General features: G+C 62.2%; 204 protein-coding genes, 13 pseudogenes and 1 riboswitch (1 of these 218 cut by a window edge). Of the genes and pseudogenes, 88 read left to right on the forward strand and 129 right to left on the reverse strand.

The annotated features are described in order from the left end of the window. Positions 1–157: 157 nt before the first annotated feature. A complete protein-coding gene (locus LDZ21_RS23365; RefSeq protein WP_244797041.1) occupies positions 158–1,729 on the forward strand; it encodes a GGDEF domain-containing protein in 1,572 nt (523 codons plus the stop codon). 26 nt (positions 1,730–1,755) lie between these two features. On the opposite strand, the gene LDZ21_RS23370 is transcribed toward LDZ21_RS23365, so the two are convergent. The 8 genes from LDZ21_RS23370 to LDZ21_RS23405 form a co-directional block, all read right to left on the reverse strand. Then, positions 1,756–4,392 carry a hybrid sensor histidine kinase/response regulator gene (locus LDZ21_RS23370; RefSeq protein ID WP_244797042.1) on the reverse strand — a complete coding sequence of 879 codons (2,637 nt, stop codon included), beginning with the start codon at positions 4,390–4,392 and terminating at the stop codon, positions 1,756–1,758. A gap of 263 nt (positions 4,393–4,655) precedes the next feature. Next, the gene (locus tag LDZ21_RS23375) at positions 4,656–5,876 is read right to left on the reverse strand and encodes a glycoside hydrolase family 88 protein (protein ID WP_244797043.1); all 1,221 of its coding nucleotides are present in this window, start codon (positions 5,874–5,876) and stop codon (positions 4,656–4,658) included. Between the two features lie 115 nt (positions 5,877–5,991). Then, positions 5,992–6,888, reverse strand: a complete 897-nt coding sequence (locus tag LDZ21_RS23380; protein WP_035967299.1) for a helix-turn-helix domain-containing protein — start codon at positions 6,886–6,888, stop codon at positions 5,992–5,994. Positions 6,889–7,024: 136 nt separating this feature from the next. Then, positions 7,025–7,498, reverse strand: a complete 474-nt coding sequence (locus LDZ21_RS23385; protein ID WP_244797044.1) for a MaoC family dehydratase — start codon at positions 7,496–7,498, stop codon at positions 7,025–7,027. After that, on the reverse strand, positions 7,495–8,694 hold the full coding sequence (locus LDZ21_RS23390; protein ID WP_244797045.1) for a CaiB/BaiF CoA transferase family protein: 1,200 nt from the start codon (positions 8,692–8,694) through the stop codon (positions 7,495–7,497). The genes LDZ21_RS23385 and LDZ21_RS23390 overlap by 4 nt, the downstream gene beginning before the upstream one ends. A 23-nt stretch (positions 8,695–8,717) precedes the next feature. Beyond that, complete coding sequence (locus tag LDZ21_RS23395) at positions 8,718–9,881, reverse strand: acyl-CoA dehydrogenase family protein (protein ID WP_244797046.1); 1,164 nt, start codon at positions 9,879–9,881, stop codon at positions 8,718–8,720. Further along, on the reverse strand, positions 9,878–10,690 hold the full coding sequence (locus LDZ21_RS23400) for an enoyl-CoA hydratase/isomerase family protein (RefSeq protein WP_244797047.1): 813 nt from the start codon (positions 10,688–10,690) through the stop codon (positions 9,878–9,880). The genes LDZ21_RS23395 and LDZ21_RS23400 overlap by 4 nt, the downstream gene beginning before the upstream one ends. A 4-nt stretch (positions 10,691–10,694) precedes the next feature. Beyond that, positions 10,695–11,120, reverse strand: coding sequence for a MaoC family dehydratase (locus LDZ21_RS23405; protein WP_244797048.1), 426 nt, complete (start codon positions 11,118–11,120; stop codon positions 10,695–10,697). 309 nt (positions 11,121–11,429) lie between these two features. Here LDZ21_RS23405 and LDZ21_RS23410 point away from each other — a divergent pair, with 309 nt between their 5' ends. From LDZ21_RS23410 to LDZ21_RS23460, 11 genes and pseudogenes are all read left to right on the forward strand, one after another. After that, the gene (locus LDZ21_RS23410; protein WP_244797049.1) at positions 11,430–12,464 is read left to right on the forward strand and encodes a TRAP transporter substrate-binding protein; all 1,035 of its coding nucleotides are present in this window, start codon (positions 11,430–11,432) and stop codon (positions 12,462–12,464) included. A 50-nt stretch (positions 12,465–12,514) separates the two neighbouring features. Further along, on the forward strand, positions 12,515–13,048 hold the full coding sequence (locus LDZ21_RS23415; RefSeq protein ID WP_244797050.1) for a TRAP transporter small permease: 534 nt from the start codon (positions 12,515–12,517) through the stop codon (positions 13,046–13,048). Between the two features lie 10 nt (positions 13,049–13,058). Next, positions 13,059–14,330 carry a TRAP transporter large permease gene (locus tag LDZ21_RS23420; protein WP_035967293.1) on the forward strand — a complete coding sequence of 424 codons (1,272 nt, stop codon included), beginning with the start codon at positions 13,059–13,061 and terminating at the stop codon, positions 14,328–14,330. Between the two features lie 367 nt (positions 14,331–14,697). Further along, positions 14,698–14,868 (forward strand): annotated as a pseudogene (locus tag LDZ21_RS23425) (MFS transporter); the annotation flags it as partial. 116 nt (positions 14,869–14,984) lie between these two features. Further along, positions 14,985–15,530, forward strand: coding sequence for a GAF domain-containing protein (locus LDZ21_RS23430; protein ID WP_244797051.1), 546 nt, complete (start codon positions 14,985–14,987; stop codon positions 15,528–15,530). Between the two features lie 37 nt (positions 15,531–15,567). After that, on the forward strand, positions 15,568–15,711 hold the full coding sequence (locus LDZ21_RS23435) for a hypothetical protein (RefSeq protein ID WP_244797052.1): 144 nt from the start codon (positions 15,568–15,570) through the stop codon (positions 15,709–15,711). A 57-nt stretch (positions 15,712–15,768) separates the two neighbouring features. Beyond that, entirely contained in the window at positions 15,769–17,043 is a 1,275-nt protein-coding gene (locus LDZ21_RS23440) for an NAD(P)/FAD-dependent oxidoreductase (RefSeq protein WP_244797053.1), read from the forward strand. A 63-nt stretch (positions 17,044–17,106) separates the two neighbouring features. After that, a complete protein-coding gene (locus LDZ21_RS23445; RefSeq protein ID WP_244797054.1) occupies positions 17,107–18,009 on the forward strand; it encodes a dihydrodipicolinate synthase family protein in 903 nt (300 codons plus the stop codon). A 67-nt stretch (positions 18,010–18,076) separates the two neighbouring features. Continuing rightward, the gene (locus tag LDZ21_RS23450; RefSeq protein ID WP_244797055.1) at positions 18,077–19,075 is read left to right on the forward strand and encodes a 4-hydroxyproline epimerase; all 999 of its coding nucleotides are present in this window, start codon (positions 18,077–18,079) and stop codon (positions 19,073–19,075) included. 44 nt (positions 19,076–19,119) lie between these two features. After that, positions 19,120–20,355 (forward strand): annotated as a pseudogene (locus tag LDZ21_RS23455) (metal-dependent hydrolase family protein). A gap of 79 nt (positions 20,356–20,434) precedes the next feature. Further along, on the forward strand, positions 20,435–21,157 hold the full coding sequence (locus LDZ21_RS23460) for a GntR family transcriptional regulator (RefSeq protein WP_244797056.1): 723 nt from the start codon (positions 20,435–20,437) through the stop codon (positions 21,155–21,157). A 239-nt stretch (positions 21,158–21,396) separates the two neighbouring features. Here LDZ21_RS23460 and dld read toward each other — a convergent pair whose 3' ends face one another. Then, positions 21,397–23,133, reverse strand: coding sequence for a D-lactate dehydrogenase (gene dld / locus LDZ21_RS23465; RefSeq protein WP_244797057.1), 1,737 nt, complete (start codon positions 23,131–23,133; stop codon positions 21,397–21,399). Positions 23,134–23,181: 48 nt separating this feature from the next. Next, positions 23,182–23,868 (reverse strand): GntR family transcriptional regulator, encoded by a 687-nt coding sequence (locus LDZ21_RS23470; protein WP_244797058.1) that lies wholly within the window; start codon positions 23,866–23,868, stop codon positions 23,182–23,184. Positions 23,869–24,296: 428 nt separating this feature from the next. On the opposite strand from LDZ21_RS23470, the pseudogene LDZ21_RS23475 reads away from it, so the two are divergent. Continuing rightward, a pseudogene (locus LDZ21_RS23475) lies at positions 24,297–24,610 on the forward strand (helix-turn-helix domain-containing protein); the annotation flags it as partial. Positions 24,611–24,704: 94 nt separating this feature from the next. On the opposite strand, the gene LDZ21_RS23480 reads toward LDZ21_RS23475, so the two are convergent. Then, on the reverse strand, positions 24,705–25,754 hold the full coding sequence (locus tag LDZ21_RS23480) for an SDR family oxidoreductase (protein ID WP_244797059.1): 1,050 nt from the start codon (positions 25,752–25,754) through the stop codon (positions 24,705–24,707). Between the two features lie 212 nt (positions 25,755–25,966). Between LDZ21_RS23480 and LDZ21_RS23485 the strand changes: the two genes are divergently transcribed. Continuing rightward, positions 25,967–26,800, forward strand: coding sequence for a class II glutamine amidotransferase (locus LDZ21_RS23485; protein ID WP_244797060.1), 834 nt, complete (start codon positions 25,967–25,969; stop codon positions 26,798–26,800). A 1-nt stretch (position 26,801) separates the two neighbouring features. On the opposite strand, the gene LDZ21_RS23490 is transcribed toward LDZ21_RS23485, so the two are convergent. The 5 genes from LDZ21_RS23490 to LDZ21_RS23510 all read right to left on the reverse strand — a co-directional run bounded on the left by LDZ21_RS23490 (position 26,802) and on the right by LDZ21_RS23510 (position 30,956). Beyond that, on the reverse strand, positions 26,802–26,981 hold the full coding sequence (locus LDZ21_RS23490) for a hypothetical protein (protein WP_244797061.1): 180 nt from the start codon (positions 26,979–26,981) through the stop codon (positions 26,802–26,804). Between the two features lie 436 nt (positions 26,982–27,417). Next, positions 27,418–28,170 (reverse strand): hypothetical protein, encoded by a 753-nt coding sequence (locus tag LDZ21_RS23495; RefSeq protein WP_244797062.1) that lies wholly within the window; start codon positions 28,168–28,170, stop codon positions 27,418–27,420. 381 nt (positions 28,171–28,551) lie between these two features. Continuing rightward, the gene (locus LDZ21_RS23500) at positions 28,552–29,112 is read right to left on the reverse strand and encodes a cytochrome b (RefSeq protein WP_244797063.1); all 561 of its coding nucleotides are present in this window, start codon (positions 29,110–29,112) and stop codon (positions 28,552–28,554) included. Beyond that, the gene (locus tag LDZ21_RS23505) at positions 29,109–30,167 is read right to left on the reverse strand and encodes a catalase family peroxidase (protein WP_244797064.1); all 1,059 of its coding nucleotides are present in this window, start codon (positions 30,165–30,167) and stop codon (positions 29,109–29,111) included. The genes LDZ21_RS23500 and LDZ21_RS23505 overlap by 4 nt, the downstream gene beginning before the upstream one ends. A gap of 273 nt (positions 30,168–30,440) precedes the next feature. Further along, a complete protein-coding gene (locus LDZ21_RS23510; RefSeq protein WP_244797065.1) occupies positions 30,441–30,956 on the reverse strand; it encodes a GAF domain-containing protein in 516 nt (171 codons plus the stop codon). A gap of 187 nt (positions 30,957–31,143) precedes the next feature. Here LDZ21_RS23510 and LDZ21_RS31445 point away from each other — a divergent pair. Continuing rightward, positions 31,144–31,689: pseudogene (locus LDZ21_RS31445) on the forward strand (PAS domain-containing protein); the annotation flags it as partial. 77 nt (positions 31,690–31,766) lie between these two features. Here the strand turns inward: LDZ21_RS31445 and LDZ21_RS23520 are convergent. Next, positions 31,767–32,093 (reverse strand): hypothetical protein, encoded by a 327-nt coding sequence (locus tag LDZ21_RS23520; RefSeq protein WP_244797321.1) that lies wholly within the window; start codon positions 32,091–32,093, stop codon positions 31,767–31,769. Between LDZ21_RS23520 and LDZ21_RS31220 the strand changes: the two genes are divergently transcribed. Together LDZ21_RS31220 and LDZ21_RS23535 are read left to right on the forward strand one after the other, a co-directional pair. Then, entirely contained in the window at positions 31,998–32,945 is a 948-nt protein-coding gene (locus LDZ21_RS31220; protein WP_280519446.1) for a methyl-accepting chemotaxis protein, read from the forward strand. The genes LDZ21_RS23520 and LDZ21_RS31220 overlap by 96 nt on opposite strands. Continuing rightward, positions 32,945–34,402, forward strand: a complete 1,458-nt coding sequence (locus tag LDZ21_RS23535; RefSeq protein ID WP_244797067.1) for a chemotaxis protein CheW — start codon at positions 32,945–32,947, stop codon at positions 34,400–34,402. The genes LDZ21_RS31220 and LDZ21_RS23535 overlap by 1 nt, the downstream gene beginning before the upstream one ends. Positions 34,403–34,988: 586 nt before the next feature. Here the strand turns inward: LDZ21_RS23535 and istB are convergent. The 3 genes from istB to LDZ21_RS23550 form a co-directional block, all read right to left on the reverse strand. Further along, positions 34,989–35,810 (reverse strand): IS21-like element helper ATPase IstB, encoded by an 822-nt coding sequence (istB, locus tag LDZ21_RS23540; protein WP_035508514.1) that lies wholly within the window; start codon positions 35,808–35,810, stop codon positions 34,989–34,991. After that, positions 35,807–37,306, reverse strand: a complete 1,500-nt coding sequence (gene istA, locus LDZ21_RS23545; RefSeq protein ID WP_244797068.1) for an IS21 family transposase — start codon at positions 37,304–37,306, stop codon at positions 35,807–35,809. The genes istB and istA overlap by 4 nt, the downstream gene beginning before the upstream one ends. Positions 37,307–37,431: 125 nt before the next feature. Beyond that, positions 37,432–38,169 (reverse strand): Crp/Fnr family transcriptional regulator, encoded by a 738-nt coding sequence (locus tag LDZ21_RS23550; RefSeq protein ID WP_244797069.1) that lies wholly within the window; start codon positions 38,167–38,169, stop codon positions 37,432–37,434. Positions 38,170–38,438: 269 nt separating this feature from the next. Between LDZ21_RS23550 and LDZ21_RS23555 the strand changes: the two genes are divergently transcribed. Beyond that, positions 38,439–38,603, forward strand: a complete 165-nt coding sequence (locus LDZ21_RS23555; protein WP_244797070.1) for a hypothetical protein — start codon at positions 38,439–38,441, stop codon at positions 38,601–38,603. Between the two features lie 282 nt (positions 38,604–38,885). On the opposite strand, the pseudogene LDZ21_RS23560 reads toward LDZ21_RS23555, so the two are convergent. The 3 genes and pseudogenes from LDZ21_RS23560 to LDZ21_RS23570 all read right to left on the reverse strand — a co-directional run bounded on the left by LDZ21_RS23560 (position 38,886) and on the right by LDZ21_RS23570 (position 45,721). Continuing rightward, positions 38,886–39,875 (reverse strand): annotated as a pseudogene (locus LDZ21_RS23560) (chemotaxis protein CheB). 100 nt (positions 39,876–39,975) lie between these two features. After that, positions 39,976–44,145, reverse strand: a complete 4,170-nt coding sequence (locus LDZ21_RS23565) for a CheR family methyltransferase (protein WP_244797071.1) — start codon at positions 44,143–44,145, stop codon at positions 39,976–39,978. Positions 44,146–45,526: 1,381 nt separating this feature from the next. Next, positions 45,527–45,721: a DUF6723 family protein gene (locus LDZ21_RS23570; RefSeq protein WP_342346304.1), complete on the reverse strand. Its 195-nt coding sequence runs from the start codon at positions 45,719–45,721 to the stop codon at positions 45,527–45,529. A 170-nt stretch (positions 45,722–45,891) separates the two neighbouring features. Here LDZ21_RS23570 and LDZ21_RS23575 point away from each other — a divergent pair, with 170 nt between their 5' ends. Then, complete coding sequence (locus LDZ21_RS23575) at positions 45,892–47,220, forward strand: IS4 family transposase (RefSeq protein ID WP_244794283.1); 1,329 nt, start codon at positions 45,892–45,894, stop codon at positions 47,218–47,220. 215 nt (positions 47,221–47,435) lie between these two features. Here the strand turns inward: LDZ21_RS23575 and LDZ21_RS23580 are convergent, their stop codons facing one another. Together LDZ21_RS23580 and LDZ21_RS23585 are read right to left on the reverse strand one after the other, a co-directional pair. Further along, positions 47,436–47,690, reverse strand: a complete 255-nt coding sequence (locus LDZ21_RS23580; protein ID WP_244797072.1) for a hypothetical protein — start codon at positions 47,688–47,690, stop codon at positions 47,436–47,438. A 698-nt stretch (positions 47,691–48,388) separates the two neighbouring features. Further along, positions 48,389–48,982 carry a recombinase family protein gene (locus tag LDZ21_RS23585; protein ID WP_244797073.1) on the reverse strand — a complete coding sequence of 198 codons (594 nt, stop codon included), beginning with the start codon at positions 48,980–48,982 and terminating at the stop codon, positions 48,389–48,391. Positions 48,983–49,703: 721 nt separating this feature from the next. On the opposite strand from LDZ21_RS23585, the gene LDZ21_RS23590 reads away from it, so the two are divergent. Further along, positions 49,704–50,132, forward strand: coding sequence for a response regulator (locus LDZ21_RS23590; protein WP_244797074.1), 429 nt, complete (start codon positions 49,704–49,706; stop codon positions 50,130–50,132). Between the two features lie 1,050 nt (positions 50,133–51,182). On the opposite strand, the gene LDZ21_RS23595 is transcribed toward LDZ21_RS23590, so the two are convergent. Further along, the gene (locus LDZ21_RS23595; protein ID WP_244797075.1) at positions 51,183–52,358 is read right to left on the reverse strand and encodes a hypothetical protein; all 1,176 of its coding nucleotides are present in this window, start codon (positions 52,356–52,358) and stop codon (positions 51,183–51,185) included. A 20-nt stretch (positions 52,359–52,378) separates the two neighbouring features. Between LDZ21_RS23595 and LDZ21_RS23600 the strand changes: the two genes are divergently transcribed. Then, positions 52,379–52,546 carry a hypothetical protein gene (locus tag LDZ21_RS23600; RefSeq protein ID WP_244797076.1) on the forward strand — a complete coding sequence of 56 codons (168 nt, stop codon included), beginning with the start codon at positions 52,379–52,381 and terminating at the stop codon, positions 52,544–52,546. Positions 52,547–52,624: 78 nt separating this feature from the next. Here the strand turns inward: LDZ21_RS23600 and glf are convergent. Further along, a pseudogene (gene glf, locus LDZ21_RS23605) lies at positions 52,625–53,847 on the reverse strand (UDP-galactopyranose mutase). Next, entirely contained in the window at positions 53,835–54,893 is a 1,059-nt protein-coding gene (locus LDZ21_RS23610; RefSeq protein ID WP_244797077.1) for a glycosyltransferase family 1 protein, read from the reverse strand. The pseudogene glf and the gene LDZ21_RS23610 overlap by 13 nt, the downstream one beginning before the upstream one ends. Before the next feature lie 426 nt (positions 54,894–55,319). Here LDZ21_RS23610 and LDZ21_RS23615 point away from each other — a divergent pair, with 426 nt between their 5' ends. The 3 genes and pseudogenes from LDZ21_RS23615 to LDZ21_RS23625 all read left to right on the forward strand — a co-directional run. Further along, positions 55,320–55,586, forward strand: coding sequence for a hypothetical protein (locus tag LDZ21_RS23615; protein WP_244797078.1), 267 nt, complete (start codon positions 55,320–55,322; stop codon positions 55,584–55,586). Between the two features lie 12 nt (positions 55,587–55,598). Further along, the gene (locus tag LDZ21_RS23620) at positions 55,599–57,638 is read left to right on the forward strand and encodes an SDR family oxidoreductase (RefSeq protein WP_244797079.1); all 2,040 of its coding nucleotides are present in this window, start codon (positions 55,599–55,601) and stop codon (positions 57,636–57,638) included. Continuing rightward, a pseudogene (locus LDZ21_RS23625) lies at positions 57,639–58,604 on the forward strand (carboxyltransferase domain-containing protein); the annotation flags it as partial. It abuts the gene before it with no gap. A gap of 237 nt (positions 58,605–58,841) precedes the next feature. Here the strand turns inward: LDZ21_RS23625 and LDZ21_RS23630 are convergent. Then, positions 58,842–60,086 (reverse strand): DUF1479 domain-containing protein, encoded by a 1,245-nt coding sequence (locus tag LDZ21_RS23630; protein ID WP_244797313.1) that lies wholly within the window; start codon positions 60,084–60,086, stop codon positions 58,842–58,844. Positions 60,087–60,179: 93 nt separating this feature from the next. Between LDZ21_RS23630 and LDZ21_RS23635 the strand changes: the two genes are divergently transcribed. Next, complete coding sequence (locus tag LDZ21_RS23635) at positions 60,180–61,151, forward strand: helix-turn-helix domain-containing protein (RefSeq protein ID WP_244797080.1); 972 nt, start codon at positions 60,180–60,182, stop codon at positions 61,149–61,151. Between the two features lie 806 nt (positions 61,152–61,957). Here LDZ21_RS23635 and LDZ21_RS23640 read toward each other — a convergent pair. The 4 genes from LDZ21_RS23640 to LDZ21_RS23655 form a co-directional block, all read right to left on the reverse strand. Next, positions 61,958–62,323, reverse strand: coding sequence for a hypothetical protein (locus LDZ21_RS23640; RefSeq protein ID WP_244797081.1), 366 nt, complete (start codon positions 62,321–62,323; stop codon positions 61,958–61,960). Between the two features lie 848 nt (positions 62,324–63,171). Next, positions 63,172–63,762 carry a hypothetical protein gene (locus tag LDZ21_RS23645; protein ID WP_244797082.1) on the reverse strand — a complete coding sequence of 197 codons (591 nt, stop codon included), beginning with the start codon at positions 63,760–63,762 and terminating at the stop codon, positions 63,172–63,174. Between the two features lie 10 nt (positions 63,763–63,772). Next, entirely contained in the window at positions 63,773–64,957 is a 1,185-nt protein-coding gene (locus tag LDZ21_RS23650) for a zinc-dependent alcohol dehydrogenase (protein WP_244797083.1), read from the reverse strand. A gap of 714 nt (positions 64,958–65,671) precedes the next feature. Continuing rightward, on the reverse strand, positions 65,672–66,145 hold the full coding sequence (locus LDZ21_RS23655) for a LysR substrate-binding domain-containing protein (RefSeq protein ID WP_244797314.1): 474 nt from the start codon (positions 66,143–66,145) through the stop codon (positions 65,672–65,674). A 117-nt stretch (positions 66,146–66,262) separates the two neighbouring features. Here LDZ21_RS23655 and LDZ21_RS23660 point away from each other — a divergent pair, with 117 nt between their 5' ends. The 3 genes and pseudogenes from LDZ21_RS23660 to LDZ21_RS23670 all read left to right on the forward strand — a co-directional run bounded on the left by LDZ21_RS23660 (position 66,263) and on the right by LDZ21_RS23670 (position 69,333). Further along, on the forward strand, positions 66,263–67,012 hold the full coding sequence (locus LDZ21_RS23660; protein WP_244797084.1) for an electron transfer flavoprotein subunit beta/FixA family protein: 750 nt from the start codon (positions 66,263–66,265) through the stop codon (positions 67,010–67,012). Then, positions 67,013–67,940: pseudogene (locus LDZ21_RS23665) on the forward strand (electron transfer flavoprotein subunit alpha/FixB family protein). A gap of 679 nt (positions 67,941–68,619) precedes the next feature. Next, positions 68,620–69,333, forward strand: coding sequence for a hypothetical protein (locus tag LDZ21_RS23670; protein WP_244797085.1), 714 nt, complete (start codon positions 68,620–68,622; stop codon positions 69,331–69,333). A gap of 58 nt (positions 69,334–69,391) precedes the next feature. On the opposite strand, the gene LDZ21_RS23675 is transcribed toward LDZ21_RS23670, so the two are convergent. From LDZ21_RS23675 to LDZ21_RS23755, 17 genes and pseudogenes are all read right to left on the reverse strand, one after another. Next, positions 69,392–69,607: an HAD family hydrolase gene (locus LDZ21_RS23675; protein WP_244797086.1), complete on the reverse strand. Its 216-nt coding sequence runs from the start codon at positions 69,605–69,607 to the stop codon at positions 69,392–69,394. A 41-nt stretch (positions 69,608–69,648) separates the two neighbouring features. After that, positions 69,649–71,175, reverse strand: coding sequence for a xylulokinase (locus LDZ21_RS23680; protein ID WP_244797087.1), 1,527 nt, complete (start codon positions 71,173–71,175; stop codon positions 69,649–69,651). A gap of 11 nt (positions 71,176–71,186) precedes the next feature. Further along, positions 71,187–72,158 carry a shikimate dehydrogenase family protein gene (locus tag LDZ21_RS23685; RefSeq protein WP_244797088.1) on the reverse strand — a complete coding sequence of 324 codons (972 nt, stop codon included), beginning with the start codon at positions 72,156–72,158 and terminating at the stop codon, positions 71,187–71,189. Beyond that, on the reverse strand, positions 72,158–72,805 hold the full coding sequence (locus LDZ21_RS23690; protein WP_244797089.1) for a glucose-6-phosphate isomerase: 648 nt from the start codon (positions 72,803–72,805) through the stop codon (positions 72,158–72,160). Before LDZ21_RS23690 ends, LDZ21_RS23685 begins: the two co-directional genes overlap by 1 nt. Positions 72,806–72,808: 3 nt before the next feature. Continuing rightward, positions 72,809–74,197: an FAD-binding oxidoreductase gene (locus tag LDZ21_RS23695; protein WP_244797090.1), complete on the reverse strand. Its 1,389-nt coding sequence runs from the start codon at positions 74,195–74,197 to the stop codon at positions 72,809–72,811. Between the two features lie 47 nt (positions 74,198–74,244). Beyond that, a complete protein-coding gene (locus tag LDZ21_RS23700; RefSeq protein WP_244797091.1) occupies positions 74,245–75,030 on the reverse strand; it encodes an SDR family NAD(P)-dependent oxidoreductase in 786 nt (261 codons plus the stop codon). Beyond that, positions 75,027–75,791 (reverse strand): ribose-5-phosphate isomerase RpiA, encoded by a 765-nt coding sequence (gene rpiA, locus LDZ21_RS23705; protein ID WP_244797092.1) that lies wholly within the window; start codon positions 75,789–75,791, stop codon positions 75,027–75,029. Before rpiA ends, LDZ21_RS23700 begins: the two co-directional genes overlap by 4 nt. 40 nt (positions 75,792–75,831) lie before the next feature. Further along, entirely contained in the window at positions 75,832–76,677 is an 846-nt protein-coding gene (locus tag LDZ21_RS23710; RefSeq protein WP_244797093.1) for a MurR/RpiR family transcriptional regulator, read from the reverse strand. Next, entirely contained in the window at positions 76,677–77,390 is a 714-nt protein-coding gene (locus LDZ21_RS23715) for an HAD-IA family hydrolase (protein ID WP_244797094.1), read from the reverse strand. Before LDZ21_RS23715 ends, LDZ21_RS23710 begins: the two co-directional genes overlap by 1 nt. Further along, positions 77,387–78,901, reverse strand: a complete 1,515-nt coding sequence (gene xylB, locus LDZ21_RS23720; protein WP_244797095.1) for a xylulokinase — start codon at positions 78,899–78,901, stop codon at positions 77,387–77,389. Before xylB ends, LDZ21_RS23715 begins: the two co-directional genes overlap by 4 nt. A gap of 39 nt (positions 78,902–78,940) precedes the next feature. Beyond that, entirely contained in the window at positions 78,941–80,392 is a 1,452-nt protein-coding gene (locus LDZ21_RS23725; RefSeq protein ID WP_244797096.1) for an aldehyde dehydrogenase family protein, read from the reverse strand. A 14-nt stretch (positions 80,393–80,406) separates the two neighbouring features. Next, a complete protein-coding gene (locus tag LDZ21_RS23730; RefSeq protein WP_244797097.1) occupies positions 80,407–81,444 on the reverse strand; it encodes an ABC transporter permease in 1,038 nt (345 codons plus the stop codon). An 11-nt stretch (positions 81,445–81,455) separates the two neighbouring features. Then, positions 81,456–83,018 carry a sugar ABC transporter ATP-binding protein gene (locus tag LDZ21_RS23735; protein ID WP_244797098.1) on the reverse strand — a complete coding sequence of 521 codons (1,563 nt, stop codon included), beginning with the start codon at positions 83,016–83,018 and terminating at the stop codon, positions 81,456–81,458. 69 nt (positions 83,019–83,087) lie between these two features. Next, positions 83,088–84,182, reverse strand: a complete 1,095-nt coding sequence (locus LDZ21_RS23740; protein WP_081850993.1) for a sugar ABC transporter substrate-binding protein — start codon at positions 84,180–84,182, stop codon at positions 83,088–83,090. 423 nt (positions 84,183–84,605) lie between these two features. Then, positions 84,606–84,719: pseudogene (locus LDZ21_RS23745) on the reverse strand (PA4780 family RIO1-like protein kinase); the annotation flags it as partial. A 111-nt stretch (positions 84,720–84,830) separates the two neighbouring features. Further along, a pseudogene (locus LDZ21_RS23750) lies at positions 84,831–85,038 on the reverse strand (IS5/IS1182 family transposase); the annotation flags it as partial. A 32-nt stretch (positions 85,039–85,070) separates the two neighbouring features. Then, the gene (locus LDZ21_RS23755; RefSeq protein ID WP_244797099.1) at positions 85,071–85,949 is read right to left on the reverse strand and encodes a LysR family transcriptional regulator; all 879 of its coding nucleotides are present in this window, start codon (positions 85,947–85,949) and stop codon (positions 85,071–85,073) included. 127 nt (positions 85,950–86,076) lie between these two features. Between LDZ21_RS23755 and LDZ21_RS23760 the strand changes: the two genes are divergently transcribed. After that, positions 86,077–86,955 carry an SDR family oxidoreductase gene (locus LDZ21_RS23760; protein ID WP_244797100.1) on the forward strand — a complete coding sequence of 293 codons (879 nt, stop codon included), beginning with the start codon at positions 86,077–86,079 and terminating at the stop codon, positions 86,953–86,955. A 190-nt stretch (positions 86,956–87,145) separates the two neighbouring features. Here LDZ21_RS23760 and LDZ21_RS23765 read toward each other — a convergent pair whose 3' ends face one another. After that, positions 87,146–87,745 (reverse strand): DJ-1/PfpI family protein, encoded by a 600-nt coding sequence (locus LDZ21_RS23765; protein WP_244797101.1) that lies wholly within the window; start codon positions 87,743–87,745, stop codon positions 87,146–87,148. A 132-nt stretch (positions 87,746–87,877) separates the two neighbouring features. On the opposite strand from LDZ21_RS23765, the gene LDZ21_RS23770 reads away from it, so the two are divergent. Beyond that, entirely contained in the window at positions 87,878–89,212 is a 1,335-nt protein-coding gene (locus LDZ21_RS23770) for an aminotransferase-like domain-containing protein (protein ID WP_244797102.1), read from the forward strand. A 167-nt stretch (positions 89,213–89,379) separates the two neighbouring features. On the opposite strand, the gene LDZ21_RS23775 is transcribed toward LDZ21_RS23770, so the two are convergent. Next, positions 89,380–89,964 carry an aconitase family protein gene (locus LDZ21_RS23775; RefSeq protein WP_244797103.1) on the reverse strand — a complete coding sequence of 195 codons (585 nt, stop codon included), beginning with the start codon at positions 89,962–89,964 and terminating at the stop codon, positions 89,380–89,382. A gap of 371 nt (positions 89,965–90,335) precedes the next feature. Here LDZ21_RS23775 and LDZ21_RS23780 point away from each other — a divergent pair, with 371 nt between their 5' ends. Then, positions 90,336–91,781 carry a DEAD/DEAH box helicase gene (locus LDZ21_RS23780; protein ID WP_244797104.1) on the forward strand — a complete coding sequence of 482 codons (1,446 nt, stop codon included), beginning with the start codon at positions 90,336–90,338 and terminating at the stop codon, positions 91,779–91,781. A 380-nt stretch (positions 91,782–92,161) separates the two neighbouring features. Here the strand turns inward: LDZ21_RS23780 and LDZ21_RS23785 are convergent, their stop codons facing one another. The 4 genes from LDZ21_RS23785 to LDZ21_RS23810 all read right to left on the reverse strand — a co-directional run bounded on the left by LDZ21_RS23785 (position 92,162) and on the right by LDZ21_RS23810 (position 98,306). Continuing rightward, positions 92,162–94,861, reverse strand: a complete 2,700-nt coding sequence (locus LDZ21_RS23785; protein ID WP_244797105.1) for a CoA-binding protein — start codon at positions 94,859–94,861, stop codon at positions 92,162–92,164. Between the two features lie 10 nt (positions 94,862–94,871). After that, complete coding sequence (locus tag LDZ21_RS23790) at positions 94,872–96,170, reverse strand: ATP citrate lyase citrate-binding domain-containing protein (protein ID WP_244797106.1); 1,299 nt, start codon at positions 96,168–96,170, stop codon at positions 94,872–94,874. Positions 96,171–96,965: 795 nt separating this feature from the next. Then, positions 96,966–97,916 (reverse strand): flavin reductase, encoded by a 951-nt coding sequence (locus LDZ21_RS23805; RefSeq protein ID WP_309774552.1) that lies wholly within the window; start codon positions 97,914–97,916, stop codon positions 96,966–96,968. A 162-nt stretch (positions 97,917–98,078) separates the two neighbouring features. Beyond that, a complete protein-coding gene (locus tag LDZ21_RS23810; RefSeq protein WP_035962778.1) occupies positions 98,079–98,306 on the reverse strand; it encodes a hypothetical protein in 228 nt (75 codons plus the stop codon). 898 nt (positions 98,307–99,204) lie between these two features. Between LDZ21_RS23810 and LDZ21_RS23815 the strand changes: the two genes are divergently transcribed. Beyond that, complete coding sequence (locus LDZ21_RS23815) at positions 99,205–100,482, forward strand: sensor domain-containing diguanylate cyclase (protein WP_244797107.1); 1,278 nt, start codon at positions 99,205–99,207, stop codon at positions 100,480–100,482. Between the two features lie 154 nt (positions 100,483–100,636). Here LDZ21_RS23815 and ilvD read toward each other — a convergent pair whose 3' ends face one another. After that, positions 100,637–102,496: a dihydroxy-acid dehydratase gene (gene ilvD / locus LDZ21_RS23820; protein ID WP_244797108.1), complete on the reverse strand. Its 1,860-nt coding sequence runs from the start codon at positions 102,494–102,496 to the stop codon at positions 100,637–100,639. Positions 102,497–102,653: 157 nt separating this feature from the next. Next, complete coding sequence (locus LDZ21_RS23825) at positions 102,654–103,610, reverse strand: LysR family transcriptional regulator (protein WP_244797109.1); 957 nt, start codon at positions 103,608–103,610, stop codon at positions 102,654–102,656. A gap of 140 nt (positions 103,611–103,750) precedes the next feature. Between LDZ21_RS23825 and LDZ21_RS23830 the strand changes: the two genes are divergently transcribed. After that, entirely contained in the window at positions 103,751–104,815 is a 1,065-nt protein-coding gene (locus LDZ21_RS23830) for an Ldh family oxidoreductase (RefSeq protein ID WP_244797110.1), read from the forward strand. Between the two features lie 57 nt (positions 104,816–104,872). On the opposite strand, the gene LDZ21_RS23835 is transcribed toward LDZ21_RS23830, so the two are convergent. The 3 genes from LDZ21_RS23835 to LDZ21_RS23845 all read right to left on the reverse strand — a co-directional run bounded on the left by LDZ21_RS23835 (position 104,873) and on the right by LDZ21_RS23845 (position 108,888). Next, on the reverse strand, positions 104,873–106,225 hold the full coding sequence (locus LDZ21_RS23835) for an MFS transporter (protein WP_244797111.1): 1,353 nt from the start codon (positions 106,223–106,225) through the stop codon (positions 104,873–104,875). A gap of 247 nt (positions 106,226–106,472) precedes the next feature. Then, positions 106,473–107,801 (reverse strand): MFS transporter, encoded by a 1,329-nt coding sequence (locus tag LDZ21_RS23840; RefSeq protein ID WP_244797112.1) that lies wholly within the window; start codon positions 107,799–107,801, stop codon positions 106,473–106,475. A 127-nt stretch (positions 107,802–107,928) separates the two neighbouring features. After that, a complete protein-coding gene (locus LDZ21_RS23845) occupies positions 107,929–108,888 on the reverse strand; it encodes an MBL fold metallo-hydrolase (protein WP_244797113.1) in 960 nt (319 codons plus the stop codon). Positions 108,889–108,998: 110 nt separating this feature from the next. On the opposite strand from LDZ21_RS23845, the pseudogene LDZ21_RS31450 reads away from it, so the two are divergent. Next, a pseudogene (locus LDZ21_RS31450) lies at positions 108,999–110,688 on the forward strand (IclR family transcriptional regulator). Between the two features lie 251 nt (positions 110,689–110,939). On the opposite strand, the gene LDZ21_RS23860 reads toward LDZ21_RS31450, so the two are convergent. Both LDZ21_RS23860 and LDZ21_RS23865 read right to left on the reverse strand, forming a co-directional pair. Beyond that, a complete protein-coding gene (locus tag LDZ21_RS23860) occupies positions 110,940–111,185 on the reverse strand; it encodes a DUF2783 domain-containing protein (RefSeq protein WP_244797116.1) in 246 nt (81 codons plus the stop codon). 6 nt (positions 111,186–111,191) lie between these two features. Next, on the reverse strand, positions 111,192–112,886 hold the full coding sequence (locus LDZ21_RS23865; protein WP_244797117.1) for an FAD-dependent oxidoreductase: 1,695 nt from the start codon (positions 112,884–112,886) through the stop codon (positions 111,192–111,194). Positions 112,887–113,078: 192 nt separating this feature from the next. Between LDZ21_RS23865 and LDZ21_RS23870 the strand changes: the two genes are divergently transcribed. The 11 genes from LDZ21_RS23870 to LDZ21_RS23920 all read left to right on the forward strand — a co-directional run bounded on the left by LDZ21_RS23870 (position 113,079) and on the right by LDZ21_RS23920 (position 124,567). After that, on the forward strand, positions 113,079–113,624 hold the full coding sequence (locus LDZ21_RS23870; RefSeq protein ID WP_244797118.1) for a DUF488 domain-containing protein: 546 nt from the start codon (positions 113,079–113,081) through the stop codon (positions 113,622–113,624). Between the two features lie 74 nt (positions 113,625–113,698). Further along, positions 113,699–114,571: a GNAT family N-acetyltransferase gene (locus LDZ21_RS23875; protein ID WP_244797119.1), complete on the forward strand. Its 873-nt coding sequence runs from the start codon at positions 113,699–113,701 to the stop codon at positions 114,569–114,571. Positions 114,572–114,574: 3 nt separating this feature from the next. Beyond that, positions 114,575–115,501: a 2-hydroxyacid dehydrogenase gene (locus LDZ21_RS23880; RefSeq protein WP_244797120.1), complete on the forward strand. Its 927-nt coding sequence runs from the start codon at positions 114,575–114,577 to the stop codon at positions 115,499–115,501. Positions 115,502–115,665: 164 nt separating this feature from the next. Continuing rightward, positions 115,666–117,075, forward strand: a complete 1,410-nt coding sequence (locus LDZ21_RS23885) for an aspartate aminotransferase family protein (RefSeq protein WP_244797121.1) — start codon at positions 115,666–115,668, stop codon at positions 117,073–117,075. A gap of 43 nt (positions 117,076–117,118) precedes the next feature. Then, complete coding sequence (locus LDZ21_RS23890; RefSeq protein ID WP_035962638.1) at positions 117,119–117,616, forward strand: Lrp/AsnC family transcriptional regulator; 498 nt, start codon at positions 117,119–117,121, stop codon at positions 117,614–117,616. A gap of 98 nt (positions 117,617–117,714) precedes the next feature. Further along, entirely contained in the window at positions 117,715–118,779 is a 1,065-nt protein-coding gene (locus LDZ21_RS23895) for a tartrate dehydrogenase (protein ID WP_244797122.1), read from the forward strand. A 17-nt stretch (positions 118,780–118,796) separates the two neighbouring features. After that, positions 118,797–120,269 (forward strand): NAD-dependent succinate-semialdehyde dehydrogenase, encoded by a 1,473-nt coding sequence (locus LDZ21_RS23900; RefSeq protein WP_244797123.1) that lies wholly within the window; start codon positions 118,797–118,799, stop codon positions 120,267–120,269. After that, positions 120,266–121,234, forward strand: coding sequence for a M14 family metallopeptidase (locus LDZ21_RS23905; RefSeq protein ID WP_244797124.1), 969 nt, complete (start codon positions 120,266–120,268; stop codon positions 121,232–121,234). The genes LDZ21_RS23900 and LDZ21_RS23905 overlap by 4 nt, the downstream gene beginning before the upstream one ends. 9 nt (positions 121,235–121,243) lie before the next feature. After that, positions 121,244–121,588 carry a cupin domain-containing protein gene (locus tag LDZ21_RS23910; protein ID WP_244797125.1) on the forward strand — a complete coding sequence of 115 codons (345 nt, stop codon included), beginning with the start codon at positions 121,244–121,246 and terminating at the stop codon, positions 121,586–121,588. A gap of 173 nt (positions 121,589–121,761) precedes the next feature. After that, positions 121,762–122,823, forward strand: coding sequence for an ABC transporter substrate-binding protein (locus LDZ21_RS23915; protein WP_244797126.1), 1,062 nt, complete (start codon positions 121,762–121,764; stop codon positions 122,821–122,823). Between the two features lie 19 nt (positions 122,824–122,842). Continuing rightward, positions 122,843–124,567, forward strand: coding sequence for a GMC family oxidoreductase (locus tag LDZ21_RS23920; protein ID WP_244797127.1), 1,725 nt, complete (start codon positions 122,843–122,845; stop codon positions 124,565–124,567). Here the strand turns inward: LDZ21_RS23920 and LDZ21_RS23925 are convergent. The 6 genes from LDZ21_RS23925 to LDZ21_RS23950 all read right to left on the reverse strand — a co-directional run bounded on the left by LDZ21_RS23925 (position 124,555) and on the right by LDZ21_RS23950 (position 130,903). Next, on the reverse strand, positions 124,555–125,982 hold the full coding sequence (locus LDZ21_RS23925) for an aldehyde dehydrogenase family protein (RefSeq protein ID WP_244797128.1): 1,428 nt from the start codon (positions 125,980–125,982) through the stop codon (positions 124,555–124,557). The two genes, LDZ21_RS23920 and LDZ21_RS23925, sit on opposite strands and share 13 nt — an antisense overlap. A 19-nt stretch (positions 125,983–126,001) precedes the next feature. Beyond that, positions 126,002–126,799, reverse strand: coding sequence for an ABC transporter permease (locus tag LDZ21_RS23930; RefSeq protein WP_244797129.1), 798 nt, complete (start codon positions 126,797–126,799; stop codon positions 126,002–126,004). Continuing rightward, positions 126,796–127,707, reverse strand: a complete 912-nt coding sequence (locus LDZ21_RS23935) for an ABC transporter permease (RefSeq protein WP_244797130.1) — start codon at positions 127,705–127,707, stop codon at positions 126,796–126,798. The genes LDZ21_RS23930 and LDZ21_RS23935 overlap by 4 nt, the downstream gene beginning before the upstream one ends. After that, positions 127,704–129,038 carry an NAD(P)/FAD-dependent oxidoreductase gene (locus LDZ21_RS23940; protein ID WP_244797131.1) on the reverse strand — a complete coding sequence of 445 codons (1,335 nt, stop codon included), beginning with the start codon at positions 129,036–129,038 and terminating at the stop codon, positions 127,704–127,706. The genes LDZ21_RS23935 and LDZ21_RS23940 overlap by 4 nt, the downstream gene beginning before the upstream one ends. Before the next feature lie 2 nt (positions 129,039–129,040). Next, a complete protein-coding gene (locus LDZ21_RS23945; RefSeq protein ID WP_244797132.1) occupies positions 129,041–129,754 on the reverse strand; it encodes an HAD-IA family hydrolase in 714 nt (237 codons plus the stop codon). A gap of 72 nt (positions 129,755–129,826) precedes the next feature. Beyond that, on the reverse strand, positions 129,827–130,903 hold the full coding sequence (locus tag LDZ21_RS23950) for an ABC transporter ATP-binding protein (RefSeq protein ID WP_244797133.1): 1,077 nt from the start codon (positions 130,901–130,903) through the stop codon (positions 129,827–129,829). Positions 130,904–131,003: 100 nt separating this feature from the next. Between LDZ21_RS23950 and LDZ21_RS23955 the strand changes: the two genes are divergently transcribed. Then, entirely contained in the window at positions 131,004–131,975 is a 972-nt protein-coding gene (locus LDZ21_RS23955; protein WP_244797134.1) for a LysR family transcriptional regulator, read from the forward strand. Here LDZ21_RS23955 and LDZ21_RS23960 read toward each other — a convergent pair. The 11 genes from LDZ21_RS23960 to LDZ21_RS24010 form a co-directional block, all read right to left on the reverse strand. Further along, positions 131,889–132,305, reverse strand: a complete 417-nt coding sequence (locus LDZ21_RS23960) for a helix-turn-helix domain-containing protein (protein WP_244797135.1) — start codon at positions 132,303–132,305, stop codon at positions 131,889–131,891. The genes LDZ21_RS23955 and LDZ21_RS23960 overlap by 87 nt on opposite strands. Continuing rightward, the gene (locus LDZ21_RS23965; RefSeq protein ID WP_244797136.1) at positions 132,302–133,471 is read right to left on the reverse strand and encodes an NAD(P)/FAD-dependent oxidoreductase; all 1,170 of its coding nucleotides are present in this window, start codon (positions 133,469–133,471) and stop codon (positions 132,302–132,304) included. Before LDZ21_RS23965 ends, LDZ21_RS23960 begins: the two co-directional genes overlap by 4 nt. Continuing rightward, on the reverse strand, positions 133,468–134,856 hold the full coding sequence (locus LDZ21_RS23970; RefSeq protein WP_244797137.1) for an FAD/NAD(P)-dependent oxidoreductase: 1,389 nt from the start codon (positions 134,854–134,856) through the stop codon (positions 133,468–133,470). The genes LDZ21_RS23965 and LDZ21_RS23970 overlap by 4 nt, the downstream gene beginning before the upstream one ends. Continuing rightward, entirely contained in the window at positions 134,841–135,152 is a 312-nt protein-coding gene (locus tag LDZ21_RS23975) for a (2Fe-2S)-binding protein (RefSeq protein ID WP_244797138.1), read from the reverse strand. The genes LDZ21_RS23970 and LDZ21_RS23975 overlap by 16 nt, the downstream gene beginning before the upstream one ends. Continuing rightward, positions 135,149–136,984, reverse strand: coding sequence for an ABC transporter ATP-binding protein (locus tag LDZ21_RS23980; protein ID WP_244797139.1), 1,836 nt, complete (start codon positions 136,982–136,984; stop codon positions 135,149–135,151). Before LDZ21_RS23980 ends, LDZ21_RS23975 begins: the two co-directional genes overlap by 4 nt. Beyond that, on the reverse strand, positions 136,981–137,913 hold the full coding sequence (locus tag LDZ21_RS23985; RefSeq protein WP_244797140.1) for an ABC transporter permease: 933 nt from the start codon (positions 137,911–137,913) through the stop codon (positions 136,981–136,983). Before LDZ21_RS23985 ends, LDZ21_RS23980 begins: the two co-directional genes overlap by 4 nt. Beyond that, complete coding sequence (locus tag LDZ21_RS23990) at positions 137,910–138,866, reverse strand: ABC transporter permease (RefSeq protein WP_244797141.1); 957 nt, start codon at positions 138,864–138,866, stop codon at positions 137,910–137,912. The genes LDZ21_RS23985 and LDZ21_RS23990 overlap by 4 nt, the downstream gene beginning before the upstream one ends. Before the next feature lie 79 nt (positions 138,867–138,945). Beyond that, positions 138,946–140,568, reverse strand: coding sequence for an ABC transporter substrate-binding protein (locus tag LDZ21_RS23995; protein ID WP_244797142.1), 1,623 nt, complete (start codon positions 140,566–140,568; stop codon positions 138,946–138,948). Between the two features lie 90 nt (positions 140,569–140,658). After that, complete coding sequence (locus LDZ21_RS24000) at positions 140,659–141,933, reverse strand: NAD(P)/FAD-dependent oxidoreductase (protein ID WP_244797143.1); 1,275 nt, start codon at positions 141,931–141,933, stop codon at positions 140,659–140,661. 27 nt (positions 141,934–141,960) lie between these two features. Beyond that, the gene (locus tag LDZ21_RS24005; protein ID WP_244797144.1) at positions 141,961–142,629 is read right to left on the reverse strand and encodes a haloacid dehalogenase type II; all 669 of its coding nucleotides are present in this window, start codon (positions 142,627–142,629) and stop codon (positions 141,961–141,963) included. A gap of 197 nt (positions 142,630–142,826) precedes the next feature. Continuing rightward, positions 142,827–144,305 carry an aldehyde dehydrogenase family protein gene (locus tag LDZ21_RS24010; RefSeq protein WP_244797145.1) on the reverse strand — a complete coding sequence of 493 codons (1,479 nt, stop codon included), beginning with the start codon at positions 144,303–144,305 and terminating at the stop codon, positions 142,827–142,829. A 246-nt stretch (positions 144,306–144,551) separates the two neighbouring features. On the opposite strand from LDZ21_RS24010, the gene LDZ21_RS24015 reads away from it, so the two are divergent. After that, positions 144,552–145,424 carry a GNAT family N-acetyltransferase gene (locus LDZ21_RS24015; protein WP_404980577.1) on the forward strand — a complete coding sequence of 291 codons (873 nt, stop codon included), beginning with the start codon at positions 144,552–144,554 and terminating at the stop codon, positions 145,422–145,424. Between the two features lie 12 nt (positions 145,425–145,436). Here LDZ21_RS24015 and LDZ21_RS24020 read toward each other — a convergent pair whose 3' ends face one another. Together LDZ21_RS24020 and LDZ21_RS24025 are read right to left on the reverse strand one after the other, a co-directional pair. Beyond that, positions 145,437–147,014: an ABC transporter substrate-binding protein gene (locus LDZ21_RS24020; RefSeq protein WP_244797146.1), complete on the reverse strand. Its 1,578-nt coding sequence runs from the start codon at positions 147,012–147,014 to the stop codon at positions 145,437–145,439. A gap of 49 nt (positions 147,015–147,063) precedes the next feature. Then, on the reverse strand, positions 147,064–149,118 hold the full coding sequence (locus LDZ21_RS24025; protein ID WP_280519445.1) for a multifunctional alkene reductase/demethylase OYE: 2,055 nt from the start codon (positions 149,116–149,118) through the stop codon (positions 147,064–147,066). Between the two features lie 96 nt (positions 149,119–149,214). Here LDZ21_RS24025 and LDZ21_RS24030 point away from each other — a divergent pair, with 96 nt between their 5' ends. Both LDZ21_RS24030 and LDZ21_RS24035 read left to right on the forward strand, forming a co-directional pair. Then, on the forward strand, positions 149,215–150,204 hold the full coding sequence (locus tag LDZ21_RS24030) for a LysR family transcriptional regulator (protein WP_244797148.1): 990 nt from the start codon (positions 149,215–149,217) through the stop codon (positions 150,202–150,204). Between the two features lie 130 nt (positions 150,205–150,334). After that, on the forward strand, positions 150,335–151,120 hold the full coding sequence (locus tag LDZ21_RS24035; RefSeq protein ID WP_244797149.1) for a spherulation-specific family 4 protein: 786 nt from the start codon (positions 150,335–150,337) through the stop codon (positions 151,118–151,120). A gap of 27 nt (positions 151,121–151,147) precedes the next feature. On the opposite strand, the gene LDZ21_RS24040 is transcribed toward LDZ21_RS24035, so the two are convergent. Both LDZ21_RS24040 and LDZ21_RS24045 read right to left on the reverse strand, forming a co-directional pair. Continuing rightward, a complete protein-coding gene (locus tag LDZ21_RS24040) occupies positions 151,148–151,423 on the reverse strand; it encodes a hypothetical protein (RefSeq protein WP_244797150.1) in 276 nt (91 codons plus the stop codon). A 127-nt stretch (positions 151,424–151,550) separates the two neighbouring features. After that, positions 151,551–152,177 (reverse strand): LysE family translocator, encoded by a 627-nt coding sequence (locus tag LDZ21_RS24045; RefSeq protein ID WP_244797151.1) that lies wholly within the window; start codon positions 152,175–152,177, stop codon positions 151,551–151,553. Positions 152,178–152,305: 128 nt separating this feature from the next. On the opposite strand from LDZ21_RS24045, the gene LDZ21_RS24050 reads away from it, so the two are divergent. Continuing rightward, the gene (locus LDZ21_RS24050) at positions 152,306–152,770 is read left to right on the forward strand and encodes an Lrp/AsnC family transcriptional regulator (protein WP_244797152.1); all 465 of its coding nucleotides are present in this window, start codon (positions 152,306–152,308) and stop codon (positions 152,768–152,770) included. 4 nt (positions 152,771–152,774) lie between these two features. Here LDZ21_RS24050 and LDZ21_RS24055 read toward each other — a convergent pair whose 3' ends face one another. Then, on the reverse strand, positions 152,775–153,737 hold the full coding sequence (locus tag LDZ21_RS24055) for a GlxA family transcriptional regulator (protein ID WP_244797153.1): 963 nt from the start codon (positions 153,735–153,737) through the stop codon (positions 152,775–152,777). 117 nt (positions 153,738–153,854) lie between these two features. Here LDZ21_RS24055 and LDZ21_RS24060 point away from each other — a divergent pair, with 117 nt between their 5' ends. Continuing rightward, on the forward strand, positions 153,855–154,493 hold the full coding sequence (locus tag LDZ21_RS24060; protein ID WP_244797154.1) for an HD domain-containing protein: 639 nt from the start codon (positions 153,855–153,857) through the stop codon (positions 154,491–154,493). 36 nt (positions 154,494–154,529) lie between these two features. Here the strand turns inward: LDZ21_RS24060 and LDZ21_RS24065 are convergent, their stop codons facing one another. Beyond that, positions 154,530–155,957, reverse strand: a complete 1,428-nt coding sequence (locus LDZ21_RS24065; RefSeq protein WP_244797155.1) for a cytochrome P450 — start codon at positions 155,955–155,957, stop codon at positions 154,530–154,532. 390 nt (positions 155,958–156,347) lie between these two features. On the opposite strand from LDZ21_RS24065, the gene LDZ21_RS24070 reads away from it, so the two are divergent. Next, on the forward strand, positions 156,348–157,082 hold the full coding sequence (locus LDZ21_RS24070) for an ABC transporter substrate-binding protein (protein ID WP_244797156.1): 735 nt from the start codon (positions 156,348–156,350) through the stop codon (positions 157,080–157,082). Positions 157,083–157,111: 29 nt separating this feature from the next. On the opposite strand, the gene LDZ21_RS24075 is transcribed toward LDZ21_RS24070, so the two are convergent. From LDZ21_RS24075 to LDZ21_RS24090, 4 genes are all read right to left on the reverse strand, one after another. Beyond that, positions 157,112–157,636, reverse strand: coding sequence for a DUF4142 domain-containing protein (locus LDZ21_RS24075; RefSeq protein WP_244797157.1), 525 nt, complete (start codon positions 157,634–157,636; stop codon positions 157,112–157,114). Between the two features lie 135 nt (positions 157,637–157,771). After that, complete coding sequence (locus LDZ21_RS24080; protein ID WP_244797158.1) at positions 157,772–159,478, reverse strand: methyl-accepting chemotaxis protein; 1,707 nt, start codon at positions 159,476–159,478, stop codon at positions 157,772–157,774. A gap of 553 nt (positions 159,479–160,031) precedes the next feature. Next, positions 160,032–160,481, reverse strand: a complete 450-nt coding sequence (locus tag LDZ21_RS24085; protein ID WP_244797159.1) for a ribonuclease — start codon at positions 160,479–160,481, stop codon at positions 160,032–160,034. A gap of 126 nt (positions 160,482–160,607) precedes the next feature. Next, positions 160,608–161,351, reverse strand: a complete 744-nt coding sequence (locus tag LDZ21_RS24090) for an H-NS family nucleoid-associated regulatory protein (RefSeq protein ID WP_244797160.1) — start codon at positions 161,349–161,351, stop codon at positions 160,608–160,610. Positions 161,352–161,714: 363 nt separating this feature from the next. On the opposite strand from LDZ21_RS24090, the gene LDZ21_RS24095 reads away from it, so the two are divergent. The 4 genes from LDZ21_RS24095 (at position 161,715) to LDZ21_RS24110 (ending at position 166,222) form a co-directional block, all read left to right on the forward strand. Then, on the forward strand, positions 161,715–163,076 hold the full coding sequence (locus LDZ21_RS24095) for an MFS transporter (protein WP_244797161.1): 1,362 nt from the start codon (positions 161,715–161,717) through the stop codon (positions 163,074–163,076). A gap of 26 nt (positions 163,077–163,102) precedes the next feature. Further along, complete coding sequence (locus tag LDZ21_RS24100) at positions 163,103–164,074, forward strand: dipeptidase (RefSeq protein ID WP_244797162.1); 972 nt, start codon at positions 163,103–163,105, stop codon at positions 164,072–164,074. Between the two features lie 53 nt (positions 164,075–164,127). Continuing rightward, a complete protein-coding gene (locus tag LDZ21_RS24105; RefSeq protein ID WP_244797163.1) occupies positions 164,128–164,700 on the forward strand; it encodes a PAS and helix-turn-helix domain-containing protein in 573 nt (190 codons plus the stop codon). Between the two features lie 118 nt (positions 164,701–164,818). Then, positions 164,819–166,222 (forward strand): glycerophosphodiester phosphodiesterase family protein, encoded by a 1,404-nt coding sequence (locus LDZ21_RS24110; RefSeq protein ID WP_244797164.1) that lies wholly within the window; start codon positions 164,819–164,821, stop codon positions 166,220–166,222. Between the two features lie 12 nt (positions 166,223–166,234). On the opposite strand, the gene LDZ21_RS24115 is transcribed toward LDZ21_RS24110, so the two are convergent. Both LDZ21_RS24115 and LDZ21_RS24120 read right to left on the reverse strand, forming a co-directional pair. After that, entirely contained in the window at positions 166,235–167,548 is a 1,314-nt protein-coding gene (locus LDZ21_RS24115; RefSeq protein WP_244797165.1) for an MFS transporter, read from the reverse strand. A gap of 41 nt (positions 167,549–167,589) precedes the next feature. Next, the gene (locus tag LDZ21_RS24120; protein WP_244797166.1) at positions 167,590–168,864 is read right to left on the reverse strand and encodes a glucarate dehydratase family protein; all 1,275 of its coding nucleotides are present in this window, start codon (positions 168,862–168,864) and stop codon (positions 167,590–167,592) included. Positions 168,865–169,016: 152 nt separating this feature from the next. Here LDZ21_RS24120 and LDZ21_RS24125 point away from each other — a divergent pair, with 152 nt between their 5' ends. Next, on the forward strand, positions 169,017–169,721 hold the full coding sequence (locus LDZ21_RS24125; protein ID WP_244797167.1) for a GntR family transcriptional regulator: 705 nt from the start codon (positions 169,017–169,019) through the stop codon (positions 169,719–169,721). A gap of 10 nt (positions 169,722–169,731) precedes the next feature. Here LDZ21_RS24125 and LDZ21_RS24130 read toward each other — a convergent pair whose 3' ends face one another. Continuing rightward, positions 169,732–171,369, reverse strand: coding sequence for a methyl-accepting chemotaxis protein (locus tag LDZ21_RS24130; protein ID WP_244797168.1), 1,638 nt, complete (start codon positions 171,367–171,369; stop codon positions 169,732–169,734). 133 nt (positions 171,370–171,502) lie between these two features. After that, positions 171,503–172,321, reverse strand: a complete 819-nt coding sequence (locus tag LDZ21_RS24135; protein ID WP_244797317.1) for a class I SAM-dependent methyltransferase — start codon at positions 172,319–172,321, stop codon at positions 171,503–171,505. A gap of 139 nt (positions 172,322–172,460) precedes the next feature. On the opposite strand from LDZ21_RS24135, the gene LDZ21_RS24140 reads away from it, so the two are divergent. Next, complete coding sequence (locus tag LDZ21_RS24140; protein WP_244797169.1) at positions 172,461–173,531, forward strand: SDR family oxidoreductase; 1,071 nt, start codon at positions 172,461–172,463, stop codon at positions 173,529–173,531. A 49-nt stretch (positions 173,532–173,580) separates the two neighbouring features. Here the strand turns inward: LDZ21_RS24140 and LDZ21_RS24145 are convergent, their stop codons facing one another. Together LDZ21_RS24145 and LDZ21_RS24150 are read right to left on the reverse strand one after the other, a co-directional pair. Further along, on the reverse strand, positions 173,581–174,000 hold the full coding sequence (locus tag LDZ21_RS24145; protein ID WP_244797170.1) for an organic hydroperoxide resistance protein: 420 nt from the start codon (positions 173,998–174,000) through the stop codon (positions 173,581–173,583). 36 nt (positions 174,001–174,036) lie between these two features. Beyond that, the gene (locus tag LDZ21_RS24150; protein ID WP_244797171.1) at positions 174,037–174,252 is read right to left on the reverse strand and encodes a DUF4148 domain-containing protein; all 216 of its coding nucleotides are present in this window, start codon (positions 174,250–174,252) and stop codon (positions 174,037–174,039) included. A gap of 275 nt (positions 174,253–174,527) precedes the next feature. On the opposite strand from LDZ21_RS24150, the gene LDZ21_RS31225 reads away from it, so the two are divergent. The 3 genes from LDZ21_RS31225 to LDZ21_RS24160 are packed head-to-tail and all read left to right on the forward strand — an operon-like array spanning position 174,528 to position 176,738. Continuing rightward, on the forward strand, positions 174,528–174,650 hold the full coding sequence (locus LDZ21_RS31225; RefSeq protein ID WP_268238048.1) for a hypothetical protein: 123 nt from the start codon (positions 174,528–174,530) through the stop codon (positions 174,648–174,650). A 7-nt stretch (positions 174,651–174,657) separates the two neighbouring features. Further along, on the forward strand, positions 174,658–175,398 hold the full coding sequence (locus LDZ21_RS24155; RefSeq protein WP_244797172.1) for a response regulator: 741 nt from the start codon (positions 174,658–174,660) through the stop codon (positions 175,396–175,398). Further along, positions 175,395–176,738, forward strand: coding sequence for a sensor histidine kinase (locus LDZ21_RS24160; RefSeq protein WP_244797173.1), 1,344 nt, complete (start codon positions 175,395–175,397; stop codon positions 176,736–176,738). The genes LDZ21_RS24155 and LDZ21_RS24160 overlap by 4 nt, the downstream gene beginning before the upstream one ends. An 11-nt stretch (positions 176,739–176,749) precedes the next feature. On the opposite strand, the gene LDZ21_RS24165 is transcribed toward LDZ21_RS24160, so the two are convergent. Then, entirely contained in the window at positions 176,750–178,468 is a 1,719-nt protein-coding gene (locus LDZ21_RS24165) for a cytochrome c biogenesis protein DipZ (protein ID WP_244797318.1), read from the reverse strand. Positions 178,469–178,674: 206 nt separating this feature from the next. Between LDZ21_RS24165 and LDZ21_RS24170 the strand changes: the two genes are divergently transcribed. Beyond that, positions 178,675–179,232, forward strand: coding sequence for a thioredoxin family protein (locus LDZ21_RS24170; protein ID WP_244797174.1), 558 nt, complete (start codon positions 178,675–178,677; stop codon positions 179,230–179,232). A 12-nt stretch (positions 179,233–179,244) separates the two neighbouring features. On the opposite strand, the gene LDZ21_RS24175 is transcribed toward LDZ21_RS24170, so the two are convergent. Further along, on the reverse strand, positions 179,245–180,147 hold the full coding sequence (locus tag LDZ21_RS24175) for a LysR family transcriptional regulator (RefSeq protein ID WP_244797175.1): 903 nt from the start codon (positions 180,145–180,147) through the stop codon (positions 179,245–179,247). A 105-nt stretch (positions 180,148–180,252) separates the two neighbouring features. Here LDZ21_RS24175 and LDZ21_RS24180 point away from each other — a divergent pair, with 105 nt between their 5' ends. The 5 genes from LDZ21_RS24180 to LDZ21_RS24195 all read left to right on the forward strand — a co-directional run bounded on the left by LDZ21_RS24180 (position 180,253) and on the right by LDZ21_RS24195 (position 183,115). After that, the gene (locus LDZ21_RS24180) at positions 180,253–180,675 is read left to right on the forward strand and encodes a (R)-mandelonitrile lyase (RefSeq protein WP_244797176.1); all 423 of its coding nucleotides are present in this window, start codon (positions 180,253–180,255) and stop codon (positions 180,673–180,675) included. Next, complete coding sequence (locus LDZ21_RS24185; protein ID WP_404980578.1) at positions 180,672–181,145, forward strand: (R)-mandelonitrile lyase; 474 nt, start codon at positions 180,672–180,674, stop codon at positions 181,143–181,145. The genes LDZ21_RS24180 and LDZ21_RS24185 overlap by 4 nt, the downstream gene beginning before the upstream one ends. A gap of 88 nt (positions 181,146–181,233) precedes the next feature. After that, positions 181,234–181,488, forward strand: a complete 255-nt coding sequence (locus tag LDZ21_RS31345) for a carboxymuconolactone decarboxylase family protein (RefSeq protein ID WP_342346302.1) — start codon at positions 181,234–181,236, stop codon at positions 181,486–181,488. A gap of 97 nt (positions 181,489–181,585) precedes the next feature. Further along, positions 181,586–181,936 (forward strand): carboxymuconolactone decarboxylase family protein, encoded by a 351-nt coding sequence (locus LDZ21_RS31350; RefSeq protein ID WP_342346303.1) that lies wholly within the window; start codon positions 181,586–181,588, stop codon positions 181,934–181,936. A 156-nt stretch (positions 181,937–182,092) separates the two neighbouring features. Then, positions 182,093–183,115: an SGNH/GDSL hydrolase family protein gene (locus LDZ21_RS24195; RefSeq protein ID WP_244797177.1), complete on the forward strand. Its 1,023-nt coding sequence runs from the start codon at positions 182,093–182,095 to the stop codon at positions 183,113–183,115. Positions 183,116–183,288: 173 nt separating this feature from the next. Here LDZ21_RS24195 and LDZ21_RS24200 read toward each other — a convergent pair whose 3' ends face one another. The 3 genes from LDZ21_RS24200 to LDZ21_RS24210 form a co-directional block, all read right to left on the reverse strand. Further along, the gene (locus LDZ21_RS24200) at positions 183,289–183,507 is read right to left on the reverse strand and encodes a hypothetical protein (protein ID WP_244797178.1); all 219 of its coding nucleotides are present in this window, start codon (positions 183,505–183,507) and stop codon (positions 183,289–183,291) included. A gap of 5 nt (positions 183,508–183,512) precedes the next feature. After that, positions 183,513–184,142, reverse strand: coding sequence for a peroxidase-related enzyme (locus LDZ21_RS24205; protein WP_244797179.1), 630 nt, complete (start codon positions 184,140–184,142; stop codon positions 183,513–183,515). Between the two features lie 456 nt (positions 184,143–184,598). Continuing rightward, entirely contained in the window at positions 184,599–185,675 is a 1,077-nt protein-coding gene (locus tag LDZ21_RS24210; RefSeq protein ID WP_244797180.1) for an AraC family transcriptional regulator, read from the reverse strand. 141 nt (positions 185,676–185,816) lie between these two features. Between LDZ21_RS24210 and LDZ21_RS24215 the strand changes: the two genes are divergently transcribed. From LDZ21_RS24215 to LDZ21_RS24240, 6 genes are all read left to right on the forward strand, one after another. After that, positions 185,817–186,167 (forward strand): GFA family protein, encoded by a 351-nt coding sequence (locus tag LDZ21_RS24215; protein ID WP_244797181.1) that lies wholly within the window; start codon positions 185,817–185,819, stop codon positions 186,165–186,167. Positions 186,168–186,296: 129 nt separating this feature from the next. Further along, complete coding sequence (locus LDZ21_RS24220) at positions 186,297–187,130, forward strand: class I SAM-dependent methyltransferase (protein WP_244797182.1); 834 nt, start codon at positions 186,297–186,299, stop codon at positions 187,128–187,130. Positions 187,131–187,698: 568 nt separating this feature from the next. Further along, the gene (locus LDZ21_RS24225; RefSeq protein WP_244797183.1) at positions 187,699–188,124 is read left to right on the forward strand and encodes an organic hydroperoxide resistance protein; all 426 of its coding nucleotides are present in this window, start codon (positions 187,699–187,701) and stop codon (positions 188,122–188,124) included. A 440-nt stretch (positions 188,125–188,564) separates the two neighbouring features. Next, on the forward strand, positions 188,565–189,332 hold the full coding sequence (locus LDZ21_RS24230) for an FkbM family methyltransferase (protein WP_244797184.1): 768 nt from the start codon (positions 188,565–188,567) through the stop codon (positions 189,330–189,332). Between the two features lie 75 nt (positions 189,333–189,407). Continuing rightward, positions 189,408–190,589, forward strand: a complete 1,182-nt coding sequence (locus tag LDZ21_RS24235) for a glycosyltransferase family protein (protein WP_244797185.1) — start codon at positions 189,408–189,410, stop codon at positions 190,587–190,589. A 175-nt stretch (positions 190,590–190,764) separates the two neighbouring features. Beyond that, on the forward strand, positions 190,765–191,754 hold the full coding sequence (locus tag LDZ21_RS24240) for a sulfonate ABC transporter substrate-binding protein (RefSeq protein WP_244797186.1): 990 nt from the start codon (positions 190,765–190,767) through the stop codon (positions 191,752–191,754). A 20-nt stretch (positions 191,755–191,774) separates the two neighbouring features. On the opposite strand, the gene LDZ21_RS24245 is transcribed toward LDZ21_RS24240, so the two are convergent. Beyond that, entirely contained in the window at positions 191,775–191,957 is a 183-nt protein-coding gene (locus tag LDZ21_RS24245) for a hypothetical protein (protein WP_244797320.1), read from the reverse strand. A 370-nt stretch (positions 191,958–192,327) separates the two neighbouring features. On the opposite strand from LDZ21_RS24245, the gene LDZ21_RS24250 reads away from it, so the two are divergent. Next, a complete protein-coding gene (locus LDZ21_RS24250; protein WP_244797187.1) occupies positions 192,328–192,840 on the forward strand; it encodes a GNAT family N-acetyltransferase in 513 nt (170 codons plus the stop codon). A gap of 93 nt (positions 192,841–192,933) precedes the next feature. Beyond that, positions 192,934–193,109: riboswitch (FMN riboswitch) on the forward strand. 93 nt (positions 193,110–193,202) lie between these two features. Beyond that, positions 193,203–193,703: a 6,7-dimethyl-8-ribityllumazine synthase gene (locus tag LDZ21_RS24255; protein WP_244797188.1), complete on the forward strand. Its 501-nt coding sequence runs from the start codon at positions 193,203–193,205 to the stop codon at positions 193,701–193,703. Positions 193,704–193,783: 80 nt separating this feature from the next. Here LDZ21_RS24255 and LDZ21_RS24260 read toward each other — a convergent pair whose 3' ends face one another. The 9 genes from LDZ21_RS24260 to LDZ21_RS24300 all read right to left on the reverse strand — a co-directional run bounded on the left by LDZ21_RS24260 (position 193,784) and on the right by LDZ21_RS24300 (position 203,076). Then, positions 193,784–194,578: a glucose 1-dehydrogenase gene (locus LDZ21_RS24260; RefSeq protein ID WP_035962569.1), complete on the reverse strand. Its 795-nt coding sequence runs from the start codon at positions 194,576–194,578 to the stop codon at positions 193,784–193,786. Between the two features lie 24 nt (positions 194,579–194,602). Continuing rightward, the gene (locus LDZ21_RS24265; protein WP_244797189.1) at positions 194,603–196,072 is read right to left on the reverse strand and encodes an FGGY family carbohydrate kinase; all 1,470 of its coding nucleotides are present in this window, start codon (positions 196,070–196,072) and stop codon (positions 194,603–194,605) included. 33 nt (positions 196,073–196,105) lie between these two features. Continuing rightward, positions 196,106–197,188, reverse strand: a complete 1,083-nt coding sequence (locus LDZ21_RS24270; protein ID WP_152562552.1) for an ABC transporter permease — start codon at positions 197,186–197,188, stop codon at positions 196,106–196,108. A 24-nt stretch (positions 197,189–197,212) separates the two neighbouring features. Then, positions 197,213–198,760 (reverse strand): sugar ABC transporter ATP-binding protein, encoded by a 1,548-nt coding sequence (locus LDZ21_RS24275; protein WP_244797190.1) that lies wholly within the window; start codon positions 198,758–198,760, stop codon positions 197,213–197,215. Continuing rightward, the gene (locus tag LDZ21_RS24280; RefSeq protein ID WP_244797191.1) at positions 198,757–199,398 is read right to left on the reverse strand and encodes a DUF2291 family protein; all 642 of its coding nucleotides are present in this window, start codon (positions 199,396–199,398) and stop codon (positions 198,757–198,759) included. Before LDZ21_RS24280 ends, LDZ21_RS24275 begins: the two co-directional genes overlap by 4 nt. 67 nt (positions 199,399–199,465) lie before the next feature. Further along, positions 199,466–200,410, reverse strand: a complete 945-nt coding sequence (locus tag LDZ21_RS24285) for a D-ribose ABC transporter substrate-binding protein (protein ID WP_035962564.1) — start codon at positions 200,408–200,410, stop codon at positions 199,466–199,468. A gap of 43 nt (positions 200,411–200,453) precedes the next feature. Next, entirely contained in the window at positions 200,454–201,251 is a 798-nt protein-coding gene (locus LDZ21_RS24290; protein ID WP_244797192.1) for a GolD/DthD family dehydrogenase, read from the reverse strand. 33 nt (positions 201,252–201,284) lie between these two features. Further along, positions 201,285–202,229: a transketolase family protein gene (locus tag LDZ21_RS24295; RefSeq protein WP_244797193.1), complete on the reverse strand. Its 945-nt coding sequence runs from the start codon at positions 202,227–202,229 to the stop codon at positions 201,285–201,287. After that, positions 202,222–203,076, reverse strand: a complete 855-nt coding sequence (locus LDZ21_RS24300) for a transketolase (RefSeq protein ID WP_244797194.1) — start codon at positions 203,074–203,076, stop codon at positions 202,222–202,224. The genes LDZ21_RS24295 and LDZ21_RS24300 overlap by 8 nt, the downstream gene beginning before the upstream one ends. Positions 203,077–203,251: 175 nt before the next feature. Between LDZ21_RS24300 and LDZ21_RS24305 the strand changes: the two genes are divergently transcribed. Continuing rightward, complete coding sequence (locus LDZ21_RS24305) at positions 203,252–204,019, forward strand: DeoR/GlpR family DNA-binding transcription regulator (RefSeq protein ID WP_244797195.1); 768 nt, start codon at positions 203,252–203,254, stop codon at positions 204,017–204,019. 174 nt (positions 204,020–204,193) lie between these two features. On the opposite strand, the gene LDZ21_RS24310 is transcribed toward LDZ21_RS24305, so the two are convergent. The 6 genes from LDZ21_RS24310 to LDZ21_RS24335 are packed head-to-tail and all read right to left on the reverse strand — an operon-like array spanning position 204,194 to position 210,676. Further along, positions 204,194–205,207 (reverse strand): ABC transporter substrate-binding protein, encoded by a 1,014-nt coding sequence (locus tag LDZ21_RS24310; RefSeq protein WP_404980579.1) that lies wholly within the window; start codon positions 205,205–205,207, stop codon positions 204,194–204,196. Between the two features lie 29 nt (positions 205,208–205,236). Continuing rightward, complete coding sequence (locus LDZ21_RS24315; protein WP_244797197.1) at positions 205,237–206,145, reverse strand: SMP-30/gluconolactonase/LRE family protein; 909 nt, start codon at positions 206,143–206,145, stop codon at positions 205,237–205,239. A 60-nt stretch (positions 206,146–206,205) separates the two neighbouring features. Next, positions 206,206–207,177 carry an ABC transporter permease gene (locus LDZ21_RS24320; protein ID WP_244797198.1) on the reverse strand — a complete coding sequence of 324 codons (972 nt, stop codon included), beginning with the start codon at positions 207,175–207,177 and terminating at the stop codon, positions 206,206–206,208. Then, positions 207,174–208,109 carry an ABC transporter permease gene (locus LDZ21_RS24325; RefSeq protein WP_244797199.1) on the reverse strand — a complete coding sequence of 312 codons (936 nt, stop codon included), beginning with the start codon at positions 208,107–208,109 and terminating at the stop codon, positions 207,174–207,176. Before LDZ21_RS24325 ends, LDZ21_RS24320 begins: the two co-directional genes overlap by 4 nt. Beyond that, positions 208,106–209,590 (reverse strand): sugar ABC transporter ATP-binding protein, encoded by a 1,485-nt coding sequence (locus LDZ21_RS24330; RefSeq protein WP_244797200.1) that lies wholly within the window; start codon positions 209,588–209,590, stop codon positions 208,106–208,108. Before LDZ21_RS24330 ends, LDZ21_RS24325 begins: the two co-directional genes overlap by 4 nt. Positions 209,591–209,638: 48 nt before the next feature. Next, the gene (locus LDZ21_RS24335) at positions 209,639–210,676 is read right to left on the reverse strand and encodes an ABC transporter substrate-binding protein (protein WP_244797201.1); all 1,038 of its coding nucleotides are present in this window, start codon (positions 210,674–210,676) and stop codon (positions 209,639–209,641) included. Positions 210,677–211,126: 450 nt separating this feature from the next. On the opposite strand from LDZ21_RS24335, the gene budC reads away from it, so the two are divergent. Then, positions 211,127–211,897, forward strand: a complete 771-nt coding sequence (gene budC, locus LDZ21_RS24340; protein ID WP_244797202.1) for a meso-2,3-butanediol dehydrogenase — start codon at positions 211,127–211,129, stop codon at positions 211,895–211,897. A 62-nt stretch (positions 211,898–211,959) separates the two neighbouring features. Beyond that, entirely contained in the window at positions 211,960–213,108 is a 1,149-nt protein-coding gene (locus tag LDZ21_RS24345; protein WP_244797203.1) for an SIR2 family protein, read from the forward strand. Between the two features lie 35 nt (positions 213,109–213,143). Here the strand turns inward: LDZ21_RS24345 and LDZ21_RS24350 are convergent, their stop codons facing one another. Further along, complete coding sequence (locus tag LDZ21_RS24350) at positions 213,144–213,521, reverse strand: hypothetical protein (protein ID WP_244797204.1); 378 nt, start codon at positions 213,519–213,521, stop codon at positions 213,144–213,146. Beyond that, complete coding sequence (locus LDZ21_RS24355; RefSeq protein WP_052005685.1) at positions 213,518–213,745, reverse strand: hypothetical protein; 228 nt, start codon at positions 213,743–213,745, stop codon at positions 213,518–213,520. The genes LDZ21_RS24350 and LDZ21_RS24355 overlap by 4 nt, the downstream gene beginning before the upstream one ends. A 111-nt stretch (positions 213,746–213,856) precedes the next feature. Between LDZ21_RS24355 and LDZ21_RS24360 the strand changes: the two genes are divergently transcribed. Then, positions 213,857–214,450, forward strand: coding sequence for a DUF3005 domain-containing protein (locus LDZ21_RS24360; protein WP_309774605.1), 594 nt, complete (start codon positions 213,857–213,859; stop codon positions 214,448–214,450). Between the two features lie 7 nt (positions 214,451–214,457). On the opposite strand, the pseudogene gcvA reads toward LDZ21_RS24360, so the two are convergent. After that, a pseudogene (gcvA, locus tag LDZ21_RS24365) lies at positions 214,458–215,344 on the reverse strand (transcriptional regulator GcvA). A 102-nt stretch (positions 215,345–215,446) separates the two neighbouring features. On the opposite strand from gcvA, the gene LDZ21_RS24370 reads away from it, so the two are divergent. Both LDZ21_RS24370 and LDZ21_RS24375 read left to right on the forward strand, forming a co-directional pair. Continuing rightward, entirely contained in the window at positions 215,447–216,289 is an 843-nt protein-coding gene (locus LDZ21_RS24370) for an EamA family transporter (RefSeq protein WP_244797205.1), read from the forward strand. A gap of 7 nt (positions 216,290–216,296) precedes the next feature. After that, positions 216,297–217,019 carry a sulfite exporter TauE/SafE family protein gene (locus tag LDZ21_RS24375; RefSeq protein WP_244797206.1) on the forward strand — a complete coding sequence of 241 codons (723 nt, stop codon included), beginning with the start codon at positions 216,297–216,299 and terminating at the stop codon, positions 217,017–217,019. Positions 217,020–217,095: 76 nt separating this feature from the next. Here LDZ21_RS24375 and LDZ21_RS24380 read toward each other — a convergent pair whose 3' ends face one another. The 5 genes from LDZ21_RS24380 to LDZ21_RS24400 all read right to left on the reverse strand — a co-directional run bounded on the left by LDZ21_RS24380 (position 217,096) and on the right by LDZ21_RS24400 (position 223,397). Then, positions 217,096–218,823: a tannase/feruloyl esterase family alpha/beta hydrolase gene (locus tag LDZ21_RS24380; protein WP_244797207.1), complete on the reverse strand. Its 1,728-nt coding sequence runs from the start codon at positions 218,821–218,823 to the stop codon at positions 217,096–217,098. Between the two features lie 151 nt (positions 218,824–218,974). Then, positions 218,975–219,916, reverse strand: coding sequence for an ABC transporter substrate-binding protein (locus LDZ21_RS24385; RefSeq protein WP_244797208.1), 942 nt, complete (start codon positions 219,914–219,916; stop codon positions 218,975–218,977). Between the two features lie 57 nt (positions 219,917–219,973). Next, positions 219,974–221,017: an ABC transporter permease gene (locus LDZ21_RS24390; protein ID WP_244797209.1), complete on the reverse strand. Its 1,044-nt coding sequence runs from the start codon at positions 221,015–221,017 to the stop codon at positions 219,974–219,976. A gap of 16 nt (positions 221,018–221,033) precedes the next feature. Then, positions 221,034–222,545 carry a sugar ABC transporter ATP-binding protein gene (locus LDZ21_RS24395; protein ID WP_244797210.1) on the reverse strand — a complete coding sequence of 504 codons (1,512 nt, stop codon included), beginning with the start codon at positions 222,543–222,545 and terminating at the stop codon, positions 221,034–221,036. A 90-nt stretch (positions 222,546–222,635) separates the two neighbouring features. Next, a complete protein-coding gene (locus LDZ21_RS24400) occupies positions 222,636–223,397 on the reverse strand; it encodes a GntR family transcriptional regulator (RefSeq protein ID WP_244797211.1) in 762 nt (253 codons plus the stop codon). Between the two features lie 133 nt (positions 223,398–223,530). Between LDZ21_RS24400 and LDZ21_RS24405 the strand changes: the two genes are divergently transcribed. Next, a complete protein-coding gene (locus tag LDZ21_RS24405) occupies positions 223,531–224,826 on the forward strand; it encodes an L-fuconate dehydratase (RefSeq protein WP_244797212.1) in 1,296 nt (431 codons plus the stop codon). Between the two features lie 40 nt (positions 224,827–224,866). Here LDZ21_RS24405 and LDZ21_RS24410 read toward each other — a convergent pair whose 3' ends face one another. The 4 genes and pseudogenes from LDZ21_RS24410 to LDZ21_RS24425 form a co-directional block, all read right to left on the reverse strand. Beyond that, complete coding sequence (locus tag LDZ21_RS24410) at positions 224,867–225,613, reverse strand: glucose 1-dehydrogenase (protein ID WP_244797213.1); 747 nt, start codon at positions 225,611–225,613, stop codon at positions 224,867–224,869. Positions 225,614–225,768: 155 nt separating this feature from the next. Beyond that, positions 225,769–225,936, reverse strand: a pseudogene (locus tag LDZ21_RS24415) (c-type cytochrome); the annotation flags it as partial. A 230-nt stretch (positions 225,937–226,166) separates the two neighbouring features. Beyond that, on the reverse strand, positions 226,167–227,036 hold the full coding sequence (locus LDZ21_RS24420) for an MBL fold metallo-hydrolase (RefSeq protein WP_244797214.1): 870 nt from the start codon (positions 227,034–227,036) through the stop codon (positions 226,167–226,169). 19 nt (positions 227,037–227,055) lie between these two features. Then, positions 227,056–227,247 (reverse strand): hypothetical protein, encoded by a 192-nt coding sequence (locus LDZ21_RS24425; RefSeq protein WP_244797215.1) that lies wholly within the window; start codon positions 227,245–227,247, stop codon positions 227,056–227,058. Positions 227,248–227,437: 190 nt separating this feature from the next. Here LDZ21_RS24425 and LDZ21_RS24430 point away from each other — a divergent pair, with 190 nt between their 5' ends. The 6 genes from LDZ21_RS24430 to LDZ21_RS24455 form a co-directional block, all read left to right on the forward strand. Further along, on the forward strand, positions 227,438–228,229 hold the full coding sequence (locus LDZ21_RS24430) for an OBAP family protein (RefSeq protein ID WP_052005700.1): 792 nt from the start codon (positions 227,438–227,440) through the stop codon (positions 228,227–228,229). 47 nt (positions 228,230–228,276) lie between these two features. After that, on the forward strand, positions 228,277–228,486 hold the full coding sequence (locus LDZ21_RS24435; RefSeq protein WP_152562551.1) for a hypothetical protein: 210 nt from the start codon (positions 228,277–228,279) through the stop codon (positions 228,484–228,486). A 54-nt stretch (positions 228,487–228,540) separates the two neighbouring features. Next, positions 228,541–228,756 (forward strand): DUF2795 domain-containing protein, encoded by a 216-nt coding sequence (locus LDZ21_RS24440; protein ID WP_244797216.1) that lies wholly within the window; start codon positions 228,541–228,543, stop codon positions 228,754–228,756. Positions 228,757–228,817: 61 nt separating this feature from the next. After that, on the forward strand, positions 228,818–229,270 hold the full coding sequence (locus tag LDZ21_RS24445; RefSeq protein ID WP_244797217.1) for a DUF3597 domain-containing protein: 453 nt from the start codon (positions 228,818–228,820) through the stop codon (positions 229,268–229,270). A 105-nt stretch (positions 229,271–229,375) separates the two neighbouring features. Further along, positions 229,376–229,675 (forward strand): DUF6723 family protein, encoded by a 300-nt coding sequence (locus LDZ21_RS24450; protein WP_035962731.1) that lies wholly within the window; start codon positions 229,376–229,378, stop codon positions 229,673–229,675. A gap of 224 nt (positions 229,676–229,899) precedes the next feature. Continuing rightward, a protein-coding gene (locus LDZ21_RS24455; protein WP_244797289.1) for a hybrid sensor histidine kinase/response regulator crosses the window boundary here: on the forward strand, positions 229,900–230,686 show its start. 1,571 nt of this gene lie beyond the right edge of the window; 787 of the gene's 2,358 nt are visible here — the first part of the coding sequence; the start codon lies at positions 229,900–229,902; its stop codon lies off the right edge, out of view.

Consider the following 230,686-nt stretch of genomic DNA (forward strand, 5'->3'; position numbering starts at 1 on the left):
CGCGGCGCACGTTGAATCGGCCTCTCCAGCATGGCTTCGATGAGCAAGCCCAGCGACCCAGCCAGCCTTCAGAAACCCTCACCCATGCCGTAATCCGTAATGTTGCGGGGAACGTTCCGCCCGCTGGCCCTTTTCCCCTCTGCAAACGCCCCGCCCGATGCGACGTTTCGATACCAGTTTCCCGTCGCTTCCCTTAGGGCACTTCGGCCGCCTGGTCGCCCGCAAGCCGATGCTCGCAGGCGCGACCGGCACGGCAATCAGCGCGTGCGTGCTCATCCTGACATTGACAGTCCTTGCGATGGGACGACAACAAGAGCTGGACCGCGCTGCCGCCAGTTCGATGAACGTCGCCGTCACCTTGAGCCGCGAGATCGCGCGAAACGTCGAGCTGTACGACCTTTCGCTCGACGCAGTAGCCGAAGGGGCAGCAGACAGTCGCATCCAGTCGCTTCCGAAAGACCTGCGGCACAGGGTCCTCTTCGATCGTTCAACGACGGCTCGATACGTGAGCGGCGTGTTCGTAATCGATCGCGAGGGAAATTTCGAAGAAGCACGAGACGAAAGTGCCGTGCACGCCAACGTCGCAGATCGCGATTACTTCGTCGCGCAGATCCCTCGCGGCCAGCAAGGCGTGTTCATATCGCGGCCGTACCAGTCACGAGCGCGCGGTGGCGCATCTTCTATCGCGCTCAGTCGCCGCATCACGCTGTCCGATGGCTCTTTCGGCGGGATCGCATTGCTCGCCGTCAACACCGACTACTTTCAGTCCATGATGCAAGCCCTCGCAGTCGGTCCGCACGGCGCATCGTTGATCCTGCAAAAAGACGGTACTGTCGTTGCCCGGAACCCCCGGCTCAAAGCCGGTGAACCAAGCAGCGTCGCGCATTCGCCCACGTTCAAGCAAATGCTGGCAACTGAACAGGGCTTCTACATCGCGCGCTCGCCTGTCGATGGCCTGTCTCGCCTGTATTCATTCGCACAAGTGCCCGACACGAATCTCATCGCCGTCGTCGCGCCTTCGTATGACGACGTTCTATCGGGCTGGCGTCACCGGTCCACCATCATCGGGGCGTTAGCACTTGTTTTGAGCACCGCGTTCACTTACGTCGTGTGGGCGCTCGCTTTCGGCCTGCGTTACCGGATAGCACTGCAAGCGCATGTGACTCACGTCGCTCACACCGACGCGGTGACACAACTGTCGAACCGAGGTTCGCTCGAAACGTCGCTGCGACGCGTGTGGAACGAATGCAGCGCCGCCAATGTGCCCATGTCCCTGCTGTTCGTCGACGCAGACCGGTTCAAGGCCTACAACGACAAATTCGGCCACGCAGCCGGCGATGCGGCGCTACGACTGATCGCAGACTGCCTGAAGGCGCAAACGAGGTCGGACATCGACGTCGTCGCGCGTTACGGCGGAGAAGAGTTCGTCATCGTGCTTCCCGCTGCTGGGCTTTCTGACGCGGTCCGGGTCGGCGAGAGCATACGTGCTTGCATCCAGTCCGGTTCGCAGGGGAGAGAGCACAGCGGCGTGCATCCCGTGACGGTGAGCGTCGGATGCAGCGTGATCATGCCAAGTAGCGGCGCAACGACGGCGACGGCCTTGCTCGCGGCCGATCGAGCCGTCTATGCAGCAAAACGGCGCGGTCGCAATCAGGTGAGCGCAGCGACAGCGGCCATGTACGAGCCGACGCCTCGTCAGGAGTCACTGGCCGGAACGGAAACTCACTGAGCGCAAGTGACGATGCCATATCCCGCCTAGATATCGTCTCTGGAGTCGCACGTCGCCAGCAGACTGAGCAACGCATCGATGTCGACTGGCTTGACGAAGTGATGATCGAAGCCAGCTGCCTGGGCTTTCAGCCGGTCCTCCGCCTGCCCATAGCCTGTGATTGCAACGAGGACAGGAGACTTGTGTCCCTTGGCGCGCAAATGCTTCGCGAGCTCATACCCGTTCATCCCGGGCAAGCCAATGTCCAGCAGTGCGACGTCAGCACCAAACGCCACGTATTGTTCCAGGGCTTCGTTGGGCCCATAACAGGCGCGCGTCACATGGCCCTCTGACTGGCAAACAAGTGACAAGGAATCGGCCGCATCGCGGTTGTCATCGACGATCAGGATGCGGAGACCGTTTCGCGCCGGTCGCAAGGGCATCTGCCCGACGATAGTGGGAACGACATCGTCCGGCGAATTCAAGCGCGGAAACGACATGGTGACCGTTGTCCCGCATCCGGGCCCCTGGCTTTCGATACGAATCGAGCCTTCATGCATTTCGACCAGTTTGCGCACCAGAGACAGTCCAATGCCCAGTCCTCCTTTGGAACGATCGAGCGTGCGTTCGCCTTGCGAGAACAAATCGAAAATTCGCGGCAGTAAGTCGGCGGCAATGCCAGCGCCGGTATCTTCAACGACGATATGAACTTGCGCAGCGTCCGCCGTCACGCACACACGAATCTCGCCGCCCGCAGGCGTGTATTTGCACGCGTTGTGCAGGACGTTGATCACGATTTGCGCCATGCGCGTGGTGTCACCGCATACCCAGACGGTCTCCCTCGGAACATCGATGGTCATCGTGTGCTTGTTCTCGTCGACCTGTTGAGCGACCGACTCCGCGGCGCCGTAGACGACCCCGCCTATCAGAAGCGGCTCGCGCTGCAGAACTATGCGGCCCTGCGTGATGCGCGACACTTCCAGCAGGTCGTCCACGAGCCGTGTCATGTGTGAAATCTGGCGCTCCATCGAAGCGATGAGCGGCTCAGGGTCGCCCGCCGATGCCCCGCGACGAAGCAGGCTCACCACGGTTCTCAGCGGTGCGAGCGGATTCCTGAGTTCATGCGCGAGCATCGCGAGGAACTCGTCTTTTCGCTTGTCAGCATCACGCAACGCGATTTCCATGCGCTTGCGCTCGCTGACATCCGAGAGACTGGCGACGATGACGTCGGCGCGGCCGTCTTGTCCGCGCTGCATCACTGCACTGCCGTGCATCCAGTGTTCTTCTCCAGACAGATGAATTCGCACTTCGAAATGAATCGCGTTTTTGCGGCTCGCCCGCAGTTGTCGAATACCGTCCTCGAGCATGGCGCGGTCATCGGTATGAACGCGGGCCATCGCTTCGTCATACGTGAGCGTGGTCGCTGTGGTCGAACGCGGATTCAAAGGCGCGCTCGTACTGGCGCCTTCAATGGAGAAGAGGTACTTGTCGAGATCCAGCGTGACAATGATGATGCTCGCCGCTTCCATCGCCACCGCGAGCCGGAGATTGCGCGCCTCACTGATCGCCTGGGCGTGCCGTTGTTCTGTCACGTCGATGGTCGTTCCAAACCATTCGTGCAGGCCGCCGCGTTCGTCGCACAGGGGTACGGCTCTCGCGAGCATTATTCTGTACGCGCCGTCGGCTCTCCGCATGCGGAAGGTGGCGTCACGAACGCCCAGCTCACGCAGCGCCTCACCCCATTTGGCACTTAGCTCGGCCTTGTCATCCGGATGAACGAGTTCCATCCATGCATGTCCAACCAGCCGCTCCGGCGGCAAACCGGTGAAAGCTTCCCAGTCTCCGTCGATGGGTTGCATCTCGCCATCGCGATTAGCCGACCACACGAGCGCTCCCGACGAGCGCGCCAATTCGCGGTAACGGCGCTCGCTTAGCGTAAGGCTCGCCGCCGCAGCACGAATCTCTGACACATCGGAGGTGATGCCGAACACGTGCTGTGCTCCGGTGTGGGCTTGCCGTGTAACGTGCGCCCGCATTCGCAGCCAGCGAACTGTCCCGCTGCACGGCGAGACGGGGAACTCAAGCTCAAAGGGGCCGCCTTTAGCGAGGGCGTCATCGATCAAGACGAGAAACCGCTGCCGGTCCTCCGGGGGCACCTTGTCCCAAAGCAAGCGAAGCGGCACCCTTACAGGGTCACCTTCAATGCCATACAGCCGGGCGAGAACGGGCGTTATCCAGGCGACTCCGGCTTCGAGGTCCCATTCCCATGCCCCGAGGTCCGCCGCCTCGAACGCAGACAGAAGACGCGCCTCGTTCTCTGCTTGAACTTCGGCGGCGTGCTTGCATTCGTGGACATCGACACCAATCACCGTGAACGCCGGCGCGCGGTTCTCGACGCACTGCAGGCACAGCCGATGCCACATAGGTTCGCCGTCCAGTCGAAGCAGTCTCGCGTAGACGGCGTGCTCAGGGCAGGCCGGGCCGAGCGACGCGATGGCGTGGTCGAGTGCGGGAACATCGGCGGGACAAATGAGTTGTCGCAAAGGCACGGCGTCGGCGTGAGCAGCGGGGCCGAAGTAACGCCGCGCGCCTTCGTTCTGGTGCGTCACAGCGCCGTCCTGGTCAACCGTCAGCAGCAGTACGGACAAAGAATCGACAGTGATGGCTTTACGCTGAAGGTCCATATCCGATGGGCACCCGCTGTAGATAGCGTTATTTGAATGAAGCAAGGCTTCCTCAGCATAGCGCAATCCCAAGCAGGTTCGCGGGTCGGGTGGAGTCGTCGTCGGGTGAATGATCCTCGGGGCTATTGCGCTTGGAGCGAATACTTAAGAGCCGAAATGGATCACCAGGTTGGTAGGTGAATCTCGAGCTATCGAAAGGCTTGAGCACAAAAAAAAAGCCGGCATCGTGCGATGCCGGCTTTGTTCAAAAGAAACCGAGTGCGTCAGGCAAGCGGAATACGCGCATCGTCGAGCGGGCGCAGCTTGCCCGGATGCACCGCGCGGCAAAGCGCCTCGACGAAGAAGAAGTCGCCAAACATGGTTGCCCCGTCCACGCCGATATTGTGCGGCTTCGAATAGCACGAGTTATGAAGCAGGCCATGCTGGCCTTCCTTCGTGAACTCATCGCGACACAACGCTTCGAGCATCGCGGCGCCATGACGCTGCCACTTCGCGGCGGCTTGCGCATCGGGATGCAGCCGCGCCATTTCAAAGAGCGCCGATGCGACCACCGCAGCCGCAGCCGTGTCCTTGATCTCGGCGTCGCGGCCTGTGGCGTCGAAGTCCCAGGGCGGCACCTGCCGGCCATTGAGGCGACGCATGTAGTAGTCGGCAAGCCGTTCCGCCAGATCGAGATACACGCGCTTGCCCGTCTCGCGCGCAGAGTTGACGTATCCGTAGATCGCCCAGGCCTGGCCACGGCTCCACGCGGACTCGTCGAAAGCGCCCTGGAACGTGTAGCCGCGTTTGCGTGCGCCGCTCTCAACATCGTATTCGACGGCGTGATACGTCGAGTCGTCGGCGCGCACGAAGGCACGCGCGGTCATCTCGGCGTGGGCGTCGGCGGCTTGCCGGTAGCTGCCGTCATCGGCATGATTCGCGGCCCAGTACAGCAGCGACAGATTCGCCATCGTATCGATAGCGGATGCGCTGCGGCCACGCGGATCGGAGAGCGGTCCCCATGACGCGAGGTACGCGCCGTCGCGTGTCGTCACGAGCCTCGCGCGCAGCTTGTCGGCCGCTTCGAGCGCGATGCTCGCGAACCATTCGTCGCCCGTGATGTGATGGCCCGGTATCGCGCTGCTGTCGAAGATGAAGCCGATGTCGTGCGTGTTCGGATCCTGTGCGCGCTGCGCGACCAGCAGCATGCGGGCACGCGCCCATTCGAGGAATCGTGCCTCGCCGGTATGCACGTAGGATGTCAGCAAAAGCCCGACCCAGAAGCCGCAAAACCAGTTGCCGTGGCTCCAGGCGTCGCCGTCGTAGCCTGCCGAAAGCGAGGCAGGCAGGCGCACCCATTCGCCATCGGGACCCGTCACTTGCGGGAATTCAACGCCGAAGCTCAGTTCGTCGTTGGCCACCTTCCGTGCGGTCTTATCGAGCGTTTCGCTAAAAAGCCTGATCTGTTCTGCGTGCAGCGCCAGCGGATTCGTTGCGTTCGACACGTTGTCTCCTTGAGTTCGTCATGCGCAAGTCGATTCTAAGAACCGCTCATGCGACGGCGTTAGGATGAAACGCGTGAACTGTTGGACATTTCCGCGCTGAAGCGCCAGCGACAAATCAGATATGCAGTTTCTCGAGGCTGCGCCGGTAGTCGATCGGCGAGCGGCCCGTGTGTTTGCGAAAGCAGCGGCTGAAATAGGCCGGGTCGTCGAAGGACAGCATCGCCGCGATCTCGGCGACATTTACTTCGGAGTGCAACAGTAATCGCTTGGCCTCCAGCATCACGCGCTCGCGGATGAGTTTAGGCGCAGTGCTGCCGAGCGCCTGACGGGTTGCCTCGTTGAGCGCGCGCTCGGTGACGTTGAGCAGGCGAGCGTAATCCGCCGCTTCGTTGACGGAGCGGAAATGCTTTTCGAGCAGGCTCTTGAAGCGGCGCGACAGCAGCACGCTGCGCGACGCAGCGGCGTCGCGCATGGCGGCGGCATCGCACATGCGCGCAACCTTGATGAGAAACACATGCAGCCAAGCCCAGATTGCGTCGGTGTAACCGACCTCTTCATTCCGGTACTCTTCGCGGATCCCGTCCATCACGCGCATCAGTTCGCGGACCTGAGCATCGCTCAGATGGAGGCAGGCGTCGAGCTGTTCGAAATTGTAGGCGGGAACTTCGGTTTCGGTATGGCGGTTCTGCACTCTAAACGCGAAGAACTCGGATGAAAAGCTGATCGAATAGCCGAGGGTGTCGGCGGACAGGTCCAGATCGTGGATCTGTCCCGGCGTCATGAAATAGAGCGTATGCGGGCGCACGTCATAGCGCACCGAATCGATCACGTGCGAGCCGCTTCCTTCGATTACCCACATCACGTGATAGAAGTCGTGGCGATGCGGATATACCAGCGTCGATTTCAGCGCTTCGATGGGTGCGAGATGGAAGTCCCGTGTCTTGACGTGCGCGCCGTATTCGTAATCGTCGATCTTGATGACCGGGACGTGGCAGCAACATGCGGTATCCAACTGTCTCCTCCTCGTCGGTGGCGCTCTGTCGTGGCGCCTGCCAGCGGTCCGGCGATTCTCGGACCCATGTAGGAGTGTAGCCGTGCATGGGCCCTCGACGTTACTGGCATTTACACCGTGAAAGCGCGGCGCAAACTCATGCGGCGAGATTGCGCGCCATCATCGCTTCGTCGAAACGCAGTTCCTTCAGTGCGGAAAGCCCGCTCAGCACCACGCGCCCATGCTGATTTCGAACGGTCGTATCCATGACGAGAATGTGCTTGGCCGGCTTCTTCTCGACGACGCAAACGTTGATCGTGACCGTATCGCCGATATAAACCGGCCCCAGGAAGCGCAATTCCTGTCCGACATACGCGAAGCCCGGCCCCGTGAGTTGCGTATGCGCCGCCGACACGAGCGCCGCCGTCAGCAGCCCATGCACGACGCGCCGGCCGAAAGGCGAGCACTCGGCGAATGCGTCTTCCATGTGCAGCGGGTTCAGGTCGCCCGAGAGATGCGCGAACGCGTTGACTTCAGCTTCGGAAATAGTGTGCACGATCACCTGCGTGCGGCCGATATCGACATCGTCGAAGCGCAGGAGCGCGGGCCAGTTGTTCGTTTGTGCGCTCACGCTTGTCTCCTCGATGTCAATGCGATGCCGCCTTCGACATAGGCGTCGATCTCTTGCGGCGTATAACCCAGTTCCGCGAGCACTTCGCGGGTATGTTGTCCCTGTTTCGGCGGATGGCGACGCAGACCCGGCGCTTCCCCGTCATAGCGCACCGGATGCGCAAGCACGCGCACGGGGCCGGCTTCGTCATGATCGAACGACATGATCATCTGGTTGTGCGCCACTTGCGGATCATGCTCGACCTGCTCATAGTCGTTGACCGGCGAGAACCAGATGTCGTGTTCCTCGAAGGTACGCATCCACTCTTCGGTTGTGCGCGTCTTGAGCGTGTCATAGACAAGCCGATTGATTTCGTCGCGACGCAGCACGTTGTCCTTCGGATGTGTGAACTCCGCAAGCGCCGGACACGACAACGCCCCCGCGAGCTTTTGCGTCGGCGTGAGCGACATCGCAATGTAGCCATCGCGCGTCTTGTAGACACCGTAGGGCGCCGGATGGAAGCGGCTGCCCGTCGGCGGATGCGTGCGCGCCCACAGCGGCCCCTTGTTCATGTAGTAGGTGAACGGCTCGATCTGAAGGTCGAGCGCTGCATTCAGCAGATTGCTTTCGATGCGCGCGCCTACGCCCGTGCGCTCGCGCGCCTGCAACGCAGCGACGACGCCGAACGCGGCGAGCGCGGCGGCGTGCTGATCGACGATTGCGGAGCCGACCGGCGTCGGCGGCGATTCGGCATCGCCGGAAAGCAGCGTCATGCCGCTCATCGCCTGCAACAACAAGTCCTGACCGGGGCGTTTCAAATACGGTCCGGACGATCCGTAACCGGTGCATGAGCAATAGACGAGACGCGGATTGACTTCGTGCACCTGCGCATAACCGAAGCCCATCTTGTCCAGCACGCCGGGACGATAGTTCTCGACGATCACATCGGCTTCGCGAATCAGACGCCACACGATCTCTCGCGCCGCTTCTTCACGCAGATCGAGTGAGATGCTGCGCTGGTTGCGGTTGCCGAGCAGAAAGAAGACGCTCACGCCTTCGATGAACGCATCCGCGCCGGTCCAGCTGCGTTCGAATGCGCCGCCGGGAGGTTCGATCTTGATGACGTCCGCACCGACATCGGCGAGCATCTGAACGGCGGCGGGGCCTTGCAAAAAGTGGGTGAAACTCAGTACCTTGATGCCTTCCAGCATATTCATTCCCCCTCGGTTGCAGCGATCGTTCACGCCAGCAGCGTGCGCGCGATGATCATGCGTTGTATTTCCGATGTGCCTTCGACGATCTCCAGCACCTTCGCGTCGCCGAACGCGCGGGCGACTGCGAACTCGGCCATCACGCCGTAGCCGCCATGAATCTGCACCGCCTGATGCGCGGCCTTCATCGCGTGTTCGCTCGCAAATAGCTTGGCTTGCGACGCCACTGCGTCGAAGGGCGCGCCTGCATCCTTGAGCGCCGCGGCGTCGTAGAGCATGAGGCGCGCGGCATGGGCATCGGTCGCCATGTCGGCGATCTTGAACTGAAGGCCCTGGAACTCTGCGATCGCGCGCCCGAACGCGCGGCGCTCCTTCATGTAGGCGATGGAACGATCCAGTGATCCCTGCAGAATCCCGAGCGCGAGCGCACCAATGAGAATGCGCCCCGTGCTGATCTGCGCGAGCGTCTGGCGCAATCCCGCGCCGCGTTCGCCGAGCAGGTGGTCCGCAGGAATCGCGCATCGCTCGAAGAACAGTTCGTGCGTGATCGACGCGCGCCAGCCGATCTTGCGCAGCTTGCGGCCTTTGCTGAAGCCAGGTAGGCCCTGCGGCACGATGAAGCTGGAGATCTCCTTGCGGCCGTCGGGTCGCGTGCCCGTCACCGCCGCGATCACCGTTGGCCCGCCGATTTCCGTGCCCGAGTTACTGATGAACGTCTTTGCGCCATCGATGATCCATCGGTCGCCATCCAAAGTCGCGCGTGTGCCGATGTTCGCGGCGTCCGATCCGGCGTCGGGCTCGGACAGCCCGATCGAGCCGATCTGCGAGCCATCCAGGATAGGCCGCAGGAAGCGCTCCTTTTGCTCGGTCGTGCCGTAGTTGCTGAGCAGGCTCGCCACCGTCGAATTGGCCATCAGCGCATTGGCGACGGCGCAATCCACGCGGGCAAGTTCTTCCAGCACGATCACAAAGGATAGCCAGTCGCCACCGCCGCCGCCGAATCGTTCGGAGTAGGGCAGGCCAGTGAAGCCCAGCTCGCACGCCTGTCGCCAGAGCGTGTACGGAAAGGCTTCCTGTTCCCAGAGCGTCTCGGATTGCGGCGCGATTTCCTTTTCCGCGAAGCGTCGGACGGCTTCGCGGATCATCGTGTGCTGTTCGCCAAGCCAGTGCGGTTGATTGATCGAGTTCGTCATGGCGTGACCGGTGCAGGTTGGATTGGAGCAGCGTGCCGCGCGCCTCTTCGCTCGATGAATTGCCTGAGACCGGCGCGCGCGCCTTCGCTCGCAAAGTTCACGGTGTAATGCGCGGCTTCGAAATCGAGCCCTGCGGACAAGGGCAATTCATTCGCACGATTCAACGCGCGCTTGGCCATCTCGACCGCGAAGGGATCATATGAAGCGAGTGTGTTTGCAAGCGACTGAACGGCATCGAACAGCGCTTCGGGGGCGGCAAATTCGTGAATGAAGCCGAACGGCTCGCATTCCTGCGCGGAGAAGCGCCGGCCGCTCAACACAAAGCGCTTTGCGCATGCAAGTCCCATCTTGGCGACGGCGAGTTGCGTGCCGCCCCAGCCGGGCATCGTGTTGAGCGTGATCTCCGGGAATGCGAAGCTCGCATCCGTCGACGCCACGATGAAATCGCACGCGAGCGCCAGTTCGAAGCCGCCGCCGAGCGCATAGCCGTTGACCATCGCGATGGTCGGCTTCGCACACTCGTGCAGGCGCAGCAGCGCGCGCTGTCCGGCCACCATGTCGCGATAGGCAGCGACGCCATCCATTGAGACGAGCCGTTCGATATCGTTGCCGGCTGCGAACGCCTTCGGGCCGCTGCCAGTGATCGCAATGACGCGCGTGGAATCGTCGGCAAGCGCGTCTTCGATGCCTTTGTCGAGCGAGGCCAGCATTTCGGGTGTGAATGCGTTGAGCTTGTCGGCGCGATTGAGCGTCAATAGACGCAACGGGCCGTGCTGAGTGACGAGAACGGGAAGGGAAGATGTCTGCATGGCGTCACAGCACTTTCAGATAGGTGTTGCCCGACGCCACGACGACGCCATCCTGGCGTGTGACATCGGCGGTGAACACGCACACGTTGCGTTCTTCGTCCTTCTCCGCGAGCGTCAGACGCGCAGTCACGGTATCGCCTATGAACACCGGCGCATTGAAGGTGATGTCGTAGCGATACGAGACCGCGCCCGGACTCGGCGCCTTCTGCGCCATATAGCCCATGACCGTGGACAGGAAGCCGACCGACAAGCAGCCTTGCGCGATGCGCCTCTCGAAGCGCGTGCCTTTCGCGTATTCCTCGTTGAGATGCACGGCGTAAAAGTCGCCGACGATGCCGGCGAAACCATAGATGTCGTATTCGGATACGGTCTTGGCGAAGTCGGCGGTGTCGCCGATTGCATAGCAATCCATATGAGGACGTTTGGCCATGTCGTGAATTGTCGTGGTGAGTTGAGTCGATACGGCGGGATGCGTTCTCACACCGGGCCGTCAGCGTGAAGTCACTTTAAAGAGAGGCCCCATTCAACGGGTAGGACGGTTCGCGCGATCTTTTGGACTTTTTTGCAGCGCGTCGCGAGACTCGCATTCGCGCCGTTAAAAAGTCCAAGAAATCCGAAGCGCGGTCCTAACGCACCTTTCACGCGATCACAAATACTGGCGTCAACCCGCTGGCCTGCAATTGGAAATGTCCAAACGAGCCATGCGCGGGCCGGTGTCCATATCGAGCAAGGAGACAATATGAGTTCGCTTTCCAAAGCGCAGAGCATGCTGCGCGTGGCGATGAGCGCGGCGCTCGCCGTGATGTCCATCAGCGCATCGTCCGGCGTGATGGCGCAAGACAAGGTCGTGATGAAGCTCGGCCACACGCTGGCTCCCGATAACCACTATCAACTGACCGCGCAGGTGTTCGCCAAGGAAGTGGCGGCGCGAACGCATGGCCATGTCGAGATTCAGCTCTTTCCGCAATCGCAGCTCGGCGGCGAAGTGCAGATGGCGCAGGCGTTGCGCACGGGCACGCAGGAACTGATGATTTCGGCGCAGGCGCCCATCGACAATACGATCAAGCAGTGGCAGATCTTCGACATGCCGTATCTGTTCTCCAGCATGGACCAGGCGAATGGCGTGCTGCAAGGTCCGGTCGGGCGCAAGTATCTCGACATGATGAAGCCCGTGAACATGATCGGCCTCACGTGGCTCGCAGTGGGCGAACGCAACCTGTTCACGACCAAGCGCCCCGTGACTTCCCTCTCGGACATGAAGGACCTCAAGGTGCGTGTGATGCAAAGCCCCGGCTACATCGCGGGCTACAAGGCGCTAGGCGCGAATCCGACGCCGCTCGCCTACAACCAGTTGTTCCTCGCGCTCTCGCAAGGTCTCGTGGATGGCGCGGACACGTCGCCGGAACAGTTCGTTCAGGACAAGTTCTCCGATGTCGCCAAGCATTTCTACGTGACGCACGTGAACTATCTGCCGGTCGTGCTGGCGATGAGTAAGGCGTCGTGGGACAAGCTCTCGCCTGCTGATCAGAAGGCGTTTCAGGAGTCCGCGAAGATTGCAGCGGACTACGACCTGAAGGAATACAAGCATGAGTACGACGCTGCCATCACCGCGATGAAATCGAAGGGCATTCAGGTGACGATGGTCGATACCGCGCCGTGGGAGCAAGCCACCAAGGCCGCGCGCGATGAACTGATCGCGAAGATTCCCGACGGCCCGGCGCTCTATCAGGAGATCAACGCGGCCAAGCAAGCGTCGGCGGTGGCATCCAAATGACGGATGCGAACGACGGCCGTGGCTCCCACCTGGCATCGGAGATGACACGCATGGAAAAGCTCGCGCGCGGCTTGATGTTGGTCGACGACATCGTGCTGAAGATCAATCTGTTCATCTGTAGTTGCCTGCTGCTCGGGGCGGTGATCGTGGCCGGTCTCGGCGTGATCTTCCGCTTCGTGCTGCACGATTCTCTGTCGTGGTCCGATGAAGTCTCGGCCTATCTGTTCGTGTGGCTCACGTGCCTGGGCGCGGCAGCCGGCGTGAAGCTGCGCGCGCATCCGGAAGTGCGCGTGCTGGCTGATCGCGTGCCAGCTGCGTTCGCGCCGTTGCTCAAGGACTTCACCGACTGCGCGATTCTTGCGCTCGGCGCGGTGTTCGTGCTGTACGGCGCGGACATGCTCGCGCTGATGGGCACCGAGACGGCCGCATCGATTCCGATCTCGATGGTCTATCCGTATCTATCGATTCCCGTGTGCGGCGCGCTGCTCGCGTTTCACTCGCTGGTGCGCATCGTCGTATCGCATCTCGCACCGCAGGCACAGAGCAACGCCACGCTGGTCGAGGGCGTATCCGAACATCTCTAGGATAAATATCATGTGGGCAATCGCTTTTGGCGCAGGACTGCTCGGGCTGGGCGTGCCCGTTGCGATCTGCATCGGCATCGCAGCCACGCTCGCGCTGTCGCTGAACGGCACGCCGCTGCTGGTGATTCCTCAGCAGCTCTTCTCGAATCTGAACAACGTCGGCTTGCTCGCCATTCCGTTCTTCATGCTGACGGGCGCGATCATGGATTCGGGCGGCGTATCGAAGCGCATCATCGAGTTCTCGCAGGCGCTGGTCGGGTTCATGCGCGGCGGCATCGGTCAGGTGACGATCGTCGCGAGCATGTTCTTCGCGGACCTGTCCGGCTCGGCCACGGCCGATACCGCCGCGATCGGCTCGGTGATGATTCCGGGCATGGTGAAGAAGGGATACAACCGCGCCTTCGCGGTGGCGTTGCAATCGGCGGCGGGTTCGCTCGGGCTGCTATCGCCCGTGTCGATGAGCATGCTCGTGTATGCGTACACGGCCAACGTTTCGGTCGGCACGATGTTCATCGCCGGCATAATTCCGATGCTGCTGGTGGTCGCATCGTTCATGATCGTCAACTACGTGACCGCGGTAAGGCACGACTACAGCGCAGTCGAGCCGTTCGACGGGCGCAAGCTATGGACCACGTTCCGCGAGGCGTTCTGGGCGTTGCTCACGCCGATCATCATCCTGGGCGGAATTCTCGGCGGCATATTCACGCCGGTGGAAGCGGGCGTTGTTGCGGCGGTCTATGTGACGCTGGTGAGCGCGTTCATTTTCCGCACGCTGAAGCTCTCGCATTTCAAGGATATTCTGGTCCGCACTGCCGTGAACACCACGCGCGTGTCCTTCCTGCTTGGGCTCGCGTTCGTGCTCGGCCGTTATCTGATCGAAGCGCAGATTCCGCTTCATGTGGCGAACAGTTTTCTCGCCGTCACGACGAGCGCCATCGTGCTGTTGATTCTGATCAACCTGTTCTTGATCGTCGCGCACACCGTCCTCGAAACGATCTCCAGCATCGCGGTGGTCATTCCCGTGTTTCTGCCGCTGGTCGTGCAGATGCATATCGACCCCGTCGTGTTTGGCGTGATCGTGCTGATCAACTCGGCGATCGGCATCAACCTGCCGCCGATCGGCTTCTGTCTGTTCACGGCGGCGTCGATCGGCGGGGTATCGGTGGAGAAGGCGACACGCGCGATCATGCCATTCATCCTCGCGCTGGTGATCGACCTGCTGCTGATCATTTTCTTCCCGCATATTCCGCAGTTTCTGCCGCATTTGCTGGGGGCGAAGTGAGGGGTTTGAGTTTTCGGAAACGCGCGGGCTGGGCAGTGACTCGCGCCTGCTCGCGTGACTTCGGCTTATACGTGCGATGGCCGAGTGCGAGGCCCATCTCATACGCTTGCGATGGCTGAAGGTTCAGCCGTCGCTTTTTTGTTCTTGAGCCCACGCGTGGACAACGGATGGGGCGATTACGCGCTCAGCAATGCCATCAAGTACCTGGCGCCGATATTCGGCGGCTTCCGTGTTTCGGCACTGTTCAGCCTCGGAGGCGCGTCGCCTGAGAAAGCCGTCAGCGCAAATCCGCACTTGACGCTGGATTTTGGATACAAGATATTGTTGGCATGCGCCGTATTCCTCGCGGCACCCTCAGGAGTTCCGTATGTCTCCGATTGCAGCGCGGCTCGAGCGTCTCCCGTTCAGCCGCTTCCACTTCAAGCTACTCATCATGGGTGGCCTGGGGTTCATCTTCGAGGCCATCGACGCCGCGATCATCGCCTTCATTCTTCCTGTCGTCCGGACGAAGTGGCATCTAACGAGCGTCGAAACCGGCACCTCGGCGTGTCGACGAGCGGCAAGACGCTCGAAGAAATTACGGCTGAAGAGTACGGCGACGGTAGCTCCGGTGCGACCGCCGCCAATCTGAAAACGGCAAAGTAAGGGATACGTATGAAGCCAGATCAGAGATTGGCGGAACTGTCGGCGATCAAGCGCGTTGCTGGGACACTGCAGGCAGGTTGGTCGAATCAGGCGTTCTGGAGCGAACTCGAACGGTCTCTGACTGAAGTATACGGTCAAAGACTCTTCACGGTGCTGGCCTACGACGCTGATTCGCGTCGGCTCTGCCGGCCGTATAGCAATCGGCTCGACACCAATCCAATAGGCGGCATCAAGCGAGTGACTCAGAGCCGTTGGACGCAGCAGGTTCTTCAACGCGGCGAGATTCTGACTGGCTCGACGCGCGAGGACATCAAATCGGTGTTCTCGGAGTATGGGGTTTTGTGGTCGATCGGCTGTGAGAGCGTGATGAACATTCCTGTGCGCAGGCGGGGCGTAACGGTAGGGACGCTCAATCTCCTTGATGCCGCCGGCAAGTACGACCATGCCGACCAGGAACTCGCGCTGGTCTTTGGACAACTCGCAGCTTCGACCCTCGAAGAAGAAGCGGCACGTCTGCGCGGCATGCCGGACCCCGAATTCATGGAGCAAGTGTGAGGGTAGGTGCTCTGCTTAGAAAAGTGGATCGACAGACGTGCTCGCCAAGACCGACATGAAGGGCGTGACGAGCGACCACTTCGCCTATGACCAATACGGCGACCTGCGCGACGCAATCATCACCGTCTACGAGTGCGAGAACGGGCAATGGAAGCCCCAGACGGTGCTTGGCTCGAAGTAAGGACGGCAACGCCGGGCGGCGATCGCGCTCTCTGGCCGGGCAATCTCAACTCACGAAATGACTCAGCAAGCTCAAAACTCACAGAAGATCTCCGACGTGGTCGTAATCGGAAGCGGAATTGTCGGCCTGTCCTGTGCATGGTCGGCGCTGCGCGACGGCGCGACCGTCACGCTGGTGGACCGTGACTTCGAAGGTGACCGCACGTCGCACGGGAACGCGGGCGGCATCGCGGTGACGGAAAGCACGCCGATCGCAGTGAGCGGGATATACACGAAGGCGTTGAAGTGGCTCTTCGACCCCTTGGGCCCGTTATCGCTCGACTGGAAGCACCTGCCGTCGGCGTTGCCGTGGTTCATGGCGTTCCAGCGTTGCGCGAACAAGGACCGCTTCCGGGCCATCTCGTTGGCGCTGGCGCAACTGAACAATCGCGTGTACGACGACCTCGTGCCGATGTTCGAAGACATCGGAGCGATGGACAGCTTCTACCGTCGTGGTGCGATGACTGTCTATGAAACCGACGAGGCCTTCGCCGCGGACCAGCACGAGTGGGAATTCAAGCGTGAGCTGGGCGTGCGCTGGCATGCCATGTCGGAGGCAGAAATTCGTGAATGCGAACCGTCGCTTGCACCGGTCTTCCGGCACGGCGTGTTTCTCGAAGACTGGTCGCACATCGGTGATCCGAAGCGGCTCGTAACGCTGCTGCGCGACCGCGTTCGATCGCTCGGCGCCAGCTTCGTCACGGGCACGGTGAAGAACCTCGACGTGTCGGATTCGCTTGCCCCGGCTGCAGTCACGGAAGCAGGAGAGCGCATTAACGGACGTCGAATTGTCGTCGCAACGGGTGCGTGGTCCGCTGCACTGGCGAAGTCCATTGGCGACCGCGTCCTGCTGGACAGTGAGCGCGGCTATAACACGACGTTGCCCGCGCACGGAATCGGCCTGTCGCGTGAAGTGATTTTTGCGGAACGCAAATTCGTCGCCACTCCGCTCGACATCGGCATCCGCATTGGCGGAGCAGCCGAATTCGCGGGATTGAAAGCGCCGCCGAATTACAAGCGCAGCGATGCGCTGCTCGAACTCGGCAAGCGCTTCCTGCCCGGCATCAACGACGCAGGCGCGGTCAAGTGGATGGGTCATCGGCCAGCCACGCCCGATTCACTTCCGGTGATCGGCCGTTCGCCGCACGCGTCGTCAGTGATTTACGCGTTTGGTCATGGTCACCTTGGTCTCACGCAATCGGCAACCACGGGTGCGCTCGTCGCGGATCTGCTTGCCAACCGAACACCCGGAATCAACCTCGAGCCTTACTCGATTAGTCGCTTTCGGCATTAACGGGGTCCCCGCGACCTCCATTTACCAGCGGGAATCCCGCACTACTTAATCAAGAGGTGTGTCATGGCCGTGAACTGGAAAGGCGTTTTCCCCGCAGTGACGACGAAGCTGAAAGACGATGGCTCGCTCGATCAGGAAGCAATCAAGGCAGGTTTGAATCGCCTTGTTGAAAACGGCGTGAGCGGCGTCGTCATGATGGGCATGGTCGGCGAGAACGCACAACTCACGCCCGAAGAAAAGCGAACCGTTTTGAAGATTGCCATCGAAACCATCAACGGTCGCGTGCCGGTGATCTCCGGTCTGGCGGAAACGAACACGGCGGCCGCAGTGCAGTACGCGAAAGACGCCGAAGCGCTCGGCGTGCAAGGCCTGATGGTGTTCCCGGGCCTCACGTACAAGTCGGAGAATCGTGAAACCATCGCGTTCTACAGGACCATCGCAAAGGCTTCGAAGCTCGAAATCCTGCTGTACAACAACCCGCGCGGCTATGGCGTCGACCTTACGCCTGATGTCGTCGCCGAACTGCTCGAAGAGCCGACCATCACGGCCATCAAGGAAGAGTCGTACGACACGACGCGCGTGACCGACCTGCTCAGCCGCTTCGAGGGCCGCCTGAACGTGGTGTGCGGTGTGGATGACCTCGTGCTCGAGTCCGTTGCGCTCGGCGCCAAGTGCTGGGTGTCCGGCATGGCGAACGCGGTTCCGAAGGAATCGGTTGAGCTTATCGATCTGGCGGTGGCCGGCAACTACGACCAAGCGCGCAAGCTGTATCGCGTATTGATTGACTTGTTCCATCTCGACACGCACGTCAAGCTGGTGCAGTACATCAAGCTGGCCGAGAACATTACCGCCGGTTATTCCGAGAACGTGAAGGCTCCGCGTCTGAAGCTCGAAGGTGAGGAACGGCAGAAGGTGGTCGCTATCGTTGAAAAGACGATGGCCGACTTGCGCTCGCTTTCGAAGTAATGTTCAAGCCTGGCGATTTGCTTTGCATTGTCAGGCCACTATCGATACATCCACGACGGAACGAGTAATGAAATCGACCTTCTTCTGCATCGACGGACATACATGCGGGAATCCTGTGCGCGTCGTCGCTGGAGGTGCGCCGCAGCTCGAGGGCGCGAACATGATCGAACGGCGATCCCACTTCGAACGCGAGTTCGACTGGATTCGCACGTCCCTCATGTTCGAGCCTCGCGGTCACGATGTCATGTCGGGCAGCATTCTCTATCCGCCGACTCGCCCCGATTGCGACGTTGCGATTCTGTTCATCGAGGTGAGCGGGTGCTTGCCGATGTGTGGCCACGGCACGATCGGCACGGTGACATCGGCTATCGAGCATGGCCTCGTTCGCCCGAAAGAAGCCGGAGTGCTGAAGCTCGATACGCCCGCGGGCGTTGTCGTCGCAAGATACAAGATGGATGGTGAGCACGTTGACTCCGTGCAACTCATTAACGTTCCGTCGTTCCTTCACTCCACGAATTTGTCCGTGGAGGTCGATGGGTTGGGAGAGGTGAAGTTCGATGTCGCTTACGGCGGAAACTTCTACGCGATCATCGAGCCGCAACACAACTACGCTGGCCTTCATACGCTCAAACCGTCGGACATACAGCGGTTAAGCCCCATTCTTCGTCAGAAGGCCAACGAGAAGTACGAGTTCGTTCACCCGGAAGCCCCCGCAATCCGTGGCCTGAGTCATGTCATGTGGACGGGCGACCCTACAGTCGCGAGCGCCCACGCACGCAATGCCGTGTTCTACGGTGACAAGGCGATCGACCGTTCGCCGTGTGGGACGGGCACATCGGCTCGCATGGCTCATCTCGTCGGAAAGGGGCGACTCGCTATCGGCGAGGGCTTCGTGCACGAGAGCATCATCGGCACACTATTCACGGGCGTTCCCGAGTCCGCGACAACGGTCGGTACGTTCGACGCCATCGTCCCCAGTATCGAAGGCTGGGCGCGCGTAACGGGCCATAACACAATCTTCGTCGACGATCGCGATCCTTTGGCCAAGGGCTTCCTGCTCACGTAGCGAAACGACGCGGCTTTCCCGCGCATCCACTTTGGGGATATCACATGCTGATCCTGAAGAACGCACGCGTCCTCGATGTCAATCACGAGAACGATCACGCGCATTATTCGATCGTCGTTGACGGAGAATTCATCAAGGAAGTCACGCGCGAGCCTGTATCCATCGAAGGTGCGCAGGTCATCGACTTAGGCGGCAAGACCGTGATGCCCGGCATGATCGACTGCCACGCGCACGTCATTGCATCGCTCGCACACCTCGGGAACAACGGCCGTCTGCCCAATACGTTCGCCGTGCTTCGCGCGGTCCCCATTCTCAGCGGCATGCTCAATCGCGGCTTCACGACGGTTCGCGATGCCGGTGGCGCCGACTACGCGCTCTCCCGCGCGATCGAAGAGGGCGTCATCGCCGGGCCACGGCTTTTCGTTGCAGGCAAGGCGCTATCGCAGACGGGCGGGCACGGAGATTTTCGGGAGCGGTTCGACAATTCCGATCCGGACCCCTGCGGATGCCATCGCAATCTCGGAGCGATTGACCGCATCGTTGACGGCGTCGACGATGTTCGCAAGGCAGTGCGCGAGTAAATGCGGGCGGGCGCGCATCACATCAAGATCATGGCGTCGGGCGGCGTCGCATCGCCGACAAACCCGATCGGCAACCTCCAGTTCTCGGTCGATGAGGTGAAAGCAATCGTAGAAGAGGCCGGGTCGCACCAAACGTATGTGATGGCGCACGCCTACACGGGCAAAGCCATCTCTCGCGTGGTCAAACTGGGGGTTCGCACCATCGAGCACGGCAACCTGATCGGCGATGAAGCCGCCGACGTCATGGCTGAACACGGTGCATTCGCAGTCCCGACGCTCGTAACGTATGACGCAATGAGCAAGGTGGGCGCGAAAGCGGGCGTCGCCGAGAGTGCCTTGATCAAGAACGAGAACGTCCGACTTCAAGGCCTGAAGGCGCTGGAGTTGTTGAAGCGGCACGGCGTCAGGATAAGACTCGGCACCGACCTGCTGGGCGACATGCATCAATATCAAAACGACGAACTCACCATTCGCGCGGAGATTCTTGGTGCGTTCGAGACGATTTGTCAGGCCACTGCCATCGGCGCTGAAATTGTCGGCCAGCCGGGCAAACTCGGCGTGGTGAGCGCTGGTGCTTACGCGGACTTGCTTGTAGTCGACGGTGATCCTTTGGAGGACATTAGCGTCCTGACGGGTCAAGGCGAACGGATGTCCGGCGTAATGAAAAACGGAACGTGGGTTCGCCAAACTTTGCTGTAAAAGCATGGCGCTGGATCTTGTATACCGCATGCGACACCGTGGTACGATGTTTTCTGTATACAACATTAGAACCAGAACCATGTCCCCGGTTGCCACCAAACGTCGAAGCAAAGAAGCGCCCGTCGTGAGCGACGTTCTTTCAGATGCAAGCACGCGGAAGATCGTCAGACCCACGACAGTCGAACTGGTGACCACTGCAGTACGGCAACGCATTCTGAGCGGCGAATACGCGCCTGGGGACGTGCTGCGGCAGGAGGCGCTTGCCGACGAACTGGGAGTCAGCCGTGTGCCTATTCGCGAAGCGATTACGCGACTGACTGCGGAAGGGTTGTTGACCAGCGTTCCGCATAAAGGCGCTTATGTAGCGGAACTGTCGGTCGACGAGGTGAAGGAAACCTTCGACATCCGGCTTCGACTCGAACCGTGGATCTTCGCTGAAGCGATACCGCGAATCACCGATGCCGAGATCGGCAAGGCAGAGCGTCTCGTAAAAGAGATGGATAAAGCGGATTCGGGCGTTTGGGGGCAGCTTAACTGGCGTCTCCACGAAACGCTGTACGTACCCGCTCAGAAAGAAATAACGCTCCAGATGCTTCGCGTGCTGCACGACCGCAGCGACCGCTATTTCCGGTTTCAAGCGGTACAGGTGCCTGTTCGGGAACAGTCGCATGACGAGCACATGGCTTTGATCAAGGCATGTAAGGCTCGCGATGCGAAGCGCGGCGCCAAGCTTCTCGAAGAGCACGTCAAAACCGCATCGAAGCAGATCATGGCTGTGGTCGAATCGGTTATGTCCCGGTGATGCCGCTGCCGTTGCGATAGCTGTAAATGACCCGCTCACTGGATAAAGTGAGCAGGCCGCTATCGATGTGAGATTTTCTTCTCGTTCGCCGCCTTGAATATCTCTTCAGTAAGGCGCTTTTCGATGCGCGGCGGAATCACGGCCACGCCTTCCGAGTCCGCAAAGTTCAGCGATTTCGTCCGTACTCTGAGCGACCTTTCCGATTGATCCACCGGCTGCGCAGGCAGCCGCACGGACCCTCATTCAGCCTGCTGAACAGGCTCGCAATCGGACTCGCAAGCACAGCGATAATTCGACTGCCCCCATTTGAACAACCGCGACGTCTTCCCGATGCCCGGATTGAACGAGTTAGTCGGATCGAGTTCCTCGTAAAACTGCCTGAGCGACGCCTTCGCCTCGTACAAGTGCCCCACGTTGTGCTCGGCAGGATACTCCGCGCCGCGTGCAGCCAGCAGCGCGAGAATGTCGTCCTTGATCCGGTCGCAATCGACGCCTTTCTTGACCAGATATTCCTGATGCAGCACATGGCAGAAGAAATGGCCGCAGTACATCGAAAACTCGATGTCCTTCGAAATGTGCTGTGGCAGCCGTTCGAACCAGTCGGTCGCGTTGCGCGGCAGGGCGATATCGAGCGCGACGATATCCTCGACGGTCCGGGGATGAACCGCGCGATACCGCACCATCGCGCCGCCGACGGTGAAGCGGTTGAGAAACGCCGCTTCGCCTTCCTTTGTCGTGCATTCGAAATAGTCGCCGTGTTGCGTGGGAAACCGCGATTGCAGATAGCTTCGCGCTTCCTGCACGCCGTCGTTACCCATCTTGAGCAACAGATGATGCTCGAACCTGTCGCGGTACTCGATGAGCCGTCGCGGCAGATGTTCGGGCAGGAGCCGGCTTACTGCCTGTAACAGCCGATCGCTGATCGCGTTGCCGAGTCCGGCCTTCTCGGTAAAGCCATCGAAGCGGCTTTTAGCAGCGAACGCACGCGGCACCTTGTCGGTGCCGAAGGTGCGGATGTACATGTACATGTCCTTGCCGTAGCGGCGGCTGATATCGAACGCGCCGCGGTGCATGTACTCACCCGCTATCGGCAGGCTCTTAAAGCCGCCGAGAATGTCGCGGCGAATCGTTTCGAGCTCGGCTGGATCGTTGCTGCCGATATAGAACACTTGCGTCTGTTCGTCAGCAGGGAAGGTATCGAGACGCAGCGCGAAGACCGCGAGGTGTCCGGCCGACCCCGATGCTTCGTAAAGACGGCGCGGGTCCGCGTTGAACCGCGCGGGCGTGGATGCCGCGATGTCGCGCACATGCGTGCCGTACTCGTGATCGGACGCGAGCAGTCCGGTGGCTTCAGGGATGTCGTCCGGCAATTCGCCTGCATCGAGACGAGCGAGAATGGCTTCGGCGGAGGCGCCCAGATCGATTCCCAGATGATTGACGAGCTTCAGTTCGCCGTCGGCGGTGACGCGCGCATGTATCGAAAGCTGAGTGAACGCGGGGCCGCGGCGAATCAGCGAGCCACCCGAGTTGTTGCACACGCCACCGGTCACCGATGCACCGATGCAACTCGAACCGATCACCGAATGCGGCTCGCGTTTGAGCGGCTTGAGGCGCTTTTCCAACTGATCCAGCGTCACCCCCGGCTGACAGATCACCTGTTCGCCATTGCGAATGAGATCGAGCCGGCGCAAGCGCATGGTATTGATGACGACGACAGGGCGATCATAGCCCTCGGCAGCAGGCGTCGATCCACCGGTCAGTCCGGTATTCGCCGCCTGACAGATGACGATGACGTTCGCACGATGACACGCCTGCAATGCGCGCCACATTTCGACGAGCGTGCCCGGCTGAATGGCGGCGAGCACCGGTCCGCCGCCGTATCGATAGCCCTGGCGGAAACGGCGCGTTTCAGTCGCGCCCGTGAAGACGTAGGCGTTGCCAACGATGTCGCCAAGCGACTGGATCAGTTCATTCATGGTTCGACGCTTCTTTCCTGGAGAACGCAGCCAGCGAAGTCTTTCACCTTAGCGCAATGACTCCGCACGCGCCTCGTCAGTCTGGCTCGCGCGGATATACGAGTCTTCGGTGCTTCGAATATGCGCGCGCAATGCGGTGCCGGCCTTGCGCACATTGCCGTCGCGAATCAGTCGCATGATTTTCGAATGCGTGTCATGGCACGAGTCCACGCGTTTGTCGTCGACGGCGAGCCGGGCACGCAACGCCTGAATCTTGTCGGCGACGAGTTGATACGCGGACTGCAGATACGCGTTGCCCGAGCACGCGAGAATCGCGCCATGAAAATGCGCGTCCTGCTGACGACGGCGCGTGTCATCGTCCACGCCTTCTTCGCGGCGCATTTTTAGCGCCGCAGTGAGTTGCTTGGCGAGTTGCCCGGCATCGCGACGCATGGCCAGTTCGAGCGCCGACAGCTCGATGATTTCGCGAAAACGGCAGATTTCGCGCACCTGGTCCACGGTCGGCTTGAACACCAGCGTGCCGGACTGCGGCCACACTTCCACGAGTCCTTCGAGCTTGAGTTGCAGCAGCGCCTCGCGCACCGGCGTCTTGCTGAACCCGAATTCGAGCGCAAGTGCGCTTTCCGACAGTTGGCTGCCGAAGGCTAGTTTGCCGTCGACGATCGCATTGCGAATCATGTCTTTCGCGATCACCGTCAGCGATTTCGGACGCTCTGCAAGTTTCTCGATCTTCATGTTTATGGGGCTTCGACGATCGCTCGTATGACCAAAGGCGCGCAGCAGCGATGCGCCTTGGTTTGCATGAAATATTAGCACGGGGCGGTCGTTGCTTCGAAGATTGATATCTAAGATATCAGATGAACGAGTGACGCAGCCGCCCATCGCTCATCAGCATCATCAGAGTGCCGCGCCGCGCGACCGCCGATTTGGAGCGACGGCATGCGCAACGTCGCCAGGGTTGCGTGAGTCGGGCTTGCCGAGCCGATATCGTCGAAGCCCGTTACCGATGGTTCCCGAGCACGCGGATGTTCTTAGCCCGGCATTCGTTGAGCAGACCGATGGCCTGAACGTCCATGCCGCAAATCATGACGCTCGGGCGCTCTTCGCCGTCCCTCGTTCAGCACACGATAGCGGACCGCCTTACTGCAACAGAACCCAGTCCCGCGCCAGAGTCTGATCGCATGCAAAACGCGCATAACTGCCCGCGTAGCAACCTCAGCCGACCGCTCACTGCCGAAGAGCTCGCGAGTGCGGCACATTTAGCCCGCGGCAGTTTAGTCGAGTGTTGTGATGGAGACAGGACAGTCGCCCGGAAAGGCAATTAAAAGGGCTGCGGCTCAAAGCGGCGCGGACGATGATCGAAAAGAGCCGGCATTCGTTTGAAAATAATCGCAAAAGATACGGGCTTTCGCGATCGTCGGCATATGCGCGATGCGTTCATGCGCGGGTTGGCCTGCCACCGCAGGAGATGCGGTGAGAAGCCCCCGCCGGCGATCGAAACGGTGCCTGGATGGTATTGCCTGCAGGCTCCCGTGCCGATAACGGCTCGGGCTTCGCGCCACGCATGAAGCTCATGGAATCGCCTTTCGCTCGCGGAATTCGTCGAAGAGACGCAGGAACATGTCCGTGCTATCGACGACGTCGTGAAACCCGGCCTGTCGGATCTTCGTCGTGCTGGACACCACATCCCAGTCGCAGCGAAAAATGAAGTCACCAAAGCCCCACGCCGCGACGTGTTCGTACGGAATATCGACGAGTCCGTGCTGCTTCACGATACGCTCCCACAGCGGTCCCTTGTCCGCCATGTACTCGCGCAGGTTGATGGTCTGTGGTTCGGCGAGCGGCATGTCGAAGTGATCGGCGATGGCGGGCCAGAGCTGGTCCCAGCGGAACACGTCGCCGTTCGTGAGGTTGTAGCTCTCGCCGCCCGGCGCTTCGGTCGCGGCCCAGACGGAACCCCGCGCGAGCTGCGCCGCGTCGGTGACTTGCGCGAGCTTGCCATAGCAGGTCGCGGTTCCGGGAAAGCGCAGCGGCAGGCCGAGCTCCTTGCTGATCGCTGCATACACGGCGATGACCATCGACAGGTTCATCGGATTGCCAAGCGCGAAGCCACACACCACGTCCGGCCGAAGCACGACGGCATCCCAGTGTTTGCCCGCCGCTTCGTGCGCGAGCCAGTCTTCCATGTCGTAATAAAAGTTCGGCGGCATGTGGCGGGCATCGTCTTCTCGCGCGGGCGTCTTGAAACGTCCGAGATGTGCGCCGTAGTACTTCGCGCCCTCATAAAGCACCACACGCCTAAGCGCTGGCGAACGCTCCGCCACCACGCTCACCAGGTTGCGCAGCATGCCGAGGTTTGCGTCGATGAGCGCTTGCGGCGTCGGCTTCTCCTGATATGCGGCGTGAAAGATGTGCGTTATGCCGTCCAGACCGGCGAGCTTCGCGCGCACGTCTTCGGGATCCAGCAGATCGACCGCGATGTGCTCGCCCGGCTTTGCATCGTCCGGTGTACGTCGCGACAGGCCGATGACATCCCATTCCGGCCGCGACCCCAGATGATTCACGAGTTGACGCCCGATCACGCCGACGCCGCCCGCCACGAGAGCTTTGTACTGTTGCATGCATGTCCCGGTGATGAATTGGTTGCTATCCGGGGAGCAATCGGCGCACCATCTCCTGCGGCGCGCTCTATCGGTGTCCTGCACGGCGACTGCTTTCTCCGCGCATCATGCGAGACATCGTCATCATCTGCTTGGCGCTGCCTGTACGAATTGCCGGTCTTTATCGTGGCGGCAACCCGCCGCAACGCAAGCCCCTTTGACAGGAGACAATCATGTGCCGCTGGCTCGCTTATTCCGGCAAACCCCTTCAGCTCGAGACGGTGCTCTACAACGCAAAGCACTCGCTAATCGACCAGAGCCTGCATTCGAGGCTCGGCCAGACGACCACCAACGGTGATGGGTTCGGAATTGGGTGGTACGGACAACCTACCGACATTCCCTTTCGCTATCGTTGCATTCAACCGGCGTGGAGCGACCGGAACTTGCGCGAAGCCGCGCGCGCTATCCATGCGCCGCTGTTCGTCGCGCACGTGCGCTCGGCAACCGGCACGCCGTCGCAGGAAACCAACTGTCATCCATTTCGCTACGGCCGGTGGCTGTTCGTACACAACGGCCTGGTGCGCAACTATCCGGTGGTGCGTCGCGATCTGATGGTCGCGATCGCTCCCGAACTGTTCCCGTCGATCGAGGGATCGACCGATTCAGAAGTACTGTTCCTGCTCGCGCTCACGTTCGGTCTTGCGTTGGCGCCTGTTAGTGCGCTCAAACGGATGGTTGCGTTCGTCGAGAAAACCGCCCGCCATCATGGCGTCGCTGAACCGCTGAACATGACCGTTTGCGCGACCGACGGCGAGCAAATCGTCGCGGTACGATATTCGAGCGAAAGGCGGTCACGCTCGCTGTTTCACAACACGTCGTTCCGTCATTTGCATGAGTTGTATCCCGACGATCCTCGCATCGCGATGGCCGGAGAGGACGCTTTTCTGGTCGTGTCCGAGCCGCTCGCCGATTTGCCGGGTTGGTGGCAAGAGATTCCGGAGAGCACAGTGGTGGTCGCGCAAGGCGGCGATATCGAGCAGTTTCCGTTCGAGCCTCAAGCGGCGTGAGTCACTTGATTCGTATTTTTCGCGGCATGATCGTTTCGGTACCGCGCGTCTTGTTCGACGCGTAGAGCTTTCCGGTTTCAGGCGCATAGGGCATATCACCCGGAGAGACGCCACCCGGTGTACGCGCGGTAATTTTTAAGGTGGCCTCCAAGGCGTTGCGCAAAGCGTAGAACATGAGCAAGAAAAAATCTGCTCAACGCCTACATGGTGCGCAGGTTTTTGAAACTGCGTTCTGCAGAGCTTCCTTTATACGAAACACGTGTTGCACTTCAGATTTGAGTCCGGCGTTCGATGTCCGGCAGGATCTCCTTCGTGAGTAGCGCAAGGCGAACTGGAAACAACTCGTGATCATCAGGGAGAAGTGCGCGCATTGCATCTGCTCCAGCAACACTTACATGATGGTTCAGCCAACATGCGGGGCTCCAGAACGGCAATTGGCCAGCAAAGTCGATCTTCAATGGATGTTAGACGCCGTCTGTCGTCGACGCTCGTCAGGGTCAGGCGCCTTGTGCTGCCAATTTGCAGGCCGTGGAAGGTGGCCACGACGACAGGGAAGGTGCCGAAACGCTATTGGTAATCGAAGCCGGTTTGAGTCTAGCGGCGGTTCGTCTGCAATCTCAGGCGGAAGGCGCGGATAGCGACGTAAGCCAGCGACCTGATTGCGGGCACACGATGCCCGGGGCGCCGTTGAACCAGACTTGCTCATCCACGACTTGCAGCGACGCCGAGCCGGCAATATCGAATACCACTTTCAACGCGTCGCCGACATCGGCGTTTTCGATCGGCAACTCCCAGGTCAGGAATATCTGAGTGAAACTTTGATCCGGCGTGACAGCCTCAGCGATGAAACTGTCGCTGCTGCGATGAATAACGCCATGTGGCTGACAGGTATCGAAGATCACGGCTGTTCCGTGCTTAAGGGGAATGCGTTGACCCGTATCGGGGAAATGCAAGTCCATGCCCCTGCCTTCGCCAAGAAAGAGATTGCAGAAGGCCGCAGCGCCATATTGCTCGGCATCATGGTGATATCTCGCGCCGCGACAGGCCATGAGCGCCATGTCGCTATCGGCGAGGACGTCAGGCAGTCCAAGGGCGCAGAGCCAGTCGAACATGGCCTGCACGCAGCGCTTGTATTCAGGCCACCGCACTTGCGTTCGCGCCAATGGCATGACCTCGACATCCCCGGGTTCGAGGGCGAGCCGCGTCGATGTTTCCCTTTGCCAGTCCGCGAGGACGGGCGCATCCGGCACAGGCACATCGAGCGTGTTGGTCAGGACGATGTCGCTGACGCTTCGACTGCGCATGGCGTCGCCGCTTCGGAAGAAGGATGTCAAGCTCCTCGCATGTGATGCTGCCGAAGTCGAGTTCATTGGGCCATTGTACCGATCGCCGCAGTGTTGCCACTTTCCGCAGCGGCGCAATCGAGCATAGCGTTCGTAACGAATCTGTAGCACGCGCGCCGGCGTTCATCCTTGCAACGCTCAGGCTCAATGCATCGGCCATTCAGAAGCGCGGAACATGCATTGCTTGAATCCGATACGTCGTCGCGTGACGCTGTACACCCATATCCTCATGCGCCTCGTGCCCGTGCTCTGCCCGGGCAGGGCAGTTGCACCCTCTTTCAATTCCACGAAACAGGACCCGACAATGCCCCACATGTGCGATGTATGCGGCGCGCGTCCGGCGACCGTGCGGCTTGCGGTGCTGCGCGATGGCCGCCGGCACGTCCTCGATGTATGATGAATCACCGCTTACTTACGCCACGAAGCCATCGCCTGAAACACGCCATCGCGGCGGATCAGCGCGTGAAACAGCGCCGCCGCCAAATGAACGACGATCAGCGCAAAAAAGCATAGCGCGAGAAACCGATGCGCGTTCCACAGCAGCGAATGCAGGCTGTTACTGTGCGGCAGCAACGACGGCAGATGCACGCCGAACACGACCACCGGAAAATCCGCCGCGGACAACATGCCGTACCCGATGAGCGGCAACGCGATCATCAACGCATAGAACGCGTAGTGAGACAGATGCGCGGCGAGCTTCATCGGCTCGGGCATGTCGGCGGGCAGGGGCGGCGCGCCACGCACGATCCGCACGGCGAGACGAATCAGGCCGAGTATCAGGATGACGATGCCGAGCGGCTTATGGATTGAAACGAGCGTCAGATAGTCTGGCTTCACAGTCGACACCATGCCCACGCCGATGAACAGCATCGCCAGGATGCAGACGGCCATGATCCAGTGCAGCGCGCGTTGCAGCAGGGAAAAGCGCGCGTGAATCGGACGCGCGGCGGTTCGGATCGTCGTACTCATTGCTGCGCTCCTTCGCCGGTGTGCGGATAGTCCTTGTCCTCGGCCGTCCTGCGATTGAACGACACCGAATACGCCGCCGAGCGCGCCGCCGGGAATGGATCGTCGGAGACGTGCATGCCTGCGGGCAGCACGGTCGGATCGAAGTTGAGGTCGCGACACGGACCGTCCGGTTCGGCTTCGATTTGTTTCACCACCAGCGTGCCCGCTTTTACGGTGCGGCGGTCTTCGGGCCACGCCTTGCTCGGGTCCGCAGTCGGGTCGCCCGGATTCGCCACGGTGACGAGCATCGTCCAGCGTTGCGGAGCGGTTTGTACTCTCTTCGCGATGTCCGCTGCGAGGAAGTTGTCGCCGCGCGCCTTCAACTGATCGCCGGTCAGGTTCTCGGGCTGCGCGAGCGGGACGAAGGACCATCGGACGACCTGATCCTTGCCCGATGCATTCGTGAAGACGAAGCTGTTCAGTCCGTTGTAACGGTCTTCCGCATACGATGCCGTGAACGGCGCGCTGCCCGCCCACTTGCCGAACGCGCCGATTTCCGGGTGCGCGGCCGCGAATCGTTTCATCGCGTCAGGATCGCGCTTGTCGGCGAGCGCGCGCTGCAGATCGTAGAAGGCTTGAGGCGTCGAGACGGGAAAGAAAGGCGCGTCGATCATGGCGGCACGCCATTCGCTGCCGTCGGGCGTTTGCACGCGCAGGCTGAGGCCGCGGACACGCGCCATGGCGTCGCTCGCTTTGGGATCGGGCGTGCCGAGATTGAAGCGTCCCGTGACCGGATAAGAACCCGCCGCAAACAGTTGCGCTCTGGAGAGATCGGCGGCGGCGCCAGTGGAATCGAAACTGCCGGTAAAGCAGATACCCTTTGAATGATTGCGTCGAAAGCCCGGGGCGGGGCCGCTCGCCGGCGCAAGCGCGTTCACCATCTTCGCGGGTGTGAGCCGTCCCGGCGACAGCCAACCGGCGGTGTACGCAAAAGCGCCAACCAACACGATCACCACCGCAGCAATCGTCGCCAGCGACGCAAGATGGGATGCAGGTTTGCTCGACTTGTCGACCATCGGACTCTCTCTCGATAGGCGTTGGACCGACAGGTAATCTAGCAGCACGCAAAAAAACGTGCAGAAAAAGCGGCCTCGTCGTCGAAAGGCATGTCTCCTTTAGACGCTTCGAACCGAGTTCCGTTTATCACGCTGGAAGAGGAGACGGGCCCGATCACACCGCTGACGAGTGCGGTCGCTGATCGGGTTCAGGTACCCCTGACTACGTGGAGACGGGTCGGCGGTGAACGACATCTCGCTGCCGCCGCGAGCCGCAAAGTGTCGGCGACAGCTCTACTGCCGTGCCGTGGAAGACAGCTCCAGCTCGACCATCCGCAGAACGTCCGATGCACACGCGGCCAAGTCTCCAAACAGACGACGCTGTACCGGTTCCAGACGACGAGGGATGGTGTCAATCACGCACAGAGTGCCTAAACGGTGGCCCCCCAGCCCTGTCAGCGCCATCCCCGCATAAAAGCGAATCCCCGGACCGCCCGTTACGAGGGGGTTGGTACGGAAGCGTTCGTCTTGCGTCGCGTCCTCCACGACGGAAATGGTTGGCTCGACCAAGGCGAAGTTGCAGAACGCCATGTCGCGCGGTGTTTCCGTAGTCGCTAGCCCATGCCTCGACTTGAACCATTGACGGTGAGTGGCGACCAAAGAAACGAGCGCGATAGGTGCGTCGGTGAGGTAAGCCGCCAGCCGGGTGATTCGGTCGAATCGGGGGTCGTCCGGCGTATCGAGTAGTCCGCACTGCTCGACCGCACGGAGTCTGTCTTCTTCGTTGTAGAGAACTGGAAATTCGGCCATTGTCGCTTTTGCAATTGGATGCGCTGGGTGCAAAGCACTCAACCAACGCTATGTCGGCAGAACGGGCGCAATCTTCAGTTCCAGCATCAAATTTCAGCGTGCTCCGTATTCAAGTTCGGATCTTGAACGCCGTCAACCAATGCTACGGCGTATCCGAATAAGCGGCGCCCCCAGCACAAGGTAGATCATGGACGCAGAAACCAAAAACTTGACTAGCGCACGCAATGCAACCGTCGCGGCAGGAGCATTCCAGAGACCGTTGGAAGAGTTTCGGTCCTTGTGGGCAACAACGGAAAGGGAACGAGCAGTCGTCGAATTCTCTCCGGACGGCGTCGTCTTGCGTGCCAACGCAAATTTCCTGGCGCTTATGGGCTACCGGGCCGATGAGGTCGTCGGTTCACATCACCGCATGTTTTGCGACGCTGCGTACGCCAACAGCGCTGGCTACCAGGACTTCTGGGTCATGCTCGGGTCCGGTCGCGAGATGAACGGCGATTTTCGCCGCATCGGCAAGGCGGGTGGCGAGATCTGGATCAATGGTTCCTACACGCCCGTGATGGACGAGAATGGCAACGTGCACAAGATCGTCAAGGTGGCGACCGACATCACGGCCGCGCGCACCGTGGCGGACGATCACGCCGGCAAGGTGCGCGCCATCGACCGTGCGCAGGCCGTGGTCGAGTTCGACCTGCGTGGACACGTTCTCGCCGCGAACGGACCATTCCTCGAACTCATGGGCTACAACCTCGAAGAGGTGCAGGGTCAGCACCATCGGATGTTCTGCGATCCGGCCTACGTCGCGACCGATGCTTACCGTTCCTTTTGGGACAAGCTCGGACGCGGTGAGTATGACGCGGGCCAGTACAAGCGCGTGCGAAGAATAACCGTGACGTGTGGATTCAGGCTACCTACAACCCGATCTATAGCTCGGACGGCCGCCTCATCAAGATCGTCAAGTTCGCAGCGGACATCACCGAATTCAAGCGTGGTGTCGCGGAAAGCGACGGCCGACTGGCTGCAATCGATCGCGCCAATGCGGTCATTGAGTTCGATCTCGAAGGCAATGTCCTCCGGGCGAATCAGAACTTCCTCGACGCCATGGGTTATACGCTGCGCGAAATCGTCGGAAAGCACCATCGGATGTTCTGCGACCCGCAAGACGTGGCGACCGCTGAATACCGGGATTTCTGGGCGCGGCTCAGCCGCGGCGACTACAACGCGGGCCGTTACGTGCGCGTATCGAAGCACGGCTACCGCGTGTGGCTGCAGGCGACCTATAACCCGGTGTTCGACGAGTCCGGCCGCCCGTACAAGATTGTGAAGTATGCAAGCGACATCACTGCTCAGGTGGAACGCGAGCGGCGCATGCAGGAAAATCTGATCGCAATGAGCGAGAAGATCGAGGAACTCTCGCAGTCGATCGAGGGAATTGCACAAAACACCCTTGAGGCAACTAGCGTCGCTACCGAAACGCAGGCCGAAGCGGATACCGGCGAACGTACGCTCGCGGAGTCCATGTCAGCTATTCAAGCGATCGAGCACTCCTCGGCCGGCATCAGCGACGTGGTGAAGGTCATCAGTGACATCGCGACGCAGACGAACATGCTCGCGTTCAACGCCGCGATCGAGGCTGCGCGCGCGGGCGAGCATGGCCTAGGCTTCTCCGTGGTCGCAAGCGAGGTGCGCAAATTGGCGGAGCGATGCTCGCAGGCGACCAACGAGATCGGCCGGCTCATCGATGAATCCGTGCAACGGGTCAAGACGGGCAGCGACACGTCCCGACGTGCAGCTGACGGGTTCCACCGTATCAGAGCCGGTGTGGATCGCACGACCGAGACCATCGCCAGTATTCACCAGGTCACCGAAAAGCAGGCAACAGCGACTCGCACTGTCTCGGACCTCCTTCGCGAACTCACGGTCGTGACAGGCGGCGAGGCAGCGACGCGATCCAGTTCCACTGTCGCGGCGCTCAACAGCCGGTCTCAATAATGGCGTCCCCCGTAACGGTCCACGGCCTCGTCCGCATAGGCGCGACCGTATTCGCGCTGCCCGCGGATCGCATTGTCGAAGCGGTAGACGCGCCCACGTGCTATCACAGGGTACCCGCGCAGCCTTCGGCGATGCGCGGCTACTTCGTCCTGCGTGGCGACGCTATCGCGACCCTCGACACCTTTAGCGTGCTGAATCCGGGCGAAGCAGCGAGCGCGTCCGCCAGGCATGTGATCGTGCTTCGCCACGACGACTCGCTCTTCGGCATTGAAGTCGACGCCATCGGGAACACCGAAACCGTCGACGAACGCGATGTGGTCCGGCTCGAATCGGACTTCGGGCAGGACGGCGGCTTGTTCGCTCAACTCTTTCCCATGGACGGCGGGCTTTCGCTGATCGGCATTGCCGATGTGAGCAAACTTCATGCAGCGACGCGGGGCATGGCCGCACGCGCGAGACACCGCGCGTTCACCGCGCGACACGGCGCATTTGGACCTGCGGGACGCGCCCGGGATGGTGGCTCGGAGCAACAAGCCAGGCAGTACGCGATCGTTCGATGTGCGGAGCACATGCTATGCGTGGACGCGCTGAGTGTTAGAACGGTCGTCCCCATGCCAACGCTGCAACAGCCGACCCCTGGCAACTCGACGTTCCTTGGTGTCGCCCGTTGGGCAGGTGGCGACCTTGCCGTGATGGACTTTTCGGCGGTACTCGGCTTGCCCGTTGCCGAGCCGTCCGGCGGCAAGTACATGCTCGTTTTCGAGAATGGTGCGACCCTTGCCGGCTTTGCGGTTGACGAACTATCGGAACTGCTCCTGATCGGGCCCGCCGACATACGGCCGGTATCACCGGTTGCTTTTCGCCACGCGCACCTGTTCAGCGGAGCTGTCCTGAGCGAAAAGGGACATACTGCTTTGCTCGTCGATCCTCAGGCCCTCGCGACGACTGAAGGCTTGATCCGGCTGCCGCGCCCCGTTCTCGGACATGGTGGACCTGCGTCTAACGAGCTATCTCGGGTTGCCGCGTCGACGTCATTCATCGTGTTCTCGGCTGCCGGTCAACATCTGGCCGCTAGGACCGCCCAGGTTGCGGAAATAGTATCCAGGCCTCGTATCGAGGTTCGCGCACAGCAAGAGGAGGCCAGCCTCGGCCTTATCAATTGGCGCGATTCATTGATTGAACTTGTGCGCATCGGTGTTATTACGGGGTCGGTTGACAGTCCCGAATGGGAGCAAGCCCTTGTAGTCAGTGTCGATGGCCTTACGCTCGCATTCGCCATCGATGCCGTGATAACGATGTCAGGGCCGAATGAAGCGACGGAGGTATCTCGCATCGCCGACCATGAGACCGGAACGTGGCGCGAGATCCTGACGATGGGAGAGCCGAGGCGTGCCAGCTATCGAATCGTCGACTTATCACAGCTTGTAATCAGCCGGTTCGAAACCATAGATAGGTAAGCGCTAGTGCCTTGCGGGAGAGATTCAAGAATCCAGCGTACGTTTCTTGATGGCCTGCGTGCGCCCACAAGGCCGTTACTCTCTCGCCTCCGATTTCTCGCGGTACGTCAACGGTTCGACGCAAGCGAGTCGCTGTCCGATGGCTGAACAAGCCGTGAGGTTGCTCACCTGTTCGTTGGTCTTCCCTGCGATGATGTGCCGCATACCGTAAGTGTTCCTGAGTAACCGTGGACTCGTCGGCGCCAGCCAAACCCGCCTCTCTTAGAGCGGCACGAACTTCACCATCGTATCGGGCTGCATCGGTTTTACCGCTGAGGCGGCGATGAACAATCATTGCGTCGTGCAGTGGATGCTTCGGCGGGCATCGTAGAAGCGTAGAACACGGACGGCGAAATCATCGATGGGCATTCGTCGCGCGATGCGGGGCGCATGCTTGCCGACGAAGCCTGCGAGGCGGCCGTCTGCTACGTCAAGAGTTCATACAACCGCCGTATGCTGACGGACCTGCGGCAGTGTAGATTGTCAATTACGATGGCCGCCCGGGCGACAACTATCTTGGCCGGTCGACGGGGTTAGTTGTCGCTGCTCAACTCGGCATAGTTGTCGCTCCTTCCGATTCGGGGTGGGGTAATTGACGCCGCCGCGCGCGCTTGTTGTCGTCGGCGCTGCGACGCCGGTAGCTTTCCACGTTCAGCTCGAAGATCGTCGAGTGATGGACCAGTCGGTCGATGGCGGCGACCGTCATTGAGGGATCGGGGAAGACATCATTCCAGCCGGAGAACGCGGCGTTGGCCGTGATGAGAAGGCTTCGACGCTCGTATCTTTCCGCAATCAATTCGAACAGCACGCTCGTTTCGGCCTGGTCCTTTCTGACGTACGACAGGTCATCCAGGATGATCAGATCGAAGTGATCGAGCTTGGCGAGCATCGATGGCAACTGCAGGCTTTGGCGTGCCGCCTGCAGCTTCTGCACGATTTCGCCGGTGCGTGTGAACAGCACTCGGTACCCGGCGTCGATCAGCGCATGACCAATGCCGGAGCCTAAATGGCTCTTCCCGGCACCCGGTGGCCCAAACAGCAGGATCGTGGCGCCTTTCTCGAGCCACGAGTCGCCGCTCGCGAGCGCCATTACATGTGCCTTGGACACCATTGGTACCAAGCCGAAGTCGAAGGCCTCGAGCGTCTTGCTTGGGTCCAAATGCGATTCGACGCGATGCCGCTCGATGCGCCGTTTCGCGCGCTCGGCCAGTTCGTGCTCGAGCAGCGCGCCGAGCAGGCGCGTCGATGGCCAGCCTTCCTTGTCGGAGCGCTGTGTGAACTCGGACCATAGCCGCGCGATCGTCGGCAAGCGCAACTCGGTGAGCATCAGCCCCATACGGGCGGCATCGTAAATTGCGGGCGCGTTCATACCGATGCCTCCTCGCCAAGCAGCGTGTCGTAGAGAGCGGCCGTCGGCATGTCCACAGCCACGTCTGGGCATTGCGCCTGCCGCGGCGCAAATTCATTCTGTAGTTGCTCGAGATCGGGCAGCTCGCCCGCGGCGAGCAACGCCTCGAGCCGCTCAGCAAGAACGGCCTCGACTCCGTGATTCGCGGCCAGTTCCAGTAAGCCGACCATGGTCTTGCAGGCTTCGCGCTGCGTGAGCCGAGCCTCAAGCCGCTCCCACGTCCGGCGGTACGCCTCGCGCGGAAACAAGTCGTCGCGAAACGCCAGCCCCTTGAACGCCTGGGGCTTGCGCTTGAGCGCCTCAATGAAGTGCCGGTAGTCGAGCTTGCGACGGCGGCTATTGGCCGCATGCGAGCCCCGTGCTGTGCTGTGCACGAGTGCGCCGGACAGATAGCAGTCGAGGTGATCGGCATAGACGCGCACCTTCAGACGGTGACCAATCAGGCGCGACGGCGCGCTGTAGAGAATGCCCCGCACGGTGAAGGTGCCACAGCGTGTCACGCGTGCTTCCTCTTCGATGAAGTCGGTCGTGCGATGTGCGGGCAGATCGCGCAACTGTTCGCGCTCAGCGTTAAACGCCGCTGCGTTGCGACGGTTACGGCGCATGACGACGTCGCGAACAAACCCCTCATACGCAGCACGATCGTCGAAGTCGCGATGCCCACGCAGCATCAGCGCCTGGTCGATCGCCTCCTTCAGATGGCGGTGCGAGGATTCCACACTACCGTTCTCATGGGCCACGCCGACGTTATTGCGCGTGCCGGCCATGCCGTAATGCACCAGCAGTGCGTCATAGCGAGCCGTGAAGTCCTCTTCAGTCTGCAAATTCTTGAACGCTGCCGATAGGCTGTCGGTGCGATGCTCATGCGGGCAGCCGCCGGCCTGCCACAGCGCGTTCTGTAGTCCGGTGGAGAGGGCCTCGAAGCTCTCGCCACCTTCGACGACATAGGCGTATTCCCAGTGCGAGAACGCGAGCACGAAGTGATAGAGCCGGTGATCGAGGGGCGCGCCGGCGACCGTCACGCGCAAATCGCGCATGTCGGTAAAGTCCGAGAGCCCCTGCACGCCGGGCAAGTGCTGCTGCGGGAAGAAGATCTCCTTGCCAGGGCCCTCGAGTGCGCGCCATTGGCTGACGCGCCGCTCGAGCGTACGCCGCATGCTGTCAGGGAAGAGGCCCGGATGCGCCTCCTGCAGCTTGCACAGCAACGTGATGGCCTTGAGCCGGGGCGCGTGGCGCAGCAATGGCACGACCTCGCTCTCCCAGACCTCCGCGAACGGATCGTGACGTGTACGCCACGCGCGCGATGACTTCTGCGACGGCAGCCGGCCGTCATGCTCGATGCGCCGGGCCGTGCGAACGCTCATGCCCGCCATTGCCGCGGCGACTTCCTGAGTGTGATGTTTGCGCTTGCTCATATAGAGTCGGACCTGCTGGTCCGTTACGTAGGTTCCAGGCATGACTGTTCGCTTCTTGTTCGACGCGATCAGCCATCGTAAAACCCCGCTACTCCGGCGCCGCCGGTAGTTCGTCGTCTCCGGCGGCTACGCCGCCTTCGACTCCTCACCACCGGCCAAGGTAACTGTCAAAGGACCGGCCAAGATAATTGTCGTTCTCTAGGCAGAATCCGTTCGAACTCGCGCTTGACAATGCCGTAGCATTCACAGGAGTGCGCCTCTAGCGCAGCGCGGTCCAAGATTTTGACGCGACCACGGCTCTGATGGATGAGTGCTGCGTCGCACAGCTTTCCAGCAGCCTCACTGATCGCTTCCCGACGAACGCCCAGCATGTCGGCAATGTGCTGCTGCGTGAGCCGCATGGCGTCGGACCGCGTGCGATCCGACTGAATCAAAAGCCACCGGCACACTTGCTGGGTTACCGAGTGATGGCGACTACACGCAGCGGTCTGGGCCACTTGTGTGAGCAGCGCCTGCATGTACAAGAGCGTGATGCGCCTCAAGATATCTGAGCGGCCAAAGTGCTTACGCAGGGCATCGGCGCTCATTCGATATGCGGAACCGGCGCTCTGAACCTGCACGCGCGCCGGAATGGTGTCGCCGCCGGTCAATACGGGCACGCCTGTCGTTCCTTCTCGACCGATTGCTGCCACCTCCGAGCAGTTGCCGTCTTCCATGGTCTGTAACAAGGTGATGACTGCGGTCGCCGGGAAGTACACATGCCGAATGGGCGTGCCTGAATCGCACAGCAGTTCTCCTGCGCGCAGTTCGACCAGATCGAGATCGGAAGCGACGGTTTTCCATTCGAGAGAGGGAAGTGCGCCCAATAGATCATTCCCATGGAGGTCGGACTGAAGATTCAACATAGTGATTTCGTGAATTCGTATCGCGCAGCCACTTAGTGGCCGCGGACGCGGGGCGCGGAAATGTGTAGTTCCGTCCCTAAATGGACCTGTGCTTGAACTAGGCGGGAAAGGGACGGTCACGGGTCAAGCGTAAGATTTTAACGTTTGCGCGTTGACTTCCGTATGACAAACTCTAAAGACAATCAGCAGTAAGCGTGAGAAATGCTGCCTGCGGGGCGTGAAATCGAGTTCGCGACAGGGGCATCATAGAAAAGGAACTCAAGCTGCAGGTGACCGCAGGTAAGACAAGCCAGATCATGCATGCGCCGGCGGTGAGCCGAATGTTGAACGGCTCGGAAAGCGAGGAACTCATCGACGTCGCGAAACGTGCCTTCCTTGATTTCGGCTTCACCCATCTCGAGAATTGCAACAAGCGCTCGCGCCGGCGGCCGTAACACACGTCGTACCGAGAAAACCACAGCGGCGTTCTCACCGACCTGAGTGAAGCCTGTCGGGTTCGGTGACATGGCGGCGCTCCCGCTGAACGGTCAGCCGCCAGCTTGCCACCGGCGCAAACCCCGACATCTGTAAATAGCCAGAACACGACATTAGGATACAGCCGCTACAATGAAAACTGCGCTAATTCGCTTTATGTAAAGTTCATGGCGAACCCAGTGATCTGGCACAGCGGCACCACCAGGCACAGCGACCGCAGCCGAAAACGCGCCAGTGCAGCGTTACGGTAGCGGCGTACGCAGCGCGGTGCGCAGAAGATCGGCGAGCCGTTCGTTTTCATCGATGCGAGTCTGCTCACGCGCGATTTCGTCGACACTACCGGCGCGCTGCGCCCAGTGCTGCCGTTCGCGCGCAAAGATGATTCGTTCATGGACCGCGCGGATTGCCGCCCAGATGGCGTTCTCTGTGCTCTTCGCGCTCCCCTCTTCCAACGACAGGCTTGAAAACGCATGCCCGGTGTGACAGCGATAGCGCACTGGATGTTCGTCACGCAGCCGCCACAGCGCGCCACTGCAATCGGGACAAGTGAGTGCCGAGCGCTCGGCGATCTTATCGAGTTCATAAGGCTCCGCGATACCCTTATCGGCTATGCGCGCCTCGTCGTCCAAATCTGTTCGCATCGTCACTTTGACCTCCTCGCGTCGCTTCGCACCCTTTATCGCGGCTTGAATGACCTCGGCGAGTTCCTGCACCTTTGCAACTACGTCCGGCTGCGCCGCACTTGCCGCGGTTCGCGGCATCGAGGGCGCTTCGCAGTCGTCTGGATCCTGCACGATGCAGTATCCCGCGCGCGCGCGCACGGCCGCCAGTCCGGCGGCTCCATCGTCAAGATCGCCACTCAGAACGACGCCAACCACCCGAGATCCTTATTCAAGCGCGGCAGAACGAAATAGCGGATCAGCGGCGGGGCGCGCGAAGTTTTCCGTAGCCGTGTCGAGCAGACGGAGCGCCCCCCGCCGCAACACCATATGCCGGTCCGGTGGCGCGACATAGATCTGGCCAGGCTTGAGCGCCTCGCCGTCCTCCGGATGGCGTGCGGGCAGCCTCCCCCACGCCGATAACAGCTGGGGCAAAATGCTCGGATGACGGCCTATATGAAGCACCATGCAAATGGCAGCGGGCAATTGCGCTGGAAGCACCGATACGAGCGTCTTCAGAACCGGGATTGCGCCGCGGGATGCCGCGATCACTACGACGTCTCTATGGGTCATAGACCCTCCTTCATTTTCCGACAGCAATCCTCGCACCGCACCGCGCGAAGGCACTGCCTAAGACGATGGGGAAGAACACACCCGCACGGCCTCGTCGGCTTCACGGCCCCGGTTGGGGAGTACTGGTCCTTCGGGTGAGGGCGCAAAGCGTTTCCAACAATTGTGTGAGCTCTAGCGGTTTCGCCAAATGTGCATCGAAGCCAGCCCGTTTCGCCATCTGCACGTCTTCGTCGCGGCTGTGCCCGGTAAATGCCACAGCGGCAACGCTCGCCCATCGAGGGTCAGCACGCATGCGCTTGACCAACTCATAGCCGTCCGTACCCGACAACGATATGTCCGACAGCACCACGTCGATCGCTTGATCGCGGCCGCTTTCAAGCGCTTCTTCCACTGTCGTCACGCCCACCACGGATGCGCCTTCCAGTTCCAGAAGCGTCCCCAACGAGGCGGCGGCCTGCCCGTCGTCCTCGACGAGTAGGATACGCAAGCCCTCAATTGAGCGGCCCCTCTCGCCTCGGGGTTCCTGAGGAACGAGTTCTTCGATGGCTCTGGGAAGCCACGCCGTGAACGCCGTGCCGTGGCCGGGCCCGTCCGAGCGGGCTTCGACACGCCCTCCCTGCATCTCAATCAGTTGTTTGACAAGCGCGAGGCCGATGCCAAGACCCGTACGAGATCGGCCGGGCGCCCCTTGACGGAACATGTCGAAGATGTACGGCAGTGTCGCGCTGTCGATACCTTGGCCGCTGTCCACAACATCGATGCGATACATCCGGCCCTCCTGCGTGAGCCGCAGCTTGATGCGGCCGCCCGACTCGGTGAACTTCAGCGCGTTCGAAACCAGGTTCCAGATGATTTGCTCGCAGCGCGTCGGATCTGCAAAGACAATGGCGGATTGTGTCGGAAAATCCATCACCAGCGTAATGCCCCTTGCATGGGCGTCTTGCTCCATCGTGTCTGCGAGAGCAGCAAACATCGCTTTGAGATCCAGACGAGTGAGCTTGAGCGAAAGCTTACCGGTTTGAATCCGCGACCAGTCAAGCAGATCATCGATGATCTGCGCTTGACTGCGGATGGCTTTCTTGATCCACCACGATGCTTCATGCACGGCGGGAATATCGCGCGTCTGTGGCAGTCGCGGCAAAATTTCCGCCTTGACGCCGATCAAGTTCAGCGGATGCTTGAGTTCGTGAGACAACACCGCAATGAATTCGTCCTTGAGCTGACTCGAGCTGAGCGCCTGTTCGCGCGCAGCCTGCTCCTCCGCGAGCGCCTTCTTGTTCGCTTCTTCCGTCAGCTTGCGGTGCGTCAGGTCACGCGCAATCTTCGCGAAACCCGTGAACGATGCATCCAAGATGGGGGTGACCACGCCGCTACAGTAAATGCGCCCACCGTCTTTAGTCCGATGCCAGCGCTCATCGTCAGCGCGGCCGTCTCGGGCAGCCGTGGTGCGTTCAAGCGCCGGCACCATTGCCTCACGGTCCTTCGGATCGTAGATCAGTTCGATATTGTTGCCGATCATATCCGTCTCGCGATAGCCGAAGATATCCTCGGCGCCAGCGTTCCAGCTCACAATCGAGCCCGCGCTATCGAAGATGATGATGGCGTAGTCCTTCGTTGATTGCGCGACCAGCCGCAATCGTTGCTCACCGCGCCGCGCGGCTTCCTCCGCCGCATGGCGGGCCGTGATATCGATCAATGTGATCACCGCACCATCGATATGATCGTCTGCGGTGCGGTAAGGCAAGAGCCGCATCAGGTACCAACGGCCTTCCTCGCTCTCAATCTCGCGTTCCGTGAGTTGCAATGACTCGAATGACTGCCGCACATCGTCCGCCAGTGACGGATAGTGCAGCGAATGTTTGATGTCGAAAAGCGAGCGGCCGAGGTCGGTATCGATCAGCTTGAAAATCGCCGTCGCACTCGGCGTGAACCGCTTGACGCGTATCTCCTTGTCCACGAACACCGTCGCAATTTCGCTCGATGCGATGATGTTGTGCAGGTCATCATTCGCCTTGGCCGTATCCTCGATCCTTGCGTGCATCTCGGCATTGGCGGTCGTCAGCTCCTCATTTACCGATTGCAGCTCCTCCTTGCTGCTTTCCAGTTCCTCGGACGTGGAGCGCAGCTCTTCGTTGATCGCCTGCAATTCTTCGTTGGACGCCTTCAATTCCTCTAGCGAGGTTTCATATTGCTCGATGACGGTCGCCAATTGCTCTCGGCTATGCTGCAACTCGTGTTCTAGCTGCGCGAGGACAGGGTCTTGTCCGCCCTGCCTGGCCTCATCTTCGGTCATGTGGCCTGCAACCTCGTCGAAGACGATCAGCAGGTAATCCGTGTTTGCGACCGGATCGAAGAACGGGCGCACCGTCATATTGATCCACGAATCCTGTTGCTCGTGGTTCCATGCGACCCGCCGCGCTTCGACACTCGTTCCCGTCTGCAGCGCGCGGAAAATTGCAGTGCGCAAGTCGAGGCGCAGCTCTGGAAGCACGAGCGCCATGATGTTGCTCGTCGGCTCGCCGGCGCCGTGTCGCAGGAAGCGGCCGGCGTTGTCCGACAGATGCAGAAGGTTGGAGTCACGATCAACGACTACACTGGGCGGCGCGTAGCTCTCAAGTGCGCGCTGATGAAGATCGGCAAATGAGAAGCTGCGCTGTGCGGGGCTCGCTGGCGGCTGAGTGGGCGAGACGGGCGTGTGCCGCTCATCCGACCGGCGCGTGCCTGGGGAGCCGAGCGGAGGGAACTCGATGGCCGCCTTCGCACGGTGCGCGACCGCTTTAGCGCGGTAGATGCGCCATTTTTTATCGACGATCGCAAACAGATCGTCCGCCGCATCGGCCGATTCGGCGGTGCCCAAAAACAAGTATCCGCCCGGGCGCAGGGCGAAATGGAAGAGTTCGAGGATCTGCCTCTGTACGCCCCTTTCAAGGTAGATGAGAACGTTGCGGCAGGAGATAAGGTCCAGATGCGAGAACGGCGGATCTCGCATGAGACTATGCGCCGCGAACAGGATACGCTCGCGCACCGACTTTGCAATGCGGTACTGGCCGCTCTCCTTGGTGAAATACCGTTGCAGGAGCTCCGTCGGCACGTCGTTAGCGATCGCGGACGGATAACAGCCGGTGCGCGCTCGTTCAATGGCGGTCTCGTCAATGTCGGTGGCGAAGACCTGTATCGACTGGCTTGACGATCTCGCATCGCGAGCCTGTGCAAGCTGCAAGGAGATTGAATACGCCTCTTCTCCGGTCGCACACCCGGCAACCCACACGCGCACCTGCGCGTCGCTCAAACCATGTTCGAAAAGGTTGGCAATGACTTCGCGCCCCAGAACGTCAAACGCTGTCCGGTCCCGGAAAAACTGCGTCACGCCGATCAGCATGTCGGCCAGCAATGCCGTTGCTTCGTCCGGCGTCGCGCGCAGGAAATGCCGATAGGCGACGAAGTCGCGCTGACCGTTGATTTGCATTCGCCGTTCGACACGCCGCAGAATCGTGGCGCGCTTGTAGGCTCGAAAATCATGGCCAGTGCGCACCCGCAAGTGCATCAGGATGTCAGCAAGCGCCCGCTCCGGAGAATCGGCAGCCGTGTCCCGGTCCTCGGCTGCCGCCTCCACGGACTCTTCGTTGTCAGAGTGCATCTTCTGCGCGGTGCTCCACAGGTCCAGCAATCGCTGCGGCAACTCCGCCACCGGCAGCACGATATCGACATGATTCGTCGCAATCGCGTGCTGTGGCATCTCCGCGTGCACCGCATCGTTAGGATCCTGCGCAAATGTGATGCCGCCGGCTTCCTTGATTTGGCTCAGGCCCGCGGCGCCGTCCGACCCGGAACCCGACAAGAGAACGCCGATGGCATGGAAGCCGTGCGCCTGCGCAAGACTCTGAAAAAAACGATCGATCGTGAGCGGCACGCTATCAACGCTCTCTCGCGGGCTCACTCGAAGGCAGCCATCGGACATTTGCATCTGCTTGCCGGGCGCGATGACGTAGATGTGGTTCTTCTCCAGCGCAATCGTCTGAGTGACCTGATGCACCGGCATGGTCGTCACGCGCTGAAGGATGTCGTCCGCATGACTGACATGCTGTGGCGACAGATGCAGGATGACCACGAACGCCATACCCATGCTCGCGGGGGCGTTCTCGAAGAAGGTCTGGAGGGCCTCGACACCGCCGGCAGACGCGCCCACGCCAACCACCGGAAAGAGCAGGTCGCTTTGCACCACGATTGGTTCCTGATCAGACGTCGTGTGCGTCGGCTGCTGGCTTGCCATATTGGTCCCTTCCACGTGAACTAATTCATGTACGTCAAATGCCGCGTGTCGACCCACCAAAACCGCCTGCCCAAAAACACATCTGCGCTGAGGCAACACGACTTTACGCTAGTACGTTGCGTGATAAATCCCCGGCATGAAGCTTCGCTAGGCGCGACAAAATTTTTCAGCCTTGGCCACACCGGCTCACCGCTCGATAGCGTTCCACATCGCAAATTCTTTCTTCGCGCTGCTGCTAATTAAAGGCTACGGCCTTTGCCTCAGCCGGTTCCCTCGATCGAGTACGGTGATAGCCAAAACTGGTCCTTGAGCGGGCGCCGGCACGTTTCACTGTTCTGGTAGGCGGCGTGGTTATGGGCGCTGACAAACCGAGGCAATAGTTCCGGCATTGATACCGTATGAACGCCTGCATTTGAGACAGGAGATTTTTCGCGCTTACCGGCGGAGCCATTTTCAAACATTGTATCCGCTCATCGTACGGCAAGCCGCCAGATCTGCGAGAGACCACTGACGGTGTCACGACCCTTCGTGGGGCTTCGGGACAGCGTAAGCTGCAACAACCTTTGGGTAATGTCGAGAAGCGGACTCGGTGCATCATGAGTCTATTCAGATCTCGCGTGATGGGTTTCGCTCGCTGAAATACCGGAAGCGATCAGTGCCGGAAACGGGCGCTGTCCTATCGGAGAAAAACGCAACCGCAACAGCGAGTACAAGGTGCCCGGTCACAACATATCTTCAATGCCGGCCTTGCACGCCGAGCAGGTGGCAACACCCGGTGAAATCGTCGTCCGTGGTGGCACCCAAGGGCACGACGTACGTACGCTGTCCTGCTCCAATGCTCCAATGCTCCAATGCTCCATGCCCGAGTATTCCCAGGCTGAGGACCGTTCCGCCACGCCTGCCGTACGCCCCTAGCGCTTCCGGAATTAGCACCCTGGCTGCCGCCCCGTGGACGCGACTTCACGAAAGCGAGTCTTCGCCCAACACGACGCGCCGGAGGTGACCAGGCCCACTCGCACTTGCGTTTCCCACAGCAAGAGTGACCGCTGGTCAACGTCTCGCTTAAGCGCCAGCGCCATGCGAGCCACGCGATGGGGACGCGGCGATAGGTAGTTAGCCTAACGTCACTCGCGGCGCGCGAAGTTCCCTGCAACGCCGGAAGCCTCGGAAGTCATGCTTGTCGTAGACTCCGTGCGGATAGCCAGCGTAATAGACGCCCCTTCCCGCGACCCGACATGTGCGCCCCGACCGGAGAGACAGTCGGTTCCTCGCACATCCGCTGGTATCGCAGTCGAGAGAGGACTGCGAGCAAGCAGCGGCGTCGTAAGTCACCAGTCTCTTTTGACGGTGGATTGCTTGAGCGAACGCCCAATACGATCGGTCAAAGCTCGGGGCAGACGAGATCTCCCTCGACAATCCGTTTGCCTTTCTCCTGGGCAGCTGCAACGGCTGTCGCCTTCGTAGCAAAGGGGCCTACCGTTTCTGCGCCCTCGGAGGGGAATAAGAGTCGGCCATCGGGTTTCTGACGACTCTCAAGGTCCCATAAAAGCCGCTCCCGGACCAGCCACGCGACGATGCATAGATGATGAAGTCATCTCTGTAGTGCCCGGCGCGGGCAGAACATCGCGGATGGGGAAAAGAACCAGCTTCGGCCTAATGCCGTTCAGTTAAGCGACTGAACGGCATTTTATTTTGGTGCGGGAAGTAGTTGTAAACGTTGCGCCGAGCTGTTAACTTTTCGGGGCGATGCTTGCCAACCACCTCACCTTCGTAATCGAAGCTCAAGAGCCGACCGATCTGCGACGGTTGGCTGAGCATCTGCCCTACGAGTGGGTCACGCGCGCGGTCCAGGCAACGGGCGCAGCGAGCATCCGGCGCCGTCGTCTGCCGGCTGAGCAGGTGGTGTGGCTGGTGATCGCGCTGGCGATGTACCGGCACTGGTCAATCAGCGAAGTACTCGACAGTCTCGATCTGGCCTTGCCCAACGAGGCCGCGCCGTTTGTGAGCAAGAGCGCCGTGGTGCAGGCCCGCCAACGCGTGGGCGAGGCGCCGATGGCGTGGCTGTTCGAGCAGACGGCACGGGCGTGGACGACTCAGGACGCGGCTCACCATGCGTTCAAGGGATTAAGTCTTTGGGCGATGGACGGCACCACGTTGCGCGTACCCGACAGTGCGGCCAACCGTGAGCACTTTGGCGCGCAAGGTTATGCCAGCGGCAAGGTGGCCAGTTATCCGCAGGTGCGCGCCGTGACGCTCACCGCCATTCCGACGCATCTGGTCGCCGATATCAATTTCGGTCGCTACGACACCAACGAAATGATGTACGCCAAAAGCCTGCTGCCGCAGATTCCGCAAGACTCGCTGACGGTGTTCGACAAGGGCTTTTTGGCTGCAGAAATCCTATGTGGGCTGACGATGAACGCCCCCAATCGTCACTTCCTGATTCCAGCCAAAGCGAATACCTGCTGGGAAGTGGTCTCGGGTACCGCTGACGATGCGACGGTGCGCATGCGCGTCTCGCCGCAGGCGCGCAAGAAATGTCCGGCTTTGCCCGAATTCTGGAATGCGCGCGCGATCCGAACGATCGATGCGCGTGGACGCGAACGCGTGCTGTTGACTTCGCTCGGCGATCGTCGACGTTTCAAACCCGCCGATATCGTTGCCTGCTATGAGCGCCGCTGGCAGATCGAGACCAGTTACGGCGAGCTCAAGCAATCGATGCTGGGTTCTGAGTTGACCTTGCGCAGCCGCACCGTCGAAGGCGTGTATCAGGAGATATGGGGTGCGCTGATCGCCTACAATCTGATTCGCCGTGAGATCGCCAGCGCCGCATGGGAGGCGAAACTCGCACCGACCGACATCAGCTTCGTGCGCGCCCTCCATACCATCCAGCACGAACTCATGTGGGCCGCCCTTACGCCGGCCTATGCAAAGTTGCCCGCATGCCTTCGGCGCCTGCGCGAACGGCTCAAGTCCCTTCCAAATGAAAAACGACCCGGGCGCACATGCGACCGAGTCGTCAAATCCCGCCCCTCACGTTACTCCGTCCGGTACCTTAGAAAGAACCTTAACTGAACGGCATTACCAGCTTCGGCCGCTTTTCAGTCCGGGTGTCATGGGATCTCAACATGGACATATCAGAAAGCGGTGATTCTAGGAAGCTCGCGGTCAGCAGAACCGGAGGAGCAGTCCGTTGCTCGTCTTCATTTTTCGGCCAACGCCTTCATGTACACATCGACGACAATGTGGCTTGGCGCGCACAGGCGCGACGTTGCTCGCCCGTCACCGATTTACTTAGCGACCGTCTTGCTTGCCCAGGCTGAACGCAGTCGCACCGGCGGGATAGGGAGATCGTCACCCTCGATAAAGGCGGTTGCGACCAAAACGGCGAACTTGAACGCGCATTCCTCATTTGCAAATACGCCCATCTCCCCGAGAGACGTCAACTGGCCGTCTTCTTCGAAGATCGAAACGTGTGCAACAAACGCAGAGCCCTTGCGAGTAACAAAAGCCTCAAACGCCGTTCCTTGGTAATAACTGTCCATAGTCATACGCTTATTGCCGGCTTGCGGCGGTCCCCGTGGACACCTCACCGCCGCGTTCTATTCATCGCGCGTTCTGAAAAAGGCCGGACCTCAAGCGCGACTGGTTTTGGCAGCCGGTATTAAGTCTAGAACGCGAGTCCATGCGGCTTTTCGTCCGTATACGAATGGTTTCGGACGTCCTGCGCGCACCCACGAGCTGGAATCGTCGTCCGTCTGCTTCAGTTCTCCCGTGTAGCCCGCCGATCAACGCAAGCGTACCTTCATCCTTTAATTGGCTGCCGCGGCACGTCTTGTATGCGACTGAACTGGCAGTGCAGACCGCCTCTGTTCCACGCGAGTCTTCCTTCGGCGGCGGTGCATCGCGCTCTCATCCACTTGGGGTTATCCAACTGTCTGATGGAAACTCCTCGGAAAGGAGACTTGCGATGTCTTCGGCCGACCAGGCTCCGGTCGTTTGGCCTAGCCAATGTCTCTCGCAGGCGGTCACGGCGGCTGAAGAGATCATCAGACGTCAGCTGTCATCACGCGCAACTCTGCCCCTTTGTAGGTTCATCGGCGCAGTATATTAAACCGGTATATGTTGCACCCGACATGCGCTTGACAGCCGCCGCTTCAGCGCTCGGCTCGCGGTTCCAGGCTCGCCCACCAAACGGGGGACGCAAGCGTCGAACAGCCTTGGGTCACAATTTTAGAGGTGGTTAGTCGGAGTCAGCAGCAAGACAGGCGTCGCGAAGACGCATGACCGTCTGGCGCGAGGTGTTGACCGAACGGGCGATTGCGGTGACTGACGTTCCCGCCTTGAGCCCACGTAACACTTTGCGCTGCTGCGCTTTCGACAATGAGTTCGGACGTCCCTGTCGAACTCCACGCTCTCTTGCTGTGGTCGCCGCTTCTCGGGCACGGGCTTGACGCGTGAAGCGTTCGAGATCCTGAGCGAGTTCAAGCGCGTGAAGAAAAGCGCCTTCCCGCCACGAGTTGATATCCTCGATGCCGTAGTCTAGGCAGACCACCGAAATTTTGCGGGCGTCAAGCTGTTGCAACGTCGAGATGACTTCCCCGATCGTGCTGCCTAGCCCCCACAGCTTTTCGATAATGAAAGTATCGCCGGCACGCAGCCGCCTCAACGCTCGTTGAAACGCGGGGCGTGAAGTTCTCGGCGCTGCGCAGCTGCAACAGTCGACGAACACCGCGCTCATCTGCACGAGATAGCCCGCCGCGTCGATAACCGACAGTCCACGCTCGCGAGCGGTAGGGTCCTCGGCCTCTTCAACGAAATACACGACGACGCTCATCGATCTGTCCCGCTGGTACTCATGTCGCTGCCCCTGGGCGCCTCTTAGGAAGCGAAGCTATCTTCCGATGAAGGTTCTCAATGACCTCGACCTACCAAGACGACTTCGGTCTGCGCACCGCAGCAGAGGAGAATCGCCCGACACGGTGTAGTTAGGCGACGCGCATTGCCGTTCCGGGTGCAGCACATCGCAAGCCACTCGACGAAGACCCAGCAGTACTGGCGATAGAACACGTCGCGCGTCGAAGGCAGAAGAAGCCTGTTAGGTGCCTAAACGCCTATTGAGCCGCCATTGAGCATAGCCAGCCGATGTAACTGGCGTCGGCAATGTAGGAACCGATTGCATGGTTGGCTTCCCTCAAAGCAGCAGTTTCAACTACTAACAGAAAAAAGAGTACGACCGCGTCGCGAGTCACCTCCGGGGAAAATGCTCGGATGGCAGCGCACGATGGGCTCGTGTTGCCCGGGCATCCATACGGCTTCTATGCAGTTTCCCCCGAAGGCTCGTTCGCCATCTGCCGTTTTCCAAATGAATGCACTGAAAACTCTTCGTTAGGCGATCGATGAACGCGAGATGTAAGCAATAAGGTAAACATCAGCCTTGCAACAAGCCGAAACATCGGATAAAACGGGTAAGTTCATGCGGACTCAACCGGTCGGTTCTCAAAGATGGCATTGATCGAATTGAGCCGCCAAAGACACCTATGACACGCCGCGTACCGTTGGACGATGAACAGGAATGCGCCTTTTGGCGAACCGATGCTAGCACCGAATCATCGGGAAGTTGGCGCGTTCTGGTCGGCCATGCCGATGAAGCGATCGGCGCGTCATTGTCGCTGCTTCTAACGTTGAGACATTATCAGGTGATCCACGCTACGAGGCTTAGCGAGCTACGTTGCTATGCGGAAAGCTGGCGTCCCCATGCGCTGCTTTTGGATACGCGGCTGGATGCGGCATCAGGCTACTCATTTGTTGCAAGCTTGCGCAATAAGCATCCGATGGGAAGACTTTTAATTGTTGCGATGAGTAATATCTACCCTTTGGATTCGGTACAAACTTTAAAAGCGGCGGGCTTCGATGGACACGTGCGACGACCGTGTTCCGTCTGGCGTGTGACCGACCTTCTAGATTGCCATTTTTGTCGCCGGTGACTCGTCGTTATCGCTTACGAGCGGCGTAACGGCGCAAACCGTGCTGCGATGGTTGTTCGACCATGCCATCAGACACTCGAGCATCTTTCAGCGGGCGATCTAACGCGCCACGAAGGAAGTGAGCGTTCGGCGATTGGCAACGACTCGACACGCCATTATCAGTCGTCTATACGACGCCTTGTCGCTCATTACGACAAGTTTTCCTTCTGTGCTTCCCCCCTTCGTGGGCGGTCTCACGGCTCGCAACCCGTATTGGATGCCGGCGTATTGCGCGGTTCATCACGCGTGATACGACGTAATGTGCTTTGGATACAGTCCGGCATCGCGCACGGCTTGCTCCACCTCATGCGGAGTGTCGCATTCCGTAATGGTGCCAATCTCCTTGCAGCCTGAAAACAATTTGCCCGCCCAGTTCCCAGAAAGGTCCCGGTAGATATGCAAGAGATCAATCGGCCGAGGTTCGATCATATCGCGCATCGTGAGCAGGGTTGGGCGCTGGAACACTGCCCGCAGGTTGGCGATGAATTCGCCTCTACTGAGTTGAGTGCTCGACTGCGCTCATGCAACGCGCCACTGGATGACGGAATAGAAGCGCAAGCCGAGCACGCAAGACGGTAGAGGTGGCCTATCGAGATTTCACGACTCTCAACGACATCTCTCACCCCACTATAGGCCGTTTAGAGGGCAGTCCCTGAAATGCGCGTATAGCCTAGGATGACGGCTCTGATCTTACTCACAAACCGCGGACACTCTGACTTGAGCAACGGTTGATGTTTTGAACGGCAGCGGCGCTTGGTAGCCAATCGTCGAATGACGCGCTGGCGGTTAGGGCCGCGTTCAAACTTCAGCTCCGGTAAGGTCACATAATCCGCGATCGGCAGATTACCTCGGTCCGGACTCGCCTGTCAGTACAACGACGAAGGCTATTGCCGGCTGCTTCAGCGAGCCACGGCGTCAATGTACAACAAGTTGTTCATCGACTGTGCCGCCTCCCGCTGTACTGAACGCTCGAACGCCGCTCGGTGAGCCACTTGCTGAGGCTCGCGCCTGCTAATTAAGCGAGCCGTCCAGCGTCCCAGCGGTCCGGCCGCGCCTGGCCGCGCCGAACCACGTCTGTCCGACGCGGTATTCGGCGATGGCGCCGAGCGCCAGCACCGCCGAGCCGAGTTCGAGCAGATGCGCCGGAGACATCGCGCTCGACAGCCACCAGAACGCGAGCAGCGAACCCATGCGCATGACGAGCATCACGAGATCTCGCGCCACAATGCGGTCGACGAGTTCGCCGCGTATGTCAAGCGCGCGCTGATTCAGCACATGCTCGCTCGCGTTAAGGAACGGCCCCGCAGCGGCGCGAAGGATCGAGTGCGCGACGAACAGCGCCGGAAGCCACGCGCTGAACCCGAGCAGGACGAACGAAATGGCGACGGCGAGGCACGACCACCCGAGCCAGCCCGCGCGGTTATGCACGCCGCGGCTCTTGCGCGTCATGTAGAGCGCGACTGCGCCCGCCAGTCCCGCGACGGTTGACACCCAGCCGAGGTCGCTGGCCGAACCGAGCGACATGGCCGCGCCGACCGACCCGACCGCTCCTCCGACGCCGAGCAGCCCCGACTCAACAAAAAAGAGCGGCAAACACGCGCGGAATTCCGGTTGCACGATGACGCCGAGCGGGTTCGTCGCGGGGACCATCGGCGCTTCGGAGACATGGCGCCCGAGCGCAAGACCGGCGACCACGCACACGACGCCATACGCTACGTACAGCACGTTACTGCTGTTGTCCGTCTTGGCGAGGCAGAGCGTAGCGATGAGCGTCGCCACGATGCCGCCCGCGACGGCGAGCGCGCCAGAGCGCGAGGCATAGCTATCGCGTTCGGTGTCGGTCAGCACGCTCATTTCGAGCCAGTAGCGCGCGCTCCACGTGAGTCCCAGAAAGAAGCCGTAGACGGCTGCCATCACCGGAATGGAGTCGCCGCCACAGAGAAGAAGCGCGCCGGGCACGAGGAAACTGAGGCGCATCAGGCGCCGCCCGGTGAGTCCCAGGCGCGGGCCGAGCAAATAAACGAAGAGCGCTGCACCACTGGCGTCGCACAGCATGTACGCGGTAAAACGAAACATGGCGTCGGTGTCATCGACACCGACGACGAAATAGCCGATAAATCCGGCCAGCGTCCCGATTGCTCCTTGCAGGGAGACAAAGAGGAGCATTTCCTGCTCGTGCTTCGACATGGTCTTGCGTTGAATGATCGATGTCCGGCACCGCGCATTGCGGCGTCGAACTGGCACCGGGCCAGACAGTGTTGCTCGGTGCATCGTCGCTGCTCGAGGCGACGATTCGATCGTCCTCGGTAAGGAATGCCGACTTCACTTTCATCGCGATGGCCATACCCGGAAATTCCATCGCGGGGGAAGTGTAGTGTTAATCGACGCTTACCTGCAAGACAAAACCACCCTAAAAACGACGGTAAAACATACCTTCATAATCGTTGAAAGAATCATATGGTGGCGACCTCAGCGCGAACTCCGAATCCCTCCGCCGCGGCAATGCGCCCGACGAGACTCAACGCCTGAGCCACCACCTGATCCATGTTGTAGTAGCGGTAGCTTCCGAGCCGGCCCGCGAACATGACTTCCGGATGCGCCTCCGCGAGCGCCTCGTAGCGTGCAAACAACTCCGCGTTCGCCGGCCGCGGAATCGGGTAAAAGGGTCTCCTTCGTCGCTCGGGTACTCGTACGTGATGCTCGTCTTTGCGTGCTGTTGACCCGTCAGATATTTGTACTCCGTGATGCGCGTGAAAGGCACTTTCTCGGCCGGATAGTTCACCACGGCAAGCGATTGAAAGTGCTCCTGGTCGAGCGTCTCGTGCCGAAATGCGAGCGAGCGATAAGGCAGCTTCCCGAGACAGTGATGGAAGTACTCGTCGATGGGCCCCGTATAAACGAGCTTGCGATAAGTCACCTCCTCGCAGATCTCGCGATAGTCGGTATTGAGCATGACCTTGATATTCGGATGCGCCAGCATCTTCTGGAACATGCGTGTATATCCTTCGAGCGGCATGCACTGATACTCGTCGTTGAAGTAGCCGTCGTCCGCCGTCGTGCGCACCGGCACGCGCGAAGTCACCGAGCGATCCAGTTCCGACGGGTCCATGCCCCATTGCTTGCGGGTGTACCCACGGAAAAACTTCTCGTACAGTTCGCGGCCGATCTTGCTCACCACCACATCTTCAGATGTCCTGATGTCGGCGAGCGGCTCGGAACGCGCCGCGAGAAACGCCTCCGCTTCCTGCGGCGAAAGGTCGAGCGAATAGAGGCGATTGAGCGTGGTCAGGTTGATCGGCACCGGCACGAGCATGCCGTCGACGGATGCGAGCACGCGATGCCGGTACGGTCTCCATGCCGTGAAGCGCGAAAGGTAGTCCAATACGCGCCGCGCGTTCGTGTGAAAAATATGCGGCCCGTAACGATGAATCAAAATGCCGTCCGCGTTGTACTCGTCATAGGCATTGCCTGCGATATGCGGGCGCCGGTCGATAAGCAGAACGCGCTGGCCGTACTCGCTCGCGAGCCTCTCGGCCATCACGCTGCCGGCGAAGCCCGCGCCGACGATTAGATAATCGAAGCCTTTGCGTGGCTGTCCGCGCGCATCGGGCTGGGACGTATGACCGCTCGAGCCGGAACTGGAAGATCCGTTTGCTGTCGTTTCTACGATGCGCATTTTTTCACCTCGGCGAGCATTGCGGCGCACGTGTTGTCCCACGAAGCTCCGGCCAGCACCGATTCGACGCGGCCGATGAATGCTGCGCGGTCCTTTCCGTCCACGAGCGCTCTTTCGATGGCACGCTCGAAGGCGACCGCGTCATCGGCGATGCGGACCACGCCGCTCTTGCAATAGCGCGACACCACATCGGCGATAGGCGTCGATACCACGGGGCGGCCTGCCGCGAGATATTCCGGCGTCTTCGTCGGGCTGATAAAGCGCGTGGCCTCGTTGATCGCGAAAGGCATCAGCGCGACGTCCCAGCCGGCGAGATAGCGCGGCAGATCGTCGTAGGACTTCTGGCCAAGATAATGAATGTTCGGTGCTTGCGGCAAATCAGCGGGCCGGATCTTCGCCACCGGGCCGAGCATGACGAACTGCCAGTCCGGTCTCGCGGCGGCGAGCGCGCCGGTCAGCGCGGCGTCGAAGCGCTCGTCGAGCACGCCATAGAAGCCGAGACGCGGGCGCCGTATCGGCGTCTGGTCATCAGGCTCGGAAAGCGGCCCGCGCGCCTTCTCGAAATGCGCGACATCGACACTGCTCGGAAACGCATGCACGCTATGGTGAAAACGCCGCTTCGACTCATAGAGGCTCTGGCCGCCCGTGAAGACGACATCCGCCTTGCGCATGAGCCGCGTTTCGCGCTCCGTGAGTTGCGGCGGCGCGTTCTTGAACGCCGAGAGCTCGTCCATGCAGTCATACACGATGAGCCTTGCGTCGAGATGATCGGTGAAAGCGAACGTCATCGGCGAGTAGTACCAGAGACCGAGATCCCATTTGCGTGTGTCGGACAGATACGCGTCGAGCAGCGCGCGCTGTGCACGCTCATCCTCTTCCTGCGTGAAACCGCAAGGAAGGCACGGCGTCAGCACCCGAACGCCTTCATCTGTAGTCCGAACGTCGAGACGCGGTGCGGCAGTATCTGTCCGTCGAGGCTCTTCGAAAAAGAGCACTTCCGCCTGCTTCGCGATGCGCGAGAGCAAGTGCTGCGGTCGCTGATACACGAAGTTCCAGCGAAGATGCGAGAGGCAGAGGAACGTCCGTGGCAGCCCCGATCGCGCAATAGAGATGCGCGGGCGAGCGTGCGTCGACGGACTGTCGGCGGACCCGGCCGCGGTGGCGGCTGCGGGTTCTGATCGGGCTTGGGTCTCGCGCAAGGGAATGCCTCCGAAGGTAACTGCCGGAAGGAAGTCCGCCCGGACATTCATTCATTGCGTCCGTGAGGTTCGAAGCTCGGCTGTTCTCGCCTTGCGTTGAAGCAGGGTGACGCTACGCATCGCGCACGCGGCGGCTCGCACGCAGAGTCCGGCAAGGCCCTCATGCGTGTGTCGTCGCGCTTGCTGACAAATCTGCGACATAAGTGGCAATCGTTGTTCCAGCGCGTGCGTGCTCGGGGCAAACACTGATCGCGCAGGGCGACGGCATAGCGAGTGCTTGACTGCGTCGTCGATACGCTCTTGCGTCGCACTTATCTCGGGATGCTGGATATGGATGATCGGCTGGTGCTGTGGGGGGGACTGGAATGCACGGTCAACCGGGTGCGGGATACCTTCTTCAGCCAGTTGGACCGCAACGGACATGCGACGCGGGAGGACGATCTCCAGCGTTTCGCCTCGCTGGGTATACGGGCGCTGCGCTATCCGGTGCTGTGGGAAAGAACGGCGCCGTCGCGTATCGACGAAGCCGACTGGTCATGACTCGATGCGCGCTTGCCTACGCTTCGCGCATTGGACGTCGAACCGATAGCGGGCCTCCTGCATCATGGAAGCGGGCCGCTGCCCGGCGGATTGCTCGACCCGCACTTTGCGAGCAGGCTCGCGGAATTCGCACGAGCGGTCGCTGAACGGTATCCATGGCTTTCGTACTACACGCCAGTCAACGAGCCGAACACAACCGCGCGATTCAGCGGGCTTTACGGCGTGTGGCATCCGCACGGCACGAATGACCGAACGTATCTAGAAGCGCTGATCAGTCAATGCAAGGCGACGGTGCACGCGATGCGCGAAGTGCGGAAGGTCAACCCCCACGCGAAGCTCGTTCAGACCGACGATCTCGGCAAGACGCAAGGCACGCCGGCCATGGCCGGGCTCGTCAACTTCTACAACGAACGGCGCTGGCTTTCGTGGGATCTGCTCTGCGGCAAGGTGATGCCGGGACATGCGCTGTGGCGATACATGATGGATGCGGGCGTCGCGGAAGAAGATGTTCTATGGTTCGTCGACAATCCGTGTCCGCCGGATATCGTCGGCATCAACTACTACATCACGAGTGAACGCTGGCTAGATCACCGAACTCATCAGTATCCGCAAGCGTACCGGTGCGAATGGTACGGCCAGCGCTTCGCCGACATCGAAGCGGCGCGCGCCCTCGCGCGTCCGCCGACGGGCATACGCACGGTGATCGACGAAGCGTGGCAGCGCTATCGCTTGCCGCTCGCGGTCACGGAAGCGCATATCGACTCGACGCGTCAGGACCAGTTGCGCTGGCTGCACGAGATATGGACCGCCGCCAGCGAAGCACGCGAAGAAGGCGCTGACGTGCGCGCCGTGACGGTGTGGGCGCTGCTCGGCTCGTACGACTGGAACTGCCTCGTCACGGAAGAGCGCGGCTACTACGAATCGGGCGCATTCGACGTGCGCGGACACGAGCCGCGCGAAACGGCCGTTGCCGCGCTGATGCGCGATCTCGCGGCAGGCCGCCCGCACGATCATCCTGTTCTGCATGGCACGGGATGGTGGCGCCGTCCGGGGCGCTTTCTCTGCGAGCCGGTGGTGCTGGACGCATTGGGCACACTGACCGCACCGGCGCGTCCGGGCAAGGTGACGCACTCGCCCGCACCTCCAGCACCGATTCTCGTCGTCGGTGACGGCGCGCTGGCGCAACTCTTCGCCACCCTCTGTGCACAGCGCGACTTGCGATACGCCGCCGTGTCGGCGGACGACGTGCTCAACAACGATGCGATCGGCGCGTTCAAGCCTTGGGCCGTCGTCAACGCAATCGATCATCTGGATGTCGATGAAGCCGAGCGCACTACAAGTGATCATCTTGGAACGATGGCGAACACGGCAACCGCGCTTGCCAGGGCGTGCGCCGCACGCGGCATTGAATATCTGGGGTTTTCGTGTGACTTCGTCTTCGACGGACGCGCGACGCACCCTTACGTCGAGACTGACGACGTCAATCCACTCAACCGCCTGGGCCGTTGCATCACGCAAGCCGAGCGCGAGGTGCTGCGGTGCTTCCCGGAGGCGCTCGTCGTTCGAACCGGTCCTGTCTTTGGGCTCTGGAGGAGCCCAGACTTTATCGACCGCGCCTTACGCGCACTCGCCGGCGACGGCTCCTTTGTCGCCGCGAAGAATGTGACCGTCTCGCCGACGTATGCGCCCGACCTCGTGCACGCGTGCCTTGATCTACTGATCGATCGCGAATCGGGCGTAGTGCATCTCACCAATGGGGGCGCGCTCACCTGCTTTGAATTCGCCGTGCAGGCAGCAGGCATCGCGGGTTTCAATACGAGCCTCGTACAGGCGCGCAACCTCGAGGCGATGCGTCCGGCCGCGCCGCAACCCTTCTACCGCGCCCTTGCCAGCCAGAGAGTGGCCGTGCTGCCGGCGCTCGACGATGCGCTTCGCCGCTGCATCGGAGACTGGGCTTCACTCGTTGGCAACAAACAGCGCGGCCTGCAACGTCGATGGAAACGGCAGACAAACCGGCTAGCCGTGAGCAATCCGCTCGGGACGGGTGATTGAACTGCTGTCCCGATTGATACCGGCCCGGAACTCGATCTCGTGTCGCGCTTTCGCGGCCATGCGCTGATGCAGTCCCTCCAATCGCAGGCGCTTCCCGGCGTGATCGATCTGACGCCCGGCATCCGCTCGCTACAGATTCATTACCGTCCTGACGACTTGCCGCTCCGGCGTCTGCTTGCGAACGTCGAAGAAGCGTGGGCGCAAGTGCTGCTGTAAAGGGAGCTGCGCGTGCCGTCGCGTGTTGTGCATCTGCCCCTTTCGTGGGACGACCCCGCGTGCCGCCTAGCGATCGTCAAGTACATGACGACGGTGCGCAAGGATGCGCCGTGGTGCCCGGGCAATCTCGAGTTCATCCGGCGCATCAACGATCTCGATTTCATCGATGTGGTTAGAAAGATCTTCTTCGATGCGAGCTATCTCGTGATGGGTCTCGGCGACGTGTATCCCGGCGCGCCGGTCGCGACGCCGCTCGATCCGCGTCATCGACTGGTGACGACGAAGTACAACCCGGCGCGAACGTGGACGGCGGAGAACCCGGTCGGCATCGGCGGCGCATATGTCTGCGTGTATGGCATGGAAGGTCCGGGCGGATATCAGTTCGTCGGACGCACGTTGCAATTGTGGAACCACTACGCGCAGACGGCGGATTTCTGCGGTCAGCACTATTTGCTGCGCTTCTTCGATCAAATCCGCTTCTACGAAGTGTCCGCCGACGAACTCATGCGCATTCGCGCGGATTTTCCGCTCGGGCGCTATCCGCTACGCATCGAGGAAACGGAGCTGCCGTTGCCGGACTATCAGGCGTTTCTCGACGACGAAGCATCGAGCATCGATGCCTTCCGCACGCGTCAGCACGCGGCGTTTCAGGCCGAACGCGAGCGCTGGCGCGAAGCGGGCGCATCGGGAGACGCGGAGGATGCGCCACTCGTCGAGGACACCGAACTCGCACCGCTCAAGGATGGCGAATCCTCCTCGCTGATCGGCTTGAAAATGTTGCCAATCGGTGCGGCGCCGAATCCCATCCACCAGTGAAGAATCGAAATCTGTTCTGCAGCGAGAACAGCATGGGTACCCGAGACAAGCAGCGCGACAGCCGTCGCAACTCGCGTCAGTGTTTGTTTCATTGCAGTCTCCGAATTTATCGTTATGGATGGAGCGACGCATGGGCGATCAGCGCGACGCGCATGCGTGCCCGTCTTCAAACTACAGATCAAAACCGAGTTGAGCCTTGCCAGGCGGTGTCAGGTCGTTAGCCGTTGCGCGGCCGGTGAAATCAACTTCGAAATGGTCGGTCGGGAAGTCAGGCGGGCTTTCGCCCTTCAGGAAGCTCGGCAGCTGACGCTTCAGATACGCGTCGTTCTTGGCGCACGCCGGCGCCGAGGCGATATACATCACATTGCTGTAGCCCGCGCCCTTATGCTCGTCTTCTACGGCATGAATGACGTCGCTGTGCCAGAACACAGTGTCGCCCGCTTCCATTTTCGGAATCGATGACAACGCCTCGAACAGCGGCGCATGAAACTCCGGCTTGATCGAGAGCGCGCGACCGGGCATCGCGCCGCACAGATCATCATCGGCGACATCGTCCTGAAGCGCGCGCAACAGGATGTACACCATCGAGTTGGCAATGGGCACGAGTTGCAGCGTTCCGTCGCCAGGGCCTTGCGGCGTCAAAGCGGTCCAGCCCTGGAAGGTGCGGAACATCGAACAGACGGCCGGCGAAGCGATCTCGTCCACGTCCGTGCGGAAAGCCGCGTCAAAGGCATCGTACTCGCGCCAGTTGCCGGAGAACACATGGCGATATACCTTGCGAAAGTTGCTTTCGATCCAGCGTTCGACCGAGCCGCCGTCGCAATGCGCCGACAACCCGAGCGACGCAGAACCGGGTGGCCGCCGGCGCAGACGGTCGGCATAGACGGGCACATGTTCGGGGTCGAAGTGAACTCGCCCTTCGCTCTCGTTGCGCCAGAGTTTGTTGAGGAAGACTCGCGCCGTCGTCAGCGACTTCGACTGGCGCGCCAACACCTGAGGCTTCGACCAATAGACGCCATAGATCTGCGGCTTGCTCGAGGCCAACTGGCCGAAGTACTTGTCCTCGGCGCGGTTCTCGAGGCGCTTGTCGAGATGATTCCGTTCGACGTAGTGCGCGATGTCGTCATCCCACTGCCGCACCTGCTCGCGCGGAAAGACGTTGCGAATAACGCACGCGCCCCGCGCTTTAAGGAGCGCGATCTGTTCGGCCGTCACGCGCCGTTCGGTGATGTCGGAGAACTGAATCTCCGGGATGACGTTTTCTCCGCGATCGCGCTGCGCTGCGATTTGCTTTGCCGCTCCGCCGATCGCTTTTTCCACTTCGGCGAAGACCTCCCGGTAGTTCGGCAACGCCGCGCGAAGCTCCTTTTTTGCCTGCCGGATGGCCCCCGGCAAGTCGTCTATTTTCAGCGCCATGATTGTCTCCATGCAGATTATCGTGGCGCTAGCATATGACCTGTACACGACACTGCGTGATACGATCCAGTCAATGTATTTGTACTTTCGGCCATGAAACCTGCGTACGAGCATGTGAAGTTCGGCGAGGACTGTTCGGTCCGGGTTTACCATCGTCGGCTTCCGCGTATTCCGTTCGAATGGCATCACCACCCCGAGTACGAGTTGACGCTGACGATGAACAGTCATGGCAAGCGCTACATCGGTGACTCGGTCAACGACTACGAAGCGGAAGATCTCGTCCTTGTGCCGCCCGATTTGCCGCATACGTGGGCGTCCAACCGCTCTATCGAGCCGTCTTCGCCGCAGGTGGCCATCGTGATCTGGTTCGACGGCGACTGGGCACGTCGCATGGCTGATTGCTGCCGCGAATATGAACCGCTGCGCAGGCTCTTGCGCAGAGCGGCGTGCGGGCTGGCGTTCGAGGCGCCCGCCGGTGAATGGATGCGCGGCCGTCTAGGCCCGCTGCTTTCGAACGCGGCGCGCGAACGGCTGAGTGCGACACTCGATATTCTGTGCGCCCTCGCCGACGCGCCCGGCCAGCCGCTCGCTTCACCGAGCGCCTTTCATCAGGCGACGACGGGCCCGTCCGGCCATGAGCCCGAGCGGATCAACCGTGTGCTTTCGATGATTGATGCGCGCTTTGCCGAACCGCTGCGGCTGTCAGAACTGTGCGCGGCGGCCAGCCTGTCGGAGCGCACGCTCACGCGGTATTTCGTCCAGCATATTGGCGAGAGCGTCGGACGGTATATCGCCCGAGTGCGTATCGGGCACGCGTGCCGGATGCTAGCCGACACCTCGTTGCCCGTTGCCGTCATCGCTGCCCGATCGGGTTTCGCGAACGTCGCCAATTTCAATCGGCAATTCAAGGCCGCCAGGCAAACGACACCGGCCGAATATCGACGGCAGTTCGCGACGGCGGCGCCTACTGGTCAGGACGACACGGCTCCCCTGACTGAGCGATCGCCTTCGCTGGAACGTGAGCGGAAATCATCCGGAGAGAAGAAACGGCGAAGCGAGCGCTGATGCGGGTGCTGCAATTCAGCAGACCACCGAGGGAAGGTATCGGAATGCAGTATCGTGTGCACTGCTCTAATCACTTTGCGGATAGCAGCATACCGGCCGCCCGCCGTAGTTGACTGGGCTCGACCCCATACGGTCACTAAGCGTGCAGCTAAACCCACGGCCGTTCCGAATGGTGGAACAGTCGTCTTCTCCCGGAAACACCAATCCACCACTCACCCTTTCGCGAAAGTCCGTTCGGCAACGCAAGCCACGAACGTAATCGTTATGAACTGCACCTTGTTCCTGACTAATCCTTGGAGCTAAAGGACCTCATTCGTCCCAACCACGACCAAAGATTCGATGGGCCTATGCCGGTATGCCAGATCTTTTGGCGCGTCTACTCAAATCCCAAGATGGCGGCTACGTCGCCCGGCTGATTCCGCTGAAAAGTAATGCAAGGGCAGTCATGCGGATGCTGGCGATATTCGGCCTGGGCTTTCTCTGCCCAAGTTGTGATGACCTAATGACCGGTACCAAAATGGAACTCGTCGCCAAGAGTGTGCTCGCACGGTCCGAGTGAGTGACTCTTGACGGCCGCATGCTGCCTTTTGCGGTCGGATCGTCGTCTACGTCAGCGCTCAACGATTGGCGTTGTGCCATCCCCGGCGAGTCCTCGAAGCGATGGCAACGCGTTGACTCAAATAGATACGCAACCGCAAAACGCGAGGCTTCCGTCGTGCAGTTCGAAAGCAAAATGAACGTCGGCTAAGGCGACTCTCAAACACGCCCACCGCTTCGTCTCTCGCAGCAGCGTAGTAAGCGAATTATTACTTGCTGCGAGCGGGCGGAGGCGCTCCGGGGATCGCGTTAACGCGCGCTGCATTCGCCGCGTTCGCGGCATTTGCCGCGTTGATGGCGTTCCAGTTGTAGGTCGGGGCAACGTTGAGGTTTGGACTGACGCTCGGGGTGGGCGTAGTGGCGTTTGACGCGTTAACATTGTTGTTGTTTACGGGCGCCGCGGAATTCGCCTTCAGCGGTTTCGGCTGAAGCATTTGATTGATGACGGTGATCTGCCCGAGCTTCTTCGCCGCCTGACTCTCTGCAATAGCAGCCTCGGCGAAGCACAGCACGGTAGCGCCAGTCAACGCAATAAGCGTGGCGTGAAGCTGCGCGCAATCACAGATTTTCTTCATGACGGCCTCCATTTGATGGCGCCCAGAAGGCGACGCGGCTCTTACTAGCCGGCCTTTTCATCATAGGCGCGCTCGCAAGAAAGGCGAAGTCTACACGCGCGTTGACCGGGACCAATGCGGCGCAACCCATTGCCCCGGCACCGCGCCGAAGCCATGTCTCGAAGCGTCGCGCGCAGGCCGCCACGCCTGGCTGTGCAGCCGCGATGCCAGTCTGCCGGGGATCACGCCAGAACTGAAGCTAGCCTATCGGCAGGCTGCCAGGCTAATGCATCCGGACCGGGCGACAGCTAGAAGTTCGGCGTCCGGCCGCCGTCGGGCCGGTTGGTATCGCTTCGCCGTCGTTGACGACGCGGCGCAGCTCGACGTTGGCTTTCTCGAACTTCGAATGAGTCTTCACGACCACCGATTGCCGGGCCGGACGTCTTTTGCGAAGCAACAACGGTCGTTCGATTTCGATACGACTCGCATCGAAGGTTCGTGGTTAACAAGACCACGCCGAAGCCCGCAATCGAGTTACCAGCAAGCCGCGAAGTTAAGGATCTGGCAGTTCCCGCTATCCACTACCGGCAGATGTAGCGATAACAACGCGGCCTCCCGACATACGCGACACGTCCGGAAGGGCGCCCACTACAAGCGGGTCCACGCGGCCAGGGAATCCCGCATGCATACGAACCAGGCACCGGCGACCAATTGCAGATGGCCACCGTCGCGGCAACAAGCGAATGCTGACCGACCGCCTGGGCGTTGGGCGCTTGTGATGGCCGGCGCGCCGCCGGGCAGACACCTCACGGTCCGCGAGTGTCATGACCCAACTGCGCTCAGGACAAGTGCCAACCCGCGCTACACGATCAGCACTGCGTGCGGCGTTTCCGAAGCAACGCGATTCCGCCAACAACCGCGGTGGCGATAAGCGCCTTGCGCACCAGCCCGGCAGGGTTGTGGCGCAGTTCGGACCGGATGCCCATTTCGCCGAGCACATTCGGTACGTAACCATGCCGCAGGTCGTCGACGATGCCTTCGACCGCGTTGACGCGGTCGGCGGCGATCAGCATCAGCCAGTGGCGAAGGTCATTCTCCGGCAGCTTGTAGGCAACGCGCCGAATCGCGCCCGACAGCCATTTCGGCGGCTGGGCCGTGCCGAAGAGCGGCGTGATGCCCGGCCGCTCCGGCGAATAGAACACTTCGACAGTCTGCGCCTGCTGTACCGGCTGTCCATGCGGCACGTGAATGAAGCGTGGCGGGGTTCGCTCCATCGGGATGGCTGGACGGTTCTTGTGATCGAGGTCCGAGCCCCAGCCGGGGATGCGCTGCAGGTCTTCGCGGGGAGGACTGTGCCGGTTAAGGTCGTAGTCCATCTGGCGCTCGCAGTCGACGTATCCGTGGTGTTGCGGGTTCCGCCGCTGCTCGACAAGATCGCGGCGCGCGATTTCGTTGTCCATGGCTGCTCCTTCAGTGAGCGACGCTGGTCACCATCGAGCGCGCCGAGCCGGCACGCGGAGGAATCAGCACCGGTTTGATGCAGTTGTCGTACTTGCTCGCGAAGACGTGATACGCGTCCGACGCCTCTTCCAGCGGCACACGGTGGGTAATGATCTCTTTCGGGTTCAAATGCCCTTGGCGGATGTGCTCGATCAGGTGCGGGACATGGCGCTTGACCGCCGCCTGGTTCATGCGCATCGTGATGCCCTTGTTCAGCGCGTTGCCGATCGGGACCGCGTTGAAGGTCGGTCCGTAGACGCCGACGATCGACACGTTACCGGCCTTGCGCACCGAGTTGATGGCCCAGAACAGTGCGGTGGCCGAACCCGCCTGCAGCATGGTCCAGCGCCCGGTGATGGTTTGGGTCAGACTGCCCGCCGCCTCGCAGCCGACCGCATCGATGCACACGTCCGCGCCCAGCCAGTCCGTCATCTTCTTGATGTGCACGGCCATGTCGCTCACCTCCCGGAAATTGACGACTTCGCAGGGAGCGTAGCGGCGTACGAAGTCGAGCCGGTAATCGATATGGTCGACCACGATGACGCGACCGGCGCCGAACAGCCAGGCCGACCTCGCGGCGAAGATGCCAACCGGCCCTGCGCCGAACACCACCACGGTATCGCCCTCATGGATGTCACCCATCTCGGCGGCCTGGTAGCCGGTCGGCAGCGCGTCCGTCAGCAGCACTGCGTCGTCGTCGACGATATCGTCGGGCACTTTGTACGGTCCCACGTCCGCCATCGGCACGCGCACGAACTCGGCTTGGCCGCCATCGTAACCGCCCGTGGTGTGCGAGTAACCGTAGATGCCGCCCACTGCGGTCGCTTCGGGGTTGGTGTTGTGGCAGTTGCTGTACAGTTCGCGCTGGCAGAAAAAGCACGAGCCGCAGAACAGGTTGAACGGCACCAGCACACGATCGCCCGGCTTGAGGGTCTCGACCGCGGAGCCCACCTCTTCGACAATGCCGACGATCTCATGGCCGAAGGTGTGCCCAATGCGCGTGTCGGGCACCAGCCCATGGTACAGGTGCAGATCCGAGCCGCAGATGCAGGCGCGCGTCACGCGGACGATGGCATCGCCTGGGTGTTCGATCAGGGGATCCGGTTTTTGCGACACCCGAATCCGGTACGGTCCGCGAAAATTCGTGGCCAACATAAGACCTCCTTCAAAAATTCTCCACGGTCCCGCACATGTGTTCGCAGTACCGTCGCGTGGCTTTTCGTTAGGCAAAGGACTGTGCTGCAGCTACGCCATTGCGAGCGCCGAAGCCAAACATTCTGGCGGTCGTGCGTTTCATTCTTGCCTCCGTGTGTCGCTGTCCCTGCCGGCCAGGGCTCGCATGACGCGGACGGTCTCGCATTCGTCGTGCCGTCTTCGCAGGCTCTTCATGTTGCTCACGCGAACTTGATGCAGTCGATGGCGCGTCCAGAACGGGATGGCGCATCAGCGCTTGCCGACGCTTGCTTGAACCGCTTGTGGCTGGACGCGTTAGCCGGGCACCCGATCCGCCGCTTCAATGCGTACAGCGCGCGCGTTTCGTCCGATCGAACGCGGACATCGTGCGTAGATACGGCCAGTGAGATGCCCATAACGCATCCTGATGACGCCGCACTTCGTCGAGCGGGAGCGTCGCGAACGCTTCACCGAAGCAGACGCCGTGCGTCGGCGAATGAACTGCTACGTTCAGGTGTGGCCCTCTGTCGTGTTGGCGTTATTCGGCGCGGCGGCGTTTCGCGGCGCGTGCTTCGATCGCGGACCGCTCGACGATCGCCCGCGCGTGGCTCGCGGTGCCGATGGGCCCGGCCGCATCGGTGGCGACGATGTCGAACCGGTACAGCGCGCCGTCAAGTCGTCAGCAAGGAAAGGAAGTCATGACAGCGCATGGTCCGGCAGCGTCGGCACGGCGCGCATGAGTGCCGGGCGAATCAGGTGATCGAGCACGCGGCGCGTGAGCATGACGGTTTCATCGACGAAATCGTTCCACTCGCCTTGCCGATGCAGCACGAAAAACTCGCGCCGCGCGAGGCGCCCTTCCGGCAGCGGCAAGACGGCGATCTGGTCGAGATAATGCCGCGCCTGCCACAGGCACAAGGGCGTCGAAATAGCGAAGCCGAGTTTCGCGCTGACGAGACTGAGCAGCAGATCGGTGGCATCGAACTCGTATCGGCGCGGACTGTCGATGCCCAGATGCCGCGCGAAGCGATCGACCTGCTGGCCGATGACCGAGCGCGCCGTATAGCGGATCAGCGGCAGTTCATCGGCGAGCGCGCGCCACGCCGATGCATCGTGCGAAAGCGCCTCGCCGCGCTCGGCTTGCCGACCGATGTGTCGCTCACGCCGTATTCCGTCGAACGCTTTGCGACCGGCGCATTGTTGACCGGCAAATACGGCGTCGGCGCGGTGTCCTGAGGCGCGCGGCGTCGCGCTTTTCTCATCGGATTCGAACCAGGGAATGCAACCATGAAGGTCATGGCAGCAGTGAAACGTGTCGTCGATTACAACGTGAAGGTCCGCGTGAAGGCGGATGGAAGCGGCGTGGAAACGAGCAACGTGAAGATGTCGATGAACCCGTTCGACGAGATCGCCGTCGAAGCGGCCACTCGCCTGAAGGAAGGCGGGCACGCGAGCGAAGTGATCGCGGTGACGTGCGGTCCGGCGCAAACCACCGAGACGCTGCGCACGGCGCTGGCCATCGGCGCGGATCGCGGCGTGCTCATTCAGACGGACGCGGAATTGCAGCCGCTCGCCGTCGCGAAGTTGCTGAAGGCCGCGGTCGAGCGCGAACAGCCGCGACTCGTGATCCTCGGCAAGCAGGCCATCGACGACGACGCCGGTCAGACGGGCCAGTTGCTTGCCGCGTTGCTCGACTGGCCGCAGGCGACCTTCGCGAGTCACATCGAGATGGGCGCGGATACCGCCACGGTCACGCGCGAAGTGGATGGCGGTCTCGAAGTCATCCAGGTTGTGCTGCCTGCCATCGTGACGACGGATTTGCGCCTGAACGAGCCGCGTTACGTGACGCTGCCCAACATCATGAAGGCAAAGAAGAAGCCGATCGAAACGCTGAGTCCCGCTGATCTCGGCGTCGATCCTTCACCGCGCCTGAAGACGCTGAAGGTCGTCGAACCGGCGGCGCGCAAACCGGGCGTGCGCGTGAGCGACGTCGCCGCGCTCGTCGACAAACTCAAGAACGAAGCCAAGGTCATCTGAATGAGCACACTCGTCATTGCGGATCACGACGGCGCGCGCCTCAGGGCGGCCACGCTCAATACGATCGGCGCCGCGCCAGTTGAACGCGCCCGTGCACGTGCTGGTCGCGGGTCACGATGCACGCGGCGCGGCCGATGCCGCGAGCCGTATCGAAGGCGTGGATCGCGTCGTGCTCGTCGATGCATTGCATCTCGCCGATGGTCTCGCGGAGAACGTCGCCGCACAGGTGCTGATGCTCGCGCCGTCCCATACGCATGTGCTCTTTCCGGCGACGGCGTCGGGGAAGAACGTCGCGCCGCGCGTCGCCGCGAAGCTCGATGCCTCGCAGATTTCCGATGTCATCGCCATTCACGACGCCGATACCTTCGACCGGCCGATCTACGCGGGCAACGCCATCGCCACCGTGCAATGCGATGACGCGATCAAGGTCCTGACGATCCGCACCACCGCATTCGATGCCGCGCCGTTGTCCGGCGCTTGCGCTCCCGTCGACACCAAAGAGGCCGTTGCGGGGACGCTGCGCGCGCGTTTCGTGCGTCGCGAGGTGGCGGTGAGCGAGCGGCCCGAGCTTACGTCGGCGCGCATCGTCGTCTCGGGCGGGCGCGGCATGGGAAGCGCTGAGAACTTCGCGCTGCTCGATCCGCTCGCGCAAAAACTCGGCGCGGCGGTCGGCGCGTCGCGCGCGGCGGTCGATGCGGGTTTCGCGCCCAACGACTGGCAGGTCGGACAGACTGGCAAGATCGTCGCGCCGCAGTTGTATGTCGCGGTCGGCATATCGGGCGCGATTCAGCATCTTGCCGGCATGAAGGACGCGAAGGTCATCGTCGCCGTGAACAAGGACGCGGAAGCGCCTATCTTCAGCGTCGCGGATTACGGGCTCGTGGGCGATCTGTTCGAGGCGGTGCCGCAGCTCGTGAAGGGATTGTGATGGGCTGAGTCCCGTGCGATTGACCGCCTCCTGATCCTTCCTTGAAGCGGCGTTTCGATGCGCGCTTACTTCGTATGGACTTGGGCTGCTGTCCCCCGCGTAGAACCGCCCTCCCGTGTTCATAGGCGACGAAAGCGCTAATCATCGACGACGCCAACTGGCTTGACAGCGTTTCCGGAGCCGATGACAAGATGCCGTTTCACACCTTTCCGCGGCTCTCTCTTCCTTGGCTAGCCGTCACGAAAGGCTCCGCCCGTCATCGACGACCAGCGCGGGTGTCGCCTCCCGACCCACTGCTGCCCCTCGATCCCGCGCTTCGTCGACTGCGGCTTCCAAAGGTACAAAGGACGTTCGAGAAATCGTGCTGAACGGCCGGTTGTCGGCCAATAGCGGACGGTCAATTCAGTTGCGAGGTCGTGCGGCTCTGCGCCGAACAGCTTCAGTCCACGAACTATAAGCGGCCGTTAAGGCGATAATCGCCCCAACGGCAACTCTTGCATAAGCTGCAACCGCACAGCGGGTGGACGACGAGCGTCCGCAAAGGCCGAAGCAAGCACGTCGAGCGTTCGATACGCGTCGGCCAGTTGCAGTGGGTCGGTGACATCGCGCTTCAAACAATACTAGTTTCAAAGCTACGATCTTCGGCTGATTTGAATCTTAGCGTCCGTAGGGAGGACGAGTGACGACCTTGAGCTTCGAAAACCGAGATATGCTTTATTCGCTATCGTGGTACATGTCTGCAAGACAGACTGCGCTGCGCGCCGCGCTCTCGTTCCGCACCCAACTCTCCGTCACTGATCAGATGGACATGAGACTTCACTATTCCGGCTATTTTTTGAATCTTACGGCAGCGACGGAGCTGTTCCGTGAAACGACTTCCCTGCAGCCAAACACTTTTGAAACACAGTTGTATTCGCGCTTAGTTTTTCATGGATTTCAGGACGGTGAGGCGAACTACTCTTACATTCGTGAGTTGCGCAATGCGGTCGTTCACCGCGGGCTGAACATTACGTCTGCTCTGCACATTGACGGCAACTTCCCGATGGTCCTTGCAGAGCCAAAAGTTCAAAACCAGAGTCGGAAAAAGACGTTCGTCGCTTTCGACAAATACTTGCTACATATAATCGAAAAGTGCGAATCGGTGGTTGGTTCAGTGATGCTTGATTGCTTGAACGCTGCAGGCATTTTCGAAGCCGCCGTCGATGTAGAGGCTACCGCTGCCGAGTATCGCGACGCAATCAAGCAATCGCACGCCATGCCGGACTTCGCCAGGGCAATGGCATTAGCAACGGAATTTAAGCCAGAATGGGCTGAAGCCGCCCACGGCTCTGCAATGACGAAGCTGCGCGAAGCGTTGGCACCTTGCAATGCCACCAAGCCCTCATTGTCCTAGAGATAACTTGGCTCTCGGCGGTCAGAAAGGTCTCGGACTCGCCTGTGCGGGATGTCAGCTAGCCTACCTTCGACAACGAGAATGCGTCGAGTCCGAGGTTTGCCGCCAGTTCATCCGGCGAGCGCAAGACGTGCGTTTCGGAGGGAAAGAGCGCGGCGGCTTCGTCATCGACGGGCCAGCCGATGACACGCATGTTCGCCGCGATGGTGCCGCCCGCGCCCGTCGGACTATCTTCGGCCGCGACGACCTCTCCGGCGCGAGCCGCAGGAGCCACGACGCGCGTTCGTACGGTTTTGGGCTCGGCTCAAAGCCTGACTATCCTTGTCGTGCATGCCCTACGAACGTGTGTGCGTCGAGCGCCTCGAGATCGTCGTAGAACTGCTGCGCCTGCGCGTAAAGCCCCTCGAAAATGGGCATCATGCGATCGTACCTGTCGCTTGCGTGCGGGTCGGGCTGAACTTCGCTCTCGAACCGCACGAAGGCGCTGACCGCATCCGCGAGACGCGCGAACTGTCCGTGCGCGGTGGCCGCGAGGATAGCGCAGCCTGTCACGCCGCACTCCACTTCGGCAGGAACAAGAATCGGCGTGCGGTACATGCTCGCTTTGATCTCGAGCCACAACGCGGCCCTGGCGCCGCCGCTCGCCGCCACGATTCGGTCGATGCCGCCGTCTTCCGGCCGAAGCAGCGCGATCTGACGCCGCACCGCGAACGCAACGCCTTCGAGGACCGCGCGGTGTAAATGTCCCAATCCATGCTTTGCCGTGATGCCGAAGAACTGCGCGCGCGAGTTGGAGTGTTCGCCCAGGCGCTCGCCTGTGAGGTACGGCAGGAAGAACATGCCGTCCGCACCGACAGGCACGCTCGCGGCCTTCTGAGTGATGACATCGTAGGACAAGGCATTTTCGTGGAACGCACGCCGCGCCCAACGCATCGCGTCGCCGCCGGAATCCAGCAGCATGAAGCGCCCCCACGAACCGTCGCATGTCACGAGATTGGAGACGTCCGGGTGCAGCATCGGGGTATCGGCAATCACGGTGATGATCGACGACGTTCCCGTGATGTCCGACGCCAGCCCCGGCGCATAAACGCCCGAGCCGAGCACCGATACGGGGTAATCCGCCCCGCCGACGAGCACCGGCGTGCCCTCACGTAAGCCGGTTCGCGCGGCGGCATCTTGCGTGACGCCGCCGAGAATGTCGAGCGGCGCGCGGATCGGCGCGAGCTTCGCGGCATCGAGGCCGAAGACATCCAGGAGCGCGCGGCACCATGTGCGAGTGGATGCATCCATCAGATAGCTGGTCGATGCATCGCTCCAGTCGCACGCGCGCTCGCCCGTCAGCCGGAAGTTGACATAGTCCTTCGGCATGAACACCGTCGTCGCGCGCTCGAACGCGGCAGGATCGTTTGCCTTCAGCCATTGCAGCTTGAACGCGGGCCACGCGGGTGTCGCGGGATTGGCGGCCTGCCTGGCATGCGACGCGTAATCGGCCCGCGCGCGAAACGCGGCAACTTCGGCACTGGTGCGCTTGTCGTTCCAGAGCGGCGCGGTTTCGCGCGTGAGGTTACCGTCGTCATCGATGAGGACGGTGCCGTGCATCTGGCCGCACGCGCACACCGCAAGGACACGCGCCGCTGCATCCGGGACGCTCTCCAGGACTTCGCGAATGGAACGCGCCGCGCCCGACCACCAGTCGGCCGGACGCTGCTCGGACCAGCCGTAGCGCGGCACGATCTGCTCATGCTCGTGCGCGGCGATACTGCGCACGACGCCGCGCGCATCCACGAGCGCGGCGCGCACGCTGCCCGTGCCCACATCGATCGCGAGATAGAAAGCGTCCATCGGCCACGGCGTCAGGCAGCGCCTGCGCGGGGCGCGGGCTTGCCTGCATCGGCGGCGATGCGGCAGAGCGCCTCGAAGGCCGGTCCGCGCGTCGAGATATCGACATGAAAAACTTCCGCCATCACGCGGGTCCAGCCGTAGATAAAGTAGGTCCAGCCGTCCTCGACCTGCAAGTGCCTGCGCTCATGCTGGGCCCTCGCCTGATCGAGAAACACCAGATCGCCGCGATAGTTGAGCTCCCATACGATCCCGTGCTCGGGAAACACGGCGGCGTGCGTGAGCGGCGAGCCGGGCTTGTCCTTGCCGAGCCCGGTCGCATTGATGACGAGCGCGCCGGGCGACAGCCGCGTCATCACGCGATCGTTGTCGTCGGGTTGGGAGACGAGTTCATATTCGCACGGCACGCCGAGGTTCAGCTCACGGTGAATGCGTTCGATCTCCAGCAGGCGCTCGTGCGACGGGTCCGACACGATCACCTTCGAAGGCCGGTCTGCGCCCCGGCTCGTCTGCATCAGATGCCACGTGATCGCGATGGCCGATCCGCCCGCGCCCATCACGAACACTTCGGCGTTCGAGGTCGCGAAGTGCTGCGCAGGCAGGAAGCCGTCGAGCGCGAAGCCGGCAGTAATCGGGTCTTTGGCGTGGCAGACGAACTTGCCGTCGCGCTTCGACAGGCAACTGGTCTCGCTCATGGCCCGCGCATACTCGTCGATCTCATCGAAGAGATCATGGCACGCGGCATACAGGTCGATCTTGTGCGTCGTGACGAGCGCGCCGAGCGAGAGCGGATCGTCGCGCAGGAAGCGCACCGCCTCGCGGTACGCCTCGGGGTCCGCATGCGCCGCGAAGTCGATGCCCTTCATTTGCACATCGCCCAAACCGAGATGTCTCGCCCACTCGGGAAACACGCGCATGATCGAACTCTGCGCGGTCGTCACGCCGATGAACCAAAACGTGGGCTTGCTTGCCGCTTCGTATGCCATTATCCGCGCTCCGTTCGTGCCAGCAGACCGGCGATCTGCGCCTCATTGCGCGCGACGTAAGCCGGGTTCGCCTCGCTGCGATAGCCGCCCCTGCCGTCATCGAGAATGCGCAGCTTCATGCCGTTCGCGCGCTCGATGATCGCGTAGTCCTGCCCGGCATCCGCGGGATAGCAGAACAGCATGACGAAATCGTCGCCGCCCAGATTCACCGAGCGGTGAATCCATCGCGGCGGCACGTAGCACGCGGTATGGGCCTCGATGTCGACGATACGCGTCTCGCCGTCGGGCGACTCCATCAACATGAGTCCATGCCCCTTGAGCCCGAAGTACAGCTCGGGCCTGTCGATGTTCGCGTGAATGTGCCCGCGCGTCATGAAGAACTCGTCGCCCACCTTGCCGGGACTCATGCGTGTGACGCCGGTGATCAGATCGCCGGGCGCATCGCTCGGACGATGATCCGTCACGTCATACACGATCTCGTCACCGCGCGCGGCAACCAGCGTGGCAAAGGCATCGGCATCGCCATAGAGGCCGTCCAGATCCTTCAAACGCTTTTGATAGCGCGTACCCGTGCCCTCCATCAGGCCGCTCGACAGATCGACTCTGAACGCGCGGGGCTCAGGCCACTTCGAAAGAGTTGGCTTCATCGGTCACACCACCTTGCCGGGGTTCAAAATGCCAAGCGGATCGAGCGCCGACTTGATCGCGCGCATCGCCGCGATATCGCTTTCGCGGCGGCTTCGCGGGAGATAGTCGCGCTTCTTCGTGCCGATGCCGTGCTCCGCCGAAATCGAGCCGTCGAACTCGCGCGTGACGTCGTATATCACGCGGTCGATCTCGTCGTGATCGTGCTTGCCCATGCCCGGCACATCCACGACGATATGGATGTTCCCATCGCCCAGATGGCCGTAGGTCATCACGAGCGCGTCGGGCCATTGCTCGCGCAGACGCGCTTCGCAACGCTCTGCGGCATCGCCGACCTGCGCGATCGAGAAGCTCACGTCGTAGGCGGCGTGATTCGGAATGAAGCGCTGATATTCGCCGGGCGCATCGCGGATCGCCCAGAAGTCGCGCGCGTGCGCTTCCGACGATGCAATGGCCGCATCCGTCACCGCGCCCGCTTCGAGCATGGCGCCCAGAAATTCCTCGAAGGCTTCGTTGTGTCGCTCTGGATCGGTGCCGACGCTTTCCAGCAGCACGTAGAACGGATGGGCCTCGGCAAGCGGCGCGCGCAGCGCGGTGAGATTCGCGATCACCGCGTCGTGATAGCCCGCCCACATTACTTCGAACGCCGAAACGCCCGCTGCCAGTTGCGCCTGTGCGCGGGTGAGAAGCGTCGTGACCGAGGCGAAGTCGGGCAGGCCGCACCACGCGGTCGCAGTGGCCGTCGGCTTCGGCCGAAGACGCAGCACGGCTCGCGTGATGACCGCGAGCGTGCCTTCGCTGCCGATCAACAAGTGGCGCAGGTCGTAGCCGCTGTTGTTCTTGATCATCTTGTTGAGGCCGCCGATGACTTCGCCGCTCGCGAGCACCGCTTCGAGCCCCAGCACCTGATCGCGCATCATGCCGTATTTGATGACGCGGTTGCCGCCCGCATTGGTCGCTAGATTGCCGCCGATGGCGCAACTGCCGCGCGCGCCGAGATCGAGCGGGAAGTAGAACCCGGCCGCGCTCGCCGCCTCCTGCACGGTCTGCAGCGCGACGCCCGCTTCGACCGTCATCGTCGCGGAGACAGCATCGATTTCTACGATGCGGTTCATGCGCTCCAGACTCAGCGCGATCTCACCGCCACGCAGGTTCGCGCCGCCGACGAGGCCCGTCAAGCCGCCCTGCGTCACGACTGGCTGACCGTAGCGCGTGCAGATAGCCAGCGCCTGCGCGACTTCGTCGGTATCGCGCGGACGGACCAGCGCGAGCGGCACGGTGCCGGGCAAGCCGCTCCAGTCCACCACGCGCTTATCGCCGAATTCTTCAGGCAAGGCCACCACATCCGCGCCGAGGGCGTCGCGCAATGCGTGGATTGCATCGAGTGCGCTCATAGGTTCATCGTCTCCGTGGTCATCGTGAGCCTCCGTTCGTCGCTGCATCACCACACCGTGTAGCCGCCGTCCATCACGATGTCCGATCCGGTCACGAACGCGCTCGCCCTTGACGCGAGGAACACGACGCCCGGCGCGATCTCGTCCGGCGTGGCCATGCGTCCGAGCGGCGTGTAGTCGAGCCACACTTTCCGCCATGCTTCGTTTTCGAAGCCGCGCTTGGTCAGTTCGGTGCCGACATAGCCCGGCGAGATGGAATTCACGCGGATGCCGTCCGCCGCCCATTCGGCGGCGAGCGAACGCGTCAGATGAATGACGCCCGCTTTCGATGCGTTATACGATGCTTGCGGCTGGGGCTTGTTCGCGATGCTCCCGCTCATGCTCGCGATGTTGACGATACGTCCGCTCCTCTGCCGCGACATGTGACGCGCGGCGCTTCGACAGCAATAGAACACGCCGTCGAGGTTCACGGCGAGCACGGTGCGCCACGCGGCGTCGTCGGTTTCGAGCGCGAGCGCATTTTTGACGACGCCCGCGTTATTGACCAGCACGTCGAGTCTGCCGTGCTTTGCGACGATCGCATCGAAGCCCGCATCGACCGACGATGAATCCGTCACGTCCAGCGTGACGAAGCTGCCTCCGATTGCGTCGGCGGCGCGTTGCCCGAGCGTCGCTTCGCGGTCGGCGATGACGACCGTCGCGCCGGCATTGCGCAGCGCCTTGGCTATCGCGAGACCGATGCCCTGAGCCGCGCCGGTGACGACGCAGACTTCGCCATCCAGACGAAAGACGTCGAGAGTCGCGCCACTGTCTTCCTTCGCGATCTCGCTCATGTGCGCGCTCCGTCGAATACGACGATATCCGCCGTGCCATCCGCATGACCCACGATCATCTCGCTCGCGATGCCGGTGAAGAGGCCGTGCTCGACCACGCCGGGAATGGCGTTGAAGCGCGGCGCGAGTGCGAGCGGATCAGGAATGGCTTCGAGCTGGCAGTCGAGAATCCAGTTGCCGCTGTCCGTCACCACCAGCGCGCCGTTCTTCACGCGCCGCTCAATCCTGACGCCCGCATCGAATCCCGCCGATACGAACAACTCGCGCAGCAGACGCTCCGTGCTTTGCCAGCCGAACTGGATGACTTCGATTGGCAGCGGAAAACGCCCGAGCGTGTCGAAGACCTTCTTGTCGTCGACGACCGCGACCATCTTGCGCGACGCCGCCGCGACGATCTTCTCCCACAGCAGGCACGCGCCGCCGCCCTTGATCATGCTGCCCTGATGATCGATCTCGTCCGCACCGTCGATGGTCACATCGAGCCGGTCGATCTGCCCGAGGTCGGTCAATGGCACGCCGAGCTCGATCGCTAGCTCGCGCGTCGCATTCGACGTCGGCACGCCGACGATATCGAGCCCGTCCTTCACGCGCGGCGCAAGCGCACGCACGAACCAGTGCGATGTCGTGCCCGAGCCGAGCCCTACTTTCATGCCCGGCGCGAGATAGTGGTCGACCGCCTTGATGCCCGAGACAAGCTTCGCCTCGTCCTGCTTCGATTGCGGCTCCAGTCGGGCATAGCCCGGTTCGATATGCGTACCCAATTGCGTCTCCGTTTTGATCGAAACACCCTCGAAACAAGGGCTAATCCATGAACTTGTCGGTGAACCAGGGGTCGAGCGCGGCGAGGTTGTCGGGCAGTTCGCGCCCTTGCCGCAGGCCCAGCATGGCGACCAGCATGTTCACCACGAGCAGGTGATTGATGCGCGCCGTGAGCGGCGTGTACAGCTCGGTGTTCTCGTATGCAGGCACGGCGACGGTCAGGTCGCAGGTCTGCGCGAGCCTCGAACCGGGCGCGCACACCGCGATCGTCACGGCGCCCTTGCCCTTCGCCATCGCGGCCGCCATCACGAGCGACTTGGTCGAACCCGAATGCGAGAAGAAGACCGCGACTTCGTCGTTGCGCAAGGTCGGCGCGAGCAGCAGTTGACGCTGGCTTTCGAGCACAACGCGGCAATGCAGCCCGAGGCGAAAGAACTTGTGTTCGGCATCGAAGGCGATGGTCTCCGAGATGCCGAGACCGAACAGGAAAATGCCTTTCGCTTCGATCAGATATTGCGTCGCGCGCTCGATGGCGGCGGAATCCACGTCACGCGCGAAGCGTTGAATGGCGTGCAGCGAATTGTTCACGATCTTGCTGCAGACGCTCGCGGGCGTATCGGCGTTCGTGATGGCTTCGTAATCGAACGGCGCCTGCGGTATCAGACCCTGGCCGAGCCGGACCTTGAAGTCCTGATAGTCCGCGCAGTCGAAGCGGCGAAAAAAACGCACCACGGTCGGGTCGCTGGTTTGCGCCGCTTCCGACAACTCGGCCATGCTCATCTTGAGCGCGGCTTCGGGCGCGGCCAGCAATACATCGGCGATGCGCAAGGTCGCGCCCGTCAACGATGGGTGTTCAAGCGCGATACGGCGCAGCAGGTCGTTTCTCATCAGGCTCCCGGCAGGCGCGACGCATTGAGCGCGGCGCACCTCGTCACTAACTCGGCGAAGGAATCGAGCCGCCTGTCATCGGGCACGGGAACATCCGGCCCGGTGCCCCAGTTGACGATCAGACAGCGAACCTGCGCGTCGCGTGCGCACTGTGCGTCGATGCGCGTGTCGCCGATATAGAGCGTGTGCTCCGGCGCGGCGTCCATCTGTTCGAGCGTCATCAGCAAATGCCGGGGATGCGGCTTTCTTTGCGCAAGCATATCGCCTCCGACGACCGCGCTGAAATACCTGTCGATGCCGAAGTGCGCGAGCACCGCCTGCGCCAGTTGTTGCGCCTTGTTCGTGCAGACGCCGAGCTTCAGGCCGGCCGCATGTAGTGCCGGAATCGCCTCGAGCGCGTCCGCGTAGAGGGTCGCCTTCTCGACCGGATGCTGCTTGTAGATGGACAGATAAGTCTCGACGTCGGCGCTGACGCGCTCCTGATCGAGTGCGAGACCGAGCCCCTTGTACAACTTGTCGATCAGCCCGTGCGAGCCTTCGCCGATGAACTTCTCCACGAAGCCGACCGTCTGCGGTGCAATGCCGTGCGTCGCGAGCAGGCGGTTCACGGCGCTCGCGATATCCGGCGCGGTATCGACGAGCGTGCCATCGAGATCGAATACGACTGCGTCGACCGTTCGTTCGGCCTCAAGGATGAATTCGTTGACGGTCATCGGCTCGGGTTCTCCATGGCGATGTGTTGATAGACCGGACGCAGCGCGTCGTACAGCGTGCGGAAGGTGTCGAAACGTGCGTCGTAGAGCGCTTTGAGCGATGCGTCCGGGCTCACGCGACCCGTCACGCGCAGGGTGCCCACCGCTTCGTCGAGCGATGTCCACCAGCCCGCGCCCACGCCCGCCGCCAGCACCGCACCGTACGCGCCGCCCTCGGATGCGCCCGTGACCGTGGTCACCTCGCGTTGCAGCACGTCCGCGAGCATCTGCAGCCACAGCGGCTCGCCGGTCGCGCCGCCCGAGACGCGCACCTCGTCGCAGGTGAGGCCGGCCGTCGCGCCTAGCGATGCGATCGCGCGAATGTTCAGCAGCACCCCTTCCATGACGCTGCGGATCATGTGAGTCGCATCGTGCGTCGACGTGAGGCCGATCCATGCGGCACGCCCGTCTGCCGCGACATGGGGGCAGCGTTCGCCGAGCAGATACGGCAGGAAGAGCAGTCCGTTGCAGCCGGGCGCGGCGGATTTGGCCAGTTGCGTCATGCGTTCGAAGGAAAGATCGGGCGTCATGCGCCGCAGCGCGCCGCGCAACCATTCGAACGCGCCGCCCGCGGAGAGCGTCACGCCCATCACGTGCCAGCGGCCCGGCGCGTTGCCGCAGGAAATCTGCAATTGCCCGGTGGCCTCGGGACACGCGCGCAAGCCGCCCGCGACTATGCCCGCCGTGCCGATCGTCACGCCGAGCGGGCCGGCATCGATCGCGCCCATCGACGTCGTCTGGATCACCGAATCGCCGCCGCCGCCGAACACGGGCACATCGCCGGGCAGGCCCCACGCCTGCGCCAGTTCGCCCCGCAACGTCCCCGCGCGTTCCGTCGATTCGACGACCTGCGGCAGGAGCGATGCCGGCAAGTCGAGCGCGGACATCAGCGCGCCGGACCACTGGCGCTGGCGCACATCGAACAGGCCGGTGCCCGACGCGTCGGACACATCGGTGATGTGCTCGCCGGTCAGACGCAGGCGAAGGTAATCCTTCGGATTCAGCATCCGCCGCATGCGGGCAAAGAGCTCCGGCTCATGCTCGCGCATCCACAGGAGCTTGCCCGCGGTGAATCCCGGCAACATGCGGTTCTGCACCCGCGCGAGCAGACCATCGAGACCGCCTGCGCGCGCGGTGATCTCGTCGCACCACGGCGCCGCCCGCTGGTCGCACCAGAGGATCGCGGGACGCAGCACGTTGTCGGCTTCGTCGAGCGCGGTCAGGCCGTGCATCTGTCCGGACAGTCCGATGCCCGCCACCGCGCGACGATCCGGCAGCGCATCGAGCACTTGCGCGAGCGCGGTCTGCGTCGCGAGCCACCAGTGCTCCGGGTCCTGCTCGGCCCAGCCGGGCCGGGGCGAAACGAGCGGATACGCCGCGAGCGCCTTCGCCGGGACGTTGCCCGCGCCATCCACTGCAATCACCTTGCATGCGGACGTGCCGACGTCGATGCCGAGAAGATACCGTTCCATGGCCGCTCCGTTTGCGTATGCGTGGTCGTCGTGCGTCTCTTACGCGCGGTGACGCAGCCGCACGTGCTTCAGGTGCAGATAGCCTTCCATGCCTTCGCGCCCATGCTCATAGCCCGTGCCGCTCTGCTTGCGGCCGCCGTACGGCGCGTTCATGATCCCGGCGTCGACGTTATTGATGGCGACGTTGCCGAAGTCCAGCTCGCGCGACAACGCGAACGTCTCCCGCACATGCTCCGTGTACGCGTAAGCAGCGAGGCCCGCGGGCGTGCTGTTGGCCGCCTCGATGGCGTCGTCGAGCGTCTTGTAGCGCGCCACGCCGATCACCGGGCCGAACGTTTCCTCGTGCATGACGAGCATGTCGGGCGTGCCGTCGGCAATGACCGTCGGTGCGTAGAACAGGCCCCGTTCATTCGATGCCATCGCATCCGGTCGGCCGCCGCACAGAATGCGGCCGCCGCGTTCGCGTGCATCGTCGAGATGACGGCGCACCTTTTCGACACCGGCGCGCGTGGCCATCGGTCCGACATCGGCTTTTTCGTTCGCGATGCCGTCCGCGACGACGAGCTTGCGCGCGCCATCGGCCAGGCGTTCGAGGAAGGTGTCATACACCGCTTCCTGCACGTAAGCGCGATTGATCGAAATGCAGATCTGCCCTGCATTGCGGAACGCGCGGCGCAGCGTGCCCGCGACCGCGAGATCCAGGTCCGCATCGGCGGTCACGATCAGCGGACAGCTTCCGCCCAATTCGAGCGACAACCCCGTGATGCCGCGCACCGTCTTGTAGATGTCCTCACCCGCGCTGCCCGACCCCGTGAACGCCACCTTGTCGATGTCCCGATGTCCGACGAGCCGCTTGCCCGCATCTTTCGCGCCCATCACGAGATTGGCGACGCCCGCCGGCAATCCCGCGCGATGCACGCAGCGAAACACGGCCTCCGCGCTCGACGGCGTGAACTCCGACGGCTTCACGACGATCGTGCAGCCCGCCGCCAGCGAAGCCGCGAGCTTCCAGCCGATCAGTTCCACCGGATAGTTCCACGGCGCAATGGCCGCCACCACGCCGACCGGCTCCTTCTCCACGATACTGACGAAACCGTCCTCTTCGTTCGGAATCGTCTCGCCATAGATCCGCACGGCCTCTTCCGCGTAGTAGTGGAACGCCTTGGCGAGCTTGCGCGCCTCGCCCTGCGCTTCGGCGAGCGGCTTGCCCATTTCCGTCGTGATCGCCATGGCGATGGCGCGTTCGTCCTCCGCGATGTGATCGGCTATCGCATGCAACAGGCGGGAACGCTCGAACGGATTCACGCGGCGCCAGCTTCGGAAAGCGCGCGATGCGGCATCGACGGCGGAATCGATGATCGCCCGGTCGGCATCGGGCGCGCGGGCGACGATCTGCTCCGTCGCTGGATTGACGACATCGATCCATTCGCGAACGCCTTCGCTGCCGAAGCGCCCATCGATATACATCTCGCACTGACGAGGTTCTGTCATGGTCCGGATCAAGGTTATTGCGAAACGAAGTTGACGCGGATGGCATCCACCGCAACCGCGATGAAGATGAGAATGCCGCCGATCATCTGCACATAGAACGAGGGGACTTCGGTGATGGCGAGGCCGACGTGGATCACCGTCAGCAGCAGCACGCCGCCGAGAATGCCGAGCGCGCCGCCGCGTCCGCCAAACACGCTCACGCCGCCGATGATCGGCGCGGCAATGGCGTAGAGCAGGAAGCCTTCGCCCTGATCCGACGTGATCGCCATCTGCCATGCGGCGAGCAGATAGCCCGCGACGCCCGCGAGAAAACCCGACAGCGTGAACGCGATGATCTTGACGCGATTCACGCGAATGCCGGCCGAGTTGGCGGCGAGCGCGTTGCCGCCGGTCGCGTAGAGATAGCGGCCGAGCACCGTCTTGCGCAGCATGAAACCCATGCCGATGAGCACGACGAGAAACACGATCGGCATGACGGGCCAGTTGTTGACCGTGTACTGGCCGATCCAGATATAACCGTTAGACATATCCGAGATGGTGTTGCCCTGCGTCACCGCGAGCAGCGAGCCTTGCAGCACGATCATGACGGCCAGTGTCTGAATGAGCGACACCATCTTGAGGCGCGTCACGCACAGGCCATTGAAGAAGCCGATCGCAGTCGCTACCGCGATACCCAGCGGCACACCGACGGCGGGCGTGAGTCCGAGCCGTGTCGAGAGAATCGCGCCGATGGCGGCGGAGAATCCCATGTTGCTCGCAATCGACAGGTCGATCTCCGCCACCATCAGCGGCATGGAAACGGCCAGCGCGAGCAGGCCGAGCACCGTCGCCTGCACCAGCACGTTTTGCAGATTCGAAAGCGTGAAAAAGAAGGGATTGAGCACGCCGAAAACGACGACGAGCGCCGCGAGCCACAGCCAGACGACGTTCTGGAACACCCACTGCACGCCGCCCTTGCCGCGCTTGCCGCTTCCCGTGCCCGGCGCGGCGCCGCCTTGACCGGCGAGCGCCGCTGGCGCAGGCGACGAAGAAAGGTCGCTTCGTGTTTGCATGGACTGTCTCCTCATAATTGATTCACCAGCGGCTCGGCACGAACGCTGTCGTTCGACGCCGGCTCCCCATTGAAGGCCGCCTGCAGAATGGCGTCCTTCGCGATTTCCGCGCCGGTGTATTCGCGCTCGATCCGCCCGCCGACGAACACGGACACGCGATCGACCAGACGCACCATCTCGTCCAGGTCGCTCGTAATGACGATCACGCTCAATCCCTCACGCGTCAGCGTATCGATGATGCGATGCACTTCCTCCTTCACGCCCACGTCGATACCGCGCGTCGGTTCGTCGAGGATCAGCAGCTTCGGAGACGTGGCGAGCACGCGGCCGAGGCAGACCTTCTGCTGATTGCCTCCGGAAAGCGTGCCGAGCAGCACTTCGGCGGTCGTCGCCTTCACGCGCAAGTGCTCGAAGTAACGCGCGACGATACTGCGTTCCGCGTTCCTATCGATGACGCCGGCCTTCGATACGTGCTTGAGGCTCGACAACGTGATGTTGTGCGCGATGCTTTGCAGCCCGACGAGCCCGTCGCGATGACGGTCGTCCGACAGATACGCGATGCCCCGCTGGAATGCCTCGCCCGGATGACCGGCCGGCGCGCTCGTGTTGCCGTCATGCGTAATCCGGCCGCGCGTCGCGCGGTTCGTGCCGAAGAGCGCGAGCGCGAATTCTTTCGCGCCCGACCCCGGCAGTCCGGCGAACCCGACGATCTCGCCCGGCGCGATGGAAAACGCGTCCACGCGCACGCCCGGGGCCGCGAGACCTTCGACACGCCAGCCTTCACGGCCAGCCGCCGCCGTCTCCCGCCGTTCGCGATAGAACAACGGCACGTCACGCCCGATGACGAGTTCGGAGAGACCGTCCGAGTCGATCGTCGAGAGGTCGTCGTGCTCGCCCGCGAGCCTGCCATTGCGCAAGACGGACACGCCATCGCAGATATCGAGGATCTCTTCGTTGTAATGCGAGATGAAGACGAAGCTCACGCCGCGCGCCTTCAGAGTGCGCATGAAGTCGAACAGGTGCTCGCGGTCCGCGAGCGTGAGCGCGGTGGTCGGTTCGTCGAGAATGAGCAGCTTGCCGCCGCTGTGCAACGCACGCAGAATGTTGAGCTTGCGTTTGGCGACCGCGGACAAGAGACGCGCGGGCATGCGCGGATCGAAATCCGTGCCTTGGAGCGCGGCTTCGACGCTTTCCATCAACGCGCGCTGGTCCACGCGACCCGTGATGCCGCGCTTCAGAGGCCAGCGCCCGAGCATCAGGTTGTCGGCGACGGACATTGAATCGACGATCATCGGTTCCTGCGTCACCAGGAACACGCCGCGCGCTTCCATCTCTTGAACGTCCGAGCCCTCTACGTCTTCGCCGTCCAGGACGATGCGCCCTTCGCTCGGCGCGGTCTGCCCGCTGATCAGCCGCACGAGCGTGGACTTGCCCGCGCCGTTTTCGCCGAGCAGACCGTGGATCGTGCCGCGCCGGATGTTGACCGAGACCCGGTCGAGCGCGAGCACGGCCTTGTAACGCTTGACGACGTCGTGGGTCCGCAGGATGTAATCGTTGCTGTGTATATCCGACATTCAGAAAGTCTCCGGTCCGCATTCGGCGCGCTGACTGCGCGCCGTCCAACTCGTTCGGACTGGCGCGAATCAGGAATAACGGATGCCCCATTCGTTGAAGGCGATGTTGCCCCACTGCCGCTTGTCCTTCACCGAATTTGCATCAACGATGAACGGCTGGATGACGAGACTCGGTCCCGTCTCGGACTTCGTCACGACCGCCTTTTCCCAGAAGTACTGATTGTTCTGGTAGTCGCCGTGCGGCACCGGCTGACCCTTGAGCGAATACTTGTCGAGCATCTCGACCGTGATCTGCGCATAGGCGATCGGGTCCTGCGAGACCACGGCGTCCATGTAGCCGTCGCCGATCCATTGCAGCGCGGCCGGTTCGCCGTCGATATTCACGAAGATCACGTGCCCTTGTTCGCCGACCTTCTTCCACTTGCCCTTTTGCTGCAAGGCGGTGACGATGCCGCGCGCCGGCGAATCGCTCGGTGCATGCACGGCGTCGAGATCGGGATACTCGGAGAGCGTGGAAAGCGTGACCGACAACATGTTCTTGAGCAGGCCTTCTGTCGGACGGCTGATGACCTTGACGTCCGGATACTTCTTCATTGCTTCTTCGAAACCTTCCTTGCGCAGACGCCACGCGACCGACTGCAACGCGCCATAGCAGTTCAGCACCGTGCCCTTGGCGGACCCGTTCTTCTTTTTGAGCGCGGCGACGATGGTCTCGGCAGCCATGACGCCGCCCGCCTTGTTGTCGAAATCGACGGTGATCGCGACGTCACCGCCGAGCGCCGGGGTGTCGATGATGCCTACGGGGATCTTCTTGAAGTTGTACTTCTTGATGACACTGACGATGGCCTGACTGTCGATCGGATCTGCGATGATCGCCGACGGATTCTTGAGCATCAGGCTGTTCCACTGCTCGAGTTGCGACGTATTGCTGAAGTTTGCGTTGACGGCCTGAAACTGCCAGCCTTTCGCTTCGACGGCGCGCTTCACCGCTTCCTGCTGCGTGACGAAGAAGTAGTAGTCGAGACTCTTGTTGCTGAACGGCACGAACACTTTCTGCTGCGCGAAGCCGAGCTTCGATACCGACGACAGCGCAACGCCGCCGGCCGTGGCGGCAAGACCCGCCAGAAACTTTCTACGCGATGCGACTTCCTGTGCTTCTTCCATAGTTGTTGTCTCCTCAACACCGATATGGGCAGCGGCGCGTGCCACGGATAGCTCGACTGAATGCTAGTGATGTTCCCTTGCTGCGTAGTATTACAATCAAAATATACTGAGTACGACGCGGCGCGGGCAAGCTAGGGTTTACGCGTTTGAATGGGAAATCGTCTTGTTCTAAGGACATCCTCGCCAGACAATAGGCTGTACGAGGCGGGGCACCGGAGACCTGCGAACGTAGTCTTACTACCTTTTGGGGAATTGTTCGCTTGCCGAATACCCCGTTCACGGGATTGATGAGCTTTTTTTTCGCAATCGAGAAACAAAAGACGGCAAGTACATCGAGAACCGATCCCGCTGCCCGATGCCACGGAGGTGGATGACCGGATCATTGGACGGCGACGCCCGGCTCATTCGTACGGGCATTAGATGACTGCGCTGCTTCACGCCCTTATATACGCTTGCGCAACGCGTCGATCCGCCGCGGCGCACGACGTAGGCTGTTGCCTCTTTGCCGCTCATCGATCGGCCGATGACTTCGTCGATAAGTCCTTCTGCGAGTAGTGGCGCAAGTCTCTCTGTATTTCCATAACCATCGTCGGCTGTGAATTGCGCAGCCGGTGCTCGCGGCCGTGAGCTTGCTGCGTGGGAGATGAATGCCGCCCCAGCGGCCAGCGTTCGCATACGCGTCGGGTTGCAGGCAGCCTGGATCAGAAGAAAGAGTTGGTCGATGCGCTTCAGACCTCGATACATCGCCTACCGAATCCTCCCGACTGTCTTTCTCCAACAGCCCCTGCCCAGTGCAATTGCGTTTGCGCTGACTGACAGCGTAACCGGGTCCGCGCGTCGTTCGGGCATCGATGGCGTGTTTTATGAGCTGCGGTAGGGGGCGAGGATTCACGAACCCGGGTCGGCGCTCACCAGCATGTTCAGGAACGCCCGCACCTTCGCGCTCAAGAGGCGTCGGGAACTGTAAAGCGCCCATATCTCGACGCCGGGGCCCGCTTCGCAGCCGATCATCGTCAGCCGCTTCGCAGCGATATCCGATTCCACGAGCAGGTGAGGCAGCAAGGCGGCGGCAGCGCCGTCGAGCACCGCTTCGCGCACCATCAGAAGCGACGACAGGCGCAGCATCGGCCGCGGCGTAACAATGCGCTCGCTGCCGTCGGTCAATCGGACCGTCCATGCGGGGTGGCTTGCACGCGTGAGCACCACCGCAGGCAGCCAAGGAGCCGCATTGCTCAAAGCGTTCGCGAGCGATTCCGCGAGCGAGGGCGTGGCGACGAGCACGCGGCGATCGGTGGCGATCGCGCGCCCGATGAGCAACTCGTCGGGCGAAGGATTGACGCGTATCACCAGATCGTAATCGTCCTGCAACGGGTCGACGATACGATCTTCCGCGACAACCTCCAGCTCGACCTGCGGATACGCCAGCGCAAATCTCGCGGCGGCGCGCGCGAGCACGACATGCGCATAGACCATCGGTGCGCTTACGCGCAGGCGCCCGCGCGGTGTGGGCGCACGCGATGCGATGTCGTCGCCCGTTTCGTCGATCTCGGCGAGCAGACCGCTCGTGCGCTCGAACAGCGCGCGTCCTTCTTCGGTGAGGCGCGTCGTGCGCGCGCCGCGTTCGATAAGCCGCACGCCTAGCTGTTGTTCCAGTTCCGCGACGCGCCGCGACAGCGTCGCCTTCGGCCGGCCCGTCGCGCGCGCGGCCGGACCGAAACCGCCACGTTGTGCGACGGCGATGAAATCCGCGAGCGCGTTCAGATCCATGACCTTTTTCCTTATTGTTCCGCTGACGAGACAGCGTGTCTTGAATTCGGCGCTTTCGCAGGATTTTCGGAACGCCTATCGTAGCAGTCACCGGCTCGCACCGAGCCTTCACCTTCCAGGAGCTGACATGAGCATTCTCGTTACGGGCAGTACGGGCATCATCGGCACACAGGTTCTCGACCATCTCAAGGACAGCGGTGCCGATTTGCGCGCGCTGACGCGTTCGCCCGAGCGCGCATATCTTCCGGCAGCCGTGACGCGGGTGCAGGGTGAACTTGCAGATGTCGATGGACTGCGCCGCGCAATGCAAGGCGTGACGACGCTGTTCCTGCTTGCGCCCGTCGCCGCCGATGAACTCACGCAATCGCTGCAGGCGTTAAGCATCGCCCGCGAGGAAGGCGTACGCGGAATCGTCTATTTGTCGGTGTTCAAGGGCGAGGAATACGTCGATGTTCCGCACTTCAGTTGCAAGCGCACCGTCGAACGCATGATCGACGCGTTCGACATGCCCGCGACGATTCTTCGTCCCGCGTATTTCATGCAGAACGACGTGCGTCAGAAGGAGCCGATGCTCCGGCAGGGCGTCTTCGGCATGCCCATCGGGAGCAAGGGAATTTCGATGGTCGATGTCCGCGATATCGGCGATGCAGCCGCGCGCGAGCTTCTGCGCCGGGAGCGTTCGGACGTGCCACTGCCTTCGGAGACTTACGCGCTCGTCGGCCCGGACGCGATCACGTCGGCAGATGTCGCGGCGATCTGGTCCGAAGCGCTCGGCCGCGAAGTGCAGTACGGCGGCGATGATTTGGATCGGTTCGAATCGTATATGAAGACGATGACGCCGCCGTGGCTCGCGTATGACATGCGGCTGATGCTGCAGCGTTATCAGCAGGATGGGGCAGTGGCATCTGCTGGCGAGATCGAAAGGTTTAGTCAACTGCTCGGGCGTGCGCCGCGCAACTACCGTGACTTCGCACTCACCACGGCAAGCGAGTGGAGAGGCAAATAAAGCGCAGAACGCCATGCTTTGCGGCGACGCCGCTTCAAACAGCACCTTGTTCGTACCTCGGTTTCTTCTCGAGTCCGCCGCAGCGACCACTCTTCCCGAATCCTGATCGTCGATTCGACGCTAGGCTGCAAGAGTGGCCGCCCGTCCGGAAGGTCGATTCGCGAAGCCTCGTTCAGACCGTAAGGGTTTTTTAGGCGCTTGCCGATTGAATATGTCGCATCGCTCGCGAAACGTACTCATCTTTCTCGCCTACGGGTGCAACGTAATGCATCGCGCTGGCCGCTTCTTCTGAACTCACGAGACGACTGATGATCCAGGTCGCAAGATATTGGGACGCGAAGCATCCGCCTGCCGTCGCGATGTTGCCGTTCGCAAAGAAAGGCTGATTCAACACGTCGACGCCTGCTTCGACAACCCAAGGCTTGGTGGTCAGATCGGTGCAGGCCGAAACGCCATCCAACAGTCCCAGCTTTGCGAGGACGAGCGTCCCTGAGCACTGCGCACCGATCAACTGCCTCGACGGGTCAAGCCGCAGTTGAGCCATCACCCCTGCGTCTGCGACGACCTCGCGCGTTTTGCTTCCACTACCCACGATCACCGCGTCGGCGTTGGCAGCCTCCGTCAGCGGGACGTGGGCCTCGAGCACGACCCCATTCATCGAGCAGATTCGCGACGAGGGGCTCGCGATGGACACGCGCCAGTCACTTCGCTTAACCCGGTTGAGGATGCCCAGCGCGATTAATGAGTCGAGTTCGTTGAAACCGTCAAAGGTAAGGATGGCGATATGCATAAAGTCGTCCCTGATTGATCGCCGCGCGCAGCGCCCGGTCGCGGCTGATGTGCTGATGCCAGCGTTTGCCAAGCACGCATCGTATGCGAGAGAATTAAGACAATCAAATAATTGTCATGCATACGCTTCCCGATGGTCCAACCGCGCTACAAGGTCATAGTCGACGCTTTCGCCGCAGATATCAGATCGGGCCGGCTGTCGCCGGGCGCTCGTCTGCCGACCCACCGCCAGCTAGCAAGACGGGAGGGAGTCGCGCTCGTTACTGCCTCGCGCGTCTATGCGGAGCTCGAGGCAATTGGACTGGTCGTTGGCGAGACCGGGCGCGGTACTTTCGTCAGGGAAACTTCACTCCCGGCGGGGCTTGGCATCGAACAACAAGCCGCCCTTTCGGGTCTGACTGATCTCAACTTCAACTCGCCATCGCTACCGGGTCAAGGCGAAATGCTCCGGAGTGCCCTGCGCGAACTTGCGTCGTCGGGAGATCTGGAGGCGCTTCTCCGCTATCAGCCGCACGCAGGAAGGCAACATGAGCGAGCCGTTTTTGCCCGTCACCTCCTAACCCGAGGAATGGAAGTAGCAGCGGAACAGATATTGATCGTTAATGGGGCGACACATGGATTGGCGGCCGTCGTGCTGGGATTGTTCCGCCCGGGCGATGTAGTAGCGGTCGACGCGTTGACTTATCCCGGTTTCAAGCTTCTCGCGGAGACGATGCGACTCGACCTCGCACCTGTTCCCATCCGCAGCGATGGCCTGGACCTCACCGCGTTGGCGCGCATTTGCAAAGACCGCCATGTTCGGGCGGTCTATACGATGCCGACGCTGCATAATCCTCTAGGTTGTGTGATGACACCTGAGCGACGGCAAGAGCTAGTGGCGATTGCCCGCAAGCACGAATTGCTCATCATCGAGGATGCGGCATATGCTTTTCTGGTCGATCATGCGCCGGCGCCTGTTGCAGCAATAGCGCCAGAGCTGACCATCTATGTGTCGGGCTTGTCGAAAAGCGTCGCGACCGGTCTGCGTGTCGGATTTGTTGCAGCACCAGCGCATTACGTTCCGATGATTGAACGCGCCATTCGCGCCACGGCTTGGAACACCGCCGGCGTGATGACGGCGATTGCCTGTAACTGGATTATCGACGGCACAGTCAGCCAGCTAGAGGCTCAGAAACGCGATGATGCAAGGGTCCGGCAACAGATCGCTGCCGAAGTGCTAACGGGAATCACACGCATCGCGCACCCAGCCTCATATTTCATATGGCTTCCGTTCACAGAGGACGTGCGAGCAGATCTTGTTGCCATGGCGCTGATACGCGAGAACATTGCCGTCTCCAAAGCAGAACCATTTGCGACGACGGAGCAGGTACCGCACGCAATTCGTCTTGCGCTTGGATCGGTTGATCTGACATCGCTGCGTGAGTCGTTAGGAACGGTGCGAGACGCGATCAATGCCTACACGTATTGACCAAGCCGATCTTGTCAGAGGCAACCACTGGGCGTTGCGAACGTCACAGACTGTCCGGTTATCGGCCATCGTGGCTCCGGCCACGAAGTTCCTTGTCGACCGTACCGGCCGTTCCAGTCCGCGCAACCGGAACGGCCGCTTCCAAAGTACTTGTTACGCGCCACCCATCATGAGTAGGGCGAGGTCTTTGGCGGTGACGCCTTTGCCGGCGTGCCATCGAGGGTGACGCGCATATTGCTCGATTTGCGTTGCCATAGGCACTGCGTGGCGAGGACATGCGCCACCTCGGTCGCGCCGATGCCGAACGCGAGCGCGCCCATCGCTCCGTGCGTCGACGTGTGGCTGTCCGCGCACACGACGGTCATGGCGGGCAGACTCAATCCTTGCTCGGGACCGACCACATGGACGATGCCGCGACGGCAATCGTCCATGTCGAACAAGGTGATGCGCAACTCGGCGGCATCGCGCTGCAGCGCGAGAATCATCGAGCGCCGCTCGGGATCGGTCACGGCCGACATGCCGTTCGCCGCGCTGGACACGTAGTGGTCGGCGGTGCCGAAGATGCGCTCGGGCGAGCGCGGCCTGAGTCCGCGCTGGCGCAGCATGTCGAAGGACTGCGCGGTGACGTCGTGGATGAAATGCCGATCGATGAACAGGAGGTCCTGTCCGTCGTCGCGTGACATGACGCGGTGACTGTTCCAGATCTTGTCGTAAAGCGTCTGCGGGCCGGCAGGTCCGTGTTTGGGTTGCATCGCTTCGTCTCGCTCCGTCAATGCGCCGCTCGTGAAGGCACGCCTTCGTTCGGCGAGTCATTGTTGTGCGAGCATGATGCGCCAGACGAGACCCTTTGTACGTGCTATTTGGGAAAGGCACCATCGTCATTCGCGATGATGCGAAATGGCGCTGGTGTCGATGCCTGAGGCGGTGTCGGTACGGCTATCGGAGGGTTGTTAGCGCAGTCGTTGCTCGACGGTGCACGCCGTGGCGTAGTGCCTTTGCGGAAGAATGCGAATACCCCGGCGCGGCGAGAGGAGCGATTGAGCTCATCGTCGATCACGCGGTCTGCGCCGGTGCCATCAGCGCCGTAACCGCTAAAATTGCAGATTTGGCCCGGAATACGAACATGTCTTTCGCCTCGCTTGGCCTGCTCGATCCGCTACTGCGTACCCTGCAGGACCTCACTTACCAGACACCTACACCGGTGCAGGCCAAGGCGATTCCTGCCGTGCTAAGTGGCAGGGACGTCATGGCTGCGGCTCAGACCGGCACTGGCAAAACGGCGGGTTTTGCGCTGCCGCTGTTGCAACGGCTGGTGCAAGACGGCCCGTCGGTGTCCAGCAACCGCGCGCGTGTTCTGGTGCTGGTGCCCACGCGTGAACTGGCTGAACAAGTGCTGCAAAGCTTCATCGATTACGGCAAGGGCCTCGATGTGCGATTAATGGCCGCCTACGGCGGTGTGAGTATCAACCCGCAGATGATGAATTTGCGCAAAGGCGTGGATGTGCTCGTTGCCACGCCGGGCCGTTTGCTGGATCTCAATCGCCAGAACGCAGTGCAGTTCGATCAGGTGCAAACGCTGGTGCTGGATGAAGCCGACCGCATGCTGGATCTGGGTTTTGCGCGCGAACTCAACGCCGTCTTTGCTGCCTTGCCCGCACGGCGCCAGACCTTGCTGTTCTCCGCCACGTTCACCGATGACATCCGCGCCATGGCGGCGAGCATTCTGCGCAGCCCGGTCGATATCAGCGTCAGCCCGCCCAATGCAACGGCCAGCAATATCGAGCAATGGGTGGTGACCGTTGATAAAAGAAACAAGCCCGGCCTCTTCATGCACCTTGTGGCTGCAAACAACTGGGAGCACGCGCTCGTCTTCGTCAAAACCCGCAAAGGCGCGGATTACCTGGCGGCCATGTTGGATGAGGCGGGCTATGCGGTCGACACCATCCACGGCGACAAACCGCAACCCGCGCGGCTGCGTGCGCTGGAGCGCTTCAAAACAGGCGAAGTGGATATGCTGGTCGCCACCGATGTGGCTGCGCGCGGGCTCGATATCGACGACCTGCCGCTGGTGATCAACGTCGATCTGCCGATCGTGGCGCATGACTATGTGCACCGTATTGGCCGTACCGGCCGAGCGGGCGCCAGCGGCGTGGCGGTGTCGCTCGTGTGTGCCGATGAGGCGCCACAGCTGGCCGCGATTGAAGCGCTGATTCGGCAAACGCTGCCACGCGAGGAAGAGCCGGGTTTCGAAGCAGAACACCGCGTGCCGCAAACCAGCACGACGGGGCAGATCATCAAGAAACCCAAAAAGGCCAAGAAGCCCAAAGTGCTGCAAGCGACCCCCGGCGCCATGCAGATGCCTACCAAAAAGCCGCGCCCGCAAAGTGGCTTAGACAAGCGCAAGCCTGCGGTGGAGCGCGTTGTGGCCGCGGGTAAGGGTCTAAGCCTGTCCAGCACCAATCCGTTCGAGATGAAAAAGCTACGCAGCAAGGGCGCCAGCAATTCAGCGACGGGTGCACGTAAGCCGGCTGGCAAACTCACTGGTGGCCCGAGCAAACGCAAACCCTGATTCGCGGGATGAGTGACGTCGGCCCTCGAACAAGGAGGTTTTGCGACACGCTGGCGGGCAACGGCGCGGACCCGGCTTGCAAACATCGGCGGAACACGACGCAATGAGGTGGTCTCTGGCGAGCGGGTCCGCTCTTCACACGAACGCCGTCACTGGATCGCACTTATCTCGAACCACCGCTTGGGGTCGCGAGTGTAAGTTCGCTGATGCAGGCAAGTGCGGTCCTTGCGCACGACGCCGCCAACATCAGCATTCCGCCGGGCTGCCGACGTTGAACGGGGACCGGCTTCAATGCACATTCGCCGCGACGGCCGCGCTGCCGACGAGCGCGGCGGTACAGAAACAATTGATGTTCGCTGGCTATCAGCGCCGAGTGGTTTTCAAGCCACGAAACGGCACTGGGAGGCTGGCGTGCGGGTGTCCATGTTGCGTCCCCGGTTCAGGTGATCGTCGATTTCCGCCGCGCATCCGAGCATGCGGGGGTAAAGGAAGATCGTGAACGCGGCGCTTTCGAGGTCGCGCTCGGTCAATTCACCGCGTTGAAGCGGCTGCCACAACATCTTCAGCAGCAGGGCCGCGATCACCGCATCGATGTTGACGCAGTACACGTTGCGGGACACGCCGGCATCGAACAACGCCTGAACGACTTCGCGATAAAACGCATGGAACACGTTGTAGTCCCCGCGCTTCTCGCACAAGTTCGCGATGAACACCTCGCGGGGGTCGTGATTGACGGGCCTGTCCTTGAACACCGGATGATTGACGCCCGGTAGCTTCGCGATGTCGAGGCTACCCGCGCTTTTCTGCCGTGCCTTGTACTGCGCGTAACGCTCGACCGCCCGCTCGGCCAGCGCGCGCAGGTCCACGCCATGTCGAGGGTCGGCCGGATCGTCGAGGCCGCTGTTCCGAAACGCTTCGATCAGGAAAGCGACGCCTTCATAGCCGTTGCCGCCATGCGTATAGCCGGTATGCGAAAGAAAGCCGACCAGCGCCTTGTTGAGTTGCACGCGCTCGGGGCTTTCGGGACCATCGGCCGAGACTGCGCCTTTCGCACCCTGCGCCGAGATGGCTCCCGGACCGTTGGTGAGCAGGAGACCGACGAGCGTCCTGAAGGCGAAAAGATCGTCGCGGCCGGGTTCGAAATCGAGCAATGCGGCAAAACAGACCTCAGTGAGGCCGCGTTCACCCAAGAGCGATTCGGTGGTAAAGCCGCAGAAGCCTTCCGGGGTGTGACGCGATGCGTCCGCCGAAGCGCCGATCAGACGTCCGAACAGCATCGTCCACCAGGGCAAGCTCTCTGCGGTCACGCGCGACACACGCTTGCGCATGAGCGGACCCCACGCCAATGTGGTCGTGATCGCGGCGAGCACGGCATCCGCCGTCGGGTGCGCCGGCTGCGACGCCAGCCAGCGGATCAGCACCGACCTGGCTTCACGCTTCGCAAGTCCCGCGAGCATCGCTTCGGCGCGCGGATCGCGGGCATCTGCGAAGAGCGGCTCGCAGCCGGTGGTGTCGATCTGGCGGATATCGAAGCTTTCATCGAGCGCGTTGGTGAGACCCGCAGCCGCGAAGCGATCGATCAGCCATTTCGCGGCATCGCGCGCCGCGCGCTGACGGTTCGGCCCGACAATCGATGCCGCAGCCGCCAGAATCGCGTTGGGGGCGTTGCCCGCCTCGCGCGCCGCCTGGGCCGCGACGAGTTCCGGCGTTCCATGCAGATTGACCGATGCCGCGATCGCTACGCTGATCAGCCTCTCGTCGTTCTCGCCGCCGGATTCGTGCAGCAAGGCAAGGTTCACGTTCGCTTCGAGCGAGCGCGTCGCGGCGTCGAGCATCGAGGTTCCGTGCAGGCTGCTGACTTGCGTTTTCGCGTCCATTTGCGACGCGCCCGATGCGTCCTTGAGCGTCTGGCGCGGCGCAATCGCCCCGATCTGGCTGTTGACCTGCACCACTTGCTCGTCATACGGAGCAACCGCGCCGACCACCGGAATTGCAAGATCAGACGGCAACTCGATACCCTGATCGGAGCCAAACCACGGCTTGAGCGCGAGGCTGCCTTCGGGCTCGAAGTCGGGCATCGTCGCGTTGGCGCGCATGACAGCGGTCAGCGCCGCCGGGATATGCGCAATGTTCGTGACGACCGCGCCCTTGGCCGAGCAGCATGGATCGCCGGGGCTGAAGAGCCGGTCGACGCCGAACTTCTCCATGAACCAGCGTTCCTTCGCTTGTGCGTCATCGGAACCGCCGGCCATCGCGCCAGCATGACCGACCGCGCGCGTCAGCCGGCTTTTCCACCGCCCCACCACGCAGGCAACCACCGGTTTGGTAAAGGCCGCATCGGCTTCATAGTAGCCACCCGGTTCGCAATAGAGCACGGCGGCCTTGCTGCGCGCATCGTTGGCGAGCGCGAATGCGAATTCCGCCGCGGCGTAGTGGATGTAGACGTCCTTGCCGCTCGAAATGACGGTCGACGTGCCCCAGCCGCTCATGCGCAGGTATTGCGCGATCGTCGTGCTGAATCCACCGGAGTTTGAGAAGATAGCGATCGAACCTTTGCGCAGGGAATCGTCCGGATTGTCGCCGCCGAGCGCTCCGCCGATTCTCACTCGATTCCACGAGTCAGCAACGCCCAGCCCGTTCGCCCCGAAGATGTCGATGCCCGCTTGCTGACCCATCGCGCGGATTTCGCGCGCGTCATGCACGGCGATCTTTTCGGTGATGATGAAAATCTTCTTGAGGTCGGGATTGACGCGAATCAGTTCGGCGACGCCGTCACGCGCAGCCGATGGCGGCAGATACACCACGCCGCAGTTGAAGCGGTGCCCTGCCTCCAGCCCTTCGCGGACGTTGTTGTACACCGGGATATCGCCGGCCGCTGTCGAGAGCGTTTGCCCGCCCTTCCCCGGTGACGTGCCAAAGACAATGTTGCCGCCCGAGAAGGCATGACTGACGGGCGTCACATCCGAAGACTCACCGCCGAGAATATTGAGCACGCACACGCGATCGTCGCGCGTGGCGATCTGCGCAAGCGAGTTCACGCCGACGAAGTACTTGAACGGGTTGCTGTGTTGTTTATGCATGTCGTGCTCCTCAAGCCTGTGCCGTTTCCGATTTCACCGCCGTCGCGCCGATCCGTGCTGCGATCCCGGCCCGGCCACCCTCTCGCATCCACGCATCGGCCTTTCGCGCGTACTGGATGACTTCGCTGATGTCGGAGTCGAATCCGAAGAGTCTGTAAGGCAGGCCGAGCGAGTCGCAGGTGTCTCTCAACGCCGCCATGCCGCGCACGAGATTTGGCCCGCCGCGACCCAGCACCACGTAGAGCGGCGTCGGTCCATGCTCGCTGAAGTGCTCGCGAAGGGCATCGGCCATCGCGCGCAGCGTCTCGAAGATGTCGGTGTTGTTCGACTTGCCGCCGATAATGAAAAGCACGTTCGACTGCTTGAGCCAGTGCTTGAAACAGATACGGGCTACTTCCTTCATCTTCGCGTAGGGCGGATTGCCCCCGAAATCCGACGAGATGATCGCGGCGTCGCCGAGCATTTCGGTGACGAGCGAGTTGGCGCCGCCGCCGAACGTCGGCGCGAGGATCGTTCCCTTGTCGTTGATCACGTACACATCGCTTTGGCCCTGATGCGTGCGCAACTGATTGATCTCCTGCTCGAAGTCGGAATAGTCGGCGGCGAACAGGTGTTGCGGCAGTCCAAGACGCGTCCAGCGCGGGTCGTCGCGATCGAAGCCGCACTTGAAGTCGCAGGCGACCGGTGTCAGCCGTCCGTTCTTGTCCTCGCGCATCCGGATCGGATTGAGTTCCGGCGTCGTCATGCCGAAATCGTGAAAGAGCTCCCAGAGTTTCGGCAACTGCTGCACGAGCGGTGAGATGATCTCCTTCGGCGCGCCGATTTCGCTCAGCGCGTTCGCCACGACGAACGCCTTGAGGCCGGTCAACGCATCGAAAGGCACCATCGCCACATGTTTCGGATCGACCTCTTCGATGTCCATGCCGCCCTTGTGCGAGAGCGTCATCGTCGGTGCACGAAAGCGGGTGGAATCGGTGATCGAGAAATAGACTTCGTGCTCGGCTGGCACGCCGGCTTCGAACGTCACGCCATTTGCCTTCGCTGTCAGGTGACCGACGGCATGCTGGGCAAAGTACAACCGCTCTTTCTCGATCAGCGCCGTCTTGAGATCGGCGGCGCGGCCGAGCAAGCCCGCTTTGCCCTTCTTGCCGACTCCGCCCTTGAAGACAGGCTTGATGAAAATCTGGCGATGGCGATCGATCAAGGTCTTGATCTCTTCCTCGCTGGCGCTCGGGCCGAGGATTTCACTCGCCGGGAATCCGACGAATTGCAGCAGGCGCGCGCCGTGCAACATACCGGTGATTTGCATGAAGTTTGTCTCCTGAGGGCATTGCGATAGATAAGAGCGGATGTTCGAAGGAGCGCCGGACATGACAAAGCGGCCGCCGCGCCATTTGCGCTCGGGTTGCGATGTCCGGGATGGGTTGAGGCTGGGCCACGAGAATTAGCGGCCCCGGGTGGCAATCGTCAGCCGCGTCGAGTGCGCTTTGTGTCGTGCATGGCTTGTCTCCGATGCGTTTTATTGCGTTCCACTTCTAGCGGGAATCTTGAGTACAGATAATCACGCAAATTAATTGACACGATAAGTGCAATTTTCTTAAGCATTGATGTCCGGGCGTTATCAATGCAATTCAGACCTTCGGCATCTACAAGGTAGTGAAGGAAGATGACGGCGGCTGGGGGGTTCTGCGGTGACGTGCGTGAAGTCCGAGCATTTTCCGCCGACGCGAAGCGGCAAAGGCGCTCACTACGAACTCGCCCATGCTGACACGCATCCGCAAAAGCACAGCGAGCTCGGCAGCAGGCACAAGTAGCTGTGCTGATAGTCAATGGCGGTTCCCGCGTGACTACACGGTATCGATGTCTATCCAAGGGGCAGCCGTCACCGAACCTACGACCTACACGATCAGCGACTCCTCGTGACACTCTGAAAAAGGGTCATGCAACTACCGTCGCGTACATCGGTTTCAGGTCGCTGCTGCTCGCGGGGTGCGCTGCGGGCGGCACCTGACCGACGCCGAATGTCGCGACTTACCGCTGCGGAGCGACGCTCCTCCAACGATGGCGCAACACCACGGCGAACTCCCGCGCCAGGGAAAGCGGGCTATAACGCATCGCCGTGATATGACTCTTCACGGATGGAGCGGGCGGACGGTGCCGCTGCTATGGTCGCCCAGATACAGGCCGTAGTTCCCCAGTTGACTTTCCTTGCGGTAGCGATCGAGCATGCTTGCAAGCGCACTGTCCTGTAACGTGAGCGTTCTGATATCGTCGAGATCGACGAACTTGCCCGAGGCGGCGGAATCATCCGGCGCGCTGCACAGGAACGTAATGTACTGGTGCCGGGTTTCCGTGTTGTTGTACACCGAGTAGATAAAGCTCGCCGATGCCTCTGGCTGATCTCGCGAAAGAGTGCCGCGAGCGTCTTGTCCGCGCCTTCCTTGCCCATCTCGCGCGATGGCAGGCCCCACGTGTCGTTGGGCCTTCTCACTAGCAACACCTTGTCATCCCTCGCAATGATGGCGCTGACGATCACGCTCGGGCCGGCGATGACTTCGGCCGAGACCTTCGCCGGGGTGAAGTAGCCGCCGCGGTAATAGCCAAGACCTGCATAACCCGCCGAACGGAACGCTTCGACCTTGCCGATGATGACCGCGTGGTCGCCCGCATCGACGATGTGGTGCGTCGTGCAGTCGAACCATGCGCTGACGCCGCCGAGCAGCGGATTACCGTTCCCGCTCATTTGCCAGTGAACGTTGGCGAAGCGGTCGTCGCTCGGACGAGCGAACGTATTCGACAAGTCCTTTTGTCCTTCCGCAAGGATGTTGATCGCGAAATGGCCTGTCGACGAAAACGCCTTGTAATTGCTCGACGTCTTGGCGATGCTGACCAGCAGCAGCGCCAGATCGAGCGACACGGACGAGAACGAGTTGGCGGTAAAGCCGCGCGGCTTGCCGTCGTCGGTCGCGGTGGTCACGATCGTGACACCCGTCATGAACGCGCCGAACGCGTCGCGCAGTTCGCGGGTGTTGCTGGGGACTGTCTCCTGGCTCACCTCGAACCTCCGACTCGATGATTGCTTCATACGGCTCGACTTGCAGCCATGCCGCAATGGTACGCCCCGTACTATCCGGAGGATCTGCAGGCCGCAAGCGACTGGCGGACTATTAGCACCAGACCGAATGTCGATCGCGGCCGCCCGGCCAGATGAGTCACCCTATGCCAATAACCTGATGGGTGGCACCGGCAATTCATCGCCTTCGATAAAAGCCGTCGCCGACAGAATCGCGAAGTGCATTGCACACTCTTCGTTGGCGAATAAGCCCCACCTTCCGAGCGAGGTCACATGACCATCCTCCTCGAAGATGGACGCTGTTGCGACGAATGATTTCCCGTCGCGCAGGACGTTCGGCTCGAACGCCGCTCCTCCGTGATAAATGATCATCGGTTCTCTCTCAGGTCCTTGGGTGGACGGGCATTTCCGGTGCCGTCTCCCGCCGGTCTGCAAGCTCGCGCGGTCGTTGATCGACCGTTCGTTCGAAGAGCTATCGTCATACCGTCGGTTCTGATGCTTGATCTTACCGGTCCGATATTCGTCCAATAGTAGTTCTAACCCCTAACGGGGAAACGCTCTGTCCGAGGGCAAGAACGGCCACCCGAAGCAACGCGAGGCTGTCCCAGCGACGCCTTGACGACTCCGACTTCAGAGGAGCATCGATAGGACATCAACCAACTCTGCAACGGGACCATGTCGCGGCACTCATTCCCTTGCGTCGATTCGTCCTGGGGCTGCAGCGCAAGGGGCATCGTCGGCGTTCGTGCAGGTCGTACTGATGAGATTGCCGTAATCGGCGCGCTGTATGGTGACGATTGAGCGGAGCATCTTGGTGACGGCATCATGGCGATCCAGGCTCTCAGCGAAGCGGTCGCGCGATCTGCGCGAGCGTGATTTTGTTGGCTTCTGGGCAAGCCCGAGCCGTCATCCGCTTCGAAGCGGAACCGATGGAGTTCCTCGGACGATCCGAGCGGTGCAAGCTCGTGCGAAACAATGGTCGCATTCGAATTGAACGTAGCTACCGTGTGGATATCGATAGCAATCGAACCGACGGTTTTTCAACTACCGTGGCCCGCAGCCGTTATACAGAGCTTAGATTCCTCGGCCGAGGGGCTACAGCGGCAGCGGTCGCACTTACGCCATCTCCACCAATGCAAACCACGCTCATTCACCTGCCATCCACGCCGCGGCATCGCGCTATGGCCGCCGCTGCGGCGGCTTTGTCGATAATGCCGCCGTCCTCATCTGGCCACTTGCCAAGAACCCCGGGCCGGTCATTCCCGCCTTTTTGCCGATATTCGCCACTTGGGTCACCGTCACCGAGGGGCTGACCGCGCTGCTGCTCTGGACCCAGTACGTCGTTTCGGGAAGGTTGCTGTTCGCAGCGCTCAGCGGCGCGTACGCGTTCACCGGCGTGATCGCCGCCATTCAATTACTTGTCTTTGCCGGCATCTTCTCGCCAACAGGTCTGCTTGGCGCAGGGCCGCAAACTGCAATCTGGATCTGGGTGTTCTGGCACGGCGGCTTCCCCGCTCTCGTGACAGCCTCGTTGATTTCCCGTTCCGTTCCATCGAACTTGACTCACCGGGCGCGCGGCAGAGCCGTCGTCGTGGGGGCGGTCGCCTTAGCGATCGCCTTTTGCGTAATTGCAACTGTCGGCCAGTCGCACCTCCCGCCGATCGTCGCGCAGTCTGGTTCATATGCGCAGCTATTGAGCAGCCCTGCTGCACTCATTGTCGAAGCGACGTGTCTTGCAGCGCTTGGACTCCACGTCTCGACCACTCGCCTGCGGTCCCTGATGGACCTATGGCTGGGAGCCGCGCTGCTCGGCGCGCTGATTGATGTGACGCTGACGCTGTCGGCGAGCGCCCGTTACAGCGTGGGCTGGTACGCCGCACGCGGGGCCTCGATGATGTCATCGAGCGCCGTGCTTGGAATGCTGGTCTATGAGACGACGGGCCTCTACCGCCGTCTGTCCGAGACTCACCGGACATTGGTCGAGACGTCGGCACGTGACGGCCTCACGGGCGTCTTCAACCGTGCCTACTTCGATGAGCGCTTTGCGCAGGAGTTTTCCCTGGCTTCCGCCAGCAGCCAGCCGTTGAGCGTCCTGCTGATCGATGTGGACCACTTCAAGCAATACAACGACACGTTCGGGCATCTGGCGGGCGATGAGTGCTTGAAACAAGTCGCCGGCGCGCTCGCGAGCACCTTGCGTCGTCAAAGCGATTTCATCGCACGATACGGTGGTGAAGAGTTCGTCGTCGTGCTGCCCGCGTGTGAATCGGAGGCGGGACTGCGCGTCGGTCAGTCGCTCAGGGGGGCGGTGGAGCAGCTCGCGATCCCATCGGCATCGCCGAGCGGCGGACGCGTCACCGTCTCGATCGGATCAGCTTGCACGTTCCCGAACCAGCCTAGGTCGGCGCAAGCGCTGCTAGGCATGGCAGACGCGGCTCTGTACCGGGCGAAGTCGCGCGGCCGCAATCGGGTGGTCGATGCGTCGGAAATCGTCGACCACAAGACTGCCTTTAGGACCACCACCAGCCGCAAGCGGTTCAGCCACTAAGTCCGGACGCGGCGCGGGACCTTTGGTTTAGCTCCATCAACGACCGCACGATCAACCACGCCCGGATAGAAACAACCGCGCCAATTCCGCCGCCGCCGCAAAAAAAAGCCGCTCACAAGAGCGGCTCCAATCGAATCAATCACACCGAGAGAACTTAATCCTCCAACAACGACAAATCCCTGACCGCACCCTTATCCGCCGACATTACCAGCTTCGCATACGCCTTCAGCGCAGCCGACACCTTGCGCGGTCGCTGCTTCGCGGGCTTCCAGCCCTTCGCGTTCTGCTCTTCACGGCGCCGGGCGAGTTCTTCATCGGACAGCAGCACGTCGATCGTCCGGTTCGGAATGTCGATGCGAATCCTGTCGCCGTCGCGCACGAGGCCGATCGCGCCGCCCGCCGCCGCTTCCGGCGAGCAGTGTCCGATCGACAGACCCGACGTGCCGCCCGAAAAGCGCCCGTCCGTCAGCAGCGCGCACGCCTTGCCGAGCCCCTTCGACTTGATGTAGCTCGTCGGATAAAGCATTTCCTGCATGCCCGGTCCACCCTTCGGGCCTTCGTAACGGACGATCACCACATCGCCCGCCTTCACCTTGTCGTTCAGGATATTCTCGACCGCCTCGTCCTGCGACTCCGTCACGTGCGCGGTGCCTTCGAACACCAGAATGCTTTCGTCGACGCCGGCAGTCTTCACCACGCAGCCATCCAGCGCGATGTTGCCCGTCAGCACCGCAAGGCCGCCCTCCTTCGAGAACGCGTGCTCATACGAGCGGATGCAGCCCTCGGCGCGATCCGTGTCGAGGCTCGGCCAGCGGGTGTTCTGACTGAACGCGACCTGCGACGGAACGCCTGCGGGGCCGGCCATGTAGAACGTCCTGACCGCTTCGTCGTCGGTAAGCTTGACGTCCCACTGCGCGAGCGCATCCTTCAGCGTCGGCGCATGCACGGTCGGCACGTCGGTATGCAGTTTGCCGGCGCGATCCAGTTCGCCGAGGATCGCCATGATGCCGCCCGCGCGATGCACGTCCTCGATGTGATACTTGTTCGTGTTCGGCGCGACCTTGCAAAGCTGCGGCACGGTGCGCGAGAGGCGGTCGATGTCCTCCATCGTGAAGTCGATGTCGGCTTCGCGTGCGATCGCAAGCAGGTGCAGGATCGTGTTGGTCGAGCCGCCCATCGCGATATCGAGCGTCATCGCGTTCTCAAAGGCCTTGAAGCCGACGGAACGCGGCAGCACGCCCGTCTCTTCCTGCTCGTAGTAGCGGCGCGCCAGTTCGACGATGCCGCGTCCCGCGCGCTTGAAAAGCTGCTCGCGGTCCGCATGCGTCGCGACCACGGTGCCATTGCCCGGCAGCGAGAGACCGAGCGCTTCGGTCAGGCAGTTCATCGAGTTGGCCGTGAACATGCCCGAGCACGAGCCGCACGTCGGGCATGCGGAGCGCTCGACTTCGGCCACGTCCGCGTCGGAGTATGACGAGTCGGCGGCGATCACCATCGCATCGACGAGATCGAGCTTCTTCAGCTCGATGGCCTTCGTCTTCGGATTGGCGAGGCGCGTCTTGCCCGCTTCCATCGGGCCGCCCGAAACGAAGATCACCGGAATGTTCAGGCGCATCGCGGCCATCAACATGCCGGGGGTGATCTTGTCGCAGTTCGAGATGCAGACCATGGCGTCGGCGCAGTGCGCGTTGACCATGTATTCGACCGAATCCGCGATGATGTCGCGGCTCGGCAGCGAATAGAGCATGCCGTCGTGGCCCATCGCGATGCCGTCATCGACCGCAATCGTGTTGAATTCCTTGGCCACGCCGCCCGCCGCCTCGATTTCGCGGGCGACAAGCTGACCGAGATCCTTCAGGTGGACGTGACCCGGCACGAACTGGGTGAACGAGTTGACGACGGCGATGATCGGCTTCGAGAAGTCTTCGTCTTTCATGCCGGTGGCGCGCCAGAGCGAGCGAGCACCCGCCATGTTTCGGCCCGCGGTGGAAGTTTTGGAACGGTATGTAGGCATCGTGGTGGCTGTTTGATATCGCGAGAAGAAAAGCAGGCCACGAGGGGTAACGGGCCTCGCGCGCATGGGTCGACGACCTTGTGGGCCGGCCGGGCGCGGGTTAAGGATTATCACATAACCGCTGTGTTCATTCCCGGCTCGTTTTCCCCGTCTCGAACTAACGCTGTTCGTCGCTCTGCCGCGCAATACCGACGAGAATATCGACGAATTCTTCTATCGGCTGCGATGCGATTTCGTTTTTTCGCGTGATGACGCTGTAGTTCGTCAGCGTGCGCCGAATGGGAACGCTTAGATACCCTAACAATCCGTTCTTTACGTACTTGTCCATCGCGGATTGCGGTTGCAGCGACAGCATGTCGGTAGCCTGCAACAACTCCAGCGTCGAAAAGATGGAAGGCGTCTCCACGATGCCGACCGGCGCCACCATGCCCGCAGCCGCGAACGTCTCTTCGAATAGCTGCCGCATGGCGGTTCCCGGCGGATAAAGAATCCACGGCCATCGTCCCAGATCGGCAATCTCGAGTTGCCGCTGCTTCAGCAAAGGATGATGCTGCCCGACGACCGCGCACGCGGGCTCCGCCAGCAGATCCACGACATCGAAGAGCGCGGCGTGGCGCGGCTCGGTCGGGCGGCCGACCATCACGTCGAGGCGCTTTTCTTCGAGCCACGTCGCCAGTTGATCGCTGCTCTGTTCGACGAGCTTGATGATGAGCCGTGGCCGCCTGCGCTGAATCTCCTTGATCGCGGCGATGACCAGTTGCGCAGCCGACGCCGGTATGAAGCCCACCGTCAGATGACCGTAGCCGCCGTTCCTGAGCGTGGCGAACTCCCCCGAGAACTTGCTCAGGTTGGCGAGGGTCGTGCTCGCATAACGCACCGACAACTCACCCAGATAGGTCGGCCGCATCTCGCGCGGCAATCGGTCGAAGAGCGGCGCACCGAGCATCGCTTCGACGTCGCTCAGGATCTTCGTCGCCGCGGGCTGCGTGACGTGCATCTGTTCGGCCGCAAGGCGCAGGTTGCGAGTACGGCCCAGCAATTCCAGCAGTTGCAAATGCCTGAAGCGCAGCTTCGTTAAAACCTGAAAGGTCGAGATGGCGGAATCGTGGGACATAAGGGTAAACGCACACAGCCTCATAACCGGATGGAATGGATTCTACGCAATTAGCGATTGGACGCTTATCGAACGGCCAAACGACAATCGACGAGCGCAATGAATCCATACTCAATCCAATCCATAGACTCAGCCAAACCATGAACGCAAGAGTGCGATATTCCGCTACCGAGCTGCAACGCTTTGCACAGGAACTGTTGGTCGAAGCGGGCCTGGATGAACCGAAGGCCCGAGCCGTTGCGAGCACGCTCGTCGACGGCGACCTGATGGGACACGACACCCACGGCCTCGCGTTGCTCGCCCCTTACATCGGCGAGATAGAACGTGCGGCAATGACATGTTCCGGCGAACCGGACGTAATCTCGGACCGCGGCGCGAGCCTGCTCTGGGACGGACGGCGTCTTCCCGGCCCGTGGCTCGTTTTGCAGGGCATCGAAACGCTCGCCCCGAGGGCGCGAGAATATGGAAGCGCGACGCTCGTCATTCGCCGCAGTCACCATATCGCGTGTCTTGCGAGCTATCTGGAGAAGGCCACGGCCGACGGCTTCATGGTCGTGCTGAGCAGTTCGGACCCGGCCGTGCACAGCGTCGCGCCGCACGGCGGCACACGTTCGGTCTTCACGCCGAATCCGATCGCAGCCGGCATTCCGACTTCGGGTACGCCTTTCCTGATCGACATCTCGTCATCGACGGTGACGAACGGCATGACCGCGCGTCTGCACAAAGCCGGGCAACTGTTCGATGAACCCTGTTTTATCGATGCGAACGGCGAACCGAGCCGCGATCCCGGCGTGTTGTCCGCCGATCCGCCCGGGTCGATCCTGCCGGTTGGCGGCATGACCTGGGGACACAAGGGCTTCGGCATGGCGCTGCTGATCGAGGCGATGACGGGTGGACTCGCGGGCCACGGTCGTGCGGACCCCGCTGACGGATGGGGTGCGACCGTGTTCCTGTCGCTATACGATCCGGCTGCGTTCGGCGGCCCCGCCGCGTTCAGCAGGCAGATGGACTGGATTGGTGACGCATGCCGCGAGAATCCGCCCCGCCCCGGCTTCTCGAATGTCCGGATGCCGGGCGATCGCGGACTGAGCCTCAAGCGCGAGCAACTGCGCGACGGCGTTGCGCTGTATCCGGGCATCGCGCCGGCGCTGGAGGCCTGCGCAGAGCGCTATGACCTGCGCTTTCCTGCGGCACTGACTGCGTAGTTTCTTCTTCGAAGCACCCGCGACGCTCATCGCGGGTGCCATCTTCAGCCGCTTCTTTTATGCATTGCGGGTCTGCACGGCCGCCGGTATCGGCTGACGCACGAGCACCCAATAGCCGACTACCGCGATACCGGCCACCGCCGCTCCGACGAACAACGCAGGCTGGAACGAGTGCGACTGCTGCACGATGAAGCCCGTGATGACCGGCGCCAACGCGCCTCCGAAGTACCCTCCGAAGTTCTGCATCGCGCCGATGGATGCGGTGCAGTTGGCCGGCGCCGCCACGGAAGCCATCGCCCACGCCGCGCTGCTCGATACATACAGCAGCAACATTGAGATGGAGATGAAGACGACCGCGAGCGTCGCGCTGTGCGTGAGGCCCGTCAGAACCGTGAAGAACGCGACGCCCAGCAACGATGCAGCCATCGGATACTTGCGGCTGTTGATCGCGGAAACGCCTCGCTTCGCGAGCACATCGCACACCTTGCCGCCGGACAGACTGCCGACCACGCCGAAGAGATACGGAACCGCCGCGACCCATCCCGACTTCGCGATCGTCAAATGGAACTCCATTTGCAGATAGGTCGGCAGCCACGCGTTATACAGCCAGAGCACATAGATCGTGCCGAAGAAACCCAGCAGCATGCCCCACGTCGTACCGAATCCGAACAGACGGCGCCAGTCGTTCCATGTCGGGCGCGCTGCGACCTCCTCTTCGCCGTCGTTCAGATAGGCGCGCTCACGCTGCGTCAGATCGACCTGATGCGGATCGCGATGCACGAGATAAAAGCCCAGTGCGACCACCAGTCCGGCGATGCCCATGATGCCGAACATCCATCGCCATCCGACCGTCAGCATGACGACTGTCAGCAACGGGGCCGATATCGCGGTACCCAGGGTCGATGAACTGTTCCATATGCCAGTCGCCGCGCCGCGTTCCTTCTTGCCGAACCAGTCGCGCACGACTTTCGCGCTCGTCGGGAATTGCGGCGCCTCGCCGATGCCGAGAATCATGCGCGCCGCGAAGAATTGCCCGAAGCTGTTCACGACGCCGCCGAACGCCTGCGCGACCGACCACGTTGCGAGACTGACCGACAGCATCACGCGCGCGCCGAAGCGATCGACGAATGCGCCTGCGGGCAGTTGCGCGAACGCATAGGCCCAAAGAAACGCCGAAAGCAGCAGGCCCATTTCCGCGACCGATAGCCCGAGGTCTTGTCGAATGAGCGGATTGGCGATCGACAGCGTCGCACGATCGATATAGTTGATGATCCCACTTAGTAGGAGCAACGCGAGCGCAGTGCGTTGAATTCTTCGCACTCTCGGTGATGCCTTCTCGCTCGCGGCGAAGTCGTGCGCGCCGCCTGCATCGGAATGCGGCGCACCTGAAACGGGGGACGACTGCTCCATGTATGAGTCTCCTGGCAAGATTGTTATCGTGGCTAATTTGTTTTCGACGCCGCACGCGCTGCTCGCAACTGGCGCAGCATGCACAGCAGGTGATCTGCGCACGATATGTCTGCCTCTGCCGGAAATCCAATCAAATTTACCGTCGAACCGATTCCATCTGTTTATGGCGGGCTAGGTGCAAACCCGCGCAAGCTTGTCTGTCGAGAGAGTTCAATGTCAGGCGATGAACGCGTTGCCCTTGCCTGCATCAACGCGCTCGCGTATCGCTGGCACGCACGCCTGCCAGCAGAGCGATGCCGCTCACCGCGAGCAAGCCCGCCAGCATGTACACCGCGAGATCCATGCTGCCCGTGCTCGTGCGAATCATGCCGATGACCCACGGACTCACGATTCCGCTCGTGATGCCGATGCTGCTGATCAACGCGATGCCCGCGGCCGCCGCGTTCCCCGACAGATAGCTCGGCGGCACCGCCCAGAAGATCGGCAACGCGGCGAAGATAAGTACGGCGGCGACCGAAAGAATCGCGAGCATCGCGGGAAAGCTGTCGAGATGAAGCGTCAGTGCCGCGAGCGCGATACCGCCGCCGATCGTGCAGAATGCGAAGTGCTTGCGGCGCTCGCCCATGCGATCGGAGTGGCGCGCGATGAGAATCAGGCCGATCGCGCCGATCGCATTCGGTATCACCGTGTATAGACTCACCTGCATCACGTCCTTGATGCCGAAGTCACGGATCATCAGCGGCATCCAGAAGTTCAGCGTCAGCGAGGCGCACGTCAGCGAAAAATAGATGAATGCGAAAAGATACACGCGCGGATTCAGGAGCGCCGCCGCGAAAGTGCGGGCATCGTGGCCGCTCTTACCGGTGCGTTCCTGCGAACACAACGTAATCAGACGCGCCTTTTCTTCGCTGGAGAGCCATGCCGCATGCTCGGGCCGATCCACCAGATAGAACAGCGCGACGAACGCAAGCAGCACAGCAGGCGCGCCTTCGATCGCGAACATCCATTGCCAGCCGTGAAGGCCCATCACGCCGCTCATGTCGCGCATGATCCAGCCGGACACCAGTCCGCCGAGCACGCCTGCCACCGCCACGCCCGCGAAGAACACGGACATCACCGCCGCACGGCGATTCGCCGGGAACCAGTACGTGAGGTACAACACGATGCCGGGGAAAAAGCCTGCTTCGAACACGCCGAGCACGAAGCGCAGCAGATAGAAATGCGATGGCTTGCTGACGAACATCATGCCCACCGACGCGGCGCCCCAAAGCAGCATGATGCGTGTGAAGGTCCGGCGCGCACCGTACTTCGCCAGCAGCATGTTGCTGGGCACTTCGCAGAGCACGTAGCCGATGTAAAACACCGCCGCGCCGAGTCCATACATGGCGTCGGAGAAGCCCAGATCGTGCTTCATCTGCAACTGCGCGAAGCCGATGTTAATCCGGTCCAGAAAGGATACGACGTAACACAGGAACAAGAACGGAATGATGCGCCACGCGACTTTCGCAATGAGGCGATCGTCTTCGACCACAACGTTACGGATTCCTGATGATGCAATGTCGACGGATTGATGCATTGTCTCTCTCCAGAACGCCGCCTCATCAGAGGACGGACGCACGCTCGCTGCCCGGACGTCTTTCGCGTCCTGGATCATTAATCGGGAAAAGGGCCCGGTGCCGGGCCCACGAGAATAGCGACGAAGATCAGTCTTGCAGCGCGGCCCACATTTCCTTGTCGCGCTGAGCCGTCCAGATGCGCGGATGCTTGATGCCGCTCGCTTCGTCGTACGCGCGGGAAACGTCGAACGGCAGGCAGTGTTCGTAGATGAACACGTTGCCGAACTTCGGGTCCATCGACTTGCGCGCGAGCGCCATCGCGTTCTTCAGATCGAGCTTCTGCGCGACGGCGTCGCGTCCCGCTTGCAAGAGCGTCGTCACGAAGTCCTTCGTATAGTCGATGCCCTTGTCGACTGCCGCCGGATCGAGCAGCGCGGGACCGCGTCCCGGCACGAGCTTGTGCGGCTCCAGCTTGCGCAGCGCTTCGAGCGTGGCGGGCCATTCTTCGAGTTGCGCGTCGCCGCAGTAACAGGCGGCGTCGTACTCCACGAGATCGCCCGAGAACAAGACCTTCTGCGACGGCAGCCATACAACCGTATCGCCCTTCGTATGGCCCGAGCCGAGATGCGCGATCTTAACTTCCAGCTTGCCGAGCCACAGCGTGATTTCCTTTTCGAACACGAGCGTCGGCCAGGTGAGGCCCGGCACGGTTTCGACGCCGGCGAAGAGACGCGGAAACCGCTCGATTTCCGACTTCATGTCCTGCTCGCCGCGCTCGACGATCATTTCATACGTGCCGCGGCTCGCGATGATCTGTTGCGCGCCTTCCTCGAAATACGCCGATGCACCCAGCACCCGCACCGCGTGATAGTGCGACAGCACCACGTATTTGATCGGCTTGTCGGTGACGGTGCGAATCCTGGCGATCAGGTCTTGCGCCATCGCGGGCGTCGCGGTCGTATCGACGATCAGCACGCCGTCGTCACCGATGACGACGCCGGAATTCGGATCGCCCTCGGCCGTGTAGGCCCATGCGTTATCGGAAAGCTGCGTGAAGGTGATCTTCTTCTCTTCGAGGTCGGCCTGGGATGCGAACGCCTTTGCCATGTCTGTCTCCATTGATCGGCAGGGATGATGCATGGTCGCGCCGCCGTTGATATTTGTCAATAGCAACGTCATTTGCTATACGTGAACTACGGGAAAACCCCGGTTCTATGATGGACAGGCCGGATGCGCTAGCATCGGCCGATCGGACCGCGCGCAGGAGCGAAGCACCCTTGAAAGAAGTCACAGACAAACCGCAACGAGGCATTCAGAGTGTCGAAGTGGCCGGGCGCATTCTCGAAGCGCTCGCGAAACGCCGTGAGCCGGTCGCATTGAGCGAACTCGCCAACGCCGCCGCGCTGTCGACGGCGCAGGCGCATACCTATCTCGTCAGCCTCACGCGGCTCGGCCTCGTCAAGCGCGACGGACTCACCGGCTATTACGAGCCCGGCCCGCTCTCGCTGCGTCTCGGGCTAATGTTCGTCGAGCAGCAGGAGGCGTATCGCGTGGCCGCCTCTCATGCGGCGGGGCTCGCGGAAAGAATTGGCTTTAGCGTGGCGGTGTGCGTTGCGGGCGCTCAGGGGCCGACCATCGTCCGGTATGAACGCGGCGGCTATCCGCTGCACGTGAACCTGCACGTCGGCACGGTGATGTCGCTGCAAACCACGTCCACGGGGCGGGTGTTCAGCGCGTTCCTCGATCCCGGCCAGCTCGCCGCGATGATGAAAGGCCAGGGCATCGACCGGCCGCGCATCGGCATGGACGATACGGCTGCACCGGATCACGCCGTCTCGCAGGCCAACCTCAATGACACGCGAAAGCGCGGCATGGCGCGCAGCGTCGACATGCCGAGCCCCGGCATCAGCAGCTTTAGCGTGCCTGTGCTCGACGCCGGTGGGCATTTGCAACTCGCGCTGACGGTCATCGGACCATCGGGCGCGATGGACGTGACCTGGACCGGCGATATTGCACGCGAGCTGCGTGACGTCGCGCGGCGCATCACCGAAGCACTGACTCAGCCGTCATCCATTCATGCCCTCTGATTTTTTCCCGAACCCGTACGACGCCGCGTCGTCCGAAGCGAAGGCGCAGCGCGGCATCAATGCGCTCGACAGCACGGGCGAACTGCTGAACGCGCTGGTGTCGGCGAGCCGCCCGATGAACCTGCGCGATCTCGCCGCCGCTGCGGGCATGCCGCCCGCCAAGGCATTTCCGCACCTCGTCAGTCTGCAGAAGATCGGCCTGCTCTCGCGCGACGACGACGGCTGCTTTTCCGCGGGCGCACTCGGCTTCGAACTGGGTCTCATCGCGCTGCAACGCCTTTCGCCGACGCGCGATGCCGAGCCCGAAATCGTCTCGCTCGCCGCCGCGACGCAACTGAGCGTCGCCGCCGCCACGCTCGGTCCACTCGGGCCGACGGTGATCCGGCTGGAAGAGTCCGCGCGGCCGCAGCACATCAGCCTGCGCGTCGGCACGGTGATGTCGCTCGTCAATACGGCAATCGGGCGCGTTTTCGCGGCGCATATGTCGGAAGACGTGCTGGAAGGCTTGCTCGCACAGGAAACGATCCGGCTCGCCGGCGCGGCAACGAAGCCGCCGCTCGAACGCGAGTACAGGGCGCGGCTGGAACGCATCCGCGAGCGCGGCATCGACGAAGCCTTCGACGCGCCGGTTCCCGGTGTCGGCACGTTCGCCGCGCCGATTCTCGACCATACCGGCAGCATCCGGCTGGTGATCGCGGTGATCGGTTCGTCGCGGGGCATCGACCGCGACTACGACGGTCCGGTCGCGCGGGCGCTGCTCGCGGCGACGCAGCGGCTTTCGTGGCGCTTCGGCGCGGGCGCGACGATGACGGGCCGGTGAGCGGCATCGTGATGAGCGATTCCACGTAAGCAACGGGAAACGGCGACTAATCTGACGGGCGTCTTCGGCAGCGCCGCGTGTCGTCGACGAAGCGAGCAATCTCTGGCGCACTGAACGGGCGATGCCGCTCCGCACACAGCATCTTGCGACGCGCTGCGGCGAATCAAGTCCGGCGCGCGGCACATCGTCGCTCAAGCCGATTCATACGCACCGCGTTGTGCGAGCGTCAGCGCCGCGACGCGCTTCAGACATCATCGTTCCGTCGAGTGCGTGAGAACGCCGGCGCAATCGGCTTCCGTCACGCCTACGCCCGAGCGGGCTTTCGCAAACGCCTCGACGAGCACGTCCATATCGCCGATATGGTTCGCGAGCAACAGCACGAGCTTGGCGTTGACCATCTGGCTGTCGGCATCGGAGAGGCCGTTGTGCGTGTCGATCAGACGCTCGTAAAAGGCGTCCATATCGGCGATGTTCGGTTCGAGGTTCAGATGGCTCATCGTCGTTCATCCGTTGACTTGGGCGTTGCAGGTCGCGCGGTTCACGGCTGCGCGGACCAAGGCGACGTCGAGCGTGCGCCAGCGTGCGCAGACGTGCTGATCCGGACGCAGCAAATAGAACGTGCCGGGGCGCGCATCGAAACGATGCGTCACGATGCCCTCCACGTCCTCGATCACCTTCGCGTCGGCGGTTGCAGGTGTCTTCATGCCGCGCGGCGCGACGATCAGCGCATGCACGCGCACCGGCAGCCGTGCGAGCGCGGCGAGCCGTTCGGCGGTCTCTGCGATGTCGTCGTGCAGCCCGCGGAAATAGACGCCGGTGAACTGGCCGCCTGAAGTCTGAGGCAAGAACCACGCTTCTTCGCCATCGACGGCGACGGGCGCATCCGTGCAGACCGCGCCGGGAATCATGGTGCAGGAAAACGCATCGGCGGGATCGTCCGGCGTGTTGAGCGGCGAACTCGACAGCACCGCCGGCACCGACAGCCGCCCGCTATTGACGATGCGGCGCGCGAATGCGCTGTCCTTCGCGAGCTTCAGCGCCGCGTCGCGGAACAGGCGCGAGACCGCGCTCTTGGGCGTGATGAAATCGGTCGCGCGGGTCGAATTGCGGATGTTTTCATCGGCGGCGTATTCGCGCTCCGATGCGTAGGTGTCGAGCAGCGCCGATGGCGCATCCCCGTTGACGACGAGCCGCAACTTCCACGCGAGGTTGTCGGCGTCCTGCACGCCGCTGTTCGCGCCGCGCGCACCGAACGGCGAGACGCCATGCGCGGAATCGCCGGCGAACAGCACGCGGCCGTGCCGGAACGAATCCATGCGCAGACACGAGAACGTATAGACACTGACCCATTCCAGTTCGAATTCGACGTTCTCGCCGAGCAGCGCCTTCACGCGGGGAATCACGCGCTCGGGCGCCTTCTCGGCGACCGGATCGGCGTCCCATCCAAGCTGGAAGTCGATGCGCCACACGTTATCCGGCTGGCGATGCAGCAGCACGGACTGATTGCGGTGAAACGGCGGATCGAACCAGAACCAGCGCTCGGTTGGGAACGATGCCTTCATCTTCACATCGGCGATGAGAAACCGGTCCTTGAACGTGCGGCCCCGGCTATCGAGACCGAGCATCGCGCGCACGGGGCTGCGCGCGCCATCGGCGGCGACGACATACTGCGCGCGCAGCGGATACGTGCCGTCAGGCGTCTCGATCTGCAATTCGACGTGCCCATCATGCTGCGTCAAGCCGACGACATTGCTTTTCCAGCGCATCTGCAGGTTGTCGAGCTGCATTGCGCGATCGGCAAGAAAGCCTTCGACGTAGTACTGCTGGAGGTTGATGAACGCAGGCCGCGCATGGCCCGTTTCCGGCAGCAGGTTGAACGTATAGATCAGTTCGTCCTGAAGGAACACCTTGCCGACGTTCCAGCTCACGCCCTTTTCGACCATGCGATCGCCGCAGCCCAGCCGATCGAAGATTTCGAGCGTGCGCTTGGCAAAACAGATGGCGCGCGAGCCGGTCGACAGGGTGTCATCGTTATCGACGAGCACGACCTTCACGCCTTGCTGCGCGAGATCGATCGCGGTGGAAAGCCCGACCGGCCCCGCGCCGATGACGACAACCGGATGCACCGCGTCCGACGGCGCATCGTGCTCGGCCGGCCGGACGTAGTCGAATCGCAACTTTTGATAATCGGTCTGCATGCCGCGTCTCCTGCCACTCAATTTATCTATAGCAACTGCTCTTGCTATACGTGAATTGATGCTCATTGTAGGACGCGGCGGAAAGTTGAAAATCTGTGTAAACCCTAGGGACGTGCGTCGTGCCGCGATAGCGCTCGCCCTTGTCCACGGCACGCCCCCTGCTTCATTCGATCTCACACCTACGAGCGCCCGATGCCCCTGCCCTTCTACACCGTCGGCCATTCCACCCGGACCATCGACGAGCTAGCCGCGCTCTTGCGAACAGCGGACGTGCAGCAGCTAGTCGACATCCGCACGGTGCCGAAATCCCGGACGAATCCCCAGTTCAACGCCGACACGTTGCCCGCGAGCCTCGCGCCCTACGGCATCGCATATGAACGAATTGCCGAACTGGGCGGTCTGCGCAGCAAAGCGAAAGACATTGCGCCGGATCTGAACGGCTTCTGGGAGAACCGCAGCTTTCACAACTACGCGGACTATGCGCTGTCGGACTGCTTCCGCAGCGGTCTCGATGAACTGATCCGCCTCGGCCGTCAGCAACGCTGCGCCGTCATGTGTTCCGAAGCGCTCTGGTGGCGCTGTCACCGGCGCATCGTCGCGGATTATCTGCTCGCGCACGGCGAGACCGTGTTTCATCTTATGGGCGACGACCGCATCGAAGAAGCGCATCTGACGCAAGGCGCCGTGGTCCGCGCGCCGGGCATCGTTCACTATCCGGTTCAAAACCCGGCGACATGACGCAGCAGGATCGTCCTATCCGCGCCCCGGGCGGCGTGTCAAAGTGACAGGCATCTTCCAACGTGGAGCATGCCGTGTCGGCCGCCGAAACATCCGCTCTTCTCTACCGCCCTTTCACCGTCGATGACATCCCCGCCGCGCACGCGCTCTCGCTCGAAGTGAAATGGCCGCATCGCGCCGACGACTGGCGCTTCGTGCTCGATGTCGGCGCGGGCTTCATCGCGCAGGACGGCGAACGCGTCGTCGGCACGGCGCTCTGCTGGAAGCACGGCGACGCGGGCGGATCGCTCGGCATGGTCATCGTCGCGCCCGACAGCCAGGGCAAAGGCATCGGACGCAAGCTGATGGAACTGCTGCTCGAGGCGCTCGGCAGCCGCATCACCGTGCTGCACGCAACGCCCGCCGGCGAGCCGCTTTATGCGAAGCTCGGATTCAAGCGCATCGGCGCGGTCCATCAGCATCAATCCGCTAGTTTCTCCGTGCCTGTCGTGAACCTGCGGCCCAACGAGCGCATTCGCGCGATCGAACCGGGCGATACCGCCACGCTCGTCGCGCTCGCATCGCGGGCAAGCGGATTCGATCGCGGCGCCGTGCTGCCGGCGCTATTGCGCGTCGCGCAAGGCGTGCTGATCGAGCGCGAAGGGCAACCGCTCGGCTTCGCGCTCATCCGCGAATTCGGGCGCGGTCATGCGATCGGCCCGGTCGTCGCGAGCACCGCCGGTCAAGAGCACATGCGCCATGCGCAGGCGCTCATCGCGCATCTTCTGGCACGCAACGAAGATCGCTTCACGCGCATCGATACGCCCGGCGAAAGTGGCCTGTCGGACTGGCTCGCGGCGCTTGGCCTGCCGCGCGTCGATACCGTCATCAAGATGGCGCGCAACGGCACGCCGCCGCACGATGAATCCGTCGCGCAGTTCGCGATCATCAATCAAGGGCTGGGCTGATTCATGACGATCCTCTACAAGGCCGATCCGGAGCGCGGCAGGCAATGGGCGCAGCACTTCGCGCAAAAAGCGCCGGACGTGCCCTTCCGTCTGTGGCCCGATATCGGCGACGCCGCCGCCGTCCGCTATCTCGCCGCATGGCAGCCGCCCGCCGGCATCATGCAGACGCTGCCCAATCTCGAAGTGATCTTCTCGGTGGGCGCGGGCATCGATCAGTTCGATCTGTCCGCCGTGCCGGAGCATGTCGCGGTCGTGCGGATGACCGAGCCGGGCATCGTGGAAGGCATGACGGAATACGTGACGCAAGCCGTGCTCACGATTCACCGCGACCTGCTCGACTACGCAACGCTGCAACGCGAGCGTGCGTGGCGCGAGATGCCGGTGTGCGCCGCTTCGACGCGGCGCATCGGCGTGCTCGGCCTCGGCATGCTCGGCACGGCAGTGCTGAAAACGCTGCGTCTCTTCGGCTTTCCGTGCGCGGGATGGAGCCGCTCGCAGCACGAGATAGAAGGCGTCGAATGTTATGCGGGCGATGCTTCCTTCGACGCCTTCCTCGCCCGCACCGATATCCTCATCTGCCTGCTGCCGCTCACCGCTGCGACGCGCGGCGTCATCAACCGGCACGTCTTCGCGACGCTGCCGAAAGGCGCGTCGTTCATCAACGTCGGGCGCGGCCCGCACGTGCTTCAGCAGGACTTGCTCGATGCGCTCGACAGCGGGCATCTGCATGCCGCCATTCTCGATGTGACCGATCCCGAACCCTTGCCGCCGACACATCCGCTGTGGACGCATCCGCGCGTGCGCCTGACGCCGCATATCGCGAGCGCCACGCGCCCCGAAAGCGCCGTCGAGGTGGTGCTGGACAATCTGCGGCGTCATCGCGCGGGAGAACGCATGATCGGCGAGATAGACCGCACGCGCGGCTACTGAAGCCATCGGCGGGAGCGTGCAGCACAAAATGCTGCGCGGCCCCTCAAAACGCGGCATTTTCGCTATTTGGCGATTTTATTGGCGATGCGCGCAATGCCTTCCTGCCGATAACATTGAAGCGGTCAAGAGCCATTCCGAACACTTCGCGAAGAGGAAGCCGCATCATGTCGATCAAGTCGCTCGTCGAGTCCGACCGCAAGCATCTGATTCATCCCGTCGTCAGCTATCGCGCGCATGAAGCGCGCGGCGTCACCGTGCTCGATTCCGCCGATGGCGTGTTCCTGCGAGATATCGAAGGCAATCAGCTGCTCGACGCGTTCTCGGGCCTCTGGTGCGTGAACACGGGTTATGGGCAAGCGAGCATTGTCGAAGCCGCTACGAAACAGATGGCGAAGCTGCCTTATGCGACCGGTTATTTCCACTTCGGCTCCGAGCCCGCGATCGAACTGGCCGCGAAGCTCGTCGAACTTGCGCCGGCATCGCTGCAACACGTGTACTTCACGCTCGGCGGCTCCGATGCAGTCGATTCCGCGCTACGCTTCATCACGCACTACTACAACGCAACGGGCCGTCCGTCGAAGAAGCATTTCATCGCGCTGCAACGCGGGTATCACGGATCGTCGTCCATCGGCGCGGGGCTGACGGCCTTGCCCGCGTTTCATCGCAACTTCGATCTGCCGCAGCGCACGCAGCATCACATTCCATCGCCGTATGCGTATCGCAACGATTACGCGGACGACGCCGCGCTCATCGATGCATCGGTGAAAGCGCTCGAATCTAAAGTGGCCGAACTCGGCGCGGACAACGTCGCTGCGTTCTTCTGCGAGCCGATTCAGGGCTCGGGCGGCGTGATCGTCCCGCCCGCCGGCTGGCTGAAAGCGATGCGCGAAGCCTGCCGCAAGCTCGATATCCTCTTCGTCGCCGATGAAGTCATCACCGGTTTCGGCCGCACCGGTCCGCTCTTCGCTTGCGAAGGCGAAGGCGTCGAGCCGGACCTGATGACGGTCGCGAAAGGTCTGACGGCAGGCTATGCGCCGATGGGCGCGGTGCTCATGTCGGATGCGGTCTATCAGGGCATCGCGAATGGCGGCGATGCAGCGGCGCCGATCGGTCATGGTCATACCTATTCGGCGCATCCGGTGAGCGCGGCCATCGGTCTCGAAGTCATGCGGCTCTATCACGAAGGCGGCCTGCTGGCGAACGGCCAGGCGCAAGCGCCGCGCTTCGCACAAGGGCTCGATGCGCTGCTCGATCACCCGCTCGTCGGCGATTCGCGTCATCGCGGCTTGCTCGGTGCCCTCGAACTCGTCGCGGACAAGGACAGCAAGCGCGGCTTCGACGCCTCGCTGAAGCTACCCGATCGCATCGCGGCGGCGGCGTATCGCAACGGGCTCGTGTTTCGCGCGTTCGGCGACAACATTCTCGGCTTCGCACCGGCGCTTTGCTATACAGAAGCGAACTTCGACATGCTTTTCGATCGCCTCACCAAAACGCTCGACGACGTGCTCGCGGCAAGCGAGGTCCGCGCTGCGTTGAAGGGCGTTTCCGGATGCAGGTCCCGCGCGGCAGCGTGATAACATCGACCGACCGCCGACATGCAAGACCGACCCCGCCACGATGAGCAACGACAGCAAGCTGGACCGCCTCGATCTCCGCATTCTTTCGCAATTGCAGAAGCGCGGGCGCATCACGAACGTCGAGCTTGCCGATGCAGTCGGTCTGTCGCCCAGTCCTTGCCTGATTCGCGTGAAAAGGCTGGAAAAAGCGGGGTATATCGTCGGTTATGGTGCGCAGATTCAACTCGAGAAACTCGGCGACGTGCAGGTGGTCTTCACCGAAGTCACGCTCGCCGATCATCGCCGCGAGGACTTCATCAACTTCGTGAATGCGGTGAAAGATGTCGACGAGATCGTCGAGTGTCATCTCGCGAGCGGCGGCTACGACTATCTGCTCAAGTTCGTCACGCGCAGCGTGAGCCATTATCAAAGCATCATCGAAGGGCTGCTGGAGCGCGGCATCGGCATCGAAAAGTACTTCAGCTACGTCATCATCAAGACGTCGTTCGTGAAGTCGCACTATCCGCTGGAAACGCTCTTCTCGCAGCCGCAACACTGAGGCGCACGCCTCGTCTCTCTTTCGTTTTGTCGAAGGCACGCTCGCGCTTGTGCACGCGCGTGCTTTTTCACGTCGATCAACTTCACGCGGAGTAATCCATGTCCAGCACCTATCGCATTGCCGTGATTCCGGGCGACGGCATCGGCAAGGAAGTCATGCCCGAAGCATTGCGCGCGCTCGATGCCGTGAGCAAGCGTTTCGGCATCGCGCTTGAATACCGGCAGATCGAATGGGCGAGCTGCGACTACTACGCGCAGCACGGCCAGATGATGCCCGACGACTGGAAAGCCCAGTTGCAGGACGCCGATGCGATTCTGTTCGGCGCGGTCGGCTGGCCGCAGACGGTGCCGGACCATATCTCGCTGTGGGGCTCGTTGCTGAAGTTTCGACGCGAGTTCGATCAGTACATCAATCTGCGTCCCGCGCGTCTTTTCGAGGGCGTGCCCTCGCCGCTCGCCAATCGCAAGGCGGGCGACATCGACTTCATGATCGTGCGCGAGAACACCGAAGGCGAGTACTCGGCGGTGGGCGGCGTGTCGTTCGAAGGCACGGAGCGCGAGTTCGTCTCGCAGACTTCCATCTTCACGCGCAAGGGCGCCGAGCGCGTGCTTAAGTTCGCATTCGATCTGGCGCAAAAGCGCGAGAAGAAGATCACGGTAGCGACGAAAAGCAACGGCATCTCGATCAGCATGCCGTGGTGGGACGCGCGCGCCGCCGAGATCGCGCAGCAGTATCCTGACATCGAGTGGGACAAGCAGCACATCGACATTCTGTGCGCGCGCTTCGTGCTGAGTCCGGATCGCTTCGACGTGGTCGTCGCGACCAATCTCTTCGGCGATATTCTTTCCGATCTAGGCCCCGCATGCACGGGCACCATCGGCATCGCGCCATCGGCCAACATGAACCCCGAGCGCAACTTTCCGTCGCTGTTCGAGCCGGTTCACGGTTCCGCGCCGGATATCGCGGGCAAGGGCATCGCCAATCCCATCGCGATGATCTGGTCGGCCGCGATGATGCTCGACTTCCTCGGCGAACGTGAAGCGCACGACGCGATGCTCGCCGCCATTTCCGCGGTACTGAAAGAAGGCCCGCGTACCGGCGATCTGGGCGGCACGGCGAAGACGGCGGACGTCGGCGCGGCGATCGCCCAACTGCTCGGCTGATGTTTCCGGAGACCATCATGACGCAACGATACGAGCTGAGCGATCTCATACGCGCCGATAACTTCATCGACGGCAAGTGGGTCGCGGCTGCAAGCGGCAAGCGTTTTGCCGTCACCGATCCCGCGACGGGCGAAGTCATCGCGCAGGTTGCCGACAGCGGCCCCGCCGATGCGCGCGCCGCCACCGACGCCGCCGCGCGCGCGTTCCCCGCCTGGCGCGATGCCTTGCCGAAGGAACGCGCGGCGGTGCTGCATCGCTGGCATGCGTTGATCGTCGAGAACGCCGATGCGCTCGGCCGTCTCATCTCGCTCGAACAAGGCAAGCCCTTCGCGGAAGGGCGCGGCGAAGTGATGTACGGCGCGTCCTACGTCGCGTGGTTCGCCGACGAAGCCACGCGCATCTACGGCGACATCATTCCGCAGCAGCAGCGCGGCAAGCGCATGAGCGCGGTGAAAGAACCGGTCGGCGTCGTCGCGGCGATTACGCCGTGGAATTTCCCGCTCGCGATGATCGCGCGCAAGATCGCGCCCGCGCTCGCGGCGGGCTGCACGGTCGTCGGCAAGCCGGCGGAAGACACGCCGCTCACCGCGCTCGCGCTCGTGCTGCTCGCACATGAAGCGGGCGTGCCGCCGGGCGCGTTGAACCTGATCAGCGCGTCGCGCGCGCACGCGCAGGAAGCGGTTGCGGACTGGCTCGAAGACGGCCGCGTGCGCAAGATCACCTTCACCGGCTCGACGCCCGTCGGCAAGTATCTCGCGCGGGAATCGGCGGGCACGCTGAAGAAGCTGTCGCTCGAACTCGGCGGCAACGCGCCCTTCATCGTGTTCGACGATGCCGATATCGAAGCCGCTGTCGCGGGCCTCATGGCATCGAAGTTTCGCAACGGCGGACAGACGTGCGTGTGCCCCAATCGCGTGTATGTGCAGTCATCCGTCCATGACAGGTTCGCCGATTTGCTGGCCCAGCGCGTCGCCGCGCTGAAGGTTGCGCCCGCCACCGATCCCGACGCGCAGATCGGCCCGATGATCAACGCGCGCGCCGTCGAGAAGATCGAGCGCCATGTGGACGATGCCGTGAAGCGCGGCGCTCGCGTGCTCACGGGCGGCAAGCGTCTCTCGCAGATCGGACCGAACTATTACGCGCCCACCGTGCTGGCCGACGCCACGCCGGAGATGCAGTTGAGTTGCGAAGAGACCTTCGGCCCTGTCGTGCCGCTCTTCCGTTTCGACGATGAAGCGGAAGCCATCCGCGCCGCCAACGATACGCCTTTCGGCCTCGCCTCTTACTTCTACAGCCAGAATGCAAAGCGCATCGACCGCGTCTCTCGTCTGCTCGAAGCGGGAATCGTGGGCATCAATGAAGGCGCGCTGGCGAGCGAGGCCGCGCCGTTCGGCGGCGTCAAGGAATCGGGCTACGGACGCGAAGGCTCGAAGTACGGTCTCGACGATTATCTGTCGATCAAGTATCTGTGCCAGGGCGGCCTCGAATGAACGCTTATCCGATCGAGATCGCGTTTCCCGACATCGGCGGGCATGAGGCGGGCAATACCGGTGTGCCGTATGTGCATACCTTCCATTCGGGCATCGACGGTCCGCATGTGATGATCAACGCGCTCACGCACGGCAATGAAGTGTGCGGCGCGATCGTCGTCGATGAACTGCTGCGGGCGGCACTGCGGCCAAAGCGCGGCAAGCTCACGCTCGCGTTTGCGAACGTCGATGCGTACCGCCGTTTCGATGCGGACCACCCCGACGCTTCCCGCTTCGTCGATCAGGACTTCAATCGCGTATGGACCGCGCAAACGCTCGATGACGCCTCGCGCGACTCGAGCGAACTGCGTCGCGCCCGGGCGATGCGGCCCGTCATCGACACCGTCGATCTGTTGCTCGACCTGCATTCGATGCACGAGAAGAGCAAACCGTTGATCGTCGCGGGGCCGCTCGACAAGGGCATCGAACTGTCGGCGCGGCTCGGCACGCCCGCCACCGTCATCTGCGACGAAGGGCATCCGGAAGGCCGGCGCATGCGCGATTACGAAGGCTTCGGCGATCCGTCGAGTGCGAAGAACGCGTTGCTCATCGAATGCGGCCAGCATTGGGAAGCGAACGCGGTGACGGTCGCCCGCGATGTGACCGCGCGCTTTCTCGTGCTCTCCGGGGTGATCGACGAACAAGACGCGCCCGCAGGATGGATACAGCCATCGCCGCCGGAAATGCTCGTCGTGCGCGTGACGCAACCGGTCGTCGCAACGAGCATGGATTTCCGCTTCGCCGCCGGTTACACCGGTCTCGAAGTGTTTCGCGATGCGGGCAGCGTCATCGGCTGGTCGGAAGGCAAGCCTGTCGAAACACCCTACGACGACTGCATGCTCGTGATGCCTTCATTACGGCAACTGCGGCCCGGCGTGACCGTCGTGCGGCTCGGCAGGATAGAGCGGCGAATCCAACATACTTGAGAGCGAGACATGAAAGTTCAGCAGATCCGGCAGAGCGTGGCGATTGAAGGACTCGAAGACTGGGGCACGGCCGGACTTCCGGGCACGCGGGAAATCAGGGTATCGGGCGTGCAGAAAGTCATTCCCGGCAGCGAAGCTATCGATACCGGCGTGTTCGAATGCACGCCCGGCACGTATCGTCCCGCAGTAAAGCAGGCGGAGGTCATGCATTTTCTCGCGGGCAGCGGCCGCTTCACGCCCGACGGCGAAGACACCGTGCACTTCGCGGGCGGCGATACGCTTTTCTTTGCGGCGAACACCGAAGGCACATGGGAAGTCGATGAAACCATGCGCAAGGTCTATGTGATCTTCTGAGCGGCATAACATCAGGTCATGGTCACTCCAACAATTGCGGCGTTGCCCTTGCCTAATTGACTCAATATATTTTGAATCATCCCCGCGTCGTCGCCGCTTCGGACTGAAACCGGGCGGGGCCGCGCGACCTGCAACAGGTCCACTGCTTCAACCTTGTCGAGGAAAACGCCGTGATGAAGATTGCAAGGTTCCGCTGTCCGCACATTTCCGTTCGTCCGCTCGCCATCACATTGCTGCTGTCGGTCGCGGGCGCGGCGCCCGCCTTCGCGGCCGGCAAGATTACGTTCGTGTCGCAAGGCGGCGCCTATCAGGAAGCGCAGACGAAGGCGATTCTCGATCCCGCCGCGAAAGAGCTGGGCATCACCATCAACCAGGACAGCATTCCGGATGCGTGGCCGCAGATCAAGGCGCAAGGCGCGACGGGCAAGCCGATCTGGGACGTCGTCGACACGCCGACATCGAACTGCCTGCGCGGCGGTCGCGAAGGCCTGCTCGAGAAGCTCGACTTCTCGAAACTGCCCAATGCCGCGAGCATTCCCGAGAAGTACCGCACGCCTTATTCGGTGCCTTACGAGTTCTATTCGACCGTCATCGGCTACAACAAGAAGACGCTCAAGAAAGTCCCGCAGAGCTGGAAAGACTTCTGGGACGTGAAGAACTTCCCCGGCACGCGCGCCTTGCGCAACGACCCGACGACCGTGCTCGAAGCCGCGCTGCTCGCGGATGGCGTAGCGCGTGACAAGCTCTATCCGATCGACGTGGACCGCGCGTTCAAGAAGCTCGAAGAGATCAAGCCGCACATCACGGTATGGTGGACATCGGGCGGCCAGTCCGCGCAATTGCTGCATGACGGCGAAGTCGACATGACGATGATCTGGAACGGCCGCGCAAGCGCCGTGATGAAGGACGATCCGGACGTCGCGTTCACCTTCAACGACGGCATCCTGCAGAACACGCAGCTTTGCATTCTCAAGAACGCGCCGAATCTCAGCGACGCGGTGCGCTTCGTGAATGCAGCGGTATCGCCGGAATTGCAGGCGAATCTGCCGCTTTATATCGACTATGGTCCGGGCAATCCCGCTGCGTTCAAGACTGGCAAGATCACCGACAAGCGCGCGGCCGAATTGCCGAGCGCCCCGGCCAATGCAGCGAAACAAGCGTTGATGTCGGAGGATTGGTGGGCGTCCGAGCCCGGCATTCAGGCGAAGGCCCGCTGGCTCAAGTTCATGCAGTGACGCGGCTCGCGCGCTCGCCGTGTTCGACTATCTGATCCTGGGTGGCGGCTCGGCCGGCTGCGTGCTGGCCGCGCGTCTTTCCGAGGATGCGCGCACGAGCGTCTGTCTCGTCGAAGCGGGCCGCGATATCTCCGCGCACTCGATGCCCGATGCGATCCGCAGCCGCTATCCGGGCCGCGCCTATCTGGATACCCGCAACATCTGGCAGGCGCTGAAAGCGCGCATGAGCACGCGCCCGGCATCGCGGCGTTATGAGCAGGCGCGTCTACTTGGCGGCGGGTCGGCGATCAATGCGCTGATGGCCAATCGCGGCTCGCCCGCCGATTACGACGAATGGGAAGCACTCGGCGCAACGGGCTGGAACTGGCGAACGTGCCTGCCCTACTTCCGCAAGCTCGAATCGGACTGCGACTTCAGCGGCGAATATCACGGCAGCGACGGACCGTTGCGCATCCAGCGCACGCCGCCTTCGCGCATTTCGCCGTTCGTGCGTGCCGTGCTCGCATCGCTTGCCGAACAAGGTCATGCCCTGCACGACGATCAGAACGGGCCGTGGCAAGACGGCACGTTCATCGGAGCCATCGCGGTGAGCGCGCAAGGCGAGCGCATTCCGACTTCGGTCTGCTATCTCGACGATGCCGCCCGCTCACGCAGCAACCTCACGTTGCGCACCGACGAAGTCGTCGAGCGCATTCTGTTCGACGGCAAACGGGCGATTGGCGCGCGCATCGTTCGCGGCGACGGCACGCGCCACGACCTGAAAGCACGGCGCGTGATTGTATCGGCCGGTGCGATTCACAGTCCCGCATTGCTGATGCGAAGCGGCGTCGGGCCTGCGCAAGAACTCGCCGCGCTCGGCATCGATGTCGTTGCGGACCGGCCCGGCGTCGGTCGCAACTTGATGGAGCATCCGTCGATTGCCGTGTCCGCATTCCTGCCGCGCGCCGCGCGCACACCGTTTCCGGACGAGCATCACGAGCAGGCCATCGTGCGTTTCTCTTCCGGCCTGCCCGATACCGTTCAGGGCGATATGCACGGCGCCATTCTTTCGCGCTCGGGCTGGCATTCGGTGGGTTATCGGCTCGGCACGATCTTCTTCTGGGTCAACAAGTCGTATTCGCGCGGACGCGTGACGCTTGCATCGCCGAATGCGTCCGATGAACCGAACGTCGATTTCGCCATGCTCACCGATTCCCGCGATCTCGAACGATTGAAACTTGCGCTGCGCTTCGGCGCTGCGACGCTTGCATCGCCGATGATGAACGCCTCGCGCGATGCTGTGTTTCCGTCGAGCTATTCTCCGCGCGTGGCGGCCGTCGCCGTGCCGGGCAAGTGGAATGCGCTGCAGCGTGGCGCACTGAGCGCGCTGCTCGATGTGGCCGGCCCGTTGCGCGGCGCGTTGATCAAGAGCGTCGTGACGCAAGGCATAACGATCGAAGACCTGCTGCGCGATGACGACGCGTTGACCGCGTTCGTCATGCGGTCGGTCGGCGGCACGTGGCATCCATCGGGCACATGCCGCATGGGTTCATCGGGCGATATGTACGCCGTCACCGATTCAAGCGGCGCGGTCTACGGCGTCGACGGCCTCCATGTGTGCGATGCCTCGCTGATGCCCTCGATTCCCTGCGCGAACACGAACGTGCCGACGATTATGATGGCGGAGCGCATTGCCGATGCATTGCGCGGCGCACGGCCAGCCGAACTGGCGAACGCCGCGCAAACGGCGAACTACGCCCCGTAGCCCACGATGCCCTTCACTTCGAGAAACGCCTCCAGTCCCCACTCGCCGTACTCGCGTCCGTTGCCCGACTGCTTGTAACCGCCGAACGGCGAGCCCGGGTCCCACGCCGGATGGTTCACGTAGACGCTGCCCGCGCGCATCCTCATCGCGACACGGCGCGCCCGCTCCTGATCCTTCGACTGCACGTAAGCCGCGAGACCATAGGATGTGTCGTTGGCTATCGCAACGGCTTCTTCTTCATCGCGATACGGCATGATCACGAGCACCGGCCCGAAGATTTCCTCGCGCGCGATGGTCATCGACGGATCCACGTTCGCGAACACCGTCGGCTTCACGTAGTACCCGCGCGCCAGTTCTTCGGGACGTCCGGGGCCGCCCGCAACCAGCGCCGCGCCCTCGCTCATGCCGATTTCGATCATGCGCTGGACACGTTCGAACTGCACGTCGCTGACGACGGGGCCCATCGTCGTGCCGGGCGCATCGGCGGGGCCTACGCGATGCTGCCGCGCCGCGCGCACCGCGATGTCCACCGCTTCGTCGTGACGCGATGCGGGCACGAGCATGCGCGTCGGCGCATTGCACGATTGACCGCTATTGCTGAAGCACGCGTTCACGCCCGCCGTCACCGCTGCGTCGAAATCGGCGTCATCGAGCAGGATGTTCGCGGACTTGCCGCCGAGTTCCTGATGCACGCGCTTCACGGTCGGCGCGGCGAGCTTCGCAATCTCGACGCCCGCGCGTGTCGATCCGGTGAACGACACCATGTCCACGTCCGGGTGCGCGGCGAGCGCCGCACCGACGGTCGGGCCATCGCCGTTCACGAGATTGAATACGCCTTTGGGCACGCCCGCCGCATCGACGATTTCGGCGAAGAGCACCGCGTTCATCGGCGACACTTCGCTCGGCTTGAGGACCACCGTGCATCCGGCGGCGAGCGCAGGCGCGACCTTGCACACGATCTGATTGATCGGCCAGTTCCACGGCGTGATGAGCGCCGCTACGCCGACAGGCTCGTGATTGATGAGCGTGGAGCCTTTCATGCGCTGCCACTCGAAACGCTCGACCGTTCGCAGCGTCTCCTCGATATGCCGCTTGCCGAGCCCGGCCTGCCACGCATGCGCGAGCTTCTTGGGCGCGCCGATCTCGCGCATGATGACGTCGGCCATTTCGTCGTAACGCGCGAGATACGCGTCGAGCAAACGATGCAGCAACGCCACGCGCTCCTCGACGCGGCTCGCTGCGAACGATGCAAACGCACGTCGCGCGGCGGCTACGGCGCGATCGGCGTCGCGGGCATCGCCGAGCGCGACTTCGCCCATCGGCTCCTGCGTCGATGGATCGATGACGGCCAGACGCCTGTCGCCGATCGGGTCGACCCACTCGCCATCGATGTAGAACTGCTGCAAATGTCGCATGTTTTCAGGGGTGAAATGGTCAGGCTCGCGCCACGGAAGAAGAGCGCCGGCTCACGACGACGATCATCACGAGGCACAGGGTCAGGGCCGTCAGCATCGTGCTGATGGCGGCGATAGTCGGATCGATTTCATCGCGCAGGGTGACGAACATGCGGCGCGTGAGCGTCTGGTTGTTGCCGCCCGAGATGAACAGCGCGACGACGGTTTCATCGAGCGCCTGAATGAACACGAAGACCGCGCCGGAAATCACGCTCGCCTTGATTTGCGGCAGCGTCACCGCCATGAACGCGCGAAAGCGGTTCATGCCGAGACTGCGCGCCACCATCTCCTGCGTGCGGTCGAACGTGCGCAGATCGGCGCCGACGGAGATCAGCACATAAGGCAGGCCGAGCATCGTATCCGCGATGACGAGACCGCCGAGCGTGTTCACATAACCCATCTGCGTGAAGACGAAGAACACGCCCACCGCGACGATGATGATCGGGACCATCAGCGGCAGCATCAGCAGCGGACGCAGATAGCGCAAGGACGGATGCGATCCGTACTGAATGCCATACGCCGCGGCGATGCCGAGCGGCGTCGCGACCAGCGCCGCGCACGACGAAGCGGCGAAGCTCGTTTTCGCCGCGTCGATCCACGCGGGGTTATCGAAGAACGCGTGATACCAGCGCAGCGAATACGCGGGCGGCGGGAACGTGAGAAAGCGCGCATCGGAGAAGGAAAGCGGCACCACGATCACCACCGGAATCATCAGAAACGCGAGAATCAGCATCACCGATGCACCCAGCGTTACGCGCCCGAACGACCATGTATTCATTTCGCCCCCAGCGTCTTTTCGAGCGGAATCACGCGGCTCACGGCATAGAAGATCGCGAACACGCAGATGAGCAAGACCACGCTCACCGAACTCGCCGCGCCCCAACTGTTGTAAATCTCGACATTGCGGCTCACGATCATCGAGACCATCATCGATTTGCCGCCGCCCATCAGCTCCGGCGTGATGTAGAAGCCGAGACACAGCACGAAGACGAGCGTCACGCCCGCGAGCACGCCGCTCATCGAGAGCGGAAGGAACACGCGCAGAAACACGTGCAAGGGCGATCCGCCGAGACTCGCGCCCGCCTGCGACAGATTGGGCGCGATTTTCTGCATCGCGGAGAAAAGCGGCAGCACCATGAACGGCAGCAGAATGTGCACCATCGCGATGATCGTGCCGAACTGGTTATACGAAAGCTGCAACGGACGGTCGATCAGGCCCATGCCCAGCAGCGCCTTGTTGATGAGACCCGTGCGCTGCAACAGCACGAGCCACGCATAGGTGCGCACGAGCACGCTGGTCCAGAACGGCAGGATCACCATGCCGAGCACGAGCGCGCTCCATCGCGGCGATAGCGACGCCGCGAAGTACGCGACCGGATAGCCGAGCAACAACGTGATGAGGGTCACGATGAAGCTGAGCTTGAAGGTCAGCAGGAACGTGTCGAGGTACGCGCCCGTGAAGACTCGCTTGTAGTTCACGAGCGATAACGCGCCATCGTGCACGAACGATTGCCACGACAGCCACGCGAGCGGCGCGACCAGCAGCACGATCACGACGACCAGCGCCGGCGTCATCAACAGCAGCATCGTGCGGTCTTCGCGGCGTTGATGGCGCACTGTGGGGTCGAGCGTCGCGGCATGCATCACGGCGGTGTCCTGGAGTATCCGTTTGGCTGTCGTCATCATGCACCTACCGCGTCTAGAAACTGATACCACGCGGCGACGAGCCTCACGCCCGGCGCGCGCAGCGTATGAAAAGGCACCGGCCGCAGACCGTTCTGCGCGAGCAAGGCAAGCTCGGGCGTTTCGCCGAGCGCGAGCGCAGCCGCATGCTGGCCGATGAGACTCGCCATCGCGACGCCCGCGCCGTTATAGCCGAGGCAGAACGTCGTCGCATCGTCGCTGCGGCCCACGTGCGGCAGCGCGTTGAACGTCATGCCGACATAGCCCGACCAGCGATAGTCCACCGCCACGTCCTTCAATTGCGGGAAGAGCGCGATCATCGCGCGTTGCAGCGCGTCGAAGCCGGTCGGTTCGCCTTCCTTGCCGAACGCATCGCGGCCGCCGAAGAACATGCGGCCATCGACCTTGCGGAACCACTTCATCATGCGCCGCGTTTCCGTATAGCTGCGGCGATTGACCATGAGTTGCGCGTCGAGATCGGGCGGCAACGGCGCGGTCGCGATCATCGCGCTTCTGAACGGCACCAGTTCGCGATGATACGAAGCGGTGGCATCGGTGAGATTGGAATACGCGTTCGTCGCGACGATGACCTGCTTCGCGCGAACACTGCCGCCGGGCGCGCGCAGATGCACCCGGCCGTCCTGTGCGCGCGACATCTCGATGACGGGCGTCGATTCATAAATCGGCACGCCGCGCGCGGTCATTCCCGCCGCGATGCCGCGCACGTACTCGAGCGGCAGGATGGTGCCCGCATCCGCGCCCAGAACGCCGCCGACGAAGCCCGCCGATCCCGTCTCGTGCGCCACTTGCGCACGCGACTGCACGGTCATCGACGTATCGTTGAGGGACGTGCGCAGCCAGTCCGCTTCCGCGCAGATCGACGCGAAAGCGCGCTCGGTATGCGCGCACCGCAAGCTGCCGGACCGTTCGAAACGAGCGCGTTCAAGCTTGAATTCGTCGACGAGCGCCTCGACGGTACGCACGCCATCGTGCGCAAGCCGATGCATGCGCTTCGCCACGTCGATGCCGTGCGCGCTCGCGATCGCCGGAAACGACACGCGAAACTTGGACGACACCACGCCGCCGTTGCGCCCGCTCGCGCCCCAGCCGACCGGATTCGCATCGAGCACCGCGCATTCGACGCCGCGTTTTTGCAGCGCATACGCGGCGCTCAACCCGGAATAGCCCGCGCCGATGATCGCGACTTCGACATCGATATCGCGTGCGAGCGGCGCGCCCGTGCTGACTGGCGCGTCGAACGCAGGCACGCGGGCGGCCATCGCTCGCCATAGCGATTCCGGTTGAGGGCGAAGCGGAGCGGACGGGGCGCGCATCGTCAGGCCGCGGCGCGGACTTCGTCGTCGACGGCATCCGCGAGCGCGGCCAGCGTCGCGAACTTCCACGTCGGTTCGGTGACGGCTTCCGGCACCGGCGTCGCGCCGAAGCCCTTCATGCCCTGACGCCGCTCGATCCAGCACGTCGCGTAACCGAGCTTCGTCGCGATGCCGATGTCGTGATACTGGCTCTGCGCCGTATGCAGAATCTCTTCGAACTTGTAGCCGAACGCGGCCTGGCGTCCGCGGTTATAGGCAAAGAATTGCGGATCGGGCTTCGCGACGCCGGTTTCATCGCAACAGACGGTATCGTCGAACGGATTGCCGAGCGTGTGTGCATACGCCGACAACGCGACGCGATCCGCGTTCGTCATCGCGACGAGACGGAAGTGCTTGCGCAGGCGCTTCAACGCAGCCACCGAGTCTTCGAACGCGGGCCATTCGAGCACGTCGCGCTGGAATGCCGCCGCCGATTGCTCATCGTCCGGAAGACCTAACTTTTTTGCCAGATGCAGATACACGTTCGCCATCTCATGGCTCGAACGGCCGGGATACGTCGAGCGCCCTTCCATGTAGGGCTCGAAAATCTGCTCATCGGTCAGATCACGGGCTTTCGCGCCGCCGAGCCGGCGCACGGAATCCAGCACGCCCTTTTCGAAGTTGATCAGCGTGCCGACGACATCGAACGTCAGAACCTTGAAATCTGTGAGATTCATTGCTTCATCCTCTACGGGTTGCATCGCTAAGTTGACAGTCGAAATCGCCCGTGCACAGGCGGTGAATGGAGATCAGGCCGCGACCACGATCGTGTCTTGCGGATCGAGCGCCACGGTCATCGAGCCGCCCGGCGCGGGAATGCGCTTGCGGGCGTCGTGGCCGCCTGGCTGGCGCAGACTGATCGCGGTGCCGTCGGCGAGGGCCGCGAACACACGCAGGCTTTCGCCCTGATACAGCACTTCCGTCACGCGGCACGACAGGCGGTTCGCATGAGCATGACGATTCTCGGCGTCGATAACGAGCTTCTCCGTCTGCACCGCGAGCAACAGCTTCTGACCGCGCGGCAACGGATGCGCCGTGCGCAGGATCGTGTCGCCGAGCCGCACGGCATCGTCGCCGGCGCGCGTGACGTCGAGCATCGTCGCCTCGCCGATGAAGCTCGCGACGAACGCATCGCAAGGGCGGTCATAAAGACGCTCGGGCGTGTCGATCTGCACGAGCTTGCCGTCTTTCAGCACCGCGACGCGATCGCTCATCGTGAGCGCCTCGCGCTGGTCGTGCGTCACGTTGACGATGGTCGCGCCAAGCTGCCGATGCAGCCTGCGCAATTCGATCTGCATCGTCTCGCGCAATTGTTTGTCAAGTGCGGAGAGCGGTTCGTCCATCAGGATCAGTTGCGGCTCGAAGACGATCGCGCGTGCCAGTGCGACGCGCTGCTTTTGTCCGCCCGAAAGCTGATGGATGCTGCGGCTTTCATAGCCTTTGAGTTCGACCATCGCGAGCGCGTCGGCCACGCGTTTGGCCCATGTCGATTTCGGCTCGCGGCGTGCGCGCAGCGAGAACGCGACGTTCTCGCCCACCGTCATATGCGGGAAGAGCGCGTAGTTCTGAAAGACGATGCCGATGTTCCGCTTGTGCGGCGGCGCGAATGTAATGTCACGCTCGCCGACCCACACGCTGCCCGAAGTCGGCTGGACGAAGCCGCCGAGAATGCCGAGCAGCGTCGTCTTGCCCGAACCCGAAGGCCCGAGCAGCGAGACGAATTCGCCGGGCGCGATGTCGAGCGAGACGTCCTCGAGCGCAGTCACCGCGCCATAGCGCCTCGTGGCGGACCTGATCGACACTCCGGTTTTCGCGCGTGCGTCCATAACGTTCGTCTCGTCCAAAAGAGAGAGGTTGGGAAAATACTAAGCCGCGATGTTTTTGACGGCAATTCCAAAATTGTTGGATCGGGCATAACATGAAGTCATGCCCAACCTTCGAAAGAAACTGCCCAGCGCCAATGCGCTCTTCGTGTTCGAAGCGGCCGCGCGCTGCGGCAACTTCACCCGTGCGGCGCAGGAGCTTTATGTCAGCCAGCCTGCGGTTAGCCGCATGCTCGCACGCATGGAAGACCATATCGGCGTGCGGCTGTTCGAGCGCGTGCGCGGCGGCATCGAACTGACGGAAAGCGGCGAGATTCTTTATCGGAAGATATCGGAGGGTTTCAGCGGCATAGAAAGCGCGATACGCGAAATCGAAGCGCGCGCGACCGGTGTCGAAACCGTGACCTTGTCGGTGTCCACCGGCTTCACCACGCACTGGCTGATGCCGCGCATGAGCCGTCTGAATGAGGCGTTTCCTTCCATCGACTTGCGCTTCCAGTTGATTTCGGGGCGCATAGGCGGGCCGCTCGTCGATGTCGATCTCGGCATGCGCTTCGTGCACGACGAGGAGATCGATGAAAACGCCGTGCTCGTGATGCCCGAAATCCTTCTGCCGGTATGCAACCCGCGTTATCACGAGCTTGCAAAGACGCCGGCGGCGCGCGCGCACGGCGATACGGTCATCGTGATGGACGACGAAGAGCGCGGCTGGCACGAGCGTTTCCACGCGTTCGCGTCCAGGCAACGTCATGCGGCCGGCATGCTGCGCTTTAACGACTATGCGATCGTCGTGCAGGCGGCCTTGCTCGGTCAGGGGCTCGCGCTCGGCTGGCTCAACGTGACATCGCACTGGCTCGCCCAAGGCGCGCTGGTGCCGGCCGAAGAAGAACTGATCGTCACGAGCCGGCGTTGCTGCCTGCTCACGCCGCCGAACCGGCCTGTGAGGCCCATCGTCGCGGACGTGCGTGAATGGATCATTGAGGAAGCATCAAGCGACATGCGCACGGTCGAAAGCACTTACCCGCGCCTGGGCCTGCGCAACGCGCTTCTTCAGACCGGCATCGAACTCGGCTGAACGCGCCTTCTCGCGCGTGCGTTCGATGAACGCGCTCGGCGTCATGCCGCATAAACGCTTGAAATGCCGCGCGAGATGGCTCTGATCGAAGAAGCCCACTTCCGTGGCGACGACCGATCCCGGCACGCCCGCGAGCAACAAGGTCTGCGCGCGGCGCACGCGCAGTTCGCACAGATACTTGTACGGCGATAGCCCGAACTGCTCGCGGAACACGGTCGCGAAGCGCGATACGCTCAGCGCCGACAAATCCGCGAGTTGCGCGAGGCTCACGGTCTTGTCGAAATTGGATTCGATATAGGCGAGTGCATCGACCAGATTGGCTTGGCTCATGGCGAAGTCTCGGAAGTCACCGATTCGGCTTGCGTCGACGATGTACGCTGAAATCGTCTGATGGAGAACGATGAAAGGTCGATGGACGTGCTGCCGGTATCGAGCAACTCGGCAAGCGTTTCGCCGACGCCCGGGCCGATCTGAAAACCCGATCCGCTGAAACCGAATGCGTAGAACAGGCCATCGACTTTGGAACTGGGGCCGATGATCGGCTCCGAATCCGGCAGATAGCTTTCCACGCCGCTCCATACGCGAATCACTTGCAGCGGGCGCATCGCGGGCACCATGCGGACGAACTGCGCCAGCTGCGCGACGGTGTTCTCGGGCAACACGGCTGCGCGGCGCGTGACCGGATCGGCGGGACCGGGCGGGCCGCCGCCCAACACGATATTGCCGCGCGCCACCTGTCTGTAATACACGCTCTCCTTCTTGATCGACGTATAGACGCCCATCGACGTGCTGAACACGTAGGGCACCGGCTCCGTCACGGCCATCTGCGGACCGCGTGCGACGAGCGGCACCGGCTCGCCGGCTTGCGTCGATAGCGTATTGGCCCATGCGCCCGCGCAGATCAGCACTTGTTCGGCGCGATAGATCTCGCCCGTTGCGCTTTCCACGCGAAAGCCGCCCGCTTCCTTTTCGACGCGCACGACTTCCGTGTTTTCCACGATGCGCGCCCCCAGCCGCGATGCCGCGCGTCCGAATGCAGGCGCGGCAAGTCGCGGATTCGCGTGACCATCGAAGGGCGAAACGGATGCCGCGAGCACCTCGCGGCCAAGATGCGGATAACGCCTGAACATCGCTGCGCCATCGAGCACTTCGAGATCGAGGCCATGGTCGCGCGCATCGGCGGCATAGCGATGAAAGTATTCGGCGTCGTGCGCGTGATAGCACACGCGCGTATGACCCGACGGCATGAACTCGACGTCTTCGCCCAGCAATTCGCGCGAACGCCGCCACGTTTCGAGCGCGCGATTCGACATTGCAAGCTGTTCGAGTGCACGCCCTTGCCGGCGCACGCCGCCGAAGTTGACGCCGCTCGCCTGCTGCCCCGTCAAGCCGCGCTCGAGCAGGATCACCGATCGCTCGCGGCGGCGCAGAAAGAAGGCCGTCGTCGTGCCGACGATGCCGCCGCCGATCACGATCACATCGGCGCGTTCGCTCATTCGCTCATCTCCATGTCTGCTTGCGTCGTGATCGCCATCGGCAGCGGTTTGACGGGCGCCTGTCCGCGCAGCCGCCCGACCGCTTCGAGCGGCACGCGTGCTTCCGCGGCGATGACTTCCGCGCCTGCATGGGCACAGAAGCGGCCCTGGCATCGGCCCATGCCGACGCGTGAAAACGCTTTCGCGCGATTCGCCTCCTTCGCGCCCATCTCGTTCACGACGCGCCGCAATTCACCCGCGGTGATCGCTTCGCATCGGCAGACGATGGTGTCGTCCGGCAATGCGGCGGCGAATTGCGCGGGCCACGGAAACGCGGCGCGCAGTCCGGCGGCGAAGCGCGTGAAGCGCTGCAACTGCATGCGCAAGCGGTTAGCTTCGTCCTCGTTGCGGGTGACGCCGGTGTCCTTCAACACGGCCAACGCAGCGAGACGCCCCGCACGTTCGGCTGCATCGGCGCCTCGCACGCGCGCGCCATCGCCCGCGAGATAGACGCCCTTCACGTTGCTGCGGCCGTCTTCGTCGGCGATGGGAAGCCACTGCTGCAACGCGTGATCGAAGCGGAATTCGCAGCCCGCAAGGTCCGCAAGCTGCGTCTCCGGGCGAAGGTGATAGCCGAGCGCAACGGCATCGCATGACACGTGCAGCGCCGCGCCATCGGCCTGCTTCACGCGTACGTTCTGCACGCCGTTCTCCGGCGTTCCTTCGATGGCAACCGGCGTGATGCCGCGATGAACCGGCACGCGCGCATCCTTGAGCACACGCATCAACGCGACGCCTTTCTTCAACGTCGACGGAATCGCGAGCAGTTGCGGCAATGCGCGCACGCGTTGAGCGAACGTCGATGTATCGAGCACTGCGCTGACTGTCGCGCCGGCCTTCACGTATTGCGCAGCGACGAGATACAGCAATGGGCCAGTGCCCATCATCACGACGCGCGAGCCGATTGCGCAGCCCTGCGACTTCAACGCGACCTGTGCGCCGCCGAGGCTATACGTGCCCGCGTGATGCCAGCCGGGAACCGGCATCAGCCGATCCGTCGCGCCGCTGCAAATAATGATCGCATCGAACGCCATCTTGCGATGACGCGTGCCGCTCACCACATGGACCGCGTTCGGTTCGATGTTCCACACGAGCGTGTCCGGCACGTAGTCGATATTCCCGCGCAACGCATCGAAGTCACGGTGCAAGGAATGCGCACGTTCCGCTTCGGTGCCGTAAAGCGCCTCGTAGGTGCGCGTGAATCCCTCGGGCTGCCGGCGATAAATCTGCCCGCCGTCGCGCCGTCCTTCATCGATGACGACCGGACGCAAGCCCGCTTCGACGAGCGCCTGCGCCGCGCGCACGCCCGCCGGTCCCGCACCGATCACGATTACAGTCGCGGCCATAGCCCCTCCCTGTCCGCCAGCCGTGTGACGATCGACATGCCTTCGACCGCTGGCGTCGTGCACGCGCGCACGCGTTCGCCGTCCGCCGTCCACACCCAGCAGTCCTGGCATGCGCCCATCACGCAGAAGCCGGCGCGCCGGCCATCGCCGAATTCGGAATCGCGCAAGGCGTCCTGGGATGTCAGCAGCGCGACCATCAACGTGTCGCCTTCCGCTGCGAGCGCGCTCTGGCCGTCGATGTGAATGGCGAAGGTCTTGCGCCCCTTCTCCGCGACTCTCACGAAACGTCCGCTCATGCCGTCACCGTTTCGAGCGACTGCATGCGCGCAAGGTCATCCGCGCTGTGATGACACAAGATCTGCGCGCCCGATGGCAGCGTCTTCTTCGCGGGCGGCGTCACGTTGCATTTACCGTCGATACGCGCGGCACACCGCGAGCGGAAGCTGCAAAGTTCCTGCGCACCGCTTTCGGGGCCCATTGCGGGCAACGCGGCAAGCGCCGTCGCGCGTCGCGCGTCGAGCCAGCCGGGACGCAACGCCGGAACCGAATCGACGAGCAAGCCCGTGTACGGGTGATACGGCGGATGCGAAAGCGCATCGCGCTGTCCGGCTTCGACGCACTGGCCTGCATACAGCACGATGACGTCGTCGCAGATCGCGCGCACCGTCGATATGTCGTGACTGATGAACATATACGACACGCGCAATTCGCGGCGCAGTTCCGCGAGCAGATCGAGAATCGCGGCGCCGACGACCGTATCGAGCGCGGACGTCACTTCATCGCAGAGAATGAGTTCGGGATTCGCCGCGAGCGCGCGTGCGAGATTCACGCGCTGCTTCTGCCCGCCCGACAAACCGCCCGGCTGACGCTTCGCAATGGATGCGGGCAGCTTCACGAGATCGAGCAATTCGAGCATGCGCTTTTGCGCCGCCGCGCCGCGCAGGCCGTGATAGAAGTTCATCGGCCGCGCGAGAATATCGGCGATGGTGCGGCTCGGGTTCAGCGCCGTATCGGCGTTCTGAAACACGATTTGCACACGGCGATACTGATCCAGCGTGCGCTCCGACAGCTTCGCGGGCAAGGGCTTGCCGTCGAGCAGAACGTCGCCGCGCGCACGATCGACGAGACCCGCGATCACGCGAGCGAGCGTCGTCTTGCCCGATCCCGATTCACCGATCACGCCGAGCGTCGCGCCGCGCGCGATCGTCAGGCTCACGTCATCGAGCACGCGCACGGCCGGAACGCCGTTCGCATCGACGCGGCCATAACCCGCGCTCAGGTTGCGTATCTCCAGCAGCGGCGTTGCCTTCGCTGTTGGCGCTCCGTCGAGTTCGAGTTCAGGACGGCGCGTCGCCGCAAGCAACTGGCGCGTGTAGTCGTCGGCGGGCGCATCGAGCACTTGAGCCGTCGCGCCGTTTTCACGCACGCGTCCGTTATTCAACACGACGATGCGGTCCGCCATCTGCGCGACCACGGCAAGATCATGCGACACGTACACCGCCGTCGTGCCTAGTTCGCGTACCACGCCCTTGAACGCGGCGAGGACTTCGATCTGCGTGGTCACATCGAGCGCGGTGGTCGGTTCATCGAATACGACGACAGCGGGATCGGTGATCATCGCCATCGCCGCCATCAGGCGCTGCAACTGCCCGCCGGATACCTGATGCGGATAACGGTCGCCGATGGTTTCAGGATTCGGCAACGCGAGCGAGCGAAAGAGCCCGACAGCTTTCTGCCGCGCGGCGGCGGGCGTCATCAGCTTGTGGAGCAGCGCGGGCTCGGTCACCTGGTCCATGATCGTGCGCGCCGGGTTGAAGCCCGCCGATGCGCTTTGCGCGACATACGCGACGGTGCGCGCACGCAAGGCGCGGCGGCCCTTTTCATCGAGCGCGAGCACATCGACATCGCCGATTCTCACCGAGCCACCCGCAATCGCGCATCCCGCGCGCGCATGGCCGAGCAGCGCCAGCGCAATCGTCGTCTTGCCCGAACCCGACTCGCCGATCAGCGCGAGCACTTCGCCTTTCTTCACCGTGAAATCGACGCCCTTCACGATCTCGACGACCGCATCGGGCGCGCTGCCCGCGACCACGCGCAAGCCCTTTACTTCGATCATGTCCGTCGTCATTTCGCGCCTCCGTGCGAACGCGCGCCATGACGGCGCAGGCTGTCGATCAGCAGGTTGACGCCGACCGTCAGCGTCGCGATGGCGACCGCCGGCATCAGCACCGCGGGCGCGCCTTCGGAAAGACCGCCGATGTTCTCGCGCACGAGCGAGCCCCAGTCGGCGTTCGGCGGCTGCACGCCGAGGCCGAGAAAGCTCAGGCCCGACAGCAGCAGCACGATGAACACGAAGCGCAGGCCGAAGTCCGCGAGCATCGGATGAATCATGTTGGGCAGCACTTCGACGCGTGCGATATAGAAGAGCTTTTCGCCGCGCGCCTTCGCCACCTGCACGTATTCGAGCGTCATGATGTTGACCGCGAGTGAGCGCGAAATGCGGAACGCGCCGGGGATATAGGCGAGCGCGGCGACGGTCATCAGCATCGGAATGGACGAGCCGAATGCCGCGATCACGACGAGCGCGAGTATCTTGCTCGGGATCGAGATGAGTGCGTCGAAGAGGCGGCTCAGCACTTCATCGACCCATCGGCCCGAGACAGCGGCGACAAGACCGAAGCACGTGCCGATGACGCTCGCCGCAACCGTCGATGCAAGCGCGAGACCGACCGTGTACTGCGTGCCGTACAGGATGCGGCTCAGCATGTCGCGGCCGAGGTAGTCGGTGCCGAGCAGATGCGCCGCGCTATATGACGCGAAGATTTCCGTCGAGGTGAACGCGCCGCCTTTATACGGCGCGATGAGCGGCCCGATGAACGCGACTGCGAGCCAGAACACGACAAGCGCAAGACCGATCAGGCCAAGAACGGAAAAGCGGTGCACGAGGCGGCTGACCGCGCCGCGCCTCGCCGGAGCGGGTGCCTGCTCTTGCGGGGCGTCGGCGGGCGGCTGGTCGTATAGCATGGTGGTGGCGTGGGAAGAGACGTTCCGGTTCATCGTTGACGCAGCCTCGGGTTGGAGACGATCTGGGCCAGATCGGCGATCAGAACGAGCGCGAGATACGCCGCGCAGAACACCATCACGCAGCCCTGCACGAGCGGCATGTCGCGATTGGTGACGGCATCCACCATCAGGCTTGCAAGACCCGGATAGTTGAAGATGGACTCGACGATCACCACGCCGCCGAACAGATACGACAGCGACAGCGCGACCGCATTGGCAATCGGTCCGATGGTGTTCGGCAACACATGCCGCAACACCACGCGCATCGGGGACGCGCCCTTTAGCACGGCCATCTCCACATACGAGGCGTTGAGCTGATCGAGCACCGCCGCCCGCGTCATCCGCGCCATCTGCGCGACGATCACGCAGCAGAGCGTCATCACCGGCATCGCATAGGTACGCACGAGCGCGCCGAACGACGACACATCCGACAGATACGACAGCGCCGGCAGCCAGCGCAGCTTCACCGCGAAGATCAGCACGGCAATGGTCGCGACGAGGAACTCGGGCACCGCGACCGTCGACAACGTGAGGACGTTCAGCGCGCGATCGAGCAGCGAGCCGCGATACATTGCCGACAGAATGCCGATGGTGAGCGCGAGCGGCACGGACACGAGCGCCGTCAGCCCTGCGAGCACGAGCGAATTCGGCAGGCGCGTCGAGATCAGCTCACTGACCGGCAAGTTGTTCGACAGCGACGTGCCGAAGTTGCCCGTCGCCAAATGCGCGAGCCATTGCAAATAGCGCGTGACGGCGGGTTGGTCGAGACCGAACTGATGCCGCAGCGCGGCGACCTGCTCGGGCGTGGCCGCCTGGCCGAGCGCCTGCTGTGCGGCATCGCCCGGCAGGAGGCCGGTGATGCCGAACACGATCATCGACACGATCAGCAGCGTCAGCAGCGCGAGGCCGAGGCGCGCGGCGACGAGTCGTTGCGCGTGAACTTTCATCGGATATCGCCTCTCGTTCGAAGGGTTGATATCGCACGCCGTATCGTGGAAACGGCGCGCGTCCGCTGCTAAAGCACGCTCATGCCTCGAGCCACACGTTCTCCGCGAACATCCAGCCCATCAGGCCCGCGAGCGGAATGCCGCCGAGACCCTTGAGCTTCGCAGTGTGCGCGTCGAGCGAGCTCTGGAACATCGGAATGCCGACGCCGCCATCCTTGTGCACGAGTTCCTGCATGTCGCCGTAGATCTTCTTGCGCTTTGCATCGTCCGGCTCGCCTCGTGCGGCGACCAGCAGTTGATCGAACTGGGCGCTCTTCCAGTTCGCTTCGTTCCACGGCGCGTCGGACTTGAAGAACTGCGTGAAGATGACGTCCGCGCTCGGGCGCGCATTGATGTTGCCGAAGCCGAGCGGATGCTTCATCCAGTGGTTCGACCAGTAGCCGTCCGACGGCACGCGAACGACCTGCAGATTGATGCCGGCCTGTGGCGCCACCTGCTGCATCAGCACGGCCATCTCGACAGAACCTTCCGCCGCCGGCGATGCGTAAAGCTGAATCGGCGCGTTGCCGAGCTTCGCCTTCTGGAAATAGAACTTCGCCTTCTCGGGATCGAACGTGCGCTGCGGCAGGCCCGCCATGTAGTACTTGTTGGTCGGATCGATCGGCTGGTCGTTGCCGATCGCACCGTAGCCGCGGAAGATGGTCTTGCGCATCTGCTCGCGATCCATCAGGTGCATCATGCCGCGCCGGAAGTCCGCGTTGCCGGTGATGCCGCCGTCGTCGCGCATGATGAGATCGGTGTATTGGCCGGTCTTCGTTTCGAGCACCGAGAAGCCCGGCGTCCCCTTGATGCGCTCGGTCGAACGCGCGCTTACCGCGTTGATGAGCTGCACGTCGCCGGACATCAGCGCATTCACGCGCGCCGGTTCATCGGCAATTCCGATCAATTCCACTTCGTCCAGATGCGGCATGCCGGGCTTCCAGTACTTCTCGTTGCGCACGCCCACGGTGCGCACGCCCGGCGAAAATTCCTTGAGCTTGAACGGCCCCGTGCCGACTGCCGTTTTGAAATCGGTCGTGCCGTCCTTGATGATGAGAAAGTGCGAATCCGCGAGGATCACCGGCAAGTCCGCGTTTGCGCCCGTCAGCGTGATCGTCAGCTCGTTCGGACCGGTCGCCTTGATCTCCTTGAACTGATCGGCAAGCGTCTTCGCTTTCGAGCCGACCGCCGGGTCTTTATGGCGCATCAGCGAATAGGCGACGTCCTGCGGCGTGAGGGACTTGCCGTCGTGGAACTGCACGCCGCTGCGCAGCTTCACGACCCACACCGTCGCGTCCTTCGTGTCGAGCGATTCGGCGAGCGCCATCTTCGCGCCGAGGCGGTTATCGAGTTCCGTGAGACCGCTATAGAACATGAAGGCGCGGGCGTAGTCGGTGCCGAGCGCGCCCTTCGCGGGATCGAGCGTATCTGCGGCGGACGACGATTGCGTCGCCACGCGGATGCGGCCGCCCTGCTTCGGCTTGTCTTGCGCGAAGGCTGCACCGCTCGCGGTGAGCAGGCCCGCGCCGGTCATCGACAGCAGCCCGCCCGCGGCCATCGCGCGAAGGACGTTGCGCCGCGACGCGCCACGGCGCGTCAGTTGTTCGAGCCGTTGGCCGGCATCGGCGTGGGCGATTGCTTCAGGCGTTTTGTCGATGCTCATGGACTTCTCCGCGATTGGGGGCTATGAATGTGCGACGGCTTCGTTGTTTGCTGCGGGCCGCCTGTCCTTGATGCCAATGCTTCCGATGCTTCAATAAAACACGTCTTTGATCGAGTAATACGCGCCGACGAGCGGCAGGAACCACGGCTTGCCGGTATGGCCCGGAATCGCGGGCCAGGCAAATTCGCGCCACGGGTTGGCATCGGCATTGCCGTTCATCACGTCGGCCATCACCTGGCCCATGTGCGTCGACATTTGCGTGCCGTGGCCGCTGTAGCCCATCGAGAAATAGATGCCGTCGTGCTGACCCGCACGCGGCAGGCGGTCGGCGGTGATATCGACGAGCCCACCCCAGCAATAGTCGATTCGCACGTTGGCAAGACTCGGGAAAATCGAGGCGAGGTTGCCTTGCAGAATGCGCCCGCTCTTTTCATCCGATGGACGCTCCGATGCGGTGAACCGTGCGCGGCCGCCCAGCAACAGCCGCGAATCGGGCGTGATGCGAAAGTAGTTGTGCATCAGGCGGCTCGTCGTGTACGAGCGGCGGTTCGGCATCAGTTGACTCAAACGATCGGCGGCCAACGGCTCGGTCACGATGATGAACGAGCCGACCGGCGCCATTCTTCGCCGATACCACGAGAACGGACCATGTTTCGACGGGCCCGTTGCGATCAACACCTGCTTCGCGCGAACCGTGCCCCGCGTCGAATCGATCCGATAGGCCCCACCTTCCTTCGCAATCGCCGTTACTTCGGCATGCTCATAAATCCGTGCGCCTTGTCTTGCGGCTGCCTTCGCAAGTCCGGCGGCGAACTTGCCCATATGCATCTGTCCGCCATGACGCTGCAACAGGCCGCCGTAAAAGGCATCGGACTGCACCTCATTGCGGACCTGTTCGCGATCGAGCAAGTCGACGTGCGGATCCACTTCGCGGCGAATCAGTTCGGCGGTCGCCGCGATGTGTTCCAGATGATGCGGCTTTGCGGCCAGCTTCAGCTTGCCGGACGCGAGGTAATCGCAATCGATGTTCTCTTCGCTGATCAGGCGTTCCACGGTGCTCACCGCCGCCGCATACGCGCGATAGCAGCCCTGCGCACGCTCGACGCCGAGTTGCGCACGCAGCGCCGCATAGTCCTGCGCGACGCCCGTGTTGCACTGGCCGCCATTGCGGCCCGACGCGCCGCCGCCGATGCGCCCGGCGTCGAGCACTACGACCGACGCGCCGCGCTTTCGGAGCGCGAGCGCCGCCGACAAACCCGTGAACCCGCCGCCGATCACGGCGACATCGGCCTGACCATCCACCGGGCCTTCGCACGCCGAGGTCATCGCGGGCGCGGTGTCGAGCCAGTAGGAGTCGAGTTTCATCGGCATTGCTCGCTTGAAGGAGTGCGGTTACAGACCGAGCTGGCCGGCGAGCTCGCCGATGGTTTCCACTTCGTAATACTCGTAGTAGGGCGTGCCCGGCTCGTGCCCGCGCTTCACGAAGGCCTTGTGCTTGATGCCCATGTCATGCGCGGTCATCAGGTCGTAACGCAGGCTGGACGACACATGCAGCACGTCTTCCGGATTGCAGTCGAGCTGATCGAACATGTACTCGAAGCCCTGCATGCGCGGCTTGTACGACTGCGCCTGCTGCGCCGTGAACACGCGATGGAACGGCGCACCGAGCATGTCGACGTTGCTTTGAATCTGATCGTTCGATGCGTTCGACAGAATCACCAGCTTGTATTTCTTCGCGAGCCGCGAGAGGCCTTCCGGCACGTCCGGATGCGGGCCCCAGGTCGGCACGGCAAGATAGAACTTCTCGGCTTCGGCTTCGTTGAACTCGACGTTCATCCGCGCACATGCCCGACGCACCGAATTGACGATCACATCGCGATACGGCTTCCACGCCCCGAGCACTTCATCGCGACGATAGCCCGCGAAGAACTTGACGAATTGCTCCAGGTCGTCGCCTTTCAGGCGGTCGGCGTACAGCTCGCGGGTCATATCGGCCATGCGGAACTTCGTCAGCGTGCCGTAGCAGTCGAACGTGATGTACTTCGGCTCGAAATCGATCATGGTTTCAGTCCTGTCGTGTAGTGAACCCGCCCGGAGTTCAGTGGTGGAAACAAGGAACAGCGAACTGTCGAGGAAATTTAAACAAGGCAAAAATGACTGCTGGCGTCGAATGCGTGCCTTGCGACGATACAAGTCATGCGTTTTCAAGCTCCGCGACAGCACAAAATGCGGTGTGCTTTTATGCACGGTCGTGCAACTCAGCCTTCCGTGTCGATGAGCACACTCTTGAAGCGCAAATTCGCTTCATAAGACTGGCGGCCAAGATCCTTGCCGATGCCCGAGCGCTTGTACCCGCCGGTGGGGATCACGAAATCGCTGGTGCGTCCATAACGATTGACCCATACCGTGCCCGCTTCGATGCCGCGCACCATGCGCAGCGCGCGGCCGATATCCGCGGTATGCACGCCGGCGGCTAGTCCATACTCGGGATGCGACGCGAGTTCGAGCGCCTCTTCTTCCGTGTCGAACGACTGAACAGTCAGCACGGGGCCGAAGATTTCGCTGCGCACCGCTTCGCTTTCCTGCGTCACGTCGCAGAGCAAGGTCGGCGAATAGAATGCGCCGGGCGTCGAGGCATCGGCGCGTGTGCCGCCGTATCGCAAGGTCGCGCCGCTCGCGATGCTGCGCTGAACGATCGCGTCGATGCGCGCTGCCTGCGGCTCGGAGATGATCGGCGGCAAGGTCGCGCCTGCCGCCCATGTCGGTCCCGCCTTTAGTTCGCTGAAGGCTTGCGCGATGCGTTCGATCAGTTCATCGGCTATCGCGCGTTGAACGAGCAGACGCGATCCCGCCACGCATACTTGTCCCGCGTTGCCCGTGATCGCGCCGGCGATGCGCCTCGCCACTTCGTCGATGCGCGGGGCATCGGCGAATACGATCTGCGGGCTCTTGCCGCCGAGTTCGAGCGTGACCGGCTTGGTGCCTGTTTCCGCGCACGCGGCCATGATCGCAGCGCCGGTGCGCGTCGAGCCGGTGAACGTCACTTTGCCGATGCGCGGATGACGCACGAGCGCATCGCCGGTGATGCGGCCATCGCCCTGAACGACGTTGAAGATGCCGGGCGGCACGCCTGCTTGCAGCGCAAGTTCGGCCAGCCGCAATGCGGAAAACGGCGTCATTTCCGAAGGCTTGAGCACGACCGCATTGCCCGCAGCGAGCGCGGGCGCGACCTTCCACACGCCCATCACGAGCGGAAAATTCCACGGTGCAATGGCGCCGATCACGCCGTACGGTTCGGCGATGGTCATGCCGAGATGACGATGATCCGTCGCCGCGACTTCGCCGCCGATCTTGTCGGCAAGCTCCGCATAGAAGCGGATGCTCTCGGCGGTGAACGGAACGTCCCAGTGGTACGCATCGCGCACGGGACGCGTCGAACCGACGGCTTCGAGCGGCGCGAGATTCGCGGCATCCGCCGCGACGAGATCGGCGAACTGGCGCAACACGCGGGCGCGCTCGCGCGGCGCACGGCGCGCCCAGTCGCTTCGCTTGAACGCGGCGTATGCGTTCTGCACGGCATAGTCGATCATCGCCTCATCGGCGACGGGCACCGATGCATACGTGAGGCCATCCGATGGCCGCGCGACGTCGATGCGCGACGCGCCCGCATCGATCAGTTCGCCGCCGATGAAGTGCCCGCTCCTGATGCCGATGCTGGCGGGATCGAAACGGTCCATATGCGTGAATCCTCCTCGGGATGCTGCGTTGGCATGACATCATCGTAGGACCGCAGGCCCGGCATAAATCGCCGACAAAATTGCCGATACAGCACAGCGCACGCGTTGTCGGCGCGATAACCTGCGCTTTTGCGTTGCACCACATCGCGCGGTCCATTGCCTATGTGGGACAGGAAGATCGTCCTAGCCATGCACGCGGCGCGGTGTCACAGTCACGGTAATAGTCTTCAAAGTGAGGAGGCCGGCGTGCCCGACTCGAACAATCGCGATGTGGTCGAATACCGGGCTTTCACGCGCGACGACATCCCCGCCGGGCATGCGCTTTCCATGTCCGTCAAATGGCGGCATCGGGCCGACGACTGGCGCTTCGCCGCACGTCTCGGCCGCGGTTTCGCCGCTGTCGATGCGCAAGGCGCGCTCGTCGGCACGGCGCTCGCCTGGCAGTTCGGCGAAAGCGCCGCCACGCTCGGCATGTTCATCGTGTCGCCCGAGCATCAACGTCAGGGCATCGGGCGTGCATTGCTCGACCGCCTGATCGAGGCGCACGCCTCGCGCATGCTGCTCATCCATGTATCGAATGAAGGCAGGCACTTGTGCGAGGAACGCGGCTTCACGCGCATCGATACGATTCATCAGCATCAGGGCGCGGCCTTCCAGCCGCCGCTCGTTTCACTGCCGCCGGGCGAGCGGCTTCGTCCGATCGGCGCGAAGGACACGCCCCGTCTCGCCGATCTCGCGACCCGCGCGACGGGCATGGATCGCACCGAAGTGATGCCGCATCTGCTCGATGTCGCGAGCGGCATCGCACTGGACCGCGATGGCGAACTGGTCGGCTTCGCGCTGTTCCGGCGTTTCGGCGATGGCCACGTGATCGGCCCGGTGATCGCGCCCGAATCGCCGGATCAAAGCCGCGCCAAAGCGTTGATCAGCTACTGGCTCGCGCTGAACGCGGGCATGTTCGTGCGCGTCGATACCCCGCTGCGTTACGGGCTTTCAGCGTGGCTCGAAGGACAGGGCCTGCCGCTCGTCGATACCATCGAGCAGATGGCGCTGAACGGCACGCCATCCACCGATGCATCGCTCACGCAGTTCGCCCTGACGAGCCAGGCGCTCTGGTAAAGCCAGGCACGCTCACGCCTTCGCAAGCCACGCGAATTCCGCAAAGCGATAACCCATCACGCGGCCCGACGGACTGCCCTTCAGGCCACGCAGCGTCGAACTCTGCCCATCGATGAAGTTGATGAACGCGGGTATCACGAGACTGTTCTTCTCGTACACGATGGTCTGCATGTCGCCGTAAATCTGCTTGCGCTTCGCATCGTCGCGCTCGCGGCGCGCCTGCACCAGCAGTTGATCGAACTGCTCGTTCTTCCAGCCCGATTCATTCCAGTTCGCGTTCGAGCGGAAGAACTGCGTGTACAGCAGATCGAGCGTCGGGCGCGGCAGGATGGAACCGTAGGTCATCGGGTACTTCATCCAGTACGTGCTCCAGTAACCATCGGCGGGCACGCGGCGCACGTTGATGTCGACGCCCGCCTGCTTCGCCGCTTGCTGAACCAGCATCGCGGAATCGAGGGCCGTTTCCACGGATGGCGGCGCGATGATTTCCGCCCGCGCGCTCTGCGTGCCGGCCTTCTTGAAGTGGAACTGCGCCTTGTCGGGGTCATAGGCGCGCTGCGGCAATCCTTTCATGAAGTACGGATGCCACTCCGGCACCGGATGATCGTTCGCGAGCGTGCCGTGGCCGCGCAGCATCACGTTCACGATGCGTTGCCGGTCATGCAGATATTTGATGCCTTCGTTGAAGTCGGTACTTTTGGTCGGAAGCATGTCCTGACGCAATGCGAGGTCCGAGTAAAGCTGCGCCGGACTTTCGAGCACGGTCGCCTTGCCGGTCTGCTTGATGCGGTCGACATCGCGTGCGGGCAGCGGCGAAATGAGCTGCACGTCGCCCGCGAGCAGCGCGTTGGTGCGCGCGGCATCGTCGCCAATGCCGATGACTTCCACTTCATCCAGATAGGGCTTGCCCGGCTTCCAGAAGTTTGAATTGCGCACGCCGATGCAGCGTTGCGCCGGCGTGAATTCCTTGCAGATGAACGGCCCGGTGCCGTTGCCTTTCGAGAAGTCGGTCGTGTTCGCAGCGACGATCACGAAGTGCGGGATTGCGAGCAGCGCGGGAAGATCGACGTTCGGCTCCGTCAACGTGATCTCGACCTTGAGCGGTCCGGCCGCTTTCACCGATGCGATGCCGTCCGCGATGGACTTCGCCTTCGACGCCGTCGCCGGGTCCTTGTGACGCATCAGCGAGAACACGACATCGTCGGCAGTGAAGGGCTTGCCGTCGTGAAAGTGCACGTTGGGCTTGAGCGTGACGTTCCACTTCACGAAGTCGTCGGAGTCCAGCTTCTCGGCGAGCGCGTTCTGCGGCTTGAAGTCGGCGTCGAGTTCGGTGAGGCCGCTATAGAACATATAGGCGCGCGAATAGTCGCCGGTATGCGTGCCCTTCGCGGGATCGAGCGAGTCCATCAGCGACTGATTCGCGAGCGCAACGCGAATGCGTCCGCCGCGTTGCGGCGCGGCTTCCGTCGCGGCGAATGCAAGCGACGATGCACCCGGCAGGATCAGCGTCGCGGCGCCCGCGGCGGCCAGCGTTTTGATCGCCTTGCGGCGGGAAGGATCGGCGACAACGAAGTCTTTCGGCAATGTCATGGGCAGCCTCGCTCGGTGATGTCGTCATGCGGATGGAAGGGTCGGTCCGTCAGAGCGCGAGGCAAAGCCGGTACGCGTCGTAGATGGCCGTATGGATGTCGCGCGACGCGCTTGCATCGCCAATGCGGTACAGATGGAACTGCCCTGCCTCGCCTTCCTGTGCAGCGGGCTGCGGCCTGGCTGTCGCGAAGGCTTCGAGATCGGTGTAGCCGTCGTTGACCGAATACATGCGCGCGGCTTCGAACAGGTCTTCGACGGCCAGCATGCCGCGCTCGACAACCACATGGTCCGCTTCCACTTCGACCAGTTCGTCCGTCAGATGATGGCGGAACATCGCGCGCCGCTTGCCGCTCGCAGACGCGCTGACTTCGATCAGTTCGACATTGGTCCGCACCGGCACGTCCCAGCGCGCGATGTGGCGCATCCATGCCTGATCGTCGCCGCGTCCGCCCGTTTCCTGCGCGGGCGTGCTGTCGATCAAAGCAAGCGACACGTCGAGGCCCGCATCGACATAACGCTCGGCGCACAGATAGGCGTTGTGCCGGCCCGTGCCGTCATACACGAGCACGCTGCCGGCGCGCGGCGGCGTTTCCGTCAGTGCGTCGAACACCGACTTGCAGAGTTCGCCGCCCGGCAACGCATCGAGGTCGGGCAGGCCGCCCGTCGCGATGATGACGGCATCCGCGCCGTGACTGAGCACGTCGCTCAGTTCGGCATAGTGGTTGTAGCGCACCTCGACGCCGAGTTGTTCCAGTTGCGACACCCGCCAGTCCACGATGCCGATGAGATCGCGCCGCCAGCTTCCCGTCGCCGCGAGCAGCATCTGTCCGCCCGCCGTCGAATTGGCTTCGAGCACGGTCACGTCATGGCCACGTTTTGCGCTGATGCGCGCCGCTTCGAGACCCGCCGGTCCCGCGCCGACGATCAGCACCCGCTTCTTGTGCGCCGCCTGTGCAATGTCATGCGTGAGATACGTCTCGCGTGATGTCGCCGGGTTATGGATGCAGGTCGCGCGGAAATTGCGGCAGAACGATGCGCCGACGCAAGGCCGCGCTTCGTCTTCCTTGCCCGCTTCGACGAGCTTCACGAGATGCGGCTCCGCGATATGCGCGCGCGTCATGCCGACCATGTCGAGCAGCCCTTCGCGGATCGCATAGCGCGCGGTGGCGAGATCCGCGATCTTGGCCGCGTGGAACACGGGCAAATCGACTGCGCGCTTGAATGCTGCAGCTTTCGGCAGCCACGGCGCGGACGGCACGAACATGCCCGGCATGGAATTCACCGCGAGCGACATCTTCGTGTCCATGCGCCCGAACGTGACGTTGAAGAAATCGAATAGCGCGGTGCGCTGCAAGATGCGCGACATCTCGAGCCCTTCTTCGAAGCTGCATCCGTCTTCGAGCGCAAAGCGAAAGCCAACGATGAAATCGTCACCCGTCTGCTTGCGTATCTCTTCATGGACTTCAATCGCAAAGCGCACGCGATTGGCCGTCGAACCGCCATATTTGTCAGTGCGCAGGTTCACGGTCGGGTCCATGAACTGCCCGATGAGATGCCCGCCCGCATGCGTTTCAATGCCATCGAGGCCGCCATCGCGGCAACGCTTCGCCGCGAGGCCGAAGTCGCGGATCACGCGCTTGATGTCGGCGTCGTGCATGGCCTGCGGTATCGCGCGATGCAGCGTTTCGCGCACCGCCGACGGCGCGATCATCGGCAGCCACGGCTCCGTATACGCATCGCCGCGCCGTCCCAGATGCGTGATCTGGCACATCAGCGCCGCGCCATGCGTGTGAATGCGATCGGCAAAGCGCCGCAGATGCGGCACGACGGCATCGGTCGATACGTTGATCTGCTGGAAGGTGTTGGGACTGTCGATGCTGACGTTGGACGAACCGCCGAACATCGTCAGCGCAAGCCCCCCTTTCGCTTTTTCCTCGTGATAACGTTGATAGACCTCTTGCGGGAATTCATCGCGCGTCAGGCGGCTTGCGTGGCTCGTGCTCATGACACGGTTCTTGAGGACGAGATGCCTGAGGGTGAATGGCTGAAGCAACGGGTCCGACGATGCGGGTGCGGCGGCGCGGTGATCGGTGTGGGGTGTCATGGCCTGCCAGATGAGTTGAGCGTCGGACTCAAGGTAAGAAGACCAATATCTGCCGTCAAATTACAAATCGATGCATGCCCCATAACATGGTGTTGTATGAGTCTGCGACTTCCTTCGCTTCAGGCACTGCTCGTATTCGAAACCTCCGCGCGGCTTTTGAGCTTCACCAAGGCGGCCGGCGAACTCAACGTGACGCCCGTCGCGGTGAGCCGCATGGTGGCGCGTCTTGAAGACGCGCTGGACTTCAAGCTCTTCGAACGCACGAAGCTAGGGCTTACCCTGACGGATCGCGGCGCAACGCTGCAACGTGCGGTTGCATCCGGCTTCGGTCAGATCGGCGACACCATCGACCAACTCAAGCGCGATCATGCGCGCGGCGAGATCGTCACGCTATCGCTCGCAAGCGGTTTCGCTGCCTTATGGCTTCTGCCCCGTTATGCGGACTTTCGCAAGCGCTTTCCGTCGATCAATCTGCGTCTGCAGGTCATGCCGGGCCGCCTGTACGGACCGCTCGAAGATGCGGACCTCGGAATCCGGCTGCACGGTCCCGGCTCCGAAAGCGATCCTTCGTGTCTTTGCCCCGAGATCATCGTTCCTGTTTGCAGTCCCAACTATATCGCTGAATCCGGACCGCTCGATGCGCCGAAGTCGCATGAAGGTCATGCCTATATTCATCTCGATGTGACCACGCATTCATGGGCGGACTTTCATCGCGCGACGGGGCTTTCGGACAAAGGCATCGGTGAAGCGGTGCATCACACGGACCCCGGTCTCGCCGTGCAATGCGCGATGCTCGGCCAAGGCGTCGTGCTCGGCTGGCTGCTGGCCATCGCCGCGCCGCTCAACGAGGGCAAGGTGATTCCCGCATGGGACCGCTACATTGAAACGGGCTGCCATTACGTGCTCGAATATCGTTCGTCGAATCCGTCGGACGGCACGCGGCATGTCGCGCGATGGCTGATCGAGCAACTCGGAGAGGAAGTCGAGCGCGCGCGACGCTTGCTCGCGCCGATGAAGGCTGTTTCGCGAGGGCGTATCGGGCAATCGGCGCATAAAACGGACGCCAATGATTGCCCGATGCACTAAAGAACCGGCACCACGACGCCGTTAATACGTCGGGCGAAGCGGGAGCAATCTAGCGACGCATAACAAAGTTGCCCGTCGCACTAAGGCGGGCCAATCGACACGATTCCGACGACGGGCGTAAGGAGGACGAATGAAATTCATCAAGGCAAGCATAGTGGTGTCGTCGATCGCGTTCAGCGGCGTTGCGCTCGCGGGCACGACGGCGAGTACGGCGAGCGCGCCGGTTACGTTGGTCGTGCCTGCCTATTTCGATGCAGCGAAAAACGTTGCGAACTGGGACGCGCTCACGGCAACGGCGCGCAAGATACCGACCACGGCGATTCTGAATCCCAACAGCGGTCCGGGCGTCACCGCCGATGCAAACTACACGGCCGCCATCGCACGATTGCGAGCGGCGGGCGGCAAGGTAATCGGCTATGTATCGACGTCTTACACGAAGCGATCGCTTTCCGCGGTCGTGGCTGACATCAATAGATATATCGCGCTATATGCGGTCGACGGATTCTTCATCGACGAAATGACGGCGGACAACCAGGCCTCCCACATCCAGTTTTATCAGTCGGTCTACAACTACATCAAGGGGCTGAAGCCGACTTATACGGTCATCGGAAATCCGGGTACGAATATCCCCGAGCTTTATGCGAGCTTGCCGACTGCCGATCAATTCGTCGTGTTCGAAAGCAATGCGAGGAGCTATGCGAACTATCAGACGATGGGATGGCAGGCGGCTTATCCGAAGAGCCGGTTCGTGCATATCGTCTATAACGTGAGCGCCGCGCAATTGCCGCGCGTGGTGACGTATGCAAAAACGCATGGTGCCGGAAGCGTGTACGTCACTTCGTTGACGCTGCCGAACCCATACAAGGCGCTTCCCGCGTACTGGAGCAGCGAGGTGGCCGACGCGGTCGCGCCGTAACGCGGACGCCTTGCTCGCGCTGCGGGATCAAACCCTTGCGCGATGGGTAGCCTTTACCGCTTTGGCCTGAACCGGCGGCCAGTCCGGGAGCGGCGGTTCGCGGTGGTCGACGTCCGCCATGCCATATGCAAGCGCGTAACGTCTTGCAGATAACGCGCATGCAAACTGGCCAAGCGCGCCGCTCGCGCGCATTTCGCCATCGGCGGTGCGCATGATGAGCATCGCCGTGTAAAACGGGCCGTCCTCAACAGCGAGTGGCGACAGCGTGCAGCCCTTGTAGAGTACTTCGTAATCGCTTTCCATTACCGCGTTCTCTCAGATATGTTGGAATGTTTTACCTGGATTTTACGAAAATAATGCGGTAATTAAGACCCTACGTATACCCTACTACAGGCAAATTCTTCAGATCATGGACACGCCGCAAGAAGATTCAATCGAGCGACAGGCGCGCGGCGAACGCAAGCAGGGTCGCGCTAAACGTCCAACGCTGAACTTGCTGCATGCGAGGGTGACGCGTGAGCCAGCGTGAGAGGCGCGTCGCGCCGGCAGCAAGCGTCAGGTCGAAGGCCGCGCCGACGACAACGAGCACGACGCCAAGCTCCATCACCTGCGACCACACCGCGCCGGCGGCGGGGTCCACGAACTGCGGCAGAAGCACCGAACAGAACAAAAGCGCTTTGGGGTTCAGCAAATTGCCCAAGACGCCTTTTGCATAGGCGTTAGAAAGCGACGGCCCGGCGCCTTCGCGTGCTCGCACCTCCATGCCGAAAGCGGGCGCACGAAGAATCTGCACGGCGACATAGGCCAGATAAAGACCCCCCGCGATACGCACGCCGTTATAGAGCCAGGGCGCGCTGCGCAACAGCGCCGCCACGCCCAATGCCGAAAGCGTGACATGCCCGGCGCGGGCCGTCGCAAGACCGCCGGCCACGGCAACGCCTTGTCTGAACCCTCGCCCAGCGCTGGCCTGTAATACGAGCGCCATATCGGGTCCGGGAAGCGCATACACGACGGCGAGCGCGCCGATAAAAAGCCCGAGTACGTGAATTGAGACCATGATCGATTCCTCCTTCATTTGCGATCATGGTGCCACTCGTTTAGCGAGGTTTTCCGTCGAAACGCGGGCCCTGCCGTGCAGATCGAAGCGCTTTCCGCTAACGTTGCGGGATTGTATGGAGGAAACCGATGCTTGAATTGGACCGCATCGACCGCGCCATTCTGGCGGCGCTTCAGAAGGACGGACGGCTCCCGATTGCCAAGCTCGCCGAGCGCGTCGGCCTCAGCGAGACGCCCTGTGCGCGACGCCTGAAGCGCCTCGAGAGCGATGGGTACATCGAGGGTTATCGCGCGCTGCTTGTGCGCAGGCGGCTGGATCTCGGCGTCGTCGCTTTCGCGCAGGTGCGCTTCAGCGTCCACGATCGTGCACTGTCCGACCGCTTCGAGCGCGAAGTACAGGGCATCGAGCGCATCGTGTCCTGCCATAACGTGTCGGGGACGGCGGATTACCTCTTGCAGATTGTCGTGCGCGATCTCGACGAATACGGCGTTTTCATGCGCGACGTCTTACGAACCTTGCCCGGTGTAACCGCCGTCGAGTCCATGCTGTCGTTGCGCGAAATCAAACGCGATACATCGCTGCCGATTTCATAGCGCCTCAGACACGCGTCGCAAAGCGCTTTCGATATTCCGAAGGCGTCACCCCGACATGCTTGAGGAAGCTCCGCCGCAACACATCGGCGTTAGAAAATCCGCACTTGGCGGCGACCTGTTTCGGCGTATCGCCGCTCGTCTCGATCAAGCCACGCGCCGCCGCAACGCGAGCCGCCTCGACCCATGCGGCCGGCGTCACGCCCACTTCCGCCTGAAACAGGCGCGCAAAGTGCCGTGGGCTCAAACGCGCACGCGCGGCGAGACTCGCGACGCTATGGTCCAGATCGGGGCGCGCGGCGACGAGGCGCTGCACGTCCTGCAACACCGAGCGGCCCGCTGGCTGCGCGTGTCCCTGACGGCTGAACTGCATCTGGCCGCCCGGACGCTTGAAGAACATGACGAGCTGGCTGGCGACACGCATCGCGACCTCGCGTCCCAGATCTTCTTCGACGAGCGCCAGCGCAAGATCGAGTCCGGCCGTCACGCCGGCCGCGGTTCGCACTTTTCCGTCCCGCACATACAACGCGTCAGGCTCGACGCTGATGCCGGGATACCGGCTCGATAACTCTTCCACGCACGACCAGTGAGTCGTGATACGCCGTCCCTCCAGCAAGCCGGCCTCCGCGAGAATGAAGGCTCCGGTACATACCGAGCCGAAGCGCCGGCAGCGCTTCGACATGGTTCTGAGCCACGTGCGCAACGCGCTCGGTAACGTCATCGTCGATGCATGCGGCGCGCCCGCGACGAGCAAGGTATGAGCGGAACTGAAGGCGTCGCCTGCTATCTCGTCAGGCAGCAGGCGGGCGCCGGACGAGCTTTTCAACTGGCCCGCCCTGGTCCCGACGATCTTCAGTTCGTATTCGATGCGGCCCGCTTCGACATTCGCCTGCGCGAATACATCTAGCGGTCCGCACACGTCGAGCATTTGCACGCCGGGCATCGCCAGCATCGCAATCGTTTTAGCCACGCCGATTCACTCCAGGTCCGAAAGCCGCGCGAAATGGCAGGAATCGACGGTTCCCGCCTGTTGTTGCCAAGCGTATCACGTCCGAGAATGAGCTTTCACCCTTTCCCGGAGAACGTCATGAGCGCAAGCGTCAGTGGCATTGCCATTCCCGACAGCAAGCTGGCCCGCGAAATCACGGAATTCATTCGCGACACGGAGACCGAACTTCTCTTCAATCATTCGAGCCGCGTGTATTACTTCGGCGCACTGGCCGGACAGCATCGCGGCCTTACGTTCGACGCCGAATTGCTCTATGCCGGCGCGATGTTCCACGATATCGGCCTCATGCCGTCGCACAGCAGCACGAACCAGCGATTCGAAGTGGACGGCGCCAACGCCGCGCGAGACTTTCTGAAGCAACGGGGAATCAGCACTCAGGATATCGACCTCGTGTGGACATCCATCGCGCTGCATACGACGCCAGGCGTGCCCGAGCATATGCATCCGGTGATCGCCCTCGTGACGGCCGGTGTCGAGATGGATGTGCTCGGTCTCACGTATCCGCAATACAGCGACGCCGAACGCAACGCAGTCGTCGGCGCTCACCCTCGCACGGCGCATTTCAAGGAGGACATCATTAAGGCCTTCTATGACGGCATCAAACACAAGCCTGATACGACTTTCGGCAACGTGAAAGCCGATGTCATCGCGGACAAGGAGCCTCTATTTAAGGCGCGAAACTTCTGCTCCGTGATCCGCGAATCCGCGTGGCGCTAATGAACGTCTCGACTGCGGGCGCAGATCGACGTTGCGTTATGACCGCGCTGCGAGCGTGAGCGGCATCCGGTCCGGCACCATCGTGAACGCCGATACTTCCTTGATGGTCGCGGGATCGGTGGCGAGTTCGATATCGAAGTGCCTTGTCATCATCGATATGACGAGGCGCATTTCCACGGCGGCCAGATAGCGCCCCGGACACACGCGCGGACCCGCACCGAACGAGAGGTAAGCCTTTTGTTCGTGCGGTGTGCTTGCTGCTGTTCGATGTTGCAGCCAACGATCGGGAAGAAACTCGTCGGGCTGCGCGAAGTTTTTTGGGTCGAGCATGCAAGGCCGCGTGAGGTAGAACATGCGCGTGCCCGGCGGCAAGAGCACGCCGCCGACGTTCACCTCCGTTAGCGGCTCGAACGTCTGGATCGCGGCGACTGGGCGCAGGCGCAGCGCTTCGCTGCACACCGCTTCACACAGATCAAGCCGCTTCAGTGCGTCGAAGTCCGGGCATACGCTGCGAGGGCCGAGCGTATCGAACGATTCGTCGAACACGCGACGCTGCAAGTGCGGATCGGTAGCGATGTACATCAGCGCCCACGCGATGGCGTTCGCTGTCGTATCCTCGCCCGCGACGAGCAAGGTCAGGACGTTGGCCGCGATTTGCTCGTCGGTGACGGCGGAACCGTCGTCGTCATGGGCCAGCAGCATCGCTTCCAGCAGGTTGCCGGGCGGCGCGCCGGGACATGCGGACAAGCGCCTGCGCGCTCGCTCGATCATCGTATCGACATACTCGTGCACGCTTGCCATGGCGCGCGCAAGACGCCTGTCCCGTGGAAGGCTGAAGTAACGCCAATACGGAAAGAGCGCCGAGACGCGCCGCATCAGTGCAGGCGGTATCAGCGCGAGGTGTTCCTGAATGACGCCGCGATCCCGTTCCAGCGTATGCGGGTCCTCACCGAATGCGAGCGTGCTCGTCACATCGACCGTGTAGCGTTTCAGCTCGTCGGTCATTTCGAGCGTTCTGTGTGCGTTCGCGGCCTCGCGCAGCCGGACGAGAAAGCGCTCGGTGATGGCGGCCAGCGCCGGGAAGAACGACTTGATGTTCGATGGAGACAGCGCGTGCATCACGAGCCGGCGCTGCGGCGCCCATGCCGCGCCTTCAGCGGAAAACACGCCATTGCCGCCGAGTTCCGCGAGCACGGATTCCATCGGCGCGATGCGTCGATAGACATGAGGCCGCTCGCGCATCACGGTCTGGAACAGGTCCGCCTGCGTCCACACGGTGATCGGCAGCGTGCCGAGCTGCACGCGGTAAGGCGACCCGTAACGCTTCGCCCAATGCTCGAGCGTCAGATGCAGCTTCGGCGGCGCCAGTTGAAAGAGATTGCCGAGCACGGGCAGACCGGGCGGGCACGGAAGATTCTTCACGGTACGCAGCGCGCCGCCAGCGCCATGCTGAGTGCAGGCCATCACTCACCTCCGTGTTTCGGACTCGACGGCTCCTATGACAGAGGATAGAACATCGGGCGGCATCAGTGAAAAAGGCGCACCGTTCGACGCGCATTCGTTCATCGGACTTTCGTTTGCCCGACTTCTTGAACGCGGCTTTGTCGCCCGCGAACATCATCACGCGCGGCAGTTCCGGCCGCGAGTCGTTGCACGGAGAAGCGTGGGCTTAAACTGATACGTCCCGTTGCTCGCGACGTCATTGAAGCTCGCCGTCCTTTCAAATCGGAATGAATGAGGATCTCTCGTGGATTCAGTCAAGCGCGTGAACCGCGTACCCCGGCTGCTGTCTTATCGATCGATGCAGCATCCACATTCCCGGTTTCCAAACCCTGAGCCATTACCGACACCATCATGCATATCGATCAAGACGTCGTTTGGAAGATTGCGCCTGAAGGCAAATTGCGGGCATCCATCAATCTCGGCAATCCGATTCTCGCGAACAAGCGAGCCCAAACGGGTGAGCCGTTCGGCGTATCGATCGATCTCGCGCGTGAGTTCGCACGGCGGCTCGGCGTCGATATGGAACTCGTCGTCTTCGATACCGCCAGCAAATCGGTCGAAGCGGTCGCGAACGAACAGGCGGATATCGGCTTCTTCGCGATCGATCCGTTGCGCGGCGCAAGCATCGCGTTCACGGCGCCGTATGTGCTGATCGAAGGCTGCTATCTCGTGCGCGACGAGTCGAGCATCCGGCGCAATGAGGACGTGGACCGCGAAGGCGTGCGCGTGACGGTCGGTAAAGGCAGCGCCTACGATCTCTTTCTGACGCGCGAGCTGAAGCACGCGGAGATCGTGCGCGCGCCGACATCGCAGGCGGTCGTGCAGACGTTCATCGAGCAAGGGCTGGATGTGGCGGCGGGCGTGCGTCAGCAGCTGGAATCCGATGCTGCGCGCACAACCGGATTGCGGCTGCTCGGCGAGCGCTTCATGGTCATCCGGCAAGCGATGGGCACGCCCAAGAGCCGTGGCGAAGCAGCAGCGGATTTACTGCGTGCATTCGTGGAAGACGTGAAGGCGTCGGGGTTCGTCGCCGATGCGCTGAAACGGCACGGAATCGAAGGCGCGTCGGTGGCGCCAGCGGAATAAAAGCGGCTCGCGCGTGGGCAAGCCTTGCCTCATCGACGCAACGCCCAATCCAGCCGCTGCGCCTGATCGAGATGCAGTATGCAGGCTGGCCGCGACGCAGCCATCAGCGCCTTGACGTCCGCACTCGTCGTCGTGCGGACGAAGTCATCAACCGCCGCGATCGACCGCTGATGCCACGCGATTTCATGTTCCAGATACGCAAGGTCGAAGTCACGGCCTTGCACATCATCGAGCACGGCGAGGTCATCGCGTACCTGCCGCGATAGCGACTCACTCATCGCGCTGGGCCGGGCCTGTTCGCCAAGCTGCTGCAACATGGCGGCCACCTGACGGTTCATGCTGTCATGTTCGGCAATCACTCGCCGCGCGTAATTCTGCACGCTTCGCGACTGCGTTCTACGCAACGCAAGCTCGCCCGCCACGACTTCCGCCTGATTGGCGACGATGAAGATGCCGACCCTTTGCGCATCCGTGAGACGCATGTTCTGCGCGTCCGCACGCAGGCTGGATGCGATAAGCACAAGCATGACTGCGATGCGCGATAGGTACTTCATGTCTCGCCTCAGGAGAACACACGGCGTCAGCGAATGAGCGCGGTTCGGGCTACTGCATCGAACTCACTCGCTGTCTATGCAGCGCGGCAGACCAGACTATCACAGCAGTCACTCGCTCGCGGACGCGGGCGGTTTTTAGAAAGTCTCCCAGTCCTTGTCCGACGACGCGGTCGCCATCGCCGTAGGTGCGGCTTTCACCGGCTCGCGTTTCGGCGCTGCGGGCGCGGTGCGGCTTTGCGTGCGTTTGATCGTCACTGGCCGGGGCTGGCTTTCGATAACAGACGCAACGCCTGCACTGTCCCGGCTCGTTCGGAAAATCGCGACCGCCTGACGAAGCTGTTTCGCCTGATCGTCGAGAGAGCCGGCTGCTGCTGCGGCCTGTTCGACGAGCGCGGCGTTCTGCTGCGTCACCTCGTCCATCTGCGTGATCGCCTGATTCACCTGCTCGATGCCCCGGCTCTGCTCATGCGATGCCGACGCGATCTCACCCATGATATCGGTCACGCGCTGGATCGCGGACTGCACGCCGCGCATCGTATCGCCCGCCTTCGCGACCAGTTCCGTGCCCGCGCCGACGCGATCGCCCGATGTGTCGATCAGCGCCTTGATCTCTTTCGCCGCGCTCGACGAGCGCTGTGCGAGGCTGCGCACTTCGCTTGCCACGACGGCGAAGCCGCGGCCCTGTTCGCCTGCCCGCGCGGCTTCCACCGCTGCATTGAGCGCGAGAATGTTGGTCTGGAAAGCAATGCCTTCGATGATGCCGATGATATCCGCGATCCTGCCGGAGCTTTCCTGGATGCCCGCCATCGTATCCACCACCTGGCCGACGATGGCCGCGCCCTCGTTCGCCACCGCGCTTGCGTTATCGGCGAGGCCGCTTGCCTGACGCGCGTTGTCGGCGTTCTGCTTCACGGTGCCAGTCAGTTCTTCCATGCTCGCCGCCGTCTCTTGCAGCGAAGCGGCCTGCTCTTCCGTGCGCGCGGACAGGTCCGTGTTGCCGGCGGCGATTTCATTGGTCGCGTTCGCAATGGCCTTCGCCGATGACGTGACCGCGCCGATCGCGTCGAGCAGGCGATCCTGCATCGCCCGCACGGACGCCATCAGGCTCTTCTCGTAACCGGCGGGAACATGAACCGGTTCGGTCAGGTTGCCCGCTGCGATACGTTCGCATGCCTCGGCGACGTCTTGCGGATCGCCGCCCAGTTTTCTCAGCACGTTACGGATGATCCAGCCGATCGCCACTGTCAGCAATACACCGACGACGCCGACGATTCCAAGCATCTCGAAGAGCCGCACGCCGAACTCGCGATCGATGTCATCGACATAAGCGCCGGTATAGACGTGCCAGTCCCATGCGCGGACGTATTCACCGTAAGCGCTTTTCGGAAGCGCTTCGGTTTCGCCCGGCTTCGGATAGAGATAGCTCGTGAGGTGCGTGCCGTCGAGTCCGTGCTTGACGATTTCGGCGGTGAAATGCTTGCCCGTCTTGTCGACGAGATCGTTGATCTTGTTTTCGGTCTCGGGGCGGATCGGGTTCAGCAATTGCAGCATGTTCGAATCGACGACGAGCATGTAGCCGCTTTGACCGTAGCGAATGGGCCGCAAATGGGCGATGGCCGCCTGTTTGGCATCGGCTTCCGACATCGCGCCGCTTTGCGCCTGCTTGACGTAGTGATTCACGACGCTCACCGCCGATTGCACTTGCTCGGCCAGGCCGCGTTCGCGGTCGTGCATCATCATCGTGCGGGTCATCGTCGCGCTCAATAGCGACAGCACGATCAGGCTCACCCAGATGAACCCGACGGTGCTCCACAATGTCGCCTTGAAACTCAGTCTTCTCATTTGCTCCGTCCTCTTCGCATTACGCGTGCGTCTCGATCTTTCGTCGGCCTTTCGGCCACTGGATGAAATATCGGCGGATGAAAAAGAAAGTTGAGTGCGGACGCGATGGCGGCGTCGAGGCGATGAGAACTGGCAGTCCCGGCGCATCAAGTTCGACACGAAGATGCCGTAAACCAGAGACGTGCCGTCGTTCAGGGCGTGTCGACGAAACGCGTGGGCAGACCGCTACCGATGCTCGACGCTCGCGTTCTCCAGTCGCTTGAACAACGCTTCATGCTGCGAATAGATGGCCACGAGTTTCGACCTATAGTCGTCCGCCACGCCCAGCCCATCTTTCACAGCGCGATTGCAGCCCGCGCGCCGCAGTCGCTGTTTTCTCTGCACGAGATTCATCCGCAGACGTTGTTTCATGGCTGGTGAGAAGCGATAGTCTGGCGGCCTCGTCGGAACGTTCGAGAAATGACACTTCGCTGAACAGAACGCACAGCGACGAAGCAATGCGATTTGTCAGTCGCGCTCTTTCAGAGAAGCGAATCGGTTTCTTCGCCCGAACTCATTCCGCGATACGTTTGAAGGTCACGTAATAATCGTCGGTGTAGTAGCAGTCGCTCGTCTGCTTGCGCGGCCCGCCACACACGATGCGCCGTTGCCCGCGATCTGTCGAACCGGGCGTCCGCACCGTGTAGGCATGGTAATAGCCGCGAGGATGCTGCGGCAACAATGTCGAGCTGTTGCGAAACAGGACGCCGTCCTCGCCAAACGGATAGGGGCCGCCCGCCTTGATCAGACGCAGTGTTTCCACTGCTTCGCCCGGCAATTGCGCCTTGGCGACGGCCGACAACGCACCCCGTTCCTGCACGCTCGATGCAGCAGATGCTGCGCTCGCCGCCTGAGTTGCCGAAGCGCCGGATTCCTGAGTCGCGTTCCGGGACCCATCCTTATTGCATCCGCAAATGATCGCGCCCACGGCGATCATGCAGGAGAAAGCGAAAGCGCGCTTCATCAAACGGTTGTCTCCGGGTTGACCCGCATTCAACGACGACGAACGATTCAAGGATATCCGTAGTGGCAACCCGGATCAATGATCGGCCGAAGATCTCGTCAGGCGAAGCGCATCATCCCGGCAAAATCAGACAGCCTGATTCGATGCTCCGGGCACCGACGTGTCTGCACCAGATGCTCCCGCATTATTCTTCGCGGCGGCAGGCGCGGCCTTTTTCGAAGCGGCCTTTTTCGAAGCGGCCTTCTTGCTTACAGGCTTATTCACCGAAGCAGACGCTTTCTTCGCCGATGCCTTTTTCGAAGCAGCCTTCACCGTTGCTTTCTTGCGAGCGCTTCCGGTAGCGGCTTTATCGCCCGACGACTTCGCGTCCGAGCCGGCTTGAGCCGCATCGATCAGAAAGCGGGTTCTGTCTCTCGCATTGGCCAGCCAGGCCGGCGCCTTGCCTCGGCCGCTCCACGTCGCGCCCGACTTCGGATCGCGATACTTCGCCGGCTGCGGGCCTCTCACATAATTGCCGCCCGCAACAGACGCCTTCTTGGACGTTACCGTTGCACTCGCCGCATTACCGTCGATCAGAAACCGATTCCGATTCTTTGCGTTCGCAATCCAGCCCGGCGCGCGACCGCGGCCGCTCCATTCAGCGCCGCTTTTCGGGTCGCGATATTTCGCGGAAGCAGTCGATTCGGTTTTAGGTTCAGCGCTTCGAGTTTCGTTTCGATTGCCTTGACCGATATCATCGACGGTTAAACCGTGTTCCTTCATTAGTCGCTGAATTCGCGAAATGACGCCCGCGGACTGCTTTTTTCTAAGCGCTTCAGCCTGTGCCTGCAGCTTCGCAATCCTTGCGTTCAGGCTATCAATCGTTGCCATTGTCTTTCTCCCATTTAATGACGATGTCGCGACTATGCCATACAGAGGGCACGCTGAGCGAATAAGTCGCGAACATGGATCGTTTAAATCGCAACTTTTTATCGCTTCGATGATTCTCGACCCGATTTCTCACAGAAATGAAAAGAGTTGTAGGGTGATTTCTGAGTGAGATGAAATCCATTCGATTCGACACAAGAAATCGGCAGTGGCCGAAGGCCGTCCATCGACGCGCCTTCGTCGCCGCTCATTCCTCCCGCACCGCGCTGATTACCTAGGTAATTGGCACGTATGGACCTAGGTAATTTGAACCTCTACTCTCGTTTGGACACCGCAAGGCACCGACACTTGAAGAGGAGAGGCACCATGCCAGCGCAACACACGCAGGAAGTCGACACCGGAACCTTGCGACGCGTCATCGCCGCCGCCTCGATTGGCAACTTCGTCGAATGGTTCGACTTCGCCGCATACGGATTTCTCGCCACCATGCTGACGCGCGAATTCTTTCCGAGCGGTGACCCCACGGTCGGATTGCTGAAGACATTTGCGGTCTTTGCAGTCGCATTCGCATTCCGGCCGCTCGGCGGATTGTTCTTCGGCATCGTAGGCGATCGAATTGGCCGCAAGCGAACCCTCGCTTTCACGATTCTTCTAATGGCCGGATCGACGACGCTCATCGGCCTGCTTCCGACATACGCGACTATCGGTTACTGGGCCCCGCTGCTGCTGACGGTGATCCGCTGCGTGCAAGGGTTTTCCGCAGGAGGCGAATATGCGGGCGCTTGCGCTTACGTGATGGAACATGCGCCGCGCCGTCGCCGCGCGTTCTTCGGCAGCTTCGTCCCGGTGTCGACGTTCTCGTCTTTTGCCTGTGCGGCCGTGGTCGCGTATCTGCTGGAGTCGTCGCTGTCGTCGCAAGCGATGATCGACTGGGGCTGGCGCGTGCCGTTCCTGATCGCGGCGCCGGTCGGTCTCATCGGCGTCTATCTGCGTGTGAATCTCAACGAAACGCCCGCGTTCAAGGCGCTCGAAGGGAAGCACGAAGTCGCGCATGCGCCGCTGATGGAAACCCTGCATTCGCAGTCGTGGAATATCCTGAAGCTCGGCGCGTTCGTGTCCGTGACGGCGCTGTCGTTCTATACGTTCACGACGTACTTCGCGACTTATCTGCAAGTGGCCGGGCATCTCTCTCGCGGCACGTCGCTGCTCGTGACCGTGCTCGCTCTCTTCTTCGCCGCGGCCCTGTGCCCGCTCGCCGGCTTGTTCTCCGATCTGGTCGGCCGCCGCGCGACGATTGCAACTACGTGCATCTTCATCATTGCGTCGGTGTATCCGGCATTCTCGCTGGGCGGCTCCGGTGTGTTGTCGCAGTCCTTGTTGGGCGTCGCGCTGCTCGCCATCGGCGCAGTGCTTTCCGGCGTGGTGACTGCGCCGCTCATGTCGGAAGTCTTCGCGACGAAGACGCGCTACACCGCGTCCGCCATCACCTACAACCTTGCCTACACGATCTTCGGCGGCACCGCGCCGCTCGTCGCGACGTGGCTCATCTCTTCCACTGGGACGAATCTGTCGCCTGCGTACTATCTGATCGCGGTATCGATCTTTGCGATGATCGGCGGCCTGTCACTGCTCGAAACGTCGAAAACCGCGCTGGAAGATGCCGGAGCCGCGACGGATAGCCGAAACAAAGCCGCCAGCGTCAAGCGCGCATACAAGCGCACGGTCTGAGCGGCCTTCATGGAGAACATCGAACAATGACCACGCTTCACGACTCCAGCATCATCATCGACGGACTGAATATTTCGAAGTTCGAGCGTTCCGTTTTCGAAGACATGCGCAAAGGCGGCGTGACCGCCGTCAACTGCACTGTTTCGGTCTGGGACGACTTCCAGAGGACCATCGACAACATCGCGGAAATGAAGCAGCAGATCCGCGAATACAGTGAGATTCTCACGCTCGTACGCACCACGGACGACATTCTTCGCGCGAAGAAAGAGAACAAGACCGGCATCATCTTCGGCTTCCAGAACTCGTATGCGTTCGAGGACAACCTCGGCTATATCGAAGTGTTCAAAGAACTGGGCGTGAATGTCGTTCAGCTTTGCTACAACACGCAGAACCTGGTCGGCACCGGCTGTTATGAGGCCGATGGTGGTCTCTCGGGCTATGGCCGCGAAGTGATCCAGGAGATGAACCGCGTGGGCATCCTGGTGGATCTCTCGCACGTCGGCGCGAAGACGTCATCGGATGCAATCGCGTGTTCGAAGAAGCCCGTTACGTATTCGCACTGCTGCCCGTCGGGACTCAAGGAACATCCGCGCAACAAGACCGACGAGCAGCTCAAGGAAATCGCCGATGCCAACGGCTTCGTCGGCGTGACGATGTTCGCACCGTTCTTGAAGCGCGGCGCGGAGGCGAATGTCGATGACTATCTCGAAGCGATCGAATACGTGATCGATGTGATCGGCGAAGACAAGGTCGGCATCGGCACAGACTTCACCCAAGGTTATAGCACTGAGTTTTTCGACTGGATCACGCATGACAAGGGGCGTTATCGCCGGCTGACGGACTTCGGCAAGGTCGTGAATCCGGAAGGCATTCGCACGATCGGCGAGTTTCCCAATCTCACCGCCGCGATGCAGCGCGCGGGCTGGAGCGAAGCGCGCATCAAGAAAGTGATGGGCGAAAACTGGCTGCGCGTGTTCGGCGAAGTCTGGAACGGCTGAGTCGAACGCAGGCCGGCTACACTACATAGGAGCCTACGTACGCGAAAGACCCCATGCCGACCACGACCGATACGACGCGCAATCTCGACTACGAGGACCTTTTCAGGCATCTGCCCGTGGCGGTCATCGTGGCGCGCGAGCGAATCATGGTCGACTGCAACACGCGGGCCCTCGAACTGTTCAGAGCGGAGCGTAACGACATAGTCGGTCAGTCGTTCTCCCGCCTTTATCCGCAGCAGAAAGACTTCGCGACCACCGGCCGCCGCCTCGGGCCGCTCATCGCGAAGCGCGCCGTGTTCAGCGACGATCGCATCATGCGCCGCATCGACGGAACGCATTTCTGGGTGACCGTGCGCGGCTTCGGCTATAACCCGAAGCGTCCTTTCGAACTGGCGATGTGGACGTTCACCGATCTGTCGGAGAACGTCAAGCAAACCGACGTCGCGAGTACATTGACCGAGCGCGAACGCGATGTCGCCGCCTGTCTCGTGCACGGCATGACGAGCAAGGAGATTGGCAAGGAATTGAATATCAGCCCGCGCACAGTCGACATTCATCGCGCGAGCCTGTTGCGAAAGTACGAAGTGCGCACGACGCCCGATCTCATCGCGCGGCTGCTTGCGTGAGTAGCAGCGTCCCGAACGCCCTTGTGCTACTGAAAGCCGATTGAGAGCTTCCGGACATATGAGGGTCATCGCGCTCTCGCAATATGCGCGGGGACCATCATAAGGACACGGAAAGCCGATGAAGCGCGATCGTAAGCCCTCTCTATCCGCAATACCGAAGTTGTCGCTGGCACTGACTGCACTGGCTTTGGCGCTTGCAGCCTGTCATGGCGACGGAAACAACACGACACCTGCTGCGCCCGCTCCCGCCGCTTTCTCGACGCTCGACGGCAAGATGCCGCTCGTCATCGGGCATCGCGGTCTGCCGGGCCTGCGCCCCGAAGAAACGCAGCCGTCGTACGAACTGGCCGCAACGAACGGCGCGGATGCGCTCGAAGAAGACCTGCACTTGTCGAAGGACTGCGTGCTCGTCGCGCGCCATAACCCGTGGCTGTCGGACAATACGAACATCGCGGATGTCGCGAAGACCAACGCATCCGTTGCCGCGAGAAAACGCACGGTGCCCGGCGTGCTCGTCAACGTGAAGTGGCAGACCACGCCGCAGACCGGGCCTTCGCAATATCTGACGGACCTCACCGATCCGAACGATCCGAAGTCGGTGCTGAAGTCGCTGATCGTCGATGGCGAGGATCACACCGGCGACTGGTCGATCACGGACTTCACGGCCGCCGAACTCGGCACGTTGATCGGCGGCACGACCTACGATGCCGCCAGCGAGCGGCCGACGGAATACAACGGCAAGTATCCCGTTCTGACGTTCCAGCAGATCATCGACATTGCGAAGGCGCAGAGCGCCGCGACGGGCCGCACGATCTCCGTCTATCCCGAGACGAAGAACCCGACATGGAACAACGCACAGGCCATCGCCAACGGATGCGGCGCGCCGGGCAGCCATCCGCTCGAAGATGCGCTCATCAAGATCCTCAACGACAACAACCTGAACACGCACGACGCCGCCGTATTCGTGCAGAGCTTCGAGCCGTCGAGCCTGCAATACATGCGCGCACATGGCCTCAACACGAAGGCCGTGCAGTTGATCGACGGCTATGACGTCGACTATCGCACGGGCGCGGTCGTCTACAACGAGATCACGGATAGCCGTCCGTTCGACTGGACCGTCGCCGGCGATCCGCGCTGGTTCGACGCGATGCTCACGCCGCAAGGTCTCGCGCAGATCAAGACCTATGCAGACGGCATCGGTCCGTGGAAGCCGCAGATCGTGCCGCTCAAGATCACGCCCTTCCCCGCGACGAACGCGGATGGCTCGCCCTTCGTCGGCTCGACGGCACAGGCGACCACGCAGCCCGCAACGAGCGTCATCGCCGATGCGCACAAGGCCGGCCTCTTCGTGCACGTCTTCACGTTCCGCAACGAGAAGAAGTACCTTGCTGCGGACCACAACGGCGATCCGGCGGCGGAGTATCTGAAGTTCTACCGCCTCGGCGTCGATGGCGTGTTCACGGACTTCGCCAATACCGGCTATGCGGCGCGTGCGGCGTATCTGAAGGAACTGGGGCGATAACGCGCCCCGGCATCACGTTCCGCGCCGCGTGACCTGCGCATGACCCCGCACGGCGGGCGTCATGCGCGCGAAGAACACGATGACGGCAGCCGCCACCGATACTACCGCAAGCGCGGTCAGCCCGCCCTGGATCGAGCCGGTCTTTTGTTCGAGGAAGCCGAACGTCGCCGGCGCAACGAAGCCGCCGAGATTGCCGATCGAGTTGATGAGCGCAATCACTGGCGCGGCGATACGTGCATCGAGATAGCCTTGCGGAATCGGCCAGAACAACGAAGAAGCCGCCTTGAAGCCGATTGCCGCGAAGCAGATCGCGACGAACGAGAACACCGCGCTGCCCGTACCCGCGGCGTACATGCCAGCCGCCGCGATCAGCAACACGCACGCGACCCACGCTTGTTGAAACTTGAAGCGCGCCGCCAGCGCCGCGAACACGTACATCGCGACGATGGAAATAAGCCACGGGACCGAGTTGAACAGGCCGACCTGAAAGTCGTTCAGATGCCCCATCTTGCGGATGATGCTCGGCAGCCAGAACGTCGCGCCGTAGATCGTCAGCGACACCGAAAAGTAGATCAGGCAGAAGATGATGATCTGCGGATCGCGCAGCAGGCTCAGCGCCGATGGCCTCGCGACATGCGTCGCTTCGCGCTCGCGCTGCTCCGCTTCGATTTCGCCGACGAGCGCATCCTGCTCGGCGCGCGTGAGCCACTTCGCGTCGTGCGGCTTCGAGTCGAGCCAGAACCACACGAAGCCCGCGAGCACCACCGACGCCATGCCTTCGATGATGAACATCCACTGCCAGCCGTGCAGCCCATGACCTTCGATCAGCAGCAATGCGCCGGAAATCGGCCCTGAAAACACGGAGGCGAGCGCCGATCCCGAGAGAAAGATTGCCATCGCGCGGCCACGTTGATCGCGCGGCAGCCATTGCGTGAAGTAGAACACCACGCCCGGAAAGAAGCCTGCTTCGGCCGCGCCAAGCACGAGACGCATCACGTAGAACGAGGTCTCGCCTCGCACGAACGCCAAGCCGACCGCCGCCAGCCCCCACGTCACCATGATGCGCGTGAGCCACGCTTTCGCGCCGAAGCGCTGCAACAGCATGTTCGACGGCACTTCGAACACCGCATAGCTGACGAAGAAAAGCCCCGCGCCGAGACCGTACGCCGCCGCGCCGATGCCGAGATCCGCGCTCAAATGCTGCCGCACGAAGCCGATGTTCACGCGGTCGATGTAATTGACGATGAACATCACCACGAAAAGCGGCAACACGTGCCACTTGATCTTTCTGACGGCGCTGTGCAGCGCGTCGGCTCGATTGCTCATGAATCTGTCTCCTTCGTTATGGGGGTCGAGCGTCGAGCCGGTCAGAAGCGCGGGTTCTTGCCGCTGAAGTCCGGCTGATACTTGCGCATCTGCGTGAGGTCATCGCGATTGCGCACGCCGCAGGTCAGATATTGCTCGTGCAGCACGGCAAGCTGCTCGCGGTCCAGTTCGACGCCGAGACCCGGCGTCGTCGGCACGCGGACCGCGCCGTTGTCGAACTTGACGCGGCCGCCCTTGATGATCTCTTCCTCCTGCCACGGATAATGAGTGTCGCAGGCATAGGTGAGATTGGGGATGCTCGCGGCGACATGCGTCATCGCCATCAGGCTGATGCCGAGATGCGAATTCGAGTGCATCGACATGCCGAAGCCCCACAGACGGCACATGCGCGCGAGCGTCTGCGTGGCGCGCAAGCCGCCCCAGTAGTGATGATCGGAAAGCAGCACCCTGATCGAGCCCATCTCGCATCCACGACGGAAATCGTCCATCGTCGTGATGACCATGTTGGTCGCGAGCGGCAGCTTCGTATGCTTCTGCAACTCGGCCATGCCTTCCAGACCGGGGCACGGGTCTTCGTAGTATTCGAGAATTTCATCGAGCTCGGGGGCGGCCTCGATGCTCGTCTTCAGTGTCCAGTTCGCGTTCGGGTCGAGGCGCAGCGGCATGCCGGGGAACGCCTTCGCGAGCGCCTTCATGCATGCGATTTCATGCGATGGCTCGAACACGCCGCCCTTCAGCTTGATACTCTGGAATCCGTAAAGATCGATCATGCGCTGTGCCTGCGCGACAATCTGCTCCGGGCTGATGCCCTCGCCCCACGCATCCGGCGCGTAAGGCCGGTCGATATGCTCCGCGTACTTGAAAAACAGGTACGCGCTATACGGCACCGCATCGCGCACCTTGCCGCCGAGCAGATCGACAACCGGCGCACCGACGATCTGCCCTTGCAGATCCAGCATCGCCACTTCGAGCGTACTGATGACCTTCGGCGCGTTCTTGGCCGCGTGGGAGCCGGGCGCAAGCTCGAACTCCACCGCGCCGGGCGTCGCCTTGATCGTCGCGCGGACGCGCTCTTCCATCGCGTTCAGGTCGAACGGCGAGAGGCCGATGGCCAGCGACTTTGCCTGGTCCAGCACGCGCAGCATCGGTTCGTCGCCGTAGGTCTCCGAGATGCCGACGCGGCCATCGCTCGTCTCCAGTTCGACGATCGCGCGCAGTGCCCACGGCTCGTGAATGCCCGCCGCGTTGAGCAACGGACCGTCGCGAAAGGCGATCGGCGTGATTCTGACCTGAGTGATGGTGATGTCGCGCGTCATATCGGAGTTTCCGGTAAACAAGGAAGTCCGTGCATCTTAAACACTAATGTATTAGTGTTTTATCCGTGAAAGTACGGAGGGCGGCCAATTGTTCGCCTGGCCGCGCGGATTGGTATGCTAGGGCCGAATCCGTCTTCCACTCAGCTTTCAGCATGAACCTCAACGACGCACCACCGGGGGCGCATCGCCTCGACCGCTCCCGTCACGCCGCGCCGCAAGTGTTCGAACGCCTGCGCGCAATGATCGTTTCGCTGGAACTCGCGCCCGGCAGCGTGCTGTCGCGTGCCGATCTCGCCGCGCAATACGGCCTCAGCCAGACGCCGGTGCGCGACGCACTGATCAAGCTCGGCGAGGAAGGGCTCGTCGATATCTTCCCGCAGCACGCCACGGTCGTAAGCCGCATCAGCGTCACCGCCGCGCTGCAAGCGCATTTTCTGCGCCGGTCAATTGAAATAGAAGTGGTCCGCACGCTGGCGATCGACCGCGACGCCGCGCTGATCGGCCGTCTGCGCGCGACCATCGACGCGCAAAGCCGCGTGCTCGATCCCGCCGATAACGAGCGCTTCGTGCTGCTCGATCAGGATTTCCACCGGCAGATGCTGGAGGCCGCGGGCGTGCCGCAATTGTGGGAACTGGTGCGGCGGCGCAGCGGGCATATCGACCGGCTGCGGCGGCTGACCTTACCCGTCGAGGGGAAGACGTCGGCGGTCGTGCGCGATCACACGGCCATCGTCGATGCAATCGAAGCGAACGAGCCCGACGCCGCGCAAGCCGCGATGCGCAGCCATCTGTCGGGCACGCTCGGACAGATCGACCAGATTCGCGCGAATCATCCGGACTTTCTGACGGATCACTAGCGGCACAGCGTTAGAACGTGGCCCAGTCGCCTTCCGCCGTGGCAACGGCCTTGGCGGCGCGCTTCGGTTGCGCGGCGCCGCGCGTCGACGCAAGACCGGCCGCTGCCGGTGCGCCCGTGCGGAACACCGCGACCGCCGCGCGCAACTGCTCGGCCTGATCTTCGAGCGAGCCCGCTGCGGCCGCCGCCTCTTCGACCAGCGCGGCGTTCTGCTGCGTCACCTCGTCCATTTGCGCGATGGCCTGATTGACCTGCTCGATACCCCGGCTCTGCTCGTGCGATGCCGACGCGATCTCGCCCATGATGTCCGTCACGCGTTGAATCGCGGTGCCGACGTTCTGCATCGTCTCGCCCGCGCGGGCCACGAGTTCGGTTCCCGCCTGCACGCGGCTGCCCGACGTTTCGATCAGATCCTTGATCTCCTTCGCGGCAGTCGACGAGCGCTGCGCGAGGCTGCGCACCTCGCTTGCCACGACCGCGAAACCACGGCCCTGCTCGCCGGCGCGGGCGGCTTCGACTGCCGCGTTGAGCGCGAGAATGTTGGTCTGGAACGCAATGCCCTCGATCATGCCGATGATCTCAGCGATCTTGTCCGAGCTTTGCTCGATGCCGGCCATCGTCTCGACCACCTGACCGACGATCGCGCTGCCTTCGCTGGCCACCGCGTTGGCGGTATCGGCGAGGCTGCTCGCCTGCTTTGCGTTATCGGAATTCTGCTTCACCGTGGACGTCAACTGCTCCATGCTGGCCGCCGTTTCCTGCAGCGACGCCGCCTGTTCTTCGGTGCGGGAAGACAGATCGGTATTGCCCGCCGCGATCTCCTTGCTGGCGCTCGCGATTGCCTCGCTGCTGCCGCGCACGCTGCCGACGGTGACCGCGAGCTTGTTCTTCATGGCCGCGACGCCGGCGAGCAGTTGCCCCATTTCATCGTGATTCCTGATGATCACTTCTCGCGTCAAATCGCCGCCCGAAATATGTTCGAAGTGATCGAGCGCCTGAGCAAGCGGCGTCATGATCGCGCGGCGCAGAAAGTACCAGCCTGATACCGCTGCGGCGATACCGACGAGCAGCGAAAGCATGCCGATGATGCGCAGCGTCAGTACCTTGCTGTCGTTTTCCGCATCCTGACGGGCCGCATCGGTGAGTTGATACTCACGCAGCGTCCTGAACGCGGCGCTCACGCGATCATACGACGCGGGCAGTTCCTTCAGCGCCGAGCGGCGAACCTGTTCCTGATCGTGCCGGTCGATAGCCGCACCGAACGTTTCGATGGCCTTGCGCATGTCGGCGCGGGCCGCGATGACATCCTTCGCGATCGCGTCCTCGTCCGCGCCGCGCGGAATCGCGTCGTACTTCTTGTACCAGTCGTCGGAGTTGTTCAGAAGGCTCTCGGCGCGCGCACGCATCTGGCTCGCGTCCGGCGCATCGGGATCGAGTGCATAAGCGTCCAGTTGCATCCGTGCACGGCTCATATAGATGTCCGACACGCCCAGCGCATTGACGGACGGCAGCGTGCTGAGACCCAGGTCTCTCGCCGATGCGTCGATCGCGTTCATTCCGTACAGACCGAAGCCTACGCAGACAGAAAGCAGAACGCCCAGAAAAGTCATGGTGAGCGCAAGCCGCGCCCGGATTGTCAGAGTCTTCATCTAATTTCGCCTATGCGCGCACAAGGAACAGTATCCTCGCGCTGGGTCTTTGGGTGTTTCCGTGGTGCTTCTGCTTATCGGCCCGCATGCGCGAAACTGTAATGAACCTGTAGTCTTCGACGACGCAGAGAGGTCACGTCCTTGCGGTGATGACTATCGCTTGCATCGCGCCCTCCACGGGGCCGTGTCCGAAGCTATCGGCGATGGCGGCGGCGCATGCATCCGTAGCAGTCGATAACGCATCCGGGCCGCGCGCTTCGAGTTCGAAGCGCAACGGCGTGCCCTGGCAGAAGCCGATCGCGGCCGTCATCGGCGAATCGGCATGACTGCTGTCACGCAGGACTTCGAATGACACATTTTTGTCGAAGCCACTCGCACGGAGGTCACGCTCGATGACCGAACGTTCGTAATAACCATGCGGCGTGCGTGCGAAGAACATGGGCGGATCGGCGGGAAAGATGCGCGACATCGTCTCCGTGACGATGAAAGCGAACGCGTTGTTTTCGATGCAGTCCCATACGTTGAAGATCAACGCGCCACCGGCGCGCAACACGCGATGCATCTGCGCGAAGGCTCCAGGCTTGCCGGGGAAAAACATCGCGCCGAACTGGCAGACGACGACATCGAAAGACGCATCGTCGAAAGGCAAGTGCATCGCGTCGGCCAGTCGCCACTCGACGGGTCTCGCCGTGCCGACCGCTTGCGCGCGTTCGAGCATGGCCGGGTTGAGATCAGTGGCGACGATGATCGTCGATTCGGCGAGCGCATTCGCCAGCGCGCGCGTGACGACGCCCGTCCCCGCCGCGACTTCGAGCACGCGCGTTGGCCGTTGCGACGCGACGCGAGCCGCGATGTCGTCGGCATAGCGTGCAAAAATCAGCGGCACGAGGCAGGTGTCGTATATCTCGGGGATGGCACCGATGAAGCGCTTGTCGGCGTTGTCCTTGTCGATCATGTCGCGCTTCCTTTGCCGTGCATGCATGGGCGGTCTAATGAGTCTAGGCGATCGCGGCCTCTTCAAGCAGGCTTTCGCACAATCCGTCACACTAGGGCGATGACATCGTTCAACTCACGCACGAGCACGCAAAACAATGGATAAACGAGCACTGATCATCGGCGCAACGGGCATCGTCGGACGCAATCTGTTCGAGCATCTTCAAACGCACGGCGACTGGTCGATAGCGGGGCTATCGCGCGGCCGAACGCCTGCGCCCGCCGGCATGGAGTCGATCACGGCCGATCTCACATCGGCGTCATCGGTCGCGGATGCCCTGAAAGACCAGGAATTCACGCACGTCTTCTTCACCGCATGGTCGCGCCAGGCGACCGAGGCCGAGAACATCCGCGTGAACGGCGCGATGGTGTCGAACGTGCTGGACGCACTGGGGCCTTCGGGCGCGATCACGCACGCTGCGCTCGTCACGGGACTGAAGCACTATCTGGGACCGTTCGAAGCGTACGCCAAGGGCACCGTTCCGATAACGCCCTTTCGCGAGGAGCAAGGCCGGCAGCCCGTCGACAACTTCTACTACGAGCAGGAAGACCGGCTCTTCGACGCAGCGGGGCAGTTTGGCTTCGGCTGGAGCGTGCATCGTCCGCATACGATCATCGGCTATGCAGTCGGCAATGCGATGAACATGGGCGTGACGCTCGCCGTCTATGCGACGCTTTGCAAGGCGACTGGCGAGCCGTTCGTGTTCCCCGGCTCCGCTGCGCAGTGGAACGGCCTCACCGACATGACCGACGCCCGCCTGCTCGCGCGGCAACTCGAATGGGCCGCGACGTCGCCGATGGCGCGTGACGAAGCATTCAACGTGGTCAATGGCGACGTGTTTCGCTGGAAGTGGATGTGGGAGCGTATCGCCGGATATTTCGGCATCGAGCCCGCGCCCTTCGATGGCGAGACGCGGCCTCTGGAGAACCGCATGCAGCACGCGGGCAAGGCATGGGCCGACATTGCGGCGCGCCATGCGCTGGCCGAAGCGGACATCGACAAGCTCGTTTCATGGTGGCATACCGATGCCGATCTCGGCCGCCCGATGGAAGTGCTGACGGACATGTCGAAGAGCCGCAAGGCCGGCTTCCTCGACTATCAGAGCACGCCCGATGCGTTCTTCGAGCTGTTCGACCGGCTGAAGGCGGAACGCATCATTCCGGCCTGAACCGGCGGCAAGGCGTGCATCGCTGCACGCCTTCCCTCCGACGATTGCATCACACCACGCGAATGGTGACGTCGATATTTCCGCGCGTCGCCTTGGAATACGGACACGTGCCATGCGCGCCTTCCACGATGGCCGCGGCCACGTCGCGCTCGATGCCCGGCAGCGTCACCGCGAGCCGCGCACGCAATTGATAACCGTCGGCGTTGGTGCCGAGATCGACTTCAGCGTCGACGGCGGTATCGGCGGGCAGCTTCACCTGCAACTTCGCGGCGGCCTTGGTCATCGCGCCGATGAAGCAGGCTGACCAGCCCGCCGCGAATAGCTGCTCGGGATTGGTGCCCGCGCCCGCCGATCCGGGCGGCGAGAGTTGCAGGTCGAGCCGGCCGTCGGTGCTGCGCGCGTGGCCCTCGCGGCCTCCCGTGACATGCGTGCTGCCGGTATAGAGAACAGTGTCGATGGGCTCGGTCATGGTGTGATTCTCAAAGTGGCATATTGATCGGTAGGCTTAGCTTCCGCGATACAGGTTCGACAGCGCGGCGATCTGCCCGCTCTTCTGCGCCTGCACGAGTTCGTTGCGCACTTCCGCTCGGGTCTTGCCCATGTCGCGATGCGCCTGCGTCACGGACGAATTCGGCATGGCGCTGCTGCTGGTCACGGCAGCTTGCGCGGCTCCCGCGAAAGCACTGGCGGCGAATACGAAAGCGATGATCGAAGTCTTCATGATGTCCTCTGCGATTGAATGTACGGCGTTAAGTGGCAAACGACGCTTCCGATGCCTGCTTTGCCTGCGTTGCCTGGCGGCTTGCATCGGTTGCTGCCGTTGACGTATTGAAACGCCGCGGTGTATCCGTCATGTTTCAGCGAGAGGGTCTGCTCGAATCGTCATGTATCGCGTACGACAGCGGATACACTGCGATACAAAACGCCCCGGCCAGCAGTCGAAGGGCGGCGCGTTTCGCGATATAAAGCTTGCATCGTCCATCATGGAGCAATGTCGTGAAGCGTATGCTCGCAATCGTCGCCATCGTCGCCGGACAGATCGCGACCGAACTGGCGCATCCGGTGCAATGTCTGCTCATCGATCCCGCCCGGCTGCAAATCAAGCGCAGGAAGTCCTGAACGAGCAATGGAACACACCGACCACGTGCTGATCGTCGACGATGACCGCGGCATCCGCGAGCTTCTTGCGACGTATCTGGAGAAGAACGGCATGCGCGTGTCGCTTGCCGCGAACGGCCGTCAGATGCGCGCGGCGCTGGAACAGGGCGCGCCCGATCTGATCGTGCTGGACCTGATGCTTCCCGGCGAAGATGGCCTCGTGCTATGCCGCGAATTGCGGGCGGGCAAGTTCCGCGCGGTCCCCGTGCTGATGCTCACCGCGCGCAACGAAGAAGCGGACCGCATTCTCGGCCTTGAAATGGGCGCGGACGATTACTTGCCGAAGCCCTTCGCCGTGCGCGAGCTGCTTGCGCGCATGCGCTCCGTGCTGCGGCGCACGCGCATGCTGCCGCCGGGCATGCAGGTCACAGAGACCGCGCCTTTGCTCGCGTTCGGCGACTGGCGGCTCGACACCACCGCGCGCCATCTGCTCGATGCGGAAGGCACGATGGTCGCGCTCTCGGGCGCCGAATATCGCTTGCTGCGCGTGTTTCTCGATCATCCTCAACGGGTGCTCACGCGTGACCAGTTGCTCAATCTGACGCAGGGCCGACAGGCGGACGCGTTCGATCGCTCGATCGACCTTCTCGTGAGCCGTCTGCGTCAACGCTTGAGAGACGAGGCGCGCGAGCCGCGCTACATCAAGACGCTGCGCAGCGAAGGCTATGTGTTTTCAGCCGTCGTGACGCCGCTTGGCGGGGCGCAATGAACACACACACGCAAGCATCGACGAGCGCGCCGGTCATCGCGTCTTCGTGGCTACACTGGCCACGCACGCTGTTCGCACGGCTCGCGTTGATTCTGCTGATCGGTCTCGCCCTCGCGCAAACCGCCGCGTTCTGGCTCACGATGACCGAGCGCGACCAGAGCATGACGAACGTGATGACCGGCTATGTCGAACGCGAAGTAGCAAGCTCCGTCGCGCTGCTCGATCATCTGCCGCCGGACGAGCGCGCCGCGTGGCTGCCACGGCTCGCGCGACGCAGTTACGAGTTCATCCTCGGCCCCGGAACGGGCGGCGTGGCCCCGGACGCCGCGTTGTCGGCGCGCTTCGCGCAGTCCATTGCCGATGGCATTGGCAAGCGTTATCCGCTGACCGTCAACGCCATTCCCGGCGATACCCAGCGTTTTCAGGTGCACTTGCGTCTCACCGACGGCTCGCCGCTCACCATCGACATGCGGCCGATGCAGGGCACGCCCGTATCCGGCTGGCTGCCGTTCGTGCTCGCGCTGCAACTCGCGGTGATCGTCGCGTGCTGCTGGCTGGCCGTGCGGCTCGCGACGCGCCCGCTCGCGCAACTCGCGCGCGCCGCCGATACGCTCGGCCCCGACCTCAAGGGCCAGCGCCTGCCCGAACAAGGACCGGAGGAAGTCGTGCGCGCCGCGAAAGCGTTTAACGCGATGCAGGACCGCGTCGCGATGTACATGGCGCAGCGCATGCAGATCCTCGCCGCCATCACGCACGACTTGCAGACGCCGATCACCCGCATGCGCCTGCGCGTCGACGTGATGGACGACGATACAACCGGCGCGAAGCTGCGGCAGGACCTGCAGGAGATGGAGACGCTCGTGAAGGAAGGCGTCACCTATGCACGCACGTTGCACGGCACGCAGGAAGCGGCTGTGCGCATCGATCCCGACGCACTCATCGAAAGCATCGTCGACGATTATCGCGACGCGCGCAGGGACGTGTCGCTTGAAGGACGCATCGGGCATCCGCTGGTGACGCGCCCGCAAGCGCTGCGGCGCATCGTCGGCAATCTCGTCGACAATGCGCTGAAGTTTTCGGACGCAGCGGAAATCCGCGTCGAAGCATTGGCCGATGGCCGCACGCGCGTTTCGGTGATGGATCGCGGGCCGGGCATACCCGACGCATCGCTCGAAGCGGTGTTCGAACCGTTCGTGAGGCTCGAAGAATCGCGCAACCGAAGCACCGGCGGCACGGGCTTGGGGCTCGCCATCGCGCGCCAGCTTGCGCGCGCGATGGATGCCACGCTCGCGCTGCAAAACCGCGAAGGCGGCGGTCTCGAAGCGCGGCTCGTGCTGTGATCGCGTTGCGGTCAGCCGAACGTGAACGCGAAGGCTCGCGCGCCTGCATCGAGGAATTCGATCTCGAATGTGCGATCGTCGACGGAACCGCTTTGCCGCACGAGCTGATACAGGCGCGCAGCGGTGACGACGCCATTGCCTTCGGCATCGACATCCGCGCCATGTGATGCGCCCGGCGGCTTGCCGTCGAGGGTGACGCGGATGCGAACCGGCTTGCCATCGTCAGCGGGTGCGAGCACGAGGTGCAGATCGCGTGCGTGGAAGCGATAGGCAACGCGCGCGTGCGCGGCCGCAGACACGGCCGCCTCTGCGCCGACGTTCCACTGTCCGCCGAAAGCCCACTCGTTGAGCGCAAGCTGTTGCGGCAATGCGTAGGTGGACGAAGTATCTCGAACGATGCGCTGGTCCAGCGCAAGGCCTTCCGACTCGCGATAGCCAAGATACGTTTCATTCGATGCGACGTGCGCGACATCGGCGGCCACTTGCGTGCCGTTCGCCGCCACCAGATTGCCATCCGTTGCGCCCGGCGTCTTGCCAAGCAGTTGACGGATCGCGCTCTCGGCCTCGTCGTAACCGCCTTCGCCGAAATGGTGATAGCGCACGCGCCCCTCTGCATCGACGATATAGAACGCCGGCCAATAACGGTTGCCGAACGCTTGCCAGATGCGGTAATCGTTATCGACGGCTACCGGATACGACACATGCAGATCCTGCAAGGCGCGCTTCACGTTGCGCGTGTCGTGCTCGAAGCCGAACTCGGGCGTATGCACGCCGAGCACGACGAGCCCGTCGCCGCCGTAACGCTGCGCCCACGTCCTGAGATACGGCAGCGTGCGCAGGCAGTTGATGCACGAATACGTCCAGAAGTTGACGACGACCACCTTGCCGCGCAACGCATCGCGCGACAGCTGCGGCCCGTTGAGCCATTCGGTCGCGCCATCGAGCGCAGGCAGCTTGCCTTCCACGGGCAACGTTGATGAACGCGGCGATGGCGGCGTCTTCGGCATCGCAGATGCAAAGCCGATGAGCCTGCTTTCGATGCGATCCGTCGATACGCCCTTCACGCTTGCAAGCACGCGCGTATCGGCGCCGGATGCGATCGCCGCGACGGTCAGCAGCACGAGCGCACCCATCGCGCGGCGCACGTGTTCGCCGATACCGAACGAACGCTTGAGCGCATCGAGCGCGCGCTTGCCGAGCGACGACGCGACCGCGAGCGCGACTGCCGCGCCCGTCGCGTAAGCCGCGAGCGCAGCAGCGGTCTTCCACGTTGCGCCATCGAGCGCCGCGCCCGAGAGGATCGCTCCGAGAATCGGGCCTGCACAGGGCGCCCACAGCAGGCCCGTCGCCGCGCCGAGCAACGTGGCGGAGAGCACGCGGCGCGACGCCATCTGCGATTGCGAACGCGCGATGATCCGGTCGGCAAGCGCTGACAGCGGACGTGTGACGCGTGCCGCAATCGACGGAAATACGAGCGAGGCGCCGAAGAGCGCGAACAGCGCGAGAGCGATCCATCGGCCATACTGGTTGAATTGCGCGGCGCCGGCGAGGCCCGCAGCACCGAGGCCGGTGACGAGCGTGAACGTGCCCGCGAGCCCTGCAAGAAGCGGCAGACGGTCAGTCAGAAAGGGCCGGTCCGTGCGCGCGAAGACGAACGGCACGACCGGAAGTATGCACGGACTGAGCACGGTGAATGCGCCGCCGAGAAACGCGATGACGATGAGTAGCACGAGGGTCTCCACGAGGTTGAGCGATGACCCGTATTTGAAGCCTCGCATGTATCGCGTCAGTGTCCGAAGCGCGGCGGTTGTGTATCGCAATGTATCTGCGCGACGCGCGGATACACGGCAATGCGATCTCTTCCGATAGCCGACACAGTGTGGATACACCGAGGCGCTTCAATGCACTCCATCGTCAATCATCTTGGAGAGTCGTCATGTTGAATCGTCTCAGGATTGCAGCCGTTGCCGTGAGTCTTGCCGCGACCGCTGGTATTGCGGCCTTCGCATCGGGCAATGTCTCGGCGCTTGCGCCCGCTGCCATCGCGACCGGTGCGGATGCGCCCAATTTTCAGGGCATCGACAACTGGTTCAACAGCGCGCCGCTGGACCTCGCGAAGCTGCGCGGCAAGGTGGTGCTCGTCGATTTCTGGACCTTCGATTGCATTAATTGCGCGCATACGCTGCCGTACATCAAGGCGTGGGATGCGCGGTATCGCGACAAAGGGCTCGTCGTCGTGGGCGTGCACTCGCCCGAATACGCATTCGAACGCGATACCGGCAATCTGAAGAAAGCCATCGAGCGCAATGGCATTACTTATCCGGTCGCGCAGGACAACGGTTTTGCGACATGGCGCGCGTACGGCAATCAGTACTGGCCCGCGCTGTATCTGATCGATCAGAACGGCAAGCTTGTTTATAGCCACTTCGGCGAAGGGCAATACGCGCAGACCGAGCAAAAGATCCGCAGCCTGCTCGCGAACGAAGCGAAATGACCGATACGCGGCTCATGCGTTCGTCGTGCGATAGCCGGCCTTCAGTGCGTCAAGCACGAGACTGACTGCGCGCGACGACCGCCGGCGGCTCGGATAAAAAACGTGATGGCCGACGAAGGTGGGATGCCAGTCTTCGAGAACCCATCGAAGGCGGCGGCGCGCCACGTACGGGGTCGCGAGGTCTTGAGGGACATACGCAAGGCCGAAGCCCGCAAGCGCCGCGTCGAGCATCTGGTAGGTGTTGTTGAAGACCAGCTGACCGCTTACCCTCACTTGCAGTTCCCGCCGCCCCTTCTTCAGTTCCCAGGCCAACAACGAATCCCGAGTGGGAAGACGCAGGTTGATGCAGTTGTGAAGCGTCAGATCTTGCGGCGTCCTGATCGGCGGGTGCGATCGAAGATACGCCGGCGCCCCGACGATCGCCATCGTCATATCCGGTGCGATCCGCACCGCCACCATGTCCTTTTCAACCTGATCGCCCAGCCTCACACCGATGTCATAGCGGCCCGCGACGATATCCGTCAGCCCGTAGTCGTTGATGATTTCCAGCTTTACTTCGGGAAACTGCCGCAGCACGGTCTGCACACGAGGCCACACGTACGTATTCGCTGCGTAATCGGTCGTCGTGACTCGAACGGTTCCCGCAGGCCGGTCCGTCGACGACTTCAACGCCTCCAGCTCTGCCGCGATCTCTTCGAGCCGCGGCGCAACGGCCGCAAGCAGCTTTTCGCCGGCCTGCGTCACAGATACGCTGCGTGTCGTGCGCGTGAGTAGCGGCAGCCCCATCCGCTCTTCGAGCGCGCGGACGGTGCGGCTCAGCGCGGATTGAGACACGCCCAGTTGCGCAGCGGCGCGGGTGAAGTTGCGCGCACGCGCGACCGCCATGAAGGCGGCAAGGTCGTTGAAGTCGTGCATCGATTCATGTTCCAGTGCATAAGGGCATGCCGATTTTGCCACCTAGTCGCACGCGTGACGAGTGCCTATAGTGGCCGGCAGATCATCACGCTCCGGGAGTGTCTCGTGCAACTGAAACGCGCTGGTTCCCAGCCCTCGATCAAAGGTCCGAACGAATGGTTCACGGGCACGGTCCGCATCGATCCGCTCAATGCGCCGCCGCCGCCATCGCGCGTCTCGTGCGCGAGCGTGACATTCGAGCCTGGCGCGCGAACGGCGTGGCATACGCATCCGCTTGGACAAACCTTGCTCGTGACTGCCGGATGCGGCTGGACGCAATGCGAAGGCGAGCCGCGTGTGGAGATTCGCGCGGGCGATGTGATCTGGTGCCCGCCCGGACATAAGCACTGGCATGGCGCGACGACGACGACCGCGATGACGCATATCGCGATACAGGAGGCGCTCGACGGCAAGAACGTCGAGTGGCTCGAGAAAGTAAGCGATGAGCAGTATCTGTCGGGCGGTGTTCAGAGCGGGGTGACGGAATGAAGCGTCTCGTTGCCGTTGTCTTGTCGGTCGCATCGATTGCGGCGTCGGCGGACGATGCGCCGCAAGCGGGCATCGCCATTACGCATCCGCGGTGCATGGCATCGGTCAAGGGAGCCACGCAGCGTTTCAACGGCGATGTGCGCATCGACATGCTCTTTCAGGCGGAGCCGCCCTCGCGTCTTTCGGGCGGCATGGTGACGTTCGAACCCGGAGCGCGCACCGCGTGGCATACACATCCGTTGGGGCAGACGTTGATCGTCACGGCTGGCAAGGGATGGGTTCAGCCATGGGATGGTGAAAAGCGGGAGATCGTCGCGGGCGACATCGTCTCGATTCCCGCACGCGTCAAACACTGGCACGGTGCAACGGCAACGACCGGAATGACGCACATCGCGCTTCAGGAGGCGCTCGATGGAAAAAACGTCGAATGGCTGGAACAGGTGGCCGATGAACAATACCGCAAGCCGTAGCCCGTCATGGCGGCGTCTTCATATACTCGCCGTCGTTGCGGCGAGCGTGTTGTCATCGGCATGCAATCACTTGGAAAGGACAGACCGTATGCAATCGCCAGAATCACTCGCGGACATGAAATCGGCAACGCCGGCCCTCGCCCGTTACACGACGCACACGCTTTTCGATGGCGTCTGGAAGCGCCCCGGCTTGTCGGCACGCGACCGGAGCATCGCGACGGTGTCCGTTCTCATCGCGCGTAATCAGTCTGGCGAGCTGCCGTTTCACTTCCGCTTCGCGCTGGACAACGGTGTCAAGCCGGCCGAGCTTTCGGAGATCATCACGCATCTTGCGTTCTATTAGCGGGTGGGCCAACGCGACGGCAGCCGCGGCAATCGCGAGCCATGTATTCGAAGAGCGTGGCATCGACGCTAGCCCAATTCCTACCGCGGACGCGGCGTTGCTTCCGCTCGATGAAGCAGCGGAGAAGCAACGCGCGCAAACGGTCGATGCCAACTTTAGCGCAGTATCGCCGGGCGTCGTTCAATACACGACCGACGTCCTCTTTCGCGATTTATGGCTTCGTCCCGCACTTGCACCGCGCGACAGGAGTCTCGTCACGGTGAGCGCGCTCGTCGCGAATGGACAAGTCGCGCAGATTCCCTATCACCTCAACCGCGCGATGGACAACGGTTTGACAAAGACCGAAGCCTCGGAAATGCTGACTCAACTCGCATTCTACGCGGGCTGGCCCAACGTATTTTCAGCGATGCCGGTGTTCAAAGATGTAGTGAGTAAGCGCGGGCTTTAAAGGCAGGCCGCGTGATGTTTTCCATATACTGACACTCAATAGAACGCTCGATCGCCGTATTGCATTGTTCTTGCTTCCTGATGCATCGCGTCACTGATCATATCGACGCATGATCCCGCCACATTTGCCCGGCCAATGGCCCGGCACGGAGAAGCGATGCATCGCGCCGCAATCAAATCCCCTATTCGCTCTGCAATTATTGCCGCGACGATTGCACTGCTTACCGCGTGCGGCAGCGGAGGCGACTCGAACAACACCGCTCCGTCCGCGCCCGCAGGCGGCGTCCAGTTGCAAGTCGTGGCGTTCGGCGACAGTCTTTCGGACGCCGGCACCTATGCGCCGATCGCCAGCGTGATAGGCGGCGGGCGTTTCACCACGAATCCGGGCCAGGTATGGGCTCAGGACGTCGCGCAGCATTACGGCGATACGCTGACGCCCGCCTACACGATCGACCTCGGCCATCAGTTGCGTGCGCAAAGCGGGCTTGATTATGCGCAGGGCGGCTCGACAGTCGCGACGCCAGCCGATCAATATCAATTCCTGACCGATGTGATCGGCGATATTCAGATGCCGGTCACGCAACAGTTATCGAGCTATGTCGGCACGCACGGCAGCTTCAACGCGAACCAGCTCGTGCTGGTGTGGGCAGGCTCGAACGATGTCCTTCGCGCGGGCAGCCCGCCTGCCGCGAACGCGACCGTCGAGACGGCGGCAACCACGCTCGCGCAACTCGTGGCGCAGATCGTGCAGCGCGGGGCGACACATGTGGTCGTGGTGAATGTGCCGAACATCGGCATGTCGCCGCAGGGCATCAAGTCCGCCGATGGCGGCGCGAACTATACGCAGCTCTCACAACTGTTCAACGCGACGCTGAACGCTGCGTTACAGACCAACGGCGTGCAAGGCAAGGTCATTGTCGTGGATGCGTACACGTGGACGACGCAGACCATCGCGAACTATCAGGCCAACGGCTTCGCAGTGTCGAACACGGGGCAGGCTTGCGATCCGTCCAAGACGCCGCGCGATACCTCGCTGCTGTGCTCCCCAGCGACCTACACGACGTCCAACGCCGACCAGACGTATATGTTCGCCGATGAACTGCATCCGACGACGCGCATGCACGCGCTGTTTGCTCAATACGTGCAGACGCAGATCGCGGCGAGCGGGCTGGGGCGATGAGTGCGGCGAAGGCGTTGGTGTTGATGCGAAGGCCGCGGCATGTGCTGGCCGATTTGCCCGCGCGGCCTGTTTGATGCGTTCCTGGCGATCCGTTGAACCGCGCCTAGCGTTTGCGCTCAACGTTGCGCCAGCCGTGCCGAGACTGCGCATCACACGATGATGCTCAACGCCTTTCATTCGATCAGCAATTCGAACTGCTCGACGGAAAAGCCGTTGAAGTACCCCGCCTGCGCGAAGATCGCAATGTATCGAAGCCGTTCGGCGCGCGATGCTTCGCCATCGTATGAAGCGTTGCAGGCGCAATCACTCATCGCGCGTTTGGCCTCGCGCAAGAAGCGGCGCTCGCGCGCACGTTTCGCGCGCCCGGACAAGGTGCTTAGAATAGAGTGCATCGCAATCACGCAACCTTTAGATCGCGCCCCGCAAAGAACTGATCGTCCGGCACGACATTCAGCGCAATCGTCAGCCGGTTCACGTAATTGAAGAACGCCGCAATTTCCAGCACTTCCGTCACCGCTTGCTGGGTAAAACCTATTTCTCTGAGCCGCTGCAAATCGTCATCGCCGATGCTCGACGGATCGCGCGTCAGCCGTTCCGACACTTCCGCGAGCGCGGTTTCCTTCGGCGTGAGCCGCACGTGATGAAAACCCTGCGCAATTCGCTGCGCACGCACCGTATCGCCCGTGACGCTTGCAAGCGCCTTCGTATGATTGAACACGCAATAGCTGCATCCGTTCGCCGCCGATGTCACGACCGCAATCAACTCGCGCTCCGCCGCTGTGAGATGACTGCGATGCGGATCGAAGAGATGCTCGTAGAAGGTCACGAGCCGGTAAGCGGTATCCGGATTCACCGATAACGCCGCGAGCCAGTTCGGCACGAAACCATACTGCCGGCGAAACTGCGCATGAATCGACGCAACGTGCGTCGGCAGGCGTGTTTCGTCGGGCACGACGAAGCGTGAGATCGGCTCGCGACTCACGTTGGCATCGGCGAGCGAGTCTTGTTCTGGCGCGAGCGTGGACATCGTCTAACTCTCCTGGCGCATGTAGAAGAGCTTCACGTTAGCGCACGATCGCGCTCACCGGTACGACTCATTTCTCATAAGCTAAGCGGTGAATGCGCTGTTGCACTCCTCGGGCGGGGGCACGCTCCTGGCTGTCGACCAGTAGCGCGTTAGCGCCTTACTCTGGTCCCATGCAAAGAAGTGATCAAAGAAAGCAGTTCTTTCTCGAACCGCTCGGAGCACAGACTTGTGTGCCCACTCGGTAGAACATCGGTGGCACTGCCTCACTAATCGCGTTGAATCACCTTCGGCGCCCGCCGAGCACCACGTCCTCCGTGCTCCTTGGCTCATCAAAACCGATCGTTTGCTACGGCTCAAACATTCAACTACGCCCCACGAAAGTCAGTGCCTTGGGCAAAGAACCGGACCAAAGCGCCACGGTGTAACGCACTCAAAACCAACACAAAACAAACACGCCTATCGCCGAAGAACCTGTTGTGATCGCCGATCCAGCACCCCTGCCATTTCCAACCCGACGCCGGACGCATCGCCGTCCAACGCAACAGGCCGCTCATCTTCGCCCCGGCGGCAACGCCGCCATCCCGCCGGCGGCATTCCGAACTCCCGCTTGAACGCGCGATTAAAAGCCGCCTCGGATTCATATCCGACATGCTCCGCAATCCCCGCAATCGACCGCGTTCCATTGCGCAACTCCTGCGCGGCAATCTGCAACCGCCAGCGCGCAAGATATTGCATCGGCGGTTGACCGAGCATTTGCGTAAAGCGCTGTGCAAGCGCCGAACGCGATAAGCCCGCCTTGCGCGCCAGTTCATCGACCGTCCAGCCATGCTCCGGCCGCGCATGCAGCATCGCGAGCGCACGACCCACGAAACGATCGCCAACGCCTGCAAGCCAACCCTTGCGGTCCGCCGGCAACGCATCGATGCAACGCCGCACCGCCTCGACAAACAACAACTCCGACAGCCGCGCAAGCACGATCGCGCTGCCCACGCGCCATTCAGCCGCCTCGAGCGTCGCAAGACTCAACGACGATTCAAGCCACGCCGAACGCGGATCGTTTCGCATGTCTACCTTGAAAAGTCGCGGCAATACCGACAATACCGGGTTGGTCAACGTGTCGTCGCTAGCAAGAAAACCGCATATGACTCGCGTGCGAGGCTCGCCGCCGCCACCGTAAGTCAGCTTCATCACTTCGCCAGGCGTCGTCTTTAGATAATGCGCCATCATCTCTTCCGAACGCGCAGGCGTGATCGAAAGCGAACTGCCCATCAAATGCGGCTCACCCTGCGGCACCACGAGCAATTCGCCCGCATCGACATGTATCGCGGACGAAGGATCATCGACGAGACACGCCCAGCAGCTTCCTTCCGTGACGAGGTGATACGACACGATGCGCTCGGCGCGGGGCAGGAACGTGGCGCTCAATTCTTGCGAAGCCTGACCGACCACGCACCACGGCGCTGTGAAGTCGCCGTTTAGATAAACCGCCCCGCTAAGTCGCACGAGACGCAGAACGTTCGATAGCGCATCCATGATGCTCGCTCGTGAAATCTGGCGTCTTTCACAAAACTTCTGGACGCGCAGTCATTCATTCATTCGGCTTGCGTGCCGATACTAGCACTCACACGGACCCGCAACAACGAATCTGCGCAGCACGCCGCCACCGGAGGCCATGTGAACCATCCAGACGTTTATCGCGCTCGATGCATCTGCGGTTGCGTACGCTTCACGCTGAGCGGCGAGCCGGCAGGCGTGGGCTACGGAGGGCACGTCATTCCCGTCGACGCATTCGTCCTGTGGACGCAAGAAGCCTTGCACGTGACGCACGGCGTGAATGACATCGGCGCTTACAGAACAGACCCGCGTGAATTACGGCATTGGTGCAAGTCGTGCGGCGCTTATCTGTTCACCGAGCATCCGAGGCTCGGACTCGTCGATGTCGATGCGTCTATTCTCGGCGACGCGCGTTGCGAAGAAGCCGCGCGGCTCATGGACGACATGCGTATCGTCTATCGCTCGTCATAGAGTCAATCGCGATGCGCCCGTCTGCCGCGCGGGCCACTCGTATCGCAGTGCCGCGGCGCCAAACGAACGCACAACACATGCATCGCGCATCGTGCCGTTCGCATACTGTCCGCCTATCAGGAGTCTGTTATGTCCGCTGTCGAATCCACTGTCTCTCCCGCCATCGATCTAGCCGCCGTCAAGGTCCGCCAGCAAGCCGCCTGGTCGACGGGCAACTATGCCGTCGTGGGCACGACGCTACAGATCGTTGGCGAAAGCCTTTGCGAAGCGCTCGATGTGCGCGCCGGCAGCCGCGTGCTCGATGTCGCAGCGGGCAACGGCAACGCGACGCTCGCCGCCGCGCGACGCTGGTGCGATGTCACCTCGACCGATTACGTGCCTTCGCTCCTCGAAGCCGGGCGCGCTCGCGCCGAAGCGGAAGGTCTCACCGTGCAGTTCCAGGAAGCGGACGCGGAAGCGCTGCCGTTCGCGGACGCATCGTTCGATGTGGTGGTGTCGACCTTCGGCGTGATGTTCACACCGGACCAGCAGCGAGCGGCTCACGAACTCGCGCGTGTCTGCAAGCCAGGCGGCAAGATCGGCCTTGCGAACTGGACGCCGGAGAGTTTCATCGGTCAGGTGTTCAAGACGATAGGCCAGCACATTCCGCCAGCGCCCGGAATGAAATCGCCGGCGCTGTGGGGCACGAAGGCGCGGGTGGAAGAACTCTTCGATGGCCGTGCGCGCAGCATCAGCGCGACGAGCCGCGAGTTCACGTTCCGCTACAGGTCGCCCGCGCATTTCATGGACGTCTTCCGCACCTACTACGGCCCGATGAACAAGGCTTTCACCGCACTCGAAGGCGAGCGGCAGGCCGCTTTTATCCGCGACCTGATGGCGCTGATCGAGAGCCGGAACCGGTCGGGCGACGGGACTCTCGTGCTGCCGAGCGAATACCTCGAAATCGTCGTGGAGCGATCGTGAACATCTTGAGACGCGGGCTTTCTGCCCTCCCCGAATGTGTATGGCATGTATGGTCGTCGGCCTGCATGATTCGCATCCGCTATGGCTCCGGACTGTTTGCGCTACCGCTGTGCTCGTCCGTATGTCTATTCGGCCTGCGCATCGTGCTCGCGGCGGCTGGCGTGTCGGTCTGATTCGTTCGTCATACTTATGTTTTGCTTCGCCACGATTGCGTTCGTGGCGAAGCGCTTTCCGATGGATCGCTGTGAATTCGTGAAGGCGGCGGATAGTAGATGCCATCGTAATATCTAACCGTCGGGCGACACGTCATGCGGCGTGCGCGGCTGTTGATCTACCGATAAGAGAAGCGGCGGCTCCGTCGGCGAACTGTGCCTATGGACATGTTGCCTCCTCGCTGACTTATCCACAATTTCAGTGGACAAGCCTGTAGATAAGTCCCTTACAACGATCGAGTTGATAGCGACAAGCACCGTCGACTGCTCTTTAGTATTCTTGTGCCGGACGCTTCCGGCCGCAGCCCGATGCCCGGAAAGCGGACGATCAACGTTGACACAATAAAGGAGCTGGAATGACGATCGAGAAAGTCCTGTACCGTGCCCACGCGCATGTCACCGGCGGACGCGACGGACGCGCCACCATCCCCGAGAGCAGCATCGATCTGCGGCTGACGACGCCGAAAGAACTGGGCGGCGGAGGCGGCGACGGCACTAACCCCGAACAACTCTTTGCGGCAGGCTATAGCGCATGCTTCATCGGCGCGATCAAGTTCGTCAGCGCACGAGACAAGATCGATCTGCCGAAGGATGTGGCTATCGACGGTAGCGTCGGCATCGGTCAGATTCCGAATGGCTTTGGCATCGAAGTGGAACTGAGGATTTCCTTGCCTGGCATGGATCCCTCCGAGGCGCAGGAACTGATCGAGAAGGCGCACGTCGTCTGTCCGTATTCGAATGCGACGCGCAATAACATCGACGTCAAGTTGACGTTGGTTTGAGCTGACACAGCGCATGCAACCCTCCATGCGTTAGACGAAACGTGTGCGAGCGGCAGAGTTGCCGCTCCCATCGGAGGGGCTGAGTGTCGTGCTACGGCACGGCACCCGAGCCGTTGGAAGTTAGAGCGGTCGGCGTGTCCCGGAGGCCGCTTAGTGTTCAAATCGAACGCCCGGCTGCCCCCGCTTTTCATTGCAATCGCCCTTCCGCGGTAGTCCTCATTTCTGTGCATGCCCCATTCCGGAGCGAGAATGCATCGTTGCGCGGAACAAATCGACTCGTCTGTTTATTTACATGAACGTCGATGCACAGGGAGCTTACGAACGAACGTTTAAAACAGACGTTCGGGATATTTTTATGATGCGGCCAGCGCGGATCGCGATTATGCTACCGCGTAATGCAGCATCATCCGGTTCTCCTCAATAACGAGAGGTATCGTTTCATGCATGCCGATGCAGTCCAGCGAGCCCTGTCCGAGCCGATTCGAGCGCTCTCCTACGTCAAGAACCTGACGTTGATCGACAGGAGAAAGCTCTATCAGCAATGGGAGACATCTCACCTCGAAAAGCTCTTCGCCTATCTGAAGGTGGACTGCGTATTCGACATCGGCGCGAACCAGGGCCAATACGCGACGATGCTACGTCGCAAAGTCGGCTATGACGGTTGGATCTTTTCCTTCGAACCGAACCCTGTAGACGCGGCCGTCGCTGGCGAGCACGCCAGAGGCGATGACAAGTGCAAAGTGATCGAACTGGCGATCTCCGAGAGCGAGGGCGATGCCGAATTCAACGTCATGCGGTCGAGCGAATTCAGTTCATTGAGCCTCCCGAAGCACGACGAAGTCTCGCTCTTTCGCGAGATGAATGCGGTATCTCATGTCGTCACGGTCAAAACGGAAAGACTCGAAACCGTCTATCGGCGGCTGAAGGAAGAGTACGGATTTCAGCGCCCCTTCCTCAAGATGGACACGCAGGGCTTCGACGTCAAAATCGTCAAGGCGTCGCCGAATGTAATGCGCAGCTTCGTCGGACTTCAGAGCGAGCTGGCCATCAACAAGCTCTATGCCGACTCGGTGGATTTCCGCGAAGCGCTGACCGAATACGAGCGATGCGGCTTTATTCTCAGTGCGTTCGTACCGAACAACGCAGGCCACTTCCCCCGCCTGGTGGAGACGGACTGCCTGATGATCCGCGAAGATCTGGCCGGCTGAAAGGGTTCACGACAGTTGGAGTAGGCCATGCCGGGCCTGGATGCGCCACGCCGTTAGCGAATAAAGGAGAGTTCCATGACGCAAGAGAAACGGGCGGTCATCATCTGTTCGCAAGACGCTTTCGCAAATGGCGTGAAGCCAAAAGAACTCGAAACCTACCTGAAGCGTAACGGATTCACGTCCGTACTCCGGTTCGATTCCGGCAAGCTATCGCGGCTTGCGAAAACCGGCGTGCGCCGGCTTGCACCCGCTTTGCATCCGTTGAAGATGGCCCTTTATCTGCACGAGGCGGTGCTCGCCGTTGCGGTGAAGATGGGCGGCGCCGCATGCCATTCCGCGACGTCGAGTCTGCTTTGGCGCATCATGGTGTTGCGCGGCAAAGTGCTGCAGACGACCTTGCGCGAAAGCGGCCATTTCGATCTGCTCATCTGCGAAAGCAATATGGATCAGACCGTGACGCTCGGCAAGCGGGTGGCCGACGTGCAGATCCTCGATCTGCCTTCGCCTTTCGCGGAAGAAATGATGTTCGGCGGTGAACTCACTCAAGCGGGGTACGACAAGCTGCGCGAAGTGGAAATCGCGTCTTACACCGCCGCCGATTATCTTTCGTTTCACTGGCATACCTACGCGGACTATGTGCGCCAGAAGAAATACAACGGCAACAACTTTCTGCCCATCACGTACGGCACGCACAAGAAGACCTTGCAGGCCCGTTATAGCGAGCAGCCCAGAATCATTTTTCTGGGCTATCTGGGGGGCTACTGGGTCAATCTTCCACTGCTGTCGCGGCTATGCAAGCTCTACCCGAATTTGGATGTCTACGGCGGCCCCGAGCCGGCGGCGTCGCTCGGCATCAACTACAAGGGATACGCGCCCTCCACCGACGTCATCGCCGAATACCAGTTCGGGCTTATCACTATCAGTGACGATGAGTTGCGGCAGCATAGCTTTTCGTCCAAGCATCTGGAATACATTTCGTATGGCCTGCCGGTACTCACACCCGCCTGGCGAAAGGATGCGGCACTCGATGATAGTTCGATCTACTACACCGCCGACAATTTCATCGAACAGGTCGAGCGCGCGAGCACGCGCGAAGCGTGGGGAAGCCTTCACGCGGCAGCCCTCAGGGATGCAGCTCGCTTTAGCTGGGACAATGCGCTGAAGGCGCTTGACGTGAGCCTGAAGCGCAGCGAAGTCTGGGAGACGAGCACCGAGCAACTGGAGTCTGAGCAGGCCGTGATGCGGACGTATCCCTGATCTTCAACGCGCCGTTTCGCGACTGCGTCGGCGTGCAAGACCGGGCGCCAAGCCCGCGCAAACGAAATGCATATGACGCCCTAGACCATAGCGTTATGCATATTCCTACGTTTGCCCGCAAGCCCGCGCGCTTTAGCATCTGGAATCTTTCAAATGCCAAAGCGCCGATTCCCTCATGTCCGAACCGAAGAAGTCCACCGACCGTCGCGCGTTCTTGTCTCTCTCCACTCGCACCGCACTCGCCACTGCAATGCTGGCCGCCGTGCCCGCTTCCTTCGCGCAGCAAGCAGCGCAAGGACAATCGCGCGTGCTGCGAGTCGGGAACCAGAAGGGCTATCTGAATCTGTTGAAGGGACGAGGGACGCTCGAGAAGCGGCTTGCTCCGCTCGGTGTGTCCGTGAGCTGGACCGAGTTTTCCGCCGGGCCTGTGCAGCTCGAAGCGCTCAACGTAGGCTCGATCGACTTCGGCGATGTAGGCGAAGCACCGCCGATTTTCGCGCAGGCCGCCGGCGCACCGCTCACTTATGTCGCGGCCACGCCGACGCGGCCCCGGTCTGAAGCCGTGCTCGTTCCGGCGCAATCGTCGATCAGGACGGTTGCGGATCTCAAAGGCAAGCGCGTCGCGTTGAACAAGGGCAGCAACGTCCACTACTTTCTCGTGAAGCTGCTGCGACAGCACGGCTTGCAATACAAGGACATCGAGCTTGCCTTTCTGCCGCCTGCCGATGCGCGCGCCGCATTCGAGCGCGGATCGATCGATGCATGGGTCATATGGGACCCGTTCTTCGCCGCCGCGCAACAGACGCTGAATGCGCGCATCGTCGCGGATGCGAGCGGCGTCGTCGGCAATCGCGCATATTACTTCTCGTCGCAGAGCTATGTGGCGAAGAACGCCGATGTGATTCGCATCGTCATCGAGGAGATCAAGGCGGTCGATCAATGGGGCAAGCAAAATCCCGATGCACTCGCGAGCGAACTCGCGCGGCTATGGGGCTTGCCGAAGCCCGTCGTCGATCTTGCGGTGAGCCGACAGGTGTTCGGCACGGTGGCGATTACGCGCGAGATCATCGGCGAGCAACAGCAGATCGCCGATACGTTTCTCGATCTCGGCCTGTTGCCGAAGCATGTCGACGTGGCGCGGGCCGCGCCGCCCGGGCTCGCCTGAACCTCGCAGGGCGCGCCGCGTCACGAGTCGCGGCGCATGCGATGACTGCGCTGATCGATCCATAGACGGGCCCAGCGAACCGCATAGGCGATCGCGTGATCGGCTTCGAAGAAGTAGTCGAGCGCATCGAACGTGAACGATGCCCTGCGCGCGGACGTCGTGTTCTCGATGATCAGGTTCGCCGCATAGAGGCCGCTCGGCAGCGCGTGTGCGGACGGTGCTACCTCCTATCCCTTGTATTGCATGACGGCTTTCCTTGCATGTGGGCGTCATCGCCCAGAACGGATCATGCTAATGACCGATACCCACCGCGCAAACGAATGCTTTGGCGTAAGCAAATCAGCGATGGGTTGAATTGGCTCGTTGCAGCGGTGCTTTCTTGCAAGCTGGTTATCCTGGTGAATTTCCCCGCGTCTCCTGTTTGCGGTTGCGACGCGGGATGGACAGTTAGTTGCGCGGTAGGCGCTGACACTCGCACTCATGCGCGACCAACTGGCTAGCTTCTCCGTCCTGGTCTGCGGTTTGCTCGCGTTCGGTCGAGTCAGAAAACACCGCAGATAAGGAGTGATCGCCGTGACGCCATCAGGAACAGCAATCCTTGTCCAACGCGAAGACCCGTGGTCGAAGGACGCGCAGGCGCTTCTCGACGAACTCAGCGCCATGCTGGCCGTCTACTCCGGGGATAGCGGTCAGTCCCGGTTCTGCTTGCAGGACGTCTGCTCGGCGCGAGGTGCATTCCTCGTCGCGCGGAACGAACAGGGCTTCTCGCTGGGATGCGGTGCATTCCGCCGCTTCGACTATGGCGTCGCCGAAGTCAAGCGGCTCTATAGCCGCCCGAATACTTGCGGCGTCGGAAGCGCGCTTCTCGCTCAACTCGAAGCTGAAGCGGCGGCGGTGGGCTATCACAAGCTGTTGCTCGAAACGCGAGCGTTCAATCGCCGCGCCATCGCGTTCTATCAGCGCAACGGCTTCCGTGCGACGAACCCTTATGGCATCTACGTGCACCAGCCCGATGCGCGGTGCTTCGAAAAGGTCATCAGCCCCGGAAGCGAAGCACCGTCGAATGGACGAGTATTGAACTCTTAGAATCACCGCAAAAACCCCCTTGGAAAACGCGGTATCTATTCGGACACTGCCTCTTTCGTGATACCGTACCCTCGTTCTTCGACAACTTGAAGAACACGTTCTCGGGGCGGGGTGCGATTCCCCACCGGCGGTAATCGTCGATATGAATCTTCATGCGACGTAGCCCGCGAGCGCTCATCGATGCACCCTGCAAGGTTGCATCGAGCGAGGTCAGCAGACCCGGTTGGATTCCGGGGCCGACGGTATAGTCCGGATGAAAGAGAACAGGACAGCCGGTATTTTTGCGCCCGACGTGCGTGCATTTTTCGCGTGCGCAGGCGCGGCTGTCCTTCGCCCTGTTCACACAAAACAGGCTGAAGTCCATGAACGCACCCAACATCATCGAATCACAAGCGGTATCCGCTACACGTTCCAATCGTCCGCGCATTGCGTTCGTCCAGGCTTGCTGGCATCGCGATATCGTCGATCAGTGCAAGACGTCCTTTCTCGAAGCCATGCAGCAATACGGCTACAGCAACGACGATATCGATCTCTTCGAAGTCGCCGGCGCATTCGAGATTCCGCTGCATGCGAAGCGCCTCGCATCGAGCGGACGGTATGCGGGGATCGTTGCGGCGGGGCTGGTCGTCGACGGCGGGATCTATCGGCATGAGTTCGTCGCGCAGGCTGTCATCAATGGCTTGATGCAGGTCCAGCTCGAAACCGGCACGCCGGTGTTCTCGGCCGTGCTCACGCCGCATCATTTCCATCACGGCGAGGAACACGTGGGCTTCTTCCGCGAGCATTTCCTCGTGAAGGGCCGCGAAGCTGCGCATGCGTGTGCCGATACGGTCAGCAAGTTGAGCGCATTGCCGGTCGCATAAACGGCTGTACGAAACTCACGGGCATTGCGCCCGTGAGTTGGCGCTTCACGCGTGGCGCTGGCGCAGGTCCATCCAACCCCCTACGACATGAACATCCCGCCATCCACATTGACGGTTTGTCCAGTGATATAAGCCGCATCATCCGATGCGAGAAACGTCACGAGGCCAGCCACATCGCCGCCATTGCCCGCGCGCTTCATCGGAATGTTGGCCACCCACTCGGCCATTAACTCGCCGGGCTTGTAATCGCCAAGCAGCTTGCCCCAGGCTTCGTCGTTATACGACCACATGTCCGTCGTGATGATGCCCGGGCAGAAGGCATTGACCGTGATGCCCGTCGGCGCAAGCTCTTTCGCAAGGCTCTGCGTAATCCCGAGCACACCGAACTTGCTCGCCGCATAGTGCGGCGTATAGACGAAGCCCTGACGCGCCTGGCCCGACGCCGTGTTGATCAGGCGGCCGCCCTTGCCCGCGCGCAGCATGCGCGTCGCCGCCTCCTGACAGCACAGGAACACGCCTTTGGTGTTCACTGCCATCACCTTGTCCCATTCGCTTTCCGTGAGATCCGGCAGCTTCGCGATGGTGATGACGCCCGCGTTCTGCACCGATACATCCACCTCGCCGAGCTTCGCCGCGACTTCTTCATACAACGCGACGACCTGGCTCTTGTCGGTGACGTCCATCTCGACGGCGAGCGCATCGAAGCCGGCATCGCGCAAACGCGAGGCCGCATCGTGGACGCTCTTTTCATTCGCGGTCACGCAGACCTTCGCGCCTTCCTGCGCGAAGCGCTCCGCGATCGCCAATCCGATGCCGCGACTGCCGCCCGTCACGACGGCGACCTTGTTCTCGAACCGCTTTGCTTCGTAAGCCACGTTGCCTTCTCCTGAAAGCGAAAGTTATAGACGTTCGATCCAGCGCAGCCATTGCGCATGGTTCGCCGCCGCCGCATCGACGCCGCTGCCCGGCTCGACACGCCGCGCAATCACGCGCTTGCTCTGATACGTGTCGAGCGATGCGATCAGCCCGCCCTTCCATGCCGCAAGCGCGGCCGCACCCGCCGCCGATATTTCGCTCAACGCGAGCGTGCTGACAGGGCGATCGAGCGTATCGGACAGGTACTGCAGCAGGAACGGACGCTGCACGAGGCCGCCATCGAGATACAGTTCGCGCAGGCGCACGTTGGCTGCCTGCTCCATCACCGTGATGACGTCCTTGATCTGATAGACGATGGATTCATACGCCGCGCGCGCGACGTGCTGCCAGGACTTCGAGAAATCGAGCCCGACGATCTGCGCGCCGCCCGGATACTTCCAGTGCGGACAGCCGATGCCGGAGAACGCCGGAAGCACGAACACGCCGCCGCTGTCGTAGTCGATGAAGGCCTGCTCCGCTTGCGCGAAATCGTCGAAGAGACGCAGCTTGTCCTTGAGGAACGCGGGCGTGGAACCCGCACTGATGACGATGCCTTCCAGCGCATAATCCACGCGCTCATCGCTTGCAAAGCATAGTGTGGAGACAAGGCCATGCGCCGGTTCTTGCGGATGCGCGCCGACGTTCATCATGATCGACGAGCCGGTGCCCATCGTCGCTTTCGCCACGCCCGGATGCAGGCATCCTTCGCCAACGGCCGCCGCGTGCGAATCGCCGATCATCGAGAGCACGGGTATCGCGCGGTCGAGCAGGCCGTCGAAGTCCGTTGCGCCGAAGTCGGAGGCGGAAGGCATCGGCTCGGGCAAACGCAGACCTCGAAGGCCGAACGTCTCCACCAGTTCGCGATCCCATTGCAGCGTCGCAAGGTTGAAGAGCATCGTGCGCGACGCGTTCGTATAGTCGGTGCGATACGCCGCGCCCTTCGTCAGCCGATACAGCAGCCAGCTATCCACGGTGCCGAAGTAAGCATCGCCCTTGGCGATGGCATCGCGGACGCGCTCGTCGTTCTCGTTGAGCCAGATGAGTTTGGAGCCTGAAAAATACGGATCGATCAGCAAACCCGTCTTCTTCGCGATGACAGGCCCGAGCCCATCGGCCTTCATGCGCTCGCAGATGCCGAGCGATCGCTGACACTGCCACGACACCGCAGGCACGATCGGCTCGCCTTGTGCGTTCCACAGCACGACAGTCTCGCGCTGGTTCGAAATGCCCACGCCTGCGATGTCGTCACGCGATCCTTCGAACTTGCCGATACACTCCGTCACCGCACGCAGTACCGACTCATACAGCGCATTGGCGTCCTGTTCGACGAACCCCGTGCGCGGATGGGTGCAGGCCACCGCCGCAAAGCCGCGCGCATGCACCTGCCCTTCGCTATCGAAAATCAGCGCCTTGGTGCCGCTCGTGCCCTGATCGATCGCCAGAACGTATTTCATTGGACGGTCCTTGTCTTTCTTTCGTGGCGCGCATCAGGCGGTGAGCGAGACCATGCGCGACTGCAGGCGCTGCTGCAACTGATCGACGACCACCGCGAAGATGATCACGAGTCCCTTGATGACCATCTGCCAGAAGTCGCTGATGCCGCACATCACCATGCCGTCGCCCAGAATGCTGATCACGCACGCGCCGATCACCGAGCCGAACACGGTGCCGCGTCCGCCCATCAATGCGGTGCCGCCCAGCACGACCGCTGCGATCGCGTTCAGTTCGTAGGTTTGCCCGGTGAGCGGGTGAGCGGTCTGCAACTGCGCGGTGATGACGAGCCCGACGAGCGCCGCGCAGAAGCCCGAGAACATGTAGACGAAGAGCTTCACGCGATTCGTGCGGATGCCCGAAAAGCGCGCGGCCTGTTCGTTGCCGCCGATCGCATAGATGCGGCGTCCGAGCGGCGTCTTGCGTGCGATGAAGATGGTCACGACTGCGAGCACGAGCATGATCCACACAGGCATCGAGAGGCCGAGTATCGTGCCGTTGCCGATGAATTCGAAGCCCGTGTTGCCGAGCGCCGGATTGCCTTCGAGGTCCGCATACGTGCTGCCGTTGTTGACGAGCAGCGCGGCGCCGCGCACCACGTACAGCATGCCGAGCGTCGCGATGAACGGTGCGACGTTCAGCATCGTGATCAGATAGCCGTTCACCGCGCCGATGAGCGCACCGAGCACGCACGCAATGATGGTGACGCCGAGCGGACTGAAGAACACGATGTGATGCCCGATCTTCACGCCTTCGAGCAGCAGATAGCCCGCGGCCATCCCGCTTATGCCGACGATGGATCCCACGGACAAGTCGATTCCGCCGGTCAGGATCACGAGCGTCATGCCGATGGAAAGGATCGCGACCACGGTCACGTGCTTCGCCATGATCAGCATGTTGCTCGTCGAAAGGAAGTTCTCTGTCGCCAGCGAGAAGACGATGATGATTGCAAAGAGCGCGATGAAAATCCGCAGCTTGAGCAGGTTCACCGCGATCCGCGATGCGACGTAGGCAGTATGCCGGCTGTGCTTCGCATGCACCGGATGCACCGGCGGGTTGCTGCTGTTGGGAGTGTTCATGGTTTCGATCTCGGTTTGCTTCTCTCAGACCACGGCGGTCGCGGGCGTCGATGCGCGCACGATCCGTTCGCTGTCGAATTCTTCGCGCCTGATGTCGGCGGTGAGCTTGCCGCTCGCCATCACGATCACGCGATTGGAGACGGCCATCGCTTCGTCGAGTTCGGACGTCGCATAGATCACCGCGATGCCCGATTGCGCGAGCAGGCTGATCGTCTTGTAGACGTCCTCTTTCGCGCCGACGTCGATGCCGCGCGTCGGCTCGTCCATCAGCAGCACCTTCGGCTTCGTGAGCAGCGCCTTGCCGATCACCACCTTCTGCATGTTGCCGCCCGATAGTGACATGATGGGCGCATCGACGGACGACGCCTTGATCGCGAGACGCTTGACGATATCGCTCGCGGCTTCCACCTGTTTGTCGCGTGCGAGCGACCCGACGAAGCGGCGCGTGAACTTCCCGAGGCTCGACAAGGTCATGTTCTCGAGGATGGTCATCAGTTGCACCATGCCCTGCTTCTGCCGGTCTTCCGGCACGAGTGCGATGCCCGCTTCGATGCGCCTCGGTATCGGCAGATCTTCGATCGCCTTGCCCGCCAGTTCGATTTCCCCGAGCGCGAGCGGCTGCGCGCCGAGCAGCGATTCGAGCAGTTCCGTGCGGCCCGCGCCCATCAGCCCGTAGATGCCAATGACTTCGCCCGCCTTCACTGAGAACGACACGTGATCGACCGCATAGATGCCGTTCGAACGCTTGAGCGCGAGGTCCTTCACGTTCAGCACTTCATCGCCGATGGCGTGCTGCTCGAACGCGAAGCGCTTCTTCGACGAACCGACCATCGCTTCGATGATCCACGGAATGTCGATGTTGGCGATATCGTCTTCGGCAACGAGACGCCCGTTGCGCAGCACCGTGATGCAATCGCCGATCGCCATGATCTCTTCGAGGCGGTGCGAGATATAGATCACCGTCACGCCCTCTTCCTTCAACTGGCCGATGATCTTGAAGAGAATCTCGACTTCGGTCTTCGAGAGCGCGGACGTCGGCTCGTCCATGATCAGCACCTTGATGTGCTTCGACAGCGCCTTCGCAATCTCCACGAGCTGCTGCTGGCCGACGTAAAGATCGCCGAGCCGCGTGCGCGGACTGATTGGAATGCGCAGGCGGTCGAGCAGCACCTTCGCCTGATGATTCTCCATCTTCGCGCGGATCACGCCCGAACTCGTTAGCTCGTTGCCCGCGAAGATGTTCTCCGCGACTGTCATGTCGGGAAAGAGATTCAGCTCCTGAAAAATGATGCCGATGCCGTGATGCTCCGCACTGCGCACATCGGTGATATGCGCAATCTGACCATCGACCCATATCTCGCCGGAGGTAGCCGTCTCCGCGCCCGCGAGCAGTTTCATCAACGTGGACTTGCCCGCGCCGTTCTCGCCGATCAGCACGTTGACCTTGCCGCGACGCACCTTGTAGTTCACGTCGACGAGCGCGGCAGTGCCGGGATATTGCTTCGACAGGGCGCGCGTCTCGATCACGTTCGCCGTGTTCATGTTGCGCGGTTCGCTCGGGGTTTCGTTCATTTCCAGGCCACCGGTATCGCGCGAATCTCGCCTGTCGGTTCGCTCCATGTGCTGTAGACGGCGGCGACATCCACCGTCTCGCCGACCTTCAGCTTCATTGATTGCACGCGGTTCACGACGAGCTTGTTGAGTTCCTGACCGAACGCGGCGAAGCGCGTCTGGTCATCGAAGTCGCTGTATTTCACGCCGGGAAAGCCATCCCGCACGCCGGTGCCGACCACGACCGGACCGGTCTGCAACACGACATGAACGGGTTCGCCGCCCGACGCCGGATCCACGTCCACATAAGCCTTGCCGACCCGCGACGATCCGTCGATGCGCGTCACCTTGCCCTGCACGCGCAACCAGAAATTGCACGGGAACGCCGTGCTCTGACGAAAGCCGTATTGCTTGCACGCATCGTCGAAGTTCGAATTGAGCGCGGCGATCACCTGCGAGGCCGGCTTCGCGTTCTTGTCGGCATAAGGGATGAGTTGCTCGCTCAGCATCTTGCCGGCGTCCGGGCCCTTGTGCTGTCCCTGGTTGCGGATCGCCGCGAGTTCGGTATCGGTGACGACGTGGCACGCGCCGAGACTTGCCGCACCGAGCACGAAGAGCACGGTGAGCACGCGCCGGGCTGCGCAGATTGGATGAACCATGACGACCTCACATGACAAGCCTTGCACGGGCGCGGCGATGACCGCGCCCGTCCAACATCGCAGTGCGTTACTTCGTGTAGTAGAAGTCCTTGACCTTCGACGCGTTGTCCTTCGTGATCAGGATGCCGCGGAACAGTTGACGCTCCTGCTCGCCGGTCTTGCCGGTGGCGATGTACTTGTCGAGCAGATCGACGCCGTGAATCGCAATGCCCTGAGCCTGCAGCATGACCGTGGCCTTCAGCTTGCCCGCGAGAATCGAATCGCGCTCGTCGTTGCTGCCGTCGATGCCCATCACGACCACATCCTTGCGTCCCGCCGATTCGAGCGATGCGATCGCGCCGAGCGCAACCGGACCATTGCCGCTAATGACGCCCTTGATCTTCGAATGCTCCTGCAGAATCGAATCCATCGCCTGCTTGCCGGGCAGGAGCGCGCCCTTCGCGTCCTGCCGCGCGACCATCTTCAGTTCGGGATATTGATCGAGCACCTGATGGAACGCTTGCGAGCGCGTCACGCAGTTCTTGTCCGCGAGATTGCAGGTAAGCTCCACGTATTCGCCCTTTTCGCCGATGGTTTCGACGAAGCGTTGCGCGACTTCGGTACCCGCTTGCAGGTTGTTATGGCTCAACTGCGCGATCGCGATACCGTCCTTCGGAATCTCGCGATTGATCAGCACGACGGGCACTTTCTTGTCGACGGCGGTGCGCACCGTGGCGACGCTTGCGTTCGAGTCGGCGTTATCGAGAATGATGCCCTTCACGCCCTTGCCGATCACCAGATTGACGAGCTCGTTCTGCTTGTTGACGTCTTCGCCATGCGAAAGAACGATGGTGTCGTAGCCGAGCTTCTTCGCTTCGCTTTCCGCACCCTTGGCTTCGGCGGCATAGTACGGATTGTCGAGCGCGTTCACGAGAATCGCGATGGTGCCCTTGCCCGCCGCATTGGCGACGCCCGGCACGGCGGCGCCGAACGAAACGGCCACCGCCGCAGCGACTGCTAGCTTCTTCCACATGGTGTTGTCTCCGGTTGATTTGTGTTCTTAGAGCAATGACGCATCAGGCGATCGTGTAGCCGCCATCGATCATGATGTCGGCGCCGGTGATCATGTCCGCGCCGTTCGACAGCAGGAACAAAATCGCGGCGGCGATTTCATCGGTATAGGCGAAGCGGCCGACGGGAATCAGCTTCTTCATGTTCTCGCCCTTCTCGCCTTCCCATGCGGCCGCGCCCATCGGCGTGAGCACGACGGTCGGCGATACGGTATTGACGGTGATGCCGCGCCCGGCCCACTCCTTCGCGAGCACTTTCGTCATGCCGATGAGGCCGGCCTTCGCGGACGTATAGGCGCAATGCTGGTCGATCGCGACGGTCGCCGCCTGCGATGCGATGTTGACGATCTTGCCGCCATGCCCGCTCGCCAGCACGATGCGCGCGAAATGCTTGGAGCACAGAAACGGCCCCGTGAGATTGACGCCGATCTGGCGCTGCCATTCGTCGTAGCCAATCTCTTCAGCGGGCGTCAGCGTGATGCAGCCTGCCGCGTTCACGAGCAGATGCAGATCGCCGAAGTGCGCATGCGCGGCCTTGATGGCGCGCTCGACATCGGCTTCGTTGGCGACATCGCACGCGAAGGCTTGGGCGTTGTCCGCGCCCAGCTCGTCGATGGCGGCTTGCACGCGCGGCTCTTCGAAGCCCGGATAAAGAATCGCGACGCGAGCGCCCTTCGCGATCAACGCGGCGTTCGTCGCCATCGCGATGCCGCCGAGACCGCCCGTCACGACGGCAACCTTGCCGTCCAGGCGGAAATCGAAATCGACGCCGTGGCGCAGCGACATGTCGTACTGAATGCCCATCTGTGTCTCCTAATTCGTTCTCTGGCGCGTGTTTCAGTTGGCGCGCTGCGCACGGATCGCATCGGCGATGCCGGCTGCATCGATACCGTAATGGCGGCGGATGCCCTTGCGCGTGCCGTACTTCGCGAACTCGCCCTCGGTGATGCCGAGCATCTTGAGCGACCGAGTGATCTGACGCCGCGCCATCAACACGGCCACCGTCGCGCCGACGCCGCCATGCAGCGAATGCTCTTCGACGGTGACGATCGCGTCGTGCCGTTCGATGATCGAGGCGAGCGCGTCCTGATCGAGCGGGCGCAGCGACGAGAGGTTCACGAGCGTCGGCGACATGCCGCTCTCTTTCTGCATCGTCTCGCACGCATCGAGCGCTTCACCGACCACCGAGCCCATCGCGATGACCGCGACGCGCGAGCCTTCGATCAGCACATCGGGACGGCCCGGCACGAAGCGATACGACGCGTCGTGCACGACCGGAAACTTGGCGTTGTCGAGACGGATGTAGACGGGGCCATCGAAGGACGCGGCATAGTCGATCATCTGCACGACTTCGACTTCGTCGCACGGCGCGAAAATCTGCACGTTGCCGAAGCCGCTCATGATCGAGAGGTCGTCGATTGCATGATGCGTCGATGCAAGCGGCCCATACGCGACGCCCGCGTTGAGCCCGAGCATCTTCACGTTGGTGCCGCTATAGCAGACGTCGTTTTTGACCTGCTCGTTCGCGCGTCCGACGAGAAACGGCGCGGCATTCGCCGTGAACACGATATGCCCGCCCAGCGCGAGGCCCGCCGCCATGCCGACCATGTTCTGCTCCGCGATGCCGACGTTGATCACGCGCTCAGGATAGTCCTTCATGAACGGGCCGATCTTCGAGGTGGACGTGGAATCCGCCACCATCACGATGATGTCTTGCCCCGAGGCGGTCAGCCGGCCGAGTGCGCTTACCGCTCCGTCCCGCAAGTCAGCGTAGTCACGCATGGTCCAGCTCCTTCAGCGCCTGCTTGAGTTGATCTTCATCGGGAAACTTGTGATGCCATGCCGGTACGTTCTCCATGAACGACACGCCGCGCCCCTTGATGGTGTGCGCGATCACGACCTTGGGCTTTCTGTTCGCGTAGTCGAGACTTTCCAATAGTTTCCAAATGGAGTCTGCCTGGTTTCCGTTCACGTCGTGAACTTCGAAACCGAAAGCGCGGAACTTCTCGTCGAGCGGATCGAGATCCATGATGTTGTGCGTGAAGTCCGCGAGTTGCAGGCGATTGCGGTCCACGATAACAACGAGGTTCGAGAGCTCGAAATGCGCCGCAGCCATCGCGGCTTCCCAGTTTGAACCCTCTTCGAGTTCGCCGTCGCCGGTCAGCACGAACACGCGCCCGGTCGGGCCTTCGTGTTGCGCGGCGTGACGCTGCTTGGCCATCGCGAGACCGGCGGCGATCGGCAGGCCGTGACCGAGGCCGCCGGTGTTTACCGTGACCCAGGTCGGCAGCTTTTGACGCACGGGATGGCCCGGCAGACGTGAATCGTCCTTCAGATAGGTGAGCAGTTCGTCGTCCTTCAGCCAGCCGAGTTCCGCGAAACAGGCGTACAGGCCGCCGACACCGTGTCCCTTGCTCAGGATGAACTCGTCGTGCCAGCGCACGCTGCTGGCGGCGTCGGTCTCATAGCGGAGCACATGAAAATAGAGCGCCGCGAGGATGTCGGCCTCCGACATGTCGCCGCCCGTGTGACCGCTCTTGGCCGTGGCGTTCATCACACAGATTTTCTTGCGGATTTCTTGCGCCCGTCGATGCAGCGCGTCGCCCGACTGCTTGAAGGGGTTTTCCATTCCCTGCTCCCAGACTCCCGTTTGCTTGAGACAGAGTTTCTTTTAGTTTCTTTCGAAAGTCAAAGGCAAATCAATCGAAAGAGGGAAAACCCCTAAAACGAACGCGGCGGCGTTTCTGATCAGGCAGAATACGGCTTGGGGCGGCGCGGGACAGCGCAAGCGCAGGAAGGGCGGAATGGATCAACGAACCAGAACAGAGAAGATTTTCGAACGTGTGCGTGCGGCCAAGCTCGTGAAGCTCTCGGAGTTGTCGAGTGAGTTTGGCGTGTCGATGCCGACGATTCGAAAGGACATCGACGAACTGCAGCGGCTCGGGCGAGTCGAGCGCGTGCATGGCAACGTGCGGCTGCGAGCCGAGCGGCTAGAGCCGGCGAGGCGCAGCTACGAGACGCCGGTGTTGCCGACGAGCGCGGAGAAGGCGCTGATCGGGGCGAAGGCGGCGAGTCTGATCGAAAACGGGGATTCAATCATTCTGGACTGCGGCGCGACCGCGACGGAACTTGCGAAAAATTTGCTGGATCGCCAGAACCTGCGCATCGTGACGAACGCGCTGAACATTGCGATTCTGCTCGGCGCGGAACCGACGAATCGCGTGATGCTGACCGGCGGCATCTTCAAGCCGGAGACGATTGCGGTGTCGGGCGAGAAGGCATCGACGTTCTTCGAGGGCATGTTCGTCGACAAGCTGTTTCTGGCGGCGGGCGGGGTGTCGATGGAGTCGGGCATTTCGTATCCGGACTTCATCGACCTGCACGTGAAGCGCGCGATGATCGACGCGGCGAAGACCGTCTATTTGCTGGCGGATTCGAAGAAGTTCGGCAAGCGCGAGTTCGCGGCGTTCGGCGCGATGGATAGTATCGATTATCTCGTCACCGACGACGGACTCGGCGAAGAGTTCGTGCGATGGCTCGACGGCAACGGGACGAAGATTCTGTATGCGTGAGGGGTGACTTGCCGTTTTTAATCGAGCCGGGGGATTGTGCTTGCCGGTAAGCGGTGCCGGCGTCACTTGCTGCCTACGCGTGGCTTGCGGTTTCGAAACTGGCTCTAATAACTCGCCCCGGCGAGGGGCGAGCTAACAGAACGACGCAAGCAACTCCCTGACAGGGAAAAGAGCCTACTTCTTCCCATCCACCACAGCCACAACCTCGTCTCGCGAATACTCCTTGTTCGCGAGCGCGCCAGTCGGCGTCTTGGTCAGCACCGCATCCAGTTCCTCGGGCTTCACTTCGAGCACCGGCATCCGGATATCATGCGGCACCTTCTTGCCCGCCAGCACCTGCTGCGTCACCCAGAACGCAAACGACGATGCCCCCGGCGGAATCGTCACCGACATCGTTTCATAGCCGCTCTTGCGCTGTTCCGCCCACCACGCAAGCTCCTCCTGACGATTGCCGAGAATGATGATCGGTGTCGGCCGCCCCGCCGCCTTGATCGCCTGCGCCGCGCCGAACCCATCGCCGCCCTGCGTGACGACGCCATCGATCTTCGGCAGCGTCGGCAAAATGCCCGCGACCTGTTTCTGCGCGACGGTCTGCGTCCAGTCGCCGTGCACCGAACCGACGATCTTCAGCCCCGGGTACTTCTTGATCTGATCGACGATGCCCTGATGGATCTCGTCATCCACCGACACGCCCGCGAGCCCGCGAATCTCGAGTAGGTTGCCCTTGCCATTGAGACGCTTCGCCAGATAATCCACCTGCATGCGGCCCATGCCCTGGAAATCCACGGCGATGCGATACGCGCACGGCTCGGTCGCGATGCCATCGAACGATACGACCGTCACGCCCGCACCGCACGCCTGCTTGATCACGCCATTGAGCGCAGTCGGCGAGACGGCGTCGACGGCAATCGCCTTGTAGCCCTGCAAAATGAGGTTCTGTATTTGCTGGACCTGCTCCGTCGCCTGGCTCTCCGCGGTCGTGAAGCTCGGCGCGGACGCCACGATCTTCTGCTTCACCGCGGCATCGGCGACATTCGACCAGCTCTTGAGCATCTGCTGACGCCAGCTATTGCCCGCGTAGTTGTTCGACAACGCGATCTTCATCGACGACGTATCGCCGTTCGCGACCTGCGCCATCGCCGACACGCTCGCCAGCGCCACGCATGCCGCCGCTATCACCTTGAGCATCTGCACTCTCCGTCTCCTTTTGTTATCGATCAGCGCGCCGCGCCGCGCACGCCCACATGAACCGCATACACCGATGAAGTCGCGGTAATGAACAGCCGGTTGCGCCGCAGCCCGCCAAACGTCAGGTTCGCGACGACTTCGGGAATGAGTATCTTGCCGAGCAGCGCGCCATCCGGCGCATAACAGTGCACGCCGTCTTCCGCGCTCGTCCACACGTTGCCTTGCTCGTCGGTGCGCAAGCCGTCCGGCACGCCGCTTTGCATCGCGATGAACACGCGGCCATTGCGCAACGCGCCATCCTTCTCGACATCGAAGACGCGAATGTGACGCGGCGCATCCTCATCGTGCGACGCAGCGGAATCCGCGATATAGAGCTTCGATTCATCCGGCGAGAACGCGAGGCCGTTGGGCTTCACGAAGTCATCGCAGACGAGGCGCACTTGCGTTTCGCCGGGCGCGAAGCGATACACGTTGCATCGGCCGATCTCGCTCTCTGCGCGATATCCCTCGTAGTCGCTGATTATTCCGTAGTCCGGATCAGTGAACCAGATCGCGCCTTCAGAATCGACGATCACATCGTTCGGCGAATTGAGCTTCTTGCCTTCGAAATGCGATGCGATCACCGTCACGCTGCCGTCGTGCTCCGTGCGCGTCACGCGCCGCGCGCCGTGCTCGCAACTCACGAGACGTCCCTCCCGATCGCGCGTATTGCCGTTGCTGAAATTCGATGGCGCGCGATAGACGCCGACGCCCATCCCCGGCGCCCACCGCAGCATGCGGTTGTTAGGAATGTCGCTCCAGATGAGCAAGTCCGTCGCCGGAAAATAGACAGGGCCTTCGGCCCACAGGCAATCGCCGGTCAGCTTCTCGAGGAATGCGTTGGGCTGAAGCAGCAGCCGAAAACGCGGATCATGCACTTCGTAGTCTTGGGATTTCATGTCTCCTTGTCCTTGTTATGAGTTGATTCAACGGCGCTTCAACGCGTCTTCAATGATCCTTCAGCGCGCCGCCTTGCCGCCCGCCGCCACCGTCACCGCGATGATGAGCACGCCATAGACGATCGAACGCACGCCCGCATCCGCACCGACTGCATTGAGCACGGCGTTGGTCAGAAACAGGAACATCGATGCGCCCCACACGCCGGCAATCGTCGCCTTGCCGCCGGCAACCAGGGTGCCGCCGATCACGACCACGGCAATCGAAATCAGCATGTACTCGACGCCCATATCGAGCGACGCCCCGCCCGATGTCGCCGCTATCAGTAGCGCCGTCAGCGACGCGATCATCGACGACATCACATAGGCGAGGCAGCGCGTGCGATGCACGTCCACGCCCGCGAGCCACGCGGCCCGCGCGTTTTGTCCGATCGCCGAAAGCCTGCGCCCATACACCGCGCGATGCAGCAGCACAGCCAGCGCAATCGACAACGCCAGCGCCACCAGCGCGATATACGGCACGTCGAGGAAGCGCCCGGTTGCGAACGCGCCGAGTCCGGGCGGCGGCGGCGGAAGCTGCCTGCCTTGCGTAATGGCGATCGACTGGATGATGAAGCTCGATGACAGCGTCGCGATGATCGGCGGAATGCGCAGCATGCGAATGAGCGCGTAATTCGCGAGCCCGATCGCGATGCCCACGCCGAGCGCCGCCGCCACGCCAAGCACGATGTTCCCGTTCACGCCGCCCATCACATGCATGCCGACGACGCCAGCGAGCGCAATCGTCGATGGCACCGACAAGTCGATATTGCCCACGCCCGAGGTGATGACGAGCATCTGCCCGAGCCCGACCAGCACCATGAATACGCCGTACGTCAGCGCCGTTTGCGCCACGTTGCTCGCGATGCCGAAGCCGAAAATCGCGACGATGGCGAACCACACGAGCACTGCGCCGACGAAGGACCACGCCCACGGCGCCTGAACGGCCTTGATGCGCGACCACGCGCTTCCGTTATTGTCTGCGATGGTGTTCATCGGCGCTCTCCGCGTTGCAGCAGCACGCGCAACGACAAAACCACGATCAGGATCGCTCCCTGCATGCCGACCTGCCAGTCCGACGAAATATTCAGGAATGCGAGGAATGATGCCGCGAGCGTCAGCGTGATCGCGCCGAGCACCGCGCCGACCACGGAGACGCGCCCGCCCACGAATTCGCCGCCGCCGAGAATCACGGCCGCGATGGACAGCAGCGTGTAACGCAAGGCGAGGTTGGCATCGGCAGATGTCGTGAGGCCGAGCAGCGAGAGGCCCGACAACACGCCGAACACGCCCGCGACGCCATATAACGTCGCCTTGCTGCGCACGAGCGACCAGCCGAAGCGGCGCATCGCGCGCGGATTGCCGCCCGCGCCGCGTACGCGCACGCCCGCCGAGGAGCGCATCAGCAGCAAATGACCGATGATCGCGATCAACACCGACCATACGATCGGCGCCGCGATGAACGGCGTCTGATAGTTCATCGCCGCGCCGAGCCATGTGGGGCTCGTGCCGCCGGGCGATGGCAACAGCACGATGGCAAGCCCGCTCCACACGAAAGAAAGCCCGAGCGTCACGACGATCGACGGTATCTGACGCAACTCAATCAGCGCACCCACGGCAGCATAAGCCAGCACGCAGCCGGCGAGCGCGAGCGCGCCGAGCCACGGCGTTTTCACGAGCAGCGTCGCGCCGATGCATGCGACGAGACTCACGAACGGCCCGATGGAAAGATCGAGATCGTTGACGGTGATGATTGCAAGTTGCGCGAGCGTCGCGAGAACGATCGGCACAGCGAGATTCAACAGCAGGCTCGACCCGAAGTAGCTCATCACCGCGGGCTGCATGACGAGGATCGGTATCAGCACCGCGACGAGCGATATCGCGGGAAGCATCGCGCGCAAACGCGCTTGCGTGAAGGCAAGAGTCATGCGGCCTGCTCCTCGAAACTCGCCGCAAGCAGCGCTTCTTCCGTGCATTCGTCGGCATGGAGCACGCGCGTCACGGCGGCCGAGCGGAACACGTAAGTGCGGTCGCAATGCGACAGTTCTTCGTTTTCGGTGGTGTACCAGATGAACGTGCGGCCCTTCGCGGCTTCATCGTGAACGAGCTGATAGATGTCCCGCTTCGTGCCGACGTCGACGCCGCGCGTGGGATCGTCCATCAGGATGAGATCGGCATCCGATGCGAGCGCCCGCGCGAACAGAACCTTCTGCTGGTTACCGCCCGATAGCGACAGAATGCCCGCGCTCATCGCCGCGCCGCGTATGCCGATCTTCAGGCGCCACGCTTCGACGATGGCCCGCGCCGCCGCGAGATCGACGAGACCGCGCCTGCGTGTCGCCCCGCCCGCGAGCCAACGCACATCGAGATTCTGCGCGATGGACCAGATCGGAAATACGCCGTCGCGGCCGCGATCGCCCGCGACGAAAGCCACTTTCGCGCGGCCCGGCCCACGGCGCGACGCGGCTTCATAGATCGCAAGCAACGCTTCGGTTTGACCCTGGCCCGCGAGTCCCGCGAAGCCGACCACTTCGCCGCGCGCCGCTTCGATCGGCGTGTGACGCTTGACGCCCACGTTCCACTTGAAGTGCCGCTCGGTGCTGCGCGCGGCTTGCGATTGCGTCGCGCCCGGCGTCTTGTCCGCTTCGAGATGCTGCCCCATCGCCTGAATGATCGATGCGCGGCTCGCCTGCGCACGCGGCAACACGCCGACGATGCCGCCATCGCGCATCACCATCACGCGGTCGGCCACGCGCTCGATCTCGCCCAGCATGTGCGTGATGAGCAGGCACGTGATGCCGCCCTGCGCCGCCTTGCTCACGAACGCGAGCAATTGCTCGGCGGTATGAGCATCGAGCGATGAGGTCGGCTCGTCCAGAATCACGAGACGCACGGGGGTATCGCTGACGGTGAAGCCTCGCGCGATCTCCACCATTTGCTGCTGCGTGAGCGTGAGATCCGAGACGAGTTCGTTGCCCTTCAAGCCGTTGCCCGGGAAGATTTCTTCGAGCTTCTCGCGCATGAGCCGCGTAGCCGTGCGCCGCCATCCACGGCCATGCAGTTGTGGATGGACGATGCACATGTTCTCCGCGACCGTCAGGTTCGCGCACAGCGACAACTCCTGAAACACGCAGCGCACGCCGGCTTCGCGTGCGGCGTTGGCGTCGTAATGCGGCGCGTCGTGGCCATCGACTTCGATGCGTCCCTGCGTCGGCGCATGAACGCCGGCCAGCACGGCCATTAGCGTCGATTTGCCCGCGCCGTTGTGCCCCGCGATGCCGACGCATTCGCCCCGCAAAAAAGCGAAGTCGATACCGTCGAGCGCACGCACGCGCCCGAACGTCTTGCCGATGCCTGCGAAGCGAATCAGCGCGTCATCGCCGGCAATCGTGTCTCCTGCTCCGCCCATTCACATGCTCCATGCGTGGCGTTAGATTGAAATGCTCAGTTATTCTGACTATTTCTTCTTGTCGAGCAGCGCGACCGTCTGCGGCAGCGTGTACGTGACGTCGCTGATGCCGCCCGGCGGGGTCGCCGCGAGCTTCGCCGGCAACTCCTGCTGCGTTATCTCCAGCAACGGCACGTTGATGGTCACGTCCTTCGGGATCTTCTTGCCCGCGAGCACTTGCTGCGCGACCCAGAACGCGAACGTCACCGCACCCGGCGGATTCGACAGCGAGCGCGACTGATAGCCGTTCTTCGTCTGCTCGTTCCACCAGTTGAGCTCGGGATACGTGCTGCCGATGATCATCGGCGGTGTCGGGCGATTCGCCGCCTTGAACGCTTGCGCAATGCCGAACGACATCTCGCCTTCAGTCGCGACGCCATCGACTTGCGGCAGCGTCGGCAGGATGCCCGCAACGGCTTTCTGCGCGACCGATTGCGTCCAGTCGCCATTCACCGATCCGACGAGCTTCATGCCGGGGTACTTCTTCATCGCTTCGAGCACGCCTTCGTGCATGAGGTTATCGACGGAAATGCCCGCGACGCCCCGCACTTCGAGAATATTGCCCTTGCCGTTCAGACGTTGCGCGAGATAGTCGACGCCCTGCGCCGCCCAGCCCTTGAAGTCGAAGTTCACGCGATACGCGCAAGGCTCATCGACGATGCCATCGAAGGACACGACCACGACGCCCGCCGCGCACGCCTTCTTGATCGTGCCGTTGAGCGCGGTCGGCGAAACGGCGTCGATAACGATGGCGTTATAGCCCTGCAAAATAAGGTTCTGCACCTGTTGCGCCTGCTCGGTGACCTGGTTCTCCGCCGTGGTGAAGGCGGGCGCGGCCGCGATCTTCTTGTCGGCAACGGCCTGTTGCGACACGCCGTTCCAGCTCTTCAGCATCGACTGACGCCACGCGTTGCCCGCGAAGCTGTTCGACAGCGCAATCTTCTTCTGCGACGTATCACCGGTGGCGACCTGAGCATGCGCCGCGCCGGCGATCATGCATGACGCTGCGGCGAAGGCAATCGCCGCCTGTTTTGCTGAGCGGGACATCCGAGTCTCCTTATTATTGTGCTGCGTGTTTTGTCGGTTCAATGCGTGCAGCGCGCGTGGCGAGGCGCGTGCTGTGTCAGTGCGAGCGATACGAAGCGCGCTGAAAGAATGACGGAAAGAATAACGAAATGGGCGAAGCGGTATGTGCGCGCTCGATGCGAACGCCGGAGCGGAAAGCCTGAAACGACATCGTCATGAGCATGCCTCTTTGGAGCGCATCAGCGAGGACGCCGATGCCTTGCTTTCAAACAGTTGCCTTCGGGACTGCCTTCAGTTGCATTGCGGTCAGGCCAATCAGAGTGGTCAGGCCAACGTACCGCCGAGGCAGTATAGCGATTGCCCTTGCGCGATGCAATTCGATTGTGACCGGTAACAGACTGGCCCGTGTGCCGCTTTTCGGTGGAACGAAACATGCAGATGCACATGTACTGACAAACACTGGACAAGTACATGGACACCCTACGTTTCACATCGAAAGTGGTCATCGTGACGGGCGCTGGCTCCGGCATCGGCGAGGGCGCGGCGCGCCGGTTCGCTGCGGAAGGCGCGAACGTCGTGCTGGCCGGGCGCACGCAAGAGAAACTCGAACGCGTCGCACGCGACCTCGACGCCGCGCGCACGCTGGTTCACGCTTGCGATGTCTCCCGCCATGAAGACGCGGAGCGATTGATCGAAGCGAGCGTATCGCGCTTCGGGCGTATCGACGTCCTCGTGAACAACGCGGGCGTCGCGCCGACGGGACGCATCGATGAAGCGTCGCTCGAAGACTGGCGCGCCATCATGTCGACCGATCTCGACGGCGTCTTTTATTGCAGCCGCGCGGCCATCCGTCATCTGATCGCGGCTAAGGGATCGATCGTCAATGTGTCGTCGGTGTCGGGGCTAGGCGGCGACTGGGGCATGAGTTTCTACAACGCGGCCAAGGGCGCGGTGACCAACTTCACGCGCGCGCTCGCGATGGATCACGGCCGCGACGGCGTGCGCGTGAACGCCGTCTGTCCGAGCCTGACCGCGAGCGATCTGACGCAAGACATGCTCGACGATGAGCCGCTCATGGCGAAGTTTCGCGAGCGCATTCCACTCGGCCGCGCCGCCCGGCCGGACGACATCGCTGCGGTCATTGCCTTTCTCGCCAGCGACGACGCGCGCTTCGTGACGGGCGTGAACCTGCCTGTCGACGGGGGCCTGAGCGCATCCAACGGCCAACCGCCGCAAGCATGAAGCACGCGCCGCCGTGATTCGGTATGTCCATTGCTCGATTGTCCGGCAAGGAGGAATCGAGCATGGAGCTGGACTCGGCCGCATGGTTCGGCAAGGCGTTCTCGGAGCTGTGCAGGAAGCAGCGGTCTGCCGCGACCACCATCACGTTCGTGCTGGGCGCGGGCTTCTCGAACTCATGGGACCCGCGCTATCCGACCGGCGCGGCGCTTTTCAATCTCGCCCATGACGACTGGACGGCGTGGTCGCCCATTCTTGCCGAATTTCTCACGATGATCGGCTTTCCCGCCGAACGCACGACGCTGGATCGCGAGCTGTTTCTCGACATCGTGTATCAGGTGGGCATGTTGAGAAAGTATCCGCCGATTCGCAACCGCTTCGTCGACGACTCCTGTCTCGATGCGATCGAGCGCGAGCTGCGCTACATCGTGTATCGCAAATTCAACGATACCGCGCCGCCGCCGAAAATGCTGGATGGCCGCTTCCGGCTCGATGCGACCGGCTCGCCGGAGAAAGACGCGATCCTCTCGCTTTTCTCGGTGCTGATGCATCCGTCTTGCGCGAATGCGACGCGAGGACCAGAGCGCGCGCTGCAAGTGAGCTTCGTCACGACCAACTATGACTTCGTGATAGAAGCACTCGTCGATAGCGCGAATCCGCAGGAGCGACATGCTTCGCGCAGGCTTTATCGCGGCATTACGCCTGTTTCCTGGTGCGGAGAAGATGCGTTGATCGCGGGGCATTTGCGACCATCGGGCAATCTGTTGAAGGTCAATGGCGGCTTCGATCTGGTCATGACGCACGAAGGCTTGCAAATCGATTATCGCGAGCGCGATGACGAAGCCGTACGCCGTCATCCGCCGCAAATAATGTTGCCGTCACGCGCGCAAGACTACGATCAGCCCTATTTTCAAGCACTTTTTCCGAAGGCGGTGCGCTTGCTGCAGGAATCGCGCGTCGTGGTGCTGGTGGGCTACGGGTTTCCCGAAGAAGATGCGCTGCTGCGGCTTCTACTTCGGCAGTTCGCGGAAGCGCCCGCCGATGGCCGGCAACGCGTGCTGCATTACGTCGATCTCGCCGACGAACGTACGCAACTGGTTCGCGCACGCCGCGCGTTTCCGCACCTCGGACACGATGGCGGCCTGGTCGTCAAGCCGTTCGAAGGCTCGTTCGGTCAGTGGTGCAAGGACGTGCTGAGAAATCTGTCGATATGAAGAACGCGCGCTTACGACACGCGTAATTGCAACGCTTACCAGCCCTGCGAGCCGCCCGCGTCGTGCTTCGTCGCCGGAGACGGCTTGCCGCTTTGCGCGGCTGGCACGCCGGTGCCGCCCGTATCGCGGCTCGTGCCGCTGCCCGCGCCGCCCGTCGATACGGTCCCGGCCGGTTGTCCGTTCGGCGCGGCGTGAATGCGCGGTCCGTCTGCTGACGATCCTGCCGCAGCCGCAGCTTGCCCGCTGGCGCCCGATGGCAGCCCCGCACCCTGTCCGCCGGACCCGCCGCCCGGACAGCCCCCGCCGCCGCAGCCGAGGCCGCCGCCCGCCGCCTGAACGCTGCCCGCGAGCGCCAGCAGCGCGCCGGATATCGCCAGCTTGATAGTGTTCGCTTTCGCCGGCTTCCTGCTCACAGCGCCAGCGCCTCGTGCTCGTCGATCCACGCGATCGCGCTTTCCTTCGCGAAGGCCATCGCTTCGTTCTCGTCGACGAAGGACAGGCGAAACTCCATGTCGTGCGATTCCATCGCGTCGCCGTCGTTCGCAGTCGGCAGATAGATGCGCGCGTTGCCGACAATGCTTCCATCGTCGATGCTCGCCGATGTATGGATCGTGCATGACCGGTACTTGATTTCCATGACGTGCCTCCGCGCGGAATATGAAAGATGCGCGACAACGCAGCATAAGCCGTGCCGCTTGCTGCACTGTCGGGCACGCTGCATGCATCGACGTGCTCAATGGACGAATCCATGAACAAAAGCGAGGACGCAATGCAGAACGCAGAAGGTAATCCGTCACAGGCGCAACAGAACGACATGGCGGCGAAAAGCCCGGTCAAAACGCCCGCCACCGGCACCTCCGGCCCTGACGCCGCCAAGCAGGCCGAGGAGTTCGGCAAGACAAAGCATGCCGGCTCGGCCGAACCCGGAGCGTCGGACGACAACTCGCCGCTTCCTTCATTCAACGAGTCCGGCGATCAGTCCGCCGCGCGCGATTCAGGCGATCCGGTTCTGCGCGCGAAGGGCCGTATCCGTTCGGTCGATTCGGACGGCATGGAATCCACCGACGACACCGTCGACGCCGATGCGAAATCCATCGAAGCGCGCCGCGACGTGTCGGAATGGCATGACAATGTCATTTCGTCGAACGCGACGCTCGACAACAACGTGCCCGCGCCTGCGGCGGGGCTGGGCGGCATCGACAGCCGGCCAACCGGGAACGCGCCTTCGATCCTGCCGAAGGAGGGTTATCGCGTCGTCATCGGCGAGACGGAGTACGAGCAGCAGCTCAATGGCTCGAAGACGTCGCACGTGATCACGCTCGAGCGCAAAGAGGAAGTCTGAGCGTGCGTCAGGCGCGTTGTCCTTCGCTTTCGAGCCACGCGCAAAACAGCTTCACCACTTCGTCGGCAGGCCGGTTCTCCGCTACGTGCAATAGCTCCGCGATGGCAGGCGCGGTCCTGCGAACGGCATCACGAGCCGGCCCGCCGCGAGATCGTCCGCGACGAGCGCGGTCGGCCCCATCGCGACGCCTATCCCGTCGATCGCGCCTTGCAGCGTCAAATAAAAGTGATCGAAGGTCACGACCGCCACCGGCCGCAACGCGGGAACCTTCGCCTTCGTCAGCCAGTCGGGCCACAGCCGCGGCAGGCTCGACGTATGGAGCAGCGTGTGACGATGCAAGTCATCGGGCGTGCGCAGCGGCACGCGTTCCATGAGCGCGGGACTGCATACGGGCAGCCGTTCTTCCGCGAGGAACGGGCGCATCGAATAGCCGTAGAAAGTATCGGGGCCGCCGCGGATAACGACGTCGTAGCCTTCTTTCAGAGCTTCCAGCGGCTCGTTCGACGTATCGACCTTCATGTCGATGTCCGGATGCGCCGCGCGAAATTCGGCGAGCCTCGGCACCAGCCAGCGCAACGCGAATGTCGCGAGTGCGTTCACGGATAGCGTCCGGGGCACGGCTTGGGGAATGCCGTATCTCGCCGTCGCCTGTGCGAGTTGCTCGAACAACGGCCCGATTTCCGCGAGATATGCTTCGGCCGCGCCCGTCAGCACGACGCGCCGGTTCTTTCGCTCGAACAACGATGCGCCGAGCCATGCCTCCAGCAAACGCACTTGCTGACTCACCGCGCCCTGCGTGACGTGCAGTTCCGCCGCTGCATCCTTGAAGCTGCCGAGCCGGCCCGCCGCCTCGAAAGCACGCAACGCATTTAGTGAAGGCAGATCTCTTTTCATTCGCAATAGAAAATCTCACGCATCGGGCCAATTTATCTGGTTTGTGCGGCCTTCACAAGATAGATATTCTTGCGCATATCTTGAACGCTCACAGGAACCTGCATGTTCAGCTACACAGGCGGTGCCGTGCTGTTCGCCGCCCTGCTTCACGCAAGCTGGAACGCGATGCTGCACGGTAATCGCGACCGCTTCCTCTCGATGACATGGATGAGCATCGCGATTGCGGCCGTATCGTCGGTGGCGGTCATCGCGTTGCCCTTGCCCGCCGATGCCGCGTGGCCCTGTATCGTCGCCTCGGGGCTCGTGCATATCGTCTATAACGTGAGCCTCGTGCGCTCGTATCGGCGAGGCGATCTCGCGCAGGCTTACCCCATCGCGCGTGGCTCGTCGCCGCTGCTCGTCACGCTCGGCGCGGCGCTCTTCGCGCACGAGGCCATCGGGCCGCTGCATGCGTTCGGCATCGCGCTGATTTCCGGCGGGATCATGGCGCTGGCGTTGCAGGGGCGGCATGTGTCGCGATCGAGCGCGCTGGCCGCGTTGACCACCGGGGTGACCATCGCGATCTATACGGTCATCGACGGCATCGGCGTGCGGGCATCGAACGGACAGGCGCTTGCATATACCGCGTGGATGTTCCTCTTCTATTGGCTAATGCCGCTGCTCTTCGTGACGATGCGCGGGCTTCCCGCACTGTGGACGCCGATCCGCACCGCGCCCCTGGCCATCGGCTCGTCGCTGGGGGGCGGGCTCGTGTCGATCGCCGCGTACGGCATCGTCATATGGGCGATGCAAGCGGGCGCGATGGGCGCGGTATCGGCGTTGCGGGAAACGAGTGTCGTGTTCGCCGCGCTCATCGGCAGGGTGTTCCTGCGCGAGACCGTCAACGCGAAGCGCTGGCTCGCATGTCTGGTCGTCGCGGCGGGCGCGGTGTGTCTCGGCTTATGAGGCTCGCATGGCTTATCTGATGGTTATGACGGTCGGGCTAATGGCCGGCGTGTTGAGCGGCATCATCGGCACCGGTTCGTCGATGATGCTAATGCCCGTGCTCGTCATTCTCCATGGACCGCAACAGGCCGTGCCGATCATGGCCATCGCGTCGATACTCGGCAATCTCGGCAAGGTGCTTTCGTGGTGGCGCGAGATCGACTGGAAGGCGTGCTTTGCGTATGGCGTCACCGCGGTTCCCGGCGCGATGCTGGGCGTTCGCACGCTGCTGGCGCTGCCGTCGCGCACGGTCGATCTCGCGCTCGGCCTGTTCTTCGTCGCGATGATTCCCACACGGCGATGGCTCGCTCGCCGGTCCGTTCGCTTCTCGCTCTTCCAGCTCTCGCTCATTGGCGCGCTGGTCGGCTTCCTGACGGGCATCGTCGTATCGACCGGGCCGATCACGGTGCCCGTGTTCATGAACTATGGTCTCGTGAAAGGTGCGTTTCTCGCGACCGAAGCGGCCGGCTCATTGGCCGTGTACGGCGCGAAGGTCGCCACGTTCCGTGGATTGGGCGCGCTGCCGTCGAGCGTCGTCTTGCAGGGGCTCATCACCGGCGCATCCATCATGGCGGGGACGTTTTGTGCGCGCGGCATCGTCGCGAGGATGTCGGCGAATGCGTTCAGGCTCGTCGTCGATGCGCTGATGCTCTCGTCTGGATTGACGCTGCTCTGGGCCGCCAGCCGATAACAACGGCGATGCCACGGCTCCTCGCAAAGCCGTGGCATCGATGCATCGCTCAGTTCACTGCGGACCCACTGCGGACTCACTGCGAGGCGCATGTAAAGCTGGACGCGACGTTCACATTGCCCGAGCCGTTATAGCGCGGGAACGTCGGATACTCGCACAGCGGCCGCGTGCGGCCCGGCACGCCCGCCGTATCCGCAACGGTCTGCGCAGGCGGCGTCGTGCCGCGTTCGACCCAGTTTTCCAGCGTCGTCAACGAGTCCCACGATGCGTTGAAGATCGTGCTGATCGAATGCCCGTAGCCGGGAATCTCGTAGTAGCGCACGAAGCTCGCAACCGTCGATGCACCCATTGTCTGCTGCAGCCGCACGTAATACTGCTCGGTCGATTGCGTGCTGACGAGGGCATCCGACATGCCGTGGGCCATCAGGATCTTGCCGCCCTTCTTGTTGAACGCGGACAGGTCCGTCTTGTTCACGTCCTGCTCGGCGGTCAGCGCACTGATGCGCGCCTGATAGGCGCCCGGGTTCTGCGGATCGACGTTGAGCGAATTGACGTTCGGATCGCGCGCCACGAAGTAGCGAATCCACTGGTCCCAGAAGACGCTGAAGTAAGGCGCGGTCGCCGGCATCGGGTTCGTCGGCTGCAGCAGGTTGAGCGCCAGCGCGGTGACGGTCGCCTGCGCCGGCGCCGTGTTCACGACACCCAGGTCCGCGCCCCACACGTTGAAGCCGGGATACTGCGTCTCGCCGCTCGCGAGCGGATACGCGAACGTGATCGGCGTTGCGTACACCTTGAGCGCGTTGATCTGCGCATCCGAGAGACAGGACAGACCGGTATCCGCACCGCCCGGACAGCGCAGCGGTGCGCCGTTGAGCATGGCCGTCGACGGATCGAAGGTCGCATTGCACGCGGAAATGTTGCTGATGAGCCCGTCGGCGACGCCGTCGAGCGCATCGCAGGTGGCCGTGGCCGAATCGAGCAGGGCCTTGCGCCTCAACTGGCTCGGATACGCGCCCGGCTGCGCGAGCGCCCGCGTGATGCGGCCAAACTGTAGATCGAGCGTAGCCGCATTCCACGCCGGATAAAGCGCGATGATGCCGTCCCAGTCTTGCGGCCAGCGCTGCACGACCGCGAGCGCCTCGCGTCCACCCGACGATCCGCCCGCGAAGTACGCGCGCTTAGGCTTGTCGACCGCATAGCGTTTTGACAGCAGATAGACGGCGGTATCGCGAGTCTTCTTCAGCGCATCGCCGGAGAAGTTGGCGACGGCTTCGTCGTTGGTGCCGAACGAGCCATCGCGACTGCCGAGCGCGCCGGCCTGATGACCCGAATCGCTGCTGAACACCGCGTAGCCGCGCGCAAGCGGCGCAGGCTGCGTGGTCGGGCCGGCGGGAACGTTGCCGGTCACGGATGGCACGGTGCCGTCGTATCCGCCGCCGCCGAACATCACGACCTTGCTGTTCCACTGCGTCGGCATGGCGACGCGGAAAGTGATCTTCGGCGCAGTCTGATCGACCGGCGCGATGGTGCCGTCCACCTGACAGTATTCGGGCGTCGCCGTGACGCCCGTTCCCGATGCCGCGACGGTCGTCGCCGCCGTGACGGTCGCGCCCGTCGTCTGCAGGCCGATGGCGCTCGCCGGCACGGCCATGCCCGCAAGCTGCGCGCAGGTCAAAGGCGTCGGTGAGGGCGATGGCGAACCGTCGTCGTCCCCGCCGTGACACGCGGCGAGCGCGAGCGCGGCGAGCGGTGCGGCGACGATGACACCACGATGTGCTAAAGAGCGGCCGAGTGCTTCTGGCATGTCCCCTTCCTCCATGTAGTTTGCTTCGCTATGTCGACGGTTGTCACCCGACGCCCCGCTCGCGGCCTGCTGCGGCATCGGCGTGACACATCGTCGTCGCGGCGCATGGAGAAAGTCAATTGGGGTGTTTACTTCACCCGGCCACCCCCGATCAGTCGTAAAGCACGGCTGCAATCTTCGGGTCGTTCATGTTGCTCTTGTCGTACCAGTAGAAGCCGGTATCGACCTTCTTCGGCAGCTTCTCTCCCTTCAGCGCCTTGGCCGCCGAATCCACGACGCATTTACCGATGCCGATCGGGTTCTGCGTGATCGCGCCCAACATGAGGCCGTTGGTGATGTCCGCCTTCTGTTCCTTGCCCGAGTCGTAGCCGATCAGCACGAGCTTCTTGCCCGACTCCTTCACGCCGATCGCCGCGCCCGCAGCCGACCCTTCGTTCGCACCGAAGATGCCCTTGATGTTGGGATTGCCCTGGATCATCGCCTTGGCGATCTCGGCCGACTTCAGATGGTCGCCGGCGCCGTACTGCACCGATACGATCTTGATGTTCGGATGCTTCGACTTCATCTGATTCAGGAAGCCATCGCGACGGTCGATGCCCGTGCGGCTCGTCTGGTCGTGAACGATCACGCCGACTTCGCCCGCATTGCCGATGGCGTCGGCCATCTTGTCGGCGGCGAGCGCGGCGGCGGCGAGATTGTCGGTCGCGCACGTCGTGAGCGGAACGTCGCCATCGACGCCCGAGTCGAACGCGATGATCGGAATCTTGTTGTTCTGCGCGCGCTTGAGCAGCGGAAGCGCGGCTTTGCTGTCGAGCGCGGCGATGCCGATCGCTTGCGGCTTCTTCGCGAGCGCCGCGGACAGCATGTCGATCTGCTTGTCGACCATCGCTTCGGTTTCAGGGCCTTCGAAGCTGATGCGGATCTTCTGTTCCTTCGCCGCCTGCTCGGCGCCGGACTTCACCGCCTGCCAGAACTGATGCTGGAAGCCTTTGGAAATGAGCGGCACATACGGCTCGTCCGCATGCGCGGCGCCCGTTGCGGTCGCGAGCGCGGATACACCAATCAGGATACCGATGATTCTTCTTTTGAACATGTTACGTCTCCTCCTAGGGTTTATATCGCTTCTTGCCAGATGATCTTCGCGCAGTTCTCAGCGCTTCCTGCGCCGCAGGATGTCCGCATAGACCGCGAGAATGATGATGAGGCCGGTCACGACGATCTGCCATTCCTGCGCCACCGACATGATGCGCAATCCATTGGTCAGCACGCTCATGATGAACGCGCCGATGATGGTGCCGAGAATCGTCCCCGCGCCGCCGCTCAGCGACGTGCCGCCGATCACGACCGCCGCGATCGCGTCCAGCTCGTAGCCTTGACCGAGCGCCGGCTGCGCCGAGTTGAGCCGCGACGCGATCAAAAGGCCCGCGACGCCGCAGATCGCGCCGCCGAGGCCATAGATCGCGATCTTCCAGCGGTCCACGTTGACGCCCGAGAGCCGCACCGCTTCCTCGTTGCTGCCGAGCGCGAACGTATAGCGGCCAAGCGCCGTGCGATTCAGCGTGATGGAACTCGCAATTGCGATGACGAAGAGAATCAGCACCGCATTCGGAATCGGCACGCTCGGGAAGAAGTAGCCGATCAGCGAGTCCTGCGAAATCATGTAGAAGTTCTCGGTGTCGGTGAAGTAGATCGGCTTGTTCGTCGACACGACGAGCGACAATCCCTTCAGCAACATCATCATGCCGAGGGTCGCGATGAAGGGCGGTATCTTCATCTTCGCGGTCAGCGTGCCGGAGATGGTGCCGCACAGCGCGCCCGTTGCGATGGCCGCGACGATGCCGAGCCACATCGGCAGATGCCAGTACGTGAGAAACACGCCGCATATGACGGCGGTGAAGGTCATCAGCGTACCGACCGACAAGTCGATGCCCCCCGTGATGATCACGAAGGTTGACGCAATGGCGAGCACGCCGTTGACCGCGGTCGCCTGCAAGATGCCGAGGATGTTGTCCGTCTGCATGAAAGCGGGCGAAGCGAAGCTGAAGAACACGAGCAGCAGGATCAGGCTCGCGAACGCGAGCAGCTTTTGCAGCGCGGTCGGCGTGAAGAGGCGGCCGCGCAAGCCGCCCGCGCGTCGCCCGCCTGCAAGCGCGGCGCTTTCGGATGGCTGGGAAGGCTGCGATGGCTGGTTCATGGTCGGTCCTCGCGGCTCATGCCGCTTGCAGGGTGGGACGACGCGTCGCGAGCTGCATGATGCGCTCTTGCGTCGCTTCGCTAGCGGAAAGTTCGCCGGTGATGCGCCCTTCGCACATCACGACGATACGGTCACTCATGCGCAGAATCTCCGGCAGTTCGGAGGAGATCATCACGATCGCCTTGCCTTGTGCCGCGAGCGAGCGCAGCAGCCGATAGATTTCGCTCTTCGCGCCGACATCGATGCCGCGAGTGGGTTCGTCGAAGAACAGCACGTCGCAATCGCGTTCGAGCCATTTGGCGATGACGATCTTCTGCTGGTTGCCGCCGGAGAGCAGCCGCACCGGTTGCGTGGGCGACGGCGTTCTGATCGCCAGCAGCTTGATGAAGTGCGACGCCGACTTGCGGATACGCCCGCGCCGCAGGAACATGCCCGCCCAAAGGAATTTGCCGAGGTCCGACATGACGATGTTCGATTCGACATCCATGCCCGTGGCGAGACCGAAGCGCTTGCGATCCTCCGACAGATAGCCGATGCCGCGCGTCACCGCATCGCTCGGCCTCCTGATGCTGGCCTTCGCGCCCTTCACGTAGATTTCGCCGGACTCGATCGGATCGGCCCCGAACACCGCGCGCGCCACCTCGGTGCGGCCCGCGCCCATGAGACCGGCGAAGCCCAGGATCTCGCCTTTGCGGAGCGTGAAGCTCACGTCGCGCACGAGCGGTCCCGCGTTGAGATGCCTGACGTCGAGGGCGACATCGCCCTGTTCCGAACCGCCGAGGAAGGACGTCAGATCGGTCAGCGTGCGGCCCACCATCATGCCGATGATCGTCTCCACGCTCGTCTCGCGCGTGCCGACAGTGGCGACATATTCGCCGTCGCGCAGCACGGTCACGCGATCCGATATCTGTTCGAGCTCGTCCATCTTGTGCGAGATATAGACGATGCCGACGCCGCGCTCCTTCAGTTGCCGGATGATGCGAAAGAGTTCGGCAATCTCGGCATCGTTGAGCGCGGAAGTCGGCTCGTCCATGATGAGCACGCGCGAATCGAACGACAACGCCTTCGCGATTTCCACCATCTGCTGGCTCGCGACGGTGAGCGTGTCGACCACCGTGCGCGGATCGAGATTGACGTGCATGCGTGCGAGGATGTCGTGCGCCGCCCGATTGAGCTTGTCCTCGTCGAGGAGGAGGCCCATCAGCTTGCGCGGCTCGCGTCCGATGAAGATGTTCTGCGCGACCGTCAGATGATTCATCAGATGCAGTTCCTGATGAATGATGCCGATGCCGAGCGCCTGCGCTTCACGCGGACTGGTGAATTCGACGGGCTTGCCGTCGACGAGCATCGCGCCTGAATCGCGGCTGTACACGCCGGCGAGAATCTTCATCAGCGTGGACTTGCCCGCGCCGTTCTCGCCCATGAGCGCATGGACTTCGCCCGGCATGAGTTCGAACTGCACTTCATGCAGTGCGCGCACGCCTGGAAAACTTTTGCTGAGCTTGCTGACGGAAATGAGCGGAGTCATGGAGTCCCGTTTCAAGAGGTTCGATACTGTGTGTCGATACCGCTGAACATCCACCTGCCACTGCCACTGCTGTTTTTGCTATTGCTTTTGCTATTGCTCGAAGAGATCCGGCCTCTTTGCGGCCGAGCGATGCAGTTCCGCCACCACCTGATCGAGATGGTCGTGCATCGCTTTGGCGGCGGCATCGGCTTCGCCGTTTCGTATCGCTGCGAAGATGCGTTCGTGTTCCGCGAGCGTATGAACGAGCCGCTCCGGACTGGCGAGAATCTGCCGCGCACGATCCAGCGCGTTGCGCGATACCGCTACGATTTCCTTTACACGCGGCAACGCGATAGCATCGAGAAGAATCTCGTGAAATGCGAGGTCCAGCGCGTGAAACGCGAGGCGCTGATCATTCGCGACCGCCGCGCGTTGCTGCTCCAGATTGCCGATCAGTGAATCGAGCGTGGCGGGCGCGAGATGAAGCGCCACGCCGCGCACTGTTTCGACTTCCAGCGCACTACGGATGAACAAATGCTGATGAATGTCGCGCAGCGCGATGGGCTTCACCCGCGTGCCGCGCTGCGGCAAGACTTCGACGAGGCCCGCGTGTTCGAGCCGCGCCAGCGCGGCGGAAACTGGAAAACGCGAGACGCCCATGCGCTCGCAGACCGCGATCTTGTCGATCATCATTCCCGGTTCCAGCGCCAGCGTGACGATGGCTTCGCGCAACGCTTCCTCGACCGCATCGGTCAGGCTGCCCCGCTGCGCCCCGCCGTCGATCTTGTGCAGTGCGTCATACGGAGTACTCATAATGTTCGTATCGGACGAGGTACTCACGGGGCGCTTGATTTCCGATGAAGATGCTAGCATGCTAGAAAGCAGATTCGATGTTGTCAACGCGTGCAAATGCCTAGTCGTCGTTAAACGCTTGTGACGTCATCGGAACTCATTGGTGTTTTCCCGCAGACCGAAGTCGATCGACATCGCCCCGGAGGGCGCCCTGATGACCACGATCACCAAACTGTCCGTTCGGGACATTCGCTTTCCCACTTCGCGCTCGCTCGATGGCTCGGACGCCATGAACGCCGCGCCGGACTATTCCGCCACCTACGTCACGCTCGAAACGGATTCATCCGGGCTGACCGGACACGGTCTCACCTTCACCATCGGACGCGGCAACGAGATATGCGTCGCAGCCGTCCGTGCGCTGACGCCGCTCATCGTCGGCAAGACGCTCGAAGACATCACCGCGAACATGGGCGCGTTCTGGCGCGCGTTCACATCGGACAGCCAGTTGCGCTGGATCGGCCCGGACAAGGGCGCGATTCATCTTGCGACGGCGGCAGTCGTCAACGCGGTGTGGGACTTGTGGGCGAAGGCGGTAGGCAAGCCGGTGTGGAAGCTGCTCGCCGACATGACGCCGGAAGAACTCGTGCGGTGCCTGGACTTCCGCTACGTGACCGATGCGATCACGCCGTACGAGGCCATCGCGATACTGAATCGCCATGTGAAGACACGCGGCGAGCGCGAGAAAGAAATGCTGGATCGCGGTTATCCGGCTTACACGACATCGGCGGGATGGCTCGGCTACGACGACGACAAGATTCGCCGGCTCGCACGCGAAGGCGTCGCGCAGGGCTGGACGCATTTCAAGCAGAAGGTCGGCGGCAATCTGGAAGAAGACGTGCGGCGTGCGCGCATTCTTCGCGAAGAAATCGGCCCGGATGCGAAGCTGATGATGGACGCGAACCAGGTTTGGGACGTCGATGAAGCCGTCGCCAACATGCGGCGTCTCGCGGAGTTTGATCCCTGGTGGATCGAAGAACCCACGAGCCCCGACGATGTCCTCGGCCATGCCGCCATCCGTCGAAGGCTCGGTTCGATCGGCGTCGCCACGGGCGAGCATTGCCAGAACCGCGTAATGTTCAAGCAGTTGTTGCAGGCGGAAGCCATCGGCTTCTGTCAGATCGACAGTTGCCGTCTCGGCGGCCTGAACGAAGTGCTCATCGTGCTGCTGATGGCCGCCAAGTTCGGCGTGCCGGTGTGTCCGCACGCGGGCGGTGTCGGGCTATGCGAGTACGTGCAGCACATCTCGCTGTTCGATTACATTTGCGTGTCCGGCTCGCTCGACAATCGCGTGCTCGAATACGTCGATCACCTGCACGAGCATTTCATCGATCCCGTCGTGATCCGCAACGGCCGGTACATGCCGCCGCAACAGCCGGGCTATAGCATCGAAATGAAAGCGGCCTCGCTCGACCGGCATGTGTATCCGGATGGCGAGGCCTGGCGTTCGTGAACGCATGCCCGGCGTTTCGACGGCCGGGCATGTCTTTGGATCAGCGCAGCCCGCCGCTCGCGATGATGCTTTCGCCGGTCAGCCAGCGTGCATCGTCCGATGCGAGGAACACCGCGACGGATGCGATGTCGTCCGGCTGACCCAGGCGGCCTAGCGGCGTCTGGCCGACGATCGCCGTATCCATCTCCGAACCGATGATGCCCGCCGTGTTCGTGCCTTCGGTCACGACCATGCCGGGATTGATCGAGTTCACGCGAATCTTCTTCGGACCGAGTTCGCGGGCCAGCGCGCCGGTGATCGCGTCGACCGCGCCTTTGGTGCCGCTATACACGGCGCTGGCGGGCGGCGTGATACGGCTCACGACCGAACTGACATTGATGATGCTCGCGCCTTCGCCGAGATGCTTCGCGGCGGCTTGCGTCACGAGCAACACGCCGAGCACGTTCACGTTGAACTGCTTATGGAAGTGCTCTTCGGTGATTTCTTCGATCGTCGAGAACTCGTAGATGCCCGAGTTGTTCACGACGATATCGAGCCTGCCATACGTCTCCACGGCGGCATTCACGATGCCTTGCGCATCCGCTGCTTTCGACACGTCACCGCCCACGGCGATCGCGCGTCCGTTCGCTGCGGTGATATCGGTCACGACCGCATCTGCTCCGGCCCTGCTGCTCGAATAATTCACCACCACCGAAGCGCCTTCCGCTGCGAGCTTTCTGGCGATTGCAGCGCCAATGCCCTTCGACGCACCCGTTACGACGGCGACCTTCCCTGCGAGCTTGCTCATGATCGTTTCCTTTCAAAGAATGTTTGCGGCGGTTCATCGGTTGAACCGATCTGCCAAGCGCAAATGTAGACAGGTCGATCGTTGCGATAAAGCGGCTCAAAACGAATTGACTGGCAGGGAATCGCGAACAATGAAGGATTTTCTGTATGCGCCCGCTACAAAGCGCGCGGTCGCAGGTCCGCGAGGAAGCCATCGCGGTTCGGCATTTCATGCGCGGCAACGACCGTGCATCGAGCCGCGCGTCTTCGGGAACGATCTTGTTCAGACAGAGCATACGCGCTCAGGGCATGGATTTCGTCCGCCGACAGCGACTGCGGCGCGTTAGGCGAATGGCGGCCGCGCCAGCCGCAAGCTTGCGCATGGCCTCGCGCCGCCCTTGCGTTAGGCGGAAGCCGGGGTTGTCCTTGCATCATATGGAATCCGAATGGATTGCGTTAGCGGGCCGATTAGCGATTGGCCGCGCCGCCTGAGAGCGCAGGCGCATCATTCTAGTCAGCGGACGTTCGCCCGCTAACCAACGAGGATTCATATCGTTATGAAGAAGGCCGTGCGTTCAGCAGACCAGCAACTGCTCAGCGGGAATTCCCGGCGAACGGCCCGCCAGTTTTTCGAATTCGAAAGGATCGTGACTGCAAAAGACGGTCAACCCCGAGCCCGCGCTTCGGCATAGCTCGCGCAAACGCGCCTGATTCTGCAAACGCGCCGTGCGATCCTTCTCCATCATCCATTGATAGAACGCAAGGCCCGGCGTGCAACGCGGGCGGTCCCAATCCATCTCGGTATGAAAGAAGTAGGCGTCGGCAGCGAGTAGCAGCCATCCGGCTCCGTCCTTGCGCACCGCGATGCCCGCGTGCCCGAACGTATGGCCAGGCAGCGGCACGAGCGCGATGTCGTCGGCGAAACCGGGCAGCGGCCGCACCGAGTCGAAGCCGCGCCATTTCTCGCCGCCTCCGCGATGCACCGTCCAGTTCCCGCGCGTCGACCATTGTTGCGGGCGGAAGCGCTGCCGGTCGAGCCACGTCTTCTGTGCGAGCGCATAGTCGCGCTCGATCTCCAGCATATGAACGGTCGCGTGCGGAAAGTCGTCGAGGCCGCCTGCGTGATCGAAGTCGAGGTGACTCATCAGGATGTGCCGCACATCGCTCGCCTTGAAGCCCAGGCGCTCGATCTGCCGCACCGCCGTCATTTCCTCGCGAAAGTCCGGCTTCAGCATGAAAAGAAAGAACGTGCTGAGACGGCTCTGCGGATTCGCGACGTCCCGAAGGCCGAAGCCCGTATCGACGAGCACGAGGCCATCGTTCGTTTCGACGAGAAGACAGTGGCATGTGAGTTCGCCGCGGCGCAACAGGCTCGGCGTGCGGCCGTCGAACAGCTTGCCGCCGAGCGGACAACTCGATATGCAGTTGAGGTGATGAACGCGCATGAAAGCCGCTCGCGCGCCTTCAGGACTTGTCGCCGTCGGCCGGCTTCACTTCCGACAGATCGTCCGCCCTCACCTCGGCCTCGCGCACGGTCGTGCCTTCGTCATCGGTCTCGGAGACATCGGTCGTGAAGGTTTCGTCGCTGCCGGTTTGCGCCTCATCGTCCGCGTTCTGCGATGCGTCCGGTTTGCCGTTCTCGGGTGACGTGCTCATGATTCGCTCCTGGTGACGTACGTGGAAGGACGGGATGCGGCGCCAAGAGGGTCTGGAATCCGCACGCTGAGAGTCAAAGCAATCGCAGTGCCGCGCAATCGTGAGCCGGCGAGTGAGTCTGCAAGCGCCCGGCGGAACACTTATTGCTGCCCGACTGACGAAGCGAATGCTTGACGAAAGGGAGGCGTGGATGACCAACCGGCGTGTGCTGTCGAACGAATCCGACTCATTGATGCCGCTCGCCGCGGGCATGGTGGCGGGCCTTGCAGCGGCCGCGGGGCTGCTGATCGGCCGCCGCGTGAGCGCGCTCGCTCGCACGGGCGAAGGTCACTCGGCGAAGCATCGTTTGCTCGATCTGGCATCGGGCGTGATGCAGCCGAAGTATCCGCTCGCCGCAATGAGCACATGGCTTAACGGCTTCCATATGTATGCGGACGACATGGGCCGTCAGGTCGAAGCGCACCACTTCTGCATTCATCTGAAACATGACCTGCATCAATGCGTGATCTTCGATTCGAACCGGCCGGATGCGCGGCTCATCGGCATCGAATACATCATTTCGGAAGAGCGCTTCCGGCAGTTGCCCGAGGAAGAGAAGCGCCTGTGGCATAGCCATCATTACGAGGTGAAGTCGGGCACTCTCGTTGCGCCGGGCATACCGGAGATGGCGGAGCGCGCGTATTTCAACGATCTCGTTTCCACGTACGGAAAGACCTTCCACACGTGGCAGATCGATCGCGACGACTTTCCGTATGGCCCGCCGCAACTGATGATGGGCTTCACGCAGGACGGGCAGCTCGACGAGTCGATGCTCGCTGCGCGCGATGCGCGTCTCGGCGTCTCGTGGGAAGACCGCAGGCGCAAGCGTTACGACATTCCCGTGCCCGACATCGTGCCCGGTGCGAATGCGTGGGAAAGCGGCACCTCAGTGCAGACGACGCTCATGGACGTCCCGTTCCGGGACCGGCGCGACGCGTCGTGAGCATCCAAACGCAGTCCAAAGCCAGAACGGAGGAAGGACAAATGCGCATGAATTCCATTACCCGCATTGCAGTACTCGGTGCAGTCGTCGCGGCGATGTCGCTCACTGCGGGATGCAAGCGCGGCTCGGATAGCGCGGGCGCAGGCGGCGCGGCAAGCGACACGTCCGCGGCATCGGCGCCCATGGCATCGGCGCCCGCGGCAACGAGCTTCCCTGCGACCGCCGCCAGCGACGCACCCGCCGGCGCGAGCCAGTAAGCGGAGCCGCATCGCGCAGGCGCTGTTCGAATCATCATCTGAAGGAGAAACGCGATGGCCAAAGACGAGTCCAGCGGCTCGAACAACATGTTCATCGAGATGCAGAAGGCGCTGAAGGGAATCGACTATCCCGCGGACAAACAGACGCTCCTCGACACCGCGCGCAGCAACGGCGCAAGCGAGGAAGTGACCAACGCGCTCGATGCGCTGCCCGAGCAGGAATTCGACAGCCCTGCGGCGGTATCGAAAGCGGTTGGCCAGGAAGAGTGACGGTCTTTGCATCACCTGCCATGCGCGGACTTCGCGCTGCTTCAATCACAGAGGGAACACAATGAGCATTTTCTCGACCATCCTGAACAAGATTTTCCCGCATGACCATCCGGCGGCGACGACATCCGGTGCGGCCACGCCGCCGGCGGCATCCAACGCGGCAGGCGGCGCGGCGGCGTCGACGCAGGCCAATCCGTCGGCTGCGCCGGCAACGTCCGGCACCGAACCGGCGCGTCCTCCCGTCACGCCGATGCCCGAAGTCGACGTCGAAGCGATCCTCGTGCAGAAACAGCAGCAGAACGGCGCGAACCTCAACTGGCGCACGTCGATCGTCGATCTGATGAAGCTGCTCGGCCTCGACAGCAGTCTTCAGGCGCGCAAGGAACTCGCCGTTGAGCTGCACTACACCGGCAACACGGAAGACTCGGCTTCGATGAACATCTGGCTGCACAAGGAAGTCATGAAGAAACTCGCGGAGAACGGCGGCAAGGTTCCCGACGATCTCAAGAACTAACGCAGGAATCGCCATGACCGGTTCTATCGTGCGATCTACAGCGGAGAGGTTCGGCACGCTACGTGCTGAAACTTCGCGCCGTTTCCCCTGAGGGATGTGATCGCCATGAAAGAACCGGTCTCGCGTCGCGCGAAACTTGTCCTGTTTCCCTGGAAGAAGAACGTGTCGGCCAAACCCGGCCTCACCGACGATGACTACGCGATCTACGCGTCTTATCGGCCGCATGTCAGCGGCGCATTCGTCGGCACGCTGAAGGTGGTCCGGCTGACCGACGGACGCCTCCTTTATCCCTTCGACGGCGCCGAAGAGATCGGCCCGTTCACGCTCAAGGACGACGCGAAAAACGCCGCTCAGGCGCGCGGCAAGGAAATCGTCGAGGCCGATCTGCGCATGCCGGAACTGTGATTGCGGTCAGGCTGGGGCCGATTGCTGCACTTGCACCTCTGCTGGCGCGGCTTCTTCTCGCCGCCAACGCGCGCTCGCGCACATCGACGCGCGATGACCCGGCGGCACGCTCGCACGAAGAAGGGCACAAGCCGTTAAAATGTCCGGTTACGACAACTCCCCGTCCATGCTTTGCGAATTGCCGCGTGAAGGGTCAACGAGTACAAGAACCGATGACAATTGCCATGCGCAAGAGCGAGAATCCGAACGATGATCACGCCCTTCAAGACTGGGCGCGCATCTGGGTCGAATCGACGACGAACCTTGCAGCTTTCTGCCTGTCGCCGGAAGGCTTTGTTTCCACATGGAATCCCGGCGGTAGCGCCATTTATGGCTATGCGCCCGACGAAATCGTCGGACGCCACTACTCCATCTTCTTTCCCGACGAGGCCCGCGAGCACGGCATCGTCGAAATAGAACTGCGCGAGGCGCGCGAGCACCGGAGCTTCGAAACCGAGGGCTGGCGCAAGCGCAAGGACGGCTCCGTCTTCTGGGCAAGCGTGCTGACGACGTCGCTCGCCGATCACGACGGCTCCCTGCTCGGTTTCGTGAAGATCGTTCGCGACGAGAGCGACAAGCGCAAGGCGCACGATGCGGTCATCGAAAGCGAGCGGCGCTTCAGGCTGCTCGTGGAGGGCGTGACCGACTATTCGATCTTCATGCTCTCGCCCGAGGGTCTCGTGACCAACTGGAACAGCGGGGCGCGGCGCATCAAGGGCTATACCGCCGACGAGATCATCGGCGCGCACTTCTCCCGCTTCTATTCGCCGGAAGACGCCGCCGCCGGGATGCCGCAACGCGCGCTCGACACCGCCGCCCGCGAGGGACGCTTCGAGTCCGAAGGCTGGCGTTTGCGCCGCAATGGCACGCGCTTCTGGGCGCACGTGATCGTCGACGCGATCCGCGACGAGAAAGGCACGCTGATCGGCTTCGCGAAGATCACGCGCGACGTCACCGAGCGGCGCGAGGCGG

The sequence above is a fragment of the Caballeronia grimmiae genome (assembly GCF_022879615.1).
Lineage (GTDB): Bacteria > Pseudomonadota > Gammaproteobacteria > Burkholderiales > Burkholderiaceae > Caballeronia > Caballeronia grimmiae.

Coding starts and splice junctions, on each gene's coding strand:
- LDZ21_RS23975 (WP_244797138.1), bottom strand. CDS start 135,152: ATGAGCGGACGTTTCGTGAGAGTCGCGGAGAAGGGGCGCAAGACCTTC.
- LDZ21_RS23935 (WP_244797130.1), bottom strand. CDS start 127,707: ATGATGACGACAGCCAAACGGATACTCCAGGACACCGCCGTGATGCAT.
- LDZ21_RS23420 (WP_035967293.1), top strand. CDS start 13,059: ATGTGGGCAATCGCTTTTGGCGCAGGACTGCTCGGGCTGGGCGTGCCC.
- istB (WP_035508514.1), bottom strand. CDS start 35,810: ATGAACGCGCCCGCAATTTACGATGCCGCCCGTATGGGGCTGATGCTC.
- LDZ21_RS24240 (WP_244797186.1), top strand. CDS start 190,765: ATGTCCGAACCGAAGAAGTCCACCGACCGTCGCGCGTTCTTGTCTCTC.
- LDZ21_RS24445 (WP_244797217.1), top strand. CDS start 228,818: ATGAGCATTTTCTCGACCATCCTGAACAAGATTTTCCCGCATGACCAT.
- LDZ21_RS24270 (WP_152562552.1), bottom strand. CDS start 197,188: ATGAACACTCCCAACAGCAGCAACCCGCCGGTGCATCCGGTGCATGCG.
- xylB (WP_244797095.1), bottom strand. CDS start 78,901: ATGGAACGGTATCTTCTCGGCATCGACGTCGGCACGTCCGCATGCAAG.
- LDZ21_RS24355 (WP_052005685.1), bottom strand. CDS start 213,745: ATGGAAATCAAGTACCGGTCATGCACGATCCATACATCGGCGAGCATC.
- dld (WP_244797057.1), bottom strand. CDS start 23,133: ATGAATGAACTGATCCAGTCGCTTGGCGACATCGTTGGCAACGCCTAC.
- LDZ21_RS23470 (WP_244797058.1), bottom strand. CDS start 23,868: ATGAAGATCGAGAAACTTGCAGAGCGTCCGAAATCGCTGACGGTGATC.
- LDZ21_RS23770 (WP_244797102.1), top strand. CDS start 87,878: ATGGTCCAACCGCGCTACAAGGTCATAGTCGACGCTTTCGCCGCAGAT.
- LDZ21_RS24090 (WP_244797160.1), bottom strand. CDS start 161,351: ATGGCAACGATTGATAGCCTGAACGCAAGGATTGCGAAGCTGCAGGCA.
- LDZ21_RS24195 (WP_244797177.1), top strand. CDS start 182,093: ATGCATCGCGCCGCAATCAAATCCCCTATTCGCTCTGCAATTATTGCC.
- LDZ21_RS24175 (WP_244797175.1), bottom strand. CDS start 180,147: ATGCACGACTTCAACGACCTTGCCGCCTTCATGGCGGTCGCGCGTGCG.
- LDZ21_RS24450 (WP_035962731.1), top strand. CDS start 229,376: ATGAAAGAACCGGTCTCGCGTCGCGCGAAACTTGTCCTGTTTCCCTGG.
- LDZ21_RS24050 (WP_244797152.1), top strand. CDS start 152,306: ATGCTTGAATTGGACCGCATCGACCGCGCCATTCTGGCGGCGCTTCAG.
- LDZ21_RS24145 (WP_244797170.1), bottom strand. CDS start 174,000: ATGACCGAGCCCATCGACACTGTTCTCTATACCGGCAGCACGCATGTC.
- LDZ21_RS24030 (WP_244797148.1), top strand. CDS start 149,215: ATGAGTCTGCGACTTCCTTCGCTTCAGGCACTGCTCGTATTCGAAACC.
- LDZ21_RS24150 (WP_244797171.1), bottom strand. CDS start 174,252: ATGAAGACTTCGATCATCGCTTTCGTATTCGCCGCCAGTGCTTTCGCG.
- LDZ21_RS23995 (WP_244797142.1), bottom strand. CDS start 140,568: ATGAGCATCGACAAAACGCCTGAAGCAATCGCCCACGCCGATGCCGGC.
- LDZ21_RS24395 (WP_244797210.1), bottom strand. CDS start 222,545: ATGACTCCGCTCATTTCCGTCAGCAAGCTCAGCAAAAGTTTTCCAGGC.
- LDZ21_RS23870 (WP_244797118.1), top strand. CDS start 113,079: ATGCCCCTGCCCTTCTACACCGTCGGCCATTCCACCCGGACCATCGAC.
- LDZ21_RS23390 (WP_244797045.1), bottom strand. CDS start 8,694: ATGAATATGCTGGAAGGCATCAAGGTACTGAGTTTCACCCACTTTTTG.
- LDZ21_RS23945 (WP_244797132.1), bottom strand. CDS start 129,754: ATGAATCTCACAGATTTCAAGGTTCTGACGTTCGATGTCGTCGGCACG.
- LDZ21_RS23970 (WP_244797137.1), bottom strand. CDS start 134,856: ATGGCCGCGACTGTAATCGTGATCGGTGCGGGACCGGCGGGCGTGCGC.
- LDZ21_RS23825 (WP_244797109.1), bottom strand. CDS start 103,610: ATGTCCCACGATTCCGCCATCTCGACCTTTCAGGTTTTAACGAAGCTG.
- LDZ21_RS24255 (WP_244797188.1), top strand. CDS start 193,203: ATGAACGCACCCAACATCATCGAATCACAAGCGGTATCCGCTACACGT.
- LDZ21_RS23715 (WP_244797094.1), bottom strand. CDS start 77,390: ATGACCGTCAACGAATTCATCCTTGAGGCCGAACGAACGGTCGACGCA.
- LDZ21_RS23450 (WP_244797055.1), top strand. CDS start 18,077: ATGAAATCGACCTTCTTCTGCATCGACGGACATACATGCGGGAATCCT.
- LDZ21_RS23910 (WP_244797125.1), top strand. CDS start 121,244: ATGAAAGTTCAGCAGATCCGGCAGAGCGTGGCGATTGAAGGACTCGAA.
- LDZ21_RS24430 (WP_052005700.1), top strand. CDS start 227,438: ATGACCAACCGGCGTGTGCTGTCGAACGAATCCGACTCATTGATGCCG.
- LDZ21_RS23905 (WP_244797124.1), top strand. CDS start 120,266: ATGAACGCTTATCCGATCGAGATCGCGTTTCCCGACATCGGCGGGCAT.
- LDZ21_RS23860 (WP_244797116.1), bottom strand. CDS start 111,185: ATGAGCCATCTGAACCTCGAACCGAACATCGCCGATATGGACGCCTTT.
- LDZ21_RS23885 (WP_244797121.1), top strand. CDS start 115,666: ATGTCGATCAAGTCGCTCGTCGAGTCCGACCGCAAGCATCTGATTCAT.
- LDZ21_RS24380 (WP_244797207.1), bottom strand. CDS start 218,823: ATGCCAGAAGCACTCGGCCGCTCTTTAGCACATCGTGGTGTCATCGTC.
- ilvD (WP_244797108.1), bottom strand. CDS start 102,496: ATGCCTACATACCGTTCCAAAACTTCCACCGCGGGCCGAAACATGGCG.
- LDZ21_RS24075 (WP_244797157.1), bottom strand. CDS start 157,636: ATGAAGTACCTATCGCGCATCGCAGTCATGCTTGTGCTTATCGCATCC.
- LDZ21_RS23460 (WP_244797056.1), top strand. CDS start 20,435: ATGTCCCCGGTTGCCACCAAACGTCGAAGCAAAGAAGCGCCCGTCGTG.
- LDZ21_RS23835 (WP_244797111.1), bottom strand. CDS start 106,225: ATGGAGCAGTCGTCCCCCGTTTCAGGTGCGCCGCATTCCGATGCAGGC.
- LDZ21_RS23730 (WP_244797097.1), bottom strand. CDS start 81,444: ATGCAAACACGAAGCGACCTTTCTTCGTCGCCTGCGCCAGCGGCGCTC.
- LDZ21_RS24420 (WP_244797214.1), bottom strand. CDS start 227,036: ATGCGCGTTCATCACCTCAACTGCATATCGAGTTGTCCGCTCGGCGGC.
- LDZ21_RS24120 (WP_244797166.1), bottom strand. CDS start 168,864: ATGACGCGCGACATCACCATCACTCAGGTCAGAATCACGCCGATCGCC.
- LDZ21_RS23365 (WP_244797041.1), top strand. CDS start 158: ATGCGACGTTTCGATACCAGTTTCCCGTCGCTTCCCTTAGGGCACTTC.
- LDZ21_RS24080 (WP_244797158.1), bottom strand. CDS start 159,478: ATGAGAAGACTGAGTTTCAAGGCGACATTGTGGAGCACCGTCGGGTTC.
- LDZ21_RS23400 (WP_244797047.1), bottom strand. CDS start 10,690: ATGCAGACATCTTCCCTTCCCGTTCTCGTCACTCAGCACGGCCCGTTG.
- LDZ21_RS23415 (WP_244797050.1), top strand. CDS start 12,515: ATGGAAAAGCTCGCGCGCGGCTTGATGTTGGTCGACGACATCGTGCTG.
- LDZ21_RS23785 (WP_244797105.1), bottom strand. CDS start 94,861: ATGCATAAACAACACAGCAACCCGTTCAAGTACTTCGTCGGCGTGAAC.
- LDZ21_RS23775 (WP_244797103.1), bottom strand. CDS start 89,964: ATGCAACCCAAACACGGACCTGCCGGCCCGCAGACGCTTTACGACAAG.
- LDZ21_RS23510 (WP_244797065.1), bottom strand. CDS start 30,956: ATGGCCGAATTTCCAGTTCTCTACAACGAAGAAGACAGACTCCGTGCG.
- LDZ21_RS31345 (WP_342346302.1), top strand. CDS start 181,234: ATGCAATCGCCAGAATCACTCGCGGACATGAAATCGGCAACGCCGGCC.
- LDZ21_RS23940 (WP_244797131.1), bottom strand. CDS start 129,038: ATGCGCGCCCCGTCCGCTCCGCTTCGCCCTCAACCGGAATCGCTATGG.
- LDZ21_RS23370 (WP_244797042.1), bottom strand. CDS start 4,392: ATGGACCTTCAGCGTAAAGCCATCACTGTCGATTCTTTGTCCGTACTG.
- LDZ21_RS23500 (WP_244797063.1), bottom strand. CDS start 29,112: ATGAGTACGACGATCCGAACCGCCGCGCGTCCGATTCACGCGCGCTTT.
- LDZ21_RS23410 (WP_244797049.1), top strand. CDS start 11,430: ATGAGTTCGCTTTCCAAAGCGCAGAGCATGCTGCGCGTGGCGATGAGC.
- LDZ21_RS24000 (WP_244797143.1), bottom strand. CDS start 141,933: ATGAAACTCGACTCCTACTGGCTCGACACCGCGCCCGCGATGACCTCG.
- LDZ21_RS23685 (WP_244797088.1), bottom strand. CDS start 72,158: ATGGCATACGAAGCGGCAAGCAAGCCCACGTTTTGGTTCATCGGCGTG.
- LDZ21_RS24385 (WP_244797208.1), bottom strand. CDS start 219,916: ATGTTCAAAAGAAGAATCATCGGTATCCTGATTGGTGTATCCGCGCTC.
- LDZ21_RS24440 (WP_244797216.1), top strand. CDS start 228,541: ATGGCCAAAGACGAGTCCAGCGGCTCGAACAACATGTTCATCGAGATG.
- LDZ21_RS23565 (WP_244797071.1), bottom strand. CDS start 44,145: ATGGCAAGCCAGCAGCCGACGCACACGACGTCTGATCAGGAACCAATC.
- LDZ21_RS23915 (WP_244797126.1), top strand. CDS start 121,762: ATGAAGATTGCAAGGTTCCGCTGTCCGCACATTTCCGTTCGTCCGCTC.
- LDZ21_RS23880 (WP_244797120.1), top strand. CDS start 114,575: ATGACGATCCTCTACAAGGCCGATCCGGAGCGCGGCAGGCAATGGGCG.
- LDZ21_RS24060 (WP_244797154.1), top strand. CDS start 153,855: ATGAGCGCAAGCGTCAGTGGCATTGCCATTCCCGACAGCAAGCTGGCC.
- LDZ21_RS23650 (WP_244797083.1), bottom strand. CDS start 64,957: ATGTTGGCCACGAATTTTCGCGGACCGTACCGGATTCGGGTGTCGCAA.
- LDZ21_RS24400 (WP_244797211.1), bottom strand. CDS start 223,397: ATGCTAGCATCTTCATCGGAAATCAAGCGCCCCGTGAGTACCTCGTCC.
- LDZ21_RS24160 (WP_244797173.1), top strand. CDS start 175,395: ATGAACACACACACGCAAGCATCGACGAGCGCGCCGGTCATCGCGTCT.
- LDZ21_RS23600 (WP_244797076.1), top strand. CDS start 52,379: ATGTCCGGCACCGCGCATTGCGGCGTCGAACTGGCACCGGGCCAGACA.
- LDZ21_RS24435 (WP_152562551.1), top strand. CDS start 228,277: ATGAATTCCATTACCCGCATTGCAGTACTCGGTGCAGTCGTCGCGGCG.
- LDZ21_RS23810 (WP_035962778.1), bottom strand. CDS start 98,306: ATGATCATTTATCACGGAGGAGCGGCGTTCGAGCCGAACGTCCTGCGC.
- LDZ21_RS23925 (WP_244797128.1), bottom strand. CDS start 125,982: ATGCGACATTTGCAGCAGTTCTACATCGATGGCGAGTGGGTCGACCCG.
- LDZ21_RS24325 (WP_244797199.1), bottom strand. CDS start 208,109: ATGACTCTTGCCTTCACGCAAGCGCGTTTGCGCGCGATGCTTCCCGCG.
- LDZ21_RS23635 (WP_244797080.1), top strand. CDS start 60,180: ATGAAACCTGCGTACGAGCATGTGAAGTTCGGCGAGGACTGTTCGGTC.
- LDZ21_RS23710 (WP_244797093.1), bottom strand. CDS start 76,677: ATGAGAAACGACCTGCTGCGCCGTATCGCGCTTGAACACCCATCGTTG.
- LDZ21_RS23890 (WP_035962638.1), top strand. CDS start 117,119: ATGAGCAACGACAGCAAGCTGGACCGCCTCGATCTCCGCATTCTTTCG.
- LDZ21_RS23695 (WP_244797090.1), bottom strand. CDS start 74,197: ATGAGCGCACTCGATGCAATCCACGCATTGCGCGACGCCCTCGGCGCG.
- LDZ21_RS24095 (WP_244797161.1), top strand. CDS start 161,715: ATGCCAGCGCAACACACGCAGGAAGTCGACACCGGAACCTTGCGACGC.
- LDZ21_RS23395 (WP_244797046.1), bottom strand. CDS start 9,881: ATGACGAACTCGATCAATCAACCGCACTGGCTTGGCGAACAGCACACG.
- LDZ21_RS23725 (WP_244797096.1), bottom strand. CDS start 80,392: ATGACAGAACCTCGTCAGTGCGAGATGTATATCGATGGGCGCTTCGGC.
- LDZ21_RS24315 (WP_244797197.1), bottom strand. CDS start 206,145: ATGAAATCCCAAGACTACGAAGTGCATGATCCGCGTTTTCGGCTGCTG.
- LDZ21_RS23690 (WP_244797089.1), bottom strand. CDS start 72,805: ATGAAGCCAACTCTTTCGAAGTGGCCTGAGCCCCGCGCGTTCAGAGTC.
- istA (WP_244797068.1), bottom strand. CDS start 37,306: ATGCCTGGAACCTACGTAACGGACCAGCAGGTCCGACTCTATATGAGC.
- LDZ21_RS23595 (WP_244797075.1), bottom strand. CDS start 52,358: ATGTCGAAGCACGAGCAGGAAATGCTCCTCTTTGTCTCCCTGCAAGGA.
- LDZ21_RS24370 (WP_244797205.1), top strand. CDS start 215,447: ATGTTCAGCTACACAGGCGGTGCCGTGCTGTTCGCCGCCCTGCTTCAC.
- LDZ21_RS24125 (WP_244797167.1), top strand. CDS start 169,017: ATGAACCTCAACGACGCACCACCGGGGGCGCATCGCCTCGACCGCTCC.
- LDZ21_RS23830 (WP_244797110.1), top strand. CDS start 103,751: ATGAACGCAAGAGTGCGATATTCCGCTACCGAGCTGCAACGCTTTGCA.
- LDZ21_RS24275 (WP_244797190.1), bottom strand. CDS start 198,760: ATGAACGAAACCCCGAGCGAACCGCGCAACATGAACACGGCGAACGTG.
- LDZ21_RS23895 (WP_244797122.1), top strand. CDS start 117,715: ATGTCCAGCACCTATCGCATTGCCGTGATTCCGGGCGACGGCATCGGC.
- LDZ21_RS23930 (WP_244797129.1), bottom strand. CDS start 126,799: ATGAATACATGGTCGTTCGGGCGCGTAACGCTGGGTGCATCGGTGATG.
- LDZ21_RS23630 (WP_244797313.1), bottom strand. CDS start 60,086: ATGGCGCTGAAAATAGACGACTTGCCGGGGGCCATCCGGCAGGCAAAA.
- LDZ21_RS24220 (WP_244797182.1), top strand. CDS start 186,297: ATGTCCGCTGTCGAATCCACTGTCTCTCCCGCCATCGATCTAGCCGCC.
- LDZ21_RS24335 (WP_244797201.1), bottom strand. CDS start 210,676: ATGTCCCGCTCAGCAAAACAGGCGGCGATTGCCTTCGCCGCAGCGTCA.
- LDZ21_RS24065 (WP_244797155.1), bottom strand. CDS start 155,957: ATGGCCTGCACTCAGCATGGCGCTGGCGGCGCGCTGCGTACCGTGAAG.
- LDZ21_RS24115 (WP_244797165.1), bottom strand. CDS start 167,548: ATGAGCAATCGAGCCGACGCGCTGCACAGCGCCGTCAGAAAGATCAAG.
- LDZ21_RS23965 (WP_244797136.1), bottom strand. CDS start 133,471: ATGAGCGAACGCGCCGATGTGATCGTGATCGGCGGCGGCATCGTCGGC.
- LDZ21_RS24345 (WP_244797203.1), top strand. CDS start 211,960: ATGGAGCTGGACTCGGCCGCATGGTTCGGCAAGGCGTTCTCGGAGCTG.
- LDZ21_RS24205 (WP_244797179.1), bottom strand. CDS start 184,142: ATGTCCACGCTCGCGCCAGAACAAGACTCGCTCGCCGATGCCAACGTG.
- LDZ21_RS23520 (WP_244797321.1), bottom strand. CDS start 32,093: ATGGTGCTTTCCGACGATTTCGCGCAGCGTATAACCCATGGCGTCGAG.
- LDZ21_RS24425 (WP_244797215.1), bottom strand. CDS start 227,247: ATGAGCACGTCACCCGAGAACGGCAAACCGGACGCATCGCAGAACGCG.
- LDZ21_RS24310 (WP_404980579.1), bottom strand. CDS start 205,207: ATGCTCAAGGTGATAGCGGCGGCATGCGTGGCGCTGGCGAGCGTGTCG.
- LDZ21_RS24085 (WP_244797159.1), bottom strand. CDS start 160,481: ATGAAGCGCGCTTTCGCTTTCTCCTGCATGATCGCCGTGGGCGCGATC.
- LDZ21_RS24185 (WP_404980578.1), top strand. CDS start 180,672: ATGAAGCGTCTCGTTGCCGTTGTCTTGTCGGTCGCATCGATTGCGGCG.
- LDZ21_RS24110 (WP_244797164.1), top strand. CDS start 164,819: ATGAAGCGCGATCGTAAGCCCTCTCTATCCGCAATACCGAAGTTGTCG.
- LDZ21_RS24225 (WP_244797183.1), top strand. CDS start 187,699: ATGACGATCGAGAAAGTCCTGTACCGTGCCCACGCGCATGTCACCGGC.
- LDZ21_RS24320 (WP_244797198.1), bottom strand. CDS start 207,177: ATGAACACCATCGCAGACAATAACGGAAGCGCGTGGTCGCGCATCAAG.
- LDZ21_RS23990 (WP_244797141.1), bottom strand. CDS start 138,866: ATGAAAGTTCACGCGCAACGACTCGTCGCCGCGCGCCTCGGCCTCGCG.
- LDZ21_RS24210 (WP_244797180.1), bottom strand. CDS start 185,675: ATGGATGCGCTATCGAACGTTCTGCGTCTCGTGCGACTTAGCGGGGCG.
- LDZ21_RS23660 (WP_244797084.1), top strand. CDS start 66,263: ATGAAGGTCATGGCAGCAGTGAAACGTGTCGTCGATTACAACGTGAAG.
- LDZ21_RS24290 (WP_244797192.1), bottom strand. CDS start 201,251: ATGGGCATTCAGTACGACATGTCGCTGCGCCACGGCGTCGATTTCGAT.
- LDZ21_RS24285 (WP_035962564.1), bottom strand. CDS start 200,410: ATGTGGAAGAAGCTAGCAGTCGCTGCGGCGGTGGCCGTTTCGTTCGGC.
- LDZ21_RS24305 (WP_244797195.1), top strand. CDS start 203,252: ATGGATCAACGAACCAGAACAGAGAAGATTTTCGAACGTGTGCGTGCG.
- LDZ21_RS24010 (WP_244797145.1), bottom strand. CDS start 144,305: ATGGACCGTTTCGATCCCGCCAGCATCGGCATCAGGAGCGGGCACTTC.
- LDZ21_RS24295 (WP_244797193.1), bottom strand. CDS start 202,229: ATGCGTGACTACGCTGACTTGCGGGACGGAGCGGTAAGCGCACTCGGC.
- LDZ21_RS24405 (WP_244797212.1), top strand. CDS start 223,531: ATGACCACGATCACCAAACTGTCCGTTCGGGACATTCGCTTTCCCACT.
- LDZ21_RS23640 (WP_244797081.1), bottom strand. CDS start 62,323: ATGAAGAAAATCTGTGATTGCGCGCAGCTTCACGCCACGCTTATTGCG.
- LDZ21_RS24235 (WP_244797185.1), top strand. CDS start 189,408: ATGACGCAAGAGAAACGGGCGGTCATCATCTGTTCGCAAGACGCTTTC.
- LDZ21_RS24280 (WP_244797191.1), bottom strand. CDS start 199,398: ATGGTTCATCCAATCTGCGCAGCCCGGCGCGTGCTCACCGTGCTCTTC.
- LDZ21_RS23900 (WP_244797123.1), top strand. CDS start 118,797: ATGACGCAACGATACGAGCTGAGCGATCTCATACGCGCCGATAACTTC.
- LDZ21_RS23430 (WP_244797051.1), top strand. CDS start 14,985: ATGAAGCCAGATCAGAGATTGGCGGAACTGTCGGCGATCAAGCGCGTT.
- LDZ21_RS24170 (WP_244797174.1), top strand. CDS start 178,675: ATGTTGAATCGTCTCAGGATTGCAGCCGTTGCCGTGAGTCTTGCCGCG.
- LDZ21_RS24330 (WP_244797200.1), bottom strand. CDS start 209,590: ATGGGCGGAGCAGGAGACACGATTGCCGGCGATGACGCGCTGATTCGC.
- LDZ21_RS24025 (WP_280519445.1), bottom strand. CDS start 149,118: ATGACACCCCACACCGATCACCGCGCCGCCGCACCCGCATCGTCGGAC.
- LDZ21_RS23845 (WP_244797113.1), bottom strand. CDS start 108,888: ATGGCAAAGGCGTTCGCATCCCAGGCCGACCTCGAAGAGAAGAAGATC.
- LDZ21_RS24410 (WP_244797213.1), bottom strand. CDS start 225,613: ATGAGCAAGCTCGCAGGGAAGGTCGCCGTCGTAACGGGTGCGTCGAAG.
- LDZ21_RS24300 (WP_244797194.1), bottom strand. CDS start 203,076: ATGGAAAACCCCTTCAAGCAGTCGGGCGACGCGCTGCATCGACGGGCG.
- LDZ21_RS23780 (WP_244797104.1), top strand. CDS start 90,336: ATGTCTTTCGCCTCGCTTGGCCTGCTCGATCCGCTACTGCGTACCCTG.
- LDZ21_RS24070 (WP_244797156.1), top strand. CDS start 156,348: ATGCATATCGATCAAGACGTCGTTTGGAAGATTGCGCCTGAAGGCAAA.
- LDZ21_RS24360 (WP_309774605.1), top strand. CDS start 213,857: ATGAACAAAAGCGAGGACGCAATGCAGAACGCAGAAGGTAATCCGTCA.
- LDZ21_RS24390 (WP_244797209.1), bottom strand. CDS start 221,017: ATGAACCAGCCATCGCAGCCTTCCCAGCCATCCGAAAGCGCCGCGCTT.
- LDZ21_RS23960 (WP_244797135.1), bottom strand. CDS start 132,305: ATGAGCCAAGCCAATCTGGTCGATGCACTCGCCTATATCGAATCCAAT.
- LDZ21_RS23440 (WP_244797053.1), top strand. CDS start 15,769: ATGACTCAGCAAGCTCAAAACTCACAGAAGATCTCCGACGTGGTCGTA.
- LDZ21_RS23580 (WP_244797072.1), bottom strand. CDS start 47,690: ATGGACAGTTATTACCAAGGAACGGCGTTTGAGGCTTTTGTTACTCGC.
- LDZ21_RS23495 (WP_244797062.1), bottom strand. CDS start 28,170: ATGAACTCGACTTCGGCAGCATCACATGCGAGGAGCTTGACATCCTTC.
- LDZ21_RS24035 (WP_244797149.1), top strand. CDS start 150,335: ATGAAATTCATCAAGGCAAGCATAGTGGTGTCGTCGATCGCGTTCAGC.
- LDZ21_RS23740 (WP_081850993.1), bottom strand. CDS start 84,182: ATGGAAGAAGCACAGGAAGTCGCATCGCGTAGAAAGTTTCTGGCGGGT.
- LDZ21_RS23550 (WP_244797069.1), bottom strand. CDS start 38,169: ATGTTGAATCTTCAGTCCGACCTCCATGGGAATGATCTATTGGGCGCA.
- LDZ21_RS24020 (WP_244797146.1), bottom strand. CDS start 147,014: ATGACATTGCCGAAAGACTTCGTTGTCGCCGATCCTTCCCGCCGCAAG.
- LDZ21_RS23840 (WP_244797112.1), bottom strand. CDS start 107,801: ATGCATCAATCCGTCGACATTGCATCATCAGGAATCCGTAACGTTGTG.
- LDZ21_RS23955 (WP_244797134.1), top strand. CDS start 131,004: ATGCCCAACCTTCGAAAGAAACTGCCCAGCGCCAATGCGCTCTTCGTG.
- LDZ21_RS23485 (WP_244797060.1), top strand. CDS start 25,967: ATGTGCCGCTGGCTCGCTTATTCCGGCAAACCCCTTCAGCTCGAGACG.
- LDZ21_RS23505 (WP_244797064.1), bottom strand. CDS start 30,167: ATGGTCGACAAGTCGAGCAAACCTGCATCCCATCTTGCGTCGCTGGCG.
- LDZ21_RS23480 (WP_244797059.1), bottom strand. CDS start 25,754: ATGCAACAGTACAAAGCTCTCGTGGCGGGCGGCGTCGGCGTGATCGGG.
- LDZ21_RS23760 (WP_244797100.1), top strand. CDS start 86,077: ATGAGCATTCTCGTTACGGGCAGTACGGGCATCATCGGCACACAGGTT.
- LDZ21_RS23765 (WP_244797101.1), bottom strand. CDS start 87,745: ATGCATATCGCCATCCTTACCTTTGACGGTTTCAACGAACTCGACTCA.
- LDZ21_RS24200 (WP_244797178.1), bottom strand. CDS start 183,507: ATGCACTCTATTCTAAGCACCTTGTCCGGGCGCGCGAAACGTGCGCGC.
- LDZ21_RS24230 (WP_244797184.1), top strand. CDS start 188,565: ATGCATGCCGATGCAGTCCAGCGAGCCCTGTCCGAGCCGATTCGAGCG.
- LDZ21_RS24040 (WP_244797150.1), bottom strand. CDS start 151,423: ATGGAAAGCGATTACGAAGTACTCTACAAGGGCTGCACGCTGTCGCCA.
- LDZ21_RS23645 (WP_244797082.1), bottom strand. CDS start 63,762: ATGGACAACGAAATCGCGCGCCGCGATCTTGTCGAGCAGCGGCGGAAC.
- LDZ21_RS23405 (WP_244797048.1), bottom strand. CDS start 11,120: ATGGCCAAACGTCCTCATATGGATTGCTATGCAATCGGCGACACCGCC.
- LDZ21_RS23735 (WP_244797098.1), bottom strand. CDS start 83,018: ATGTCGGATATACACAGCAACGATTACATCCTGCGGACCCACGACGTC.
- LDZ21_RS23445 (WP_244797054.1), top strand. CDS start 17,107: ATGGCCGTGAACTGGAAAGGCGTTTTCCCCGCAGTGACGACGAAGCTG.
- LDZ21_RS23950 (WP_244797133.1), bottom strand. CDS start 130,903: ATGGACGCACGCGCGAAAACCGGAGTGTCGATCAGGTCCGCCACGAGG.
- LDZ21_RS24140 (WP_244797169.1), top strand. CDS start 172,461: ATGGATAAACGAGCACTGATCATCGGCGCAACGGGCATCGTCGGACGC.
- LDZ21_RS24105 (WP_244797163.1), top strand. CDS start 164,128: ATGCCGACCACGACCGATACGACGCGCAATCTCGACTACGAGGACCTT.
- LDZ21_RS24375 (WP_244797206.1), top strand. CDS start 216,297: ATGGCTTATCTGATGGTTATGACGGTCGGGCTAATGGCCGGCGTGTTG.
- LDZ21_RS24045 (WP_244797151.1), bottom strand. CDS start 152,177: ATGGTCTCAATTCACGTACTCGGGCTTTTTATCGGCGCGCTCGCCGTC.
- LDZ21_RS23755 (WP_244797099.1), bottom strand. CDS start 85,949: ATGGATCTGAACGCGCTCGCGGATTTCATCGCCGTCGCACAACGTGGC.
- LDZ21_RS23985 (WP_244797140.1), bottom strand. CDS start 137,913: ATGAACCGGAACGTCTCTTCCCACGCCACCACCATGCTATACGACCAG.
- LDZ21_RS23680 (WP_244797087.1), bottom strand. CDS start 71,175: ATGGACGCTTTCTATCTCGCGATCGATGTGGGCACGGGCAGCGTGCGC.
- LDZ21_RS24005 (WP_244797144.1), bottom strand. CDS start 142,629: ATGATCGATTTCGAGCCGAAGTACATCACGTTCGACTGCTACGGCACG.
- LDZ21_RS23790 (WP_244797106.1), bottom strand. CDS start 96,170: ATGCAAATCACCGGTATGTTGCACGGCGCGCGCCTGCTGCAATTCGTC.
- LDZ21_RS23575 (WP_244794283.1), top strand. CDS start 45,892: ATGCTTGCCAACCACCTCACCTTCGTAATCGAAGCTCAAGAGCCGACC.
- LDZ21_RS24130 (WP_244797168.1), bottom strand. CDS start 171,369: ATGAAGACTCTGACAATCCGGGCGCGGCTTGCGCTCACCATGACTTTT.
- LDZ21_RS23865 (WP_244797117.1), bottom strand. CDS start 112,886: ATGCAGACCGATTATCAAAAGTTGCGATTCGACTACGTCCGGCCGGCC.
- LDZ21_RS23585 (WP_244797073.1), bottom strand. CDS start 48,982: ATGAGCGTCGTCGTGTATTTCGTTGAAGAGGCCGAGGACCCTACCGCT.
- LDZ21_RS24100 (WP_244797162.1), top strand. CDS start 163,103: ATGACCACGCTTCACGACTCCAGCATCATCATCGACGGACTGAATATT.
- LDZ21_RS24265 (WP_244797189.1), bottom strand. CDS start 196,072: ATGAAATACGTTCTGGCGATCGATCAGGGCACGAGCGGCACCAAGGCG.
- LDZ21_RS23700 (WP_244797091.1), bottom strand. CDS start 75,030: ATGAGCGAGATCGCGAAGGAAGACAGTGGCGCGACTCTCGACGTCTTT.
- LDZ21_RS24155 (WP_244797172.1), top strand. CDS start 174,658: ATGGAACACACCGACCACGTGCTGATCGTCGACGATGACCGCGGCATC.
- budC (WP_244797202.1), top strand. CDS start 211,127: ATGGACACCCTACGTTTCACATCGAAAGTGGTCATCGTGACGGGCGCT.
- LDZ21_RS23535 (WP_244797067.1), top strand. CDS start 32,945: ATGGCGTCCCCCGTAACGGTCCACGGCCTCGTCCGCATAGGCGCGACC.
- LDZ21_RS23980 (WP_244797139.1), bottom strand. CDS start 136,984: ATGACGACGGACATGATCGAAGTAAAGGGCTTGCGCGTGGTCGCGGGC.